Source organism: Corallococcus exiguus (assembly GCF_009909105.1).
GTDB lineage: Bacteria > Myxococcota > Myxococcia > Myxococcales > Myxococcaceae > Corallococcus > Corallococcus exiguus.
This window is the reverse complement of sequence record NZ_JAAAPK010000004.1, coordinates 685869-916554: the sequence shown is the minus strand read 5'-3', so window position 1 is coordinate 916554 and position 230686 is coordinate 685869. Positions and strand designations below refer to the sequence as shown.

Sequence of the window (230686 nt, the reverse complement as noted above, 5' to 3'; positions counted from 1 at the left end):
AGGTGGGCATGCGCGCCTCATCCATCACGGAGGCCGCGCCGGACACCTTCCGGCGCCCCGCGCGGCCCTCCACCTCACCCCAGCTGTCGCTCTTCTAGGCAGCGAAGGGCGCGACATCCGGGGGCGCTATTTCCGGATGGCTTGCAGGATGGACAGCAGGATGACCGCGCCCACCGTGGCCACCAGCAGCGAGTACAGGTTGAAGCCTGTCACGCCCCGGCCACCGAAGAAGCTGAACACCCAGCCGCCCAGCATGGCACCCACGATGCCGGCGACGATGTTGGCGAACATCCCCATCCGGGCGTTGGTGCCCTTGATGATGCTGGCCAGCCAGCCTGCGATACCGCCCAACACCAGCCACGAGCAGATTCCCATGACGTCCTCCAGGTAGGGCCGAAGCCTTACCAGACCTCACAGCGGTTCGCAGCGGGCGCCACCATCGGAGCCCCCGCGGGGCAGGAGAAGGCCTGCTGGAACTGCGGCAGGTTCACGTCCGGCCCCTTCACGCGCAGGAACGCCGGCGAGTGCGAATCCGTCAGCGCCCGCTGCCGCGCAGCTTCGTTACGAATCTTCGAGCACCACGATTGCGCGTGCGCGAGGAAGAACTGCTGCCCCGGGGTGAACCGGTACGAGTTCGCCTTCGCCGCCTGCTCCGGGCGCTTCGCCAGGTAGGACTCCATGGCCGCGTACGCCAGCTTGAGGCCGCCCAGGTCCGCGACGTTCTCGCCCAGGGTGAGCTTGCCGTTCACCTTCACGTCGTCCACGGCGGTGTACAGGTCGTACTGGTTCTTCACGCACGACACGCGCTCGCGGAAGGCCTTGTCCGACGCCGGGGTCCACCACGTGCGCAGGTTGCCGTCCGCGTCGAACTGGCGGCCCTCGTCGTCGAAGCCGTGGGTGATTTCGTGGCCCACCACCATGCCCATGGCGCCGAAGTTCACCGCCGCGGACGCGTCCCGCCCGAAGAACGGCGGCTGGAGGATGCCCGCCGGGAAGACAATCTCGTTGGTGGCCGCGTTGTAGTAGGCGTTCACCGTGGGCGGCGACATGAACCACTCCTGCCGGTCCACCGGCTGGCCCACCTTGCGCAGCTGGCGCGCCTGCTCGAAGGCGTCCGCCGCCAGCACGTTGTCCAGGTACGAGTCGCGCGTCACCGTCAGCCCGTCGTAGGCGCGCCACTGGTCCGGGTAGCCAATCTTGTTGGTGATCTTCTTCACCTTCACCAACGCCTGCGCCTTGGTCTCCGCGTCCATCCAGGACAGCGTGTCCAGGTTGCGCTCGAAGGACTGCTCAATCTGCTGGACCATGTCCAGCGTGGTGGCCTTGCCGTCCGCGCCGAAGGTGCGCGCGATGAAGGGCTTGGCCAGCGCGTGCGGCAGCGCTTCGTCCGTGGCGTCCACGCACTTCTTCCAGCGCGCCAGGTCCGCCTTGGCGCCGGTGAGCACCGTGGACTCGAAGCGGAAGAACTCGTCGCGCAGCGCCTTGGGCAGCGCCGTCTGCACGTCCTTCACCAGGTGGTAGGAGAGGTACGGCCCCATGTCCGTCGGGCGCTGCTGACGCACCAGCGCGGACACCTCCGAGAAGAACTTCGGCTCCGTCACGTTGAGCGCTTCACCCGCGGGCAGCCCCACCTGCGCGAAGTACGTGTCCCACTGGAACGCGGGCGCCAGCTGCTTCAGGCCCTGACGCTCCAGGCGGTGGTAGACCTTCTCCGGCTCGCGGCGCTCCTCCTTGGGCAGCCGCGCGTTGGCCAGGCGCGTCTCGATGGCGAGGATGCCAATGGCCTTGCGGCTGGCCACGAAGGGCGCGTCGCCCAACAGCTCGAACACCTTCTGCACGTGCGCCTGGTAGGCGTTGCGCGCCTCGCGCATCTTCACGTCGGGCTTGAGGTAGTAGTCGCGGTCCGGCAGGCCCAGCCCGCCCGCGTCCACCACGGCGATGACCTGCGTGGCGTCCTTCTGGTCCTGATCCGACCCCACGCGGAACAGCGCGTTCACGTCGCGCGCGTGCAGCCAGGCCACCGCGCCGGCCACCGCCTGCGGGCTCTTCAGACCGTTGAGCTTCGCCAGGTACGTGCGCAGCGTGGGCAGCGACTGCTCCAGCTTCGCCTCGTCCATGCAGGAGCCGTAGAAGTCGCCCAGCTTCTTCTCTTCCGCGGTGCCCTCGCCCTGCCCTTCCGCGGCCTTGGAGAGGATGTCGCGCAGCACGGTCTGGTTGCGCTCGGCCACCGTCTCGAAGCCGCGGCTCCAGCGCGCGCGCTCGGCGGGGATCTCCGTGGTCTTCAGCCAGCCGCCACACGCGTACTGGTAGAAGTCGTCACAGGGGTTCACGGACGGGTCCATCACCGCGGCGTCCAGGCCCGGAGGCATGGGGCGCTCGGACATGGGCACGGCGGGGGCCTCTGGCGCGGGCGTGGCCGGCGCGGCGGCGGCCACGGGGGCCGGGGTGGAGGCCTGGGGCGGCTCGGGGGTGGGCTCCGCCGTCTTGCAGGCGGCGCCAAGGACACAGGAGGCGGCGAAGAGGGCCAATCGCTTCAAAGCGTTCTCCAGCACGGACAAGGGGTGAGAATCCGGCGCGCATCAACTCCTGATGCGCGGGGGCATTCCAGCTTCAACTCCAGCGCGTGTGACAGGGGCGTCGTCCGCTGTCCACCATTGAAGCAATGGCGTTGCCTCCAGAAACGACCGCGCCCCGCGAAACGCCCCTTCCGTGAAGAAGGGCCGCTCCGGGGGCGCGCGCAGGACTCCGGGTGAAGCGCGGAGGAGCGTCAGTCTTCCTTGCCGAGGATGCCGTCCTTGAGGCCGCTGTCCACGGGGTCCTTGCCCAGCCACACGGAGAAGAGCGCGTCCGCGAAGTCCTTGCCCTCCACGTCGATGGACTGGCCGCCCGTCACCTGCACGGTGGTGCCCTTGCCGGGGACGTAGGTGAGGTTGAGCTCCTGGCCCTCCTTCACCTCCGCGGGGATGGCGGCCTTGAAGGCGTCCAGGCGCGCCTGGAGCTTGGGCATGTTCGCGCCCGCGCTCTTCTTGAAGCCGTTCTCGATGGCCTCGGTGATCTGCTCCTTCTTGAGGTCGCGCTTCATGAACATGCGCACGCGTTTGACTTCATCCGCGTTGAGCAGCGCGGTGGCGTCCTGCGTGGGGTTCTCCACGTAGAGGCCCAGCGTGTAGACCTTGAAGATGGCCTTCTTGCGCAGGCCCACGCCGTTGAGCTTCAGCTCCTTGCCAGCCACGGTGGCGGTTTCCGGGTACTTCACACCCGCGATGTCCTTGGCCATGACAGGCGCGGCGAGGGTCAGCGACAGCAGCACGGCAGTCAGCGTCTTCTTCATGGTGAAAACCTCCGGGTCGGTTTCTGCGCGATGTTGGACGCAAACCTAGCCATGCGTCTTCACGAAAGGATCCATGAAGGACACTTGCGTCTTGACGTGCTGCGGCGAAACCGCTCGGAAGACAACAGGTTCTTCAATGAATACGGGCTGCCGGAGCCAGCACCAGGCCGTCCTTCGCGAAGCGCACCACCTCCGCGTGGAGGTCCGCGGCGGACATGCCGGTGGCCTGGACGACGGCCTCTTCCGACAGGCCCTCCACGGCCATCTTCAGCACCAGCAGCGCGGGCGGCGTGGCCTCCATGTAGAAGGTCATCAGCCGCTCTGGGTGGCGCCAGAGCAGCGCCAGCTCCTCGCCTTCCGCCGGCACTGCTTCCGCGCCCCGGGCCCGCATGAACGCGCAGAGCCGGTAGGGCAGCTCCAGCACCGTGAGCGTGGGGTTGGGCGTCAGGCGCTCGACGGCGTCCGGGAGGTCCTCCTCGGAGGCGAACACCGCGAAGTCCGTCCACTCGAAGCGCGCGAGCGCGGGCAGGAACGGCGGAAGCCCCTTCGCGTCGGCGGCGTCCGAGACGAAGGGCGCGAAGCCCTCGCCCAGGCGGTTGAGCTCGTAGTGCCGCGCGGGCCGCGTGCGGGTGTAGCCGTCCACCAGCGCGTCCCACGCTTCCGGCGCCACCGCCTTGCGCGTCAGCGGGAAGAGCTTCTCCAGCGTGGAGCGCACGTGGCCGCGCACGAACTGGCCATAGAGCGCCATGCGCTCCGGATCCACGTCCCAGCCCGGGTGCGACGCGGACAGCTTCAACAGCCCCTCCGCGCCAGGGGGCCCGGCGAGGTACGCATCCATGCTGTCGAAGAAGTGCTTCAGCGACGCCTTCATCGCGCACCCTCCGCGAGCACGGCGCGCGCCCGGTCCGCCTCGTCCAGCACGGCGTCCAGGGACGGGATGGCCTGGTCCCACTCCATCAGCGTGGACACGGGGCCGGTGCGCTCCAGCGTGTAGCGGTACAGCGCCCACACGTCGTCGCAGACGCGGTCGCCGTGCGTGTCGATGAGGACCGTCTCGCGCTTGTCGTGGCCGGCCAGGTGCACCTGCACCACGCGCTCCAGGGGCAGCGCGTCCACGAAGGCGCGCGGGTCGTAGCCGTGGTTTCGCGCGTTGACCCAGACGTTGTTCACGTCCAGGAGCAGCCCGCAGTCCGCGGCCTCCACCACCTGGCGCAGGAAGTCCGCCTCCTTCAGCGTGCCGCCCGGCATGGCCGCGTAGTAGCTGGGGTTCTCCAGCAGGAAGGGGCGCTCCACGCGCGCCATGACTTCGCGCACGCGCGGCACCACGTGCTCCACCGCGGCCTCCGTGAAGGGCAGCGGCAGCAGGTCATGCAGGTGCACGCCGCCCAGCCGCGAGTAGCACAGGTGGTCGGAGAAGAACGGCGCGTCCAGCCGCTTCACCAGCGCGGCCAGGCGGGTGACGTAGTCGTCATCCAGCGCGTCCGGCCCGCCGATGTTGAGGCCCACGCCATGCGGCAGCAGCGTCCAGCGCTCGCGGCACGCGTCCAGGGCGCGCTGGGAGCGGCCGCCCAGCGAGAGGAAGTTCTCCGGGATGATCTCCACCCAGTCCAGCGCGCGCGGCGTGCGCGGCAGCGCTTCGTAGAAGTCGCGGCGCAACCCGATGCCCGCCCCCAGCGGCTTCAATCCATGGCGGTCTGCGTAACGGGGGGACGGCATGCGGCGCTCCTTCACGTGCGACAGGTGAAAACAACACGGGCGGCAGGAAGGACTCTTCCCGCCGCCCGCGAGCCTGGGAGGAGACCTGTCACGCAGGCCCTCCCGAAGCGATGACTACTTCTTGCCGCTGCAGGAGCCAGCGCCGCAGGAGCCGGCGCCACAGGAGCCCTCCGCGCCCTTCTCCGGGGCCGCGGCGGGGGCGGCGGCGGGAGCAGCCGCGTCGGCGGGCTTGTTGCTGCAGCTGGCCTCGGCGCCTTCCGCCGCGCCCGGCGAGGCGGCGTGCACCTTGCTGCCCTCCGCCGCCTTGTTGGACGCACAGCCGGTGGCCAGCGCGCCGAGGGACAGGGTGCCGACGACCGCCGCGAGAGCCTTGACGTTCATGTGTTGCTTCCTTTCGTACCGCGTGGGGTGTGACTACGGGGGGAACTGCCGACAACGACCGCTACGGCTTGAACTGCGTGGAGCCCCAGGCGTCGACGGTGACTTCGGCCCGCTCGCCTACCTTCAGCAGCAGCGCTTCGGTGCGCTGGATGCCGTAGGCCTCCAGGGGAATCTGGAACTTCGCGCGCACGCGCAAGAGCTCGCCCGCGGCGCGGTTCTTCGTCTCGGCGGTCTCCTGGAGGTACGTGGCCGTTACCTCCACGGGCTCCTCGCGCGTGATGCCGTGAATCGTGAAGGTGCCCTTCGTCTTGAGCACCACCGGCTTCGCGTTGGCGAGCGGCGCGGGCAGGGCCACGTCCTTGAACTCGAAGACGATGTCCGGGTGCTTCGCCGCGTCCAGCCAGCGGTCGTTCTGCAGGTGGCCGTCGCGCGTCTCGTTGCCCGTCTTGATGGACTTCACCGGCACCTGGAAGCGGCCGCTGGCCTTCTGCCCCTGCACGTCCACGCGGCCCGTCACCTGGTTGGACAGGCCGTTGATGACCTCCAGCGGCGCGTCCAGCACGAACATCACCGTGTCGCGGCTGTTCGGATCACGGAAGACGAAGTGCTTGTCGGAAGCCGCGGGCTCCGCGGCGGACGCGGACAGCGACAGGGTGGCGGCGAGCATCAGGACGCTGCGGAACATGGCGGACCTCATCTACGGATGCCGCGAACCTCGCGGATGCATGCGATACGCGACAACCGGGAATCGGTTACGGCCCTTTCTCTTCTCCAGGTGTTCACCCCGCGTCGTCCGGGGTCCGCTCGCCATCCAGTGCCTCACGCCACCCACTGCCCGGCGCAGCATGGAGCGTGACGCCGCCTGGGTCAATTCGGACGCCCAGGTTCTCCAGCAAGGGGGCCAGTTCGGAGAAGGCGGGCTTCGGCAGATGGCGGGCGAGCAGCGCACCGAACAGCGGCTGGCCCGCGACCGTGTCCACGGCGTCGCCAAAGCTGGCAAGCGTCGCGGTGGGGCCGCGCGTGGCGAGCAGCTCCAACACATCTTCCAGACGTGCGCGACCTTCCGTCACGCGGCGCAGCTCCACGTCCAGGTGCAGCGCGAAGAGCGCGCCGGTCCAGTAGATGCCCATGTAGTTCCGCTCCTCGGCGACGACCTCCTTCATGGTGCGTGAGCCCGAGGCGGCCTGGCCTCGCGCGAAGCCGTTCGTCAGCTCCCGCCAGGCCTGCCGGGCCGTCTGGCGTCCGGAGCGCGCGCGGGCGAGCTCCGTGTAGTAGGTGGCCAGGCCCTCGGTGAGCCAGGCCTCCCGGGGCACCAACGCCGGATGCGTCAGGTGCAGCATCTCGTGGACGGCGACCCAGTCCTTCGCGAAGGACGCGGCGGTGGCGTCCTGGCCCACGAGGATGGAGATGCTGGGCGGAGCGCTCCACAAGGTCATCCCGAAGACTCCGGGCGTGGCATCACCGGGCACTGGCAACACGCGCACGGTGATGCGCGGGTACGGGAAGGACTTGCGCACGGTGACCACCTCGCGCCCGGCCTGTTCAAGCCACGCGCAGAGGTCCGCGTCCGTCAGGTGCGTGAAGCGGCCCAGCAGGGCGACCTCCATCACGGAGGCTCCGACATGCGCCTCGCACCGCCTGCCACCGAAGGAATGGAAGCCCGCGTCGATGAGGTCCTCGCCGCGCAGGTGGTAGACGCCGTTGTCTCCGGGGGTCCATGGCAGGAGCACGTCCGCGCCAGACGCGGTGACGTCCACGCGCAGGTCGGCCGTCACGCGGCTGGGGGTCAGCAAGTAGGCCTTGCCGGCCACGTGCCACGTGTCCCCTTCTCCCATGCCTCCGAACAGGTGCCTGCCGCCTCCTCCTTGTGAGGAGGTGGTCAACGGGTAGTGGTAGCGGATGAAGCGTGTCCCCTCGGGAACCTGCACCACTCCGTTCTTGGGGAAGACGTCGAAGCGGGTGCCGACCTCGTCCGTGACGAACAGGGACTCCACCCGCCCCGGCTGCCGGAAGAGGAACTCGCGCGGAAACTTCCGAGGAAGGAAGACCTCCACGTTCAAACGCGGCGTGGGGTCCTGCGTGTAGAGGATGTTGTAGCGGAGGGGAACTGCCTCGTCCCAGGGGGACGAAAGCGGCGCGGAGGCACATGCGCCCAGCGTGAGCGCAAGGCTCAGCAGCCACGCGCGAGCCACCCACTTCTTCCATGCGCCCACTTCATCCCCGCAGTTCAAGGTCCGCGCAGAAGGACTCCACGGTGGACCCCATGCCGTCCAGCCCGGAATGCCGACGCACCAGGAACACATGTCGGCAGGACGTCCGCTCAGAGGGGCTTCTTGCGCGCGGAGCCAGCACGGCGCTTCCGGGAAGGCGCCTTCTCGCGCGAGGCAGGAACCCTCCGCGGAGCCGCGTGCGCGCGAGGCGCAACGTTCGTGGCGCTCCCCTCCCCCTCCACGGGAGCCCCCGCGACGAGCAGCGCGCGAGCCGCATCCAGAATCTCTGCCGCCAGCGGTTGGGACGCGGTGGCCCGCGCGAGCGTCATCGCGCCGAAGCACAGCGCCACCGTGGCCAGCATCTGCTGCCGGGGCGTGGCGCCCTCACGCGGGGGCAGGTGCGTCTGGGCCTGGCCCACCAGGTCCTCCAGCCCCTGGCCGAACGCGGCCTGCACCTCCGGCGCCGCGCGCGTCAGATCCGACAGGAGCGACGGCATCATGCAGGTCGTGTCGCCCGTGTCCCGGTTGAATTGATCCAGGTAGCGCCGCGCGAAGCGATCCAGGAACACGGGGCCCCGCGCCGCCTCCAGCCCCGCGAGCCAGGGCGTCCTGCGCGCCGTCATGAAGGCGCGCAGGGACTCCGCGAGCAGCGACTCCTTGGAGGTGAAGTGGGCGTAGAAGCCGCCCACCGTCAGGCCCGCGGCCCGCATCACCCGCTCCACGCTCGCACCGCTGAAGCCCTCCGCGCGGAACAGCTTCTCCGCCGCCGCGAGGATGCGCGCGTGCGTGGCCTGCTTGTGTTCAGCGGTGTAGCGCATCGCCCCTACTCCTTGCCGCCCGCGCCCGGCGGCCGGAACACCATGCACGTCGTCGTGCCGTGCGCGTAGAGAGTGCCCTTCTCGTCCACCAGCCGGCCCTGCGCCGTCGCCACGCGGCCGCCCAGGTGGATGACCTCGCCCTTGCAGAACAGCTGCCCCGTGTCGTGGGCAATGCCCTTCACGTAGTTCACGTGCAGTTCCAGCGTCGTGTAGCCCGCGCCCACCGGCAGCATCGTGTGGATGGCGCATCCCATGGCGGAGTCCATCAGCGTCGCGGCCAGCCCGCCGTGCACCATGCCAATGGGATTGTAGTGGTGCTCGCCCGGCTTCACCGCGAACACCACCCGGCCCTCCTCCACCTCCACGGGAGTGAAGCCCATCAGCTCCGCGATGGGCGGCGCCGGCAGCTCACCGCGCTGGATGGCGCGCAGGTACTCCAGCCCGGACAGCTTCTTCGCCGCGGAAGCGCCCTCCTTCGGGTCCCGCCACGTCACCGTCCGCATGCGCGGACTGTCTGCCTGCTCGCTCATCGGGGCCCCCTTGGGCTTGAACTCATGGAAGGATGGTCATAATACCATCCCGGTTCAACGAACAGGGTCAAGGAGTGCGCGATGGAACAGCGACGCGTCGTCGTGACGGGAATGGGGCTCATCAGCCCTTGTGGCATCGGCGTGGAGAAGAGCTGGGACGCGCTGGTGAACGGCCGCAGCGGCGTGGGGCCCATCACCCTGTTCGACGCGAGCGCGCTGGACTGCCGCTTCGCCGGTGAGGTGAAGGGCTTCAACCCGGAGGACTACATCGAACGGCGCGAGGTGCGCCGCATGGACCGCTTCGCGCAGTTCGCGGTGGCCGCTTCGGACATGGCCCTCGAGGACTCCGGGCTGGTCATCACCGAACAGAACGCGGAGCGCGTGGCGGCCGTCATCGGCTCCGGCATCGGCGGTCTCAGCAGCCTGGAGGAGACGCACCGCAAGGCGCTGGAGAAGGGGCCGGACCGCATCAGCTCCTTCTTCATCCTCCAGATGATCATCAACATGGCGCCCGGCTACATCTCCATGCGCCACGGCATCAAGGGCCCGTCCTGGGCCACCAACTCCGCGTGCTCCACCAGCGCGCACGCCATCGGTGAAGCGATGCGCGGCATCCAGCGCGGCGAGTTCGACGTGGCGCTCGCGGGCGGCGCGGAGGCCCCCATCTCCATGCTGGGCGTGGGCGGCTTCGCCGCGATGAAGGCCCTGTCCAACCGCAACGACGCGCCCCAGGCCGCGAGCCGCCCGTTCGACAAGGACCGCGACGGCTTCGTGCTCGCGGAAGGCGCGGCCATCCTCATCCTGGAGGAGTACGAGCACGCCCGCGCCCGGGGAGCCCGCATCCTCGCGGAGCTCGTGGGCTATGGCGCCAGCTCCGACGCCTACCACGTCACCTCGCCCGCGCCCGGCCACGAGGGCGCCCAACGCGCGATGAAGGCCTCCCTGAAGGATGCGCGCATGGCCCCCGCGGACATCGGCTACCTCAACGCCCACGGAACCTCGACGGACATCGGCGACCTGCTGGAGACGGAGGGCATCGCGAAGGTGTTCGGCGACGCGGCGAAGTCGCTCGCCATCTCCTCCACCAAGTCCATGACGGGCCACATGAACGGCGCGGCCGGCGCCGCCGAGGCCGTCATCAGCATCCTCGCCCTCACGCGCGGTGTGCTGCCCCCCACCATCAACCTGGAGAATCAGGATCCGCGCATCCCGCTGGACTGCGTGCCCAACACCGCCCGCGAGGCCCGCGTGAACGCCGTCATGAGCAACTCCTTCGGCTTCGGCGGCACCAACGTCGCGATCATCTTTCAGCGGGTCCCGGAAGCCCACTGAGTCGCTGTAAATAATCTGGCGCTTTTTTACTGACTTTTCCCCAGCCCCGCCGCACCGCGTCAGTCAAGGGTTGACAGCGCGGTACACGGGCGCCGTCGCCGCACACCGGGACCGCCTGAAAGCCCTGTGATTACATGAGATTACGTCCCTGGAAGGCCAGGGTGGAGGCAGTCAACCCTTCGCGCGTCGCCTGCGGGACAGCGCTGCGGCGATCCAAAAACGTTGATTGCAAATCGGTAAATCGATTTGCAGAGTGGATCCAGAGACCCGGTGTCGGAGCGCGCCTCCTGACGCGGCCCGCCGGGGGTTGGAGCCATGAACAACGACAACGCGCTGAACGCGAACGTGGGGCTGAAGCTTCGAGGCCTGCGCTTGCAACGCAACATCAAGCAGGCGGACGCCGCGAAGGACCTGGGTGTCTCGCCCGCGTACTTGAACCTCATCGAAAAGGGCAAGCGCGTGATGCCCTTCCCGCTCTTGTGGAAGGCGCTGCGCTACTTCGAGCAGGACCCCGAGCAGTTCATGTCCACGCTGGGCGAAGGCCGCGTGGACGAGGCCCTGGCGAAGCTGCTGGATGAACCGCTGCTCAAGAGCCTGGACATCGACTCGGAGTCGCTCCAGTCGCTGTCCGCGGAGCCGAAGCTGGCCGGCACCGTCGCCGCGCTGTTCAACCTCTACAAGAACACGCGCACGCAGCTGGAGAACGTGCTCGCGCAGCTCAATGTGGAGGAGCGCACGCGCACGCAGGGCTCCCCTTCCGGTCTGGGCAACACGCCGGGCGTGCGCTTCGACTACTCGCCCTTCGACGAGGTCAGCGACTTCCTGGAGAAGCACCGCAACTACTTCCCGGAGCTGGAGGAGCAGGCGGAGGGACTGCGCCGCGACTTCCGCCTGGAGCAGCAGCTCACCAGCAGCAACCTCATCCGCATGCTGGAGGAGCGGTTCGACTTCAAGGTGCAGATTGAGCGCGCGGCCAGCGGCTCGTCCGTGGTGCGCCGGTTGGACCTGGACACGCGCACGCTCACGCTGTCACCGGACCTCACGGAGCAGCCGCTGAAGTTCCAGGTGGCCGCGTCCATTGGCCTGATGGTGATGGACCGCGAGAAGCTGGTGGAGCGCATCCTGGGCGCCGGACGCATGCGGCACGGGGAGACGGAGCGCCTCATCAAGGTCAACCTGGCGAACTACTTCGCCGGCGCGTTGATGCTGCCCTACGGCGAGTTCTTCAAGGAGGTGCAGCGCACGCGCTACGACGTGGAGCTGCTCTCCAACATCTTCGGCACCACCTACGAGACGGTGGCCCACCGCATCTGCAACCTGTCCGACCCCAAGCGACAGGGCCTGCCCTTCCACTTCCTGCGCGCGGACATCGCGGGGAACATCTCCAAGCGCTACAGCGGCACCGGCATCCGCTTCGCGTCCGGCGGCGGCTCCTGCGCGAAGTGGGCGGTGCACCTGGCGTTCCTCAACCCGTCCCAGATTACCCGGCAGTACTCCATCATGCCGGACGGCACGACGTACTTCTGCTTCGCGAAGGTGCAGCTGCAGCCCATTGAAGGCTCCATCGTGAAGGGCACGGCGTACTCCATCGGCCTGGGCACGCACGCGGAGAACGCCAAGTACCTGGCGTACGGCCTGCCCACCAACGACCTGCGCAAGGACGCCATCCCCAGCGGCATCTCCTGCCGCTTCTGCGAGCGCACGGACTGCAACCAGCGCGCGGCCGCCAGCTACCGCTTCGCGTTCGCCTTCGACGAGTACACGAAGAAGGACTGCTTCTTCTCCCCGCTGCTGGTCCACGAGAAGGAGAAGGCCGAGCGCAACGGAAACGCCGAGCCCGATGGCAACGGCGCTGAAGGCGGCGAGAAGCACGATTCGCTGGACAGGGGCGCCCGCCGCCGCAAGGTTCACGAGAACTGACATGCACCCGTCCGACAACGAACGCGCCCACATCGCAGACGCCATCCAGAAGCAGAAGAACGCGCTCGCCCCGCTGCGCATCACCGGCTCGCCCTCGGAAGTGGGCCAGGGCCTGGTGGCGCTGGCGGAGCTGTACGGCATGCTGGAGGACCACGCGGCGAGCCGCGAGCACTACGAGGAGGCCTTCGGCTTCTTCAAGACCGCGGGCAACAAGCCCGGTCAGGCACAGGCGCTCTTCGGCCTGGGCGTGGTGAAGGCCTACTTCGAGGATCACAAGAGCGCCATCGAGCACATGGCCACCGCCGCCCTGCTCTTCAACGAGGCGCGCGACCGCGAGGGCGAGGCACTCTCCCGCGCCTGCATCGGCGAGTCCCTGCGCGCCATGGGCGAGGTCGACGGCGCCGAGGAGAAGTACCAGGAGGCGCTCATCCTCTACCGCCAGACGCGCAACAGTGAGCGCATCGCGCGGCTGCTCCTGGACATTGGCGATTTGCGCATGGCCAAGGGCGAGTACGAGCCCGCCCGCAAGCGCTTCCTGGAGGCCGTGCCGCTCCTGGAGCAGGGCGAGGACGCGGAGGCGCTCGCGCTGGGGCACCTGCTGCTGGGCGAGTCCGAAGGCCTGCTGGGCCACCACGACAACGCGCGGCCGCACCTGCTGCGCGCGGTGGACGTGTACGGCGAGCTGCACGACCACGTCTACGAGGCCCGCGCGCGCTGGGACCTGGGGCTGTCCTGCTACTACCTCCAGGACTACGCCGCGGCCCGCGAGCAGTTCGAGGCGGTGTTGCCCATGTACGAGGACCTCAAGCAGCACGATGAAGTGGCGAAGGTGAAGAACGTCCTCGCGCACTTCGCCGCGCGCGGCGTGTAGCCCCGCGCGCGGTCTTCATTGCGTCTGACTCCGGTTCAGGCCTGGAAGCCCGCGCCCACCGCCAGCGCGAGCAACCCGATGACGCCCGCGGCGATGGCGGCGTAACGCCACTCGCCGCGCAGGCCCAACAACGTCCCCGCCATCGCCAGCCGTGCCACCGGCGTCACCAGCAGCATGGACGCCGCGCCCTTGCGCAACAGGTCGATGGCCACGTGCACGGACTCGTCGCGCGGCAATAACTCCAGCCCGAGCGACGTGACGAACATGGCCCCACTGGTGATGGCCCCGGTGCGCAGCATGCGGGCAATCCATCGTTCCCCGGCTGCGAGCCTCCGGGCCCCCCGGCGCTCGCGTGGGAGCACCTCCGGCTGGGTGATGGGTTCCTGCGGGAGTTCCTCGTGGAACTCCGCGTCCAACGCCACCGACGTCGCCTGCACGTTGCGACGTGGGGGTCCTGCCTCCGGCACCATCATCGACGGGTGGACACCGGGTAGCTCAGGCTCCGCTTCACTCATTTCCATACGCTCGGCCACAACCCCTCCCCTCCCTTCCACAACATCTGTCCGGCCACAATCAACAGGACCGCCGCGAAGAGCTTCTTGAGCACCGCGGTCGGAGTCCTCAGCATCAGCTTGCTGCCCACGGACGCGCCGCCCAGCACCCCTACGACCAACGGCGCCACGAGCCCCAGATTCAATTGGCCGCGCCACGCGTAGGCCGCGACGCTGGCCGCGCCGGTGACGCCCACCATCAGGTTGCTGGTGGCGCTGGCGACCTTGAAGGGCACGCGCATGCCGTAGGTCATCAGCGGCACCTTCAGCGGGCCACCGCCCACGCCCAGCAGCGCGGACAGCCCACCCGCCACGAAAGAGCCGGAGATGCCCAGCGGGTAGTTGCCGGGCTCGTAGTTGGCCGCCGTCGCGGGCTCCTGGACGGGGCGGCGCATCAGCAGCATCTGCAGCGCCACGAAGAGCGTGAAGAGGCCGAACACCACGGCCACCATCGCCTCCGCGACAAAGGCCGCCACCAGCCCCCCGACGATGGCGCCCATCACCGTCGCCAGCTCCAGGGTGAGCCCCAGCCGCAGGTCACTCAGTTTGTTCTCCACGTAGCTGGCGGCGGCGGCGCAGGAGTTGGCCACCACGCACATCAGGCTCGCGGGGACGGCCTGCTCCAGTGGGATTCCGAAACCCAACACGAGCACGGGGACCAGGACGATGCCGCCCCCGATGCCCAGGAGCGCCCCCAGCCCACCCGCCAACACACCCGCCGCCATGAGGAGCAAGACCGTCATTCCCTATCGAGGATAGGAGGCACTCCCCGCTTCGGATAGCGCCACGCCCCGGAGGGCAACCTGCTCGATCGGCTGGATGCCCTGCACGCGAACACAGGCCCGAGACGCGGGCCGTACGGATCCGTTCACTACGCGGCGGTGGCGCCCAGCGTGCCCTCTGGAAACTCCTCCATGAACCGCGCGCGCGTGCGCGGCGTGTAGGTGCCGCGCGCCATGTAGCCGTGCAGTTTTCGAAGCAGCCCGCGCGTCACCTCCAGCGCGGCGTCCAGTTCCACCGCGAAGTCAAAGTGATCATTGCGGTACAGCTCCTGGAAGGAGAGCTGCGAGTACGCCGGGAGGGCCCGTGTGCGGCCGAGCGGACTGGAGAGGAAGAGCCCGGAGACGTAGAGACCGCGCACCCAGCCGTCCAGCTCCGCCTTGGTGGGGGCCTGCCCCACGCGGTCCTGCGACGCCAGGCGCACCAGCTCGTAGATGCCCCGGCCAATGCCTCGCAGCGGGATGCCAGAGCTCTTCACCACCTGGAACTTCTCGCGGATGCGGGCGGTGCCCACGCCATCCGTGCCGTCCTGCTGGCGCAGGAAGAAGAGCGTCTGGGCCCACTCCACCTGACGCCGTGCGTCCGAGGCCCGCTCACCCTTGCGGCGGTAGCGCAGCACCAGCTGGTCCACCAGCGGGTGGAGGCGCCGGTCCAGGCTCAGGTGGGTGAAATACCCCGCGAGGATGGCCAGGCCCGCCTCCGTGCCCACGAGGGCGCCCGAGGCGACGAGCTCCGCCATCTTCAGGCCCAGGCCCACCGGGGCGCGCTCGTGATACAGCCGCGCGAAGGGGGGCCAGCCGGCCTCTGGCTGCATCATCACGCCCAGGCCCCCGCGCACGCCGGCGCACAGCGGCAGGTCCGGCAGCGCCGCGCCAAAGCGCGCGTACGGCAGGTCCTCCGACAGCGCGCGCACCCAGTCGGCGGGGAGCCCGTCCGGGTGGGCCGCCAACCGTTCGATGGCCGTCAGATGCAGCAACAGGGTGGGCATTGGGAGTGCACAGCTATCCAGCGCGCAGGGGCATTGCAATGCCCGAGTGGCAACCAGCGCTTTGCGAGCAACACGCGGCGCGTCTACAGTCGCGCCCCTCGGATCACCCCCTCCCTCTGTCCAGGAGTCCAAGTCGCCATGCAATTCAGTCTCGTCTCCGGTGAAGCCGCGCCGGTGAGCGGTGAGCTGCTCGTCATCCCCCTCTTCGAGGGCGAGCTGGGTGATGCCGCCCCCGCGCCGCTGACGGCCGCGGATGCGGCGCTGGACGGCAAGCTGCGCGCCGCCGCCACCCAGGAGGGCTTCAAGGGCAAGGTGGACCAGTCCTTCCTCGTGCACACGCTGGGGAAGCTGGGCGCGGACCGCGTCCTGCTCCTGGGCCTGGGCAACCGCGCGCGCTTCCAGCCGGAGGTGCTGCGGCTGGCCGCGGGCCGCGCGGCGAAGACGGCGCAGCGGCTGAAGTCCACCGCCATCGGCTTCCGCGTGCCCGCCACGGACGACGCGGCGCTGGCCGTGCGCGCGGTGGTGGAGGGCCTGGAGCTGGGCGTCTACCGCTTCGACAAGTACAAGTCCTCCGCGCGCGAGGACAAGGGCGCCCCCAAGCTGAACCGCGCCACGCTGTCCCTGCCGGAGGGCACGGAGAAGTCGCGCGCGCTGGATGACGCGCTCCACCTGGGCCTCAAGCTGGCGGAGGCCGTCAACTGGGCGCGCGACCTGGTCAACGAGCCCCCCAACGTGGTGACGCCCACGAAGCTGGCGCAGGCCGCGCAGCAGGCCGCCAAGGAAGGCGGGCTCACCGCGGAGATTGGCGCGCGCAAGGAGATTGAGCGCCTGAACATGGGCATGTTCCTGGGCGTCACCGCCGGCAGCGTGCAGGAGCCGCGGCTCATCCACCTGGTCTACACGCCGAAGAACGCGAAGGACGCGAAGCGCGCCCCGCTGGCACTGGTGGGCAAGGCCATCACGTTCGACTCGGGCGGCCTGTCGCTCAAGCCCACCGAGGGCATGGTGGAGATGAAGACGGACATGGCGGGCTCCGCCGCGGTGCTGGCCGCGATGAAGGTCATCGGCTCCGTGGTGAAGCCGCCCTTCCCCGTGCACGCCTTCATCGGAGCGTGCGAGAACATGCCGTCCGGCACGGCGTACAAGCCCGGTGACATCCTCACCGCGCGCTCCGGCAAGACGGTGGAGATCACCAACACGGACGCGGAAGGCCGCCTGGTGCTGGGTGACATGCTCACCTGGGCCGGCGAGCACGAGCCGTCCGCCATCATCGACCTGGCGACGCTCACGGGCGCGTGCATGGTGGCGCTGGGCAGCTACATCGTGGGCGCCTTCGGCGACGACGACGACACGGTGAACAGCGTGCTCACCGCCGCGCGCGCCGCGGGCGAGGAGATGTGGCGCCTGCCCGTCAGCGACCTGCAGAAGGACGCGCTGCGCTCCGACGTGGCGGACATGAAGAACTCCGGCGAGCGCTGGGGCGGCGCCATCAACGCGGCCCTCTTCCTCAAGGAGTTCGTGGGCGACACGCCCTGGGTGCACCTGGATATCGCCGGTCCGTCCAACAGCCCCAAGGAGCGCGGCTACCTCAACAAAGGCGGCACGGGCGTGGGCGCGCGCACGCTGGTGGAGCTGGTCCGCCAGCAGGCCGCGCGCATCGCCTCGCAGCCGGAGCCCACCAAGGCCGAGGCGCCCGCGAAGGCCGCCAAGGCTCCGAAGGCCACCAAGGGCAAGCCGGCCCGCGCGTAGTCCCGTGGAGCCGCTGGGGCCCGCGTGGAGTCCTTCGCGGAGCGTCACCGAACTCCGCATGGAGTAGTCCTTCGCGGAGCGTCGCCGGGCTCCGCGCGGAGTCCTTCGCGGAGCCTCCGGGCTCTGCGTGGAGTCCTTTGCGCAGCGTCGCCGGGCTCCGCGCGGGCATCCGCGTGGAGCCTTGAAGCCCGATTCCTCGCGCCAGCTAGCGCGGGTCGCCGGGCTCTTTTTCAGGCGCGCTGGGTGCCCGCACCGCCACGCTCGGCTCCGGGAGTGGACGGACGCCCGCCATCAGGGCGTCCACGCTCTCCGTGATGCCAGCGGTGGCCTCCGTGGGCCAGGTGGCCAGCATCATCAGCACGCGGCCGGAGTTGCCCTCGCGCACGGCCACCTTGCCGCGCACGCCCTCGCCCACCTGGAAGTCGAATCCCACCGCGTTGTCCGACAGCGCGATGGGCTGCGGATCCGTGGTGGTGAAGCCCGGCTGCTGGCGCAGCCCCTGCGTCAGCCGCTCCGCGAACTGCACGGGCGTGGCCACGCCGGGCGCCACCTGCAGCACCACCTGCGCGCCCGTCACGCGGTGGCGCAGGATGACGGGAATCGCCAGCCCCTCCGGGGTGCGCTCGTTCGTCTCATCCAGCTGCCACTCCGCCGTGGGCCGGATGATTTCGAAGCCCAGGTCCTCGTCCACGTAGCGCCGCGTGGTGGACGCGATAGCGGACTCATCCGACGCCATGCCGGAACCACCCGTGCCGGGCTCCGCCTTCGTCACCGCCGTCCGGGACGCGCCACACGCAGTGCTCAGCAGAAGCACACCCCAACCCAACATCCGCATCGCGCCCATGTGCTCGTCCCCCGCCAGCAGCCAGCCGTGGGGAGGAACGTGGACACCCACCTCCGGGCCCGCCAGGGGCACACGGGGGCGGTGTGTGCTGTCAGACGGTGGAAACTTCGCGCCCGGGAGCGGCCTTACGACAGGCCGCCCTGGAGGGTGCGATAGGTGTTGGCCAGCCGCTCGGCTACGTCCGCCGGCAGCACGTTGCGCGCGGAGAACAGCGCGTAGGACACGAACGCGTCCAGCGCCTCCAGCGCCATCGCCCGGCCCACCGCCTCGCCGCCGCTGGTGGACACGTTGGCGCGCAGCCGGGCCACGTCCACCCGTCCGTCCGGCCCCAGCGTGACGCCCTGGTAGGCCTCCTCCAGTCCGGGCGGCGGCGACTCCACGAAGCCGCGCAGCAGGTCCACGTCGCGGCCCGCCTCGCGCAGCGCGCGGTGCACCAGCGACAGGAGGAGGTTGTAGCGCTCCTCCGCGGACAACAGCTCCCAGGCCATGCCCTCCACCGCGGGACCTGGAACAGGAGGCGCCTCCGCGGCCTGCACGGACAGGTGGCCGCCGCGCACCGCCTCCTCCACGCCGCTGTAGAAGGCGTACTGGCTGCCCGCGTAGGCGGCCCGGAGCGCGCCCAGCGTCGTGCCCTCGCCCAGCTTCGCGAACAGGGCCTCCTCGCCGGGCAGCGCGCCCTGGGGGCCGGGCGTCACGCGCATGTCGTCCGGGAAGCGGCGGCGCAGGCGGCCCGTCTCCTCCGCGCGCTTGATGCCGGTGAGCACCAGGTCGCGCGTGCGCTCCGGCAGCTTCACCGCGTCCACGGCGGGGGACTTCGACTCCAGGAAGAGGAAGCTGCCCTCCACCATCTCGAAGAGGTTGAGCACCACTTCGCGCACCACGAACGTCATGGCGCTGTAGAGGCTGGCCTCGGAGACAAGCCCCTGCGACGTGAGCACCTGGCCAATGCGGCGCGCGGGCGTCACCTGCGCCAGCGCCTGGGTAAGCCGCGCTTCCGTCAGCAGCCCCAGCCGCACCATCACCGCGCCCAGGCGCTCCCAGCGCTCGCTGGAGGTGGCGAACACCACCTGCCCGTCGCGGAAGGCCACCGTGCGGCGCACGGTGCCGTGCTGCACGACGAGCTGGCCGGTGCGGATGCCCGAAAGAATCTGGGCGAAGACCTCCTCGACCGAGAGCGTCCCCAGGCTGCCGGCGAAGAAGCCAGCCGCGCCGTGGGATTCCGGGAGGAGCACCAGCCCCTCCGGCGCCAGGAAGTGCGCCGAAAGGGGCCGGGTGGGAGAGACGACAGCAGCGAGCGGCCGCTCCAGTTCGAGCGAAGCCGCCTCACCGCTCACGCGGGGCGTGGCCCTGGGTTTGGACGCCACCGCATCCCTCCCTGCAGGCGCTGCCGGACTACTTCGCGCCCTTCAGCTCCGCGTCGATGATGCTCTTGAACTCGTCCAGGGGCTGCGCGCCCGACAGCATGATGCCGTTGATGAAGAACGCCGGCGTGCCGGTGACGCCCACCTTGGAGCCGTCCGCCATGTCGGACTTCACCGTCGCGGCCGTCGCGCCGGAGTCGAGGCAGGTGTTGAACTTGGCGGTGTCCAGCTTCAGCTCGCCCGCGTACTTCTTCAGGTCATCCACGCCCAGCGCCTTCTGGTTGGCGAAGAGCTTGTCGTGCATCTCCCAGAACTTGCCCTGCTCGTTCGCGCACAGCGAGGCCTCGGCGGCCTTCTGCGCCTGCTGGTGGAAGTCCAGCGGGAACTGGCGGAACACCAGGCGAACCTTGTCGCCGTAGAGCTTCGTCACCTCGTCCACCGTGCCGATGGCGCGGCTGCAGAACGGGCACTGGAAGTCGCTGAACTCCACGATGGTGACCGGCGCGCTCTCCGGACCCTTGGCCGGGCCGGTGGCGGCCACCTGCTTGCGCTCCGCGGGCGGGCGCGGGGGCTCGGGCAGTTCGTACTTCACGTTGGCGCCCGCGCGGAGCGAGTCGAAGAACTTCTGGGCCACTTCCTGCTTCTGCTGGCCGGACAGGAACTCCACGATCTGCGGCTTCATCTGCTCGTAGGTCGCGCCCGGAGGCAGCTGACCCTTGGCGCCGTCGAAGACCTCCTTGATCTTCTCTTCCGGCGGCGCGGGGATCTTGTCGTCGATCTCCGCCTTGAGCAGCTGGTCCTCGGTGATGCCGCGCTTGGTCGCCTCGGCCTTCACCAGGCGCTCCGTGACGAGCCCTTCCAGGCCGCGCTTGCGCAGCTGGAACTTCTGCTTGTCCAGGTTCGCCAGCGGCTCCTTGATGCGCTCGTTCAGCTCACCGAAGGTGACCTTCTCGTTGTTGCCGAAGGTCGCCACCACGGTGTCCGGCGCCGGCTCCGTGGCGTTGGCTGCCTGGGCCTGCGCGGCGGGCGCCTGGGCATTGGCCGGCGCCTTCTCCTTGTTGCAGCCGGCGGTGAGGGATGCCGCGAGGAGGGCGGCCAGGGCGATGCGAGTAGAGCGCATGGACATAGCCCGCCGACTTAATAGAGGTCCCCGGGACTGGCAAGGAATTGCCAGTCTGTCGTTCAGGCGACCAGGGGCTCCAGCTCCAACGCGCCCGCGAGGCTTCCACGGCCCGGCTCACGCCCCTCCACGTCCCGGCGGCGCGCCGTGACGATGTCGAAGCTGGAGGGGTCCGCCAGCACCTTGCGCACAAGCTTGTGATTGAGCGCGTGGCCCGTCTTGAACGCCGTCATGTGGCCAATGACAGGCCGGCCGAACAGCGACACGTCGCCGATGGCGTCCAGGATCTTGTGGCGCACGAACTCGTCCGGGAAGCGCAGGCCGTCCGGGTTGAGGATGGCGGCCTCGTCCACGACGACGGCGTTCTCCAGCGAGCCACCGCGCGCCAGGCCCAGCGTCTTGAGCTTCTCCACGTCGCGCAGGAAGCCGAAGGTGCGGGCGCGCGAGATTTCACGCGAGAAGCCCCGGTCGTTCACGTCCACGTCGAAGGACTGGCCCTGGATGACGGGGTGCTCGAAGTCGATGGTGCAGCTGATGCGGAAGCGCCGGGCGGGGGTGAGCGAGGCCTGCTTGTCGCCGTCCGTCACCGCCACGCTCTTCTTGATGACCAGGTACTCGCGCGGCGCGTCCAGTTCGTGCGACCCGGCCTCCATGATGGCGTGCGTGAAGGGAGCCGCGCTGCCATCCATGATGGGCACTTCCGGCCCGTCCAGCTCCGCGCGCACGTTGTCGATGCCCAGCGCCGCCAGCGCGGACATCAGGTGCTCCACCGTGCCCACCTTCACGCCGTCGCGGCCCAGCGTGGTGGCCAGCGACGTGTCCACCACGTACTCCGCCAGCGCGGGGATGCTCACCGGGCGCTCCAGGTCCGTGCGGACGAAGACGATTCCATGCCCCGCGGGCGCGGGCTTCAGGGTCAGCGTCACGGGCAACCCGGAGTGGAGCCCCACGCCGCGGCAGATGGCCGGCTGGGAGAGGGTGCGCTGGAAGTCGTTGAACTGGAGCATGTCGGTGTCGCCTCTAGGGACTGCTTCGTACTGACATACGCGGGGTATGGCCCCGTCAGGCCGTTCCACGGCGGCCTGACGCGCTGCGCATAAAAGCAATCAACATGCCACGCGGCCGTGACACAAGAATTGCCTGAAAAGGAGGCCCCGCCCTTCCCAACCCCCTGGAACTGCTGGCGCATGGGACGCCGGGACAGGGGACGGCAGGGCCCGGAGCCCAGACACCCCTCTTGGGAAACCCACCACTGCGCCTCCCACCGTGACAGCGATGTCCGGAATTCATCCTTCGAACCCCGGGGCACCCGAGTGGTTTCACGCCAACCCGGAGTGCGTGTCACCCACGTGACAGGGGCGCGTCTCTATCGCAGGCGAGTGCCCGGAAGCAAACGCACATCCCGGACATACGGGGAGTCCGGGGCTTGACGGGAATCGTGACGCAGAGGGTGGGTCAGCGAGCAGGCGGCAGGAAGCGGTCGCGCAGGGCTTCCGCGTCCGGCCTGTCGAAGCCGCGGCCCTGGAGGAGCGAGCGGCGGCTGACGGCGTGGAAGGTGGTCTCCAGCGTCTGCGAGAAACGCCGGAGGTCCTCCGCCAGGCGGCTGCGGATGCCGGGGCCTTCCGGGGGCCAGGGCAGCTCCACCAGCAGCGAGGTGAAGCGGTCGAAGGCGTCGTAGTCCGCGTAGCGCAGCAGCTGGTAGCCGCCGTCGTGGAAGTAGTCGAGGAACGACTTGAGGGCCTCCAGCACGCGCTCGGCGGCGGCCACGTCCTCCGAGCGCAGGTGGCTTTCAGCGGCGCGGCACAGCTGGGCGTAGACCCACAGGTCCTTGCGCAGGCGCAGCGCGGCGTCCTGGGCGCTGGTGAGGTGGCCGAAGGCCTCATCCCCCAGCGAGCCATTGGGGGCCAGCGCGTCCACCAGCGCGACGATCTGCTGGCGCAAGAGCGTGGTGAAGGCCTCCGCGGCGCGCAGCGGGGCGGCGGGGTCGCGGTCCAGGTCCACCAGCACCTCGCGGGAGATGCGGTCCGTCTCGCGGGCCAGGTCGCGCGCGGCGCGCAGCGTGGCGGCCTGCAGGTGCTTGGGGCCGGCCTTGGGAGACAGGTCCGTGTGCAGGTAGCTGGCGACGGCGGACACCTCGCCGCGCACCAGGAACAGGAGCACGCGCACGCGGCGCGGCACGGGCGGCTGCGCCTCCGGGTCCACGTGCGTCAGGTAGTGCAGCACGCGGAACAGGCCCAGGAACGCGGTGGTGAAGAGGGGCCGCGTGTCCGCGGGCAGCGAGCCCAGCACGTCCAGCAGGCGCACGGAGCGCAGGCGGTCGTACTCGACGCGGAACTCCAGCGGGCGGAAGGGGCGGAAGTAGCGGTTGAGGACAATCTCCCGCAGCGTCAGCTTGCCCACGTCCTGGAACAGCGACAGGCCGATGAGCGGCAGCTGGAGCAGGTTGTCGAGCAGGTTCTTCAGCGCGTCGAACGCCTCGCGCACGACGAAGAGGCTCTCCGGCGGGGTCTCCTGATCCAGCTCTTCTTCAATCAGCAGCCGGCGCACGCGGTCGTCCGCGAGCTGGGTCTCCACGTACTTGCGGAAGACCATCTTCGGGTCGCTGTCCGGGTCCTGCAGGTGCCGGGCGACGCGCACGGCGCGCTCCATGGCGTCGCGCACGTCCACCAGCTCCTCGTGGAAGTCGCGCGTGACGAGCGGCCGGGCGCGGGCGTCCACCACGGAGTTGTGGAGGTTCAGGTAGCGCTCCACGGCGCGCAGCCACATCTCGAACTCGAAGAGCAGCTCCTCGCGGCCCTCCACCGGGACGCCGCGGAGCCAGCGCTCGCGCTCGGCGAGGAAGCCCGCGCGCGTGGCCTGAGAGGCGCGCATCAGGTCGCCGTAGTAGTCGCGGGGACTGGGGATGACCGTGGGCACGGCGGGCGCGGAGGCTTGGCTCATGGCGGGAAGTGGTGCGGGCTAGAAGAGCGCCCCTTGCGGGGAGCTGGGGGGCGGCGTCTTCTTGAAGTACTGGTAGGTGCGCAGCGTGGCGGTGCGGCCCCGGGGCGTGCGCATGAGGAAGCCCTCCTGCATCAGGAAGGGCTCGTAGACGTCCTCGATGGTGTCGCGCTGTTCGCCCACGCTCGCGGCGATGGTCTCCACGCCCACCGGACCGCCGCCGAACTTCTCCAGGATGGTGAGGAGGATCTTGCGGTCCATCGCATCCAGGCCGCTGGCGTCCACGCCCAGGCGGCTCAGCGAGTCGTGCGCCAGGTCGTAGGTGATGCGGCCATTGCCCTCCACCTGGGCGAAGTCGCGCAGGCGGCGCAACAGCCGGTTGGCGATGCGGGGCGTGCCGCGCGAGCGGGTGGAGATTTCGCGGCTGGCGGCGCGGTCCAGGGGTACGCCGAGGATGCGCGCGGAGCGGTCGAGAATCTGCTCCAGGAACTTCGGCTCGTAGTACTCCAGGCGATCCTGAATCTGGAAGCGGTCGCGCAGCGGGGACGTGAGCAGGCCCGTGCGCGTGGTGGCGCCCACCAGCGTGAAGGGCGGCAAATCAATCTTCATCGCGCGGGCGGCGGGCCCGGTGTCGATGGTGATGTCCAGCCGGAAGTCCTCCATCGCCGGGTAGAGGTATTCCTCCACGGCGGCATTGAGGCGGTGGATTTCGTCGATGAAGAGGATGTCCCGCTCGTTGAGGTTGGTGAGCAGACCCGCCAGGTCGCCCTTCTTCTCCAGCGCGGGGCCGCTGGTGACGTGGATGCCCACGCCCAATTCGTTCGCGATGATGTACGCGAGCGACGTCTTGCCCAGGCCGGGAGGGCCGGAGAACAGGCAGTGGTCCAGCGAGTCACCCCGGCTCTTCGCCGCGGCCACGTACACCTTGAGCTTTTCGACGACCGCACCCTGCCCCACGTACTCGTCGAAGGAGCGCGGGCGCAGGGAGACCTCCAGCCGGATGTCTTCCGGCTGAACATCTCCCGAGAGGGTGTCGTCGGACTTCCTCGCCATCGCCATTCCGACCCTATACAGCGAAGGGGGCGCGTGTCGCTGCCCTTCTGGCGGCGCTAGACTCGGAGCGGCACGCCGACCGGCCAGCCAGGGGGCACGTCCCCCTGCCCGAAGGGAGTCGCGTCATGATTTCCGCTTCTGCCCCATTCCGTCCCCTGCCCCTCCTGCCCGAGGCCCGCACCGAGCGTTCGCCCGGCGCCCGTCTCCAGAAGCTGCGCCGCGCCGCGCAGGAGGCCCGCGAAGCCTTCGTCCGGGAAGGCCCGGTGGCGGCGGTGGCCACATGCGACCTCATCACGTTCCCCTACCCCACGCTGTTCGCCTTCAGCGGGGCGGCGCTGTCACCAGCTCCCTACGTGATGATGACCAACCGCATGCAGGTGGTGCAGTTCGCGGAAGCAGGCACCGGCCAGCGGCGCACGCTGCTCTTCAACCCCACCGACTACGAGCGGGGCCACGCGGCGCCCTTCTACCGCGCGCTGCGCGAGCGCTACGGCGCGTTCCTCTCCGACAAGGTGATGTCCACCCGCCACGGCACGGTGCAGGGCTACCTGGAGCAGCTGGGGCTGACGCCGTCGGACGTGGACTACCTGGCCTTCGACCACCTGCACATCCAGGACCTGCGCGGCTGGCTGGGCGGTGACGGCGCCCCGCCCGTGTTCCCCCGGGCGAAGCTGCTGGTGCAGCGCGCGGAGTGGACCATGGTGAAGCACCTGCACCCCATGCAGCACGTGTGGTTCGTGCCCGGCGGCGCGGACATCCCCGACGAGCGCGTGGTGCTCCTGGACGGGGACACGTGGCTGGGCCAGGGCGCGGCGCTGCTCAGCACGCCCGGCCACACGCAGGGGAACATGTCCCTGGCGGTGGCCACCGCGAATGAAGTCTTCGTGGTGAGCGAGAACGGCGTGAGCACGGAGAGCTACACGCCGCTGTTGTCGCGCATCCCCGGCGTGCGCCGCTTCGCGGAGCAGATGGGCTGGGAGGTGGTGCTCAACGGAAACACGCGCGAGGACTCGCTGGAGCAGTACGCGTCCATGGTGGTGGAGAAGCTTTTCGCGGGCCCGTCCGCGCATGACGCGTCGTTCGTGAACTTCCACCCGTCCTCGCTGCTCACCTCGCACCTCCTGGCCCCGGGCCTGGGGCCCACCGTGGTGCTGCCCGCGCCGAACACGGGCGGGCTGCACCCCACGCCCGCGGTGAGGCGCGCGGCGTAGCGCTCAGGGCTCCAGGCGGGCGCAGCGGGCCGCGGGGAGGAAGGGCAGCGCCCAGGGTTCCTCCCCCTGTGCCGGGTCCGTGGCGATGAAGAGGACGGAGCCCCCCGCGCGCACGAACCCGTGGGGGTTCGCGTCCATCCCCGCGGGCGCGATGTCGCGCATCGGGTCTACGCGGCCCGGGTCGCCGTTGGAGTACCAGCCCTCGCGGCCACGGCCGGCCGTCGTCGCGGAGAAGAAGAGCCACCCGTCCAGCACCGCGAAGGCCGTGGGGGTGCTGCTCGCGGGGCCCGGCTCCACGTCCTGCACCAGCACCGTGCCCTGCGCCGTGCCGTTGGAGCTCCACAGCTCGCGGCCGTGCACGCCGTCATCCGCCGCGAAGTACAGCCGCCCGTCCAGCACCGTCAGCCCGGAAGGCAGCGAGCCCTCGGGCCCCGGCCGCACATCCTTCACCAGGCGGGTGCCCAGGAGCGTGCCGTCGCTCTTCCACAGCTCGCCGCCGTGGAACAGGTCCCCGGGCTCGCCGAAGAAGCCCTCCGCGCCGGCCATGAAGTACACGGCGCTGCCCAGCGGCGTGAGCTCCGACGGGTAGTCCCCCGCGAAGTGCCGGAGCGGGAAGGTGAGGAAGGGCTGGCCCCTCGTCACCCAGAGGTCGGCCTCGCCGAAGCCCACGTCCACGAGGAAGAAGAGGCGGTCCTTCCCCGCTGGCGTCAGCGAGAAGACGACGGACTGCTCCGGACCGCGGAAGAGCGCCCGTGAAGTGCCCGTGCGCCCCTCCACCACCCACAGCGTCACCGCGTCGCCGTACGCCACCAGCGCCAGCTTCCCGTTCCACTCCGTCAGGTCGTCCAGGTACAGCGAGGCCTGCCCGGGCGCGAACTCCTGCGTGAGCTGCGTGCCCTTCGCCGTGCCGTCCGTGCTCCACAGCTCGCGGCCACGCACGCCGTCATCCGCGGTGAAGTACAGTCGGCTGCCCACCACCGTCAGCGCGTCCGGCGCGCTGCCCTGCGCCCCGCGCCGGATGTCCGCCACCAGCACCGTGCCCTTCTCGGTGCCGTCCGACAGCCACAGCTCCGGCCCGTGCGCGCCGTCGTCAGCGACGAAGAACAGCCGCCCGCCCATCCGCGTGAGGAAGCGCGGCGTGCTGCCATACGCACCGGGCCGCACGTCCTTCACCCGGCGCGCTTCCGTGGCGCTCCCGTCCGTCACCCACAGCTCGCGGCCGGACACGCCGTCATTCGCGGCGTAGAAGACCTGCCCGGCCACCTCCACCAGCGTCTCCGGCGCCGAGCCCTCCTCGCCGCGCCGGACATCCCCGACAAGCCGCGCGGACGGGCCACACGGCTGCGGACCTCCGTAGGCCGCCGGCTCCAGCGCCGCGGACACCTCGCCCATCGCCGACACATCCTCGCCTTCGGCCGCGCCGCACCCCACCCCGAGGACGCCGGAGAGCAGCAGCACGACGACCGGAACACCACGCCACGCCGCCATGACACACGCCTCCTCGGCGCGGCGCGGCCCTTTCGGGGCCACCGCACCTGCGCTGGAAATTGATATTTGCAGCGGAATGGGCCAGCTCATGGCCGGCCAGGATTGCTCAGGGGTGTCAAACCGTGAGCGGCGTGGATCCCCAGATGATGGCCAGCGAACGGCAGGCACGTCCGCCGTGTGACGACAGCGGCTTCCTACAGGAAAAAGAGTTGCGCGTTTTTTCCGAGGATTTCCCGCTCCAGGAAGCACCGCGTCTCGCCCTGGAGGGCGGAGCGGTGTCCGGAAGTCACGGAGTGGAGCGCAGGGCCTTGAGTGCTTCGCGGAAGAGGGCCTGGAAGGAGGCGTCCGGGCCCAGCTGCTCGATGACGACGTCCGCGGCCTTCTCCGCCTGGGGCTGCTTGTAGCCCAGGTTGAGCAGCGCGGAGACGAGGTCCGCCTTGTTGCCGGAGGTGACGGGCGCGCGGGGCGTGGTGCCACGCGCGATGCCCTCCGAGTGGAGGTTGCGCACCTTCTCCTTGAGCTCCAGGACGAGCCGCTCCGCGGTCTTCTTGCCCACGCCGTGGATCTTCGCGAGCCGGCTCGTCTCACCGCGCGACAGCGCCGCGATGAGCTCGCCCACCTCCATGCCGGACATCACGCCCAGGGCCATGCGCGGACCGACGCGGGACACAGTGTTGAGCAGCTGGAAGAGCTCCTCCTCCGCCGGGGAGAGGAAGCCGAAGAGCTCGAAGGCGTCCTCGCGCACCACGGTGCGGATGCGCAGGTCCACCGGCTGGCCGTCCGCGGGCAGCTTGCCCAGCGAGACGGTGGACAGGTTCACGCGGTAGCCCACGCCGTGCACGTCGATGACGGCATCCTCGGGGCCCTTCTCCAACACGTTGCCACGCAGCCGGGCGATCATCGACGGGTCTCCGGGCGCTGGTAGGCGGACGACAGGCGGTCCGCGAGCACCGACGCGGCCCCCTTGCGCTTGCCGTTGCCGGGAGCGCTGGCGCGGGGCATCCCCACGCGAAACTGGTTCAAGTGGCACAGCGCGACGGCGAGCGCGTCACTGGCATCCGCGCGCTCCAGCGTCGCTTCTTCCACGCCGAGCAGCGTGCGCACCATGCGCGCCACGGCGTCCTTGCCGCCCGCGCCGCTGGCACCCACGGACTTCTTCACGCTGGCGGGGGCGTACTCGTGCACGGGCAGGCCCGCCTGCGCCGCGGCGAGCAGCGCCACGCCGCGAGCATGGCCCAGCACCAGGGCGCTCCGGGCGTTGCGGTGGGTGAAGAGGCCTTCCACGGCCACGGCCTCCGGCTGGTAGCGCTGGAGCGCGGCGCTCAAGGCGGCGTGCAGGTCCTTCAGGCGCTCAGCGAGGGGCGCGGACTCCACCACCTTGATGACGCCATGGCCCAGGTGCACGAGCTTGCCCTTCTTCTCCTCCACCACCCCGAAGCCCATGAAGCGGCTGCCAGGGTCCACGCCGAGTACCCGCACCGGCCCGTTCCTTTCCCACGCGCCCCATCTGGGGCTTTACGTGGACAGCGACTCCATCAGGGACTCGTCGATTTCGAAGTTGGCGTGCACGTGCTGCACGTCGTCGTTGTCGTCGAGCGCGTCCATCAGCTTCAACAGGCGCTTCGCGTTGTCGCCTTCCACCTTCACGGTGTTCTGCGGCACGAAGGTCCACTTCTGTTCGCCCAGGGGCAGGCCCGCGGCCTCCAGCTTCGCTCCCACCGTGTGCAGGTCCGCCGGAGCGGTGCGCACCTCGAAGCCATCCGGCCCCTGGTCCACGACGTCCTCCGCGCCCGCGTCCAGGGCCTGCTCCATCACCTGGTCCTCGGTGGGGCCGGGCTTCACGGTGATGACGCCCTTCTTGTGGAACATCCAGCCCACGGCGCCTTCCGCGCCCATGTTCCCGCCGTAGTTGCTCAGGAGGTTGCGCACATCGCTGGCGGAGCGGTTCCGGTTGTCCGTGAGGCACTCGATGATGAGCGCGACGCCGCCGGGGCCGTAGCCCTCGTACGTCACCTCTTCGTAGGACTCGCCGGCCAGCTCGCCCGTGCCCTTCTTGATGGCGCGCTCGATGGTGTCGCGCGGGATGTTCGACTCGCGCGCCAGGGCCACGGCTACGCGCAGGCGGGCGTTGCTGGACGGGTCACCGCCGCCCAGGCGCGCGGCGACGGTCATCTCCTTGATGGCCTTGGAGTAGAGCTTGCCCTTGGCCACGCCCAGGACGGCATTCCGGCGTTTGAGTTTCGACCAGCGGTTGTGACCGGACATGGCGGCGGCTTCGGCGTGGGGTGGACGGGCGTTCAGCCCGTGGCGTTCCCGGCCTTGTGCCCCGAGCAGGCCGCCCGAGTCAAACCCTCACGACGCGTCCCGCCCGGGCTCCGACTCGGAATCGGGAGCCAGGGCGGGCTCGAAGAGGCGGGGCGGTCCGGCGGACTCCCGGGCGCGCTCGCGCTCCTCCACCAGGATGGCGGGCACCAGCACGCCCAGCATGAACAGGCGGGTCGCCGCCTCGTAGGCCAGGGCCTCCGGGAAGCGGCACTCCAGGAGCATGGCGCGCACGGTGCGCCGCCCGTCGAAGAGGCGCACCACCTGCTCCACGTCCTCCGGCAGCGAGGGCAGCTCCTGCGCGAGCCGGGCGAAGTCCACCGTGAGCCGCGCCGCCAGGGGCAGGCCCTTGACGCGCAGCTGTTCGAAGCGCTCCAGGGCTGGCTCCACCTGCTCGCACAGGAACTGGCGGTCCATGGAGAAGCTGCCCCGCTGCAGCTCCGGGCCGAACGTCACCGTGTACGCGCCCGAGCCGAAGCACAGCAGGCGCCGGAACGCGAGGATGCCGCGCTCGCCGTGGAAGGCCGCGTCCACCGCCAGGCCATGGCGGAAGAAGAGAGCGCCGGAGTCCTCCGACAGCACCACGCGCCCCGAGCGCACGCCGGACAGCAGCGCGCGCAGCAGCGCCCCGAGCGGCAGGGTCGAGGTGTGCGCGTCGTAGACGTCCTCCTCGCCGCGCCGTCCCGCCTTGAGCCGCGCGAGCATCGCCACATCGCGCGCCTCCACCGGCTCCACCAAGTACTCGTCCGCGCCCACGCCCGCGGCGAGGTCGCGGTGGAACTCCTCCGCGCACTTCGCCATCAGCAGCACCGGCAGGTGCGCGCACTTCGGGTCCGCGCGGAGCACGCCGCAGAGGCTGAAGCCGTCGCCGTCCGGCAGGTCCGCGTCGATGATGACCAGCCGGGGCAGCTCGGCCTTCGGGGCCATGGGCGCCGCGTCCGGCAGCGTTCCTCCCGCCTCCACGCCCAGCCGCGCCAGCGCCGCGCGTGCCCCATCCACGTGCACGGAGTCGAAGCCTTCGCGGACGAGCGCCTCCGCCACCGTGGGCCGCGGAGTGTCACCCACGAGCAGCACCCAGCCCCCGGCCCCACCCTGCAGGTCGAGTGCGTCGGGACCTCCGGGCATGGAGGCATCAGGAGGCGGTGCGGCGTGCAGGTAGGCAACCATGGATTCCCTATTCTTCCAGGGATCCCTTGCGAATGTACAACCTGCCCCCAAGTCCCTGGATTCGTTGGGTTTTGGCCAGGCTGCATCCCAAGCTAGGGTGCGCGCCCATGACGCGCCTCGGACTCCTGCTTGCCCTCCTCGCCGTGCCCGGACTGGCCTCCGCCCAGGATGCCGAAGTGTCCTTTTCGCAGGAGGACCCGCTGGGCTCCGTGGTGGCGCCGGTGATGCTGCCCGCGGGGGCGACGGCGCTCTATGGCTACACGGGCGCGCCGGAGGTGGGCCTGGGGTTCCGGCAGGGCCTGGGCGCGTTGGAGGTGGAGGCGCGGGCGCGCTTCGACTGGTTCAAGCTGGGCGCGTCGCTGGAGCTCGTGGGCCGCAAGGAGGTGGTGCGGAGCGGGGCGTTCAGGCTGGCGCCGACGCTGGGCGTGGGCCTGGTGCTCAACTCCGGCTCCACGTACATGGACGACGACAACTTCTCCGGCGTGCTGGTGCGTATCCTGCCGGGGATGGTGGCGGGCTACCGCGTGGCGGACACCGTGGTGGTGCTGGGCCTGGTGGACCTGCCCATCGACCTGGGGCTCACGGGCGACAAGCAGCGGCGCTTCCAGGCGCTGGGAGGCTTTGGCGTGGAGGTCTACCTGGGCGGCAACCTGTCGCTGCTCGCGGCGGGACAGGTGGGCGTGGAGACGTTCCAGGAGCGCGCGGGCGCGGGCCACACGCGGCTGGGGCTCACGGGGCGCGTGGGCCTGGGGACGCGGCTGTTCTGACTAGAAGTCCGGCGGAGGGCTCTGGCGCGGCGTGCCCATCAGTTCGAGCGCACGCAGCGCGACGCGGATGAGCGTCTGGGCGCACGGCTCACAACCTCCGCCGCAGCAGTGGGGCCAGCGTCCTTCGGGGTTGCGCAGGAGCGGCCTCACGCTGGACTGGTAGTAGCTGGGGAACTGGAGTTCCTCGCTCGCTCGCGCGAGTGCGTCATCGAGGGACAGGGGCGAGGGGGCGGGAACGTCGGACACGCTCCCGTTCATACCAGCTCAGAGCAGTGACGTCTGCGCCGGGGCCTCTGTCGCGGCGCCGTCCGCGGGCTGGCAGTGCGAACACCAATGCGTGTTGCGTCCGCCAATGCGCAGGTGCGACACGGGCGTGGCGCAGCGGGGACAAGGCGCTCCCGTCTTGCCGAAGATGTTGCGCCGGTGCTTCGCCTGCCCCTGCACACCGAACAGGTCGCGCTGCGTGCCGCGCAGCCGCAGGCCCTCTTCCAGCACGTCGCGGATGCCCTGGTGCAGCCGGACGACTTCCGTCGGGGACAGCGACGACGCGAGCCGCCGGGGGTCGATGCCCGCGACCCACATGCTCTCGTCCGCGTCGCGGTTGCCCAGCCCCGCGAGCACGCGCTGATTCAAGAGCACCGTCTTGAGCGGGCTGCGCCTGCGGCGAAGCAGCTTCGCCAGGACCTCCGGAGTGAAGGCCTCGTCGAGCGCCTCCGGTCCCAGCGCCTCCAGCTTGAGCTGCGAGGCCAGCATCTCTGTCGGCCCCAGCGCCACACGCGCGTAGCCCAGCGTGTCGGTGAGCTGGAGTTCCTCGTTGCCCTCCAGCGTGAGGACCACGAGCGTCGCGGGAGGCCGTTCGCTTCCCACGGGCCGCAGCTGCAGTTCGCCCCAGAGCATGAAGTGCAGCGCGAGCGTCTGCCCGTCATCCAACGTGAGCAGCATGAACTTCGCGCGCCGCTCCGCCGCGAGCACCTTGCGGCCGTTGAGATTCGCGATGAAGTCCGGCGGCGAGGCGAAGCGCACCGCCGCGGGCATCAGCACCTCCGCGCCCACGAAGCGCCGGCCCACGACGGCCTGCTTCAGGTCTCGGATGATGATTTCGACTTCAGGGACTTCCGCCACGCGCAGCCTCCCCCACGGGCCACAACGTAGGAAGGCTGCGAGGTAACGCCATGGGTTGAGCCCTGCTGGTGGGGTACCTCGTCCGACCGCCAGGCATCCGGCCGGACAAGGGGGCACCGCCCTGCCCCAACCCACGTCAGGCGCGCACCGTGACCTCGTGCACGTCGCGCTCCAGCTCCCGCGCGTCCACCTTCACGTCGAGGAAGTGCGCCATCGTCTCGCGCTGCGTGAGCGAATGGCTGTCCAGTGCCACCGTGCGGAAGTTGCCACCCTTCGCCAGGGCACACAGCAGCAGGAGCTGATCACACAGGTGCTCGCCCACGGGCACGCCCGCGTCCAGGTAGCGCTTCACCTTCGCGGCGACCTCCTCCGCCACGACTTCCGCGCGCTTGCCTCGCTCGCCGAAGCCGGTGAAGACCTCCGTCACGTGCTCGCTCTCCACTTCGACGCGCAGCACGTTGCCCGGACCGAAGGCGCGCTTGAGCTCCTCCGGCCGCTGCTGATCCGGACGCAGCTTCAGCGCGGCGGCCACGGTGTCCAGCTCGCGCTTCGCCACGTCGAAAGGGATGGCCGCCACCTGGGCCACGGCCTCCGTGCGCAGCACCCGGCCGCGCTCCAGCAACTGGAGCGGCTGGAGCTTCGTGGGATGGATGTCCACGCGGAACCGTCCCCCTCCCGCCGGATAGTAGCCGGGCCGCTCCAGCGTCACGTCCACGCGCGGTCCCATGCGGCGCAGGAGCGGCAGATACGCCTTCTCCAGGAACTCGAACGGCGGCGCCGCCGGGTTGTGCGTCCCACCCTCCAGCATCAGCGTGGAGGCCCCTTCCGCGTGCAGCAGCGCGGGCAGCACCGTCTGGAGCACCAGCGTCGCGCTGCCCGCCGTGCCCACCGCGAAGTGGTAGTTGCCCGCCGACAGCGCGCGCGGATGGAAGGACAGCTGCTTGGAGCCCAGCTCCGCGCCCGTCACCTCCGCGGCGCCCACGGCCTCCGCGGCCTTCAGCGCGGTGAGGTGCTGGCGCAGCAGGCCCGGCTTGGCGCGGCCGGCGCGCACGTTGACCATCTCGAACGGCGTGCCCGTCACCAGCGACAGCGCCAACGCCGTGCGCAGCACCTGGCCGCCCCCTTCCCCCTGTGAACCATCGATGCGAACCATGTGCGTGGTGCTCCTTTGCGCGCTCGCGGACGTGCGCAGCATCCCATCCCTGATTTCAAAAAATAGCGGCGCCCGCTCCCCCACCCTTAACGGCCGCTTTCGCGGACCTCTTGGGGGGAACGGGCGCCTCGGCGTCTTCATCCCGGCATGTGCACCTCCGCAGGACGGCGGGTGGGGTTACCCTTCGGCTATCCCTTCACGCACACCACCTGCTTCAGCGTGTGGACGACCTCCACCAGGTCCGCCTGCGCGGCCATCACGGCGTCGATGGACTTGTACGCGGCCGGCGTCTCGTCAATCACGTCCACGTCCTTGCGGCACTCCACGCCCGCGGTCGCCTTCTCGTGGTCCTCCAGCGTGAAGCGCTTCTTCGCCGCTTCACGCGACATCGCCCGGCCCGCGCCGTGGCTGCACGAGTGGAAGGCATCCGCGTTTCCCTTCCCACGGACGATGTAGGAACGGGCCCCCATGCTGCCGGGGATGATTCCCATGTCGCCTTCACGCGCCCGCACCGCGCCCTTGCGGGTCACGAAGCAGTTCTTTCCGAAGTGGTGCTCGCGCGAGATGTAGTTGTGGTGGCAGTTCACCGCGGACTCGGACAGCTCGAACGGAGGCAGCTCACCGCTCGCCTTCAGGGCCTCCACCGCCGAGTGCAGCATGAGCTCGCGGTTCATCGCCGCGAAGTCCTGCGCCCAGCTCACCGCGAACACGTAGTCGTCGAAATGCTCCGTCCCTTCCGGCAGGTACGCCAGGTCCGCGTCCGGCAGGCGGATGAAGAAGCGCTCCATGTCCTGCTTCGCCAGCTCGATGAAGTGGCTTCCGATGCGGTTACCCACGCCGCGCGACCCCGAGTGCAGCATCAGCCACACGCCGTCCGACTCATCGACGCACAGCTCGATGAAGTGGTTACCCGTACCCAGCGTTCCCAGGTGCGCCAGCTCCGGCCCGCGGCCGATGCGAGGATGCTTCGCGACGATACGGGCGTACCCTTCCGCCAGGCGGGCCCAGGCACCGGTATGCGTCGCGGGCGAGTCCTTCCACGCGCCACGGTCATTCCGGCCGCCGTTGTCCGTACGGCCGTGCGGAACCGCCGCCTCGATGGCCGAGCGCACCCCGCGCAGCGAGTCCGGCAGCTGATCCGCGCGCAGCGTCGTGCGCACGGCGATCATCCCGCATCCGATGTCCACGCCCACCGCCGCCGGCACCACCGCGCCCACCGTGGGCACCACGCTCCCGACCGTCGCGCCGTAACCGCGGTGCACGTCCGGCATCGCGGCGATCCACTTGTGGATGAAGGGCAGGCCACGGAGGTTGCGAAGCTGCTTCTTCGCCTCGTCCTCGAACGGCACCCCCACCGTCCACGTCTTGATGGGGCGACCCGCTTCGTCCGACATCACTTCGTAGTTCGCGTTCGTCCGGTCCATGGCGCTGCACCTTTCGGTCGTTCGACCGGGCTCTGTGTCCCGGTCACGTGGGGGAGCTAGAGCAGCCGGCGTGCCAACGCCGCTCCCGAGGGGAGTACCCGGGGCGGGCTGGAAATCCATATCTCATGGGATAAATACGTATCCTGATGGCTCAAAAGGCGAAGGCACGGCGGACGGTCGTCATCGGGATGCTGGGGACGACGCTGGACACGGGGATGGGGACGCACCGCTGGACGCGGTGGCGGCCCACGGTGTCGCTGTGCCAGCAGGAGGACCTGCTTGTGCACCGGCTGGAGCTGCTGCACCCGCCCCATGGGACGTCGCTGGCGGCGGTCATCCGGGACGACATCGCGCAGGTGTCCCCGGAGACGCAGGTGCGGCTCACGTCACTGCCCATCCGGGACCCATGGAACCTGGAGGAGACCTACGGCGCGCTGCTGGACCACGTGCGCGCGCACGCCTTCCACCCGGAGGAAGAGGACTACCTGGTGCACATCACCACGGGCACGCACATCGCGCAGATCTGCATGTTCCTCCTGGTGGAGAGCCGGTTGATTCCGGGCCGGCTGGTGCAGACGTCCCCGGGCAAGGGGAAGGACCACGGGGCGGTAGGCACGCACGCCATCATCGACCTGGACCTGTCGAACTACGACACGCTGGCGGCGCGCTTCCGGCAACAGCAGCGTGAGGGCCTGTCGTTCCTCAAGTCCGGCATCGACACGCACAACGCCGCGTTCAACCGGATCATCGAGCGGATTGAACAGGTGGCGGTGCAATCCCGAGCGCCGCTGCTGCTGACGGGCCCCACGGGCGCGGGCAAGTCGCGGCTCGCGAAGCGCATCTACGCGCTGAAGAAGGCGCGCAACCAGGTGACGGGCCCGTTCGTGGACCTGAACTGCGCCACGCTGCGCGGCGACGGCGCCATGTCCACGCTCTTCGGTCACGTGAAGGGCGCGTTCACGGGCGCGGTGGGAGACCGGCCCGGACTGATGCGGCAGGCGAACAGCGGCGTGCTGTTCCTGGACGAGATTGGAGAGCTGGGCGCGGACGAGCAGGCCATGTTGCTGCGCGCGCTGGAGGACAAGCGGTTCCTGCCGGTGGGCGCGGACAAGGAGGCGGAGAGCGACTTCCAGCTCATCGCGGGGACGAACCGCGACCTCCAACTGGACGTGGAGCGGGGGCGGTTCCGCGAGGACCTGCTCGCGCGCATCAACCTGTGGACCTTCCGGCTGCCCGCGCTGCGCGAACGTCCGGAGGACATCGCGCCCAACCTGCAATACGAACTGGATCAGGCGTCGCAGGCGCTGGGGACGCGGGTGACGATGAGCAAGGAGGCGCAGGAGTATTTCCTGCGCTTCGCCACGTCCCCCGAGGCCCGGTGGAGCGGCAACTTCCGCGACCTCAACGCGGCGGTGCTGCGCATGTCCACGCTGGCGGCCGGAGGGCGGATGACGCGCGACGTGGTGGACGAGGAACTGGACCGCCTGCGAGCACAGTGGCGGCCCGCGGGCACGGCGTCGACGTCCGCGGGCGAGGACGTGCTGGTGGAGGTGATGGGCGCGGTGCGGGCCGCGGAGCTGGACCGGTTCGACCGGGTGCAGCTCGCGGATGTGGTGGCGGTGTGCCGCTCCGCGCGCTCGTTGTCGGACGCGGGCCGGACGTTGTTCGCGCAGTCGCGTGCGCAGAAGAAGAGCGTCAACGACGCGGACCGGCTCCGGAAGTACCTGGCGCGCTTCGGTCTGACCTGGTCCGAGGTGAGCGGCCGCGACGCGGAGTGAGGCTGTCCCGGCCGGTGCTCTCGCGACTCAGCAGGGCAGCCAGGGGCCGACGCCGCGGTTGCACGAGTCGTAGCAGATGGAGATGGCCGCGGCGCACTCCGCATATGTCGCCTGACACTGAGCCGGGCACCAGGAGTTGGCCTGGTAGCACTCATCCACGCACGAAATCGGCGCCTGGGTGACGGACTCGCGCGCCGTCGCCTCCGGGATCACCGGCTCTGCTTCGGGCGCCCCCCCGCCGCAGGCGAGGAGGGCCAGCGCGGACAACGTGGCCAGGACACACGAGCGGAGGGAACGAGCCTGCATGGGATGCTCCGTGGGCAGAGGAGGACCGCGACCCGCAGTGTCGTTGGAGGCCTGGCGTCAGCGGAAGGCGTCCGCGATGGACCGGCACTGCGGCGTGGCCAAGGCCTCGTCGAGAACCCGGACCACCCCGGCTTCATCAGAGGCCGGGACGGGCGCGGGCGCTGCTTGCGCGTCCGCCTTGCTCAGCCACGTGGGCGGCACCATGCATTCGAAGGTGAGCGGCCCCTCGAACGTCGCGCGCACGCGGCCGTCCTTCATCCGGACCGCCCCCTTCGCCAGCTTCCCGGTGACGGTCAGCTCCAGGGTGCCCTCGTCCATCATCATCGCGGGCTCCCCGGCCAGCTGGTAGTCCACCACCGCGAGGCCAGGGCCCAGCGCCGTCAGAGGAATGATCCTCGCGGTGGCGTGCTTCGACGTCACGAACCCATCCCCCACCGACATGCGGAAGCGCCAGGTGCTTCCGTCCTCCGCCTGGGCGCTCAGCATCACGAGCCTCATCTTCACGGGGGGATCCTCCAGGAAGTCGACGCTGAACTGCACGGAAGGGGCTGAATAGGTGCCTTCGTCCGTGCGCACCGTGGCCGCGCCCCGTGGCTGGGGCCGCTCCGCCGTGAGCGCATCACGCGACGTCACCCGCCCCTCCATCGGCTTCGAGCAGGCGCTCAGCAGCAGCGCCGCCATCAGGGCCCCGTGCCGCATGCTCAGCACCCCACCCGCAGGACCATGGCGCTGACGGTGGTGTTGTCGTTCTCCTTCAGCTCGTCCACCGCGCCCGCCGGATCCATGTCCAGGTAGACGTAGTACGTGGTGAACGGCAGCGTCGACGGCACCGTGAAGCCCAGCGAGTAGATGCCCTCCGAGAACGCTCCCAGCGAGTGGTTGAACGTGCCCACCACGTTGGTGGACTCGTAGTAGCCATTCGGCGGCGCGGTCGTGCTCAGGCGCACGCGCATCGAGTAGGACGACACGGCCGCGTTGCCCATGTTGCCCACGTAGAACTTCACGCTCTGCGCCGTACCCCGGCACACCGTCTTCGTTCCAGCCGGATCCAACGTCTGCGCCACGTCCCCCACCACGCCCATGGAGGACGGCAGCAGGTTCGGCTTCGTCACCGAATAGCCGTACAGCGTGTTCATGCCCTGCGCGTTCGTGGGCCACAGCGTGGAGGACTCGTAGCCGCCCGTCACCATGTGCGGCGGCGAGGTGCGCAGGATGCTGTGCCCGCCCTCGTGCTTGAAGCCGAAGAAGTGCCCCGCCTCGTGCACGAAGGTGCTCCGGCCCGACGTGCCAAACGAATTGCCGGTGCGCGGCGTGAAGTCCAGGTCACTGGCGATGCAGACGTCCGCCTCGTCGATGCCGTTGGCCCCGATGAAGCACAACCCCACGACGGAGTACGTCACGCCGTTGTTCCCGTCGATGGACGCCCGGTCACACAGGCCGATCTCGTTCTGCCCGTCGCTGTGGTCCAGCGAGCAGTCCGTCGCCGCGTTCACGTTGAAGCCACTGACGATGTGAGACAGGTCGTCCCACTGCCGCAAGCCGTTCCAGTACGCCGTGTTGACGTTGCCGGAGTCCGGGATGCTGCACCGGTTCCGGTACACGGCCGGCCCGCTGTACCACTTCACCGGCATCCCGTTGCACGTGTCCCAGGCGGCGGCGCCCGCCTCCATGCCGCCCAGCACCAGTGCCGCGACGACGCCCACGAATGTCGTTGTCTTCATGGCGGACCTCATCACGGCTGGCCGGGCGGGATGTCCCGCTCGGGCTGGAGGGGAACGGCACCCGGCACCACGGACGCGCCCGCAGCGGGCGTCACCGGCACGGACATCGACGACGCGGTGGTGACGGGCTCCTCTCGGAACGCTCCCGTCACGGAGAGCCCGCGCGCGCGCAGGTGATTCTGGAGCAGCGAGAGGAACGCCTCGCGCTCCATTCCCTCTGGAGTCCCCCGGGCCTGCGCCTCCGCGCGCAGCGCCGGACGGGCACCCATCAGGTCCACCGTCTCGAACACCGGCGCCGTCTGCCGCACCCCCGCGGAGCCCAGGCCCGCCACGAGCCCGCCCTCGGCCCCGACGAGCACCTCGCGGCCCGCCACCGACTCCACGCGGAAGGCGTGCTCGTCCAGCACCGGCGACAGGCTCCAGCCGGTGTTGCGCAGGAAGACCACGTAGCGCGCGCCCCGGACGAAGCGAGGCACATGGCTCACCACGAGCTGCCGTCCATCCGGCAGCACCCCTCCGGCCTGCTTGAGGCGCAGCTCACGCGGAGCCGCGCCCAGGTGCGCCCGCACGTTTCCCAGCGTCACCACCGTCCACGGGCCCGTGCGCGGCGAATACTCACTGCGCACGTCCGTGACTTCACCCTCCACCACGGAGGCTGTCTGGTCGAACAGACTGAGCAGACTGTCCACCGCGCGCGGCGGCCGGAGTGATGCTTCCGCGGCCAGGGGACTCTCCTGCCGCGCGGGAGAGTCGTCCCCACTGGCTGCGCTGCACCCCGTGAGTCCCATGAGGAGCAGTGCGCACGCCCCCCTTCCGAACGTCGTCCATGGTCTGCCCACGCGCATCACGTCCGCTCCCTTCGTGTCGTCAGTGGATGAGATAGAAGGCGTCCTGGCGCGGCACGAAGAACCGCCAGCCTTCGTCCGTCAGGTACGCCGGATCTTCCTGCATCACCGCCACCTGCTGCCCACCCCACTCTGGCACGGGCGTGACGGTGTTGAGCTCGACGGCTAGGTACGAGCCCTTGCGCAACAGTCTGGGTGCCTCGGAGCGCGATGCCGCACGGAAGTCGATGGACGCGCCCAGCGCGTGCCCCTGCGCGCCCAGCGGATGGCTGTAGACCTTGGCCTCGATGCCCCGCTCCTTCATCTCCGCCATCGTCGCGTCGTAGACATCCGCCGACGAGCGCCCCGGCCGCGACGCGCGCAGCATCAGCGCGTCCTGCAGCGTCCGCGTGTTCTCCAGCGCGCGCTTCAACCCCTCCGGCGCGTCCGTCTCCCCGTCCTTCAGCACGTACGCCATCTTCTGCCAGTCCGTGCTCAGCCCCAGCGCCGAGACGCCAAAGTCCACATGCAGCAGGTCGCCGCGCTGGATGACCACCGCCTCGTCCGCCACCGCCAGGAAGCCCCGGGAGAAGCCGTCCTTCATGCCCTGCCGCTGCACGCGCAGGTCCGGCTGGAACCACGTGCCCACGCGCGCGTCGAACAGCGCGTCGTAGAGCCAACGGCGCACGTCCCCCACCGTCGTCTTGCCGGGCACCACCACCTCGTTGGAGAGCGCCCGCTTCACCAGCGACTCCGTCAGCACCACCAGGTCGCGGTAGGGCGTGAACTCGCCAGGCAGCCGCGTGTCCAGGTACTCCTCGATGAGCGGCGCCGCGCTCACGAAGCGCGCTTCCGCGGATGGGCCCAGCGCCTCCACCAGCCACTTGTAGGTGTCGTGCGTCAGGCTGCGCGTCACGCCCCGCCGCCCGTCCATGGCCAGCGCGATGGTGCGCGGGTGGTAGCGCGCGTCCAGGTCCGCGAGCGCCTCCGCCTGCTTGCGCTCCACCGGGGGCGCCTCGAAGAAGCGCGCCACCGCCTCCGTGGCGTAGCCCGTCAACGCGACCTTCTGGAGCCCCGCGTCACCCGCGTCCACGAAGACGAACACGTCGCGGTTGCCCGCGTACGGCAGCGGCGGCGCGACCCAGGCCGTCAGCGGATCATCGTGGAACTCCTCGTTGACCACGACCCACATGGCCACGCCGTGCCGGCGCATCATGTCCAGCAGCAGCCCGTGCCGCTCCTTCAGCCAGGACTCACGCAGGGCCCGCTCCTGGGACGGCGGCGGCACGGGTGACGTGGCGGGAGCGCTCGCGGGGACGGTGGCACACGCCACCAGACAGCCCAGGCTCAGGGCGGGTAGGACTGCGCGCCAACGGTTCATGTCGGGAACTCCGGGTCGAGAAGGAGGCGGAGCAGCCTAGCGCGCCCCAGAAAAACCGAAGCCCCCCGCTCCCGGAACCCATGGGTCCGGGAACGGAGGGCCTGGGGCGCATTCCCACCTGCTCACCCGCTCGGATGTCCTCGCTCCCACACGCTTCCGGATCCCGTCCCCCCCGGTTCGGGACACCTGGAATCCGACAGGCCTCACGGCCAGCGAATCCACTGGAAGCGGCGGCCCTCCCCCGAAGGCCGCGTGGAGCGCGGACATTCAACCGCGCGCGCCGTTACCTCAGTAGCTGGCGACCCAATCCAGGTCGCTTTCCTCGAAATCGAAGAGCGATTCCTCGCCTTCGTGCCGGGAGTCCTCTTCCCCGTCCCCCTCCTGCTCCTCGACCCGGTACCCCCTCGGCTCCCGGGCTTCGTCCTCCGGCCGCACACCCGCGCCCCCGTTGGAACCGGGCGCCCACAGCTCGCCGTCCCCCTGGCTCCACGCATCGATGCGGTACATCGCGTCCCCCCGGGTGCGGTGTCTTGCCGTCCACCCCGCCGCCGCCGCCACGCCGCGCCTCGATAATTAGACGCCGATCGCCAGAATCCTTGGGTCGCCCCCGTCATTTCAGGAAGGAGCCCGCATGCCGGAGCGCCAGGGCCCGGATTCCGGCCTCTTCGCTCCACCCCGGTTCCCCCCGGCGGGCCACGGCCTCGAAGGCCTCCGCCGCCTGGAGCGGGAGGCCCATGGCCCGAAGCACCAGCGCCCTGTTCCACAGGGCCTGGGGATGGTCCGGTGCCTGACGCAACACGCCTTCGAGCAGCCCCAGGGCGCCCCGCGAATCTCCCGCCGCCATCGCCACCACGGCCCGGTCGCTGTCCCGGTCCAGAGAGGGGGCGCTGCGCGCCAGGAAGTCCGACGCCTGACGCAATTCGCCGCGCACCAGGTAGGCCGCCGCGATGCCGTGCAGGTCCCCCCGCTCCTCCAGTGCCGCCAGGGTCCGCAGGGGCACCGGCGGTTCGGTCGCGAGCGCCACTCCGCCCCCCGCCCCTGTCCGGACGGGAACGTAGGGGAGGTAGCGGTCCGCGGCCGGGTACGCGATGCGCGCCTCCAGCTCCCGCGCGGACGCATCCGCCCGCCACGCGTCCTTCGGCCGGAAGCCGTCCCCCGTCATGACCGCGGTAAGCGCACCCAGTCCCATGGCCAGCACCGCCCCCATCGCATGCCGCCATCTGCCGCGCGGCAACGCGAAGCGGAACGGACCTCGGAGGGGAGCAGGTGGTGGTGGCGCGTCGTTGTGGGCCACCGCGCCACACAGGGCCTGGACGCTGAGCATCTCCAACTGCATCGCATCATGCAGCCCGCTGGCGCACGCACGGCAGAGGGCCAGATGGAGCCGGAAGTGCTCCTCGTCCCCCGATTCCAGCTCCCCATCCAGGAACCGGTAGAGCTTCTTGCACCAGAGATCCATCACGCGTCAGGGCCTGGAGTCACGAGGCCACCTCCCGTCCCTTGCGAAACGCGAGCGGAAGCAATCCTTGGTGGATTCCGCTGACAGCGTTCGCCGCTGGCTCCCCCGCCTGCCCCCCAGGGAGGAGCAGGCGGCGAGGGCCCGCGTTTCAGCGGCGCGTGCGGGGGCGCAGCAGCGTCGCACCGGAGCGGCTGGTGCGCGGGCACGGGAGGCGCGGCGCGCTGACGGCCTCCACCGCCTCCGTCGTCGCGAACCAGGGGCAGCAGTTGGCGCACCCCGGGCAGCGGCGGCGGAAGCGGCGGGCGCCCTGGTGCCAGGCCCGGCCTTCGCGCTCCGGGGGCGGGGGAGTGGCGAGCACGTCCCCGGGCCAGTTCTCCGGCACGTCGTCCCAGTCGGACCCGGGCACCGTCTCGCGGGCCTGGCGGGCGGACACCCAGCGCTCGCTCTCCGCCGGGTCCTCCAGCGCGAGCCTCGCGAGCATCTCCAGTTGCAGCAGGTCGTGGAAGCGGCGGGCGCAGACGTCGCAGGTGGCCAGGTGGCCTCGGACGCGGCGCTGGTCCTCGGCGGACAGGCTCCCGTCCAGGAAGGGCTGGAGGTCCTCACACGCGGTGCTCATCGTTTCCTCTCCTGGCGGCGGCGTTCCGCGGTGTCGTGGAGCATGGCCTTGAGGCGGCGGCGGGCGTGGAAGAGCCACGTGCCCACCGTTCCCGCGCTGGGGGTATTCATCCGCCGGGCGATCTCCGCATGGCGCAGGCCCCGCGCATGCAGTTCGAACGCCTGGCGCAGCTTCTCGTTGAGCCGCGCCACGGCCTGGCGCAGCTCGTCCTCCGTGACGCACTCCCACTGCTCGGGCTCCGGCGCGTCCTCCGGGTCCTCGAAGAGCATGTGGACGTTGTGCAGGTCCACCCGGCGGTCCGTCTCCGCGCCCTGGCGGCGGCACTGGTCCAGGAACCGGTTGTGCAGCACGCGCACCAGCCACGCGCGGCGCGCGGGCTCCGGCCAACGCTTGAGCCGCTCCCACTGCAGGAGCGCGCGCAAGAGCACGTCCTGCACCAGGTCGTCGCAATCACTGGCACTCTTGCCGCAGACATTGCGCGCGATGGCGACCAGCACCGGCTGATGGCGGATCGCGAACGCGGCGAATTCCCCTCCAGAGCCCTCCCGGACTGGCGGCTCCTCCCTCCCTGGCACCATGCGACCGCCTCCCTTCCCTCCAGAGAACGCCGAGGGCCGGATTCTTTTTTTCTCATGGATGCGACAAACGCTGTCGCGCTTCTTCCCGAACCCCGGCGGCCAGTACAGCTGAAACACTTCAAGCAGACGCCAATTCCTTGCATGGAATAGACAGACATCCAGGCACTCCCCGGTTCAATGTCTCTCCATGGGTGTGGCTTGCCTCCGGGTGGCTCGTGCCGGACCCGGCGTGAAAAACGGGGTGAAAAAGGGGCGTCCAGCATGGCCCAGCGGCTTTCTGGGGGCTGGAGCGTTTTCGTGGACGCGGATCCGCAGCGGGCACGGGGGGCGGTGGCATCTCCTGGTGCGTCAGGCGGGGGGGACGTGTCCCGCCGCGTCGTGTTCCGGGCCTGGGGGAGGCCCCCTGGGGGCACGGGGAAGCGTCCTCGGGTGCAACTCCCCCCTTGCGTGCCTGGGGAGTCCTTTGGTCCTCTTGGGCCACCGCCGTATGCCCATGGAAACCGCCGCCGACAGCCGAGAGTACCGCGTGGTCTTCTTCTGCCCCGCGTCGAACGCCCGGCTCGAGCGGCTGGAGGTCCCGGTGCGCCGGCTGCTGTCGCGCATCCAGGCGCCGCCGGCGGAGCTGGCCCCACTGAGTGAGGCCGGGGCGCTCACGGAGGCCGGGTGGCAGGTCTACCTGGTGCGTTCGCTGACGGAGCGCAGCGCGGCGCAGGCCATGGCGGCCTACGTCAGCGAGGCCACCTGTGCGCTGGCCGCGGAGGTGGACGCGGAGGTGCTGGGGCTCTACGTGGACGTGTCCGGGGACTCCGCGCGCATCTGCCGCTGCGGCCCGGAGGACGGGCCGGAGACCTTCGCCGGGCGGAGGCAGGCCGCGCTCACCCGCACGTCCGAGTGGCTGGAGGTCGCCCCCGCGAGCCTGTCCGCCCTCTTCCAGTTGGATCCGCCGGACGCCGAATACGAGCCGGACGCGGACGACCGCTTCGTCGAGGAGAAGCTGCGTGAGGCGCGAGCCCTGATGGAGCGCTACCGCACCGCGGCGAAATGAGGTCGAGCACCCCGGAGGACCTGTCGGGCCGCTGTGAGCGGTGCTACCTGCCCACGGCCCTGTGCCTGTGCGCGGACGTGCCCGTCATCCCCACGCGCACGGAGCTGCTGATCATCCGGCACAATAAGGAGTCGCAGAAGAGCACCAACACGGCGCGCATCGCCGCGCTGGCCCTGCCCCGCTGCCACATCGTGTCCTATGGAGCGCCCGGAGCGCCCTTCGACGCGTCGGTGCTGGACACGCCAGACACGTGGCTCCTGTTCCCGGACGCACCGGAGGCGGAGGGGCCTCCGCCGAAGCGGCTCGTGGTCATCGATGGAAGTTGGGCGCAGGCACGACGCATGGTGCAGCGCGTCCCCGCCCTGCGCCGGCTGCCGGGCATGAGGTTGCCGCCGCCCGCGCCGGACACGCGCCGCCTGCGCAAACCGCCGCACCCGGACGGGATGTCCACGCTGGAGGCCATGGCCGGCGCGCTCGCGCGGCTGGAGGGCGAGGAGCTCGCGAAGCCGCTGCTCACCCTGCACGAGCTGATGATTGAGCGCGTGCTCGCGAGCCGCGGTCGGTTGGGGTGGGAGAACTACCTCTAGCGACCTACTGCAGGACCTTCTGCATCTCCGCCGCGAAGGGCACGGGCTCCAGGAAGCCCGTCACGCGCGGCTTCGTCAGCACGGTGCCGTCCGGGTTCACGAAGGCCACCGTGGGCAGGCCCTCCACGCCCAGTTGCTCCATCAGCGCATCCAGGCGGTCCTCGCTGTTGGTCGCGTCGATCTTGATGGTGAGGAAGCGGCTGCCCTCGGCCTGGGTGATGACCTCCGAGGACGGATACGTCAGCCGGTCCAGTTCCTTGCAGGCCGCGCACCAGTCCGCGAAGAAGTCGATGAGCACCGGACGGCCTTCCTTCTTCGCCGCCGCGAGCACCTGCTCGAACTGGCTCGCGTCGAACGTCGCCTTCTTCGCCGGCATCACGTGGTGCCACTGCCACGACGGCGCCACCGGGCGCTCCTGAAGTCCCATGCGCACCCACAGCTCACCCGTGGGCCGCGCGTCCAGCGCGCCGCCGCGCAACACCAGCGCGCCCACCACCAGCGCCACGCCCAGCGCCTTGAAGCCGAAGTCGCGCGCGCCCTCCTTGAACGAACGGTGCACCGCGCCCACCCCCACGCCCACCACCACCAGCACCGCGGCCAGCACCGCTCCGGGCACCTGGCCCACCTCGGCGCCCAGCGCCTTCACGGTGTCGCGCGCCCAGGGGAAGGCGTCCTTCACGTACGAGAACGCGAGCGCCACCAGCATGATGCCCAGCACGCTCTTCACCCACTCCATCCACACGCCACCGCGCGGCAGGCGCACGGTGAAGACGCCGATGAGGAAGAACGGCACGCCGATGCCCAGCGCGTAGATGAACAGCAGCGTCGCGCCCAGCGTCGTGTTGGCGGACTTCGCCACGAAGGCCAAGAGGCCCGTGAGCACCGGCCCCGTGCACGGCGCCGCCAGGAACCCGGACACGCTGCCCATCACGAACGCGCCCGCGATGCCCGCGCCGCCCACGTTGCTCAGCTTCGTCTGCATGGACGACGGCAGCGCCAGCTCGAACGCGCCGAACATCGACGAGGCCAAGAGCAGCAGGAACAGCGCCAGCCCCAGCACCACCACGGGGCTGCCCAGCATGGAGCCGAAGGCCTGGCCCGTCTTCGCCGCCAGCACGCCCAGCGCGCTGAACACCACGCCCATGCCCACGATGTACGACGTGGTCAGCGCCAGCGAGCGGCCCCGTGCCTCCGCCTTCCTCGCGCCGAACACCGACACGGTGATGGGGATGAGCGGGTACACGCACGGCGTCAGCGCGGTGAGCAGGCCGCCGGCGAACACCACCAGCGCGCCCCAGGCGAGGTTCCCGGACTCCAGGAACCGGGCCGCGTCCAGCCCGGCGCTCGGCCCCGTGGGCAACAGCCACGGCACCACCGCCACCGCCACTCCCGCCACCACCGCCGCCAGCGTCAGCTTCTTCGTGTCCATGCGTGCCTTACGCCTCCGCGCGTCCGGACCTTCGGAGGCTCCCTTCTATATGCGGAGGCCGGGGACGCGGCTACCCCGCCGGCATCTCCGCGGGGGCGGCAGGCACCTTCAGCCCCGCGGAGCGCGCCAGCCCCATCACACCCTCCACGGCGGCGGCGATGTAGCCAAAGGGGTTCGCTCCATCCACCGCCGTCACGTGCACCTCGCCCATCCGCTGCTGGAAGGCCGCCGCCACCTGGGGCAGCTGCTGCGCCAACGTCAACTGGATGACCTCTGGACTCACCGAGTTCTCGATGTCACGCAGCGTCTTCGCGCGCTCCAGCTCCAGCCCCTGCTGCGCGCGGGTGCGCCTCAGCTCCAGCTCCGCGATGCCGGCCTCCGCCTCCGCGATGGACTGCTTCGCCAGCAGCACCTGGAGCCGGGCGGACAGCTGCTCGGCCTCCTGCCGGGCCACGGCGAGCTGGACTTCGTGACGCGCGGCCTCCGCCTCCTGCTGGCGGCGCATCCGCTCCAGCTCCACCTGGGCCTTGGCGGCCTCCGCCTCCTGCTCCCAGCGCAGCTCCTCCAGCTCACCCTGCGCGCGGTTGTACGCGAGCTGCCGTTCGCTGGTGAGCCGCGCCTCCTCCAGGCGTGCGTCCGTGGCCAGCGCCTCCAGCCGGGCCTGCTCCTTCAGCGCCTCCGTGCGCGTGCGGACCTCCTCCTGCGCGGTCAGCTTCGCGAGCGCCACTTCGCGATCCACGGAGGTGCGCTCCTGCTGCTGCTGACGCGCCTGCTCCATCTTCGCCTGGGCCAGCCGCGCTTCCTGCGCGAGCTGCTCCATCTGCGCCTGCTCCTCCGTGGCCTGCGTGCGCTGGCGGACCTCCTCGCGCGCGGCGAGCTTCTGGAGGTTGAGCACGCGCTCGGCCTCCGTCTCCTCGCGCCGCACGAAGCGCTCCTTGGCCAGCTCCGCCTCGCGCGCCTGCCGCTCCTGCTCCCGGCGGAAGCGGGCCTGCATGTGTTCGAAGACCGAGGAGGACAGGACGCGCACGTCCTGGATTTCAATCGTGTCCAGCAGCACGCCCCAGCCCACGTCGGTGCGGTCCTCCAGCCGGCCCCGTCCGGAGAGCACCGGGGCAATCTCCCGCATCAGCTCCGCCGCGATGCCCTCCTTGCGCCGGGTGAGGCACTCCTCCACGGTGAGGTTCGCCACCAGCCGGCGCGCCGCGCCCACGAACATCTCCCCGAGCAGCTCCGCCAGCTTCTCCTGCGCGCGCTCCGGGTAGCTGAAGTTGAGCATCCGGAAGGCCACCAGCGGATCCGCGATGCGGTACACCGCCAGGCCCGTCACCGCCACGCCCACCTTCTCGCTCGTCACCTGATCCGCGGTGAACTGGAACCGTTGGATGCTGGTGGGCACGATGGCCACCGAGTCCCCCGGCAGCTTGAAGCAGCTGGCGCCCTGGCCGCTCACCTCGCGCACGCGTCCCCGGCGCATGTGGATGAGGAACTCGCTGGGCCGCGCCGTGATCAGCCCCCACTTCTTCACCTTGTCGGGGTCCTCCGCGGGCTTGCCCGCCCGCCAGCCGTCCACGTAGCGGGAGCGATCCAGCCCTCCCTCCAGGCGGACCAGCGACGGCCGCCCCGTCCCGTCCTGCTGCGTGTCCTGGGCGTTGCTCCGGGCCTGCGACTTCGCGTTGGCGCTCATGTCTGGCACCCTCCGCGCTGTCTCCAGTGCAGGCGCCCGGCCATGCCCCGGGGTGCCACGAAACGGGCACTTATGGGCGCGCGAAGCACCGTTTCGGATCACCCCGCTCCAACCTGGCGCGGCCGGAGTGCTCCATTCTGGAGGAGCGTTGAACCCGGCCGGCGCATCCCACGACCCGGTGCGTCGCGGACAGAGGCCCTGGACCCCATGTTCCCTTGACCCGAGGGGGGTCGATTTTATAATTGACCAGTCCGGTCCACATTCGTGTGGGCCCATGTAGACCCTGCCGCTGCGCGCGGACCCACCGCGTCGCCGGGGAGCGGAGGGGTGTTCCACCCTCCTGCGTCACTTCTTCCTGAGGACTTCATGCTGAGCCTGCCCATCTACATGGACAACCACGCGACCACCCCGCTCGACCCGCGGGTGCTGGAAGTGATGTTGCCCTACCTCCGCGAGGACTTCGGCAACGCGGCCAGCCGCAATCACGCGTTCGGCTGGAAGGCCGAGGCCGCGGTGGAGAAGGCGCGCCGGCAGGTGGCGGACCTCATTGGCGCGTCGGAGAAGGAGATCGTCTTCACCTCCGGCGCCACCGAGTCCGACAACCTGGCCATCAAGGGCGTCATCGAGTTCTACAAGTCCAAGGGCGACCACATCATCACCCTCAAGACGGAGCACAAGGCCGTCCTGGACACCTGCAAGCGCCTGGAGCGCGTGCGCCAGGAGCGCCTGGACGAGCTCAAGCTCCTGCGCCTGGGCCAGCTGGCCGAGCGCGACGTCACGCCGGAAGAGGTCCCGGAGCTGGCGGTGAAGTTCAACCTGGACGCGGACGACACGTACAAGAAGTGGGCGGAGATGCCCACGGGTGGCGCGCGCGTCACCTACCTGGACGTGGAGAAGGACGGCCGCGTGAGCCTGGAGAAGCTGGCCGCGGCGATGACGCCCAAGACGGTGCTCGTCTCCATCATGTTCGCCAACAACGAGATCGGCGTGGTCCAGCCGGTGGCGGAGATTGGCAAGCTGTGCCGTGAGAAGGGCGTCCTCTTCCACTGCGACGCGGTGCAGGGCGTGGGCAAGGTGCCCTTCGACGTGGAGAAGATGAACGTCGACCTGGCCTCCATCAGCGCGCACAAGATGTACGGCCCCAAGGGCGTGGGCGCCCTCTACGTGCGCCGCAAGCCGCGCGTGCGCATCGCGCCCATGGTGGACGGCGGCGGTCACGAGCGCGGCATGCGCAGCGGCACGCTGAACGTGGCGTCCATCGTCGGCTTCGGCGCGGCGGCGGAGGTGGCGAGGCAGGACCTGCCGGAAGAAGCGGCGCGCCTGTTCCGCCTGCGTGAGCGGCTGCGCACCGGCATCATGGAGCAGCTGGACATGGTGACGGTGAACGGCAGCCTGGAGCACCGCATGCCGGGCAGCCTCAACATCTCCTTCTCCTACGTGGAGGGCGAGGCCCTGATGATGTCCATCAAGGACGTCGCGGTGTCCTCCGGCTCCGCGTGCACGTCCGCGTCGCTGGAGCCCTCCTACGTGCTGCGCGCCCTGGGGGTCGAAGAGGACATGGCGCACAGCTCCATCCGCTTCGGCCTGGGCCGCTTCAACACGGAGGAGGAGGTCGACTTCGTCATCCGCCTCGTGGTGGACAAAGTCCGCAAGTTGCGAGACATGAGCCCCCTGTACGAGATGGCCAAGGAAGGCATCGACCTCAAGAGCATCGAGTGGACCGCCCACTAAGCGCTCCCCTCCTCTCAAGATTTCCCGCCGGGCACGGAACCCCCCGCCCGCCCGGCCGCGCATCGGTTGCCCGGATGGCGCATCAGTTCAAGCGTTGGATGATGAAGGAGCGTTAGACGCATGGCTTACAGCGAGAAGGTCATCGAGCACTACGAGAACCCCCGCAACGTGGGGACGCTCGACAAGAACGACCCGAACGTCGGCACCGGCCTCGTGGGCGCCCCCGCTTGCGGCGACGTGATGCGCCTCCAGCTGAAGATCAGCGACTCGGGCGTGATTGAAGACGCGCGGTTCAAGACCTTCGGCTGCGGCTCCGCCATCGCGTCCAGCTCGCTCGTCACCGAGTGGGTGAAGGGCAAGACGGTGGATCAGGCCATGACCATCTCCAACAAGGACGTGGCCCGGGAGCTGGCGCTGCCCCCGGTGAAGATCCACTGCTCCGTGCTGGCCGAGGACGCCATCAAGGCGGCCATCGAAGACTTCAAGAAGAAGCGCGCGTCGCGGCAGGCCTGAAGCTTCGCGCGGTACCTCTTCCAGGATTGAGGACGACTCCATGAACGAGCAGGCCCAGACGACCCAGGCCCCTCAGACGCCCCCCAAGCCGGCGCCCAAGGGCATTGGCCTTGCGGACAGCGCGGTGGCGCGCCTCAAGCAGCTGCTGGAAGAGCGCCGGACTCCGGACGCCGGCCTGCGCATCGCGGTGAAGGGCGGCGGGTGCTCCGGCCTCCAGTACTCCATGGAGTGGTCGGAGAAGTCCCGCGAGCGCGACAAGGTGTTCGAGCGCGACGGCGTGCGCGTCTTCGTGGACCCGAAGAGCTACCTGTACCTCATCGGCACGGAGCTGGTGTTCGAGCAGACGCTGATGGCGTCCGGCTTCAAGCTGAACAACCCCAACATCAAGGCCGCCTGCGGCTGCGGAGAGAGCTTCTCCGTCTGAGCCTGAAGCGGCCTTCCCGCCCGCCCCGTCGGTCAGGGAGCGGGCAGCAGGGGTCCGGCCCGGTGCCGGGCCCCTTTTTCGTTTCCCCCCATGAGGATGTGCGCACCGTGAGGACCCACTTCGACGTGTTCGGGCTGCCCCGCTCCCACGCCGTGGACGTGCCGGCCCTGGAGAAGCAGTACCGGGAGCTGTCGCTCCAGCTGCACCCGGACCGCGTCGCCCCCGGTGACGCAAAGGCGCGCCTGGCCGCCGTGGAGGGCACCACCGCCCTCAACGGGGCCTTCAAGACGCTGAAGGACCCGGTGCGCCGCGCCTTCTACCTGCTCAAGCTTCACGGCGTGGACCTGGACCGCGAGGACGCGGGCGCCCAGAAGGACATGCCCCTGGAGTTCCTGGAGGAGGTCATGGAGCTGCGCGAGGCGTTGGATGAATCCATCGCGGCGAAGGACCTACCGAAGGCCCAGGCCATGGCGAAGGACGTGGCGGGCCGCAAGGCGGCGGCGCTCCAGGAGGCCGTGGCGGCGCTCGGCACGCTGGAAGGCGCTGGGGATTCTCCGGACGGGGTGAGAAAGGCATCGCACGCGCTGGGGCGGGTGCGCTACTTCACGCGCTTCCTCGAGCAGGTGGACGCGTTCGAGGAGGAGGTGCTCGCGTGAGCAACAACGGCTATCTGCAGATCCACGACCCGCTCAAGCCGAAGGGCCACGTGGTGGGCATCGACCTGGGCACCACGCACTCGCTGGTGGCGTCCGTGTCCCAGGGCAAGCCCCGGTGCGTTCCGGTGGACGATGGCGACTCGCTCTTGCTGCCCTCTGTCGTGCACTACAGCAAGGACGGCGGCGTGGTGGTGGGCGCCCGCGCGCGGAAGCTCGCGGCCGAGGCCCCCACGGACACCATCGTGTCGGTGAAGCGCTTCATGGGCCGCAGCCCGGACGACCCGGAGACTCGCAAGCTGGGCCACTACGACTTCGCCCCCGGCGCCAACGTGGTGCGCTTCAACGTGGCCGGTGGCCAGCCGGTGACGCCCATCGAGGTGTCGGGCGAGATTCTCCGCGCCCTGAAGCGCCGCGCGGAGGCGCACTTCTCCGGCAAGGTGGAGCAGGCCGTCATCACCGTGCCCGCCTACTTTGACGACGCCCAGCGCCAGGCCACCCGCGACGCGGGGAAGCTCGCGGGCCTGGAAGTGCTGCGCCTGCTCAACGAGCCCACCGCCGCCGCGCTGGCGTACGGCCTGGACAAGGGCAGCCAGGGGATGTTCGCCGTCTACGACTTGGGCGGCGGCACGTTCGACATCTCCATCCTCAAGCTGGAGGACGGCGTCTTCGAGGTGAAGTCCACCGGCGGTGACTCCGCGCTGGGCGGCGACGACTTCGACCGCGCCATCGCACAGCACGTGCTCCAGAAGATGGGCGTCCAGGCCCCCACTCCCGCGCAGGTGGCGGAGCTGATGGTCGCCGCTCGAAAGGCGAAGGAGGCGCTCACCGACGCGGCGGAGGTCACGCTCAGCGTGGAGGGCCATTCGCAGCCGCTGTCCCGCGCGGACTTCGAGGCGTGGATCCAACCGCTCGTGGCGAAGACGGGCACGGTGTGCCGGCGGGCCCTGAAGGACGCGGGCGTGGCGGCGGGCGAGCTGGACGGCGTCATCCTGGTGGGTGGCTCCACCCGAGTGCCCGCGGTGCGCCGCTTCGTGGCGGAGATGTTCGGCCGCGAGCCCCTGGGCGACATCGATCCGGATCAGGTCGTGGCGCTGGGCGCGGCGGTCCAGGCGAGCCTCCTCACCGACGGCGACCGTCAGGACGAGGTGCTGCTGCTGGACGTCATCCCCCTGTCACTGGGCCTGGAGACGATGGGCGGCATCACGGAGAAGCTGATCCCCCGCAACTCCACCATCCCCACGGCGGCGGCGCAGGTGTTCACCACGTTCAAGGACGGCCAGACGGGCCTGGACGTACACGTGGTGCAGGGCGAGCGCGAGCTGGTGCAGGACAACCGCAGCCTCGCGCGCTTCACGCTCTCCGGCATCCCCACCATGGCGGCCGGCATGGCCCGCGTGGAGGTGCGCTTCCAGGTGGACGCGGACGGTATCCTGTCCGTCACCGCCAAGGAGCAGAGCACCGGCGTGGCGCAGGCCATCACCGTGAAGCCCAGCCACGGCCTGACGGAGGAGGAGATCGAGAAGATGCTCCTCGACTCCATCGACTTCGCGGAGGACGACATCCAGGCCCGCCAGCTGCGCGAGCAGCAGGTGGAGGCCGAGCGCGTCCTCTCCGAGGCCGACCGCCAGCTGCGCGAGAACGCGGCGCTGCTCCAGGCCGGCGAGCCGGAGGCCATCCAGGCCGCCATGGCCCGCGTGCGCGAAGCCGCGCAGGGCAAGGACTACATGGCCGTGAAGGAGGCCCTGCACGCGTTGGACGAGGCGTCCCGGGCCTTCATCGAACGGGTCATGAACCGCGCCATCACCCAGGTGGTGTCCGGCCATTCCGTGGAGGAGTACTGAGCCGTGCCCAAGGTCACCTTCAAGAGCCCCCTGGCCGAGGTCGCCGTGGACGTGCCCCAAGGCACCACCCTGCTGGACGCCGCGGAGAAGGGCGAGGCCCAGGTGGGCCACAGCTGCGGCGGCGTGTGCGGGTGCTCCACCTGCCATGTCTGGATCCGCAAGGGTCTGGACTCGCTGAGCGAGCAGCGGGACGACGAGATGGACCGCCTGGACATGGGCTTCGACGTCCGGCCGTACTCCCGCCTGTCGTGTCAGACGGAGGTCGGCGGCGAGGACGTCACGGTGGAGATCACCGAGGAATCGCTGGTCGCCTTCATGGACGAGAACCCGGCCATCCGCCGGAAGCTCGAGTCCGAAGGCCGCTGGCCGCTGAAGAAGTAGCCTGAAAAAGGATGCTTGACCGGGCGGGGGAGGTTCTTTATACGTCTCGCCCATCGCGGCGCCGCAAGGCACCGCGAGCCACCTGCCCAGGTGGTGGAATTGGTAGACACACTAGATTCAGGGTCTAGCGCCTGCAAGGGCATGGAGGTTCGAGTCCTCTCCTGGGCATGAAGTAATCGAAGGGCCCCGACCACAAGTCGGGGCCCTTTTTGTTTTCCGGCCCTGCCCTCTTCGCGCGGCTCAGGGCGGCGCGGGTTCCACCGCTTCATGCGCCACGTGGTGCGCGGCGGCGTTGGCCAGCCGACCGCCCTTGCGCAGGTCGCGGATCCGCAGCTTGGAACGGTGCACGCACCAGGCGCCCACGGCCACCTGGCTGATGACGGTGCCCAGGTGGGTGAGCGTGGCGAAGGCCGCCGCGTCCTCCGGGTTGGAGCCCAGCGCGCGCGCCGCCCAGCTGGTGACGAAGTAGTAGATGCCCATGCCCGCCGGGACGCCCGGCAGCGACTGCCCCAGGGAGATGGCGCCCAGCACGACGGCGCCCGCGAAGAGGCCCCCGGGGATGTGCACGCCGTGCAGCGCCAGGCCATACGCCAGCGCGGAGGCGAACACCGGGAAGATGGAGAAGAAGAACACCTTCGCCATGCCCTTGAAGGAGCGCGCGGTGCCCAGTCCCTCCCCCACGTGATTCAGGAAGCTGTCCACGCGGGGCATGGTGTGACGCTGGTGCAGCCAGCGGCCCAGGGGCGCCGCCCAGTGGGCCAGCAGCACCACCAGCGCCACCAGGCCGATGCACAGCGACAGCGCCACGTGCAGCTCCGTCCGGAAGTGGGCCATGGTCTCGCCGAAGGGGCCCAGGAAGGACAGGGCCACCAGCAGCATCAGACAGGCGAACTCCATCAGCTTGCACACGCCCACGGAGCCCAGGCTCCGGATGAAGGGGATGTTGTGCGTGCGCGACAGGAGGAAGGAGCGCGTCACCTCCCCCAACTTTCCCGGCAGCGCGTTGTGCACGAACACGCCAATGCCCACCATCTGGAAGCGGTCCTTGAACGGGATGTGCTTGCGCAGCGTGGCCTGCCACTGCACCGCCCGCAGCGGCACCAGCGACGCCTGCAGGAGCATGAACGGCACCAGCCACACCAGGTGTCCCGGCAGGTCGCGGACGAACTTGTCCAGCGGGAAGCGCGGCGTCAGCAGGTCCCCGGATCCGCTCAGGTTCCACTTGAAGAACGCGGTGGAGAGCAGGAGCAGGGACAGGACGAGTCCCACCACTCCGCCCAGCACCCTGAGCCACGTGCGTCCGCCGGCGTTGGGAAGCCGCATGGTCCTCCCCTTCCTCGGTTTCAATGGAGAATCCGCGGTGAGCCGGTGTCCAGGTAGGCCTCCGCCAGGCGCTCGTGCAACCGCGCGCAGTGGCTCAGGCCAGACAGGTCCACCGGGCCGTTCGCGGGCCACATCACCAGGCTGTCGGACTCCACGCGCGTCAAGCCGCCGTGCGAGCCGAACTCCCACGCGAAGCCCACCGTGCCGCCCTTCCGCACGGCTTCACCGAAGAGGACCAGGTCCCCCGCGGTGTCCATGCGCGGCAGTCCCTGGAGGAAGTCCGCCACGGCGCGCTTGCTGTACTCGGTGGTGAGCGGCGCACGGTCCAGGTCCTCCAGGCCGTAGACGCCTCCGCCCATCACCACCACCGCCTCGGTGCCCCGGCGCATCGCCACCATGCCGATGTCCGGGTTGTGGGTGGCCCGCGCCAGCACCTCCGGATGCAGCGACAGCAGTTCACGCGCCTCCAGCGGCGCGGGACGACCGCTCAGGTAGATGTGCGCGAAGTTACCGGCCTCCACCACCACCGGGATGAAGGGCTCGCGCGCGGCGCTGTCCGGGGCTGGAGCCTGGCGCCCATCCAGCAGGCCGCGGCGCACGTCGGCGCGCAGCTCGGGCACCTCGCCTTCGAAGAGGACGGCCTCCAGGCGCCGGCCCTGGCGCTGCTCCAGGGGCAGGCTGTCCACGTGGCCGTGATCCGACAGGAGGATGACGTCGTAGGGCTCCGGCGCGGCGCGGGCCACGGCAAACAGCTCCGCCAGTGACGCGTCGACACGGTGGAGTTCCTGCATCGCCAGCTCCGAGCGCGGACCGCGGCGGTGCGCCACTTCATCGTAGTTGCCGTACACCAGATAGATGAGCGGCACGCCGCGCACCATGTCCACCAGCGACTTGGTGTACGCGAAGCTCCAGCCCAACCGCTGGAGGAGGATGCGGCTCAGGAGGAAACCCTGCTCGTGGCGCCAGTCGTTGACCTGGCGCGCCCACTGGCGCACCTCGCGCACGGCGTGCCAGGACTCCATGCCGAAGGAACGCAGGAAGTCCCACGCACCCCTCGTGCGCGCCGAACCCAGGCCCTGCATCTCGTACGCGAACGAGCGCGCCATCAGCTTGAAGCTCGACAGCGTGCTCATGCACATGCGGTTCGTGGCGCCCGCGTGGAAGAGCGAGAAGTACGTGTGGCCGCCGTGGTCCAACAGGCTCGTGCGGCCGTGTCCGCGCAGGCGCGCGTCAATGGCCATCGCGTCGCCCGGGGTATTCATCTGCACCTTGCGGCCGAGCGCCCGGTCGTACCAGCTGTAGCCCGGCAGGTTCGGATGCCGCAGCCCGTAGAGCAGCCCCGCCTGGAAGAACGGCGTGGACGTGGGCGCTCCCCAGAATGCGTTCTCCAGGTGATACGCGCCAGAGCGGACCAGCTGTGAAACAAAGGGCATGCGCCCTGTGACAATGGCCTCGTCGAGGAGCGCCTTGGGCACACCGTCCAGATGGACGAGAAGAGCGTTCCGAGGCCGACGCGCCGCCACGGGCGGAACTTTCGATCCAATCCTCCGGACGAGGGTATTCGCCCAATTTCGTGAATTCTCGCTGACGAGCTCGTTGAGACTTTCGCGCACGTTGACGGCTCCCCCATCCCCCAAGGCAAAATGGGCATTCAGGGGGACAGGAGCTTCCGAGGCCGCGCTGCTCTCTTGGAGAGCAGGCGGGCGGAAAGGGTCTCTGTCCCGGGCTGGAATCGATGCGCCCCCTCGGGGCTTCACGGGGTTTCGATGCTGGCTCCAGTCGTCTTCCTGTTCTTCATGCTGCTGTCACTGAGTGCCGTGGCGGCCAGCCGCACGGCGCCCGGGCTCTCGCCCGTGAAGCGAACGCCTACGATGGACGGCATCGCGCTGCCGCTCCTGTCCTTCAGCTCGGATCAGGGCTTCGGCTACGGCGCTGTCGGCGGCATGTACCTCTATGGCGACGGCAGCAAGGCGCCCTACGCACATGCCCTGTCCGCGCAGGTGTTCTTCACCGCGCGCGGCGCCATGAATCATTACCTCCGTTACGACGGGCCGCAGTTGCTGGGGCCCCTGCGTTTGGAGGGACGGCTGGAGTACCGCCAGGAGAAGAGCAGCCCCTTCTTCGGCGCGGGCAACCTGTCCGCCCCGGACTTCCGGGGTGACGTGGACGACCAGCGGTACAACTACGACAAGGGCTCGCCGGGCCTCTGGGTGCGTCTGCGCGGGCGGCCGTTCGGTGAGAATCACCCGTTCCAGTCGTACGTGGGCTACGGCTGGCGCTACACGCGCGTGTCACCCTACGAGACGTCCATCCTGGCGCAGGAGCGCCCCATCGGCATCGAGGGCGGGCCCAGCGGGCAGCTGCTCGCGGGCGCGCTCTGGGACACGCGCGATGACGAGGCCGACCCGACGTCAGGCGGCGTGGAGGAGGTGGCGCTGCGCGTGTCGGGCCTGGCCACCTTCAGCCGCTACCAGTACGCGGGCGTGACGCTGAGCGAGCGCCGCTACATCCGCATCACCCCGCGGCTCGTCTTCGCGCAGCGGCTCACGCTGGACATGCTCTTCGGGGAGGTGCCGTTCTTCGAGTGGATGACCACGGGCGGCGTCAACGTGTCCGAGGGCATTGGCGGCATGAGCAGCGTGCGCGGCATCGAGCGCAACCGCTTCGCCGGCAACGTGAAGGCGTTCAGCAACTCCGAGCTGCGCTTCCAGGCGGCGCGGATGTCCTTCTTCGGGCAGCCGCTGGCGCTGGGCACGGTGGTGTTCCTGGACCTGGGCCGCGTGTGGCATCCGGGTGTGACGGACGGCAAGTGGCATGAGTGGCACCCGGGCATCGGCGGCGGCCTGCGCTTCTCGCGCCGCGCGGCCGTGGTGCGCATGGACTACGCGCGCTCCACCGAGACGGGCCGTCAGCGCTTCTACATCACGTTCGGTCACATGTTCTAACGGCGCACCCGGGCGCGCGCCGCGCAGATTTCACGTGAGCGCGTCCACCCAGCCGCGAAGCCGCGCATCCGCCTGTGCTTCGCCGCGAACGCCCTGTTCCACGTCGAGCGTCAGCGTGAGGAAGCCGCGCGACTCCAGGCCCTCGCGCAGCGCTTCGCGCGCCTGTGCATCCGGGGCGAAGAGGATGCAGCCGTCACCGCCGCCCGCGCCGGAGAGCTTGCCCGCGCAGTGGTAGGACGCGGCGATGGCCAGCACGCGGCGCATGCCTTCGGTCTCCAGCGGGCCCAGCTCCAGCAGCAGCGCGTGCTGGGCCTTCACGGCTTCGGAGAAGGCACGGAAGTCGCCGCCGCCCAGGCCGTCTTCAATCGTGTGGCCCAACGCGTCCGAGCGCTCCACGAAGGCCCTGCGCCCGGCGTCCGCGAGGCGGGCCTCCACCTGGCCGATGAGGAGCTTCGTCGACGCGCTCTCGCCGGTGAAGGCGTAGAGCATGGACACGCGCGGCACGGGCATGCGCCAGAGGTCCACTGGAGGGGACTCCGCGAGCGCGGCGTTGAAGCGGCCGGTGTTGGCCGCGTCCGCGAGCGCGGTGATGTCATAGCGACGGTAGCGCACGGCACCGCCAGCGAAGCTCGTGGCCACGTCGCCGCCGCTGCCCTTGCCGCCCTGCCCCAGCGTGTGCGCGGTGAGGGCGAGCTTCAGGACGTCGAACTTCTCCTCCAGCACGAAGCGCGCGGCCTCCGCGGCGAGCACCGTCGCGGACGCGCTGCCCCCGATGCCCAGCTTGTGACCGCCCGGGCCGAGCGCGCCCGGAGCCACCGCCACGTCGAAGCCCACGCTCGCGCGGCCGTGCGCGCGCAGGGCTTCATCCAGCGTGCGGGCGACGAAGGAGAAGCCGGCGGGCACTTCACGGTCCCACTTCACGCCGCGAGGCGTGGTGAGCCCCTGGAGCGTCCCCTCCTCCAGGCAGATGTGCACGCGCGAGTCCTGACGCCTGCGCACATAGGCGGCAGTGCGCGGCGCCACGGCCGCGAGGCGGGACACGCCGCCCCACAGCACGGCGTACTCGCCAGAGATGAACAGCTTGCCCGGGGCGGAGAGCGCTCGATCCATCAGAACAGGTGCTCGGTGAGCAGCGTCGCGTCACCACCGGGCACGCAGCGCACCACGTCCACGGCTCCGCAGGCGCGGGCCAGGGCCTCCGCCGCGACCTCGTGGGCCGCGGTCGTCAGCAGCACCGGGTTCGGCCCCGCGTCGAGCGTGAACCACACCGGCACGCCCTTCTTGCGCTGCTCGCGCAGGTGCTGGATGAGCCCCAGCGTCGCCGGACTCAGGTAGGACAGCGGCGGATCCGCGGAGAGCGTCGTGCAGTGCATGCGCCATGCGTTGCGCTCGCACAGCTCGCCCAGCGCCTCCAGGTCCTTCTTCGCGATGAGCTCCCGGGCGCGGGGCACTTCGGCTTCCGCGTCCTTCACCCACGCCGGATAGTAGGGGCTCGTCTCCACCGTGTTCTTCATCCCGTCCCGCGACTTCACCTCTTTCTCGCCGCGGTCGAGGATGGCCACCACCATGCGCAGGTCCGACCAGTGGCCCGCGTCGAAGCGCTGCACGGCGTAGCTGTCCTCGCCGTCCTCGCGCTCACCGCGCATCCACTCGCAGAAGCCGCCCTGCACGCTGCGGCACGCGGAGCCGCTGCCCCGCCTCGCCAGGATGCTGGACGCCCGCGTGTCCTGGGGCAGCCCCGCCGCCGCGCGCCCCGCCACCGCCAGCGCCGCGAAGCCCGCCGCGCTGCTCGCCAGGCCCGCCGCCATGGGGAAGTCCCCGCGCGACACCACCTTCGCGGGACCCAGGTCGCGCCCCGCCTGCACGCGCACCGCGTCCAACAGGCGGAGCACGCGGTCTCGCTCGCTGCCCTTGGCCACGTGGCCGTGCAGCTCCACCGTGTCCGACGGCGCGCCGAACTCCACCGTCGTCGTCACGTGGATGGGGGCCAGCGTCAACGACAGGCTGGACTGGTGCGGGAGGATGAGCGCCTCGTCGCGCTTTCCCCAGTACTTCACGAGCGCGATGTTGGGATGCGCCCGGACCGTTGCCTTCATGGAATGTCTCCCTGGACCCGCGGCCCCGCGAGCTGACTCGCGAAGCAGCGCACGCCGTCACGCGTCAGTTGCGCGACCACGGGCTCCGGTTCGGGGAATAGGCCGATGACCGCGCCACCGTCACCTCCCGCCCCGGTGAATTTGGCCCCCAGCGCGCCCAGCGAGCGCAGCCGGAACACCATGTCCTCCAACGCTGGTGACGACAGCCCCAGCGCGTTCAGGAGGCCCTGGTTGACGTTCATCGCGTCCCCCAGCCCCTCCAGGTCGCCCGCCTCCACCGTCTTCGCCGCCTCGGTGACGAGCCTCCCCACCTGACCGAAGAGCCGCTTGTAGCGCTCCGGCCACCGCGCCTGCCGCTCGCGCAGCGCCCCCACCGTCAGCTTCGTGGGACTGCGCGCGCCCGCCAGCGCCACCACCACCGACACCGGCCGCGGACTCTTCAGCTCGCGCGCGCGGCCCGTGACGCCCGCCGGCGCCTGCACCCGCCGGTAGAGGATGAGCTTCTCCTCCGCGCTCGTGGTGTGGTCCACGCCCGACGGCGTGCCGTGGAACTCCTGCTCCATCTCCCACGCCAGCCGCGCCGTCGCCTTCGCCGTGGGCGCCTGCCCCGCCGCCTGCAACAGCACGCGCGACGTGGCCACCGCCAGCGCCGCGGAGCTGCCCAGCCCGGCGGACAGCGGCAACTGCGGCTCCAGCGTGACCTTCACCTTCGGCTCGCCCACGAGCTTCGCCGCGCGCGCGAAGGCCTTGCGCATCATCCGCTTCTGCGCCGCGTCCGCCGTCACCGGCACGTCCAGCACGCACGAGCGCGAAGGCCCACCGCGCGCCACCACGCCGATGGTCAGGGGACCGGCGATGGCGGGGTAGCCGTACACCACGCTGTGCTCGCCCAGCAGGATGACCTTGCCAGCACCAAAGGCGACCAGGGGATTCATTGCGGAAGTCATGGCACCAGGCTCGCGAAGGGGGCGGGCGCCTTCATTCCGCGCACCACCCTGCCCCGTCAAGCGCTCCCGCATCAAGGGAGCGCCCGGGGGCGGACGTCAGCCGTTGGTGAGGGTGGCGACGACGGGCGTCTCCGGGGGAAGGCTCGCGAGGATCTCCCGCGCCTTCTCCACCTTCACGTGCCCGGCCTTCACCAGCAGGTTGGCCACCTTCTCCACGTCCCCACCGCGCGCGCCCGCAGTGACGGCGACGCTGCGTGCGTGCATGGCCATGTGTCCCTTCTGGATGCCCACGGAGCCCAGGGCCCGCAGCGCCGCGAAGTTCTGCGCCAGGCCCACCGCCGCGAACACCATGGACAGCTCACGCACGCTGGTCGCGCGCATCAGCTTGAGCGCCACCTGCGCGCCCGGGTGGATCTTGATGGGGCCACCCACCAGGCCCAGCGCCAGCGGCAGCTCGATGCGGCCCACCAGGTGCCCCTCCTCCAGGTACCAGGTGGACAGCGGGCGGTACTGCCCCTTGCGGCACGCGAACGCGTGGGCACCGGCCTCGATGGAGCGCCAGTCCTGCCCCGTGGCGATGGCCACCGCGTCGATGCCGTTCATCACGCCCTTGTTGTGCGTGGCGGCGCGGTACGGGTCGGCTTCCGCGAAGCGGCTCGCCTGCGCGATGCCCTCGGCGATGACCTCGCCCGGCAGGCCGAAGTCCGCCAGCAGCGGCAGCGGGATGCGGCACGTGGCGCGCGCGAGCCGCTTGTCCGCCAGGTTCGACAGGATGCGCAGGTACACCCGGCCGCCCGTCAGCTGCTCGATCAGCGGCGCCACGCCCTCCGCCATGGTGTTGATGAGGTTCGCCCCCATCGCCTCCTGCGCGTCGATGAGCAGGTGGACGATGAGCAGCGGCTCGCCGCGCGGTCCTTCCGGCGCGGGCAGCAGGCGCACCTCCACGTCCTTCGCGCCACCGCCGCGAGCCACCATGGCCGGGTGGAAGCTGTTCGCCAGGGCGAGGATTTCATCCTTCGCATCCAGGATCTTCTCGGACGCGTGGCCGGGGTCTCCGTAGTTGGAGACCTGCACCTGGCCGATCATCATCGACGCGTCGGCCTCCGCGATGAAGCCGCCCGACTCGCGGACGATCTTCGACGCGAACGACACCGCCGCCACGACGGACGGCTCCTCCACGGCCATGGGCACCAGGTAGTCGCGCCCGTTGACGTTGAGGTTGAGGCCCAGGCCCAGCGGCAGGGAGAACGTGCCCACCGCGTTTTCGATCATCTGGTTGGCGATCGACAGGTCCAGGCCGTTCTCGCCGCGCAGCTGGTCCAGCTCCGCCTCGGTCAGCCGGAACATCTGGCCAATGCGCGCCAGGCGCTCCTCCAGGGGCAGCTTGTGGAATCCGGCGAGCCGGGACGTCACGGTGTCAGACATGTTCTTCCTTCCCAACCTGGGATCCACCCGGCATCACAATGCCGCCAACCAATCCTTCAACGCGCCGGTCACCACACGAGGCCGCTGCCGCAGCTGAGCGACGGAGCGGCTGCCCGTCAGCACCAGCGCCTGCCGCAGGCTCGTGAGGATGACCTTCAGCGCATCCTCCGCGGCCGGCAGCCCGCCCTGCTGCTGCGCCCGGAACAGCGGCAGCGCCATGCCCGCCAGGTCCGCGCCCAACGCGAGCACCTTCGCGGACTCCAGCCCGCCGCGCACACCGCCGCTGGCCACGAGCCGGACCTCAGGCCCCACCGCCTTGCGCACGCTGGCGATGGCCGCCGCGGTGGGGATGCCCCAGCCGCTGAACTCCGCACCCACCTGCGCCTGCGAACCCACCGCGCGAAGCTGCTCCACGCGCACCCATGACGTGCCGCCCAGCCCGGAGACGTCCACGTTGCGCACGCCCAGTTCCACCAGGCGCCGCGCCACGTCCGGGCCGATGCCGCACCCGGTCTCCTTCACCATCAGCCGGTCGCCCATCGCACGTGCCAGTTCCTCCACCACGCGGTAGCCGCCGCGGAAGTCGCGGTCGCCTTCCGGCTGCGTCAGCTCCTGGCCCGCGTTGAGGTGCAGCGCCATGCCGTCCGCGCCAATGGCGTCCATCAACCGCCGCACGCCATCCACACCCAACCCGATGGCCTGGTACAGCCCGATGTTGCCCAGGAGCGCCACCGTGGGCGCCACGTCGCGCACCGCGTACGACGCCGCGCGCGCGTTGTCCTCCGCCATGGCGCGCTGGCTGCCCACGCCGAAGGCCAGGCCGTGCCGCTCCGCGAGCAGCGCCAGGTCCCGGTTCACCGCGCCCGCGCGGTCCGTGCCACCCGTCATTCCGGTGACGAGGAGCGGGGCCTGGAGGCGCTTGCCCAGGAACGGCGTGGACAGGTCCACATCCTCCACCGCCATCTCCGGCATGGCGCAGTGGATGAGGTGCACGCACTCCAACAGCGTGGAGTTCTGTGCCGGTTCCACATCGCCGGTCGCGCACAGGTCGAGGTGGGCATCCTTCCGCTTGGCTGTCGTCTCGTCGCCCATGTCGCTGAAAGCCACCCGCGCTGTCGCTGCAAAAAACCTGTAAGCCTGGAAGGTCGTTAGGTTCCTACCAAGCGCCAGGGCCGAGGTGCAAGCCAAAGGGCCCCGCCGGTCGCTCTCCGGGTGTGAATGGACGCGCTGTCTTCTGGACGGTATGAGCCACCGCGTGAGCACGCCGGACAACAGGGTCATCGTCTTCCTGCACAGTGGCGAATATGACCGTATGCACCAGGGTCTCGCCATCGCGGCGGCGGCGACGGCGGCCGGGCGGCGGGTCGAGGTGTACCTGTTCTGGTGGGCCCTGGAGCGCTTCCTGTTGGACAGGTTGGACGAACCGGATTTCGCCGGACGCGAGGACGTGGCGGACCGCTTCGAGGCGCGCGGCATGCCCACCGTGCGCACGCTCCTGGAGCACGTGCGCGAGTCCGGGTTGGGCATGGTGGCGGGCTGCACGGGCTCGCTCGGTGCCCTGGGGAGCGAGTCGAAGGCGGGCGACAGTGGCATTGACGTCTGGCTCGGGTGGAGCGCCATCCTCCAGCGTACGGCGGGCGTGGCGGATCGTTTCTATCTTTAAGGCCGGCACTACCTTTGGGACGGGCGGCAGCCGGGGCCATGGGCCTCCGGGGTAGCCTGGACCCGTTACGTTGACGCCTCCCTGCTCCTGCTTACGTTTCGTGTGGCCCCCATGGCGGGGCGAAAGGCACGGAACGAGGAACATGGCGCAGCGTGACCCCCACATGACAACCCGAGGACCGGCCGCACCGGCGCTCAAGGGCGGCGGGTGGCACCGGCTGGGCAATGCATTGAAGACGACCGTGCTGTTGGCGGGCTTGACGGCCCTGGTGCTCGTCATCGGCCAGCGGCTGGGCGGCGCGCAGGGGCTGATGATGGCGGGCCTCTTCGCGGTGGTGATGAACTTCGGCTCGTACTGGTTCAGCGACCGCATCGCGCTGGCCATCCACGGCGCGCAGCCGCTGTCCTATGAGCAGGCCCCGTGGCTGCATGAGATGGTGGAGCGGCTGGCCGCGCGCGCGGGCATGCCGAAGCCGAAGGTCTACCTGCTCCCCACCGCGCAGCCGAACGCGTTCGCCACGGGCCGCAACCCGAGCCACGCGGCCGTCGCGGTGACGGCGGGCATCATGGACATCCTGGACCGGCGCGAACTGGAAGGTGTGCTGGCGCACGAGATTGGCCACGTGCGCAACCGGGACACGCTCATCGGCACGGTGGCGGCGACGCTCGCGGGCATCATCAGCTACGCGGCGCAGATGCTCTTCTGGTTCGGCGGCAGCATGCTCAGCCGCGGCGACGACGACAGGGACGGTGGCGTGGCCGGGGCGCTGTCCAACCTGGGCCTGCTGCTGGTGGCGCCCATCGCGGCCACGCTGCTGCAACTGGCGGTGAGCCGTTCGCGCGAGTACGGCGCGGACGCCACGGGCGCGGAGCTGTGTGGCGACCCGGATGCGCTGGCGAGCGCGCTCTTGAAGATGGAGCGCGGCGCGGAGGCCATGCCGTATGACCGGGCCCCCGCGACGTCGCACCTGTTCATCGTCAACCCGCTGCACCACGGCGGGGTGATGTCGCTGTTCTCCACGCACCCGCCCATCCCGGAGCGCGTGCGCCGGCTGCGCGAGATGAGCGCGCGGATGGGCCAGGGCACTCGCGGCCGTGGTGGCTGGGAGTACGCGTACTGACAGGCTCCCGGCCGTTCACGCCGACCGGGCCAGCGCCACCGCGTCTGGCCCGGCGGGGAAGCGGAGCGTCCCTGACGTGTCGTTCGCGGCACGCCAGATGGCCTCGGCCACGTCGGACTCGCGCGTCACCGCGGAGGGCTGTCCGAGCGAGGCGAAGATGCGCTGGGCGAAGGGCGCGTACGCTTCGGGGAACAGCCCCTCCATCCGAGGGGTGCCGTTGCTCGTGAAGCGGGTGCCCGGGCAATAGCCCGGCTCGACGAGCTTCACGCGCAGGTTGAAGTCCGCAAGCTCGAAGGCGAGCGACTCCGTGAACCCTTCGATGGCCACCTTGCTCGCGGTGTAGACGGCCACCAGCGGCATGGGGGCCAGGGTCGCGCTGGAGGTCACGTTCACGATGACTCCCGACCTGCGTGCACGAAGCCGCGGCAGCACCGCCTGTGTCATCGCCATGACGCCGAAGACGTTGGTCTCGAACAGCTCGCGCACCGTGGTCATCGGCGTGGCCTCGAAGGCGCCCATGAGCCCGATGCCCGCGTTGTTGACGAGCACGTCGATGGGCCCGCTCGCCTCCAGCGCGGCGGCGATGCTCTCGGGCTTCGTCACGTCGAGCGGCACCACCCGCAGCCGGTCCGATGCAGGGAGCACATCCTCACGCGGCGTTCGCATGGTGGCGACCACGTTCCAGCCCTGGGCGTGGAAGTGGCGAGCCGTCTCGAGTCCATAACCGGAAGAACACCCCGTGATGAGCACCGTCTTCATGCCGTCTCCTTTGGCCGCGATTCGCGCGGCGTTGATGTTCTGAAGGTACCGGCGACAATCAGGACGCTCCACTACGCGGAGTCCGCATTTCTTTTGCTAGCGTCCGGGCATGACCGACCCCCTTTCGGAAGTCATCGCGCTGCTTCAGCCCAGGGCCATCTTCTCGAAGGGCATCAGCGGAGCGGGCGCATGGGGAGTTCGTTACTCGGACTTCGGTCAGCCCAGCTTCTGTGCCGTGCTCGAAGGGAGCTGCCGACTGGCCATCGACGGGCATCCGGCCGTCACGCTCGAGGGGGGCGACTTCGTGCTGCTGCCGGCGACGCCGGGCTTCACCATCTCTGGCTTCGAGCCGGTGACTGCCGAACGTGTCGACCCCAAGGTGGCCCCTTCCCCCACCGGGGAGGTGCGTCACGGTCGGCGTGGTGGCCGCCCGGATGTGCGACTGCTCGGGGGCTATTTCGTCTTCGACTCACCTGACGCGGCCCTGATGGTGTCGTTGCTCCCAATCCTGGTGCACGTGCGCGGCGTGGAGCGGCTGTCCACGCTGGTCCAGCTCGTCCGCGACGAAACGAGCGAACAGCGCTCGGGGCGCGAACTCGTGCTCACGCGGCTCGTGGAGTTGCTGCTCATCGAAGCGCTGCGGTCCACGCCGAGCGGCGACACACCTCCGGGGCTCCTCCGCGGATTGGCGGATGCGCGGCTCGCACCCGCGATCCGGCAGATGCACCGCCACCTCACGCGTCCGTGGACCGTGGCGCAGCTCGCGAAGAGCGCGGCGCTCTCGCGCACGGTGTTCTTCGAGCGCTTCACGCGCACCGTGGGTTTGCCCCCGATGGAGTACCTGCTGGACTGGCGGATGGCCGTCGCCAGGGGACTGCTTCGCGGCCAGGAGCTCTCCATCACGGAGGTGGCCGAGCGCGTTGGCTACAGCTCGGCGAGCACCTTCACCGCGGCGTTCAGCAAGCGCGTGGGTCAGCCTCCCGGGCGCTTCGCGCGTGCGAGCGGACACCGTTGACGGCGGGCTATTCCACCGATGGATCCGGGAGCGGACCGAAGGCCTCCACCGGATGCTCCAGCATCTCGCGCAGCGTGTTGGCGATGACGCCCGCGTGGTAGCCGTCGAGGAAGCGGTGGTCGAAGGACGCGTTGATGTTCATCACGTGTCCGGGCACCACCCTCCCCTCCTCCACCACTGCCACCTCGCGCACCGCGCCGGGCGCGAGGAAGATGGGCACGCGGGTGAAGGGCGCGAGCGGCAGATACGCCGTGTCCAGCCCCAGCTCGCCCACGTCCACCACCACCGCGGCACCAAACGGATCCCTGGGCAAGCCGAGCCACGATGGATCCAGGTTCAACGTGTACGTGAGGAACGACACGAGCCCGGTGAAGCGGTGCAGCAACAGGTGCGGCACGCGCTTGAGCAGACTCCGGCCCTGCTCCACCTGCGCGTCCCGGCCCTCGCGCACGCGCGCCGCGGTGGACGCCACCTCCAGCGCCAGCTCGTGCACGGACTTCTGGTCCACGTCCTCGATGCGCACGGGCGTGAGGCCGCGTTGATCCGCACCTGGCAGCACCGCGCATACGGTGATCCGCTGACGCAGGTAGATGCGCTGGTAGCGCAGGAGCGCGTTGGCGTCCGGGCAGCGGCGCAGCGCTTCACCCATGGCCTTGAGGACCAGGTGGGTCGCGGTGAGCCGCACGCCGGTGCGCTGGTGGAAGGCATCCATCCAGGCGAGCGCCGCGTCCATGCGCACCGTCAACGTGCCGTAGACCGTGGGGTCATACGCGGTCGCCCAGCTGCCGATGGCGAGCTTGCGGAAGCTCGACACGTCCCGCTTCGGCTTCAGCTCCAGGTGCGCCATGGGGCCCGAGCGTGCCCCAGGATGGCGCTGACGGGGGAGCCGGAATGCAGGCGGGCGCCACGGCTCGGCCGGCGCGTCGGGTGGGGCCCGCCGGGTTGCCTGCCAGTGAAGCCTTGACGCGCCATGTCCCAGCGGTAGGCTGCCCCGCTTTTTGCATCCTTCTGTGGAGGTCGTTCCCTTGCTGTTTGCACTCATTCTCGTATCGATCGGGTTCGCAGTGACGCTCGGTCTGCTGCTTTTCCGAGACAAGAGCGGCGCTGGTGCCAACGCGGGCCGTCCCTCGCTCTCCTCTTCCTCTTCCGCGCCGTCGTTCCGGGGCGAGCTGGAGTCCGAGAGCAAGGCGCGCGCGAAGGCGGAATCGGAGGTCCAGCGCAAGCAGAAGGAGCTGGACGAGCAGCGCGCGCAGCTCCAGGAGGTCAAGGAGCAGCTCAAGCAGACCAAGCGGAAGCTCTTCGAGCAGAAGGAAGGCGAGAAGGGCTCGAACGACCTGGTGAAGGCCCGGGCCGAGGTGGAGCGCAACGCCAGCATGCAGCTGGAGCAGACCCGCGCGGAGCTGGCGCAGGCCCTGACGGAGAACTCCCGGCTGCGCGCGGAGACCGAGTCGCGCAATGGCCCCCGCCGCCGTGAGGCCCCGGCCGCTGCCCCCGCGCAGACGACCGCGCCCGCCGCTGTCCCTGCCTCCGTCGAGGCGCCGGCTCCGGCGGATCAGATCGCCGCCCCCGCGAGCGAGCCCGTGGTGATCGCGGCGGTGTCCGTGACGCCCGCGCCCGTGGCCCCGGCGGAGCCCGTGCGCCGCTACCGCGAGCTGAACGACGCGGACCGCGAGAAGATGAACCGGCTGGAGCAGGCGGCGAACAAGGACCGTTCGCGCGCCGCGGAGCTGGAGAAGGAAGTGCGCCGGCTCAAGGGCCGCGCCGACACGCACGCGCGCATCCTGTCGGTGACGAAGTCCGAGGCCGACCTGGGCAAGGACAAGTACAAGGCGCTGGAGAAGCGCCTCAACCGCACGCTCCTGGAGCGCGACCTGCTTCGCCGGGCCATCAAGGACCTGGAGAAGAAGACGGGCATGCTCGCGGACCGCACGGAGCTGACGCCGGACGAAGTCGCCGCCAGCGACCAGCGCAGCGACGAGCAGGCCCGCTCCCGCGCCGAGGCGGAGGCCCGCGCCACCGCGGCGGCAGCCACGCCCACGGAAGCCCCGGCCGCCACCGAGCCGACGACCACCGAGGGCGAGGCGAAGCCTTCCGAGGCCCCGCCGACCAACGCCTGAGCCGTACGCTGGCGTGAAGCAAGAAGGCCCCGCCGTCCCCTCACCGGGACGCGGGGCCTTCGTGTTTCCGGGGCAAGCCTTCGTCAGTCGCGCGGCGGCGGCATCACCACCAGGGCTTCGGTGTTGGCGCGGATCTCCCCGGTGCTGTCGTCCACGCCGCCCACCACGAGCACGGAGCCGTCCGGCAGCGCAGAGCACGTGTGCCACACGCGCGGCTGCGGCATCAGCGACAGCCCCAGCACGGTGGGCTGCGCGCCTGTGTGCGGGGTGATCAACTCCACCCACGGCACGGCGTACGTCGTGCCGATGGAGGTCCCCCGCCCGCCCAGCACCACGATGCGCCCGTCCGGCAGCGTCACCGCGCACGGGTTGCTCCGGGGCATCAGCGCGGGGCCTTCACGCACGGAGACCACACCCTCCAGGAACTCGGAGGAGCCCACGGGCCGCGCGTCCTCCGCCGGGTCCGCGCCGTCGAAGCCGCCCATGACCAGCAGCTCTGGAGACTCGTCCGCGCGGCCCAACATCGCCACGGCGGCGCCCTGCCTGCCGACGCGGAGCTGCGTCCCTGCCGCCAGGAACATGACGGAGCCGAAGTCGAACCTGAAAGCCGACACGTCGGTCTCAGCCTTCTTCAGGGAATCAACGCCTCCCACGATCTGGATGTTCATCCCGTCCGGTCTTACCGCCAGCGCGACGTCCGTGCGGTGGACCTGCATGCCGGGAGCCACGAAGAGCCCCGTGGTCGCGTCGAAGCCTTCCATCTCGCTCACCGTGCTGCCGTCCGCCGCGCGTCCGCTCACCAGCGCCACGTGTCCTTCCGCATCCACCGCCGCCGCGTGCTGGTAGCGCTCCACCTTGTGCATCAGCTCACGCACCGCGCCCGTCGACACATCCACGAGGCGCGCCGTGGACTGCAACGACACCGGGGCGAAGGACTCCGCGCCACCCGCCAGGAGCACGCGGCCATCCGGCAGCAGCGACGCCGTGTGGAAGGCCCTCGCGCCCACGGCGGGCCCAGCGCTGAACGTGCCGTCCGCCGGATTGAACACCTCCGAAGTTCCCGACACAGGGCGCGTGCCATTCGGCAGGGGCAGATAGCCACCGGTGATCAACACCCGCCCATCCGGCAGCGTCGTGGCCGTGTGCGCCGCGCGTGCTTCCGCCGGCAACGAGCACGTCCTCGGGTCCGACGCCAGGTTCACCGGCACGAACTCCCCCAGCCGCCGCAGGACCACGCGCACCTTGGGCGCCTGCCCCTCCGCCACGTCGAACGGCGTCGTGCGGCCCAGCGACACCAGCTGTCCACCCTGGTCCGGCCCCCCCACGTAGGCCCGCACCTCCAGCACCCGCGCGCTCCCCGGCGGTAGGACCGGCACGTCCTCTGGCGCCCACTCCACCGTCGACACCCGCTCGCGGGGCGTGTCGAGGCCCGGGCCCGTCACGCGGAAGCGCAGGTGCGTCACCCCGGCCAGGGGCTGGGTGCCAGCGCAGGAGGCGGTGAGCAGGTCCAGGGAGGGGCGGACCTCCTTGTCCCCGCAGGCGGGGGTGAGGGACGCCAGGGCGGCGGCGAGGAGCGTGGAGCGGACGAAGCGCGGAGCCATGCGGCGGACGCTACCAGCCCCCCTCCCCGGAGAGGTGGAGTCCAGGCGGCCGGAAGCAGGCGGCGCGGTGGGGATTGCGCTGTAATGCGACCGCCCCAGGACGTATGTCCTGTCCCCTCCTCCATGAAGCTCTCGCTCGCCACCCGCATCTTCCTGGGCTACGCGCTGGTGCTGCTGACGTTCGGGGCGGTGTCCCTGTTCAGCGTGGCGGAGCTGCACCGCAACCGTTTGGAGATCCGGCTCGTCAGCCAGGGCTACCTCCAGCTGTCCCAGGACGCCGCCGCGCTGGAGACCTTCCAGACCAGCCAGGAGAAGGACACCGAGCGCGTGCTGGAGCAGAACAGCGTGGAGACGCGCCGCGCGCTCATCCGGCTGGCGAGCCTGTACTACGCGCCCCAGATGGCCCAGCGCCTGGAGGCCGCCCGCGCCAAGGCCCGCGAGGTGCTCACCTTCGCCCCGGAAGGCGAGGTGCCCTTCGTGATGGAGCTGGACTCGCGCTTCGCTGAGCTGTCACGCAACTCCAAGGCCTACGGCCACGCGGTGGAGGCCGTATTTACCTCGCTCGCGTCCGAGTCCCCTGAAAGCCAGGAGGTGGCGCGCGCCACCGCCGAGCTGCGCCAGTTGGAGAGCGCCATCGGCCGTGAGCTGCGCGTGCTGCGCGCGACGCTGACCAACCGCATCCGCGAGCGCGTGGACGGCGCGGAGGAGCGCGAGCGCAGGACGGGCCTCACCATCATCGCGCTGTCCATCATGGCCATTGGCGTGGGCGTGGGCGTCACCGCGTGGTCCGCCCGCACGCTGCGCCCGGTGCGCACCCTCATCGAAGGCGTGTCCCGCATCGGCCGGGGCGACTATTCCGCCCAACTGGGTGTGCGCGGCGCGGACGAGGTCGCGCTGCTCGCACGCGAGTTCGACCAGATGGCCCGCTCGCTCCAGGCCCGCGAAGCGCAGCTCAAGTCCCAGGCGGAGGCGCTGATGCGCGCGGAGCAGCTGGCCGCGGTCGGCCGCATCTCCGCTCAAATCGTGCACGAGGTGCGCAACCCGCTGTCCTCCATCGGCCTCAACGTGGAGCTGCTCCAGGACGCGGTGGACAGCGCGCAATTCGACTCGCAGGACACCGCCACGGAGGCGCGCGAGCTGCTCTCCGCCGTCACCCATGAGGTGGACCGCCTCACCGATGTCACCGAGCAGTACCTGCGCATGGCGCGCCCCGCCCGGCCGGACCTGGAGCCGGAGGACATCATCGCGGTGCTGGACGGCGTGCTCGACTTCACCCGCGAGGAGTTGGTGCGCGCGGGCGTGGAGGTGGTGCGGGACTTCGCGCCCGGCACACCCCGCGTGCTCGCGGACCAGGGCCAGCTGCGGCAGGTGTTCCTCAACCTGCTTCGCAACAGCCGCGAGGCCATGCCCTCCGGGGGACGGCTCACCGTGGCGACCATCCCGAAGGAGGGGGACGTGGAGGTCACCGTGCGCGACACCGGCAACGGCATGACGGAGGAGGTCCGCCGCCACCTCTTCGAGCCCTTCTTCACCACCAAGGAGGGCGGCACGGGCCTGGGGCTCGCGGTGAGCCAACAGATCCTCCAGGCCCACGGGGGCTCGCTCTCCTGCCAGAGTATTCCCGGCCAGGGGACGACCTTCGTGTTAAGGCTTCCTCGCGCATGAGCTTTACACCGTACCGGGACGTGCTGCCCTCGGGGCTGCGCGTCGTCACCGTCGAGACGCCCCACCTGCACACCGCCCTGCTGGCCGTCTACGTGAGGACCGGCAGCCGGCATGAGTCGGTGGAGAACAACGGCGTCAGCCACTTCCTGGAGCACCTCTTCTTCCGGGGAAGCGAGGCCTGGCCGGACACGGTGAAGATGAACGCGGCCGTGGAGGAGGTGGGCGGCAACCTCAACGGCGCCACCACCCGCGACCACGGCTACTACTACACCCCGCTGCACCCGTCGCACCTGAGCGTGGGCCTGGACGTCATCGGCGACATGCTCACCCGCCCCCGCCTCACCGACATGGAGGTGGAGCGGCAGATCATCCTGGAGGAGATGCTCGACGAGGTGGACGACAAGGGGCGCGACATCGACCTGGACAACCTGTCCAAGCGCCTGCTCTTCCCCGGCCACCCGCTGTCGCTGAAAATCGCCGGCACCCCCGAGTCCGTGAAGGCCCTCACCCACGCCCAGGTGATGGAGCACTTCGCCCGGCACTACGTGGCCGGCAACCTGGTGGTGTCCGCCGCGGGCAGCGTGAAGCACTCGGAGGTGCTGGCCCTGGCCGAGCGCGCCTTCGCCCACCTGCCCAAGGGCAGCGCCACTACGGAGAGCGCGCCGCCGCCGCTGGGCCCCGGTCCGCACTTCCACTTCGTCTCCCACGACGAGTCGCAGACGGAGTTCAAGCTCACCTTCCGCGCCGTGCCGGAGCAGCACGAGGACTTCCCCGCGCTCCAGATTCTGCGGCGCCTGCTGGACGACGGGCTGTCGTCGCGGCTGCCGTTCGAAATCGTGGAGAAGCGCGGCCTCGCGTACTCGGTGCAGGCGGGGCTGGACACGTACCACGACCTCAGCCTCTTCGAGATTGAAGCGGCCAGCGCGCCGGAGAAGGCGTCGCTCGTGGTGGCGGAGTCGCTGCGCGTGCTGTCCGAGCTCTGCGAGAAGGAGGCGGGCGAGGAGGAGCTGAACCGCGCCAAGCGCCGCCACCGGATGCTGCTGGAGTTCTCCCAGGACTCGCCGGGGGAGCTGGCCGGGTGGTTCGGCGGCGTGGAGCTGTTCCGCCGGCCGGAGACGTTCGGCCACCGCGCGGATCAGGTGGACCGCCAGACGGCCGCGCGGGTGCGGGAGGTGGCCCGGCGCTACTTCACCCGCGAGAACCTGCTCGTGGTGGCGGTGGGCCAGCGCAAGGGACTCAAGGCGCTGGAGAAGGTCGTCATGGACGCGGAGGGGCTGCCCTCCTCCGCGCCCGCCGTCAGCGCCGCCCGCGGATGATGACGGGCCCCGTCGGGCCCGCCTTCTTCTTCTTGGGCGTCGCCTTGTCGATGGCCTTCTGGATGCGCAGGTAGTCGGGGTTGTGCGGCTCGCGCTTCAGGGCCTCGTCGATGAGCTTCTTGCCGCGCGGCAGCTGCGTCTCGAACTGGGCGTAGAGGTTCGCGAGCGCGGCCTTCTCCTCCACGGTCGCCTCGTTCAGGCTCGTCAGCCGCTCAAGCACTTCCTGCGCCTCCGGCTTGCGGCCGGCCTTCAGGTGCAGCCGCCACATGCGCGACAGCGCGGGCGGGAAGGCGGGCTCCGCCTTGAGGGCGAAGCGGTAACTGTCCTCCGCCCCGCGCGCGTCGCTCTGCTCCTCCAGCACGCGGCCGCGCACGTACAGCGCGCGGGCGAAGCGCGGGCGCAGGTGCAGCGCGCGGTCCACCAGCTGCTGGGCCTCCGACGCGCGGCCCTGGGCGCAGACAATCTCCGCCAGCCACGCGGTGGCCTCCGCGTTGTCCGCGTCATCCTCCAGCAGTTTGCGCAGCGCGCCCTCTGCTTCGGCCGGGCGCCCGAGCGCCATGAGCACGCGGGCCTTCATCGCCACCACGTCCGTGGAGTCCGCGTCCTCGGGCGGTACGGACTGGAGGTCCGCCTCCGCCATGTCGTTGACGCCGCTCATCAGGAAGAAGCGCGCGCGCAACAGCCGCGCGGGCGTGAAGCTGGGCGAGCCCTGGAGCACGCGGTCCATCAGGTTGGCCGCGAGCAGCTCCTCGCCCTTCATGAGCAGGATTTCGGCCTCCACCGTCTTCGTCGGGGCGTCGTCCGGGTTCTCCCGGAGGATGCGCTCCAGCGTGGTGAAGGCCGCGTCCGGGTTCCCCTGCCGTGCTTGCAGGCGGGCCAGCGACAGGATGTCCTCGTTGGACAGCTTGCCCTCCTCCCTCAGCGACACGAGCGTGGAGATGGCCTGGGGAATCTGCCCCTCCCCCATGTACATGTCCGAGAGCTGCTTCTGGATGACGGGGTCGGTGCCCGGGATGAGGCCCTCCGCCTGCTTGAGCGTGAGGATGGCCGCGCCCGGGTTGCCGGCGCCCTGGTGGGCCTTGGCCAGGAGGAGGAGCGGCTCCACGCTCTCTGGCGCGGCGTTGGCGGCCTTCTGCAGCTCGGAGATGGCGCGGGCGTACTGGCCCTTCGTGAGCGCCTCACGACCCTGGGACAGGGAGTTCTGGACCTGTACGGCCTGTTTCTGCGCGGCCGCTGTCTCTGGGTCCTTGCAAGCAAGCGGCAGGAGCAGGACGAGCGTCCAGGGACGGGGGAAAAATCGATGGGGCATCGCTGAGGGACAGGGTACCGGATGTTATCCTTCCCCGTCGATGGACCCTTTCGTGCGCCGCCTCGTGGAGAGGCTTCATGATCCCAGCCGGCCGCTGTCGCGGAACCGGCATTTCCACACGTTCGACACCCCCGAGGGTCGAATGGCGCTGAAGGTGTTCCGCCGTCTCCGCAGCCTCCAGCAGGACATCCTGGCCTGTCACAAGGAGGGCCGCCGCGCCCGCATCTCCCGCCGGGTCAACCCGGACGGAGACCACCGCATCGAGCTGTGGATGGAGCGCGTCGCGGGCCGCCGCGTGTCCATGCTCCAGCCCGCGGAGTACGAACTGCTCGCCCGGCTGCCGGGTGTCCGGGACGCGTTGGAGATCCTGGACGAGGCGGCCTGAAGCTCCGGCACGTCTAGAAGACCCAGGGCCCCAGTCCCGTGGGAGCCCCGTCGCACGCCGCCCGCAGCCGCGCCTGGGCGTCTTCGTAGGAGAGCCGGGCCGCATCCGCCTTGAGGTTGGGAGAAGCCCAGGCCCGCCACGAGCGCAGCACCGCGACATGGCGGCCGTCTTCATCCTGCGCTTCGGAGAAGTGGACCAGCAGCCGTTCCTCCAGCGCCTCGCGCGCCTTGGTCCAGGGGCCTTCCTTGTCCAACGGGACGCGCTTGTCCCGCTCCACGGTGGAGAGCAGCGCGCGTGCGTCCGGGGACAGGCCCTGGAGTGACGGGCGGCGGCGCGCGGGCTCCATGGCGACGCGGTAGACGGCGGGCCAGAGCGTGGGGTCCACGAAGGCGACCTTGCCCTCCACCAGCCGCACCGCGAGCACGTCCTTCGACGCGCGCAACATGCGCCCCAGCCGGTACGCGAGGCGCCCCTTCGCGTGTTCGCGCCAGCTGCCGGTGGGCCTGCCGCCCATGACCTGTTCAACGAGGGACGTGGGCCCGTGGGTGGGCACTTCGGTGATGACGTGGCGCGTGCGCACCAGCTCTTCCGCGTCCCTCAGCGTCTTGATCATCCGTGTTCCCCTCCTGTGGGGAAAACATTCCGCGCCGGGAGCGGATTCCGGCGCCCGCCTCCTTCACGGCTTCGCGGCCTGGGACACCTGCCACTGTCCCGGAGTCGTTCCGCTCCAGCGGCGGAAGGCGCGGGTGAAGGCGCTGGGGTCGCTGAAGCCCAGGAGGAAGGCGATCTCGAAGTGGGGCAGCTGTCCGTCGCGCAGGAGCTGGAAGGCGCGGTCGCGGCGCACGGCGTCCTCCAGGCCTGCGAACGTGACGCCCTCTTCCCGCAGGCGGCGCTGGAGCGTGCGCTCACTCACCGCGAGCCGCGTCGCCACGTCCGCGGGGACGAGGTCCCCCGTGCGGGGCTGAGATGCGAGCACCTCCTCCACGCGCTCGCGCCAGGAGCGGACCTCGTGGGCCTCCACCCGCGCCAGCTCCGCTTCCGCGCGGGCGTGGAGCAGGTTGCCCAGCTCGATGTCCGCGTGGCGGATGGGGAGGTTCGCGGCGGCCTCGTCGCCCTGCACCAGGTTGGCGCTCGCGCCGTATTCGATGCCGACGCCGAGGAACTCCTCCACGGCCGGCGAAGCCGCATGGCGCGGATGCGTGACGCACACGCGCGTGGGGCGCCAGTCCTCGCCGCTGAGCGCGCGGCCGCTGGCCACCATCGCCACGAGCAGCCCCTCCACCGGGTGCTTCATGCGCGAGGCCCATTCATCCTGCGGATCCAACTCCAGCTCCACGCGCATCATCCCGGGCAGCTGGAGGACGCGCCACGTCGTGCGCGGGTCCAGCAGCGCGTGGATGCGGCAATAGCGCTGGAGGGACGTGCGCAGGTCGGGGCTGTTGACGAGTACGTAGCCCACGAGCCCTACGTGGGTGGGCTCCAGCGCCTGCGCGAGCCGTACGGCCAGCGGCTCGGAGCCGCCCACCTCGACGAGCAGGGTCCACACGCGCTGGAGCGCCACGTAGGGAAGCCGCACGTCCGGCCGCGCGAGCAGGGCTTCGTCCACGCCCACCGCTTCGAGCAGCCGCTCCCGGGCGATGCCCAGCGACATGCCCACCTGGAACAGGGGGCGGAACAGCGAGGACTGGAGCGTCTGGGGACGCATGGCGGGCCAGCATGGCCTGACGTCCCCTCGCCTCGCAATGCGCGGTGGCGCCCGCGGACAATGCGTTGGCGCCCCGGGACCATGCACGCGGGGCATGGGAGCGCGATACCTCCCTTCAGGAGGAAGCGTCCGATGACCACCGCCACCGCCGCTGTCACCCGCCAGCCCCCGGGTCCCCGGGGCCACCTGATCATGGGCATCCTGCCCGACGTGCGCCGCGACATCCTGGGCTGCCTGGGCACGCTCCACCGCCAGTACGGTGACGTGGTGCGCTACCGGCTGGGCCCCATGCGCTCGCACCTGGTCGCGCATCCGGACGCCGTGAAGCACGTGTTGCAGGACCACGTGAAGAACTACACGAAGGACCACCTCACGTACCGCATGGGCCGGTGGATCACTGGCAACGGCCTGCTCACGAGCACTGGGGACTTCTGGCTCCGTCAGCGGCGGCTCGCGCAGCCCGCCTTCCACCGGCAGCGCATCGCGGGCATGGCCGCCGGCATGGTGAAGCAGACACAAGGACTGCTCCAGCGCTGGGAGACGGCCGCCGCGAACGGGACGCCCGTGGGCATCAACGAGGAGATGATGCGGCTGACGCTGGCCATCGTCGGGGAGGCCCTCTTCGGCACGTCCGTGGAGGACCAGACCGAACGGGTGGGCGCGGCCTTCACCGAGCTGAGCCAGCAGATCGCCGAGCGCTTCCGCACCTTCCGCATGCTGCCGCCCGTGCTGCCCACCCGCTACGACCGCGCCTTCCGCGACGCGCGCGCCACGCTGCTGGGGACCGTGCGGGGCATCATCGCCACGCGGCGTCAGCGCGGCGACGACACGGGCGACCTGCTCTCCATGCTGATGCTCGCGCGCGACGAGGACACGGGCGAGGGCATGACGGACGAGCAGTTGGGGAGCGAGGTGATGACGATGCTCCTCGCCGGACACGAGACAACGGCCACGTCGCTGAGCTGGGTGTGGGGACTGCTGTCGAAGCACCCGGAGGTGGAGGCCCGGCTGCACGCGGAGCTGGACGCGGTGCTGGGAGGACGCGCGCCCACGGTGGAGGACGTGCCGAGGCTCGGGTACACGAAGCAGGTGGTGGAGGAGACGATGCGGCTGTACCCGGCGGCGGTCATCTTCAGCCGCAGCGTGGAGGAGGACGACGTCATCGGAGGCTTCCGCATCCCGAAGGGGACGTCGGTGGACGTGAGCCCCTACGTCACGCAGCGACATCCGGACTTCTGGGAGGAGCCAGACGCGTTCCGTCCAGAGCGCTTCGCCCCCGAGGCCGCGGCGAAGCGCCACCGCTTCGCGTACTTCCCCTTCAGCGGCGGGCCCAGGCAGTGCATCGGCAACAGCTTCGCGATGATGGAGGCGCAGCTCGTGCTGGCCACCGTGGCCCAGCGCTACCGTCTGCGCGCAGCGCCCGGCTTCACGTTGGAACCGGATTCACACCTGACGTTGCGGCCGAAGGGCGCGCTCCCCATGAATCTGGAGCGCCGGACCTGAGCGCTCACTGAGGCGTCACGGAAGCGCGCTGCACCTGCGTGACACCGGGCAGCGTGGGCGCGGGGTTGAGCGCCTGGACCAGCATGGCGCGCAGGGCCTCCGTGAGGTCTTCACCGGGAGCAATCACTCCGGCCGGAGCGCCCTGCAACGGCGCCGGCACTTCCGTGCCCACCACCACGATGGGGATGCGGACCTCCCAAGCAAGGTAGTGCGCCAGCCGCACCGCCGGCTCCGAGTTGTCCATCAACAGCGCGCCAATGGATCCCGCGCTGAACGGACGCCACAGCGGGCGCGCGGCCTCCGCGGGCGGCAGCACGCAGAAGTCCACGTTCAGCACGTCGCTCAGTTCCAGGCGCCCCAGCGTCCCGAAGCCGCTCTTCACCGCGGTGGGGTCCGCCGACATCGCCTCCAGCCCCGGCACCCGCGCCAGGATGCGGCGTGCCGCGGATGAACCGCTGCCACAGACGAAGACCTTCGCCGTCGCCACCTTCGCCAGCGTCCTCGTGCGCAGCAGGCGCCCACGCAGCGCGTGCACCTCCGCCGCGCCGATGAGGTCGCTCGCGCCCAGGTTCTGGCCTTCGCTCTCCGTGGGGCGCGCCATGCCCTTCTGGAGCAGCGTGGACAGCACGCCCAGGACCTCCATGTCCGTGGCGGGCGCCAGGTCCAGCACCTCGCCCAGCGCTCGCGGCTGACGGAGCAACTCCATCACCTGCGCCGTCACCGGGTGCTGCTCCTCGGACAGGTCCACCTCCGGTGCCAGCATCAGCCGCGTGTGGCGCGGCGGCAGGCCCGGCAACAGGCGGTTCACCTCGTCCGACTGACGCATGCCTTCCAGCAGCGCGTCGTCCATCGCGCGGTTGATGCGCGGGCGCGCGGCGCTGGTGCCGGGCGTGAAGGTGAAGTTGCCCTCCGTCCACGACAGGAGCCGGAACAGCGCCTTCTCCCCTTCCACCCTCCCGAGCCGCGCGTTCACCGTGCGACCATCGGAGACGGTGATCTCCCCGCGCTCCGCGCCGCGCTCCAGCGACAGCTTCCCGTTGCGCTTGTTCATGCCCAGAATCTGCATGAGGTCCGGGATGCTGAGCTGGCTGAGCGAGCCTTCGATTTCCTGCTGCTCGCTCTTGAGGTCCTTGGCCGCTTCGTTGCGCCGGAAGATGTGCTCGATGCGGCTGAGCACTTCGTCCAGGTTGAAGGGCTTGCGCAGCGTGCCGTCCCGCATGCCCCGCGCCCGGTCCGAGTCCAGGCTGGACGTGGTGAGCACCACCGGGATGTCTTCCGTGCGCGGGTTGGTGCGCAGGATCTGGACGAACGTGCGCGCGTCCAGCAGCCGGCACGCCTCGTCGAAGAGCGTCAGGTCCGGGTGCCGGAGCACCGCGACCTCCAGCGCCCGCGAGCCATCCGGCGCGTAGTGCACCTGATAGCCCTTCGTGCGCAGCGCCCGCGACAGGGCGCGCACCGAGTCGAGGTCGGGGTCGGCGATGAGGATCTTCCGCACCTGGGCCAAGGTCGCTTGCTCCGCTTCGTGACGTCAGTAGGGCTGCAGGTCGTATTCGGCCTGCAGCTTGGAGATGAGCCCGTCCACCACCGCGGTGTCCGAGGTGTGGAACCCCCACGTCGCGCCCCGCCCGCGCCGCTGGATGAGCGCGTACGACGCACTCTCCGACAGCCAGAGGATGAACTCGTGGCGCGCCACCCGTTCGTCCCCTTCCAGGAACACCGGCGTGAGCGCTGCGTGCGACTCCAGGTCCACGCGGCGGCCCAACAGGTAGATGCGAGACGACAGGTCCGGCGGCGCCTGCTCCAGTCCCACCGCCAGCGGCAGATCCGCGCGGATCTCCGGGCCGCCCACGTAGAGCAACCCGCGTGAGCCCGGGTCGCGCACCAGCTCCCGGGCGATCTCCACCTGGAGCTCGTCGAAGAGCACGTCCGCCACCTTGCCCCGGCGGCTGGGCTCCGCGCGGTCGTCCGTGGGTAGACGCGGGCTGTTGGGCGTGCCCAGCAGCAGGTCCACCTCGTCCCAGAACGGCAGCCCGTCCAGCATCAGCCGGCGCTGGAGCGACGCGCGGCGCTCGTCCATGCGGCGGCGGCAGCGGTGCACCAGCTCGTCGAAGTCCTCGCCGTCCTTGGGGAAGGTGCTGGCGCCACCCACGAGCGCCAGCGGCAGGCGCTGCTCCACGTCCTGCACGTCCGGCTCGTCGCGCACGGCGGCGACGGCGCGGCGCACGAACATCATCGCGCCGAAGAAGTCCGTCTCCGGAAGGAGGAGGTAGAACTCCTGGTCGCTCGCCTTCGCGATGACGTCCGAGTCGCGGATGATTTTACTGAGCGCCTTGATGATGCCGCGCACGGCCTTCTTCGCGTCCTGCGCGCCCAACCGCACGCGCACCAGCGGCAGGTTGTCGATGCTGAAGGTCAGCAGCGAGAACGTGCGCCCGTACCTGCGCGCCTTGTAGATCTCCTTGGACGCGTAGTCGGTGAAGTAGCTGAGGTTGTACGCGGCGGTGTCGCGGTCGCGCAGGCCCAGGCGCTGGAGCGCCATCAGCTTGCGGCCGTTCTTCACGCCCACCGCGGCGAAGTCCGCCAGCACCTTCGCGTCGCGCGTGTGCTCCACGCGGAAATCGCCGGTGAGCGGGTCGGACAGCTGCGCCAGGCCCATCACCTCCCCGGCGGCCACCAGCGGCACGTACAGCACCGGAGAGCGCTCATCGCGCGCGAGCCACGGGGCGGCTTCGCGCAGGCGCAGGGACAGCGGCCCCTCCGGGCTCATCTTCTCCGGCAGGAACTGCTTGTCGAGCAGGCCCCGGTAGGAGCGCAGCGCCAGGTCTCCCCGGTCGTCCACCACCCACAGCGCGGCGCTCTGCGCGTCGCACACCGCGCCCAGGTCCGCGATGACGCGCTCCTGGAGCCATTCCAGGTCCGGATGGGAGAGCAGCTCCAGGCAGCGCTGCTGGAGGTTGTGGAAGCGGGCGAACTCCAGGTTCTCGTCCTGGAGCCGGGCGCGCTCGTGGCGCAGCTGGGCGCGCTCCATGGCGCGGTCCACCGCGAGCAGCAGGTCCGACTCCTCCACGGGCTTGACCAGGCAGTCCGCCACGCCCAGGCGCAGCGCGACCTCCGAGCCCTGCACGTCATCGCGCGTGCTGACGAGGATGACCTCCTGCTCGGGGTCGCGTTCGCGCAGGCGCGCGGTGAGCGAGAAGCCGTCCACGCCGGGCATCACCACGTCGGTGAGCACCAGGTCAAACGTCGCCCGGGCCACCTCTGCCAGGGCCAGGGTGGCGTTCTCCACCGCCACCACGCGGTGCCCCCGGCGCGACAGCAGGTCCGTGGCGAGTTGTCGGAAGAACAGGTCGTCGTCGACGACGAGGATGGGACCGGCCACGGCGCTCGGGGGGCGAAGGGAGGAAAACCGAAGGCTATCGGGCCCTTGGAAGCACGACAACGCCTTCGAAGACGAAGGCCACGGGGCCTCGGAGCCGGATGTCGGACAGGTCGTCCGGAACGCGGATTCTCAGGTCTCCGCCCGGCAGGGTGACGCGCAGCCAGGCATTCGAGGGCAGGCGCTTCGCCAGCACGGCCGCCACGGCGGACGCGCACGCCCCCGTGCCACAGGCCTGGGTGAGGCCGCAGCCACGCTCCCAGACGACGACGGTGAGGCCGTCCTCGTCCACGCGGACGAACTCCACGTTGGTGCGGTCCGGGAAGGCAGGGTGCCGCTCCAGGCCGGGGCCCAGGCGCTCGGCGGCTTCCAGGGGCTGGTCCAGGAGCACCAGGTGCGGGTTGCCCATGTTCACCGCGGTGCCGAGCAGCCCTTCATGGCCGGGCACGGGGGCGCTCACGAAAGGCTGGCCGGTCGTCCCGGAGGGCAGGTTCGCGGCCACCAGCCGGGCCGGGCCCATGGAGATGTCCACGCCGACGACGCCGCCATCGCCGTAGCCGGGCTCGCAGGTGAGTACGCCAGCCCCGGTCTCCACGTCGATGAGCGCGGGGTGCTTGCCGGAGTGGTCCACCAGATACTTCACCGCACAGCGCAGGCCGTTGCCGCACATCTCCGCGATGCTGCCGTCGGCGTTGTGGACGACCATGCGGGCAAGGCCGCGGGACGACGGGAGGATGGCGAGCACCCCGTCCGCGCCAATGCCCCGGCGCCGGTCACACAGCCAGCGGGACTGCTCCGCGTCGATGTCCAGGCCCGTGCGGCGCCGGTCCAGGACGACGAAGTCGTTGCCCAGGCCGTGGTACTTGAAGATGCGTTCGCTTGCGTCCACGGGGGGAAGTGTAGACGCCCGCGTTTATTCGCGCTCGCCGACCTTCTTGGGCGCGGTGGGAACGTCCAGGGCGGGCATGGCCCGGCGCGAGGCTCCGGGAGCGGCGGGGGCACTGGCGCGGCGCAGCTCGGCCAGTTCGGCCTCCCGGGCGGCGAGCTGGTCCTGCATCTTCTCCACGTGGGCCTGGAGGACCTCCATCTCCGCGGCCATCTCCAGCACGTCCTCTGGAGGCGGTGCGGCGGCGGACTTCGATTCCTCCAGGGCCTGGAGCAGGGTCTGTCGTTCGGTCTCCAGCGCGTCCAGCCGGGCCTGCTGTTCGCGGATCCGGGTGGAGAGCTGGTCGCGTTCAGCGCGCTCGGTGTCCAGGAGGCGCGCGGCATCCGCGGCGGTGGTCTCCAGGGAGTTGGTCCGGCCCTCCAGGCGGACGCGGGCGGCGCGGGCGACCGTCAGGTCCGACTGGAGGCGCTCGCGTTCGGAGGCCATGGCGGTGCGCTCGGTGTCCGCGCGGCGGGCATGGGCTTCAGCATCGGCGGCGGCCTGGGTCAGGGCGGCGACGCGGGACTCCAGCGCGGCCTGTTCGGTCCGCGCGTCCTCGAGCGCCGTGGCGAGCCGGGACTCCATGGCGGCGAGCGATTCGCGGGTCTGTTCGGCGGATTGGGCGAGGCGGGCTTCGAGTTCGGCCTGTTCCGTCGAGGCGCGGGCCTGGGCTTCCGAGAGACGGGCGTCGCGCTCCGCGTTCGCGGAGTCGGATTGAGCGGTGAGGTCCGCGATGCGGGCTTCGAGTTCGGCCCGTTCCGCGGCGGCCCGGGCGGTGGCGTCCGCGAGCTGTGCCTCGATGGAGGCCTTCTCTTCGCGGGCCTGCTCCGTGAGTTCGGCGAGACGGACTTCGAGCTCCGACCGCTCCGTGCCGGCCTGGGCGGTGGCTTCCGCGAGCCGCACTTCCAGTTCGGCCTTCTCCGTGGCGGCCTGGGCGAGCGTTTCGGCGAGGCGTGTTTCGAGTTCGGCCTTCTCCGTGCTGGCGTTCGCGAGGAGTTCGTTGAGGCGCGTCTCCAGTTCGGCCTTCTCGGTCCCGGCGTTCGCGAGGAGTTCGTTGAGCCGCGTCTCCAGTTCGGCCTTCTCCAGGCCGGCTCGCGCGAGCGCTTCGTTGAGGCGCAGCTCCAGAGTGGCCTTGTCCGTGCCCGCGCTGGTGAGCGCTTCGGTCAGGCGAAGCTCCAGCTCAGCCTGCTCCGTGCCGGCCTGAGAGGTGGCCTCCGCGAGCCGGGCTTCCAGGTCGGTCCGCTCCTGCTCCGCGCGAGTGGTGAGGTCCGCGAGCTGTGCTTCCAGGGTGGCGGTGCGCTCGTTCCCGGTCTGGACGGTCTCCGTGAGCCGGGCCGCGTCCGCGCGAGCGGTTGCCAGTTCCTCGCGCAGACCTTCCAGCGAGGACTCCAGGTTCGTGGCCTTGCCCGCGAAGCGGCGCGCGGTTTCGAGCTGCACCACGAGCACCTCCGCGTGCTCGCGCGTGGCGGCGAGCCGATCGCTGGCGTCCACCAACTCCGCTTCCAGCCGGCCGACCTGCTGGCTCCGCTCATGCAGCGCGGCGTGCGCCCGTTGCAGCTCGGAGCCCAGGCGCATCAACTCCTGGTGCGCGGCGCCCAAGCGGGCCGTCTCCGCGCGCAGGGCCGTCAGCTCCTGCTCCTTCAGCCCCAGTTGCTCGCGCAGTTCGTCCAGGTCCTGCTGCTGCCGCTCGGTCCGCGAGAGCGCGCCTTCCAGCTGCGCCTCCATGGAGACCCGCAGGGCGCTGGCTTCGCGCAGTTCCTGTTCGCGAGCGGTCAGGGACTCCGTGAGACGTGCAGCCCGAGCTTCAGACTCGCGTGCCGCGTCCTGCGACTGCGAGCCCTCCGCGAGACGGGTCTCCGCCTGCGCGAGTGAATCCTCCAACGCGCTGAGGTTCGAGGTCTCCGCGGCGAGCCGGAACTCCACCTCCGTCAGGGAGGCTTCCAGTCCGACACGGCGCGACGTCTCGGAAGAGGCGCGCTTCTCCGCGTCCGCCAGGGACTGCTCCAGGGTGGCGAGGCGGGCCTCCGCGTCCTTCAACGAGGCTTCCAGCTCGGAGCGGCGAGCGGTCTCGGCGGCAATCGTGGACTCCGCCGAGGCGATGGACGCTTCCAGTTCGGAACGGCGGGTGGACTCCGCGGCCTGCCGGACGTCGACCTCCGAGAGCGATGCTTCGAGTTCGGCACGCCGCGTGGACTCCGTGGCCTGCCGGGACTCCGCCTCCGCGAGCGCCACTTCCAGCTCGGAGCGCCGCGTGGATTCCGCAGCCTGCCGGGCCTCCGTCTCCGCGAGCGCCGCTTCCAATTCGGCACGCCGCGTGGATTCGGCGGCCTGTCGGGACTCCGCCTCTGAAAGCGCCGCTTCCAGTTCGGAGCGCCGCGTGGACTCCGTGGCAAGCCGGGCCTCGGCCTCCGCGAGCGTCCGCGCCAACGCTGCATGGCGCTCGGTCTCCGTGGTCTGCCGGGACTCCGCCTCAGCCAGAGTCTGCTCCAGCGCAGTCAGACGCGCGGCATCTGCGGCATGGCGGGCCTCTGCCTCCGCGAGCGACTGCTCCAGCGAGGCCCCTTGCGAAGACGCGGCGGCATGGCGGGCCTCTGCCTCCGCGAGCGACTGCTCCAGCGAGGCCCCTCGCGAAGACGCGGCGGCATGGCGGGCCTCTGCCTCCGCGAGCGACTGCTCCAGCGAGGCCCCTCGCGCGGTCTCGGTCGCGAGGCGGGCCTCGGCCTCCGTGAGGGCCTGCTGCATCGCGGGGAGACGGGCGGCCTCTTCAGCGAAACGGGACTCGGTGTCCGACAGCGACGCTTCCAGTTCGGCGCGGCGGGCTTCGACTTCCGCGAGCCGGGTCTGGACGGATGCCCGCGCCTGCTCCGCTTCGGCCAAGCGCTCGCGCTGAGCCGAGGCCTCCGTGCGCAGGGTCTCCAGTTCCACGCGGAGCGCAGCCTCATCCGTCGCGCGCGACTCGCGGTCGCGAACCTCCTGCGTACGCGCATCATCGAGCGAGGACAGCGCCTCCACCTCGGACCGCCGCGCCTCGGTGAGCTCCGCGCGCAGCTCGCGCACCGTCGCATCCAGGGCCGCCTGCGATTGCTTCGCCTCCGTCAGCGCGGCACGGGCCTCTTCCAGCTCCCGGGCGTATCCACGCGCCTCGTCCGCCGACGCCGCATGCGACTGCCGCAGATCTTCGTTCGTGCGCTGCGCTTCGGCGAAGGAGGCCTGGACCTCTGAAAGGGTCTGGCGCGTCTGCTCGAAGGCAGCCTCGGTGGACAGCCGCGCGGCACGCGCCGCCGACAGGTCCGTTTCGAGCTGGCCCCGAGCCTCCTGTGCCGAAATCCGCGAGGCTTCAGCCCGGGCGCGCTCCTCGTCCAGCGCCGAAGCGGAGCTCTGCTGGAGCTGGGCGAACGACGCCTCCAACCGGGCCCGCTGCGCGCGCTCCTCCTCCAAAACCGTGCGCGCCACGCCCAGCGCGGCATCCAGCCGCAGCCGATCCGTTTCCAGTGCGCTCTGCGCCTCGTTCCACGAGGACTCGGAACCCTCCAGTCGGGAGCGAAGGGCCCGCTCCGCGTCGAGCGACTCCTGAAGGTTCGCGAGTGCCACCTGCGCGCGGGCCTGCTGCTCTCGTTCCGACAGCAACTGCGCCTGGGTATCGGCGAGCAACGCCTCCCAGCGAGCCCCCCGCTCCTGCTCGTGGGTCAGGGACTCGCGAGCCGCATCAAGCTCCGCCTGCACCGAGGCCCGGGCCTTCTGCTCCCGAGCCAGGTCCTCCTGGATGAGCGCGGCCAGGGATTCCGAGTCGGTCAACTCCTGCCGCAACGAGCGGAGCGTTGCCTCCAGCTCCGTGTTCTTCGCCTCGGCGGTCTCGCGCGCCTGGTTCGACTCCGCGAGCCGGACCCCGTGGTCCCACACTTCACGGGCCAGGGTGTCCCGGGCTTCGGAACGGGCCTGTTCGACCGCGGCATCGAGTGCCTCCGCGGCACGCGCCTCCGCCGCCGTGAGCCGGGCCTCCGCCTCGGCGCGCACGTCGGCGAGCACCTGCTCCGTCTGACCGCTCGACACGGCGCGGGCGTCGGTGAGCGCGGTGGCCGAGCGGGCTTCGGCCTCTTCCAGCCGACGGGCCAGGAGCGCCTCGGCTTCGGCACGCACCTCCACGAGCATCCGCGCCGCGCGGACTTCAGCTTCTTCCAACTGCCGGACCCGTTCGGCCTCGGACTCGGCGCGGGCTTCGGCCAGCGCCTGGGCCCGTTCGGCCTCCGCCTCGGCACGCGCTTCCGCGAGGGCCTGCGCTGTCCGTGCCTCGACATCCGCCAGTTGCCGGCTCCGCTGAGCCGAGGCCGTGGCACGGACTTCGGTGAGCGCCTGCTCGCGGCGGCTCTCCGCTTCCGCCAGGGCCGCGGCCCGTTCAGCGGCGGCGTCCGCGAGCGCCTTCGCCACCCGAGCATCCGCGTCGGCCAGAGCCCGCTCGACACGGGCCTCCGCATCCGCCCGAGCCGCATCCAGCGCCTGAGCCGCCTCCGCCACCGCGCGTTCGACACGGGCATCCGCATCGGCCCGAGCTGCCTCCAGCGCCTGAGCCGCCTCGCGAGCATCCGCCAGCGCACGCTCGACACGGGTATCCGCGTCAGACCGGTTCGCCTCCAGCGCCTGAGCCGCCTCGCGAGCATCCGCCGCCGCACGCTCGACACGGGCATCCGCGTCGGACCGGGCCTCCTCCAACTCCCGAGCGAGCCGGGCCTCCGCGTCGGACCGGGCCTCCGCCAACGCCTTCGCGAGCCGGGCCTCCGCCTGCTCACGGGCCTCCTCCAGCGCGAGCTCCGCGAAAGCCCGTTCCTCCTCCAACGCCTGCGCGAGCCGAGCCTCCTCCTGCTCGCGGGCCTCCGCCAGCGCGCGCTCCTGCCGCGAATCCGCGTCGGCATGCGCGGCGGCCAGCGCGTTCGTCACCCGCTCGTCGGCCTCGGCACGGGCCTGGGCCAGCGCCTCCTCCAGCCTTGCCTGCGCCTGGCCCCGCTCCGCGTCGATGGCCTGGACGAGCGCGGCTTCCACACGGACGCGCTCCGTCTCCGCCGCCACCAGCCGCTGCCCCGCGACGTGCTGCGCGGACTCGACCCGCTTCTGCTCCGCCTCCAGAGACTCCAGGCGCAGCCCGGCCGCGTGAAGTTCCTCTTCCAACCGCGCCGCCAGCGCCCGAGCCGCCGACTCCGACTGAGCGCGGCCCTCCAGCTCCTGCCGCAGCCGGCCTTCCGCTTCACGCGCGCTGGTGAGCTCCGTCTCCAGACCGCGCTGCAACGCCTCGCGCTCGGAAAGCCGAGCCTCCGCGTCCTTGCGCGCCCCTTCCGCGGAGTGCATCCGCTGCTGGGCCTCGGCGAGCTCCCGGCGCGCTCGCGCCAGCTCCGCGTCCTTCACCGGCACCGCGTCGCCCGCCGTCCGCGCCGACTCCTGCGCGCGCGCCAGCTCCGCCTTCAGGTGCTCCACCGCCGCGAGCGCCGTCGAATACTGCTCCGCGATGCGCAGCTCCCGCTCGCGAGCCGCCTCCGCCTGACGGCGCTTGTCCTCCGCGCCGTCCTGCGCGCGCTCCGCCGCCAGCCGGTCCCGCTCCCGGTCGATTCGCAGCGAGCCCAGCTCATCCTGCAGGTCGCGCAGCTCCGTGTACGCCTGCGTCAGCCGCTCGCGAGACTCATCCAGCGTCGCCGCCGTCTCCTCGCGCCGCGCCCGCTCCAGCCGAAGCGTCTCCTGCGCGGCCAGCGCCTGCACGCCCGCGTCCGCCTGCGCGCGCTGCGCCGACTCCACCTCCAGGCGCTGCGCCGTCAGCCGCCGGTCCGCATCGGCGATCCGCTCCGTCGCGACCTGCAACTCCAGCTCACGGCGCCGCAGCCGGCTGCTCAGGTCGTCCCGCTCGCGCGCGGACTCCACCGTGCCCCGAGCCTGCTCCAGCTGCGCGGTCAGCCGCGCCATGTCCTGCCGGGCGCCCTCCAGCGCCGGCTTGAGCGACACGACCTCCGCCTCGCGGTCTCCAATCTCCGCGCGAAGCTTCGACACCGCTTCCTTCAGCCGCCCTGCCCGCTCCTCCCACGTCTTCGCCCGGGCCGCGACCTCGTCCAGCTTGCCGCGCGTGAAGGCCAGCGGCTCCGGCGGCAGCTGCACCCACGTGGGGTCCACCACCCGCGTCGGCTCCAGGCCCGCCATCACCACGAAGTACGCCGCCTCGCTGTGCCGCACGAGCGAGCCGTCCACCTGCAGCCCTTCGCCCCGCTCGAACGCGAGCTGGTAGCCCAGCACCGGCGACTGCGTGGCCACCTCTACATGCGGGAAGTGCGCCGTCAGCGCATCCAGCAGCTGCCCATACGTGGGCGGCACCGTCTCTTCCGGCTCCAGCAGCTGAGGCAGCGCCAGCCCCGCGATGTTGCGCAGGCCGCCCACCAGGAAGCCCTGCCGGGCCACCAGCCGCGCCAGCTCCGCCAAGAGCTCCGGCGCGCGCACGTACGGCGCCAGGTCCGTCACCAGCACCAGGTCGAAGCTTCCCGCCTCCAGGTCGTCATAGACGTTGGCGCGGAAGCGCAGCTGCGGGTGCGCATGGGCCTTCTGCGCCGCCTCCACCGCGGACACGTCCGCGTCGCACGCCACCACGGTGCGCGCGCCACGCTCCACCAGGAAGCGCGCGCTCTCGCCGCCCGTGGACGCCACGGCGTCGACCTCGAGCACGCGCCGGCGCGCGAACAGGCTCTCCGCGAAGATGTAGCGGGGCAGCAGCTCGCTGGGCCCCATGCGACGAAAGGTGGATTGCAAATGATGATCCCGACAGGGCGGTAATCGTAGCGTTGGAGTCCCAGAAGACCCAATTTCAGGTTTCGACCCTCACGGGCCCAAGCCCGTCCGACCGGAGAGCAGGCGACATGACCACCCATTCACCGCAGGGATTCGGCCACCGGGCCCGCCGCACCTTCACCCGGCTCGTCGTCTTCCTCGTCATCCTGGGCCTGGGTGGCGGCGTCGTCTTCCTCCTGGGCCAGCTCAACGCCCGCACCTTCACCGTCCTGCAGGAGAACGGCGAGCTGGTGGTGATGAAGGGCCGCGCCCTGCCCACCGGAGCCGCCGCCTACCGCCCCGGGGACCCGCGCCTCGCGGACGCCTACGCCCCCCTCCCCCTGGAGGGCCAGGACGTCACCCTGCTGACGCAGCAGAAGTTCACCGACCGCGACGACCTGGACCGCGCCCTCTTCCCCCTCCTGGAGACCCTGGCCCGCCCGCGCATCGCGTCCGGCGAGCCCGCCAAGGTGGAGCGCGGCCTCTATTATCTGCGCCGCGCGGAGAAGCTCTCCGGCATCACCGAGGAGCAGCGCCGCAGCCTCCAGTCCATGCTCACCGACGTGGCCTTCTACCAGGCGCGTCAGAAGCTGGAGGACGCCCGCCGCCTCGTGTCCGAGGGCCTGGCCCAGCTCAAGCTCGCCGCGGAGTCGGAGAACCGCCACGCCCGCGCCGCCAACCAGATGCTCACCACCGTGGGCCCCACCGCCCGCGACCTGGAGGAGGCCCTTCGCCGCGCCGTCCACAGCGAGAGCGCCCCGGACAACACCCCTGTAGCACCGGCGCCCCGGCAACCCGCCCCGTCACCCGCCGGTGACGCCGCCCAACAGCCTCCGCAGGCCGCCCCAACCCCCGACGCGGGCCCCCAGCCCTGATCTCCAGGGGTTGGGTGACCCCATGAAAAAGACGGCCCCGGATGGGCTTTTCCGGCCATGTAAATGTCGGCCGCTGGACGTCGCGAAACAGCGTCGTACGTGATCTTAGATTGCAATGATCGATCCGACCCCAGCGGCAGGTTTACACAGGATCTTGCGTTGACACACCCGGTGACCCCCCATAGCTTGGGTCACCTCTGTTGCTCGCCCGCCACCACGGGGGCACGTTCCCGGAACCCGGAGGCTGGTGTGGTTTTCTTGATCGACACACACACCTGCCTCACAATTCGCTACATGTCGGGCCGCTGTCGCCGCGCCCCCGGGTCCTGATCGGAAGTCAGTCCCTCCCTGCCATCACCGGAGTCATCACCCACGGGGGTCCGCCCACCCTCGGTGGCTCCGCTATTGCCTTGCCCGGAAGTGAGACGCCCTTGACCGTCCAGACGCCTTTCAAGCCGAACGCCGTCGCCTCGCCGCCCCCTGACTCCGCCGCCGTGGCGCCCGCCACGCAGGCCCCGTCGGCCACCGGCGACTTCACCACCACCATGCGGGTGAAGAAGCGCAACGGCACGGCGGAGCCGGTGGACCTCAACAAAATCGTCCGCGCGGTGGGCAAGTCGTGCGTGGGCCTGTCGCGCGTGGACGTGATGCGCGTGGCCACCAAGACCATCAGCGGTCTGTATGACGGCGCCACCACGCGGGAGCTGGACAGCCTGTCCATCCAGACCGCCGCGGCGCTCATCGTGGAGGAGCCCGAGTACGCCCGGCTCTCCGCGCGCCTGCTCTCCACCTTCATGCAGAAGGAGGTCAGCAACCAGGACATCCAGTCCTTCAGCCAGTCCGTCGCCGCCGGCCACAAGCACGGCCTCATCGCGGACCGCCTCCTCACCTTCGTCCAGGCCAACGCGCGCAAGCTCAACGCCGCCATCGACCCGGTCCGCAACGACCTGTTCGAGTACTTCGGCCTGCGCACCGTCTACGACCGCTACCTGCTCAAGAACCCGCAGACGCGCGAAGTGATTGAGACGCCGCAGGACTTCTTCCTCCGCGTGGCGTGCTCCCTGTCCGGCGACAACGCGCGCGAGGCCATCGAGCTCTACCGCCTGTTCAGCTCGCTGGAGTACCTGCCCAGCTCCCCCACCCTGTTCAACTCCGGCACGCGCCACGAGCAGCTCTCCAGCTGCTTCCTCTTGGACTCGCCGGCGGACGAGCTGGACGCCATCTACAAGAAGTATTCGGACATCGCGATGCTGTCGAAGTTCAGCGGCGGCATCGGCGTGGCGTACCACCGCGTGCGCGCGCGCGGCTCCCTCATCAAGTCCACCAACGGCCACTCCAACGGCATCGTCCCGTGGCTCAAGACGCTGGACGCGTCCGTGGCGGCGGTGAACCAGGGCGGCAAGCGCAAGGGCGCGTGCTGCGTGTACCTGGAGACGTGGCACGCGGACATCGAGGACTTCCTCGAGCTGCGCGACAACACCGGTGACGAGGCCCGCCGCGCGCACAACCTGAACCTGGCCAACTGGGTGCCGGACCTCTTCATGCGCCGCGTGGAGGCCGACCAGGAGTGGAGCCTCTTCGACCCGAAGACGACGCCCCACCTCACCGACCTCTTCGGCGAGGCCTTCGAGAAGGCCTACGCGGAGGCCGAAGCGCAGGGCCACGCCGTGCGCAAGGTGAAGGCGCGCGACCTGTACGCCCGGATGATGAAGGTGCTGGCCCAGACGGGCAACGGCTGGATGACCTTCAAGGACATCTGCAACCGCAAGAGCAACCAGACGGGCCAGCCGGGCAACGTCATCCACCTGTCCAACCTGTGCACCGAAATCCTGGAGGTCACGAGCCAGGGTGAGACGGCGGTGTGCAACCTGGGTTCGCTCAACCTGGGCCGCATGGTGAAGGATGGGAAGTTCGACTTCGACCAGCTGCGCTCCAACGCGATGCTCGCGCTCAAGCAGTTGGACCGCGTCATCGACCTCAACTACTACCCCATCCCCACCGCCGCGGACTCCAACCGCCGCTGGCGCCCGGTGGGCCTGGGCCTGATGGGCCTCCAGGACGTCTTCTTCCAGCTGCGCCTGCCCTTCGACTCCGTGGAGGCGCGCAACCTGTCCAAGAAGATTTCGGAGGAGATCTACTACGCGGCGCTCGTCACCTCCTCCGACCTGGCGGAGCAGTTCGGCGCGCACCCCTCCTTCCCGGAGACGCGCGCGGCCAAGGGCGAGCTCCAGTTCGACAGCTGGGGCATCGTCCCGGAGGACACGCTGCGCTGGGACGCGCTGCGCTCGCGCATCATGAAGGTGGGCCTGCGCAACTCGCTGATGATCGCCATCGCGCCCACGGCCACCATCGCGTCCATCGCCGGCTGCTACGAGTGCATCGAGCCGCAGGTGTCCAACCTCTTCAAGCGGGAGACGCTGTCCGGTGACTTCCTCCAGGTGAACCGCTACCTGGTGCGCGACCTGCAGCAGCTGGGCCTCTGGAACGAGAGCACCCGCAACCGCATCAAGCTGGCCGAAGGCAGCGTGCAGGACCTCACGGAGCTGCCGGAGGCGCTGCGCGCCATCTACCGCACCGCGTGGGAGCTCCCCATGCGCGCGCTGCTGGACATGGGCGCGGACCGCGGCGCCTTCATCGACCAGAGCCAGTCGCTCAACCTCTTCGTGGAGACGCCCAACATCGGGAAGCTGTCCTCGATGTACTTCTACGCGTGGCAGAAGGGGCTGAAGACCACGTATTACATGCGCTCGCGCCCGGCGACCCGCATCGCCAAGGCCACCGTGGGCCAGGGCGGCCCGACGATGACGGCCGCGCCGACTCCTGCTCCCCAGGTCGTGACCGCTGAGGCGGAAGCGGTGGCGTGCTCGCTGGAGAACCCCGAGGCGTGCGAGGCCTGCCAGTAGTCCCTGGCGGTCCCCACCCTGCTGTCCCCTGTCGTCGTGTGAGTAAGGGAGTACCGAAGCAATGCTGCTCGATCCGGGAATGAACCTGACGCTGCGCCCCATGGCGTATCCCGTCTTCTTCGAGATGTACCGCAACGCCATCAAGAACACCTGGACGGTGGAGGAGATCGACTTCTCCACGGACCTGGTGGACCTGCGCTCGAAGATGACGGACGCGGAGCGTCACCTCATCCACCGGCTGGTGGCCTTCTTCGCCACGGGCGACTCCATCGTCGGCAACAACCTGGTGCTCAACCTCTACAAGCACCTGAACGCGCCCGAAGCGCGCATGTACCTGTCGCGCCAGCTCTATGAAGAGGCCCTGCACGTCCAGTTCTACCTGACGCTGCTGGACAGCTACGTGCCGGACCCGGCGGAGCGCGCCAAGGCCTTCGCGGCGGTGGACAACATCCCGTCCATCCAGCGCAAGGCGCGCTTCTGCATGAAGTGGATGGACAGCATCCAGGCGCTGGATCAGGTCCGCTCCAAGTCGGACCGCCGCCAGTTCCTGCTGAACCTCATCTGCTTCGCGGGCTGCATTGAAGGACTCTTCTTCTTCGCGGCCTTCGCCTACGTGTACTTCCTGCGCAGCAAGGGTCTGCTGAACGGTCTGGCCGCGGGCACCAACTGGGTGTTCCGCGACGAGTCCGCCCACATGACCTTCGCCTTCGAGGCCATCAAGACCGCGCGCAAGGAGGAGCCGGACCTCTTCGACGCGGGCATGGAGAAGGACGTCGTGCAGATGATGCGCGACGCGGTGGAGTGCGAGACGCAGTTCGCCCAGGACCTGCTGAGCGGCGGCGTGATGGGCCTCTCCGTACAGGAGATGCGCGGCTACCTGGAGTACGTGGCCGACCAGCGCCTGCAGATGCTGGGCATCGCCCCCGTCTTCCACACCAAGAACCCGCTGCACTTCATGGACCTGCAGGACGTGCAGGAGCTCACCAACTTCTTCGAGCGCCGCGTGTCGTCCTACCAGGTCGCCGTGGGCGTGGGCGCCGCCAACGACGTCGTCTTCGACGCCGCCTTCTAGGCCTCTCCCCTGCTTCACACACAAAGGCCGTGCCCCGCGACGAAGCGAGGCACGGCCTTCGTGCTTCCAACCCTCTTTAGACGGGGCGCTCCACCTCGCGCGGGCCCGCCACGCGCTCCCGGCGCTCCTCGTCCGTCGCCTGCTCCGCGCGCGCGGCCGTAATCTGCACCGCCGGGCGGTTCACCAGCCGGTACACCGCGGACGCGAAGGCAGCCCCCAACAGCGGCGCGATGATGAACATCCACAGCTGGCGCAGGGCGTCGCCTCCGGCGAACAGCGCCGGGCCCAGGCTGCGCGCCGGGTTCACCGACGTGTTGGTGATGGGGATGCCCACCAGGTGGATGAGCGTCAGCACCAGGCCAATGGCCACGCCCGCGAAGCCCACCGGCGCCCGCGAGTCCGTGGCCCCCAGCACCGTCAGCACCAGCAGGAAGGTGAGCACCACCTCCGCGATGAAGGCCGCCCCGCCGCCGTAGCCCTCCGGCGACGCCACCCCGTAGCCGTTGCTGCCCAGCCCCTCCGCGCCCGCGGAGTAGCCGCCCGGCGCGCCCTTCGCGATGAGCAGCACCACGCCCGCGGCGATGATGGCGCCCACGCACTGCGCGATGACGTAGCCAGCCAGGTGCCGCTTGTCGAACTTGCCCGCCATCATCAGGCCCACCGTCACGGCCGGGTTCACGTGGCAGCCGGAGATGGGGCCAATCGTGTAGACCATGGCCAGCAGCGACAGCCCGAAGGCGAAGGCCACGCCCAGGAAGCCGATGCGGCCGCCCGCCAGCACCGCCGCCCCAACGCCGCCGAGCACCAGCACGAAGGTGCCCACCGCCTCCGCCAGGTACTTCTGCATCGCGTCGCCATTGGCGGGGGCCGTCCGGGCGGCCCTCACGTTTCCGTCTCGCATGTTCAAGCCTCCTCAGGGGTCCAGAGGAGAGGCTGTGCATGCGTGCGCCCCACAACGCGTGAGGGCCCTGCACACGGCCGCCGTGCGGCGCATGGACAAGGCCCTCGCAGTCCCGAGGCCCCCACCCCGAAGGGAGGGGCACCCGAGCCCATCAGGCGTTTCTCAGACGTGCTTCCAGATGCCGATGAACGGCAGGTTCCGGTACTTCTCGCCGTAGTCCAGGCCGTACCCGACGACGAACTTGTCCTCGATGACGAAGCCCTTGTAGTCGATTTCCACCTTCGTCTTGGCCCGCGCGGGCTTCTCCAGCAGCGAGCAGATCTTCACCGACGCCGGGTGCCGCGCCCGGAGGTTCTCCAGGAGGAAGCTCATGGTGAGCCCCGTGTCGATGATGTCCTCGATGACGAGCAGGTGCTTGCCCGCCATCGGCTTGGACACGTCCGTGGTGATGCGCACCTCGCCCGTGGACTCCGTGCCGCCGTGGTAGCTGGACACGCCCAGGAACTCGAGCGTCAGCGGCAAATCAATGGCGCGCGCCAGGTCGATGGCGAAGAACGCGGAGCCCTTGAGCACGCAGATGAGCGTCAGCTCCTTGCCCTCGTAGTCGCGGGTAATCTGCGCGCCCAGCTCCTTCACGCGCGCCTGCACGGCCTCCTCGGAGATGAGGACGCCGACATCCTTCTCGTGGAACGTCGTCACCGGGTGCTCCCTCTACACGTAGGCGTTGTTCATGATCTCCCCGAAGCCGCCGCCGCCGGGGACGATGTACTGACGGTCATCCAGGCCCCGCTCCTTCTCCCAGAGCAGGCCCGGCGCGGTGCCGAACACCTCCGGCGGGGACAGGCCGCGGTCCAGACGGAGCGCGTAGATGATGACGTCCGGGTGCTCCGTCGTCATCCGGCGCAGGTACTCCGGCGTGACGATGAGGTTGAGCGTGATGATGCGCCGGGCCTTCCCGGGCACCCTCGTCTTGTACAGCTGGATGGCCGTGGCCAGGCTGCCGCCCGTGGCCCCCATGGGGTCCGGGAACAGCACGAACGCGTCATCCACGTCCCCGCCAATCTTCGCGCCGCCAATCTCCGAACCCACCACCGCCTGGGCCGCGTCGATCATCCGGCTCATGATGATGTGGTCCTGGCGCACCAGGGACGGGTCCACCGTGAAGTTGAGCAGGTCATACGTCACCTGCGACGGCAGCGTGCCCGCCCGCGCGATGTTCACCGTCACCACGCGCAGCTGCGGGTCCACCACCTCGCCCTGGTAGATGCCCAGGGGCGTGGAGTCGATCATGCGGGTGGGAATGGTCACCATCTTGCGCGGGAACTCCGCGTTGATGACCGTCTTCACCAGGTCCGCGTAGAGCTGCTCCACCAGCCGGTTGATCTGCGGCTGCAGCGTGCCCTTGGCGCACAGCGTGGCCAGCTGGGAGAGGAGAAACGGATTTCCCACCAGGTGGACGCTGGGACCATAGTGGTGGGCCATCTCGTTCAACTTGAACGGCACGTTCGCGTAGAGAGTGTCGCGCATCGGATGGGGCTCCCGCGCCGGTGACAGGCGGATTGAGGCTTTCAGTCGAACAGCTTCAGCGTCTGCGGAGGGCTCGCCTCCGCGGGTTCCGCCACGTGACACTTGCGGCAGCGCGGCTCGTAGGCACCCGCCGCGCCCACCACCACCCGCTCCTCGCTGCCAATGATGCGCTGCGAACGGTTGGCCGGGTTCCCGCACACCGCGCAGATGGCCAGCTCCTTCGTCACGTACTCCGCCACCGCCATCAGCTGCGGCATCGGCTCGAAGGGGCGCCCCTGGTAGTCCTGGTCCAGGCCCGCGCAGATGACGCGCATGCCCCGCTGGGCGAGCGCCTCGCACACCTGCACCACTTCTCCGCCCAGGAACTGCACCTCGTCGATGCCCACCACCTGCGTGTCGGGGGACAGGTGCCGGAAAATTTCTTCAGCCCTTTCGATAGGCAGGGACGTCAATTTCAACTGGCTGTGGCTGACCACCTGCGTGTCGTCGTAGCGGGTGTCGATGCGCGGCTTGAACACGCGCACCTTCTGCCGGCCGTACAGCGCGCGCTTGACGCGGCGGATCAACTCCTCCGTCTTGCCGGAGAACATCGATCCGCAGATGACCTCTATCCACCCGATATCTTTGGGGAATTGATGCAATGGGCACTCGTCTCGGTGTGGCTGGGCGGGGCGAATCTCCGCGACCCATCCCTTCCCGTCAATTTCGTTTCCAGGCTGGCAAGCCCCCGCCTCCGCCGCCTGCCCGGCTGCTTCCCATGAAGTCCCGGAAGCCCTGGCAAGGGATTTGAATAGCCCTGGCTCCAGGTAGCAGGACGGGAACCTTGGGGGTGGGGCGTGGCGGCGACGGCGAACGAGGTGCAGGCGGGGAGTTGGGCGCAGCAGGCTTCTTTCTACACGTCACCGGCGTCGGTGGCGCTGCTCATGCTGAACCTGTTGGACGGGCTGTTCACCCTGCTCTTCCTGCAGCTGGGAGTCGCGGAGGAGCTCAACCCGGTGATGCGCGTGGCGTACGAGCAGTCACCGCTGCTCTTCATGTTCTCCAAGCTGCTCATCGTGAACGCGGGGCTGTGCCTGCTGTGCCTGCACCGCCGGCTCAAGGCCAGCCGCCTCGCCATCCGCGCGGGCGCCATCGTCTACGCCATCATCGTGGTCTACCACCTGGCCTTCCTCGCCCACCTGGTGAGTCATTGGCCCTTCGGGGCATGACGGCTGGAGGCCCAGTGAACGGTCCCCAGCGCGACAGGTAGGGGGTGCTTGCTTTTCACCTTCAGTCTGTCCCAGGCTTCCCCGTAGCTCCGGCCTTCCAGGTTCGGGGGGGGACCATGAACATCACCGACGTCCGGGTGTTTCCGGTCGAAGAGGACAAGCTCAAGGCGTACGTCACCATCACCCTGGATCACTGCTTCGTCGTGCGCGACCTGAAGGTGATCCACGGCTCCACCGGGCTCTTCATCGCGATGCCCGCGAAAAAACGGAAGGACGGGACCTACAAGGACATCGCCCATCCGTTGAACGCGGACACGCGAAGCCAGATGGAGCGGGTCATCCTCATCGAGTACGAGAAACACCTTCACCAGGCGCAGAACGGGACGCTCGGTCCCGTGGCGGCTGAACTCGACTAACGAACTTCCATTCGGGGCGCGCACGGGTTAGTCAGCGCCCCCATGCAGCCGTCGCGTGACTTCAAGGTGTTCGCCGGGAACTCGAACCCGGCGTTGGCGCAGCGCATCTGCGAATACCTCCAGCGGCCCCTGGGCAACGCGGTGGTGGACACGTTCTCTGACGGGGAGATCCACGTCGAGATCGGCGAGAACGTGCGAGGACAGGACGTGTTCATCGTCCAGTCCACCTGCCCGCCGACGAACCATCACCTGATGGAGCTGCTGATCATGTGCGACGCCCTCAAGCGGGCGAGCGCAGGCTCCATCACCGCCGTGATGCCGTACTACGGCTACGCGCGACAGGACCGGAAGGTGGCGGCCCGCACGCCCATCACCGCCAAGCTGGTGGCGGACATGCTGGAGGTCGCGGGCGTCAACCGGGTGGTGTCCATGGACATGCACGCCGGGCAGATCCAGGGCTTCTTCAACATGCCCTCGGATCATCTCTACGGCTCGCCGGTGTTCCTGGAGGACATCCGCAAGCGCTTCACGGAGTCGAGCGAGCTGGTCATCGTCAGCCCGGACGCCGGCGGCGTGGAGCGCGCGCGCGCCTACTCCAAGCGGCTGAACACGGGGCTGGCCATCATCGACAAGCGCCGCCCGCGCCCCAACGCCTCGGAGGTGATGAACCTCATTGGCGACGTGAACGGCAAGGACGCCATCCTGGTGGACGACATGGTGGACACCGCGGGCACGCTCGCCCAGGCGGCCCTCGCGCTGAAGGACAAGGGCGCGCGCCGGGTGCTCGCGTACGCGGTGCACCCCATCCTGTCCGGCCCCGCCATCCAGCGCATCACCGACTCCGTCCTGGAGGAGGTCGTCTTCACGGACACGGTGCCGCTCGCGGCCAACGCCAAGGCGTGCCCGAAGATCCGCGCCCTGCAGACGGACGCCCTCTTCGGGGAAGCCATCGCGCGCATCCACCGCGCGGACTCGCTGAGCTCTCTGTTCGTCTGAAGTCCGTCCGAGCTTGAGAGCCGCCTGGAGTCCGGGCGGCTTGACGAAGGACCCCGGGGGCTGGCATGTCCGGCCCCCTCCACCGGTTCCATGGGCCCGTCACAACGGCCCGGGCGCCGTCTTCGGGGCCCACCATGGGGGTGGGATGCCGAGGGCGCCCAGACGCCGGTGAACACCGCGGTACCCACCGATAAAGAGAGATTTCCATGGCCACCGACAAGAGCACCCTCGAAGCGCAGGCCCGTGAAGGTTCCGGCAAGGGCATTGCCCGCCGCCTGCGTGCGTCCGGCCAGGTTCCCGCCGTCGTCTACGGCAAGCACCTGAAGGCGCCGCTGCACATCTCCGTGGACCCCAAGGCCATCCGCACGGCCATCAACACCCCGCACAAGCTGAACACGCTCATCCAGCTGAAGCTGGCCGGCAATGAGCAGCAGGTCCTGCTGAAGGACTACCAGATGGACCCGCTCACCCGCGACATCCTGCACGCGGACTTCATCGCCGTGAGCGAGAAGGAGCAGGTCAAGGTGAACCTCCCCGTCGTGCTCACCGGCAAGGCCCCGGGCGTGGCGGAGGGCGGTCTGCTCACGCAGATCCGCCGCAACCTGGAGGTCTGGGCGCTCCCCGGCGCCATCCCGCTCCAGATTGAAGTGGACGTCAGCAATCTGCAGATCGCGGAAGCCATCCACGTGAACGACGTGAAGCTCCCCGAGGGCGTGTCCGTGAAGACGCACGTCAACTACACCATCGCGGTCCTCGCCGCGCCGGAAGCGGCGGAGGCGGCTCCGGCGGCTGCGGCGGCTGCGGCGGCTGCCCCGGCGGCGGGCAAGGCGGCGGACGCGAAGGCGGGCGACGCGAAGGCCCCTGCGGCGGCCGCGGCCAAGGCCCCGGCCAAGGCCGCGGCGAAGAAGTAGTCCTCTTCCGCCGTTCGGTATCTCCTCGCGGGGCGGGCCTCTTCCAGGGCCTGCCCCGCTGTCTTTTTCCGGGTGTGGGCCCTTCAAGGTCCCCACCCTCCTCTGGAGCCTTCCATGAAGCTCATCTGCGGGCTGGGCAACCCCGGGCGCGAGTACGAGCGCCACCGCCACAACGTCGGGTTCATGGTGGTGGACGCGCTCCTGTCGCGCGCCCGCGCGGAGCTCACCCAGGACAAGTTCCAGGCGCGGGTGGGCCAGGGAAACCTGGGCGGCGAGCGCATCCTCTTCGTGGAGCCGCAGACGTACATGAACCTGTCCGGCCGCTCCGTGGCGGAGGCCGCGCGCTTCTACAAGGTCGAAGTGCAGGACGTGCTCGTGGTGCACGACGAGCTGGATCTGCCCTTCGGGCGGCTGCAGCTCAAGGCGGGCGGCGGCGCGGGCGGGCACAACGGGCTCAAGAGCATGGTGCAGTGCCTGGGCGAGGACGCCTTCATCCGGGTACGGGTGGGCATTGGCAAGCCGGAGGGCCCCAACGCCAAGGAGCGCGTGGCGGGCTACGTCCTGTCCAACTTCGACGACGGCGAGCGCCGCCAGTTGGAGGAGCTCGTCGGGAAGGCGGCGGACATGGCGGAGAGCTGGGTGCGCGACGGGCTCTCCACGGCGATGAACCGCCACAACCGCAAGGCCTGAAGCGCGGGGCCGGCTGGTTGCCCCCCTGGCTCCCCTTGACTTTCCAGGAGGGGTCCTCTTAGAAGCCCCTTCCCCCGGAGTGCGTCCCACGCTTTTCCGGTGGATGTTCTTTCAAAGCTTCCCGTGTTCACTCACGGGCCAAGGCGCGATGGTGACGGGCGCGCGAGAGGATTTCCCGTCCCCGGTGGTGGCCTTCGAGGGCCTCCGGCCGTTTCCCCGCTCCCCGGATGGTCCGGGGGGCACTCGACCCCAAGGGGAGAGAAACATGGCAGAGACGCAGGCCGCCAAGCGGCTTCGTGAGTACGAGACCATCTTCCTGGTCAAGCCGGACGTGACCGACGACAACGTGGACAAGCTCAAGGAGCGCGTCCGCACCATCGTCTCGCGTGAGGGCGGCAAGGTCCTCCGCTTCACGGTGTGGGGGAAGAAGAAGACCCTGTTCCCCGTGGCCAAGCAGCCCCGCGCCATCTACGTCCACACGAGCTTCCTGGGTGACGGCAAGCTGGTGGCGGAGATCGAGCGCAACCTGCGCAACATCGACGACGTCACGCGCTACATCTCCGTGAAGATCGCGGACGAGGTGGATCCCGAGTCCCGTCCGGTGCTCGAGGACCTCAAGCTGGCCGGCGACGTCGAGGAGACCCGTCCGGGCGCTCCCGTCGAGCGCGAGGGTGGCTTCCGCAGCGAGACGCCTGAGTTCGCGGGTGGCGATTCGGAAGAGGAGTCCACGGAGGAGGCGTAACGCCTCTGACGGGACCTTCACCCAACCTTCCAGGAAACGAGAACGTTCATGAGCAACGGCATGGATAGCAAGCAGGGCGCGGGCGCTTCCCGCGGCCCCGGTGGCGGTGGCGGCGGCTACGGCGGCGGTTCGCGCGGTGGCGACCGTGGTGGCGATCGCGGCGGTGACCGCGACCGTGGTGGTGATCGCGGCGACCGCGGCGGCATGGGCGGCGACGACGACAAGCGCGGTGGCCGCGGCTTCGGCCGCAAGAAGGTCTGCCGGTTCTGCGCGGAGAAGAACGCGTCGGTGGACTTCAAGGACCAGGCGACGCTGAAGTACTTCGTCACCGAGCGCGGCAAGATCATCCCCCGCCGCATCTCCGGCAACTGCGCGAAGCACCAGCGTGAGGTGGCGGTGGCCATCAAGCGCGCCCGCGGCATCGCGCTCCTCCCCTACAACGCGGTGGTCGGCTAGTCGCCGGTCCGCAACACAGGAGACAGAAACATGAAGGTCATTCTGCGTGAGGACATCGACAACCTCGGCAAGTCCGGCGAGCTCGTCACGGTGAAGGACGGCTTCGGCCGTAACTTCCTGCTGCCGCGCAAGAAGGCGGTCCTGGCGAGCGAGCAGAACCTGCGTCAGCTGGAGCACGAGAAGGCCGTGCACACGGCGCGCAATGCCAAGCTGAAGGGCGCTGCCGACGAGCAGGCCAAGAAGCTGGGCAGCGTCAAGGTCACCATCAAGCGCAAGGTGGGCGAGCAGGACAAGCTGTTCGGCTCCGTCACGGTGCTGGACATCGCCGAGGCGCTCGCGGCCCAGGGCCAGCAGGTGGATCGCCGCCAGCTGCACCTGGCCGAGCCCATCAAGTCGCTGGGCAACTACGAAGTGGAGCTCCGCCTGCACCGCGAGGTGACGGCGAAGATCAAGGTCGACGTGGTGGCCGAGTAGTCCACCGCATCACCTGAAGCGCTCCATCGCTTCAAGGGAAGGGCCGTCCGGGCAACCGGGCGGCCCTTTTCGCGTCTCCAGGGCGGAGGCCGTCCGGCTCGCGCCGCTGGCGGTCCGTTTCACGGCATCCGCGTGGATGCAGGGCCCCAGGCGTGGGTACTTCAGCGGCGGACACCGCCTGGAGGTCTCCGCCACATGAGCGCCCCAATCCGCCCCGCCGCCGCGCACCACCCCGACCTGGACTGGCTCCGGGTGCTGGCCATCGTGGTGCTGCACCTGTTCCACACCGGGATGATGTTCAACACCTGGGAGTGGCACATCAAGAGCCCCCAGGCGCTGCCGCTGCTGGAGCCCGTCATGGGGGTGCTGCACTTGGTGCGCATGCCGCTGCTGATGGTCATCTCCGGCGCGGGCACCGCGTTCGCGCTCCGGCGGCGCTCCTTGAGGGCGTTCACGAAGGACCGGACGAAGCGGCTGTTGTTGCCGCTGGTGTTCGGCATGTTCGTGGTGGTGCCGCCGCAGATCTACGTGGAGCGGCTGTTCCAGGGCCGCATCCAGGGGAGCTACGCCGCGTTCTACCCGACGGTGTTCGACTTCGTGCCCTACCCCGCGGGCAGCTTCAGCTGGCACCATCTGTGGTTCGTGGCCTACCTGTTCGTCTACTGCCTCCTGGCCCTGCCCCTCTTCGCGGCGCTGCGCACGCAAGCCGGGGGGCGGTTCCTCGCGTGGGCGGACGCGTGGCTGTCGCGTGGAGTGAACGTGCTGTGGCTCGTGGTGCCGCTGGCGCTCAACCGGGTGCTGCTGCGCGACTTCCCGGAGACGCACGCGCTGCTGGATGATCCGCGCACGTTCGTGCACTACGGCCTGCTGTTCCTCTACGGCCACCTGCTGGGCCGCTGCCCGGGCGTATGGGGCCGGCTGGTGGCGCTGCGCCACGTGCTGCTGGCCGTGGCGTTGGCTGCGCTCGTGGTGGAGCTGGTGTGGCCGTGGCCGGTGATGCCGGTGGTGCCCGCCATCGTGGGGGGCACGGTGCTCATCTGGAGCGGGCTGCTGACGGCGATGGCCTGGGCGCGGCACCACGTGCGCACGGCCCCCGCGTGGCTTCCGCACGCGCAGGCGCTGTCGTATCCGTTCTACATCTTCCACCAGACGGTCATCATCTGCGTGGGCTACCTGTGCCTGCGCCTGCCGGTGGGTCCCTGGGCCATGCTGTTCGCGGTGCTCACGCTGTCCTTCGCCGTCACGCTGGCGCTGTGTGAAGGCGTGTCCCGCGTGGCCTGGCTCCGGCCGCTCTTCGGCATGAAGCCCCGCGCCGCGCGTCCCGCCGTCCTCACCCCGGAGGCCGTGGGGTGAGGGCCTGGGAGGACGTTCCATCCACGCGGTGGCGCTGGCCCCGGCTGCGCTTGCGTCCGGCGCTGAAGGTCCTGGCGTTCGGGCTGGCCCTGGGCGTGTGGCAGGGCAGCGCGGTGCGGCTGATGCAGCTGATGCGGCCGCATCCGGGCCATTGGGCGCCGGCGTTCATCTGGGAGATGACCAGCGCGCTCGCCGTCACGCTGCTGCTCCCCGTCCTGATGACGGCGGTGCTCAACGCGCCGGCCCCTCGCGTGGGCTGGACGCGCTTCCTGGGCATCCACGCGGCGGCATTCAGCCTCTTCACGTCGCTGCACATCGCGCTGATGGCGGGGCTGCGGCATGGCATCTACGCGCTGCTGGAGCTGGGGGACTACGACCTGGGGCCTCCCGTGTACGCGCTCCCCATGGAGGCGCAGAAGGACCTGATTACCTACGGCCTGGGCTGCGCGGTCATCTCGCTCCTGTACGAGTGGCGACAGCGGCAGGCCCGGGCGCTGCGCTCGGCGGAGCTGGAGGGCGAGCTGCGGGCCGCGCAGCTCCAGTCGCTCACGGGCCAGCTGCACCCGCACTTCCTCTTCAACGCGCTGCACACCATCGGGTCGGTGATGTACGAGGACCTGCCGCGCACGGACCGGCTCCTGAGCGACCTGGGCCAGCTCCTGCGCGCGAGCCTGGAGCGCACCGAGCCCACCTGGACGCTGGCCGAGGAGCGCGGGCACACCGAGCGCTTCGTCGCATTGCTCGCGGCGCGCTTCGGCGACCGGTTGGACGTGCGCTGGGACGTGGCGCCGGGCCTGGAGCCCCAACGCGTGCCCTGCTTCGCGTTGCAGACGCTGGTGGAGAACGCGGTGAAGCACAACCAGGACCTGCGCGGCGCGCTGGAGGTGCGCATCCGCGCGCGTGCTGAAACGGACCGCTGGGCGCTGGAGGTGGAGGACACCGGGCGCGGCTTCGGGGCGCCCTCCCCTGCCTCCGGGCCTGGCGTGGGGCTGACGCAGTTGGAGCGCGTGCTCACGCTGCTTCATGGAGACCGGGCCCGGCTGGAGCGTGGCGCGGGACCGGAGGGTGGCGCGCGCGTGACGGTATGGCTGCCCCGGGTGGAGGTCGCATGACGGTGTTCCGCGTGCTGGTGGTGGACGACGAGGCGCCCGCGCGCGCGAAGGTGAAGCGCCTGCTGGCGGACGACGCGCGCTTCACCTGCGTGGGCGAGGCCTCGGACGGGACGGAGGCGCTCGCGCGCATCGAATCGCTGCGGCCGGACCTGGTGGTGCTGGACGTGCAGATGCCCGGCCTCACCGGCTTCGAGGTCCTGGAGGCGCTCGGGACGGACGCCTGCCCCGCCGTCATCTTCTCCACCGCCTACGAGCGCTTCGCGCTCCAAGCCTTCGAGGCCCACGCGGCGGACTACCTCCTCAAGCCCTATGACGCGGGCCGCTTCACCCGGGCGCTCGACAAGGCCCATGCGCTGCTGAGCGCGGGCACGCGCGGCTCGGCCGCGATGGACGCCCTGCTCGCCACGGTGGCGAAGGCCCGCCCGGAACGCCCCCTGGAGCGGCTGGTGGTGAAGGTGGGCGAGGGCTGGGTGCCCCTGCGCCTGGACACCGTGTGGCGCCTGTCGTCGGAGGACAAGTACGTGCGGCTCTTCACCGCCCAGGGCGAACACCTGGTGCGCCAGACGCTGCGGGCCCTGGAGGAGCGCCTGGACCCCACCCGCTTCGTGCGCGTGCACCGCGGCGACCTGGTGAACCTGGAGGCCGTGGCCCGCCTGGAGCCGTGGACGCATGGGGACGGCATCCTGGTGCTCAAGGACGGCTCCACGGTGATCCTCAGTCGCACCTACCGGGAGGCCTTCCTCCAGCAGTGGGGCGCCGCCGAATAGCCCGACGCGCGGGGTCGGTTCACCTGGAGGCCGGGCGGAGGTGCCACGGCGGGTCGCGGCATCCCTCCCGGACCTACCGGTTGCTACAGGACTGTTGCAGGAAACTGGACGTCCGCTGGACCGTGTCAGACGCTGCCTGTAGAGGTTCCAAGCAGCCATGCAGAACGTCCTGGACGGTAGGGAAGGTCGGCGGGTCCACGAGGATCTCGCCGCGGAGCGTGCGGTGCTGGGCGCCGTGCTGGCGGACAACGGGCTCATCACGCCCGTGGCGGAGGTCGTCCACGCGGACGACTTCGCCAGCCCTTCGCACGCGCAGATCTTCTCCGCGATGATGCGGTTGGATCAGCAGAGCAAGCAGGTGGACCACCTGACGCTCGCGGAGGAGCTCAAGGTCCTGGGCCAGCTCGTCTCGGTGGGCGGCCCCGCGTACCTGATGGGCCTGGACCAGGTCGTCCCGCTGGCGGCCAACGCCGTCCAGTACGCCCACATCGTCAAGGACCAGGCGCTGCGCCGGCGCCTGGCCAACGTGGGCCGGGAGATCCAGGAGCTCGCCAGCCAGGAGACGGGCGAGCTGGACGTCCTGCTCGACGAGGCCGAGCGCAAGGTCTTCCTCCTCGCGGAGAAGAAGCGCGAAGGCGACCTGCGTCCGGTCAGCGAGCTGATGGAGCAGACGCTCGACCTGCTGGACAAGATGAAGACCGCGAACACCGGCGTGACCGGTCTGTCCACGGGCTACATCGACCTGGACAATCAGCTGACCGGCCTGCACGCCGGTGAGCTCATCATCCTCGCGGCGCGTCCCGGCGTGGGCAAGACGTCCTTCGCCATGAACATCGCGGTGCACGCGGCGCTGAAGGAGAACAAGGCCGTCGGCATCTTCAGCCTGGAAATGCCCGCGGATCAGCTGCTCATGCGTCTGCTCGCGTCCACTGCGCGCGTGGACATGAAGAAGCTGCGCGGCGGCCGGCTGTCCCCGCACGACGAGGAGAAGTTCCAGGAGATGGCGGGCGCGCTCTACAACGCGCCCATCTACATCGACGACTCCGGCGGCCTGTCCCCGTTCGACCTGCGCGCGAAGGCGCGGCGCGTGAAGCAGAAGGACCCGCGCCTGTCGCTGCTCGTCATCGACTACCTCCAGCTGATGCACCAGAAGGGCAAGGTGGAGAGCCGCCAGCTGGAAGTCGCTGAAATCTCCCGCGCGCTCAAGCAGCTGGCCAAGGAGCTGGAGGTGCCCATCATCGCGCTCAGCCAGCTCAGCCGTAAGGTGGAGGAGCGCAAGGGCGGCAAGCCCATGCTCTCCGACCTGCGTGAGTCCGGCTCCATCGAGCAGGACGCCGACGTGGTGATGTTCATCCACCGCGAGACGGAAGAAGATGGCGGCGAGGGTGGAGGAGGCGGTGGCGGGGGTGGCGGCGGCGGCGGTGGTGGCCAGGGCAACACGGTCATCCCCGTGGAGCTCATCGTCGCCAAGCAGCGAAACGGCCCCATTGGTTCCGTGGAGCTGGTGTTCCTCGCGGAGTACACGCGCTTCGAAAGCCGCGCCCGGAGCGAGTAGCCGCCCGAGTCAGTCCCGGCCGGTGCGCAGGTAGCCCGTGACGTGCTCGCGGGCCGCCCGCACCGCGGCCTCCGGCCCCGTGCCCCGGCCCAGCTCCGCCGCCAGCGCGGACGCCAGCCGGCAGCCCGTGCCCCGGCGCTCCGGCGGCCGCTTCAACCGGCGCCCCCGCATCACCACCGTGCGCCCGGCGAAGGCCAACACGTCCGCCAGCCCCTGCCCTTCCGGCAGGTGCCCGCCCTTCACCAGCACCGCGCCGAAGCCGCGCTGACACAGCGCCTCCGCTGCTTCCTGCGCGTCCTCCACCGTGCCCAGCGCCGGCTGGCCCAGGAGCCACGCGGCCTCCTCCAGGTTCGGCGTCACCAGCACGCGCGGGCCCGCGAGTGCCAGGTAGTGCCGGGGCGTCAGGCGCGACAGCACCTGCCCTCGGGAGGAGCGCACCACCGGGTCCACCACCCACCACGCGTCCGCGTCCTTGAGCGCCGCCCTCGCCGTGGACAGCTGCGACGGACCGGGCACCACGCCCCACTTCACCGCGTGCAGGGGGCCCCACTCGCGCGCGGCCGTCACCTGCGCGGCCAGCATGCGCGGAGACGCCGGCACCACGGCGAAGGTGTGCGAGCCCTGCGCCGTCTGGGCCGTGGGCACCGCCACCGCGTCGCCACCCCGCGCCCGCACCGCGGCCACGTCCGCCAGGAGCCCGGCCCTGCCCGTGGGCTCCAGTCCCGCCAGGAGCAGGACTCGCGGCCTCACCGGCGGTGCTCTCGCGCCTTCTGCACCAGCGCCTTGTAGACGCCCAGGTGCACCGGGATGGTCCCCAGCATCAGCTCCGGGTGCCACTGCACGCCCAGCGCGAACGTGTGCGCGGTGGACTCAATCGCCTCCACCACGCCGTCCGGCGACACCGCGCTCACCGTCACGTCCGTGCCCGGCTTGTTCACCGCCTGGTGGTGCGTGGAGTTCACCATCAGCTGCCCGTGCCCCACGGCCTCCGCCAGCTGCGTGCCGTTCTTCACCTCCACCGGGTGCTGCGGCTGGGTGCGGTCGTGCTTCTGCTCGTGGTCGCGCGCGCCCGGAATCTCTTTCAGGATGTCCTGGAACAGCGTGCCGCCCAGCACCACGGCCAACAGCTGCATGCCGCCGCACACGCCCAGCACCGGCAGGTTGCGCTTGAGCGCGCCGCGGATGAGCTGCGCCTCGAAGGCCGTGCGGCCCTCCTTCAGCGGCCCCATGCCTTCGCGGGCCTCCTCGCCATACGCGGCCGGAGGGATGTCGAACGCGCCGCCCGTCACCACCAGCCCGGACACCCGCTCCAGGTAGGCGTCCACGCAGGACGGGTCGTCGGTGTACGGCAGCACGAAGGGCAGGCCCCCCGCGCGCAGCACCGCCTCCGCGTAGGGCACCTTCAATTCGTAGCGGGGGAAGGCGGAGTCGGCCGGCTGGGCCCAGTCCGGGCTGAGGCCGATGTTGGGACGGCGCGCAGTCGTCCCGTGATGACGCGGAGGCAGATGGTTCATGGTGGGGTACTTCCTCTGGTTAGAGGCCAGTCCCCCGCGCGCTGTCAAACGCCGCCGCCAGCTGCCGCACGCGCTCGGCGATGTCCTGGGCAAGCAGGGCGTCGGACACCACCGCCGCGCCATGCGCCCCCGTCGCCGCCACGCTCGCGATGTTCGTCAGGCCCACCCCGCCAATGCCCACCACCGGCAGCGGACTCTCCGCCACCACCCGCCGGAAGGCCTCCAGCCCCAGCACCGGCGCCTGCACCACCTTCGTCGTCGTGCCGAACAGCGGCCCCACGCCCACGTAGTCCGCCCCCGCCGCCCGGGCCGCCTTCGCCCCTTCCGTCCCCCGCGCCGTCACGCCCACGTACCGGCCCGGCCCCAACAGCTCCCGCGCCGCCTCCGGAGGCAGGTCCTCGTCCCCCACGTGCACCCCGTGCGCGTCCGACAGGAGCGCCAGGTCCACCCGGTCGTTGATGAGGCACACCGCGCCCGCCCGCCGGCACAGGGCCACCACCGCTCGGGCCGCTGCCAGTGCCTCCCGGGGAGGGGTGTGTTTCATGCGCAGTTGGAGCATCCGGGCACCGCCCTGAAGCAGCTGTCCGGCCTTGTCCACCAGGGGCAACTCCGGGCGGATGCTGTCGTCGCACAGCAGGTACGGGCCTTGGGGAAGCGGGGGGCGGGGCGAGACGTTCATCGGTTTCCGGGCCTGGGGACACCAGCGTTGACAGGCGCCCCTCCTGCTATAAGGTGCCGCGCTGTTTTCCAAGCAATTCCGAGGATTTGAATCATGGCTGATGGCATCAACCCGAAGCACCTCGACAAGCGCACCGCCGACCGCTACCAGCGCAGCGGCCAGGTGGACGAGGACGCGTACAAGAAGCACCTCGAGGAGCTGCCGGACGTGGCCGACAAGTCCGTCCCCATCGAGACGCTGATGGATGGCGACATCGACGACGACTTCGATGACGAGGACGACGACGAGGATACGGACGACGACGCCTCCGACGAGGATGAGTCGGACGAGGACGAGTCGGACGAGGACGAGTCGGACGAGCCTGCTGGCGAAGAGGACAAGGCGTCCGAATGAGCCCTTCGGAGAAGCGGGGTGAGACCTTCGTGATGACGGGGGATGCGAGCCCCGCCTCCGAGGAGTCCCTGTCGTTCAGCACCTTCATTGTCGGACTGGGCTCCGCCGTCCTCATCCACCTGGGTGGGGCGCCGAACCCGGAGACGGGCCGCCTGGAGAAGGACCTGCCTTCGGCCCGGCAGAACCTGGACCTCCTGGCGATGCTCCGCGAGAAGACGCGCGGCAACCTCACCGCGGAGGAGGAGAAGCTGGTGGACAACCTCCTGTCCGACCTTCGCATGCGCTACGTGGAGGCAAGCCGGAAGTGAAGCCTCGTGAAGTCACCCGCCCGGGGGGATTGCCCCGGGGCGTGCGGATCGCCGCCGGGCTGTGCCTGATGCTCTCCACCCTGACCGGGTTCCTCGCCTGCAGCGAGGCCTCCGTCATGATGAACTTCGAGGCCCACCGCGAAGCGCAGCGGGAGCACACTCCCACCATTGCCCTGCTGGGCAAGGACCCCGCCGTCACCCAGGCCATCATGGAGGCGCAGCTGTCCGCGCTCTCCCCCATGCGCGAGTCCCGCGCCCTGGTGCTGACCGGGCTGACGGTGGCCTGCACCCTGCTCTTCTTCGCCTCCAGCCGCATGCTGCGCTCCCCCGACGGCGTCCCCCGGGATGGCTTCCGGCAGCTGCTCGGCGGCGCGGGCATCTTCGCCGCGCTGATGCGCACCATCGACGGGGCCCAGTGGACCGTCGTGGCCCGCCACACCAGCCAGGCCATGGTGGAGGGGCTCAAAAACCTGCCCGAGTTCCAGGACCCGGCCACGGCGCAGCAGCTCTACGCGCTCGTCCCGTCCCTGATGACCCTCAGCGCGGTGCTCCCCACGGTGCTCGTCGCCGGTGGCTTCGCGCTGCTCGCCCAGTACTTCCGCAGCGAGGGCGTGCGGGACGCCATCGTCACGCTCGACGGGCCGACCGAAGACCCCTGAAGTCCGGGTGGGACTGACGCGGCGCGGCGCCCAAAGGCCGTCCGTGCTGCTTCAGCCCGCGTCCGTCTCCGCGCGGGGCAGCGCGGGCCCCAGGAGCAGCGCCTCCAGGGCGGCCATCGCGTCCGCTTCAGAGCCGGCGGCCGTGCCCTCCAGGGGCAGCACGCGGGCCAGCGGGGCCTGGGGGATGCGCAGGAGCTCGTCCCGGGTCAGGCCGAACACGTACGCCAGGTGCCCCATGGGCCAGCGGGACTGGAGGCGGGCGAAGGCCTCGTCGTCCAGCTCCTCCAGGGGACACGGCAGCTCCGCGTCCTCGTACACCACCTTCTCCCCACCCACCCGGCGGCCGTTGCCGTAGGCGATGACTTCCTCGCCCTCGTCCGCGTCGTACACGTAGGCGTGCACGGTGGCGTTGGCGGCGGCGGACAGGAGGCGGGCCAGGGCGTGGTGCGCCGCGTACCAGTGGGCGCCCTGCCGGCCCTGGGAGAAGGGCCCCAGGAAGGCCAGGCGCACCACCTTGCGGCGGCGGTTGATGGTGACGCGCAGCGCCGTGGCGGCAGGGACGCTGTCCATCGACAGGGCCTCCCGGGCCAGACGCACGAGCGCCAACCCGGAGAAGGTGTCGAGTCGAACGAGATAGCCGCCGTGCGCGTCCAGAGTGAAGCCCCCGAGGATGGGCGCCGCCTATAACCGACCCCCCCACCCCCTGGCAACTTCGCCACCACGATTACCCGGCCGCTTCCAGCGGCTCAAAGTATTCCAGGGAAATCGCCGGGCATACGGGCAGTGTCGCCTTGCCAAGGGGTCCCCGGCCCTTACGTTGAGGTCATGCGACTCGACAAATACACGGTGAAGGCGCAGGAGGCGATCCAGGAGGGTCAGTCGCTGGCCCGCCGGGCCGACAATCCCCACTACGAGCCGGAGCACCTTGCCGCGGCACTGCTGGGGCAGAAGGACGGCATCGTCGACCCTCTTCTGCGCAAGATTGGCGTGGACGTGAAGCTGTTCGCGGGCCGGCTGGGCGAAGCGCTCCAGAAGCTCCCCCGCATCCAGGGTGGCGAGAGCGCCATGCTCAGCCAGCGCCTGATGAAGACCTTCGACAAGGCCGAGGACGAGGCCAAGGCGTTGAAGGACGAGTTCACCTCGTCCGAGCACCTGCTGCTCGCGCTGACCCAGGACAAGGGCGCCGTCGGCGAGGCCATGAAGTCCTCCGGCGTGACGCGCGAGCGCGTGCAGGCGGGCCTGAAGGAAGTGCGAGGCTCCTCGCGCGTGACGAGCGCGGACGCGGAGTCCACCTACCAGGCGCTGGAGAAGTACGGCCGCGACCTCACGGAGGCCGCGCGCGCTGGCAAGCTGGATCCCGTCATCGGCCGCGACGAGGAGATCCGCCGCTGCATCCAGGTGCTCAGCCGCCGCACCAAGAACAACCCGGTGCTCATCGGTGAGCCGGGCGTGGGCAAGACGGCCATCGCGGAAGGGCTCGCGCGCCGCATCGTGGACGGCGACGTGCCGGAGGGATTGAAGAACAAGCGCCTCATCACCCTGGACCTGGGCTCCATGGTGGCCGGCGCCAAGTTCCGCGGCGAGTTCGAGGAGCGCCTCAAGGCGGTCCTCAAGGAGGTCTCGGACGCGGCGGGCGAAATCATCCTCTTCATCGACGAGATGCACACGCTGGTGGGTGCCGGGAAGGCCGAAGGCGCCATGGACGCGGGCAACATGCTCAAGCCGGCGCTCGCGCGCGGCGAGCTGCACTGCATTGGCGCGACGACGCTGGACGAGTACCGCAAGCACATTGAAAAGGACGCCGCGCTGGAGCGCCGCTTCCAGCCGGTGTTCGTGGGCGAGCCCACGGTGCACGACACCATCAGCATCCTGCGTGGCCTGAAGGAGCGCTACGAGGTGCACCACGGCGTGCGCATCCAGGACTCCGCGCTCGTCGCGGCGGCCACGCTCAGCCACCGGTACATCTCGGACCGCTTCCTGCCGGACAAGGCCATCGACCTGGTCGACGAGGCCTCCAGCCGCCTGCGCATCGAAATCGACTCCATGCCCACGGAGATCGACGACATCCGCCGCAAGGTGACGCAGCTGGAAATCGAGCGCGAGGGCCTGCGCAAGGAGACGGACCCGCACTCGCGCGAGCGCCTGGCCACCATCGAGAAGGAGCTCGCGAACCTGAACGAGAAGTTCAACTCGCTCAAGGCCCACTGGGACGCGGAGAAGAAGGCCATCGCGGCCCTGCGCTCGCTCAAGGAGAAGCAGGAGAAGGCGCGCAACGATCAGGCCGCGGCCGAGCGTCAGGGCGACCTGAACCGCGCGGCGGAGCTGAAGTTCGGCGTCATCCCCTCGCTGGAGAAGGAAGTCACCGCGCAGAACGAGAAGCTGGCGGAGCTTCAGAAGAACCAGAAGTTCCTCAAGGAGGAGGTGGACTCCGAGGACATCGCCTCCGTGGTGGCCAAGTGGACGGGCATCCCGGTCTCCAAGCTGATGGAGGGCGAGATGCAGAAGCTGGTCAAGATGGAGGACCGGCTCGCCGAGCGCGTGATTGGCCAGCGCAGCCCGATTGAGGCCGTGTCCAACGCCGTGCGCCGCGCGCGCAGCGGACTGCAGGACCCGAACCGCCCCATCGGTTCGTTCATCTTCCTGGGCCCCACGGGCGTGGGCAAGACGGAGACGGCGAAGGCGCTGGCGGAGTTCCTCTTCGACGACGACACGGCCATGGTCCGCATCGACATGTCCGAGTACATGGAGAAGCACGCGGTGTCCCGGCTCGTGGGCGCGCCCCCGGGCTACGTGGGCTACGAGGAGGGCGGCCAGCTGACGGAGGCCGTGCGCCGCAGGCCGTACACGGTGGTGCTCTTCGACGAAATCGAGAAGGCACACCACGACGTGTTCAACATCCTGCTCCAGATTCTCGACGAGGGCCGGGTGACGGACAGCCAGGGCCGCACGGTGGACTTCCGCAACGCGGTGCTCATCCTCACGTCGAACATCGGCTCGCAGGCCATCCAGGAGGGCATGGCGGGCACGGACACGCTCAACGAGAAGACGCGCGGCGAGGTGATGGAAGCGCTGCGCAGCCACTTCCGGCCGGAGTTCCTCAACCGCGTGGACGAAATCGTCATCTTCGAGCCGCTGCGCAAGAAGGACATCTACCGCATCGTCGACATCCAGCTGGGCAAGCTCCAGAAGCTGCTCCAGGCCAAGCGCCTCACGCTGGATCTCACGGAAGGCGCGCGGGAGATGCTGGCGGAGCGCGGCTACGACCCCACGTACGGTGCCCGGCCGCTGAAGCGCGCGGTGCAGAAGTACCTGTTGGATCCGCTCGCCATCAAGGTGCTGAACGGCGAGTTCGCGCCGGGCGAGCACATCCAGGCGGACGCGGGCCCCGACGGGCTCACCTTCGCCAAGGTGCTGGTGGACAACTCGAAGGGCGTGAAGCAGGCGGGGTAGCCGGCTTCACGCACCGGTGATTCACGGCGGGCCGCCTTCCCTCACCGGGAGGCGGCCCGTGGTGTTTTTTCAGGTGCGGCGGTGCTTGTCGTAGAGCGCGTCGCGCCACGCGAGCAGATCCGGGAAGCGCGCGGCGAGCCCCGAGTGGGTCCACACCTCGCGAGTGCCCGCCCCCATGGGCAGGTGCCGGTCCGCGGGCGGCCCCAGCAGCACGAGCATCGCCGCGGTGGTGATGTCCGCGTAGGTGAAGCCCGCGTCCAGCAGGTAGGGCCTGCCCCCCAGCGCGGCGCGCAGCTTCTCGTAGGAGGGGGCGACGGCGGCCTCGATGGCCTCCGGCGAGGTGTCCGCCACCTGGTGCTTCTTCACCACGAAGCGCATGCCCAGGCGCGCGGAGGGCGCGAACACCGGGCGCAGCCAGCCGGGGACGAACTTCGGCAGCATCTCCGCCTGGGCGCGGGAGTTCGTCAGCATGCGCGGCATGGCGTAGGCGCGCGCCAGGTCCAGCACGTGTTCGCTGGTGTCGTTCCACGCGGTGATGGCGTCCACCTGCGCGGACGGGAAGAGCGGGCTGCCCTGCCCCACCGCCTCCGCGTGCTTCGCGATGGCGAACGAGCCGTGCGTGGCCGGCTGGGGCGGGTCCACGAGCAGCGGCACGGAGGGCTTCACGCCCGGCGCCACCTGCTTGCGCAGCCAGCGCTCCTGGATGAGGGGGACATAGTCCTGGTAGCGGTAGGCGACGCGGTGGTGGTCCAACGCCCACCGGGCCTTCTCCGTCCAGCCCGACGAGGTCAGTCCGACGAGGATTCGCATAGGGGGCGGCACCCTAGCAGCCTCGCGCGCCTCAGCGCTCTCGCAGGAACGCGTCCAGTTCGGAGAGCTTGAGCAGCCGGGGCTCGGAGGTGGGGAGCACGGCGGCGCGGGCGGCGGTGGCCAGTGCCCGGGCCCGCTCCGGCTCCAGGTGGGCCTTGCGCAGCGCGCGGGCCAGGATGAAGCGGATGTTGGCCATCTCCAGGGGCGGGGCCGCCGTCTGGCTCCAGGCCTCCAGGGAGCGCTCCCCCCACTTGCGGGCCTCGTCCACCTCACCGCGCGCCAGGGACAGCTCGGCCATCATCTCCTCCATCTCCATGGGAGGCCGGGCCTCTTCGCCCGCGAGCTTGTGGTGCAGGGCCAACAGCTCGCGCGCCACGTCCCGGGCCTCGTTGAGCTGCTTCGCGCGGGTGAGCGCCACGGTCAGAACGCGCAGCGATTCTCCCAGCTCGGTCTCTCCCTTCAGCTCCCGCACGATGGCCACGCTGCGCTTCGCTTCCGCGACGGCGCGCTCGGACTGCCCCAGCCGCATCCAGGCTTCCGCCTGGCATCGCGACGGCGCCGCGAAGATGGGATCGCTGCGGCCGTCGGCCCGGGCCGCAGCCACCTCCTCTTCCATCTCCTGGAGCAACACCTGGGCGTCCGCCACCCGGCTCTGGTTCATGAGGATCTGGGACAGGTTGGTGCCCGAGCGGATCCGGAAGATGGAGCCCTTGGGGAACAGCTGCTTGTAGATGACCCGGGCTTCCAGCATGCGGCGCTCGGCCTCGTCGTAGCGCCCCATGCGGAAGGCCGCCGCGCTCAGGTTCGCCCGCAGGCCGGCGACGTAGCGCTGGGGCTGGTGGTCGGGGCCGTAGATGCGCTCGTAGCGGCGCAGGGTCTCCAGGAAGGCCTCATACCCCTCCTCGTAGCGCTGCAGCTGCACCAGGGTCCCGCCCATGTTGTTGAGCGTGATGGCGACCTTCGGGTGGTCCGGGCCGTAGGCGGCCTCCAACACCTTCCTGGCGCGCTGGATGGTGGCAAGCGCCTCCTCCGCGCGCCCCATCGACCGCTGGGTGGAGGCCATCGTGAGCAGCGCGCGGGCGAGCCGTGGCGAGTCGCGGCCGTGCAATCGCTCCTGGAGCGCCAGCGCCTGCTGAAGCACGGGCAGCGCCTCCGACGAGCGCGACTGCTGCTCCAGCGAGTTGCCCTCGTACGCGAGCAACTGGGACTCCAGCTCCAGGTTGCCGCCGGACCGCTCCAGGAGCGCCCGGGCCTCGTCGGCGTGGGCCTTGGCCTGCTCCGGGCGCTGGGTCACCTCGCCGTCGACGAAGACCTGGTAGACGACGGCCTCCGCGGCGCGCAGGTCATCGCGCCCTGACAGTGACGCCAGCATCGCGCGGCGCAGCGCGGGTTCCGCGGACTCGTCGCGCAGGAAGGCGCGGGCCTCGCCTTCGATGAGCAGGGCCTCACCCAGCAGCGGCTTGTAGCCCAGCGTCTCCGCCTCCTTCACGATGGGGGCGACGCGGTCCACGGCGTCCTGCCACCGGTCCGCGCCCAGGCGGGCCCGCGCGTCGTCCAGCTTCGCGTAGGCGGCCCTCACGCGAGCGGCGACCTCCGGCCGCTCCGGTGGGGGCACCGGTTGGGACAGGGCCTCCACGTCCGCGCAGCGTGAAAGTGGGCTCAGCGCCTGCGCGGCTTCTGGGGCGCTGGCGACGCCCACGCGGTCCGCGGAGAAGAGCACCTCCGTGAGCGCGGTCAGCTCCCGGCGGCGGCGCTCCAGGCAGTGGGTCCGCAGGTCCAGCACCGCGGTGGATTGCGTGCCGTGTTCGTGCGTGGCCAGGCACGCGTCGCGGCGGCTGTCATTCCAACCGGAGGCATAGGCATCCAGCGTCCGGGCGGTGGCCTCGTAGGCGGAGACAGCGTCCGGCGCGCCCGTGGCCTGGAAGGCCTTGAGCAGCGCCGCCTTGCGGTCCGCGTCCCAGATGCCCTGGAGCCGCGTGGGGTCATCCGCGCAGGGCGACGGGCCTCGGGCGAACACCACCGCGGCCGCGATGGCGAGCAGGCCCGCTCCCACTCCAGCGGCTGCCATCTTCGCGCTGGTGCGTGGGAAGGCAGCGCGCTCCAGCGCGTCGAGCAGGACCGTCATGGAGGCATGGCGGGCAACCGGCTCCGGTGACAGCCCGCGCACGATGAGCGCGTGCACGGCGCGTGGGACATTGCTCCGGTTCGCCAGGCCGCCGGCCTCAGTGGAGGAGGGCTTCTGGCCGTGCAGCCCTTCGTACAACGAGACGCAGAATGCGTACTGATCCGACCGCGCGTCCGCGGGGGAGCCCGTGAGCACCTCCGGCGCGATGTAGCCGGGGGTGCCCGCGACGCTGGTGACCAGCGGGGCGCCCTTCGGCGGCGCGGCCCCTCCCGGGCTGCCCTGCGGAGACAAGGCCTCGTCCGCAGCGACCTTCGGAGATGCGGCATCTCCCGGGCCGCCCTTCGGAGTCGCGGCGTTGCCCGGGACACCCTTCGGCGACAAGGCCACATCCACAGCGTCCTTCGGCGACATGGTCTCGCCCGGAATGGCTATCGGCGACGAGGCCTCGTCCGGGGCACCCTTAGGCGACGCGGCATCTCCTGGGGCGCTCCTGGGCGACGCGGTCTTGCCGGGCCCCAGCGCTGTGGCATCTGCTTCTTCGGAGGACTCCAGGCGGGCCAGCCCGAAGTCCGTCACGCGGGCGCGGCCCTCCTTGTCCACGAGCACGTTGTCCGGCTTGAAGTCCCGGTGCACGACGCCCGCCGCGTGCGCCGCCGCGAGCCCCCTGCCCGCCTGGAGGTAGAGCCGCACCACGTCGCGCCACGGTCGGGTGGCCTCCAGCAGGTGCTGGCGCACAGTGCCGCCGTCCACCAGCTCCATCGCGATGAAGACGACGTCCCCGAACGTCCCCACGTCGTGCACGGCGACGACGTGCGGGTGGCGCGTGCGCGCGGCGGCCTGGGCCTCGCGCAGGAGCCGCTCTGTTCCCCCCTGGGAGCCGCTGGCGGAGGTCGGCGCGCGCAGGAGCTTCAGTCCGATGCGACGGTCGAGGCTTGGATCATACGCCGCGTGGACAACGCCCATGCCTCCCGCCCCCAGCCGCTCCAGCACCACGTAGCGGCCCAGCAGCGTCCCCTGCGCGACCTGGGGGATGCGCGACTTGACGGAGCGGGTGAACGGCTCCGACACCGCCACGGCCGTGCGCGCGGCGTGCACGTCCGGCGCGGGGACGGCGCGCACGCGCAGGAAGTCCGCCAGGGCCTCGCGGCAGGACGCGCAGGTGTCCAGGTGGCCTTCGGCGCGCTCGCGCAGGGACTGGGACGGAATGCCGTCCGCGAGGTCGAGCAACTCGACCTCATCGAGGTGGGCGGTGGACTCGGGCATGGAGCGAATCACCCTTCCTTCAGGAGAGACGCGAGGCTGATCTCCAGACTGCCGTCGAGCACGCGCAGCAGGCTGTCCAGCTGAGAGGTGTTGAGCGCGAGCCTCCGGGCCAGGCCCTGCCGGGTCTGCTCCAGGAGCGCTTCGCGCGCCTTCGCCATCCACCGCGACACCGTGGACGCATGCACCTGGTGCAGGGCACCCAGCGACTCCACGCCCAGGCCCTGCACCAACCCCATGCGCAGCAGGTTGCGGTCGCGCGGCGCGAGCGCGGCCAGGGCCTCCGTGAAGGCGGCGCGGAAGGCGGGACGGTAGCGGTGGCGGATGTGCTCCAGCTCCGGATCCGTCGCGCCCAGGTCCGCGGCGATGAGCGCGTCATCCAGCGGCGTGCTCCGGTCCGGCTTGCGCTTGAGCGACAGCGCGATGCCCAGCGCCACGGCCTCCGCCCACCGCCGCAACGGCCCCCGGCCCGCGTACTCCGTGAGGCGCGGAGCTCGGCCGCCCTCCTCCACCAGGAGCCGCAGGCGAGTGAGCTGGAGCACCTCGTCCACGAAGGCGTCCGAGTCCTCCACGCGGCGCACCGCTCGCCCCGCGGGCACCAGCACGGCGGACTCCAGCACATCCAGCGCGGCCCCCTGCCCCTCCACCGACGCCAGCGCCAGATACAGGTCCTCGCAATGCAGCGCGGACAGGGCCTGCGCGAGGGGCTCGCCCGGCGGCGTGTGCAGCCCCAGATGCGCGACGAAGGCCTTGGGAGCAAGCCTGACGCCAGGCCAGGCTGCCTCGCAACGCTCGAGGATGCCCATCAGGATGGGCGCAAGCGCCGTGTCCTCCTCGGAGGACAGGGTTCGCGCGGCGGTCCCCCGGAAGGCCGCGACCAGCTCGGATGGAATGTGGGCCATGGCAGCAAGGCGGGTCTCCCAAGGACCAGCCCGGACCGGAACGTTAGCGAATGCCCGGGTCGGGGCGGAAGGCCCCCATCCGCTCACACGCCTGGCAGGAAGGCGTCGGACCCAGGCCCCAAGCGTTGACGCCGGAACACCCGGCGCAGGAAGTCCACCCATCAGGTCGTCCGCACGCGGGTCCGGTGGCAATCCAACAGGACCGCGAATCACGCACGCGGGCCGCGCATCCGACCGGCGCTTGCAGTCGTGGGACTCACTTTCCGGACGAGGACGACATGAAGATCGGAATCATTGGCGCGGGATTCATCGGTGGAACCCTGGCTCGGCGGTGGACGCAGCTGGGCCATGAAGTGTCCATCGCGAACTCACGCGGACCGGACACGCTGCGCGACCTCGCGAAGGAGACGGGCGCGAAGGCCGTCACGGTCGAAGAGGCGGCGAAGGCCGGCGAAGTCGTCGTCGTGACCATCCCCCAGAAGGCAATCCCTGACCTGCCGAAGGGCCTGTTCGCGAACGTGCCGAAGGACGTCGTGATCATCGACACGGGCAACTACTACCCCGTGCGCGACGGCAGCATCCCGGAGCTGGAGAACGGCAAGGTGGAGAGCGAGTGGGTCGCCTCGCTCATCGGCCGCCCCGTCATCAAGGCCTTCAACAACATCTTCTTCCAGAGCCTCCTGGAGAAGGGCCTGCCGAAGGGCACGCCCGGCCGGGTGGCGCTGCCCATCGCGGGGGATCCGCCCGAGCACCGCGCGAAGGTGCTCAAGCTCGTGGAGGAGCTGGGCTTCGACGGCATCGACGCGGGAAGCATCGCCGATTCGTGGCGCCAGCAGCCCGGCACGCCTGTCTACACCCACGACTTCGACGCGTCGGGCGTGAAGAAGGCCCTCGCCGAGGCAGAGCGCTCGCGCCTGCCGGAGTACCGCAAGAAGGCCGACGACTCGCTGCGGGCCTTCTTCGCGTCGCAAGGCTGAGCGCCTCTTGTGCCTCTGGGGCTTCGGACGGAAGGTGTGCGCCGCATGGCCACCCTCCCCGAAGCCCCGCTGCTCGTCACCGCTGAGCTGGAGCCAGAAGCCTTCACGCGCCTGGACGGCCTGCGCCGCCGCTACTTCCCACCCGAGCGCAACGTCATCCCGGCGCACGTGTCCCTCTTCCACCACCTGCCCGCGCATGAGCAGGACGCCGTGGAGGCAGCGCTCGAGGTCGTCACCGAGCGCCCCCCCGCCCACGCTGCGCTTCACGAAGTTGCGGAGCCTGGGACGCGGCATGGCGGTGGACGTGGAAGCCCCCGGCCTCACGCCCGTGCACCGCGAGCTCTCCCGCGCCTACGTGGAGTGGCTCACGCCGCAGGACCGTCAGCCCTTCCGGCCCCACGTCACGCTGATGAACAAGGCCACCGTGGAGGAGGCGAAGGCCGCGCTCGCGGAGCTGGGCGCGGGCTGGTCCGCCTTCGACTCGCACTCGCCCGCGCTGCTGCTCTGGCGCTACCTCGGCGGCCCGTGGGAGTCCGTGCGCCGCTTCCCGTTCACGGGCCGCGCTGGATGAGCTCCTCCACCGCCTCGCGCACGTCCCGCAGGTACGACGGATCCCTCACCGCGATGAAGATGGTGTCGTCACCCGCCACCGTGCCCGCCAGACCCTCCACCGCCTCGCGGTCCAGCGCCAGCCCGAAGATCTGCGCGTAGCCGGGCGCAGTCTTCAGCACCAGCATGTTGGGCGGCGCCTCGATGATCGTCACCTTCGGCGCGAGCGGCACGGTCACCACCGGCGGCTCGGCGCGCTGGTAGCGCCCGTTCACCTTCTGCACGCTCAGCTTCTTCAGCCGCCGCGACAGCGTGGACTGGCTGGGCGTGTGCCCCGCCTCTTCGAGCAACGACTGCAGGACGAACTGATCCGGCACGTCCTGGAGGGAGATGAGCTGAAGGATGGCGTCGTCCAGGTTCATTCACATTCACCATGCATGCGGCTGAATACGCACGCAAGGCGCATGAAAAATCCCAGTGAATGTTCTTGCGCGCTGCGCCGTTCTGCATAATATCCGCGCCTCCTCAAGGAATATGCACGAATTCAAGTGCATATTCAGCAGTCCCCATCCATCCGGCGCGGCCGGGGGAGCACGAAGCCCATGAAGCATGTCACCCGCATTCAGGACCTGGGCCCGGAAGGCGTCGAGGCGGTCCTCTCGCAGGCGGCCGCGTGGAAGCTGAAGGATCCGGGCCACATCTTCCCGGGGAAGCTCCTGGGCATGGTGTTCTTCAACCCGTCCCTGCGCACGCGCACGTCCTTCGAGGCGGTGATGCTGCGCGCGGGCGGGCACGCCATCGTGCTCGACGTGGGCTCTGGCGTGTGGAAGCTGGAGGACCGGCCCGGCGCGGTGATGAACGCGGACCGCGCGGAGCACATCAAGGAGGCGTCGCCTGTCCTGTCGCGCTTCGTGGACATGCTCGGCATCCGCACCTTCTCCCAGGGTGGCGGTGACGAGGAGGACGAGGCCGACCCCGTCATCAACGCCTTCCGCAAGTGGGCCACCGTGCCGGTGGTGAGCATGGAGTCCGCGCGCGAGCACCCCTGCCAGGGTCTGGCGGACGCGCTCACCCTGCGCGAGACGTTCGGCACCACGAAGAAGCTGCCGGTGACGCTCACCTGGGCGCCGCACATCAAGCCGCTGCCCAAGGCCGTGCCGAACTCCTTCCTCCTGTCCGCGGCGGCCGCGGGCTGCGAGGTGCGCGTGGCGCATCCTCCGGGCTTCGACCTGCACCCGGCCGTGCGCGCGGAGGCGGAGGCGTACGCCAAGGCCACCGGCGGCAGCATCACGTACACGCACGACCAGGACGAGGCGCTGGTCGGCAGCCGCGCCGTGTACGCGAAGTCCTGGGGCCCCACCGCGCAGACGGCGAGCACGCCCACGGACGTGGCGGCGCTGCTCGCGTCGTACTCGGGCTGGATGCCCACGCGCCGGCACATGGGGAAGGCCGCGAAGGACGCGGCGTTCCTGCACTGCCTGCCCGTGCGCCGCAACGTGGAGGTCGCCGACGAGGTGTTGGATCACGCCAGCAGCCGCGTCGTGGATGAGGCGGGCAACCGCTACCACGTGCAGCGCGCCCTCCTGGCCTGGATGCGCGGCGGCTGATTCACACGGCCCGCCGCCCCACCCTTCTTCCGTCCCCTTTTGCATTTCCAGAGGTCCACCGTGCCTTTGTCTCCCGACCCGTACGCCGCGCTTCGCAACGCGGCGAAGTACGTGAAGCAGTTCCGCAGCAAGACCTTCGTCGTGAAGCTGGGCGGAGCCGTGCTGACGGATCCGCGCACCCGCAAGACGGCGTGCGAGCAGATCGCACTCCTGTGGGCCTTCTCCATCCGCCCCGTCGTGGTGCACGGCGGCGGTCCGGAACTGGACGCGCTCTGTGACGCCCTGCACCTGCCCATCGAGAAGGTGGCCGGCCGCCGCATCACCTCCGCGCCCGTGCTGGACGCGGCGAAGATGGTGCTGGCGGGCAAGCTGCACACGGACCTGCTCGCGGACCTCCAGGCCGCGGGTGTGCCCGCGGTGGGCCTGTCCGGCGTGGACGCGGGCCTCATCAAGGCGCGCAAGCGCCCGCCCGTGCTGGTGACGGAGCCCGGCGAGACTCAAGGGCGCATGGTGGACTACGGCCTCGTGGGCGACATCGAGTCCGTGGACACGCGCGTCGTGGAGCACCTGCGCTCCGCCGACTACGTGCCCGTCATCGCCCCGCTGTCGGGCGGCCAGGACGGCGCCGTGTACAACACCAACGCGGACACGGTGGCGGCGGCCCTCGCGGCGGCGCTGCATGCGGAAAAGCTGTTCTTCATGGTGGAGGTGCCGGGGCTCCTCAAGGACGTCTCCGACCCGTCGTCGCTCATCTCGCTGGCCACGCTGTCGGACCTGGCGTCGCTGGAGGCCGAAGGCCGGCTCACGGGCGGCATGCGTCCCAAGGCGCACGCCATGCGCCACGCGCTCGTGGGCGGCGTGGGCAGCGTGCACCTGGTGAGCGGCAAGCAGTCCGATGCGCTGTTGGAGGAGGTCTTCACCAACGAGGGCAGCGGCACCATGGTCGTGCGCGAGCACCCGGTGAAGCACGGCGAGGCCAAGGGTTGAACCCCGCCGCGCTGCTCACCGCGCTGGTCGCCACGCCCAGCGTCTCCGGCGACGAGGCCCGCATCGCGGACCTCGTCGCGGGCCATGCGGAGTCCTGGGGTGCCCGCGTGCACCGCCAGGGCCACAACGTGTGGTTCAGCGTGGGCAGCGGGCCGAAGCGCCTGCTCGTCAACTCGCACCTGGACACGGTGAAGCCGTGCGCCGGGTGGAACACGGAGCCGCACGAGGCCGTGTGGAAGGACGACACGCTCTACGGCCTGGGCGCCAACGACGCCAAGGGCTGCGTCACCGCCATGCTCCTCACCGCGAAGGCGCTCCTGGAGGAAGGCGCGCCGAAGGGTGTGGAGTGCGTCTTCGCGCTCACCGCCGAGGAGGAGACGGGCGGCAAGGGGCTGGGGCCGCTCTTGTCCACGCTGGGGCCGCTGGACGCCGCCATCGTGGGCGAGCCCACGTCGCTCAAGCCCTGCACGGCGCAGCGGGGCATGCTGCTCTTGCGCTGCGTGGCGCACGGCAAGAGCGGTCACGTGGCGCACGCTCACACGGGTGGGTTGGACAACGCCATCCTCAAGGCGGCCCGGGACATCCAGGCCGTGTCCGCGCTGCGCTTCCCCGCGCACCCGCTGCTGGGTGAGGCGCGAGCGCAGGTGACGCAGGTGTCCGGAGGACTGGCGCGCAACCAGGTGCCGGACCGGTGCGAGTTCTTCGTGGACCTGCGCACGACGCCGGGCATGGACCACGCGAAGGTGGCGGAGGACGTGGGGCAGGCGCTGGAGAGTGAAGTGGTGGTGCACTCCGCGCGCTACCTGCCCAAGGGCACGGACGCGTCGCACCCGCTGGTGCGCGCGGCGGTGGTGGCGTCGGGCCAGGACACGGTGGGCTCCAGCACCACGTCCGACTGGGCGTTCCTGGGAGACATCCCGGCGGTGAAGGTGGGCCCGGGCGACACGCTGCGGAGCCACCAGGCGAACGAGTACCTCACGCGCGCGGAGCTGGAGGCGGGGCTCGCGTTCTATCGACGACTGCTGCACGGCTATGCCGGGGAGGTGTCGCGTGGCTGAGACATTGTGGGGCAAGGGCCAGCCGCTGGACGCGGCCATCCACGCCTTCACCGTGGGCGATGACCCCGTGGTGGACCTGTCGCTGGTGCCGCACGACGCGCTGGGCAGCGCCGCGCACGCGCGCATGCTCGCGCACGTGGGGCTGCTCAGCCCGGAGGCCGCCACGTCGCTCGTGTCCTCCCTGCACGCGCTCCACGACGAGGCCCGCGCGGGCCGCTTCACCATCCGCCCGGAGCAGGAGGACGGCCACACCGCGCTGGAGGCCGCGCTCGTGGAGCGCACCGGCGAAGCGGGCAAGCGCATCCATCTGGCGCGCTCGCGGAACGACCAGGTGCTGCTGGCGCTGCGCCTCTTCATGCGTGAGGAGCTGCTCGCACTGGGCGCGCGTACCGCGGAGCTGGCGGGCACGTTCCTGGACTTCGCGGAAGCGCACGCGGACCTGCCCCTGCCCGGCTACACGCACCTGCGCCGCGCGATGCCGTCCACCTTCGGCCTGTGGGGCATGGCGTTCGCGGAGGGACTGCTGGAGGAGCTGGAGGCGCTGAAGGGCGTGTGGGGGCGGCTCGACCGCTGCCCGCTGGGCGCCGCCGCGGGCTTCGGCGTGCCACTGCCCATCGACCGTGAATATGTCGCGCGGTTGCTCGGTTTTAGTCGAGTTCAACGCAGCCCCATCGACGCGCAGGACAGTCGGGGGCGGCATGAAGCGGCGCTGCTCACCTGGGCGTGCTCGGTGGCGGGCACTCTGGAGAAGTGGCTTTGGGACGTGCAGCTCTACAGCATGGACGAGTTCGGCTTCCTGGCCCTGCCGGATGCCTTCACGACCGGCTCGTCCATCATGCCGCAGAAGAAGAACCCGGACGTGGTGGAGCTGGCCCGGGGCCGCTGCCGCGAGCTGCGCGGTCTGGCGCATCAGGTGGAGGCGGTGGCCGGAGGCCTTCCCTCCAGCTACCACCGTGACTTCCAGCTGCTGAAGCGCCCCACCCTCCAGGCCCTCACCAGCGCGAAGGCGCTGCTGGACGTGCTGGCGCGGCTGGTGCCCGCGCTGAAGGTGAACGCGGAGAAGGCGCGCGCGGCGTGCGATGACACGCTCTACGCCGCGCACCACGCCTACGCGCTCGTGGCCAAGGGGCAGCCCTTCCGCGACGCGTACCGGGAGGTGGGCCGTCAGCTCAACGACGGCAGCTTCCAGCCGGACCGCGGCGCGCTGACGGCCACCCACCTGGGTGGCGCCGGCAATCTGGGCCTCGCCACCGCGCGCGAGGAACTGGCGGATGCGCGCGACTGGCTCACGCGCACCCACGCACAGCAGGCGCAGGCCGCTTCGCGCGTCTGGGCCCCCTGAAACCTTCCTCACCCCCTTTCGCAGCAACAGGAGTCCGAAGATGAGCAAGAAGTCCGTGGTGCTGGCGTTCTCCGGCGGCCTCGATACCGCCTTCTGCACGGTGTACCTGCGTGAGCAGGGCTGGGACGTCACCACCGTCACCGTGGACACGGGCGGCTTCCCGCCCGAGCAGCTGGAGCGCATCCAGGCCCTGTCCCAGAAGCTGGGCGCGGTGGCGCACCACACGGTGGACGCGCGCGACACCCTGTTCCAGGGCTACCTGCGCTTCCTCATCGCCGGCAACGTGCTGCGCGGCCAGCTCTACCCGCTGAGCGTCTCCGCCGAGCGCGCCTGCCAGGCCGTGGAGGCCGTGCGCATGGCGGAGAAGCTGGGCGTGCAGGCCGTGGCCCACGGCAGCACCGGCGCCGGGAATGATCAGGTCCGCTTCGACGTGGCCTTCCGCACGCTCGCGCCCCAGCTGCAGCTCATCACCCCCATCCGCGACCTGGCGCTCTCCCGTCAGCAGGAGATCTCCTTCCTCGCGGAGCGCGGCTTCCACATGCCGGCGAAGACGGGCACGTACTCCGTCAACGAGGGCATGTGGGGCACGTCCGTGGGCGGCCGCGAGACGCTGGACTCGTGGAGCACCCTGCCGGAAGCGGCCTTCCCCGGTGGCGAAATCCCCACCGACCTGAAGCCTCGGCCGCTGATCATCTCCTTCGAGAAGGGCGTGCCGGTGGCGCTCGACGGCAAGGCGCTGTCCGCGGTGGACGTGGTGGAGCAGCTCAACGCGCTGGGCCGTCCGTACGGCATCGGCCGGGGCGTGCACCTGGGCGACACCATCCTGGGCATCAAGGGCCGCGTGGGCTTCGAGGCCCCGGCGGCGCACCTGCTCATCGCGTCGCACCGCGAGCTGGAGAAGCTGGTGCTGTCGGGCAAGCAGCTCTTCTGGAAGGAGACGGTGGGCAACCTGTACGGGTCGCTGCTCCACGAGGGGCACTTCTTCGACCCGGTGGTGAAGGACCTGGAGGCGTTCCTCGCCTCCTCGCAGGACCGCGTGACGGGCGAGGTGAAGCTGGTGCTCACCCCGCGCGCCCACGTCGTGGAAGGCGTGCGTTCGCCGCACTCGCTGATGGACGCGAAGGTGGCGACGTACGGAGAGGCCAACGTGTTGTGGACGGGGACGGAAGCGGCGGGGTTCGCCAAGCTCTACGGCGTCGCGCAGATGCTCTCGCAGAAAGCGAAGTGACGACATGAAGATCCACGTCGACAAGGTGGGCAGTGTCACGCGCAACCTCCAGGTGGGGCGCACGGTGCACCTCACGGATGAGGTCAAGTGCGAGGAAGGCGCCGTCATCGCGGTGCGCATCCACGGGGAGAAGAGCGTCTACAACCAGTTGGAGGACGTGAACGGCCGGCTCGTCACGCTCCACGCGGGCGACATCGTCGTGGGCGCGCTCGGCCACCGCAACGCGCTGCACGGCTACGAGGGCATCGTGCCCGCGTCCGTCACGGTGGGCGACAAGCTCAACATCCTCAACATGGGCGGCGTCATCGGGAAGTGCACGTCGCACAACCCGGGCGTGGGCCCGCCGTTCGAGGCGGAGGTGCTGGGCCAGGTCCTCACCTTCCCGGAGTTCCAGTCGCGCGCGGGGCAGCACGCGCACATCTCCACCGGCGCGCTCAAGGGCACGTCGAGGGCGGTGACGTGCCCGGTGGTGTACGTGGTGGGCACCTGCATGAACGCGGGCAAGACGTACGCGGCCAGCGTGGTGGTGCGAAAGCTGTCGCAGGCGGGCTACCGCGTGGGCGGCGCGAAGCTCACGGGCGTGTCGCTGATGCGCGACACCCTGTCCATGCAGGACAGCGGCGCGGACGTGGTGATGGACTTCACCGACGCGGGCGTCGTGTGCACCGGCGCGCGCACGGCGTCCAAGGTGGCGCGGATCGTCTTTTCGGAGATGGTGGCCCAGGACGTGGACGTCATCGTCGCGGAGACGGGCGACGGCATCATGGGCGAGTACGGCGTGCAGGCCATCCTGGCGGATCCGGAGCTCAAGGCGCTGGGCGGCGCGTTCATCCTGTGCGCGAACGACCCGGTGGGCGCGGCCGGCGGCGTGCGGCACCTGCGCGAGGTGTACGGCATCGAGATGGACATGGTGGCCGGGCCCGCCACGGACAACGCGGTGGGCGTGCGCTTCGTGGAGCAGGTGGTGGGGCTGCCCGCTCGCAACGCGCGCGCGGATCCGAACGCCCTGGGGAATCTCATCGTGGAGAAGCTCGCGCCCAAGCTGGGAGCGGGGAGGAAGTCATGACGTCGCCTGCGAACATCTACATCCTGGGGGCCTCCGGTTTCGGCGGAGGCGAGCTGTTGCGGCTGCTCTCGGGCCACCCCGGCAACGCCGGCATCCGCGTGGTGTCCCGGCACCACGCGGGTTCGCCCATCCACAAGGTGCACCCGCACCTGCGCGGCCTGGTGGACGGCCGCTTCGAGGCGGAGCCCGACTGGCGCTGGCTGGCGGACTCTCAGCGCCCGGTGGTGTTCAGCGCGCTGGGGCACGGAGAGCTGGCGTCTCAGTTCGCCGGGCTGGAGAAGCAGTGGGCGGACGCGGGCCTCACGGACCGGATGCTGCTGGTGGACCTGTCGTCCGACTTCCGCCTGGACCACCCGGGCCGGTACGCGGGCGCCTACGGCCGGCCGCACCCGTCCCCGGACCTCCTTGGCACGTTCACCTACGGCCTCACGGAGTGGAAGCGTGAGCAGGTGAAGACGGCGAAGCGCATCGCCAACCCGGGCTGCTTCGCCACGGCGGTGCAGCTGGCGCTGTTGCCCATCGCGGCCACGCCGGGGCTGGGGCTGCTGGCGGTGTCGGGTGTCACGGGCTCGTCCGGTTCTGGTTCGCTGCCGGGCGAGGGCACGCACCACCCGACGCGCGCGCATGACTTCCGCGCGTACAAGCCGCTGGAGCACCAGCACGAGGCGGAGGTGGAGGTGATGCTGGTGGCGCACGGTGCGCAGCGGCACCGGCTGGCCTTCGTGCCGCACTCGGCGCCCATGGTGCGCGGCATCTTCGCCACGGTGCAGTTCGAGTGGCCGGAGCACGGCGGCGCGGTGGTGACGCAGTCGCTGACGGAGAAGTACCGCCGCTACTACGAGGGCTCGAAGTTCGTGCGCATCGTGGAGGGCACGCCGCGCGTGGCGGCGGTGACGGGCAGCAACTTCTGCGACATCTCCGTGGCGACGAAGGGCCGCTCCGTGGCGGTGATGGCCGCGCTGGACAACCTGGTGAAGGGCATGGCCGGCCAGGCCGTGCAGAACTTCAACGTGGCCCTCGGCTTCCCCGAGGACACCGGTCTGCGCCAGGCCGCCTGCTACCCGTAGTAGGCCGTTGAATCCGAGGCGGCTTCGGCGCGGAGCCGGAGCCGCCTTTGTCGTTTCCTCAAGCCGCAGGCGTCTTCGGCACGTCCCCTGAGGACGTGGTGGCCTCTCCCGCGCTGCTCGCTTCACCCGTCGGAGCGGTCGCGGCAGGTGCGTTCCCGGACGCGGCCGGAGCTTCGGCGGCGCCACCCTCGCGCTGCTCCAGACGCGCGCCACCTGCTTCCGCGGCCTTGAGGAACTCGTCGTACTCCGACTTGCGGGCGACGGCCTTCGCCTCGGCCTCCGCGGAGCCCTTCTCGGCGGCGGCGCGGCCCGCGCGGATGGCCCGGGCGCTCAGCAGGATGCCTCCCACGAAGGCCAGCCCCCGCAACGCCGACGCGACGGTCCAGCCCGTGGTGAAGCTCTCCATGCCGTCGCGCACGAAGTTGAGCGCGAGCACGAACACGCCGCCGGATAGCGCGGCCCCCACGGCGGTGGTCCACGTGCGCAGCGCGACGATGCGGGCGGCGCCGTAGCAGAGCGTCGGCAGCACCGCGAGCACCCACAGGTCCTCCAGCGCCACCGCCACCGGGATGCGCAGGAAGTCGGACGGCAGCGCGCTCACCCGCGCGTGCAGGCGCAGCACCAGCGACACGCTGAGCATGGCCCCCACCACCAGCGACAGGAACCCCAGTCCGACGATGAACTGGAAGCGGCGGACGCGGACGCGCAGGGGCTCGAGGGCACTGGGTTTGGAGCTCACGGCCCGAAAGCCTACCGCACTCTCACCCTTCGTCCTCTTCCCCGACAGCAGAGTCCCCCGCCGAGCGAGGGGGCGGGCCGTCGCCGTAGAAGACCTCCTCCATCACCAGCCCCTGCGGCGGCGCGGTGGCCCCGGCCAGCTTGCGCTCGCGAGAGGCCAGCACTTCGGCCACCCAGGCCTCGGGGCGGCGGCCCTTGCCCACCTCCACCAGCGTGCCCACCAGGTTGCGCACCATGTGCTTGAGGAATGCGGTGCCCTCCACCACGAAGGCCACGGTGTCGCCGGACGTGCCTTCCACGCGCACCTGCCGGATTTCGCGCACCGCGTGCTTCGCCTGGCAGTCCGCGGCGCGGAACGCGGAGAAGTCATGCCGGCCCACCAGGGCCTGGGACGCGCGGCGCATGGCCTCCACGTCCAGCGGGGCGAACACCTCCCAGTGCGTCGTGCGCAACAGGGGGGACCGCATGCGCCGGTTGCTCACCCGGTAGCGGTATCGCTTGCCGCGCGACCAGCGGCGCGGGTCGAACTCCGGCGACACCTCCTCCGCGGCCACCACCGCGATGTCCGGCGGGAGGATGCCGTTGAGGCCCATGGTGTAGGCCTTCATCGGAAGCACGCGCTGCGTGTCGAAGCTGGCCACCTGCCCCGTCGCGTGCACGCCCGAGTCGGTGCGTCCTGCGGACGCAACGAAGACGCGTTCCCCCAGGAGCTTCTGGAGCGCGTCCTGGAGCGTGGACTGGATGGACGGGCCATTGGGCTGCACCTGCCAGCCCACGTACCGGGTGCCTTCGTATTCGAGCGTCAACTTCAGCCGGGGCATGGGCAAGGCAAGCAAAGGCACGCGGTCAGCGCGTCTTCAGCCATCCCTCCAGCACATCCGCCGCGAGCTTCGCCAGGGAGACGTTCGCCTTGCGCGCCTGGGCCTCCAGCCTTTCATACACCGCCGGGTCCACCGTCAGCGCGAGCAGGCGCGGCTCGGTGGCGGGGAGGTCGTCCAGGTGCATGGCCTCCGTGGGCGGTCCGTCCACGGACGCCACCACCTCCGCCACCTCCAGCGCCATCTCCGACGTGGGCGCGGAGGACTGGCGCGTGGACAGGCGCTTCAGCTCCTGCGGGCGCTCGTCCTCGAAGAGCTGCTTGACGAAGTTGGCCAGGTGCAGCGGCGAGGGCGTGAAGTCATAGGACTCCAGGAAGGCGTCCAGGTCGCGCTGCATGTCCAGCGCCGTCTGGTAGCGGCGCTCGCGGTCGCGGGCGAGCGCGCGCATCAGGATGGCCTCCACGCGCTCCGGCAGGTCCTCGCGGAAGTATGACGGCGCGTAGATCTTGGCTTCCGTGATGCTGCGCATGACGGCGACGTCGGAGTCGCCGGTGAAGAGCTTGAAGCCGGTGAGCCACTCGTAGAGGACGGTGCCCAGCGAGAAGATGTCGCTGCGGCAGTCCAGCGGCCGGCCCAGGCACTGCTCCGGGGACAGGTAGCTGAGCTTGCCTTTGATTTCCCCGGAGCGCGTCTCCTCCACCTGGTTGGCGGCCTTGGCGATGCCGAAGTCGAGCACCTTCACCGAGCCGTCGAACGCGACGACGATGTTCTCCGGCGTCACGTCGCGGTGGACGATGTTGAGCGGGTTGTTGTAGCGGTCCTTCTTCTGGTGCGCGTAGTGCAGGCCCGCGCAGACGCAGGAGGCGATCTTCAGCGCGTACACCATGGGGAAGGGAATCCCCAGGGACTCGGCCTTGGGCACGACGCGGCGCATGTCGCGTCCGGAGACGTACTCCATGGCGATGAAGTAGCTATCGACGATCTTCCCCAGGTCGTGGATCTGCACGATGTTGGGGTGATTGAGCTGGGCCGCCAGCCGCGCCTCGTTGAGGAACATCTTCACGAAGGCCGCGTGCTTGGACAGATGCGGGCGGATGCGCTTGATGACGATGGGCGTCTCTTCGCCGCTGGCATCCAACTGGTGCGCGAGGAAGATCTCCGCCATGCCCCCCACGGCGATCCGATCGATGAGCCGGTAGTTGCCGAAGCGGAACGCATCGCGCGGAGGCGAGGAGGCGGCGGGAGCCATGGAAGCAATGTAGCCGCGCCCCGCCCGGAGGCGCTAACGAAGTTGGACGACGTGCACCTTGAGTGCCGGTTCCTCACCTGGAGGTGTCGGAAAGTCGAGCCCCGAGGGACCAAGCGACCCCACTGTCTTCCCCGCCCTGCCAGCCCGCGTCACACCTTCCAGCACCATGGTTTCGAAGCGGCGCGAAGGCAGTCCCGCCAGATTGCAGCAGGCGACCAGGCGGCCCCTGGGAGCGACCACCCTCGCGGCGGCTTCCGCCAGCCGGGCGTAGTCGCGAGCGGCGGAGAAGCGCGTCGTCTTGGTGGTGGAGAACGACGGAGGGTCCGCGACCACGACATCGAAGGACTCCCCCTTCTTCGCGAGCCGCCCGAGCCAATCGAAGACATCGCCAGCCACGTAGTCGTAGCGCTCCACGGATTGTCCGTTGAGGCGCGCGTTCTCCTCGCCCCATTCGAGCACGCGGCGGCTGGCGTCCATGTTGAGCACGCGCTTCGCGCCCCCGGCGGTCGCGGCGACACCGAAGGCACAGGTGTACGCGAAGAGGTTGAGCACGGTGAGGCCAGAGGCCTGGGCCTGGAGCCACGCGCGGGTGTCGCGCATGTCCAGGTAGAGGCCCACGGAGAGGCCTTGTCCGGGGCGGATGTGGAAGGACAGGCCGTTCTCATTGGAGACGAAGTCCTCCACGGGTTCGCCCCGCGCGGCGGACTCCGGAGCGAGCGCGTCCTTCGCCACGTTGGCGAGCACGCGAGCCTCACGGGGACGGCGCTTCAGGTAGACGCTCCGAGGCGTCCACGCGGAGACGGCGGCGTCGAGCAGTGTGACTTCCTCGGCATCCGCCAGGTCGCGGTAGAGGCTGACCACGACGACGTCGCCGAAGAGGTCCGCCGTCACGTCGGGCACGCCGTCCGCGGCGCCGTTCAGGAGGCGGAATGCGGAGGTGGCGGGGTCCGAGAGCAGCGGACCCCGGCGGGCGCGGGAGGCGCGCAGCAGGTCCACGAGGCGGGGAGGCAGGGCACTCACGCGCCCCTTCTACCCTACGAACCCAGCCGTGCGCGGGACCAGACGCGGCCGAGCGCGGCGGCGGCGTCCCGGGCCAGGTCCACGAAGTCGCTGCCCAGGAGCTGCCCCTCGCGGACGCAGACGCGGCCATCCACGATGGTCCACGCCACGCGGGCGGCGGTGAGCTGCCCCAGGAGGAAGGGCGCATAGCCCGTCTCCGGGTCCGCGGCGGGGATGGCGTCGTAGACGACGAGGTCCGCGATGCTGCCCTCGTCCACGCCGCCCGACGGCTTGCCGTACAGGCGGGTGCACAGCTCCGCGGGGCCGCTGACGAACAAGTGCGCCAGCGAGTCATCCAGGTCCGGCATGCGGCCGGAGCGCGCCAGGGACAGCATGCTGACGAGCGCCCCCGCGAGCTCCTCCTGGAGGGTGCCATGGCCGCCGGTGCCCAGGCCCACGAGGTGGAGGCTGGACAGCGCGCCGTCGGCGGACTCGGCCGCGCGGTCCATGGAGCGGGTGGCGCGGGGCGTGAGGGCGATGAAGGTGCCGGAGGCGGCCAGCCGCTCGGACTCGGAGCGCTCCACGGCGCGCGGGTAGCCGGCGATGGCGTGGGGGCCCAGCAGGCCCAGCGCGTCCAGGCGCGGCACGACGCGGCGGCCGTGCGTGGCGTAGGTGGTGGAGAGGTCGTCCTCGTTCTCCGCGATATGGAACACGACGGACGCGTTCAGCTCCTTGCGCAGCTCCGCGATGCGGGACAGGAGCGGGTCCTCGCAGGTGTAGGACGCGTGGAAGCCGAGTGCGCCACGGACGCGAGGGTGTTCGCGGTAGCGGCGGACGAAGTCCGCGTTGGCGTCCGCCTGGGCGTTGGCCACGTCGGCGCCATCCAGGCTGTGCGTGGAGTGGGACGTGACCAGGCGGATGCCCAGGGTGTTCGCGGCGCGGGCCTGGGCCTCCAGGGCGCCGGCGACGTCGGTGGGGCACGACAGGTGGTCCACGACCAGGCTGACGCCATCGAGCAACGCGCGGGCGGCGGCGAAGAGGGTCAGGACCTCCACGTCCTCGGCGGTGAGGAGGTTGGCCACCGAGCGCATGCGCTCCAGACGCGAGCGGGGCTGGCGCAGGAGGAAGTCGCCATTGGGGGGCAAGAGCTGCCCGTTGACCATGTGCGAGTGACAGTCCACGAGCCCGGGGGCGACGAGGCGGCCTCGACAGGCCACTTCCCAGTCACCGGGGAGCACGGGCACCTCGGCGTCCGGGGCGACGCGGCGGATGATGCCCTCTTCGACCACGACGGCCATGCCGTGGCGGACGCGACCGTCCGCACGGAACACGGCACAGTTCTTCAGAAGCAGTCGGCCTTCCATGGACCTTCCCGTTTTAGCACGGGGTGGGTGGAGGATGAACCCCGTCCTCTACAGAGAGTCCCCGAGGGGCAGATCCATGCAGGGCCTCAGCGGGACTCACACCCGCCACTGCGCTTGAAGTTCCTCATCCTCGCCTGACAGGAGTGTTTCGCGGATGCTTCTGGCCGACCACATTGACTCAAGATGGCCTGCAAGACTCGCTGGGTCTCCGCCTCGACCCGGTCACCTTCTGCTTGCGTAAAGCGCCCGTGGCTTGGAACGAAGCGTTGCGCGAAGACCTCCAGGCGGCTCCTGGGGCCCTTGTTTTCGACGACCACAGTCAGATCGAGCTCCCGGTTGGCGGGCGTACGACTCGGGAGGCTCCATCGCCCAGGCGCGTAAGCAACAGGGGTGACGTCCGAAAGGGTTGGCAGCACGGCCCCAATGCACTTCGCGGAAAGCGGGGAGTCCATTTCAACGGACCTGTAGAGGCCCTCCGATTCATCACACCCGCCAAGAAGCAGGGTCACGGCGAAGACTGTCCAGCGCCTCATTACTCCTCCCAGCTCGCACATCGCGCCGCTCAATCCGAGTAGACACAGAGCATCGTCACCGGCTCGAAGACCGCATTCTGGCCGTCTCCGAAATCAACACCCAGGTAGGGCGGGACAGTCCTCCGCATATGAATCCTGACGGGTTCAGGTTCGGCCGTGAAACGAAAGAGGACGGGCTGTTCCTGCAACCACGCCTTTGCCCGTGCGAACTCCTCCTCCGACAAGGCACCATCGGCCCGGCTTGAAAATGCACGGACCCGGATCTCGTTGTCCTGAAGCATGGCCTTGAGGCGGCCCCACTCCCCCCAATGCCTGCCGGCAACCTCCGCAAGGGCCGGCGACATCGCGAGGAATGACAGTAATGTCAGTGGAGGAAGCACCCATCGCCAGAGCCGGACGATCCGATCGGGCTCCTTCCGGGCGAGGAAGAAGAAGCAATGGCCGACCAGGATGAACAACCACCCGCAGAGCGCAACCTCCACGAGCATGTCCGCGGCGGGTGGATCACCGGGAAAGAGGTGAGAATCCGCCAACAGACTCTCCCCCACCCCCAGGAGACTCAGCACGACCAGAACACCCACTGACGGCACGAACCCGCACAGCAATCCGATGTTCCCCCAGCGGGCAGAGGGGTTCATTACAACCTGCACGAACCGCATGACCGTCTTACGGAGTGGGTGTTCCAGGATGAACCCCTTTCTTCTCGTTGAGGACCTCCTCGAAGAGAGGGGACAGCTTCTCATACAACTCTCGTAGCTGGAGACCCTCATCAGCGGACATGCCGTTCGAGGCAATCACCCAACCACCAAAACAAGACATCGCGGTGAGTTTACGGCCTGCAATGCGACACGAGCGAATCGAATTCGCGCTCTTTGAACAGAGACTATCGAGTAACGGGCCGAGTCGAGGATGGTCACTCCTGGGTTCCAGGACAAGAAGTGTTTCGACTCGAGCATTCTTTCCGCTGACGCCAGCCAGGACCCGGTACGAACCCGCAGCGTACCATCTGGTCGCCCACCAGTGGCTATCGTCCTCCGTTCTGTAGAGCCAACCAGCGGCCTCTGTTTCTGCACGTGTGTGTCCCGGAAGAGGAAAACACAGCCCCAAGATCGCCAATCCAGTGCAGAGCATCAATGTTCCCCACCGAAGACCCACTGCGAATAGAGCTCCACATCAAGCCAAAGAAAGTCACGGGGGTCTCCCCATTCCCTTCCTGGTTTCAAATCGCCATCTCCATACCCAAAGCGCGGCGACGGCGCCCAATACCAGGGACAGCAACCACAGCACCGCGATTGCGGGCAGGGTCGCCCCCTGCCCCAATGGAATGTCCAGCACGTCCAGCCAACCCAACCACCCTTTCGGCAAGAGGCTCAGGAGCGACAACACGACCACCGGCCCGAGGTACGCCCCAACGAAGATCCAGACAATCTGAACGAATCGCATGACCGTCCTACGGAATGGGCGTTCCCTGCATGAGCAGTGACCAGGCAGCAGGTGCCATGGGCTCACCTACCAGTTCATGCGTCTCGGGCTTCCACCGCGAGGGAGCCATCCTCAGGTCCCGGAAGAATCGCTCGTTTCCCCAGACGGTGCCAAACCCCTCATGGCTGCAGACGAACAGCTTCAGCCGGGGGGCCCTCGTACCACTGGAGATCGTCCCAGCCGTCGACTCCCTTCCAGAGGCTCTCGTTCAGGGCTTCTCTTCTCACGGAAGCCATGACCGTCGTCCTCACCGCGCGAGAGCACGCCGCTCCGCGAACACAAGCAGCGGGAACCATACGACAACCAGAACCATGAAGACCGGACCGAACCCCAAAATCGCAGCCAGCGTCGTCAATGGGAACCACCCGACAGCCACGACGAGCCACGCCACCCACGTCCAACGCCAGCGCGGCAGAGGCCCTCGGTGCAAGGCGAGCGACACCCCGCCCAACGCCAAGACGACCAGTGAAAAGCCATGGAGCAGGCCTCGCAGGAGGCTTGAGAGGTACGAGACGAGTGGAAACGGCGGCAGGATGAGGATGTGGTAGACCCAGACCAGAGCGGACACGACCATGGCAGCCCGGAGCACCAGCGGGGGCGACGCCACTTTCATTTCCTGGGAGGTCGCAGTCATCCGTCACATCTCCGAGGCACGGATACAATGTCCGAGAAGCCCTGCGGCTCGGCCATCGGAGGTCTTCACGCAGAGCCACTTCTCGGGACATACCGAGTCGTTCCACGGGTCACAAACAAGCTCACAGGTAGACCCCGCGTCAACGTGAGCGAAATTCGTGCGGCCGGCACACACCAGGCCAGTCCCGCAGACTCCCGCTGGGAGACACTCCGTTCCAATCCGCTCAAGCACGGCCGCAGGGACTTCTCTGGGGTCCGCACCTCGCTTGCAGCCCATGTGCACGCCGAGCAGGACGAACAGCAGCGTCGATGTAACAAACCTCATGGTCCCTCCCCGCCTCAGTCCGACGGAAGGCAGTCATCGTGGTCGGGCCTCTCAATGATGCCCTCCGTGGAGGTTGTGCCAGTGGGGCATGTCTGAACGCATCTCCATCAGGAGACGCCGGGAGGGGTGCAAAAAGATCCCGCCGAATCGTTAAACGCTGCCCCGCCGCACACCTCTCCGCTCGGGCAGTCCGAAGTCTCTTCGCACGCTCGCTGACAGGTACCCGAACCTGGCGTCAGCGGCCAGATCATGCAATCCAGATCCTCTTCGCAGTCGGCGCTACGCTTGCAGTGCCCGCCCTCTTGAACATGAACTGAGGCCACCTTGGAATCGCGGCTGACAGCACAGGAAGAAAGGAGAATCAGAAGCGCCAGCAAAGGCCATTGGGGTTTCATGGTCTCACCTATCAGTTCATGCGTCTCGGGTTTCCACCGCGCGGGAACAATTTTCAGGAAGCTCCGTGGCGGCAATCAGTCCCACTCCAGGCTGACTCCACCGTCCGCGTTCACGGTTGCGACTCCTCGCAATCCGAGCCACGGATTCACGAACGCACCGGTTTCCAATTGGACCCTGCCGCCATCCGTGAACTCAAGGTCAACGGACAGGTCCCCATCCGCGTTCGCGCGTCCCTGACAGACGACACGGCCATGAACAGGGACCTTCTCAAAAGCGCATTCCTCGCCAGGAATCCGAGCAGTCAAGACACGCAACTCGCTCCCGGTCTCATTCACGAGGACGATTCGCGTTCTTCCCGAAACATAGATGGCAACCGCGGGAATCAACACGAAGAGCAGCAAGCCTGCCGCCAGGGTCCACACCCAGTTCCTATTGATGGCTCACCTCCACTCTTTCTGGCAAGACGAATGATCTGACCCTGACTGAGTCAACATGCAGACCAGACCTTGTCTACAGGAAAATGTGAACCCAGCGCATCCACCGTCCAGGGCCCAGCGAAAGTCCTCTCCCATGTTCCATCATCCAAGGGGCTTTCGCCCCTGTCCACGCCCACAGTTCGGCTCAAGGGAGGACGTCATCGAGCTCAGGCCTTTCAATGACGCGCTCAGGGGTGCGCAGATAGAGGACCTCCTCATCGACACCCCAAGAGGTCTTGAGTTCAACCTCGACCACAGAGACACATCCCGCCGCGAATGAGACGTAGACCTTCGGATATTGCCGGACCTTCGCAACCGGCTTCGCGTAGTCCCAATGGAGCCTCCCTGATGGCGTCACCTCTCTCGCCAGGGGCATGCCCAGGCGTTGAATCACCTCATCTTCAGACATGCCCGGGGACACGGAGCGGAGCTTCGCCGCGCTGAGTCCTGGTGCCAGATGGCTTCCAGACCAGGGGACTCCGAAGCCGACGTAGAAAGCCACGGCGCCCGTCGACACCAGGCCCAGGAAGAGCCGGTCCCACCAGGCCTGGGGTCTCCCCAGCGAAGCGCGAAGCAGCACAGGTGACTCTGGTGAACTCAAGGTCAACGGAAAGATCCCCATCCGCGTTTGCCCGTCCCTAACAGACGACACGGCCATGAATCGGGACCCTCCGCTGGGGTCCACACCGAGGTCATGACCGCGCAGTGAGCCTCCATCAACGGTGGTAGGTGAAGCCGCTGCCCCAACTCACCGCGAAGGTGACCAGGCCCAGCACCTGGAAGCATTCCCACAACCGCAAGTCGATGTCGTCCAAGGTCGAAGCGCGTGAGACACGAATCAGCCAGAAACGCCGTCCCAGATAGAACACCGTGCCGGCCAGCCACACGGCCCAGAGAATCCAGAACACAGGTCCCCCGATGAGCAATCGTCCCCAGGCCAATACGGCGTTGGTGGCGACCATCGCGCAGCAGAACGCCGTCAGGCTCAGCCACGCCTTGAATGAACCAGGAGTCAGCGTCGCGAACTGTCTTCCCCGTCCTCCGAGCATCCTTCCCACCTCCGGCGGTGTGAACCATCCCCGGGCGCCCCACCCCTACTCCGTCTCCCGCCTGGCAGGCAGGACGGCGTGGGTTCTAGCCCCCTGGAGACCGGTATACTCCCAGTCCCATGACACCGCTGAGCCCCAGAGTTGCCACCGCCACGAAGCAGGACACGCCGGCCGCGCTCGGCTTCCTGCGCTTTCGCCGCCTGTAGCTGTTCTCGCCCCGGGCTGACCTCGCCATCCTAGGCATCCCCCCTGGCCCTGACTGCGGTGGCTGCGGGCGCCAGCGCGTTTCTCGCCCCTGCCGCCGGGGACAATACCCACCGGCTCCTGGGCTGGACCGCCCAGAACCTCCTGGGCAACGCCACGCACGTCATCCTCACGTTCCTGCTCTTGGCGTGCACCGCGACGTGCTCGCCACCGCGCCCAACCAGCCGCGCACCATCTTCGCCCACGAGGTGGCCATGGTCGCCGTAGGCGCGGCGCTGTTCTTCACCTTCTACGCCGACCGCTCTATCCACACCTTTGCCGAAAGAGTCATCTTCAACGTCTCCGGCATACACCACAGGTGGACAACTACGAGGGGGGCGCCATCGACCAGCGCGCGGGCGGGGGCCAGCGGGTGAGGAACTCGACGTCCTCGGCGGTGAGGAGGTTGGCCACCGAGCGCATGCGCTCCAGGCGCGAGTGGGGCTGGCACAGGAGAAAGTCACCATTGGAGGCAACAACTGCCCGTTGACCATGTGCCAGTGACAGTCCACGAGCCCAGGGTCTACGCGGCGGATGATGCCCTCCTCGACCGCGACGGCCATGCCGTGGCGGACGCAACCGCCTGCCCGGAACACGGCGCAGTTCGTTAGAAGCAGTCGGCCTTCCATGGACCTTCCCATTCTAGCTGGGGTCGGTGGAGGATGAACCCCGTCATTCATGGATGGCCCCCGAGGGGCGGATCCATGCAGGGCGCCGTCCCGGTAACTCACTGAAACGAGATGGGAGCCCGGCGCTTGAGCGCGAATTCAACCAGGTCCTGTAGAGCCTCCACCAAGAACCCACCACTCAGAGCGAGGAACGACTCGAACGCGTTTCGAGGCACGAGGCCCATGGAACTCGCCTCACTGCGTTGCCACTCCGACGCAAAAGCGACTGGTGGGCGCGCCTGCATCTCCCTTGCGATGACCGCCAGTTCCTCGCGCAACCGCTCGCAGTCCGCGACGGACCACTCGCCATCACAATCCGAGTGCAGGATGAACATAGGAAACCGAGAGCCCGCCCTTCCAGCCGGCTCCAGCTCGCGAGTGACATAGTCACGCAACGCGCCGAAGTCCGAATAACCTCCAACTGCGACCTCCTCCAAATCCTCACCACCTTCGTAGACAACAAGACAAAGACCCACGACGCCTCCTCTGAACTGATACGCCGCATGCTTCTACCCTCAATCCGAGTAGCTGCAATACATCGTCACCGGATCGAAGGCCGCGTTCTGCCCGCATCCGAAATCGACCACCAGGTACGGAGGGGCGGTTTGCCGCAAGTGAATCTTGACGGGCGCAGGCTCTGTCTCGAAGCGGAAGGAGGAGGGCTGTTCCTGCCACCATGCTTTCGCCCGCGCGGACTCCTCATTCTGTCCGCAGGCTGCCTCCACCGTCCGCATTCACGGTGACTCACCCTCGAAATCCAATCAGCGGGTTCACGAACTCACCTGTTCCCATTTCGACCCGGCTGCCTTCCACGAGCTCAACGTCGAAAGACAGGTCTCCGTAACTCCAGGTCGATGTCGTCGCAAGTCAAAGCCCGTGAGACTCGAGCCAGCCTGTACGGCATTCCTAACTGAAATACCATACAGACCAACCACACGGCTCAGAGAACCCAAAACAGTGGTCCACCCAGGAGCGAGCATTCCCTGGCGGCATCGAGTGGAGTCGACACCTCAGAAGGACTTCCCCCTGCTAGGGTTTATTAATCTTTTCCGCAGGCTCCAGGGCGCCAATATCAACCTTGACCTGCCATGATTTATCGACAATGGGAATAATTTCACTCCCCTTGCTCGCATAGACCTCCAACTGTGGATTCATCACATAGTAGACGCGATCAGGATTGACATAGTTCTCTCCCGAGCCCTTGGCATCCTCCCATCTAATCGGCATAGACATATTGGCTTGGTCGCCGTCGGAGAACTCTTTGGGGCTTTTGAAAGTATGCGTATGACAAACAGCATCGGCCTTCGCACCGACACTGATCGAACCGCCATACTGTCCGGGCGTAAGTTCGGGAATAGTGTACCGCCATTTCTTCATTGACGGGTGCCGATAAACCGCAAACGCGTACTCGAAATTTCCCCATCCAGCCGAAGGACTCAAGAAATCGATATTTGCACTGACAAATGCAAAACCAGCCATGGCGGCAGCTTCGGGGGAGTCATAAACAAACTGCCCGGGGGCCAAGCCGGAAGAGTCGACCCAGAACATGGGATTCCCGAACCCATAGCCATAGGGTGCTCGAGTTGAAGCGGCCAATCCCGTCAGGGGTTCAGGTTGGAAATACTGACCCAGTCCTGCCTCGAGATACCGATTCCAGTTCTCGAACAGATCTGTCTCCGCGTCGTGGTACTGACCGGGGAAGCCAAGCGGAATCCAGAAGGCCTGGGCTCCCGCCTGATACCGCTGGTACTCGTACCCCTCGACCGCGACGCCCTGGTAGCTCGTCAGACCACTGGCGTTCGAAGCGAAGCTCACCGACAGGTTGCCGTTGGACGGAGTCACCCAGACCGTGGTGACGCGTCCCCGGCGCTCCCCCGACTGACTGTCGAGGACGCTACTCGTGTCCGGGTCCACCAGCCGTACGAAGCCCACTCCCGGCTCCGTGTCCACCACGTGGTAGCGCGCGCGCATCCGCACTTGGACGGACGTCGTCTCCTTCGGCTGGAAGAAGGACGCCAACGTCGTGGATGTGTTGTGCGCGTACGGGTGGGCCGTCTCCGCGTGGTAGCTCACCCGGTTGACGTGCCCGAAGGGGTCCGTGTCCGCGGCCCCTGTCACCCGCCTCGACGCGTCCAGCATCACCACCGGCTTGCCGATGTGGTCCGTCACCGGGAAGTACACGCCGCACGCCACCGACTCCCCGTCACGGGAGCAATCTCCCGTGCCGTCGGGCTGACGCGCCCAGGCCGCGCTGAACTTCCCGCGCACCAGTGCCACTGGACGTCCCTCCAACCATACATAGTCGTCCAGGGTGAAGTGGCCAATCGGCGTGCTCAGACCATTGTTACCCCGGTCCGTCAGCAAGCGGTTCGCCAGTGAGTGGAAGTACTCGTCCGCCGTCCCGTAGGGGTTCGACTTCAGCCGTCGACGGCCCAGCGCATCGTAGAAGTAGTTGTAGTACGCGCCGTTGACATTGACGGCACGGAACACGGTCTCCGTGGCCACGCCTACTGTCTGTCCATACTCGAACCCCAGAGTGTAGACAGGTCCACCTGACATGGTCGCCGCCCACCGCTTCTGCGTCACTCGGCCGTCTTCGTCATGCGACAGGGTGTATTTCAGCAAGCTGCCACTGGCCGATGAACCCCACCCCGTCAGCTGGTCCACCGCTGGGGCTGTCCCAGCGGTCAGGTCGTAGATGAATCCGTCCTCCTCCAACTGGGTCCGGTTGCCGCGACCATCGTATTGATACGTCCGCGATTCGAACGAGCCACCTGTCGCCGCGAAGTTGCCCGTCGGCCGTCCCGCTCCCACCAAACGCAGCGTGCGATCATAAGCGTACGTCTCCGTCCGAGGCGTCGTCGCGCCCAGGAGGCACGTGTCCAGCCGGGCCACCTGGTCTCCGTTCCACGTATACCCACGCTGATAGATGTCGCCACTTCCCGAGCCCGGCGAGAACGAACCGGACGACACCCGCAAGGAGCGCAGACGGCCCGTCATGTCTCCCGAGGAGAGATTTGGCACGGCCGTCGGGCACGCGGAGGGCGCCACCGACGCGTTGTCCCCGAGCATGAACTCCATGGCGCTGTTGTTTGAAGTCGCCGAGTGGTTCATCTGGTAGCCACGAAGGCCGCCGTACGGCTCCCAGGCGATGCCCTCGATGATTCGAGTGTCCGTGTAGCCCGTCGTCCCGAAGAGCCGGACGTCGATGGCTTGGGTTCGGTCCAGCTTCGCTCCCGTCCCATAGACGTACGTGACCACGCGCCCATGCGGGTACGTCACCGTCTCAATATTGCCATTCGCCGTGTAGGTATAGAACGTGTGCGGATGGGCGTTCACCGTGCCCGACGAGCAGCTCGTCTCGCCCTCGCGCAGCCGGATCTCCCCCGCCACGCGCCCGAAGGCATCGTACTGGTACCATGTGCGTCCGAAGGAGTCGTGGCGGTAGCGCAGTCGCCCGGCCGTCTTAGTAGGCTGCGGACAACTTGAGGGAGGCACGCTGGTTGCGTCGCCAGAGTCATTCACGTCATACGACAGGGCGAAGAGGTTCTCCGCTCCTGTGGCGGGCGTGTTGTAGTGCCGCACGGAGCGCAGCAGTCGGCCTATCTGATCGTAATCATAGGAGAGCCACTCCCACGACGCCCGCATCTCCGGCGTCTCCTTCGCCGTCACCTGGCTCCGGGCGTCATAGGCATAGCGGGTGACTCCCGCGCCCCCAGCGCCGTCGCTCGTATGTGGCAGGGACACCGTCACAAGGTTGCCGAAGTCGTCGTAGCCGTAGGTGGACGCTGGCACCGACGCACTGCACGTCGAGCAGTCATTCGACCCTGACGCCACCGCGCAACCCGCACGCACGGAGGTGACGTTGTTCTGAACGTCGTGCGTGAAGCATGTGCGCTGGTTGCTGCCGGACGTGGGGAACTCATCCACCTTGGTGAGCCGGTCCAGCCGGTCGTAGCCCATCGCGGTGCACAGGGTCGAAACCGGCGAGCCATCCGGGTTCACGCCGCCGCAGACCGCAGGCGGCGCATTGGAGGGGAAGCCCAGACCCGTCAGGTTGCCATTGCCGTCAAACACCCGTGCAGTCTGGACGGGCGACGGAGAGGTACCCATGCCCTCGTAGGTCGGGTGCTTCCGGGCGTCCGCCGCGTAGGTCTTCACCCGGCGCGTCTGCGCGGTGCTTCCCGTCCACGTCTGGAAAGTTTCGGACTTGAGCGTCTCGTCCGGCCAATAGGTGTAGTCCACCCGCTCAGCCCAGGATGAACCCGAGGCATCCGCGGCCGTCGCCTTCCACTGCAGCAGCTTCGTGAGTGTCCCGCCCGAGCAGCCCGACGTCGTCCCGCTTCGGTAACAGAAGACGTCGTGGTTGCCTTGGGGATGCTTGATGGCCTTGAGCCGCCCCTGGTCGTAGATCAACTCCGTCGTGGTGGTTGTCGCGCCATCCACCACGCTCTGCTTCGCGAGCAGGTCCTGGTTGAACTCCCGCGTGACAATCACACCGTTGGAGTCCTGGATGCGCGTGGCATTTCCGAAGACGTCGTACTCCAGGTATTGCGTATCCAGCGACGTGCTCCCTCCACATCCACCCGGGAACACCGACTCCTTCTTGAGCTTGTTCCGACGGTTCTCTATGTCGGTCCGCGGCCAGTACTCGTACTTCATCACCGGGAACGGCGTCGTGGACGGGCAGTCCGTAAGGGTGGAGACGTCCGCGACGCTCGCGTCGACCAGGCAGGGACCGTGCACCTCCAACACGCGGCCCTCGGCATCCTCGGGCCCCACGCCGCCGCACTGGGTCGCCCGGAAGTTGAAGACCGCCACGCGGCGCTTCTGCACCTGCCAGTTGCCCGAGCTGTCCCGCACCTGCGTCCATCCCGTGCGGAACGTCGCGTTCAACCGGTTCGTTACGGAGTCGTAGACGTACTGCGTCCGTGCATTGGGGTCCGTCTCGCCCGTCGGAGCCAGAACGCTCGCGGTCTCCTTACGCTCGAGCAACTGCTCGAAGGCCCGCAGCGTGCGCCCTGCCCCACCATACGTATACCCATATTTGAGTGTCGCCATGCTGCCCGTTCCACTCAGCGACGACGCGCCTTCTGTGATTTGCGTCAGCGCCTTGACGTGGCTCAGTGGCACCCCCTGCCCTTCCGGGACGCCCGCGCCCGCGTCAGGTCTCTCATGGTTGTAGAGTGTCCACGTGTCTCGCAGATCCTTGTGCCCCTTGGGCATCGCAGGCTTCAGCTGGCTGTTGGCGGGCGGGCACTCATACTCCCAGAGTTCCGTGCCAGGAACGACTCCCGGACACGAGGGGCCATCACACCGCTCCTCACGGCTGTAGAGCCGCCACGTCTGGGACGAATCGTAGGCGGGGCCCGACTTGAACCGGGAGGTAAAGGTCGTCTGGCCCGTCGCGCCAGTCCCAAGACCGGCGATGGTATCAGCGAAGTCCCTGCTGGGGGCACTCCCGCCCCGCGACAGGGTGCAAGCATCGAAAGCCCCCGCGCTCGCCACGCTCGCGATGGTGTAGTCATGACCATCTGCCTCATCACGGGTTGCATTCTGATTGCTATCCCAGGAATGCTTCGCGTCGAGGACTCCATTTTCGTAGACGGAGTAGGTCGAGTTGGGGGAACCGTAGGTATAGACGTATTTCCGGTTCGTCCCGCGTTGAGGGTAATTTACCTCCGAGAGCTCATTGCCCCCGCTGGCGTAGGTGTATTCGACCAGTGTCTTCTCTGAAACACCGCCGTCAGCGCTATCCTCCAGGGAGACATGGTCCAGGACGCACTCGGTCTTTCCCGAAGAAGACGCAATGACGGCCCGGTAGTAGAAATGAAGCTTTGCTCCATCACGAGTGGTGACGGTGCTGAGATAGGGCACACCTGGATCTGTCCCCGTGGCGCCCGTGTAGCAATCCGGATCCGCTAGCGTTCCGCCATCTGTGGAGGGGAGAGCATATTCCAACATAGCGCGCGGCACTTCAGGTGTTCCACCCGGCGCATACTCCGCGTCTTCGATGCGGCTCAGGAAGTAGTGCCTCGACTGTGCCTCGATGTTATGAACCCAGACAGAGTCATAAACATAGCGCCCGCTTCCCTCCCGATAAAAGACGAAGCGATCCGGCCAGCCTCCATCAGAAGTATCCTGCCACAACTGATCCCGGTTGCCTTCGTTGTTCTTATTGACATACCAAGCACCAGACGGAGCAGGTTTCGTGCTCCGGATCATCGAGTTCAGGTGCCCGTCCACATCTCGAATCGCAACCTCCGTGGAGGCCGGAGACGGCATCAAGATTGAACTGTAGAAATTGTGCCACCAATTAAGACTGGAGACGGCGGAGCGATGTGCTCCAAAAGGCCGCGCCATATAATTCTTGGGGTTGCCAACCTTTTCCGGAAGGAAGCCCGTGATGCCTGAACCGCTCACTCCTCCATAGTTATAGGATGGCGCCTTGGTTACATACATTCGAATGAACGGCAGACTTCCTTGACTCAAAGGCAACTCGAAATCCGTCACACGGAGATAGTTATAACCATCCGCGACGCTGACCGGATCTCCGTAGAAGCCCGCGCCTCCGGGCGCCTTGGGAGCTGTGGGCCCTGACTCGCTGGGATCGCCCTGGTTGCCGTCACACCTGGGAATGATGTTGGCAGGGCAAAACTGGGCACGGGCCGAAGTCGCCCCCACGACCGACAGGATCAGCGTGAGTCGAATCAGCGTTCTCATGGGACGCTCCCAATGGAAAAGAGCCGGGTGACTTTCAGACCGGCAAGTTGGAGGACGGAGTCGTCGTCCTGGAAATAGATTTCACGGCCCGTCGCGCCGTATTGCACTCGCGCGTTCGCATCCTCTGAGAGGCGGAACTTGTGCAGCGCTTTGGGTGGACGCTTCGCGGAGGTCCATTCCTTCAAGATCGCGTCTGACGCCTCGCGCTCCACATAGACCAGACGCCGCCCGTCAGGAGCGAAAGAGGGTTCGTTCAAATTGCCAGACGCGAGTGCCCCGGAGGCAGGTTGTCCCTCGCGCATCAGGTGCAGGGTTTTCGTGGTCACACTGCACAGCGTGTGGACATAGACAAGCTCTCCATCGGGGCGGAAGGCCGGGCGCAGATGACATCCAGGCTCATCCGTGAGCGCCGCAAGACCGGTTCCGTCCATCTTCACACGGTACAACTGAGCATTCGCGCTCTCATCATGCTGTCCCGGAGGGCCGCCTTTTCGTGGGTGATGGGCGAAATAGACCCACTGTCCATCTGGACTGACCACGGGATCCGCATGGAAGCCCCGGCTATTTCCGATGCGAACTGGGGCGGACTTCGTTCTCCAGTCCCACCGGTACAGCAAATCATTGAACGCGCCTTCCTCATACATCGTGAAGACGACGTGCTGGCCGTCTGGCGAGATGGCCAGCGTCGTGGCCCAATACGGCGGCGGCAGCCGGATGCGCTCGGGCTTCTTCGTCGCGACGTCCAAGGCCACCCAGTCACCGTTCCAACCAAAGACCAGGTAACAGGGAGAGGACACACCGGGAGCGCCCGGAGGCGCCGCCACCAGAAGGAGCATCAAGAGATGGGCAAGCATTGAACGGGCCTATCGCGCTTGAGCGGGACGCGCGGACCACCCCTTCGGGGGCACGCAGAAGGAGGCACCTGCGTTCGGATGAACCGAAACGCATTGCCAATCAACAGGGCATTCCGCCTCCGCCCGACACTGCTTGGAGCAGATCAACCCCAGGCCTGGGGCGGGCTGGGTATGAAGGCAGAGATTGGAGCGACAGGCGGACGCGCCTTGCGCGGCACAGTCCTCGCCCAGCTCCTTGGTGGCCATGGCCGCCTGGGTTTGCTGGTGCTCACCAAAGACTTTCCCAGGAGGAGCCGCGACCTCCGCATCGGCGACGGGCGATCGCGACTCATTACACGCCACCAGCAGGACCCCTCCTGCCAGCGCCCCCCACACCCATGACCGGAAAGACAATCGCCCCTCACTCTTGGAAGAGTCCCCTCCCGGTCAGCGATGCCCGGGAATATCCATACCCTATCTTTTGTCGAGAACCCACCACAAGACATGGCCTTACATTTCAGTGGCCGCGAAAATAAACACTTACGCCGCTGCAAATCCAATCGATAGCGTGTGTATTTTCCGCCCTGGGTTTCCCGAGACCGCCTCCCTGTTCCGCATTTCATGGAGGCAGCGTCACAGGCTCGTGTCGTTCTCCCGCCTGGCAGGCAGGGTGGCTCGGGTTCTTGGGGTCCAGGAGACCCGGTATACTCCCGGTCCCATGACACCGCTGAGCCCCGGAGTCGCCACCGCCACGGAGCAGGACACGCCGGCCGCGCCCGGCTCCCTGCGCTTTCGCCGCCTGTGGCTGTTCTCGCCCCGGGCCGACCTCGCCATCCTGGGCGTCCCCCTGGCCCTGACCCTGGTGGCCGCTGTCGCCAGCGCGTTCCTCGCGCCCGCCGCCGCGGACAACGCCCACCGGATGCTGAGCTGGACCGCCCAGAACCTCCTGGGCAACGCCACGCACGTCATCCTCACGTTCCTGCTCTTCGGCGTGCACCGCGACGTGCTCACCGCCGCGCCCAAGCAGCCGCGCACCATCCTCGCCGGCGCGCTGGCCATGCTCGCCGTGGGCGCGGCGCTGTTCTTCACCTTCTACGCCGACCGCTCCCTCCACACCTTCGCCGTGGCCGTCATCTTCAACGTCTTCGGCATGCACCACACCCTGTCCCAGCACCGGGGCCTGTGGTCCCTGCATGGCCTGCGCGGCGGACAGGCGGGCCTCCCCGCGCCGTCCCCGCTCGAGCGCAAGCTCCAGCAGCTCTACGTTCCGCTGCTCCTCTCCGTCCTCCTCGTCCGCATCTTCTTCGTCGCCGAGTCCGCCGCCCCGAACGCCCCCGCCTACCTCGATGTGGGCCAGGGCGTCGTCCTTCCGTGGCAGGCGCTGCCCGTGCTCATCGCTGTCTGGCTGGGCTACTTCCTCCTGCTCTTCCGCGCCGTGCTCCGCTCCGGCACCGCCAGCGGCCCCAAGGTGCTCTACCTCCTGGGCATGGCCACCGCGACCGGGCTGGCGCTCGTGGCGCCGTCCTGGGGTTACGTGATGCTCCCGGGCATGCACGGCCTGGAGTACTACCTCCTCAGCGCCCGCATGCTGGAGCCTCGCGAGGGCGACGCGCCCCGCTTGAGCCAGAAGCTCATCTGGCCCGCCATGGTCGTCTCCATGCTCCCGCTGTTCGCGCTGGGCGTGGTGCATGGCTTCCTGCTGGATGGCCCCATGCGCGGCTCGCTGGGCATCGGCGGCGGCGCGCAGGTGCATCCCCTGCTGCGCGCGCTGACCTCACTGGGCTTCGCGTGCGTGCTCGCGCACTACTTCGCGGACGCCTTCATCTTCCGCTTCCGCATCCCCTCCATCCGGCAGGTCATGCTGCGCCGCCTGGGCTTCTCCGCCGCCCCGAGGCCGCCCCTGCCCACTCCCGGCGCTCAGTAGTCCCCACCCGAACACCATGCGGCTCCGCGCCCTCCTGCCCGCCCCGGTGGCCCTGTTCACGCTGGGGCTCATCCTCTGGCTGGGGTTCCTTCCCCTTCGTAACTACGACCTGTTCTTCCACCTGGCGGGGGGCCGCTACGTGCTGGAGCACGGCTTCAACCCCGTGGACCCGTTCAGCGTGACGGGCACCGCGGGCTGGGTCCCCCACGAGTGGGGCTTCGGCGTGATCTGCGTCCTGCTCATCAAGGCCCTGGGCGCCGCCGGTCCCGCGCTCCTCGTCGCCTCACTTGTCGCGGCCAACGTGCTCCTTCTCTGGGTCGCCCTGCGGCGCGCGGACGCCCAACCCTCCCACCTCCTCATCCTCGCCTGTCTGGGATTGGTGTCGGGCGTCCAGGCCTCCACCTGGATCCAGGAGCGTCCCTTCCATCTGGGACACCTGCTCTTCGTCTTCGCCGCCCTGGGCGTCCAGGTCTGGCGCCAGGGCAATACGCGGGTGCTCTGGGCCTTTCCGCTCCTGGGACTCGCCTGGGCCAACCTGCACGGCAGCTGGCTTCTGGGCCCGGCGCTGCTCGCGTCCACCGCGATGGGCACGGCCCTGGATGACCGCACGCCCGCGTCGCTCCGGCGCTGCGGGGCGGCGCTCGCGGCGGCGCTCGCGATGTTCCTCGTCGCGGGCCTGTCGCCGGACGGCCCCCGCATCTACCTGTATCCGCTCGAACACTCGCTGCTCTCATCCACCCAGAACATCAACGAGTGGCGCCCGCTGGACCTGGATGCAGGCTGGAGCTGGGTCTACCTCCTCCTCCTCGGCGCGTGCCTCTTCGTCATCGGCCGGGCCCGAGTGCGGCGCGCCGCTGCCCTCCTGCCCACGCTCGTGCTGGGCATCGCCGCGCTGAAGGTCCAGCGCCATGCGCCTTTCGCCTCCGTGCTCCTCGCCCTCACGCTCGTGGAGCACGCGCGCACGAGCGACGCGCCCGCCCTCCCCCGCTTCTTGTCGTGGCTGGAGCGCCCCATCGCCACCTGGAGCACCGGAACGTCCCTGGCGCTGTGGCCCACCATCCTGATGGCCGGTCTGTTCGCGCTGAACGCTGGCGCGCCTCGTCCCGTGGAGAAGGGCACGCACCCCATCATCCCCCTGCCCGTGCTCCAGACGCTGAGCCAACAGCCTCCGGGCCGCGTGCTCAACCGCTTCATCATGGGCGGCCCCATCTCCTACTTCGCGGGTGCCCCGTACAAGGTCTACATCGACAGCCGGAATGATCCGTTCCCCGCCGCCATCCACCAGGCCTATGCGCGGCTCGTGTGGTCCGAGCCCGGATGGGAGCAGGCACTGGAGGCCTATGATCCGGACTACGTCGTCTGGGACACGGAGAACCCGGGCAACCTCCTGCTGGATCACCTCCGGGCGCGGGGCGGCTGGCGCGAGCTGGCGAAGGCGAACGGATGGGTCCTCTGGGCCCGGGAGCGCACGCCCACGGTCCCCGGAACGCCTCAGCGCCCCGCGACCGCTTCCGGCGGCGGGTGAAACACATACAGCGCCACGGGTGAGCCCTCCTCCGAGCGCACCCGGGCATCCCGGCGCAGCACCCAGAGTTGGCCCTCAAGCAGCGGCCGGGCCTCCGCCACCTCCGCGATGCCCCGTCCCGCCGCCACATAAGCCACCACCGGCGCGTCGGGCGTCGCCTTCACCGCCCACTCCCCACCCTCCAGCAGAACACGCGACATGCGCCCCTGGAGCACCGGCAGCGGCGTCTCCTCCAGCGTCACGCCCCGCTTCCGCAGCCCGGCGAGGGCCTCGCGAGGCTCCTGGGCGAAGGGCGCCGTGCCGCGCAACAGCCGCGCGTCCTCCGCCGGGACGTAGAGGTTCCCGTCGAAGCCCGGCACGGTGAACACCAGGTTGCCCAGCGCCCGGTCCTCATCGGGGTTGCGCCACTCGTGCCCCGTGAAGGGTGGCGAGGCCACGAGCCAACCCGGCCCGTGCACCCCGCGCCGCTCCATCCGCCGCCCCTCCTCGCCCCAGACCTGCCACACGTGCGCCTCGCCCGCGACGATGATGGTGGCCTCGTAGGGCGCACGGTGGATGTGCAGGGGGCACGTCTGGCCCCGCCCCATCACGTGCTGGTGCACGCTGGCGGTGTCGGACGCGAAGTACGTCTCCGAGATATCCGAAGCGCCCGGCCGCGCCTTCTCCAGGGCCGCCATCCGCTCGCGAACGTCCACCACCTCCACATCAGGCGGCGGCAGAGGGGTCAGCGCGCGCCGGAGCCCCAACAGGAGCCCCAGCAACGCGACACACAGCCCCATCACCAGCATCCGGTAGACCCAGAGCCGACGGCGCAGCCCGGCGACAACCTCTGGTGACGACACGGTCATGGCCCGCACGATGACAGGTTCAGCCCCTTGAAACACGAATGGCAGGCCCTTCCAGATGGAGGGACCTGCCATTCACCGGGACGCCACCGACACCCTCGCGAGCGCCAGCTCCTCCCGGACGAAGCCCGGAAGCGGCTCAGTAGGTGTTGTTCTGACCGAAGGACTTCATGGTCTTCTTGTTCAGCTGGTCGTTGGACGTCTGGCCGTCGTTGGCCACGTTGTCGTTACCGGCCAGGGCCGCCGCGGAGGCGCCGAACAGCTTGCGGATGTTGTCACCGAACAGCGTGATCACGCCGATGGCGGCGATCGCGATCAGGGCAACGATGATGATGTACTCGGTCATGCCCTGACCACGGTTCTTGCGGAACTGCTTCTTCGGGGCCTTCGCGATCGCGTTCATGGGAAACTCCGGGGGTCGTTGCAGCGGTGGAAAGACACACCCTGCGGGAAGTCAGGGTCGATACGGACAGTACAACGGGCGGGCAAGCACCTCCATCCGTCAACGGGAGGATGGGGGGGGCCGGATCAAGGAATATCGCGGGTCTGGAACCTCTCAAGGTTTCATCCCCCCTGTTTCAGGGCTCGCCAGGCGCCGCCGTGGGCATACGGGCGGTCCTCCCGCAGGGTCCGGAGGAAGGGCCTCGCAGTAGGCCTTGAACGCCTTCTGCAGCTTCGCATCCTGGGGGTGGAGCGCCGCCACCTCGCGGCCCACCGCCAGCGCCCCGTCCGCGTTCATCGGCGTCCACACCGTGCGCGCGGCCCAGGCCCGGGCCGTCACCAGCTTCAGGTACTCCGTCACCAGCTCCGGGGAACGGCCGCCCCGCGCCACCTCCGGCTCCAGCAGGGACGCCGCGAGGGTCAGATCCCCCTGCGCCAGCACCGCCCTGCCCAGCGCGAGCGCCGCCGCGGGATCCTCCGGCGCCAGTGAACGCCACAGCGCCGCCACGCCCCGGACCGTTGGATCCTTGTCCGCGTGGTAGCGCTGCACGTTGCGGTACAGCCCCGCGGCCTGCTCGGCGGTGGGTGGGTAGTCGCGCAGGTACTGGTGCAGGAGCAGCCCGGGCCCTGTCTCCGGCGACCGGCGCTCGTCATTCACGCGCACGTCCAGGTTCGCCAGGAAGAACGCCACCGGCGACGCGTACTCCAAAAGGTTCTGGTCGTCCGTGTTGATGGGGCCCTCACCCGCGAAGGCCTTCTGTCCGGCCTCGGTGTGCACCTGCTTGGACAGCAGGCCGAACAGGTCGTTGATCTCCACCCGCGCCAGGTCCGCCTTCACGTCCGGCCGGGCCATGCGCGCGGCCACCTCCGCCGCGTTGAACGACAGCGGCTTGCGGCTGGCCACCATCACCAGGTCCTCCGGGCCCAGCCACGTCGTGGCGTGCGGGAAGGTGTCCTGCAGCGTGCGGATCACCAGCCGCACCAGTTCGCGGTTGCTCTCGTAGGTGTGGATCCACTGCACCATCACGCCGTCGTCCGTCAGGTGCTTGTCCACCAGTTGGAAGAAGTCGCGCGTGAAGAGGCCGGACACGCCCGACACCCAGGGGTTGGACGGCACGCTGATGATGAGGTCGTACCGGATGGGCGCCAGCGCCATGAACGTCTTCGCGTCGTCGATGTGCACGTGCGTGCGCGGATCATCCACCGCGTTGCGGTTGTCCTCCTTGAACAGGCGCGCCGCATCGATGACCGCCGGGGAGATTTCCACCATGTCCAGGCGCTCCACCGGGTGCGCCAGCACGCTGCCCGTGGTGATGGCCGCGCCCGAGCCGATGACGAGCACGTTCTTCGGGTCGCGTGGGTGGAGCAGCGCGCCCAGGTGGCCCGCCACCACCTGCGTCTCGATGTCGCTCCCGTTCGACGCGTCCGTCTTCCCGTTGATCTTCATGAAGCGCAGGTTTTCGCTCGGCAGGTCCCCCACCATCACCGAGGCGAAGGTGTCGTCCGCGTAGAAGCGCGGGACGATGTTCTTCTCCGTGCTCTCCAACAGCTTCGCGTAGCTGTCCGGCGGCTTCTGGTGCGCACGGATGGCCGCGATGTTCGCCAGCCGCTGCGGCCAGCCGTGCATGCTGCCCAGCACCACCGCCGCCAGCACCGCCGTCACGCCCACCGGCGCCAGCGTCCGCCACGCGGGCACCACGCTTGCGCCCTCCCCTTCCTTCGGCGCGGACAGCGCTCGGAACGCCAGCGCCGCGGAGAGGAGGTTCGCCACCGCTCCCGCGATGAAGTTGCCCTGCATGCCCCAGAAAGGCATCAGCACCAGCCCGCCCAGCACGGAGCCGGAGAGCGTGCCCGCCGTGTTCCACAGGTACACGCCGCCCAGCTGGCGCCCCACCTCGGACACCTTCGCCGTGGCCACGCGGGCCGCCGCCGGGAACGCGATGCCCATGATGAACGTGGGCACCAGCAGCACCAGGCAGCAGAACGCGAAGGTGATGCCCTGGAAGACAGGCCACGTCTCCACCGCGCGCGTGAGCATCCACTCCGACCAGCGGAACAGGTGCGGCAGCCGCACGTACAGCGGCAACGCCACGCAGAGGCTCAACACCAGCCCCACCTGCGTCCAGCCATACAGCTTCAGCGAGTCCCCGCCCTCCTTGCGCGTCATCAGCCAGAAGCTGCCCAGGCCGATGCCCAGGATGAACGCCGTCAGGATGAGCGTGAAGGCATACGTGGACGCCCCCAGCACGATGGACAGCAGGCGGATCCACGTCACCTGGTACAGCATGGACGTGAAGCCCGACAGCATCACGCCCACGAGCGCGGCCCGCACCGCCCGCCGGGGATAGGCCACGTCCTCCGCGCCCGCCGCCGCGCCCACTGTCACCGCCGGTGGGTGTTGACGGGCCAGCGCCAGCGCCGCCAGTGCGAGCAGCACGTTGATGCCCGCGGCCAGCTTCGCGGACGCGGACAGGCCCACCAGCGGCACCAGCCGCGTGCCCGCCACGTAGACGCCCACCGCCGCGCCCAGGCTGTTGATGGCATACAGCCGCGCCAGCTCCTTGCGCACCCCGGCGAGGCTCGCCGCGAAGTGGCGCACCAATGCCGGCAGCGTGCCGCCCATGAGCAGCGTGGGCACCACCAGGGACAGCGAGGACACGAGCAGGCGCGGTGCCACCCGCAGGCCTTCCGGCACATGGGGCGCCAGGGACAGCCACAGGTGCTCCAGCGCCCCCAGGACGTACGGGAACGCCAGCGCGTACAGGCCCACGCCCAGTTCCAGCACGCCGTAGAGCGCCAGGGGGTTCTTCACCCGGTCCGCTGTCCGCCCGAAGACAAACGCCCCCAGCGCCAGGCCCCCCATGAACGTGGCCAGCACGACGGCGTGCGCCTGGCCGCTGTTGCCCAGCACGTTCCCCAGGTATTTGGACCAGACCAGCTCGTAGACGAGCGCCGTGGCCCCCGACAGGAACAGAAGGGCCGCCACAAGGTTCTTCGGAGGACGTGCGGTGCTGGTCATAAGGACAGCGCTCGACGTTACCCGGTATGTTTCAGGTCCACCAATGAACGCCCATCTCCTGCAAGCCGCGCAGCTCGCCTGGTCTCCCAACCTCCGGGTGACACGCGCCGAAGGTGACTGCGCCCAGGTGCTGCGCCGCGACGCCAAGGCGCTCGTGGGCATGTCCCTGCACACCGCGCTCGGGGTTCCCCAGGAGCGCGCCCGCGAACTGGATGCGCGAGCGCGCGAGGACCGCCGCGCGGTCGAGTTCGTCACCCTCTCCGCGGGAGGCCCCACCGGCAACCCGCCCGCCAACCACCTGCGGCTCGTGCTGGGCATGGACGGCGAGGAGGCCGCCGCGGGCGTGCTCGACCTGGGCACCGTGCTGGAGGGCGCCCCGCCGGTGCAGATCTCCAAGCTGTCCTCGTCGCTCAGCCATGAGATCCGCAACCCGCTCTCCTCCGTGAAGATGGCGGTGCAGACGCTGGCCCGGAACACCGGCCTGTCGGACCGGGACAAGCGGCGGCTCACCATCGCCAACCGCGAAATCCGCACCATGGAGCGCATGCTCTGGCTGCTCTCCGAGTACGGCCGCGAGAGCGTCGCGAACCTGGACGCCCACGCCCTGCGCTCGGTCGTCCAGGAGGCGACCGCCATGGTGGCCCCGGAACTGGCTGAGCGCCGCATCGAGGTGGATGTGAAGGAAGAGGCGGACCTGCCCCGCGTGAGGGTGGATCCCAACCGGTTGAGGCCCGTGCTCGCTCAAGTCCTGCTCAACGTGGCCATGGGCCTGCCAGAAGAGGGCCGCGTCCAGGTGACGCTGCGCAAGGACGACCCGGGCCACGTCAGCCTCATCCTGGATGATCCGGCCGCGGCCCTGCCTCCGGAGGACAGGGGCACGCTGTTCGACCCCTTCGGCTCGCGGTTGGCGCGGGGCGCGGGGCTGTCCCTGGCCGCCCTGCGGCGGGTGATGACGGGTGTGGGGGGCGACGTGGCGGCCCAGGGGAGCGCGGAACCGGGGATGGTGTTCACGCTGACGTTCGCCGCCTGAGGACCCCATGGAGACCCTCCTCATCGTCGACGATGACGTGTCGCTGCTCGAAACCCTCACGATGCACTTCGAGGAGATCGAGCAGGACGACGGGCAGCCGCGCTACCAGGTGGTGACGGCCACCAGCGCGGCCGCGGGCCTCAAGGCCGCCCAGGAGAACATGCCCAGCGTGGTCATCCTGGACATGATGCTCCCGGACCGCACGGGCCTGGAGATCATCGAGGAGATGAAGGGCCTGTGCGGCGACGCGCGCATCATCCTCGTCACCGCCTACCACGACATGGAGACGACCATCCGGGCCATGAAGGCCGGTGCGTTCGACTACATCCACAAGCCCTTCCCGGATCCGGCCGCCCTGGACCTCGTCGTGGAGCGCGCGCTGGAGTACCGCCAGCTGTCGCGCCGCGCGGATGAAGTCCACCGCGAGAACGCCGTCGTCCGACTGGGCGACATCGTGGGCACCAGCCCCTCCATGCAGCAGCTGGTGAAGGAGATTGGCAAGGTCGCGAGCAGCACCGCGACGGTGCTGATCAACGGCGAGAGCGGCACGGGCAAGGAGCTCATCGCACGCGTCATCCACAACTACTCCTACGACGAGCCCCGGCCCTTCATCGGCATCAACTGCTCCGCCATCGTGGACACGCTGCTGGAGAGCGAGCTGTTCGGCCACGAGAAGGGCGCCTTCACCGGCGCGGTCGCAGGCAAGCCCGGCAAGTTCGAGCTGGCCGAGGACGGCACCGTCTTCCTGGATGAGATTGGCGACATGTCGCTGATGCTCCAGGCGAAGCTGTTGCGCGTGCTCCAGGAGCGCGAGTTCGAGCGGGTGGGCGGCGTCAAGCGCGTGAAGCTGCGCGCCCGCGTCATCGCCGCCACCCACCGCCACCTCGCGGACGAGGTGGACCAGGGCCGCTTCCGCGAGGACCTCTACCAGCGCCTCAAGGTCATCACCCTCGTCATCCCGCCGTTGCGTGAACGGCGCGAGGACATCCCCCCGCTCGTGAAGCACCTGCTGGAGCGCATCAACGAGAAGGTGCACAAGCGCGTCACCCGCGTGCCCCACGAGGTGATGGAGCGCCTCACGCGCCTGCCCTGGCGCGGCAACGTGCGCGAACTGGAGAACGTCCTCACCCGCGCCGTGGTGCTCGCACCCGGTGACGTGCTCCGCAACGACGACCTGCCCGCCCTGGAGGCGAACCCCTCAGGCCTGGACGCCCAGCGCGGGGGAGGACCGGGCGCCGCGGGCGGCATGTTCGCCGCCCCCGCCGTGGACGACGTGAGCCTCATCCCCACCCTGGAAGAGGCCGAACGGCAGCTCATTGCCCGGGCCATGGCCGTCACCAAGGGCCACAAGGGACGCACGTGTCAGATCCTGGGCATCAGCCGTCCAACGCTTGAACGAAAGCTTCAAAAGTTCGGTCTCGCACAGGGGCAGGGTCCACAGGTGCACCCTTATCCGGTGAAGGATGCTTCCTGACAGTGTCCCAGCCCTGACAAACCGGTGTCCCCATTTAACGTTTCGTTCAAAGTGATCAGACTGTTTGAACGTTCTGTTTCAGGTTTTGGACACAGTTGGGGGGAACAGACCGGGGTGTAGCGCTAAGTACCCGGCATTCCTCGAACTGTTCCCCCGGGAATAGTTCAAGTGCTCATGGCACGCCTCTTGGAAAGAGCAAGGTCCGTCAGCAGCAGCAGCAGCGACCAACCTTCCCCATCCCTTTCCGCCTTCCCAGGAGTCTCCCATGCACGGCTTCAACCGCCCCCTCGGCCCTATCGGTTCCAATGTCGTGGCGCCGCTGCAGGCGACGTCGTCCGGCATGATGGTGACCGCGAACAAGCTGGTCCCCGGCCAGGAGGCCATCGACTTCAAGGGGTACTTCAAGGTCGAGTCCTTCCCGCACAACTCGACCATCTACCGCCCCGGCGACACGTCTGACCGCGTGTACCTGCTGAAGTCCGGCCGCGTGCGCCTGATGCGCATTGGCAAGAACAGCACCCGTTCGGTGGTGTCCATCCTGCGCCCGGGCGACCTGTTCGGCGAGCTGTTCCGCCCGGAAGGCACGCCCATCGAGGAGATGGCCGTGGCGGCGGGCGAGGCCGAGGTGTGGAGCATCGAGGGCCGTGACTTCCGCGCCCAGCTGGAGGCCCGTCCGGCCCTGGCGGTGGACGTGGTGCGCGCCTACGCGGACCGCGTGCGCTCGCTGCGCAAGCGCGTCCTGGGCCTGACCTTCAAGGAGGTTCCGGCCCGGCTGGCGGACACCCTGCTCACGCTGGTGGAGGCGCACGGCGAGCGCTGCCCGCACGGCGGTGAGACGGACCTGCGCGGGATTACCCAGCAGGACCTGGCGGACCTGGTGGGCGCCTCGCGCTCCTTCGTGTCCACGCTCATCAACGAGATGAAGCGCGAGGGCGTGCTCGGCAACGTCGGCCGCATCCTCTGCGTGCGTGACCAGAAGGCCCTGCGCAAGCTGGCCTCCAAGGAGAAGTAATCCACACGTCCCTTCAAGGGGACCGTGACATCCAACGGGCCTGACCGCGAGAGCATCCGCGGCCGGGCCCGTGGTGTTTTCAGCGCACGGCGCTGTTCAGAACATGAAGCCCAGGCCGAACTCGGGGGTGAAGCCGAGAGGCAGCCCCAGCGGGGCCACCTCGGAGTCCAGCGCGAGGTAGCGCACCCCGCCGCGCAGCATGAGGCTGCCCAGGTGCAGCGCGAGCCCTCCGCGCGCGTCCAGTTGCTGGTAGGGCCCTGGCGTCATCTGCAGGCGCCCCTCCACGTCCAGGGGGCCCAGCAGGCACGCCTCCACGGACATGCCCAGGCTGGGGGCCACGTAGACGCGCCCGGGGGCATCCAGGGTGGAGACGCCTGCTTCCATGCGCAGGCGGAGCTCCTCCCGGACGAGGGGGGAGTACGTCACGTGCATCTCCCCCAGGGTGCGCGTGTCGCGGTACGCCGAGGTGTCCCACGTCCCCGTCAGCCGCGACATCCGCAGGTCCATGCCGAAGCGCTGGGCCTCCCAGCCGAGGTCGAAGTCCAAGCCGGTGCCGCCCCTGAGGGGTGACACCAGCAGGCCCGCGCGGAAGGAGAACGGCACGGCGTGCCGCAGCGAGTTGCGCTGGGGCGGCGCGTCCGGAGCCACACTCTCGTGGCCGTGGTGGGTGCCCGTGTTGGCGATGGCCTCCCCCATGCCCCGGAACAGCAGCTCGAAGATGGCGCCCAGGATGAAGGAGGCGGCATCGCTGGACGCGCTCGAGTTGTACTCGTAGCTGTCGTCCGTGGAGGACACCGTGGTCCTCTTGCTCTTGGACGAACGGTTCTTGTTCTCGTCGTCCTTCTTCGAATCGTCGTCCCGGTCCGAACCGATGGCGGTCGCCTCGTGGACGGGCTTCGACGATTCGGTGGAGTCCGAGCGCTTGCCGAAGCGGGCCTCGGCGGGAGGCGCGGCGAGCAGGCCCATGAGGAGCCCTCCGCCCAGTACGACCTTGGGTAACGACATGGGGTGAGCCCCCTCGATGAGGCACGGCCGGCCCGACCGTCCCTCATGGGCCGCATTCAAATCCCGGAGGCCCCTTGGGAGTCAACCGCGAGCCCGCTCGACGCTGGAAGCCGGGTCCAGGCTCCCTGCGCATCGTGCCCCCGTCCAACGGCTGTCCTCGACTGGCATCGAAGCGTGACGGGACGCGTTGAGCGCTTGCCCTCGGACGGGGGGCCGCACAGCATGCGCGACCATCGTGCCCGTCCCGACCGAGTCCCAGAGCCCGCATCGCACGTACACCGACCGCCGCGCCGCCGCCCAGGCGGACCTGACGGAGTTGGACCGCGTCAGCGCGCGGTACGCCAACCTGCGCACCGTGGCCTTCGTGGCGGCGCTGGTCATCGCAGCGCTGACACTGATGGGCCGGCTGCCCAAGCCCTGGTGGTGGGCGGCGGCCGGGGCGCTCGCCGTCTACGGCGTGCTGGCGGTGCTGCACCACCAGGTGTTCCTCAAGGAGCAGCGCGCGCGCCTCTTCGTCCTGCTCAACGAGCGCGGCCTGGCGAGGCTGGAGGGCGGCTGGCATTCCTTCACGGACACGGGTGAGCGGTTCCTCTCCCCCAACCACCTCTACGCCACGGACCTGGATGTCTTTGGCCAGGGCAGCCTCTTCCAGCTCATCAACGAGACGGCGACGCGCGCGGGTGAGGAGCGGCTGGCCGCGTGGCTGTCCTCCCCCGCCACCGCGGAGACGGTGGTGACCCGGCAGGGCGCCGCGCGCGAGCTGGCCCCGAGCGTGGACTTCCGCCAGGACCTCTGCGTGGACGCCCGCGTGGTGGCGAAGGACAAGGCGGACCCGGCCCTCTTCATCCAGTGGGCGGAAGCCGGGCCCTCGCTGGACGCCATCCGCTGGGCGCGGCCCCTGGCCATCGTGCTGCCCCTGATAACGCTCACCCTCTTCATCCTGGGCACGGTTGGCGTGATTCCAGACAGCACCGTCTGGGTGGGGCTGCTCGCACAGCTGGGCATCGCCGTGGCCACGCGCCGCACGCTGCGGCAGATGGACGAGGCCGTGGAGCGCGGCGAGCACGGCTTCGTGCGCTACGCCTCCATCTTCGAGCGCGTGGAGAAGCAGACCTTCGAGCATCCACGCCTCAAGCAACTCCAGTCCGGCCTGAGGGCGCAGAGTGGCCCGGCGGTGTCCGTGCTGTTCCAGCGCTTCAGCCGGCTGTTCTCACTCATCGAGTTCAAGCGGCACCAGTTCCACCCCCTGGTCCACTGGGTCACGCTCTGGGACATCCACGCCCTCTTCGCGCTGGAGAACTGGCGCGCCGCCCACGGCCGCGACGTGCGTCAGTGGTTCGAGGGACTCGCGGAGCTGGAGGCCCTCTGCTGCCTGGGAGGCCTGGCCCATGACCGCCCTGCCTTCACCTGGCCCGAGCTGCACGCCCAGGGCCCGAGCGTGGAGGCCACCGCGCTGGGACACCCGCTGCTGGACGCGCCCGTGCCCAACGACGTGTCCCTGCCCGGCCCGCGTCACGCGCTGCTGATTACCGGCTCCAACATGAGCGGCAAGACGACGCTGATGCGCGCGCTGGGCGCGAACGTGGTGCTGGCGCTGGCGGGCGCGCCGGTGTCCGCGGCGTCGTTCCGACTGTCTCCAGTGCAGGTGCTCACCAGCATGCGCGTGAAGGACTCGCTGGAGCGCGGCGTGTCGTACTTCCACGCGGAGGTGCTGCGGCTGAAGATGGTGCTGGACGCGGCGGCGGCGGCGAAGGGCCAGGCGCTCTTCCTGCTGGACGAAATCCTGCTGGGCACCAACACCCGCGAACGGCAGATTGCCTCACGCGAGGTGCTGCGGCTCCTGCTCGCCTCCGGCGCGTGTGGCGCGGTGACGACGCATGACTTGTCCCTGGCGGTGCTGGCGGACGAGCCGGGCTCGCACGTGGTGAACGTCCACTTCCGCGACCACCTGGAGGACGGGAAGATGGTGTTCGACTACCGGCTCCGGCAGGGGGTGGTGGACACCACCAACGCGCTGCGGGTGCTGCGCCTGGCGGGCGTCCCGGTGAACGACCCGGACGCCCCGGCCTCCTGACAGTCCACCTCGCGCCCCCTTGAAGCCACCAGGGGGCGCGAAGCGGAAGCGGATTACTTCGCCAGCTCCACCAGCGCCGCGGCACCCATGCCGCCGCCGATGCACATGCTCACCACGCCGTAGCGGCCGTCCCGGCGCTTCAGCTCGCGCAGGATGGTGGCCACCATGCGCGCACCGGACACGCCCAGCGGGTGGCCCAGGGCGATGGCGCCGCCGTTCGGGTTCACCTTGTCCTGGGGGATGCCCAGCTCACGGATGCAGTGCAGCGCCTGCGCCGCGAAGGCCTCGTTGAGCTCGAACACGCTGATGTCTTCCACCTTCAGCTTGTTGCGCTCCAGCAGCTTGCGGATGGCGGGCACCGGGCCCACGCCCATGATTTCGGGCGGCACGCCGGCGACCACGTAGTCCACGAAGTAGCCCAGCGGCTTGACGTTGAGCTCCTTCGCCTTCTCCTCGCTCATCACCACCGCGGCCGCCGCGCCGTCCGTCAGCGGCGACGCGTTGCCCGCCGTCACCACGCCCTTGGCGTTGAAGGCCGGGCGCAGCTTGGCCAGGCCCTCCACCGTCGTCTCCGGGCGCAGGATGGTGTCCACCGAGACGGTCACCTGCTTCTGGGTGCCGTCCTCGTCGAACATCGTGGTGGTGACGGGGAAGATCTCCTCCTTGAACTTCCCCTGCTCGCGGGCCGTGGCCGCGCGGCGCTGGGACTCGGCGGCGAACTTGTCCGCGTCCTCACGGGTGACGTTGTAGCGGGAGGCGATGTTCTCCGCTGTCGCGCCCATGGAGGTGTAGACCTCCGGCAGCTTCTGCATGATCTCCGGGTTGGCGGAGACCTTGTTGCCGCCCATGGGCACCATGGTCATGGACTCGGTGCCACCGGCCACGGCCACCTGCATCATGCCGGACTTGATGCCCTGCGCCGCCTGCGCCACGGACTGCACGCCGGAGGAACAGAAGCGGTTGATGGTCAGGCCCGGAACGGTGTCCGGCAGGCCGGCGAGCAGGCTCGCGTTGCGGGCCACGTTCATGCCCTGCTCCGCCTCCGGCATGGCACAGCCCATGATGACGTCCTCCACGTCCGCCGGCTTCAAGCCGGGGACCTGGGCGACGGCCTCCTTGATGGCAAGGGCCGCGAGCGTATCCGGCCGCGTGTCCTTGAACTCTCCCTTGTGGGCGCGGGTGAAGGGGGTGCGCACCGCGCTGGCAATCACGACTCGTCCGGACATTTTAGATGTCTCCCTGCCCGGACACCGTCCGGGCGTGCTTCGGAATTCGCGTCTGGAAAACCATTGGGTAAACGCCTCGCGCTAGTTGCGCAGCGGCTTGCCCTTCTCAAGCATGAACATCATGCGGTCCTGGGTCTTCTCCTCGCCGATGAGGCTCAGGAACGCTTCCATCTCCAGCTCCAGCAGCTTCTCCTCGGTCACCAGCACGGACGGGCTGGTGTCACCACCGGAGAGCACGCGCGCCAGCTTCTGGGCGATCTTCCGGTCGTGGGCGCTGATCTGATTGTTGAGCTGCATGTCGTACAGCATCATGTCGATGGTGGCCGCGCCGTTGGGGCCCGGCAGCCGGAAGCGCGTGGGACGCGGCGGGCGGAAGCCGCCGTTCGCCAGGCCCAGCACGCGCGACTTCGCGTCCGACAGGAGGAAGTCGCGGTTGCCCGTGATGCCGTCCTGCTGGGACAGGAAGCCCGTCTCGCGAGCCTCCTCCGCGCTGGTGGCGACCTTCGCCATGCCGATGGCGAGGAACACCTTCTTGAGGAAGGGCAGCGAGTCGAAGTCCTTGTCCGCCGCGTAGCCGCCGAACACGTTGCGCAGCAGCATCATGGTGCCGCCGCCGCCCGGGATGAGGCCCACGCCCACTTCCACGAGGCCCATGTACAGCTCCGCGCTGGCCTGCACCGCGTTGCCACCCATGGTGACCTCCGCGCCGCCGCCCAGCGTGAGGTTGAAGGGCGCCGTCACGACGGGCACGGGGCTGTAGCGCATGCGCTGGTTGGCCGCCTGGAACGCGGACGCCATCTTGCGGATGGAGTCGAAGTCCTCGCTCTTGGCCGCCATCAGCATGGCCATGATGTTCGCGCCGGCGGAGAAGTTGGAGCCGTCATTGCCAATGACGAGGCCCTTGAAGTTCTTCTCCGTCTCATCCAGCGCGGTGTTCATCATCGCGATGATGTCATCGTCGATGGAGTTCATCTTGGAGTGGAACTCCAAGAGCGTGACGCCGTCGCCCATGTCCCACAGCGACGCGCTGTCGTTGCCGGTGATCTTCTTGTTGCCGCGCTTGAGGTACTCCACGCGGAAGGTGCGCGCGTTCTCAGACACCTGCTTCACGGACTTGGACGGGATGTCCCAGTAGGTGTCGCGGCCGTCCTGCACGCCGTAGAAGGACGTGCGGCCCTTGGCCAGCATCTCCTCCACCCAGGCGGCGGGCTTGAGGCCCAGCGCCTTCATGCGCTCCACGCCCTTCTGGACACCGTAGGCGTCCCAGACCTCGAAGGGCCCCAGGTCCCAGCCGAAGCCCCAGCGCACGCCGCGGTCCACGTTGACCAGGTCGTCGGCGATCTCCGGGATGCGGCGGCTGGAGTACGCCAGCACGTCCAGGGTGACGCGCTCGGCGAACTTGCCGGCCTTGTCGTCCGCGTTCATCACGGACGCCACGCGCTCCTTGACGTTTTCGATGTCCTTCGCGGCGCCCAGCGAGTCGAAGCGCACCTTCGCCTGCGGCCGGTACTCCAGCGTCTTCAGGTCCAGCGCGAGGATGTCCTTGCCACCGGAGGAGCGGTCCTTCTTGTAGAAGCCGCCGCCGCTCTTGTCGCCCAGCATCTTCTTCTCCACCATCTTCTGGAGGAAGTCCGGGGCGGCGAAGACGTTGCGCTCTTCGTCGTGCGTCAGCGTGTCGTAACAGTTCTTCGCCACGTGGGTGAACGTGTCCAGGCCCACGATGTCCGCGGTGCGGAAGACGGCGGACTTGGGACGGCCCATCGCCGGGCCAAAGATCTTGTCCACCTCTTCAATGGACATCTCCGTCTTCTGCATCTCGGAGATGGTCCGCATCATCCCGTACACGCCAATGCGGTTCGCGATGAAGTTGGTGGTGTCCTTGCCGTAGACGATGCCCTTGCCGAGCACCTCTTCGCCGAACTTGTGGAGGGTCTTCACGACCTCCGCGCTCGTCTCCTGGCCGGCCACGAGCTCCAGGAGCTTCATGTAGCGCACGGGGTTGAAGAAGTGGGTGACGAGGAAGTTCTTCTTGAAGTCCGCGCCGCGGCCTTCGGTCATCCCCACGATGGAGAGGCCGGAGGTGTTGGAGGAGATGATGGCGTCCTTGCGGGCGTGCTTCTCCACCTTGGAGAACAGGGCCTGCTTGACGGCCAGGTCCTCCTTCACCACCTCGATGATCCAATCGCACTCGCCCAGGCGCGCGAGGTCGTCTTCCAGGTTGCCCACTTCAATGGCCGCGAGCACCTGCTCGGACACGATGGGGCTGGGCTTCGCCTTGCGCAGGTTCGCGATGGCGCCCTGCGAGAACTTGTTGCGGAACGCCTTGGAAGCGGTGTCCTCGCCCGGAGCAGCCTGGGGCGGAACGATGTCCAGCAACAGGGCGCGCACGCCGGAGTTGGCCAGATGCGCGGCGATGCCGCTGCCCATCACGCCAGCGCCAAGCACCGCCACTTTTCGGATCCGGGTCGTCATCGGAAATCGGCTCCCATAAAAGGAAGTAGGGGACTGCACAAATGTAGGCGATTGACCCGGAAGTCAACCGGCATTGCCGTCGGGTGTGCTCGCCAGGAGGTCGGCTCCCCGACTACAAGTCGGGCCCCATGGCTCGCCTCGACCCGCACTCGTACAACGACAGCACGCAGCCTGAGACCGAAACGCTGGACTGGAAGGCCCGCGTCGATTTCCGGACGCGCCGCCTGCACGCGGAGGCCACGCTGACGCTCAAGGAGGCGTCAGCAGGTCCCCTCGACCTGGACACCCGCGACCTGGACATCCGGGGCGTGGTGGATGCCCAGGGTCGCCCCTTGCCCTACATCCTCTCCCCTCCTGAACCCATCCTGGGCAGCCGGCTTCGGATTGAGCTGCCCGCGGGGCTGAAGCAGCTGACGGTGCGCTACCGCACGTCCCCGGAGGCGAGCGCGCTGCAGTGGCTGACGCCGTCGCAAACGGCGGGTGGGCAGCAGCCGTTCCTGTTCAGCCAGTGCCAGGCCATCCACGCGCGCAGCGTGGTGCCGCTGCAGGACACGCCGCGCATCCGCATCCGCTACCGCGCGTCCCTGCGGGTGCCCAAGCAGCTCAAGTCCGTGATGGCGGCCTCGTTCGTGGCGCGCGAGGAGCACGGCGTGGAGGCGGAGGAGCACTACGAGATGCCGCAGCCGGTGCCCCCGTACCTGCTGGCGTTCGCGGTGGGCAGCCTCACGTCCAAGGAGTTGGGGCCGCGCTCGCGGGTGTGGGCGGAGCCGGAGGCGCTGGAGGACGCGGCGGACGAGTTCGCGGGCGTGGACGACATGCTCAAGGCCGCGGAGTCGCTCTTCGGGCCGTACGACTGGGAGCGCTTCGACCTGCTGCTGATGCCGCCGTCGTTCCCCTACGGCGGCATGGAGAACCCGCGCCTGACGTTCCTCACGCCCACGCTCATCGCGGGGGACAAGAGCTTGGTGAACGTGGTGGCGCACGAGTTGGCGCACTCGTGGACGGGCAACCTGGTGACGAACGCGTCCGCGGAGCACTTCTGGCTGAACGAAGGCTTCACCGTCTTCGCGGAGCGCCGCATCCTGGAGGCGCTGGCGGGGCCGGAGGTCGCGGCGCTGCACGCGGCCCTGGGGCGCCGTTCGCTGGATGAAGCGCTGCACCACTTCCGCGCGCACCCGCAGCTCACCGCGCTGCGCACGCACCTGTCTGGCGTGGACCCGGACGAGGCCTTCTCCCAGATTCCCTACGAGAAGGGTTACCTGCTGCTGCGCGCGCTGGAGGACGCGGTGGGCCGTCCCACCTTCGACGGCTTCCTGCGCCGCTACCTGGCGAAGTACCGCTTCCAGGCGCTCACCACGGAGGAGTTCGTCCGCTTCACGGAGGCCGAGCTGCCGGGTGCCCTGGCCAAGGTGGACGCGGACGCGTACCTGAACCGGCCCGGCGTGCCGCCCAGCGCGCCCCGCCCCACCTCCGCGCGGCTGGAGGCGCTGGAGAAGCTGCGCGGCACGGTGCCTTCGCAAGCGGACACGAAGGACTGGACGCCCACCGAGTGGCAGCTCTTCCTGGAGTCCATGCCGACGGACACGTCCCAGGACGTCTTCCGGGAGCTGGACGCGAGGTTCTCGCTCACGGGCAGCCGCAACTCGGAGGTGCTGGTGGCGTGGCTGGTGGCGGCGCTGCGCGCGGGCTTCGATGCTCCGCTCGGCCGGGCCGAGGAGTTCCTCGGCGAGGTGGGCCGGATGAAGTACCTGAAGCCGCTCTACAGCGTGCTCGCCTCGTCGCGCGACCACCGCAAGGTGGCGCGCGCGGCGTTCGAGAAGAACGGGGCGAGGTACCACCCCATCGCCCGGCAGGGCGTGGAGCTCATCCTCACCCGCGCGTGAGGCGGGTTACTTGAGGGTCGCGTCCAGGCGCTTCTTGGACAGGGCCAGGTACTCCGGGTTCATGTCGATGCCCACGTAGCGGTGGCCGTGCTTCAGGGCGGCCACGCCGGTGGTGCCGCTGCCGTTGAAGGGGTCCAGGATGAGCGAGTTCTCCGGGCAGCTCGCCTCCAGGATGCGCTCCAGCAGGGCCACCGGCTTCTGCGTGGGGTGGCTGCCGAAGGCCTTCTCCTCGCCGCGCGGGGCCGTCTGCGTCCACATGCGGCCGGCGCCGTCGGCGGTGAGTTCCTCGTCACCGTTGCGCGGCAGGTTCCACACGTCGCGCATCTGCTTGCCGCCGTTCTCCGCCTTCATGCGCTGGTAGTTGAAGACGTGCTTCAGCTTGCCGCCGGATGCCGGCGAGGCCCAGATGAGCAGCTCCGTGGAGTGCGTGAAGTAGCGGCACGCCAGGTTGGGGCTCGCGTTGGGCTTGTACCAGGTGACGGTGTTGAGCAGCTTGTAGCCCAGCTTCTGCATGGCGAAGCCGGCGTTGAAGATGACGTGCTGCGTGCCGCTCACCCACAGCGTGCCGCTGGGGCGCAGCAGGCGCTGGCAGGCGGCGAGCCACTTGGTGGTGAAGGCGTGGTCCTCCTCCACTCCGCGGGACACGTCCCACTGGCCCTTCGCCACGGAGACGCGCTTGCCACCCTTGCAGGTGGTGCCTCCGTTGGAGAGGAAGTACGGCGGGTCCGCGAAGATGAGGTCGAAGGACTGCTCGGGCAGCTGGGCCATCAGCTCCAGGCTGTCGCCCTGCAGCAGCGTGTAGGCCTCCCCGCGCTTCGCGAAGACGCTGTCGTTCTGGGAGCGTCGGACAATCTTCAGGGCAGGGGCAGCAGCTTCCGCGAACATCACGCCTCCGTCTTTGGGACAGACGTCTCTGGGACGCGGCGGACTGTGCGGTCACTTGCGTGCTACGTCGAATTTCTGGCCTGTAATTGGCTGTAGCACCGAAAGCGCGCGTGAAAATTTGACGAGCGCCTGGAGCTGAAACACCGCGAGCAGGGCGGGGAGCGCCTCTGTCTTTCGAGGCTCTCCACGACCCTGCTCGTGGGGTGCTGCGGATGCTGTGGAGCCGAAGGACTACGCCTTCTCGGGCTCGGCGGCCTTGGCGCCCTTCTTGGCGGCCGGCGCGTTGTTCGCGTACTTCTTCTTGAAGCGGTCGATGCGGCCGGCCGTGTCCAGCAGCTTGTACTTGCCGGTGAAGAACGGGTGGCAGTTCGAGCAGACTTCCACGCTGAACGAGCCGCGGGTGGACTTGGTCTCGACGATGTTGCCGCACGCGCAGGTGATGCGGGAGGGCGGGTAGACCGGGTGCAGGTCGGGCTTCATGGCTACTCTCCAGTGCGCCTTGCCCCCGCCCAGGATGGGAGGGAGGTCCAGCGTTGTAGTGGGTCGGGGCTTATAGCTACCGCCCCGACCTTTCTCAAGGATGCGCGTCCGGACCGGGGGTTTCTCCTCGGGGACGGCTCCCTCGGGCCTGGCTGGTGGCCGGCTGGCGACCAGTCAGGGGGACGGGGGCTAGGTGGGGCTCGGGGTGGTGGCGGGTGGGAGGGCCTTCGCCTCGGGGGCGGCCCGCCACAGGCGCCTGGCGGTCAGGGCCATGAACACGCCCATGGTGCCGTTGAGGTACAGCCACGCGACGTGGAGGTGCTGTTTCGCGGTCCAGAACCACACCATCAGGGCCAGGTTGAGGACGTAGACGAGCGCCACCACGCCCAGCGCGGAGAGGATGCCCGCCCGCCGCTTGAAGATGAGCAGCGCGATGGTGAGGGGGTTGAGGACCGTGAACAGCTCGTTCACGACGACGAACGGCGTGGGCAGCGGGTCCGCCGGATCATTCGCGAAGAGGCCGTACTTCGCCACGACGAGGATGTGAATCAGGGAGCCCACGGAGAAGCACACGAACCAGATGGCCAGGATGATGCGGTTGGGCCACGGTGAGCCCCCGCTGGATGTTTCAACGGTCATGACTTGTCCTCCAGGGCCTCGCGCAACAGCGTGGCCACGTGCCGCACGTACGGCTCCTGCATGAGTTGATGGTGTCCCCCAGGGACGTCCTTCACGTCCAGTCCCCCCCGGACGAAGGGCTCCCAGCCGCGGTGGCGGGGCACCTCGGGGGTGGGGGTCCCTTCCGTGGCGGCGAGCAACAGCGCCGGTCCGTCGTAGGGGCCAGGCACGTAGCGGTCCATGGCGCGCAGGTTGGCCTGGTAGACGCGGAACAAGGCGCGCAATTGCTCGCGGCCCGTCGCTTCCTCCAGGAGTCCGGCCTGGACGCCCACGGCGAGGAGCGTCCCCAGCATGGCTTCGTCATCCATGCGCTCCAGGGCCTCGTTGGACACCGGCAGGGTCAGGGAGAAGGCCTGGGCCACCGTCAGGGCGAAGGCGACGCGTGTGCTGGCGTCGGGGTCTTTCCTGGGAGCGTCGCCGGGAGGCGCCCCGACGCCGGGGACGTAGGCGTCCAGCAGCGCCAGCAGCCCCACGGTCTGGCCTTGAGCGCGCAGCTGGCGGGCCATCTCGAAGGCGATGACGCCGCCGAGCGACCAGCCCGCGAGGCGGTACGGCCCTTCGGGCTGCTCCGCGCGAATGGCGGCCACGTACAGGGTGGCCATCTCCTCCACGGTCTCCACCACGGCATGGCCGGCCTGGAGGCCGCGAGCCTGGAGGCCGAAGACGGGCTGCTGGGGCCCCAGGAGCCGCGCCAGCTCCGGGTAGGCGAGCACGTTGCCGCCACCCGGGTGGACGAGGAACAGGGGCCGGAGGCCCGCGTCGCCCTTCTCCAGCGGGACGAGCGGCGACCACGTCTCCGTCTCGGCGCGAAGCAGGTTGGCCAGCTCCTCCACGGTGGGGTGCTGGAAGAGCGCGGCCAGGGGGACATCGCGGCCCAGTTGTTCGCGCAGCGCGGCCATCAGGCGGACCGCGAGCAGCGAGTGGCCTCCCAGCGCGAAGAAGCTGGTGCGCACCCCGATGGGCTTCACGCCCAGGACCTCTTCCCACACCGCCACGAGCTGGGACTCCAGCGCGTCACGGGGTGCGACGAAGTTGTCGGCCTGGGACTTGGTGACGTCCAGGTCTGGCAGGGCCTTGCGGTCCACCTTGCCGTTGGAGTTGAGCGGCAGTGCCTCCAGTACCACCACCGCTCCGGGCACCATGTACTCCGGCAGCCGTTGGCGCAGACTTGCCTTCAGCGACTCCGCTTCCAGTGTCGCGTTGGCCTTCGGGGCCACGTACGCCACGAGCCGCTTCTCCGCGCCCTCCCCCTTCGCCACCACCACCGCGTCCTTCACCGACTCCTGCTGGCGCAGTGCGGACTCCACCTCGCCCAGCTCGATGCGGAAGCCTCGCACCTTCACCTGGAAGTCCACTCGGCCCAGGTACTCCAGCACTCCATCCGCGCGGTACCGCACCCGGTCTCCCGTGCGGTACATCCGGCTGCCTTCGGGGCCGTAGACTTCCGGCAGGAACTTCTCCGCCGTCAGCTCCGGCCTCAGCAGGTAGCCGCGTGCCTGGCCTTCTCCCGCCAGGAACAGCTCGCCCGCGACGCCCACCGGCACCGGCTGCAGGTACTTGTCCAACACGTACGCACGCGTGTTGGTGAGCGGGCGACCGATGTTCGGCACCTCATTCCGCCCCACCAGCGACCACGTCGAGTACGTCGTGTCTTCCGACGGGCCGTATAGGTTGTAGACCTTCCTCACCGTGGGGATGCCGTAGACGCTCTTCGCCAACGTCTCCGGCAATGCTTCACCAGCGAGGTTGATGACCTGCACTGTCGGCGGCACCGCGTTCAGCCGCACCAACTGCGCCATCGCCGACGGCACCGTATTGATGAGCGTGACGTCCACCTCCGGCTTCTCCTCCACCAGATGCAGGGCGTTGCGTACCACCACCACGCTGCCGCCTCGCACCAGCGGCGCGAAGAGTTCGAACACCGAGAGGTCGAAGTTCAGGCTCGTTGCCGCAAGTACTGCCTTCGTCTCTTCTTCGGTGAACGTCTCCGTCGCCCACGACAGGAAGGCCGCCGCGTTCCGGTGTGTCACCGCCACGCCCTTCGGACGGCCCGTGCTTCCCGACGTGTAGATGAGGTACGCCACGTTCTCCGGACGCAGACCTGCTTCCGGTGCTTCCTTCGGCTCCATGACCAACGTCGCATCCGTGTCCAGGCAGACCGCCTGCGCGCTGACGGCAGGCAACGACTCCAACAGGTGCGAGTGCGCGACCAACGCCGGGCCTTGCGCATCCTCCAGCAGCCAGCCCAGTCGCTCCTTCGGGTAGCTCGGATCCAACGGTACGTACGCGCCGCCGGCCTTGAGGATGCCCAGCGTCCCCACCACCACGTCCGCCGTGCGCTCCACGCACAGGCCTACTCGAGACTCGGGGCCCACTCCCAGCTTGCGCAGCCGGTGTGCCAGCTGGTTCGCCTTCTCCTCCACCTCCCGGTACGTCAGTTGCTGCTTGCCGCTCACCACCGCCACGGCATCCGGCGTGCGCTTCGCTTGTGCCTCGAAGAGCTGGGGAATCGTCGCGGCGCGGTCGTACTCCGCCTGCCGCTGGTTCCACGTCACCAGCACCTGCTGGCGCTCCGCCGGAGTGAGTAGGGGCAACTGGCCCACCGCTGTTTCCGGCTTCGCCACCACGCCTTCCAGCAGCATGTGCAGGTGCTCCACCATCCGGCGCACCGTCGCTGCTTCGAACAGGTCGGTGCTGTATTCCAGCGTTCCGCTCAGGCCCTCCGCGGTCTCCACGAAGAAGACGCTCAGGTCGAACTTCGACGTTCCGCCCGCGATCTCCACGGGCCTGAGCGTCATGCCGGGCAGCCGGGCTTCACCGACGGGCACGTTCTGGAGCGCCAGCAGCGTCTGGAACAGCGGCGTGTGGCTGCGGCTGCGCTCGGGCTGGAGCGCCTCCACCAGCTTCTCGAACGGCACCTCCTGGTGTTCCTGCGCCTCCAGGACCGTCTCACGCACCTGCTGGAGCAGGCCCCGGAAGCTGGGGTCTCCGGACAGGTCCGTGCGCAGCACCAGCGTGTTGACGAAGAAGCCGATGAGGCCCTCCACCTCCGCGCGTGTGCGACCCGCGATGGGCGAACCCACGCTGATGTCCTGCTGGCCGCTGTAGCGCGACAGCAGGACCTGCCAACCCGCCAGCAGCACCATGTACAGCGAGGCCCCTTCACGCTGCGCGAGGCCACGGAGGCCCTGGGCTAGCGATTGCGGCCAGAGGAAGTTCTGGGTCGCTCCCGCGGTTCCTCGCACCGCGGGACGCGGACGGTCCGTGGGCAACTCCAGCACTGGCGGCGCACCGGAGAGCTTCTGCTTCCAGTAGTCCACCTCCCGCTGGAGCGTCGCGCCCTGCAACCCGCCGCGCTGCCAGGCCGCGTAGTCCGCGTACTGCACGGGCAGCTCCGGCAGCGGCGAGGGCTGGCCCTGCACGAACGCCGCGTAGAGCGCGCCGACCTCGCGGACCAACACGCCGAGCGACCATCCGTCCGAGACGATGTGGTGCATCGTGACGACGAGCACGTGCTCGCGCGCGTCGAGTTTCAGCAGGAGCGCTCGGAGGAGCGGGCCGCGTGCGAGTTCGAAGGGCCTCAGCACCTCTTGCTCCACACGCTTGCGAAGAGCGGCGGTGTTCGACGTCAGGTCATCCACCGCCAGCGTGAAGGCGCTATCGGACGTGGTCCGTTGCTCCGGCTCGGGGTTGCCCGCGACGAACGTTGTCCGCAGGGCCTCGTGACGGCGCACGACCTCACGCAGGGCCCGGTCCAGGACCTCCACGTTCAGGTCGCCTTCCAGCCGTACCGCGATGGGTACGTTGTAGAGCGCCGTGCCCGGCTCCAGCTGATCGATGAACCACAGGCGCTGCTGCGCGAACGACAGTGGCAGCGCTGCGTCTCGTGACACGGGCACGAGGGCCGGTGCCTTCGCGCGTCCGGCCTTCTCCAGCCGCCGGGCGAGAGCTTCCACCGTGGGCGCTTCGAACAACGCGCGCAGCGGCAACTCCGATCCCGTCTCCGCGCGCACCCGCGACACCACCTGTGTCGCGAGCAGCGAGTGGCCACCCAGCGCGAAGAAGTCGTCCTTCACGCCCACCTGGGGGACTCGCAGCACTTCCGCCCAGATGGACGCCAGCTTCGCTTCCACTTCCGTGCGGGGCGCTTCGTACGTGTTGCCGGACTTCTGGGCCTCTGGCTCCGGCAGGGCCTTGCGGTCCACCTTGCCGTTGGAGTTGAGCGGCAGTGCCTCCAGCACCACCACCGCTCCGGGCACCATGTACTCCGGCAAGCGCTGACGCAGGCTCGCCTTCAGTGCCTCCGCTTCCAGTGTCGCGCCTGCCTTCGGCGCCACGTACGCCACGAGCCGCTTCTCCGCGCCCTCCCCCTTCGCCACCACCACTGCGTCCTTCACCGTCTCCTGCTGGCGCAGTGCGGACTCCACTTCGCCCAGCTCGATGCGGAAGCCTCGCACCTTCACCTGGAAGTCCACTCGGCCCAGGTACTCCAGCACGCCGTCCGCCCGGTACCGCACCCGGTCTCCCGTGCGGTACATGCGGCTGCCTTCCGGGCCGTACACCTCTGGCAGGAACTTCTCCGCCGTCAACTCCGGCCTCAGCAGGTAGCCGCGCGCCTGGCCTTCGCCCGCCAGGAACAACTCGCCCGCCACGCCCACCGGTACCGGCTGCAGGTACTTGTCCAGCACGTACGCCCGCGTGTTGGTGAGCGGCCGGCCGATGTTCGGCACCTCTCCGCGCCCCACCAGCGACCACGTCGAGTACGTCGTGTCTTCCGACGGCCCGTACAGGTTGTAGAGCTTCCTCACCGTGGGGATGCCGTAGACGCTCTTCGCCAACGTCTCCGGCAGTGCTTCGCCAGCGAGGTTGATGACCTGCACCGAGGGCGGCACGGCGTTGAGCCGCACCAACTGCGCCATCGCCGACGGCACCGTGTTGATGAGCGTCACCTCCGCCTCCGGCTTCTCCTCCACCAGATGCAGGGCATTGCGCACCACCACCACGCTGCCGCCCCTCACCAGCGGCGCGAAGAGTTCGAACACCGAGAGGTCGAAGTTCAGGCTCGTCGCCGCGAGCACCGCCTTCGTCTCCTCCTCCGTGAACGTCTCCGTTGCCCACGCCAGGAAGGCCGCCGCGTTCCGGTGCGTCACCGCCACGCCCTTCGGGCGGCCTGTGCTTCCTGACGTGTAGATGAGGTACGCCACGTTCTCCGGGCGCACCTCCGGCGTCGGCGGGCAGCAGGACTCTTCCGCCCACTCTTCTTCACGGTCCAGGCACACCGCCTTCGCGCTGAAGGCGGGCAGCGACTCCAGCAGGTGCGAGTGCGCCACCAACGCTGGGCCCTGTGCGTCCTCCAGCAGCCAGCCCAGTCGCTCCTTCGGATAGCTCGGATCCAGCGGCACGTAGGCGCCGCCCGCCTTGAGGATGCCCAGCGTTCCCACCACGACGTCCGTCGTGCGCTCCACGCACAGGCCCACTCGGGACTCGGGGCCCACTCCCAGCTTGCGCAGCCGGTGCGCCAACTGGTTCGCCTTCGCCTCCACCTCCCGGTACGTCAGCCGCTGCTTGCCGCTCACCACCGCCACGGCATCCGGCGTGCGCTTCGCCTGCGCCTCGAAGAGCGCCGGAATCGTCGCGTCCCGGCCGTACTCCGCCTGCTGCTGGTTCCACGTCACCAGCACTTGCTGACGCTCCACGGGCGTGAGCAGGGACAGCCGTCCCACCGCTGCGTCCGGCTTTGACACCACGCCTTCCAGCAGCATGCGCAGGTGCTCCACCATCCGGCGCATCGTCGTCGCTTCGAACAGGTCGGTGCTGTACTCCACCGCTCCGGCCAGCCCGTCCGGCGTCTCCGTGAAGAAGAGGCTCAGGTCGAACTTCGACGTGCGGCCCTCGAGACTCATGGGCTTGAGCACCAGCCCTGGGAGATGAGACTCCTCGTTGGGCACGTTCTGGAGCGACATCAACGTCTGGAACAGCGGCGTGTGGCTCAGGCTGCGCTCCGGATGCAGCGCTTCCACCAGCTTCTCGAACGGCACGTCCTGGTGCTCGTACGCCCCCAGCACCATCTCCCGCACCTGCGCGAGCAGCGCGCGGAAAGACACCTCTCCATCGACCTGGGTGCGCAGCACCAGCGTGTTGACGAAGAAGCCGATGAGGCCCTCCACCTCCGCGCGCGTGCGTCCCGCGATGGGCGAACCCACGCTGATGTCCGCCTGCCCCGAGTAGCGCGACAGCAGCACCTGCCACCCGGCCAGCAGCACCATGAACAGCGACGCGCCTTCACTTCGAGCCAGTGCGCCCAACCGCTGGGACAGCTCCAGCGGCAGCATGAAGCCCAGCGTCGAGCCGGCGTTCGTGCGCACCGCCGGACGCGGACGGTCCGTCGGCAACTCCAGCACCGGCGGTGCTCCCGTCAGCGACTGCTTCCAGTAGTCCACCTCGCGCGCCAGGGTTTCATCCCTCAGCCAGTCGCGCTGCCAGGCCGCGTAGTCCGCGTACTGCACCGGCAGCGGCGGCAGTGCCAACGCCAGGCCGCTCGCCCGCGCGGTGTACAGCGCCCCCAGCTCGCGGAGCAGAACGCCCACGGACCAGCCGTCCGACACGGCGTGGTGCATCGTGATCACGAGCAGGTGGTCGCGTGCATCCATGCGCACCATCAGCGCCCGCAGGAGCGGTCCACGCATCAGGTCGAAGGGCTTCGCCAACTCCTCCAGTACCCGCTGACGGGCCACGTCCTCCCGCTCGGGGCCGGAACCCGTCAGGTCCATGATGTTCAACGGCACGTCCACGGACGCGTGGATGCGCTGGACGGGCTGACCTGATTCCTCCTCGAACGTCGTGCGCAGGGCTTCGTGCCGTTGCACGACCTCCCGCAGGGCCTGCTCCAGCGCCGCGGCGTCCAGGTCTCCTTCCAACCGCACCACGGTGGGCACGTTGTAGAGCGGGCTGCCCGGCTCCAGCTGGTCGATGAACCACAACCGCTGCTGCGCGAAGGACAGCGGCAGCGACGCCGGACGCGCTCCGGCGCTCAGCGTGGGCACGCCGGAGCGCCCCAGTTGCTCGATCCTCTGCGCCAGCGTCTCCACCGTGGGCGCTTCGAACAGCAGGCGCAGCGGCATCTCCACGCCCAGCGACGTGCGGATGCGCGACACCACCTGCGTCGCCAGCAGCGAGTGTCCGCCCAGCGCGAAGAAGTTGTCCTTCACGCCCACGCGCTGCAGGCGCAGCACCTCCGCCCAGATGGACGCGAGCTTCGCCTCCGTCACGGTGCGCGGGGCCACGTAGGCGTCGCCCCCTCGGGCGGCCTCCGGCTCCGGTAGCGCCCTGCGGTCCACCTTGCCGTTCGCGTTGAGCGGCAGGGCGTCCAGCACCATCAGCGCCCCCGGCACCATGTACTCGGGCATCCCCTGGCGCAGGCCCGTGCGCAGCGTGTCCACGTCCAGCGCGTGGCCTTCCTTCGCCACGACGTAGCCCACCAGCCGCTTGTCGGCGCCGTCGCCCCGCACCAGCACCACGGCCTCGCTCACGCCCGGCTGCCGCGCCAGCGCGGTTTCGACCTCGCCCAGTTCGATGCGGAAGCCGCGCACCTTCACCTGGGAGTCCAGGCGGCCGATGAAGTCCAGCTGTCCGTCCGCACGCCAGCGCACGACGTCGCCCGTCCGGTAGAGCCGGGCGCCCGCTTCACCCGAGAAGGCGTCCGGCACGAAGCGCTCGGCGGTGAGTCCCGGACGTCCCGCGTAGCCACGCGCCACGCCCACGCCGCCGATGTGCAACTCGCCGCGCACGCCCATGGGCACCAGCTGCCCGTGCGGGTCCAATACGTAGACGCGCACGTTCGCCAGCGGCTTGCCGATGGACGGCACGTTTCCATCCGCCACCACCTCGCCCAGCGTGGCGATGACGGTGGCTTCCGTCGGGCCGTACGTATTGAGCAGGCGCCGACCCGGAGCCCACCGCGCGGCGACTTCCGCGGGCAAGGCCTCACCACCGGAGATGACGGTGCGCACATTGGGGAGCCCCTCGGAGGAGGTGGCCGCCAGCGCCGCGGGGGTGAGGCTGACGACGCTCAACTCCTGCTCACGCAGCAGCACGGGCAGCGGCGCGCCCGGCATCAGCTTCTCCAGCGGCGCGAGCACCAGCGTGGCGCCGTTGCAGAGCGTGGTGAAGATCTCCTCCACGGACAGGTCGAAGCTGAGGCTGGCGAACTGAAGCACGCGGCTGCCAGGGCCAATGCCGTATGCCACCGCTTCGTGGGTGACCAGGTTGGCCACGCCGCGGTGCTCCACCGCCGTGCCCTTCGGCGTCCCCGTGCTGCCCGAGGTGTAGAGCAGGTACGCCATGTTCGCGGGTGTCACGCCCGTCACGGGCGCATCCGTCGGCTCCTCGGCCAGCGATTCGCGCTCGGTGTCCAAGCAGAGCGAGCGCGCATGCAGGGCCTCCGGGAAACGGGCCACTAGTGGCTGCTGGGTGACGAGCACCTGCGCCGCACTGTCCTCCAACATGAACGACAGGCGCTCACGGGGCAGGAGCGGATCCACGGGCACCCAGGCGCCACCGGCCTTCAGGATGCCGAGCAGGCCGATGACGATGTCGAGGGAGCGCTCGACGCTGAGCGCGACGCGGACCTCCGGGCCCACGCCACGACGGCGCAGGGCGTGGGCGAGCTGATTGGCGTGCGCGTCGAGCTGCGCGTACGTCAGTTGCGTTCCCTCGAAGACAGCCGCCACGGCCTCTGGCGCGCGACGGACCTGCGCCTCGAAGAGCGCATGCAGGCAGGACTCGGGGAAGGGCGCGCGCGTGGCGTTCCACTCCACCAGCATTTCGCGGCGCTCGGGGCCGGTCAGCAGGGGCAGTCGGGCCACTCGCGTGTCAGGGCGCGCGACCGCGCCTTCGAGCAGCGTGTGCAGGTGCGTGACCATCCGCTGGACGGTGCCCGCGTCGAACAGCTCCGTGCTGTACTCCATCGTGCCGGAGAGGCCCTGAGGCAGATCCATGAACGACACGCTCAGGTCGAACTGCGCGATGGGGCTCTCCACGTTCACCGGCTGGAGCACCACGTCCGGCAGCCGCAGCTCGCCCATCGGCATGTTCTGGAGGGCGAGCATCGTCTGGAACAGCGGCGTGTGGCTGCGGCTGCGCTCGGGCTGGAGGACCTCCACCAGCTTCTCGAACGGGACCTCCTGGTGCTCATACGCATCCAGCACCGTTTCACGCACCTGAGCGAGCAACTGCCGGAAGGACAGGGCGCCGTCCACGTTCGCGCGCAGCACGAGCGTGTTGACGAAGAAGCCGATGAGCCCCTCCAGCTCCGCGCGCATGCGGCCCGCGATGGGGGAACCCACGCTGATGTCCTGCTGGCCGCTGTAGCGAGCCATCAGCACCTGCCACCCTGACAGCAGCACCATGTACAGCGAGGCCCCTTCTCGCTGGGCCAGCGCCTTGAGCGCTCCCGTCAACGACCGGGGCAGGGTGAAGGCGTACTTCGCGCCCGCGATGCCCCGCTCGGGCGGACGCGGGCGGTCCGTGGGCAGCTCCAGCACCGGCGGCGCGCCGGCGAGCTTCCGCTTCCAGTAGTCCACCTGCCGCGCGAGGACTTCTCCCTGGAGCCGGCCGCGTTGCCAGGACGCGTAGCGCGCGTACTGCACGGGCAGCTCGGGCAGGGGGGACGGCTGCCCCGAGGAGAAGGCCGCGTAGAGCGCGCCCACCTCGCGGATCAACACGCCCAGCGACCAGCCGTCCGACACGATGTGGTGCATCGTCACCACGAGGACGCTCTCGCGCCCCCCAAGCGTGAACAGCCGGGTGCGGATCAACGGCCCACGGCCCAGGTCGAAGGGACGGAGCATCTCCTGCTCCACCTGCCGGCGGGCCTCCGTCTCGCGGCGAGCTTCGTCGACGGAACGCAGGTCCTCCCGGCCCAGTTCCAGCGACAGGGTGGGCTGGATGACCTGGATGGCCTGACCGCCGCGTTCCTCGAAGGTGGTCCGCAGGGCTTCGTGACGGCGCACGACCTCGTTCAGGGCCCGCTCCAGGGCCGCGACATCCAGCGAGCCCACCAGCCGAACCGCCACGGGCAGGTTGTAGAGCGCCGTTCCGGGCTCCAGCTGGTCGATGAACCAGAGCCGCTGCTGCGCGAACGACAGCGGCGGCGTCGTGCCCATCAACGAGTCGCCCGGCATCGAGCTCTGGCCGCGGCCCGCCGTCCCCATCCGTTGGGCCAGGGCCTCGAGCGTGGGAGCCTCGAACAACGCGCGCAGCGGCAACTCCACGCCGGTCTCCGTGCGGATGCGCGACACCACCTGCGTCACCAGCAGCGAGTGGCCTCCGAGCGCGAAGAAGTCGTCCTTCACGCCCACCTGGGGGACTCGCAGCACTTCCGCCCAGATGGCCGCCAGCTTCGCTTCCGTCTCCGTGCGCGGGGCCACGTACGCGCGGGTGGAGGTCGGTGCCTCCGGCTCCGGCAGGGCCTTGCGGTCCACCTTGCCGTTGGAGTTGAGCGGCAGTGCCTCCAGCACCACCACTGCTCCGGGCACCATGTACTCCGGCAGCCGCTGGCGCAGACTTGCCCTCAGCGCCTCCGCTTCCAGCGTCGCGCCTGCCTTCGGGGCCACGTACGCCACAAGCCGCTTCTCCGCGCCCTCCCCCTTCGCCACCACGACGGCTTCCTTCACCGTCTCCTGCTGGCGCAGTGCGGACTCCACTTCGCCCAGCTCGATGCGGAAGCCGCGCACCTTCACCTGGAAGTCCACTCGGCCCAGGTACTCCAGCACTCCATCCGCGCGGTACCGCACCCGGTCTCCCGTGCGGTACATGCGGCTGCCTTCCGGGCCGTAGACTTCCGGCAGGAACTTCTCCGCCGTCAACTCCGGCCTCAGCAGGTAGCCGCGTGCCTGGCCTTCTCCCGCCAGGAACAGCTCGCCCGCCACGCCCACCGGCACCGGCTGCAGATACTTGTCCAGCACGTACGCCCGCGTGTTGGTGAGCGGGCGGCCGATGTTCGGCACCTCATTCCGCCCCACCAGCGACCACGTCGAGTACGTCGTGTCTTCCGACGGGCCATACAGGTTGTAGAGCTTCTGAACCGTGGGGATGCCGTAGACGCCCTTCGCCAACGTCTCCGGCAACGCTTCACCGGCGAGGTTGATGACTTGCACCGACGGCGGCACTGCATTCAGCCGAACCAACTGCGCCATCGCCGACGGCACCGTGTTGATGAGCGTGACCTCCGCCTCCGGCTTCTCCTCCGCCAGGTGCAGGGCGTTGCGCACCACCACCACGCTGCCACCCCTCACCAACGGAGCGAACAGCTCGAACACTGAGAGGTCGAAGTTCAGGCTCGTCGCCGCGAGCACTGCCTTCGTCTCTTCTTCGGTGAACGTCTCTGTCGCCCACGCGAGGAAGGCCACCGCGTTCCGGTGCGTCACCGCGACGCCCTTCGGACGGCCCGTGCTTCCCGACGTGTAGATGAGGTACGCCACGTTTTCAGGACGGGGCCCTGCATCTGGCGCCTCGGTCGGCTCCGTGGCCAACGTCGCGTCCGTGTCCAGGCACACCGCCTGCGCACTGAATGCGGGCAACGACTCCAGCAGGTGCGAGTGCGCCACCAGCGCCGGGCCCTGCGCGTCCTCCAGCAGCCAGCCCAGTCGCTCCTTCGGGTAGCTCGGATCCAACGGCACGTAGGCGCCGCCGGCCTTGAGGATGCCCAGCGTCCCCACCACGACGTCCGCCGTGCGCTCCACGCACAGGCCTACTCGCGACTCCGGGCCCACTCCCAGCTTGCGCAGCCGGTGTGCCAACTGGTTCGCCTTCGCCTCCACCTCCCGGTACGTCAGCCGCTGATTGCCGCTCACGACTGCCACGGCATCCGGCGTTCGCTTCGCCTGCGCCTCGAAGAGCGCCGGAATCGTCGCGTCCCGGTCGTACTCCGCCTGCTGCTGGTTCCACGTCACCAACACCTGCTGACGCTCCGCCTCCGTCAGAATGGGCAGCCGGCCCACTGCCTCCTCCGGATTCGCCACCACGCCTTCCAGCAGCATGCGCAGGTGCTCCACCATCCGGCGCATCGTCGTCACTTCGAACAGGTCGGTGCTGTACTCCACCGCGCCCGTCAGCCCGTCTGGCGTCTCCGTGAAGAAGAGGCTCAGGTCGAACTTCGACGTGCGGCCTTCGTAGGGCACGGGCTTGAGCACCAGGCCGGGGAGTCTGGACTCCTCGACAGGCACGTTCTGGAGCGACATCGACGTCTGGAACAGCGGCGTGTGGCTCAGGCTGCGCTCGGGCTGCAGTGCCTCCACCAGTTTTTCGAAGGGCACGTCCTGGTGCTCGTACGCGCCCAGCACCGTGCCCCTCACCTGCTTCAGCAGCTCACGGAAGGACGCCTCTCCGTAGACCTGGGCGCGCAGCACCAGCGTGTTGACGAAGAAGCCGATGAGGCCCTCCACCTCCGCGCGCGTGCGGCCCGCGATGGGGGAACCCACGCTGATGTCCTGCTGCCCTGAGTAGCGCGACAGCAGCACCTGCCACCCGGCCAGCAGCGCCATGAACAGCGAGGCGCCCTCTTGCTGGGCCAGCGTGTTCAGCTTCCGGGACAGGTCCAGCGGCAGCATGAAGCCCAGCGTCGTGCCGGCGTTGGTGCGCACCGCCGGACGCGGACGGTCCGTCGGCAGCTCCAGCACCGGCGGCGCTCCCATCAGCGACTGCTTCCAGTAGTCCACCTCGTGCGCCAGGGCCTCATCCCGCAGCCAGTCACGCTGCCAGGCCGCGTAGTCTCCGTACTGCACGGGCAGCTCGGGCAGGGGTGACGGCTGCCCCGCTGAGAAGGCTGCGTACAGCGCGCCCACTTCGCGGATCAACACGCCCAACGACCAGCCGTCCGACACGATGTGGTGCATCGAGACGACCAGCGCGTGCTCCCGATTGCCCAACTTCAGCAGGAGCGCTCGAAGCAGCGGACCGCGCGACAGGTCGAACGGCTTCAACATCTCCTGTTCGATCCGCTGCCGTGCATCCGCCTCGGACACCTCCACCCGCTCCAGGTGCAGGGCCATGTCCGAATGGATGACCTGGATGGGCTGACCGTCCTGCACCTCGAAGGTCGTGCGCAGGGCCTCGTGACGAATCACGACCTCACGCAGGGCGCGCTCCAGGACGCCCACGTCCAGGTCACCCTCCAGCCGCAGTGTCACGGGCATGTTGTAGAGCGCGGTGCCCGGCTCCAGCTGGTCGATGAACCACAACCGCTGCTGCGCGAACGACAGCGGCCGTGCGGCGGCCCCCAGCCTGCGCGTCATCGCTGTCTTGCTAGAGAACGCGGCTTTCTCCAGCTGATGGGCGAGCGACTCCACCGTGCGCGATTCGAACAGCGCGCGCAGCGGCAGCTCCGCGCCCATCTCCGCGCGCACTCGCGACACCACCTGTGTCGCCAGCAGGGAGTGGCCACCCAGCGCGAAGAAGTCGTCCTTCACGCCCACCTGGGGCACCCGCAGCACCTCCGCCCAGATGGCCGCGAGCCTTGCTTCCGCATCCGTGCGCGGGGCCTCGTAGGTACTTCCGGCCTTTTGAGCATCCGGCTCCGGCAGGGCCTTGCGGTCCACCTTGCCGTTGGAGTTGAGCGGCAGTGCCTCCAGCACCACCACCGCTCCGGGCACCATGTACTCCGGCAACCGCTGACGCAGGCTCGCCTTCAGTGCCTCCGCTTCCAACGTCGTGCCGGTCTTCGGGGCCACGTACGCCACGAGCCGCTTCTCCGCGCCCTCCCCCTTCGCCACCACCACTGCGTCCTTCACCGACTCCTGTTGACGCAGGGCTGCTTCGACTTCGCCCAGCTCGATGCGGAAGCCTCGCACCTTCACCTGGAAGTCCACTCGGCCCAGGTACTCCAGCACTCCGTCCGCGCGGTACCGCACCCGGTCTCCCGTGCGGTACATCCGGCTGCCTTCCGGGCCGTAGACTTCCGGCAGGAACTTCTCCGCCGTCAGCTCCGGCCTCAGCAGGTAGCCGCGCGCCTGGCCTTCTCCTGCCAGGAACAGCTCTCCCGCGACGCCCACCGGAACCGGCTGCAGGTACTTGTCCAACACGTACGCACGCGTGTTGGTGAGCGGGCGGCCGATGTTCGGCACCTCATTCCGCCCCACCAGCGACCACGTCGAGTACGTCGTGTCTTCCGACGGGCCGTATAGGTTGTACAGCTTGCGCACCGTGGGGATGCCGTAGACGCCCTTCGCCAGCGTCTCGGGCAGTGCCTCGCCAGCGAGATTCACTACGCGCACCGACGGCGGCACGGCGTTCAGCCGCACCAACTGCGCCATCGCCGACGGCACCGTGTTGATGAGCGTCACCTCCGCCTCCGGCTTCTCCTCCGCCAGGTGCAGGGCATTGCGCACCACCACCACGCTGCCGCCTCGCACCAGCGGCGCGAACAGCTCGAACACCGAGAGGTCGAAGTTCAGGCTCGTCGCCGCGAGCACTGCCTTCGTCTCTTCTTCGGTGAACGTCTCCGTTGCCCACGCCAGGAAGGCCACTGCGTTCCGGTGCGTTACCGCCACGCCCTTCGGGCGGCCTGTGCTTCCTGACGTGTAGATGAGATACGCCACGTTCTCCGGGCGCACCTCCGGCGTCGGCGGGCAGCAGGACTCTTCCGCCCACTCATCCTCACGGTCCAGGCACACCGCCTGCGCGCTGAAGGCGGGCAGCGACTCCAAGAGGTGCGAGTGCGCCACCAATGCCGGGCCCTGCGCATCCTCCAGCAGCCAGCCCAGTCGCTCCTTCGGGTAGCTCGGATCCAACGGTACGTAGGCGCCGCCGGCCTTGAGGATGCCCAGCGTCCCCACCACCACGTCCGCCGTGCGCTCCACGCACAGGCCTACTCGCGACTCCGGGCCCACTCCCAGCTTGCGCAACCGGTGCGCCAACTGGTTCGCCTTCGCCTCCACCTCCCGGTACGTCAGCCGCTGCTTGCCGCTCACCACGGCTACAGCATTCGGGGTGCGCTTCGCTTGTGCCTCGAAGAGCTGGGGAATCGTCGCGGCGCGGTCGTACTCCGCCTGCTGCTGGTTCCACGTCACCAGCACCTGCTGACGCTCCGCGTCCGTCAGCATGGGCAGCCGGCCGACTGCCTCCTCCGGCTTCGCCACCACGCCTTCCAACAGCACCCGCAGGTGCTCCGCCATCCGGCGCACCGTCGCTGCTTCGAACAGGTCGGTGCTGTACTCCATCGCGCCCGTCAGTCCGTCTGGCGTCTCCATGAAGAAGAGGCTCAGGTCGAACTTCGACGTCCGGCCTTCGTAGGCCACGGGCTTGAGCGTCAATCCCGGCAGTCGCGTTTCACTCTCAGGCAGGTTCTGGAGCGCCAGGAACACCTGGAACAGCGGCGTGTGACGCCGATCGCGCTCGGGCTGGAGCGCCTCCACCAGCTTCTCGAACGGCACTTCCTGGTGCTCGTATGCGCCCAGCACCGTCTCCCGCACCTGCGTGAGCAGCGCCCGGAAGGACTGGCCTCCATCCACCTGGGCGCGCAGCACCAGCGTGTTGACGAAGAAGCCGATGAGGCCTTCCACCTCCGCGCGCGTGCGGCCCGCGATGGGCGAACCCACGCTGATGTCGTCCTGCCCCGAGTACCTCGACAGCAGGACCTGCCAACCCGCAAGCAGCGCCATGTACAGCGACGCACCTTCCCGCTGGGCCAGCGCCTTGAGGTCCCCCGTCAGCGACCGGGACAGGGGGAAGGAGTACGTCGCTCCCGCGCTGCCACGCACCGGCGGACGGGGATGGTCCGTGGGCAACTCCAGCACCGGCGGCGCGCCAACGAGCTTCCGCTTCCAGTAGTCCACCTCCTGCTGGAGCGTCGCGCCCTGCAACCCGTCGCGCTGCCAGGCCGCGTAGTCCGCGTACTGCACAGGGAGCTCTGGCAGCGGCGACGGACGGCCTTCCGCGAAGGCCGCGTACAGCGCGCCCACCTCCCGGATCAGCACGCCCAGCGACCAGCCGTCCGACACGATGTGATGCATCGTGACGACCAACACGTGCTCCGCGCTTCCCAGCGTCAGCAGGAGTGCCCGGATCAGCGGACCGCGCGACAGGTCGAACGGCTTCAACATCTCCTGCTCAATCCGCTGCCGCGCATCCCCCGAGGACACCTCCACCCGCTCCAGATGCAGGGTCATGTCCGAGTGGATGACCTGGAGGGACTGACCATCCTTCTCCGCGAACGTCGTCCGCAGCGCTTCATGGCGCCGCACCACTTCGCGCAGCGCCCGTTCCAGGACATCCTGGCGTAGCGCTCCCTCCAGCCGCACCGCGACGGGCACGTTGTAGAGCGCGGTGCCCGGTTCCAGTTGGTCGATGAACCACAACCGCTGCTGCGCGAACGACAGCGGCCGGGCGGCATCTCCCAGCCTGCGATCCATCGTGTTCTTGCCAGAGAGCGCGGTCTGCCCCAGCTGACGAGCGAGTGACTCCACCGTGCGCGCTTCGAACAGCGCGCGCAGCGGCAGCTCCGCGCCCGTCTCCGCGCGAACCCGTGACACGACTTGCGTCGCGAGAAGCGAGTGGCCACCCAGCGCGAAGAAGTCGTCCTTCACGCCCACCCGCGGGACGCGCAGCACTTCCGCCCAGATGGCCGCCAGCTTCGCTTCCGTCTCCGTGCGCGGGGCTGCGTAGGTGACGATGGCTGCTGGCGCCTCCGGATCCGGCAGGGCTTTGCGGTCCACCTTGCCGTTGGAGTTGAGCGGCAGTGCCTCCAGCACCACCACCGCTCCGGGCACCATGTACTCTGGCAACCGTTGGCGCAGATTTGCCTTCAGCGCCTCCGCTTCCAACGTCGCGCCTGCCTTCGGCGCCACGTACGCCACGAGCCGCTTCTCCGCGCCCTCCCCCTTCGCCACCACCACCGCTTCCTTCACCGTCTCCTGCTGGCGCAGCGCGGACTCCACTTCGCCCAGCTCGATGCGGAAGCCTCGCACCTTCACCTGGAAGTCCACTCGGCCCAGGTACTCCAGCACTCCGTCCGCGCGGTACCGCACCCGGTCTCCCGTGCGGTACATGCGGCTGCCTTCGGGGCCGTACACCTCCGGCAGGAACTTCTCCGCCGTCAGCTCCGGCCTCAGCAGGTAGCCGCGCGCCTGGCCTTCGCCTGCCAGGAACAACTCTCCCGCTACGCCCGCCGGTACCGGCTGCAGGTACTTGTCCAGCACGTACGCCCGCGTGTTGGTGAGCGGCCGGCCGATGTTCGGCACCTCTGCGCGCCCCACCAGTGACCACGTCGAGTACGTCGTGTCTTCCGACGGGCCGTACAGGTTGTGCAGCTTGCGCACCGTCGGCACCGCGTACACGGCCTTCGCCAACGTCTCCGGCAACGCTTCACCGGCGAGGTTGATGACCTGCACTGACGGCGGCACCGCGTTGAGCCGCACCAACTGCGCCATCGCCGACGGCACCGTGTTGATGAGCGTCACCTCCGCCTCTGGCTTCTCCTCCGCCAGGTGCAGGGCGTTGCGCACCACCACCACGCTGCCGCCTCGCACCAGCGGCGCGAACAGCTCGAACACCGAGAGGTCGAAGTTCAGGCTCGTCGCCGCGAGCACTGCCTTCGTCTCCTCCTCCGTGAACGTCTCCGTTGCCCACGCCAGGAAGGCCACTGCGTTCCGGTGCGTTACCGCCACGCCCTTCGGGCGGCCTGTGCTTCCTGACGTGTAGATGAGATACGCCACGTTCTCCGGGCGCACCTCCGGCGTCGGCGGGCAGCAGGACTCTTCCGCCCACTCCTCCTCACGGTCCAGGCACACCGCCTTCGCGCTGAAGGCGGGCAGCGACTCCAGCAGGTGCGAGTGCGCCACCAACGCTGGGCCCTGTGCGTCCTCCAGCAGCCAGCCCAGTCGCTCCTTCGGATAGCTCGGATCCAACGGCACGTACGCGCCGCCGGCCTTGAGGATGCCCAGCGTGCCCACCACCACGTCCGCCGTGCGCTCTACGCACAGGCCCACTCGCGACTCGGGGCCCACTCCCAGCGTGCGCAGCCGGTGCGCCAACTGGTTCGCCTTCGCCTCCACCTCCCGGTACGTCAGCCGCTGCTTGCCGCTCACCACGGCTACAGCATTCGGGGTGCGCTTCGCTTGTGCCTCGAAGAGCAGGGGAATCGTCGCGGCGCGGTCGTACTCCGCCTGCTGCTGGTTCCACGTCACCAGCACCTGCTGGCGCTCCGCGTCCGTCAGCATGGGCAACCGGCCGACTGCCTCCTCCGGCTTCGCCACCACGCCTTCCAACAGCACTCGCAGGTGCTCCACCATCCGGCGCACCGTCGCCGCTTCGAACAGGTCGGTGCTGTACTCCACCGCTCCGCTCAAGCCCTGCGGCGTCTCCGTGAAGAAGATACTCACGTCGAACTTCGACGTACGGAGCTCCAGCTCCAAGGGCTTCATCGTCAGCCCGGGCAGGCGCGCCTCTCCCTCGGGCGTGTTCTGCAACGCGAGCAGTGACTGAAACAGCGGCGTGTGACTCAGGCTGCGCTCGGGCTGCAGCGCTTCCACCAGTTTTTCGAACGGCACGTCCTGGTGCTCGTAGGCCTCCAGCACCGTGCCTTTCACCTGCGTCAGCAACTCACGGAACGACTTCTCTCCGTCCACCTGCGCGCGCAGCACCAGCGTGTTGACGAAGAAGCCAATGAGCCCTTCCAGCTCCGCTCTCGTCCGGCCCGCGATGGGCGAACCCACGCTGATGTCCGACTGCCCGCTGTAGCGCGACAGCAGCGCCTGCCACGCCGCCAGCAGCACCATGTACAGCGATGCACCCTCGCGCTGCGCCAGCGCCTTCAGTCCCTGCTCCAGCGATGACGGCAGAACAAAGGAATGGATCGCACCCGCGTTGCCTCGCACCGCCGGACGCGGATGGTCCGTGGGCAACTCCAGGACTGGCGGCGTCCCGGCGAGCTTCCCCCTCCAGAAGTCCACCTCCTTCTGGAGCGTCTCGCCCTGCAACCAGCCACGCTGCCACACCGCATAGCCCGCGTACTGCAACGACAGCTCCGGCAGCGGCGACGGACGCCCTTCCGTGAAGGCCGCGTACAACGCGCCCACTTCGCGGATCAGCACGCCGAGCGACCAGCCGTCCGACACGATGTGGTGCATCGTGATGAGCAGCACGTGCTCGGCGGCTCCCAGTTTCAACAGGCTCGCCCGGATGAGCGGCCCCCTGTACAGGTCGAAGGGCTCCGCCAACTCCAATCCGAGCCGGCGCCGGACTTCCGCCTCCCGCTGCTCGCCGTCCAACGCCCCCAGGTCGATCTGCACCATGGAGAGGCGGACTTCGTCGGCATGGATGCGCTGGACGGGCTGCCCCTCGTGCAGCTCGAACGTCGTGCGGAGGGATTCGTGGCGCCGGACGATTTCACGCAGGGCCCAGTCCAGGGCTCCCACGTCCAGCTCGCCTTCCAGGCGCACCGCGACGGGCACGTTGTAGAGCGCCGAGCCCGGCTCCAACTGGTCGATGAACCACAGGCGCTGCTGCGCGAATGACAGCGGCGACGGCCCAGCGTTCGCGATCGACCCCAGCGCCACGGGCAGCGGACGCTCGGCCGTCTCCAGCCGTCGGGCCAGGGCTTCAAGCGTCGGAGCCTCGAACAGAGTCCGCAGTGGCAGCTCCGCGCCCAGCTCCTTCCGGATCCGCGACACCACCTGGGTCGCCAGCAGCGAGTGCCCACCCAGCGCGAAGAAGTTGTCCCTCACCCCGACCCGCGGGACGCGCAGCACTTCCGCCCAGATGGCCGCCAGCTTCTGCTCCGACTCCGTGCGAGGCGCTTCGTACTCGTGCTCCGAAGCAGCCGCTTCGATTTCAGGTAGCGCCTTGCGGTCCACCTTGCCGTTGGCCGTGAGCGGCAGCGCTTCCAACACGCCCATCGCCGACGGCACCATGTACTCCGGCAACCGCTGCCGCAGGTCCGCGTCCACTGCCTTCGGATCGATGTTCTGTCCCGGCTTCGCCACGAGCCACGCGACGAGCCGCTTGTCTCCGCCGACGTCGCGCACCACCGCCGCGGCTTCCGCCACGCCCGGATGCTGGAGGAGGGCCGCCTCCACCTCGCCCAGCTCGATTCGGAAGCCTCGCACCTTCACCTGGAAGTCGGTGCGCCCCAGGAACTCCAGCGTCCCGTCTTCCTTCCAGCGCGCCTTGTCTCCCGTGCGGTACAGCCGCGCGCCGGGTTCCGTGCTGAACGCGTTCGGAACGAAGCGCTCCGCCGTCAGGTCCGTACGGTTCAGGTAGCCCCACGCCAGGCCTTCGCCGCCGACGTACAGCTCTCCCGGCACGCCCACTCCGGCCACGCCGCCGTACCCGTCCAACACGTACGCCGTCGAGTTTCCAATCGGCTTGCCGATGGGCACTGAAGCCATGACGGCCGAGTCACGCGTGAGCGCGTGCGTCGCGGAGAACGTCGTGTTCTCCGTCGGGCCGTACCCGTTCACCAGCACCGCGCCTTCCGGCAAGTGCTTCAAGTGCTCGCGCACTCGCTGGGCTGGCAACACGTCGCCGCCCGCGAGGACCTGCGACACTTCCGCCAGCGCGTCCATCTGGTGCAGCGCCATCTGCTCGTACAGCGCGGCGGTCAGCCACAGCGTGCTGATGCGCTCCTTGCGCAGCAGCGCGCCCAGCTCCTCCAGCGTCTGTGCGTGCGGCGGCGCCAACACCAACTTCGCTCCGTGCAGCAGTGCGCCCCACAGCTCCAGCGTCGACGCGTCGAAGGCCACCGGCGCCAGTTGCAGCCAGACCTCCTCCGGCCCGAAGCGCAGGAAGTCGTTGCCCACCACCAGCCGCGTGATGCCCCGGTGCGGCACGCTCACGCCCTTCGGGCGGCCGGTGCTTCCCGACGTGAACATCACGTACGCCAGGTCGTCCGCGCTCACTTCTCCCTGCGGCGCCGACGTCGGCTGGTGTGCGATCTCGCTCCATGCGGTGTCCAGCAGCAGCGGCGTGCCCGCGCTCGCCGGCAGCTTCTCCACCAGCGACCGCTGCGTCAGCGTCACGCCCACGCCCGCATCCCCCAGCAGCAGCGCGATGCGCTCCGCCGGGTAGTTGCGGTCCACCGGGACGTATACGCCCCCGGCCTTCAGGATGGCCAGCAGCCCCGCCACCATCTCCAGCGAGCGCTCCACGTACACGCCCACCCGCGTGCCGCGCTTCACGCCCTGGCTCCGCAGGTGGTGCGCCAGCTGGTTCGCCTTCGCGTCCAGCTCGCCGTAAGTCAGCGTGCCGCCCCCTTCCGCGAGCTTCAGCGCCACCACGTCCGGCGTCCGCTTCGCCTGTGCCTCGAAGCGGGCGTGCACCGACATGTCACGGGAGGACTGCGTGGCCGTCGGGTTCCACGTCAGCAGCACCTGCTGGCGCTCCGCCTCCGTCAGCATGGGCAGCCGGCCCACTGCCTCCTCCGGCTTCGCCACCACGCCTTCCAGCAGCACCCGCAGGTGCTCCGCCATCCGGCGCACCGTCGCTGCTTCGAACAACTCGGTGCTGTACTCCACCGCTCCACTCAAGCCCTGCGCCGTCTCCGTGAAGAAGATGCTCACGTCGAACTTCGACGTGCGGATCTCCAGCTCCAGGGGCTTCATCGTCAGCCCGGGCAGGCGCGCCTCTCCTTCGGGCGTGTTCTGCAATGCCAGCAGTGACTGGAACAGCGGCGTGTGACTCAGGCTGCGCTCGGGCTGCAGCGCCTCCACCAGTTTTTCGAACGGCACGTCCTGGTGCTCGTAGGCCTCCAACACCGTGCCCCGCACCTGCGTCAGCAACTCACGGAAGGACTTCTCACCGTCCACCTGCGCATGCAGCACCAGCGTGTTGACGAAGAAGCCGATGAGTCCTTCCAGCTCCGCCCGCGTCCGCCCCGCGATGGGCGAACCCACGCTGATGTCCGTCTGTCCGCTGTAGCGCGACAGCAGCATCTGCCACGCCGCCAGCAGCACCATGTACAGCGATGCGCCCTCGCGCTGCGCCAGCGCCTTCAGCCCCTGCTCCAGCGACGACGGCAGCACGAATGAATGAACCGCTCCCGCGTTGCCTCGCACCGCCGGACGCGGATGGTCCGTCGGCAACTCCAGGACGGGCGGCGTCCCAGCGAGCTTCCCCCTCCAGAAGTCCACCTCCTTCTGGAGCGTCTCTCCCTGCAACCAACCGCGCTGCCACGCCGCGTAGCCCGCGTACTGCAACGACAGCTCTGGCAGGGGCGACGGACGCCCTTCCGTGAAGGCCGCGTACAACGCCCCCACTTCACGGATCAGCACTCCCAGCGACCAGCCATCCGACACGATGTGGTGCATCGTGATGAACAGCACGTGCTCGGTGGCTCCCAGCTTCAGCAGGCTCGCCCGGATGAGCGGCCCCTTTTGCAGGTCGAAGGGCTCCGCCAACTCCACTCTGAGCCGGCGCCGGACCTCCGCCTCCCGCTGCTCGCTGTCGATTCCCTCCAGGTCGACGTCCGCCACCGGCAGGCGCGCGTGGGGATGGATTCGCTGCACGGGCTGGCCCTCGTGCAGCTCGAACGTCGTGCGGAGGGACTCGTGCCGCCGGACGATTTCGTCCAGGGCTCGCACGAGCGCTCCCCGCTTCAAGGTACCTCGCAGCCGGACCGCGACGGGCACGTTGTAGATCGCGCTTCCCGGTTCCATCTGGTCGATGAACCACAGGCGCTGCTGCGCGAATGACAGGGGCGGCGCTTCATCACTCGCGGCGGACTTCAGTGCCGTGGACTGGTGACTCGCGGCCGTTCCCAGCCGCTCGGCCAGGACTTCCAGCACGGGTGCCTCGAAGAGGACCCGCAGCGAGATCTCCACTCCGAACTCCGAGCGGATCCGCGACACCACCTGCGTCGCCAGCAGCGAGTGGCCACCGAGCGAGAAGAAGTTGTCCCTCAGCCCCACCCATGGAACCCGCAGGACCTCCGCCCAGATGGCCGCCAGCTTCTTCTCCACCTCCGTGCGCGGCGCTTCGAAGGCGGTGCCTGCCTCCTGCGCTTCCAGCGCCATGAGCGCCTTGCGGTCCACCTTGCCGTTGGCCGTGAGCGGCAGCGCTTCCAACACGCCCATCGCCGACGGCACCATGTACTCCGGCAACCGCTGCCGCAGCTCCGCTTCCACTGCCTTCGGATCGATGTTCTGCCCCGGCTTCGCCACGAGCCACGCGACCAGCCGCTTGTCCCCGCCGACGTCGCGCACCACCGCCGCGGCTTCCGCCACGTCCGGATGCTGGAGCAGGGCCGCTTCCACCTCGCCCAGCTCGATTCGGAAACCACGCACCTTCACCTGGAAGTCGGTGCGCCCCAGAAACTCCAGCGTCCCGTCTTCCTTCCAGCGCGCCTTGTCTCCCGTGCGGTACAGCCGAGCACCAGGCTCCGTGCTGAACGCGTTCGGAACGAAGCGCTCCGCCGTCAGGTCCGTACGGTTGAGGTAGCCCCACGCCAGGCCTTCGCCGCCCACGAACAGCTCACCCGGTACGCCTACTCCGGCCACGTCACCGTGCGGCTCCAGCACGTACGCCGTCGAGTTCCCAATCGGCTTGCCGATGGGCACCGAAGCGGTGAGCTCCGTGTCGCGTGTGAGAGCGTGCGTCGCGGAGAACGTCGTGTTCTCCGTCGGGCCGTACCCATTCACCAGCATCGCGCCTTGTGGCAGGCGCTTCAGGTGCTCGCGCACGCGCTGCGCCGGCAGCACGTCGCCACCCGCCAGCACTCGCGAGACCTCGGCCAGAGCGTCCACCTGGTGCAGCGCCATCTGCTCGTACAGCGCGGCGGTGAGCCACAGCGTGCTGATGCGCTCCTTTCGCAGCAGCGCGCCCAACTCCTCCAGCGCCAACGCGTGCGGCGGCGCCAGCACCAACTTCGCTCCGTGCAGCAGCGCGCCCCACAGCTCCAGCGTCGAGGCGTCGAAGGCCACCGGCGCCAGTTGCAGCCAGACCTCCTCCGGTCCGAAGCGCAGGAAGTCGTTGCCCACCACCAGCCGCGTGATGCCCCGGTGCGGCACGCTCACGCCCTTTGGGCGGCCCGTGCTTCCCGACGTGAACATCACGTACGCCAGGTCTTCGGCGCTGACCTCCACCCGCGGCGCAGTCTCCGGATGCCGGGCCGCTTCGGCCCACACCGTGTCCAGCAGCAGCGGCGTGCCCGCGCTCGTCGGCAGCTTCTCCACCAGCGACCGCTGCGTCAGCGTCACGCCTACGCCCGCATCTCCCAACAGCAGCGCGATGCGCTCCGCAGGGTAGTTGCGGTCCACCGGCACGTACGCGCCTCCCGCCTTCAGGATGGCCAGCAGCCCCGCCACCATCTCCAGCGAGCGCTCCACGTACACGCCCACCCGCGTGCCGCGCTTCACTCCCTGGCTCCGCAGGTGATGCGCCAGCTGGTTCGCCTTCGCGTCCAGCTCGGCGTACGTCAACGTCCGCCCGTCATGCACCTGGATCGCCACCGCGTCCGGCGTCTTCCGGGCCTGTTCGGAGAACAGCGCGTGCACCGGCGTGGTGCCCACGGCCTCCGCCGCCATGCGGTTGCCACCGTCGAGGATCCGCTGCCGCTCTTCCGCGTCCACCATCGGCAGCCGGGACACAGCGGCCTCCGGACGCGACATCGCAGCATCCAGCAGCACCCTCAGGTGCTCCACCATCCGGCGCACCGTCGCGGCGTCGTACAGCTCGGTGCTGTATTCGACCGAGCCCCTCAGCCCTTCGCCCTCTTCCACGAAGAAGACGCTCAGGTCGAACTTCGACGTGCGGCTCTCCATCATCAGCGGCTTGAGCGCCATGCCCGGCAGCCCCAGGTCGCCCTGCGGCACGTTCTGGAGCGCTAGCAGCGTCTGGAACAGCGGCGTGTGGCTCAGGCTGCGCTCCGGATGCAGCGCCTCCACCAGCTTCTCGAACGGCACGTCCTGGTGCTCGTAGGCCTCCAGCACCGTGCCTCGCACCTGCTTCAGCAACTCGCGGAAGGACGTCTCCCCTTCCACCCGCGCGCGCATCACCAGCGTGTTGACGAAGAAGCCGATGAGCCCTTCCAGCTCCGCTCTCGTCCGGCCCGCGATGGGCGAACCCACGCTGATGTCCGTCTGCCCTGAGTAGCGGGACAGCAGCACCTGCCAGCCCGCCAGCAGCACCATGTACAGCGATGCGCCCTCACGCTGCGCCAGCGCACGAAGACGCTGCGTCAGCGAGGGGGACCACTGGAAGAAGTGCATCGTGCCCGCGTTGCCCCGCACCGCCGGACGCGGACGGTCCGTGGGCAACTCCAGGGCGGAGGGCGCTCCCGCGAGCCGGCCCTTCCAGAAGGACACCTCGCGTTCGAGCGCGTCTCCCTGAAGCCAGCCGCGCTGCCACGCCGCGTAGTCCGCGTACTGGAGCGGCAACTCCGGCAGCGAGGAGGGCTGGCCCTGCACGAACGCCGCGTACAGCGCACCGATCTCCCGCACGAGCACGCCCAACGACCAACCATCCGAGATGGCATGGTGCATCGTGAGCGCGAGCAGGTGGTCGTGCTCCTCCAGCCGCACCAACTGCGCGCGGACCAGCGGCCCTCGCGACAGGTCGAAGGACCGCAGCCCCTGCGCCATCACCCAGCGGCGGGCCTCCTCCTCCCGCTCGCCCGCTTCGACGCCGCGCAGGTCCTCCACCTCCAGCGGCATCGCCGAGGGCGGATGCACCACCTGCACCGGCGCGCCTTCATGTGACGTGAACGTCGTGCGGAGCGCTTCGTGACGGCGCACCAGTGCATCCAGCGCGCTCTGGAGCACCGCGACGTCCAGCGCCCCCTCCAGACGGACCGCCAGTGGGACGTTGTAGACCGGGCTGCCCGGCTCCAGCTGGTCGATGAACCACAGGCGCTGCTGCGCGAACGACAACGGCAGGGGCTGCTCGCGCGAGACTGGCACCAGCGGCGGAGCGACGGAGCGGGTAGCACGCTCCAGGCGGAGCGCCAGGGCCTCCAGGGTGGCGGACTCGAACAGCTCCCTCAGCGGCAGCTCCACGCCGAACCCGGCGCGGATCCGCGAGACCACCTGCGTCGCCAGCAGCGAGTGACCGCCCAGCTCGAAGAAGTTGTCCGTCACGCCCACCTGGGGCACGCGCAGCACCTGCGCCCAGATGGCCGCCAGCTTCGCTTCGGTCTCCGTGCGAGGCGCCTCGAAGACCTTCTCCGAGCGCGGGGCCTCCGGCTCGGGCAGCGCCTTGCGATCCACCTTGCCGTTCGCGCTGAGGGGCAGCGCGTCCAGCGACATCAGGGCCGTGGGCACCATGTACTCCGGCAGCCGCTGCCGCAGGTGCGCCTTGAGCTCCGCCGCGTCGAGCGTCCGCTCCGGCTTCGCGACCGCGTACCCCACCAACTGCTTGTCCGCGCCCTGCCCCCGCGCCACCACCGTGGCTTCCGCCACGTCCGGATGCTGGAGGAGCGCGGCTTCGATTTCGCCCAGCTCGATGCGGAAGCCACGCACCTTCACCTGGAAGTCGGTGCGCCCCAGGAACTCCAGCGTACCGTCCTCCCTCCACCGGGCCTTGTCGCCCGTGCGGTACAGGCGCGCGCCAGCCTCCGTGCTGAAGGGATGAGGGACGAAGCGTTCGGCCGTCAGGTCCGCGCGGTTGAGGTAGCCCCACGCGAGGCCTTCGCCGCCCACGTGCAGCTCACCCGGGACGCCCACGCCCGCCACGTCTCCGTGCGCGTCCAGCACGTACGTCGTCGAGTTTCCAATCGGCTTGCCGATGGACACCGCCCCATCGAGCACCGTCCGACCCGTCATCGTGTGCGTGGTGGAGAACGTGGTGTTCTCCGTGGGGCCGTACGCATTCACCAGCACCGCGCCTTCCGGCAGCCGCGCCAGGTGCTCCCTTGCGCGCGGGAGCGGCATCACGTCACCGCCCGTCAGCACCTGCGACACGCCCGCCAGCGCGTCGCCCTGGTGAAGCGCCATCTGCTCGTACAGCGCCGTCGTCAGCCACAGGACGCTGACGCGCTCCTGCTTCACCAGCGCGCTCAACTCTTCCAGCGTCAGGGCGTGCGGCGGCGCCAGCACCAGCTTCGCCCCGTGCAGCAGCGCGCCCCACAGCTCCAGCGTCGACGCGTCGAAGGCCACTGGCCCCGTCTGCGACCAGATGGCATCTGGCCCGAAGCGCATGAAGTCGTTGCCCAACACCAGGCGGGTGATGCCCCGGTGGGGAACGCACACGCCCTTCGGCCGGCCCGTGCTGCCTGACGTGAAGATGATGTACGCGAGGTCCTCGCCGCCCACCTCCACGTCCGGTGCCGTCTCCGGTTCACGGCGGATGGACTCCCACGCCGCGTCCACGCAGAGGGGCTTGCCCGCTCCGGCCGGCAGCTTCTCCACCAGCGACTGCTGCGTCAGCGTCACTTCGACGCCCGCGTCCTCCAGCAGCAGTGCGATGCGGTCCGCCGGGTAGTTGCGGTCCACCGGCACGTACGCGCCGCCCGCCTTCAGGATGCCGAGCAGCCCGACCACCATCTCCCACGAGCGATCCACGTACACGCCCACCCGCGTGCCACGCTTCACTCCGAGCCCGCGCAGGTGGTTCGCCAGCTGGTTCGCCTTCGCGTCCAGCTCGCCGTACGTCAGCGTCCGGCCATCCACGCCCTGCACCACCGCCACCCGGTCCGGCGACTTGCGCGCCTGCTCCGCGAAGAGCGCGTGCACCGGCCGCTCCCGCGGATAGGCCGCCTGCGTCCGGTTCCAGTCCACGGCCAACACGTGACGCTCGGCGGCCTTCACCATGGGCAGCCGCGCCACGGGCATCGCCGGGTGGGCCACGGCGGACTCCAGCAGGCCGCGCAGGTGCTCCACCATCCGCGCGACGGTGGCGGCGTGGAAGAGGTCGGTGTCGTACTCCACGTAGCCGCTCAGGTTCCCTTCCGCCTCCGTGAGCTGAAGGAGCAGGTCGAACTTGGCGGTCTGGGTGTCCACCTCCATCGCGTTGAGCTTCAGGCCCTGCACCGCGACCGGGCCTCGCGGCGCGTTCTGCAGCGCGAACATCGCCTGGAAGAACGGCGTGCGCCCCGAGTCACGCTCCGGCTGCAGCGCCTCCACCAGCTTCTCGAAGGGCACGTCCTGGTGGTCCGTCGCGCCCACCATCGTCTCGCGCAGCTGGCGCACCAGCCCCTGGAACGACAGCTCCGGCGTGAGGCGCGCGCGCAGCACCAGCGTGTTGACGAACATGCCGATGAGGCCTTCGAGCTCCGAGCGGGTCCGGCCCGCCATGGGAGAGCCCACGCTCACGTCGTCCTGCCCGGTGTAGCGCGACAGCAGCGACTGCCACCCGGCCAGGAGCACCATGAACAGCGTCGCGCCCTCCCTCTGCGCCAGCGCCCGGAGCGAGTCCGTCAACTCACGCGGCCACTGGATGGGCGTGCGCGCGCCCCGGAAGCCACGCGTCGCGGGCCGGGGCTTGTCCGTCGTCAGCTCCAGCGCGGGCGGCGCGCCCGACAACTGCTCACGCCAGTACGCCAGCTGCCGCTCCAACGCCGCGCCCTGCAACGTCTCCCGCTGCCAGGCCGCGTAGTCCGCGTACTGCACGGCCAGCTCCGGCAATGGCGACGGCTGGCCCTGCAGGAACATGGCGTAGAGCACCGCCACCTCGCGCACGAGCACGCCCAGCGACCACCCGTCCGACACGATGTGGTGCATCGCCACCAGCATCAGGTGGTCCGCGTCCCCCAGCTTCACCAGCAGCGCGCGCATCAGCGGCCCCGTGGCGAGGTCGAACGGGCGCAGCGCTCCTTCCCGCACCCGGCGCCAGGCTTCGCCCTCCCGCGCCTCCGCCGCGAACGCGCTCACGTCCGTGCGCTCCAGCTCCAGCACGGGCGCGTCCGCGAAGTGCTGCACCGGCCCGCTGTCTGCGCCCTGGAAGGTCGTGCGCAGCGACTCGTGGCGCCGCACCACCTCGAGCAGCGAGCGCTCCAGCACGGGCACGTCCACCGCGCCTTCCAGCCGCACCGCCACGGGCACGTTGTAGAGCGGGCTGCCCGGCGCCAGCTGGTCCATGAACCACAGCCGCTGCTGCGCGAAGGACAGCTCCGCCGGCCGCGAGCGGTCCCTCAGCGGGAACGCCGCCCGCGCCGGAGTCCCCGCCGCCTGCTTCTGCGCGGCCATCTTCTTCAGCAGCTCCGCGCGCTTCTCCGGCGACAGATTCGCGATCCGCTTCGACAAATCACCGCTGCTGCTCATCGAAATGACTCCGAACTCTGGACGCGACACGGCCCGGAGGGACGCCCGGAAATCTGGACGCGGGGCCCTCGGGTCAGTGCCGGCAAATGTCGATCACGCGCGGCCTGCCACTCGTCGTGCGAGCAGCGTGGGGGAGGCCAGAAACCTGTTGATCACATTATTCGGTCGAAGAGTGACCTGCCACGCGTTCCACGCCCCCGGGCCCGCCTGCTCTCCAGCAGGGCTGGAACGGGCGTGACACATCCCGCGACAGGGGATGAAACAGGTGTTTCCGCCCCCGTCCCAGGATGGACGGGGTTGGCCGCGAGCGAGGAAGCTCAGTGACCCGCGGAGCCGGGCGGCTCGACGCGCTCCACCTGCTTCTGCACGGCGGCATCCGACGCCACGTCCGCACCCAGCTGCAGGTACGTCAGCAAGTACGTGCGCCCCGTCGTCGGGCCCTGCGCCGCCGCCGTGCGGGCCAGGGCGTCACGCCGTGCTTCGAAGGAGGTCAGCGTCTCCTGGAGCGAGCGGCGCGCGTCCTCGTTCTTCTCCACCTTCAGGCGCTCCTGCACCCGCGCGATGTTCGCCTCCACCATGCGCTGGCTCTCCCGGGCGCGGTTCGCCTCGGACAGGTCCGCGAAGGGACCGGCGCCCTCCACGGACAGCTCCAGCTTCGCGACCTGGCGGCCCCGCTCTCCGGGCGGCACCAGCGTGGACACGCCCTGGCGCTGCGCCATGCCCACGCCCCGGCCGTCGTGCGACTGCAGCACGAAGTCCACGCCCTCGGCGCCCTGGGCCAGCTTCACGGCCTCCACGTAGGGCACCGCCGCGAGCAACAAAACCAGCGACACCTGCTCCTTCTGGCGCAGGCGCTTCACCTCGGAGGTCACCGCCGGGCCCACCGGCAGACCCCGGACACCCTCGGGCAGGAAGGCCGTGCCCTCGGAGCCGCCGGCCGGAGCCTTGGGGTCCGCGGACGCCGGGGACACGCCGATGATGCCCACCTTCAGCCCGCCCACCGTCGTCACCACCGACGCGGGGAAGAGCGGCTGTCCCTTCGCGTCCACGAGGTTCGCGGACACGAGCTTCAGCTTCGCACCCTTCGTCTTCTTCTTCAGGAAGTCCACGCCCAGCACGAGGTCGCGCTGGCCCACGGCCATGGCCGCGTAGCCCTGCGCGTCCAGCTGCTCCAGGAGCAGCTCCGCGCGAAGCTTCGCCTCCTGGCCATCCGCCAGGGTCTTGAAGAGCGCGTTGCCCGCGTCCAGTGCGAGCACCGGCACGCCCTTCGCGCGCTCCTCGTTCAGGACCGTCTTTCGTCTGGCCAGACCGCCAGACGGGTTGTGGCGTCAACCACAGGGGGCGACTTCGCCCCCGTTGTCTCCGGTGAAGAGCAGCACGAGCTTCTTCGGCGCGGCCCCCGCCACCAGCGGCAGGAGCAACAGGAGCGCCAGCGCGGCGAGCCGGGGAGCGCGGGGGCTCATCACTTCTTCGCCTTCTTCGGCGCGGGGGCAGGCGCGGGCTTCTTGTCCAGCTCCGCCAGCTTCGTCTTCGCCGTCTTGGCCGCGTCCGACTTGGGGTAGCTCTTCACCAGCTCCTCCAGCGCCAGCTTCGACTCCTCCTTCATCTTCAGCTTCAGGAAGCAGTCGGAGGAGCGCAGGTACGCGTCCGGCGCGGACGGCGTCTTCGTGTGGTCCTGCACCACCTTGCCGTACTCGAAAAGGGCCTCGCGGCACTTGGACTCGGTGAAGTACGTCTCGCCCAGACCGAAGTGGGCCTCGCCCACGAGCGCGTCCTTGGGCCACTTCTTCACGAACTCGTTGTAGAGCTGGCGCGCGATCAGCGTGTCGCCGGCCTTCGCCTTGTCCTGCGCGAGCGCGATGAAGTCCTTCGCGGTCGTGGGGCGCTGGAGCTCCTCGGCCTTCCTCTTGGCCTCGGCCTCCTTCACCGCCTCCGTGCCCTGGAGCGCCAGCAGCCGCTGGTTGGTCTCCTCCGTGCTCTTGCCGAGCGCGGCCTCCAGCTCACCAATCTTGTAGAGGTACGTCTCCACCTGGCCGCGCAGCTGCGCCAGGTCCTCCACCGTCTTCTGGAACTGCACGCCGATGTCCGCGTCCTTGCGGCGCGCGGCGGTGTCCAGGCTCTGCAGGGCCTGCGTCACCTGGGCGATCTTCTCGTCGAGCTTCGGCTGGGTGACGGCGAGCTGGTCGCGCGCCTCCTTCAGCTCCGTGGCCAGCCTGGCGTTGTCCGCGCCCAGCCGGTCCACCTTGGCTTCCAGGGCACGGCCGCGGTCGGCGGGGTAGAAACAGCCGGGAACAGCAGCGGTCAACAAGGCGAAGAGCACGAGCCTGCGCATGGGCCGCGCATCCTAGGTCCAAAGTGCCCCGCGCGCCGCTTCTGTTTCCATCGCGCCCGGCCGCCCCCCTGCCCTTCAGCGCGCCCCTTCCGCCTCCAGCCGCTCCACCGCCCGGGCGCAGGCCACCCGGAGCCGGGGCAGGTTGAGGAAGAAGGGCACCGGCCGCGCCCGCCCGGACTCCACCGCCCGCAGGGCCCGGCGGTAGGCCTCCAGGGCGGCGCCGGGCTGGCCGCACTGCTCCAGCAGGAGACCCAGCAGGTAGCGGGCGGCGACGTGGTCCGGATCCAGGTCCAGGCACCGGCGCAGGTCGCGCTCGGACTTCTCGTCCGGGACGCCCGTGGAGGCCCCGTCCAGCACGCACGAGAAGAGCCAGTCCGCCTGCGCCATCGCGGCCTCGTCCGGAACCGAGGGCGGAACCGGGGGCGGAACCGCCGGAGCTTCCGGCTTCGGCGCGGCGGGCCCGGTGGCGATGCTCGGGAACCGGCCAGATTCCCGCTTGGGCCGGACAGGCTCCGCGGGCGCGGCGTCCTCGCGCACGTAGAAGAACGCGTGCTCACTGGGCAACAGCCGCAACTCCGGGGGCACCTGGAGCAGCGGCTCCGCGGCGGACAGCACCAGCACTCCGCCGGGCGCGAGCCGCTCGCTCAGGCTCCGCACCGTGCGCTGGAAGGCCTCCGGGGTGAAGTAGATGAGGACGTTGCGGCAGAAGATGATGTCGAACCCGCCGCCCCCGGGGGCCTCCGGATACGGGGCTTCCATCAGGTTGTGGCGCCGGAACTCCGCCTGCGTGCGCAGCGACGCCACCAGCGAGTGGCGCCGGCCCTTCGGCTCGAAGTAGCGGGAGCGCGAGGCTTCCGGCACGCGCCGGAGCGCATCCGAGAGGAAGCTCAATTCGCGCGCCCGGGTGAGCACCTGTTCGGAGATGTCCGTGCCCAGCACGCGGCTGGAGGGATCCGCGCCCTCCTGCGCCATCAGGAGGAGCAGCGTGGCGACCTCCTCGCCCGCCGCGCAGCCCGCGCTCCACACGTGCAGCGGCGTCTTGGAGCGCTGCACCCGGGGCGACAGCACGTGCTCGCGGAAGGCGGACAGCTGCACCTCGTCCCGGAACACCTCCGACGTGTGCACCGCCACCGCGTCCACCAACCGCGCCAGGTCCGCCGCTCCCGTGGGCGTGCGCAGGTGCGCCACCAGCCGCGTCGCGCTCTGCCCGTGTCCCAGGGCGTCCAGCCGCGCGTCCAGCCGCCGCTGCTGGGCCCCGCTCAGCGCCATGCCCGTGTGGGCCTGGAGCCAGGCGTGGACGGGAGTCCAGCGCTCGGGAGAGGACGTCATGGCGCGCGAGGTCAGCGGCTTGCGGCCAGCGACTCTCCGCGCGCCAGGCGCGCCAGGGTGGCCGCGACGTCATCGCCGTGGATGAGGTGGTCCACCGCCTTGCGCTCCACCGCCGCGCCCGGCATGCCGAACACCACGCAGGACTCCTCGTTCTGCGCCAGCGCCAGCCCACCGCCCTGCTTGATGGCCAGGAGCCCGTCCGCCCCGTCCGCGCCCATGCCGGTGAGCACCACGCCCACCGCGCGCCGGGCGTAGACCTTGGCCACGCTCTCCAGCAGCACGGTGCCGCTGGGCATGTGCCCGTCGCGCTCCACGCCGGGCTTGAGTGCCACGCGGCCTCGCACGGGCACCACCATGTGCTGATCCGGCGGCGCCACCAGCACCAGCCCCGGCTGCAGCGTGTCCCCGTCCACCGCCAGCCGGACCTTGAGCTTGCTCGCGTTGGCGAGCCAGCTGGCCAGCGACTCCGAGAAGGCGGCGTTGATGTGCTGGACGATGACGATGGGCGCCGGGAAGTCCGCCGGCAGCTCCGACAGCATCCGGTAGAGCACCTGCGGGCCGCCCGTGCTGGCGGCCACCGCGACGATGCCCATGGAGGCCGCGGGCAGCACCGCGACCGGAGTGTGCGGAGTCCCCGGCGCGCCGCGCTTCTGGCCGCGCACGTGGCGGATGACGCGCACGGAGGAGATGAGCTTCACCTCCTTGGTGAGGTTCCACGCCTCCGGCCCCGCGTCGATGGAGGGCTTGATTTGCAGCGCCAGCGCGCCCAGCTCCAGCGCGCGGTACGTCAGCGCGGGGGCCTGCGAGCGCGGATCGCCCGTCAGCACCAGGATGGGCGTGGGGCACTCGGCCATGATGTGCTCCACGGCCGTGAGCCCGTCCATGACGGGCATGTCCACGTCCATGGTGATGACGTGGGGGCGCAGCTCCTTCGTGAGGGCAACGGCCTCCTGGCCGTTCGCGGCGGTGCCGACGACCAGGATGTCCGGGTCGTCGCTCAACGCCGCGCTGATGAGCTGACGGCAGATGACCGAGTCATCCACCACCAGCACCGTCACTTTCTTGCCCATGTCCGTTCAATACCCCGTACGCGCCGCGGGAGTATAGCAATGCGATGGGCCCCGGGCGTCTCCCGGCGGCTCTCCGGGCGGCGCCGAGCCTCTCGGAGCCTTCGGGGACTTCAGGCCAGGAGCCGCCCCACGACGTCCACCAGGTCCTGGCGGACGAGGTCGCCCTTGGTGATGTAGCCGTCCGCCCCGGCCGCCAACCCACGCGCCCGGTCCGCCTCCCCTCCCCGGGTGGTGAGGATGACGACGGGCAGTCCGCGCCGGGCCGGGTCCGCCTTCAGGCGCCGGGTGAGCTCCACGCCGTCCATCTCCGGCATCTCCAGGTCGGTGACGACCAGCTCCACCGGAGGCCCCTCCTGCCCCAGCTGCTCCAGCGCCGAGGGTCCGTCCGCCGCCCGGAGGGTGTCGTACCCCACCGCCTCCAGCAGGTTGGCCACCAGCTCCCGGGTGAGGGGCGAGTCGTCCACCACCAGGATGCGGCGGCGGCGAGGCGCGGGCGCGCGCACCGGGGGCCGGGCGAGCTTCAGGGGCGCGGTGCCATGCACGGCCGCCGCCAGCGCCGCCGCGGACAGCACCATGGCCAGCCGCCCGTCCGCGAGCGACGTGGCCCCGGTGAGGTGCGGGTAGCGCGCGAGGATGCCCTTCAAGGGGAGGATGGCCTGGACGCGCTCCTCCAGCACCCGGTCCACCGCCAGTGCGGCCTCCATGCCCTGGCCCTTCACCACCAGCACCAGCTCTCCCTCCCGGGCCGGGCGCTCGGTGGCCAGCCCCAGGAGCGACGCCAGCGAGGCGAAGGGCAGCACGCGTCCCTCCATCCGGAGGATGGGCCGGCCGGCGACCTCTCCCACCTCGGAGGCGTCCACCTTGAGGGCGCGGGAGACGTGGACGGCGCTCAGGGCGAGCGTCTCGTCGAAGACCTGGACGAAGAGCAGGGGCGCCACGGTGAGGGACACCGGGACGCGCAGGGTGAAGATGGTGCCCCAGCCGGGCGCGGACTCCACGCCCACGTCGCCGCCCAGGGCCTGGAGGGACGTACGCACGGCATCCAGCCCCACGCCCCGACCTGACAGGTCGGTGACCACCTCGCGCGAGGTGAAGCCGGGCAGGAAGACGAGCTCGCGCGCGGCGGCGTCGGAGAGGGCGTTGGCGGCGGGCTCGTCCAGCACGCCCCGGCGCACGGCCACGCGCCGCAGGAGCGCTGGATCCATGCCCGCGCCGTCGTCCTCCACGCGCAGGATGATGCGGCTGCCCTCGCGGGCGGCGCGCAGGGTGAGGCAGCCCCGGGGGTGCTTGCCAGAGGCGACGCGGTCCACGCGCGTCTCCAGGCCGTGGTCCAGCGCGTTGCGGACCAGGTGCATGAGCGGTTCGCGCAGGGCCTCCACGACGGAGCGGTCCGCGCGGGTGTCCTCGCCGTCCACGACGAGCTCCACCTCCTTGCCCAGCTCCCGCGCCAGGTCGCGGACCATGCGGGGATAGGGTTCGAAGAGGACGGAGAGGGGCAGCATGCGCAGGCCCTGGATCTCCTCCGACACCTGATCCAGGTCGCGCAGCTCCGCGTTGGCGAGCAGCTTGGCCTCGCGGTGCAGGGTGGCGGCCAGCTCCTTGGCGCGGCCCAGGCGCTCCGCGAGCGCGATGCCCGCGGGTCCCAGGTCCTCCGCGGACCGGGCCAGCTCGCTCAATTCGCGCACGAGCTCCAGGCGGCGCGCCGTGGCCAGCTCCCGACGGCGGGCCACCTGGCCCAGATTGGTGACCGCGCTGGTGAGCATGTCCAGGCTGGCCACGCCGATGCGCACGGCCGTGTCCATGCGGACGTCGCCGGTGCGCACCGTGGCGGTTCCGTGCTTCGACGCGGCGGGCGGGCGCGAGCGGGCGGTGTCGACCATCCGCGTGCCGGGCGACACGGCTGGATTCGAGGACGTGCCCGTCGCGGGGCCGACGAGGTGCGCGCTCCCTGAACCGCCGGCGGCGCCACCCAGGTGCGCCCCCGTGCTTCCAAGAGCGGGCGACACGAGGTGTGCGCTCCCCGGGCTTCCCGTCACCGGGGCCACGAGGTGTGCGCTCCCCGGGCTTCCCGTCACCGGAGCCACGAGGTGCGAATGGCCCGAGCCTCCCGGATGGAGACCGTGCAAGCCCGGTGCGGCGCCCGCGCTCTGGCCAGGTCCCGGACTCCCGTGCACAGCGCCCGGTGCCGCTCCGTGACCTGGATGGACGAGGTGCGAGCCCGGGGATGCGCCAGCAGCAGCGCTCCCGAGCGCGGTGCCCGGTGCGCCCCCTGCGGCGGACGACTCTCCGTGCGTACCCGCCGGACTCCCGGAGGCCTCTGTCCGGAGGGCCGTGGCGAGGAACTGCGATGCGGCCGCTCCCACCGGTGCGTCCGGGCGTGACGCGGGCGTTCCCCAGTGCGAGGGCACGACCACGGCCCCGGACGGCTCCCGGCGGTCCGCCACGATGAGGTGCGACGCGCCCTCTGACTTCGAAGCCCGGCCACCCTCCACCGGCCGCGCGGACTCCACGATGACCCGCTGCTGCAACGTCGCCACCAGCGTCTCCACCGCCAGCAGCGGCTCTCCCGCCTGGAGCGCACCCGACAGCGCGAGCACCGTGTCCGCCGTGGCGAGCAGCGCGTCGGTGGACTCCGACGACAGCCGGTAGCGCTGCGGCTCCGCGCACCGGACCAACTCTTCCATCTCGTGCGCGAGCGTGTTGATTTCGCCGAAGCCCATCATCCGGGCCTCGCCCTTGAGCCCGTGCAGTTCGCGCAGCACCCGCTGCCCGGCCTCCAGATTGCCCCCGGACTCCAGCTCCATCAGGGAGCGGTTGATGCGCTCCAGACGGACCGTGACCAGGTCGCGGAACTGCTTGAGGAGCCGTTCGCTGGGGTTCACCCGCCGCCCCCCTTGCGCAGGGTCGCCTGGTGGATCTGGAAGCGCTCCACCACGCCGCGCAGGTCCTGCGCCAGCCCCAGGAGGTCCCCGTTCGCCGCGCCCACCTGCTTCGTCGCGTTGAGGCTCTGCTGGGTGATGCGCAGGATGTCCGCCATCGTCTCAGCGAGCTGATCCGTGCCCGCCTGCTGCTGCTGCGTGGACCGGGAGATGATCCGCACCGAGTCCGACGTCCGCCCCGCCAGGTCGACAATCTGGCGAAGCGACTCGGACACCTGCTCCGCCAGGCCCGTCCCCGTCTCCACCGCGCGCACACCGCCGCCCGTCACCGTCACCGCGGCGGCGGAGGCCTCGCGCACCTCCTCGATGAGTCCTTCAATCTCCTTCGTGGACTCCAGCACGTTCTCCGCCAGCCGGCGCATCTCCGCCGCCACCAGCGAGAAGCCCCGCCCCACCTCGCCCGCCTTGGTGCCCTCCAGCTCCGCGTTGAGCGCCAGCAGGTCCGACTTGTCCGCGACGCCGTTGATGAACTCGACGATCTTCCCGATCTGCTGCACGCGCTTGTCCAGCCGCCCCACCGCCGAGCCGATGGCGTGGTTGTCCTGGCGCATGCGCGACATGGCCCCCAGGAAGGACTCCGCGCTGCGCTGTCCGCCCTGGGCCGCCGCCAGCGTGCGCTGGGCGATCTCCGCCACCGAGCTCGCGTTGTCCGCGATCTGCTTCGCCGAGCGCGCCAGTTCCTCCGTGGTGGCGCTCGTCTCATCCAGACTGCTGGCCTGCTCCGCGGCGCCAGCCTCGTAGCGCCCGGAGGTGCTGAGAATCTCCTCCGTGGTGGCCGAAATCTGCGAGCCCGCGCGCTGAAGCTCCGCGAGCACGTCCGCCAGGTGCGTGCGCATCGTGGTGAAGGCCGCGGACACCGCCCACACCTCGTCCTCCGCGGGCACCAGCCGGGGACTGGCCAGGTCGCCCGCGGCGATGCGGCGCGCCTCGCCGGACAACTCCCGCATGGGCCGCCCCAGCAGCGTTCCGCCCAGGTACGCCGTGGCCAGCGCCAGGCCGAACACCACCGCGCACAGGAGCGCGCTGGACGTGAACGCGTCCACCAGCACGCCCTGCGCGGCCGGGCTGCCCCCGTCCACCAGCCGGTTGAAGAGCCGGTCCGTCAGCGCCGTGACGACCTGCGCGCACATCACCGCGGGCGTCACCACGCAGATGGCGGTGAAGGCCACCAGCCGCGCGCGGATGCGCGAGCGCCGGGGCAACGCGGCGATGACCTGCGCGTGCGTCAGCCCCTGCTCCGCCACCCACAGCACACCGCGCCGCGCCCTCAACGTGACGAGCCCATACACGAGCAGCGACGAGAGCGGACCGAACAGCGCCCCCAGGCCCGCGACCCGCAGGGTGTCGCGCCCCGACAGGTCCCTGCCCGACCAGAGCGCCATCGCCACCACGCCCGTGGTCAGCGCCCACAACCCCAGCGAGCGGAAGAACGCCTCACCCGGCGCGCGCGCCACCTCGCCCACCGCCTTCGCCAGGTGCTCCGGCGTGGGCGGCAGCACTCCGCGCTCCAGGGCCCGCAGCCGGGGGAAGCGGCGCAGGGACACGCCCACGCCCAGGAGCATGTGCAGCGCGCTCACGCCCACCACCAGGACGACGAGCGACCCCAGCTTCTGGGACAGCGGACTGCCCACCACGAGCGACGCGAAGTGCAGCCCCAGCGTGGAGCCCACCAGGTTCGCCAGCGGCACGGGGAACATCAGCTGCTGACTGAAGGCGGCCCGCCGGGAGTCCGAGCGCGAGGAGTGGTCCATGTCACCCACCTCCCGTCACGCCAGGAGCCCCGCCGGAAGCTCCGGTGGACTCGCCACCAGTCGGCTCGACATGGAAGCGCCGCACCACGTGCTGGAGGTCCGCCGCCAGGGCGGACAGGTCCGCGTTGGCCGCCACCATCTGCTTGGTGGCCGCGGCGTTCTGCTCGGTGACGCGGAGGATGTCCCCCATGGCCGCCGCGAGCTGATCCGTGCCCGTCTGCTGCTGCAGCGTCGCCAGCGAGATGCTGCGCACCGCGTGCGACGTCTGCCGCGCCAGCTCCAGGATGAGGCTCAGGCTGTCGTCCACCTGCGCCGCCAGCAGCGTGCCCAGCTCCGTCGTCTTCAGCCCCGCCTCCGTGGCCATCACCGCGCCGTTCGTCGCGTCGCGGATCTCCCCGATGAGGCCCTCGATCTCCTTCGTGGAGCGGATGACGTTCTCCGCCAGCCGGCGCATCTCCGCCGCCACCAGCGAGAAGCCCCGCCCCACCTCACCCGCCTTGGTGCCCTCCAGCTCCGCGTTGAGCGCCAGCAGGTCCGACTTGTCGGCGATCTCGTTGATGAACTCCACCACCTTGCCAATCTGCTGCACGCGCTTGTTGAGGCGAACGACCGCCTCCGCGATGGCCTCGTTGTCCTCCTTCATGCGCTGCATGGCGCCCAGGAAGGCGGTGGCGCCGCGCTGGCCGGACTGCGCCGCGCCGAAGGTCGTCTCCGCGATGGTGGACACGGACTCCGCGTTGTCGGCGATCTGCTGCGCGGACCGGGCCAGCTCCTCCGTGGTGGCGCTGGTGGCGTTGAGCGCCCCGGCCTGCTCGTCCGCGCCCACCTCCTGCTCCGTGCTGGTGGCCACCAGCTGCTCGGTGGTGGAGGAGATTTGAATGCCCGCCCGCTTGAGCTGCGACAGGGCCTGCACCAGCTGCACCTGCATCTGGGTGAAGGCCGCGGAGGTGGCCCACACCTCGTCCTCCGCGTGGATGACGCGCGGGGGCCGCACCTCACCGCGAGCGATGCGCGTCGCGTCCTCGGTGATGGCGCGCAGGGGCTCCGACAGCGCCGTGCCCGCGAGCGCCGCGGTGCCCAGGATGAGCAGCGTGACGATCCCCGCGATGAGCCCCAGGGGCGGCCCGCCTCCTTCGCGCGCCCGCGCCATCACCTCCATGCGCGCCTCCGGCGTGGTGGCCTGGGTCCACGCGTCCACCACCGTCACCGTGCGCGTGAAGGCCACGTCCAGGATGAAGAGCGACGGGCTCAGGACCGCGATGGCGGTGAAGACCACCAGCCTGCGGCGGATGTGCATGCGCCGGGGCGGCAGCGCGGCCAGCACCTCCAGCGGCGCCGGCCCCAGCGACACCAGCCGGTCCAACGTGGCCCGCGCGCGGCGCACCACCATCAGGTAGGTGAGCATGGCGCTCAGGGGACCGATGGACAGCCCCAGCACCATCACCCGCACGCCCTCCGTCCACGGCACGTCCGCCAGGGTGGGGAAGGCCAGGGCCACCGTCAGCGTGCCGCCCAGCCAGCCCTGCATCACGAACCAGAAGCTGCGGCCGGGGATGGCCGCCACCTCCTGGACCGCCACCAGCAGGTGCTCGGACGTGGCGGGCTGCCGGCCCTCGCCCAGCGCGAAGAGCGTGCGCAGGGCCCGCGTGTCGCGCGCGTACCCCACGCTGATGAAGAGCACGAGCGCGCCCAACATCAGCCACGTCAGCGGCGTGCGCCCGGTCTCCGGCAGCGTGTGCGACAGGTGGATGTGGAGGAACGCGATGGCCACGCCCAGGCAGCTGCCCGGGATGCGCGGCCGCGTCGTCCAGCGGCCCAGGGCGCGCACTTCCAGCGGCGCCATCATGCGCCCTCCCCGTCCAGCCCGCGCAGGTAGCGTTGGAAGGCGTCCAGGCTCAACAGCGGCCAGAGCACCCCGCGCGTGATGACGAAGCCGCGCAGGCTGCCTCCGGAGGCCCCCGCCACCACCGGCGAGGGCGGCAGCACGGACAGCACCTCCGAGTCGATCTCCAGCCCGTCCACGCCCACCGTCCCTCCGGTGGCCGTCACCAGCACGCGCTGGGCGCCCCCGGCCCCCAGGAAGGCCCAGTGGGCGGACACGGTGCCCGCGTCCGGCGCGGCGATGGAGGCCACCTCGCCCGCCTCGAAGGCGATGCGATGCGGCCCCACGTGGCACAGGAGCGTCCCCTCGACCCGGCCCGCGGGAAGCATGAGGCTAGCCGCCCTGGCTGAGGTGATCGAAGAGGCCTTCCGGGTCGATGACGGCCACGTCGCGCGAGCCGCTCTTCACGGGGCCGCGCAAGTGGACGTGCACGCCCGAGGGGCCCAGGGGCTCCAGCGGTCCCATCAGCGCGGACACACCGGCGACGCTGCTGGCGGTGAGGGCGAGGGTGCCTCGGGACAGCCGCACCAGGACGGCGCGGCGGGACCCGGCGGTAACCCCGCCCACCAGCAGGCTCATGTCCACGACGGGGATGACTTCACCCCGGTGCGCGAACACACCCAGCAGGTGGGGCGGGGAACCCGGTACCCGCGTCAGCTCGGGGAAGGTAACGACCTCCGCCGCGGCTTCCGCGGGCACCGCGTACCAACTGCTTCCACACGCGAAGACAAGGTAGGACTGACGCGTTTCCGACTCTAGGGCGGCCATGCGCGCCAGAGCCTACCCCAGAACTAGCGCTGGAACTCCACGCGGCGGTTCTCCGCCCAGCCTTCCTCGGTGGCCGCGCTGGACACCGGGCGGGTCTCACCATAGCCCACCGTGGACAGCCGGTTGGACGGCACGCCCAGGTCGACCAGGTAGCGCTTCACGGCCGCGGCGCGGCGGTTGGACAGCTGGAGGTTGTACTCCTCCGTGCCGCGCTCGTCCGCGTGGCCGCCCAGGGTGATCTTGCCCTGGCTCGCCTTGATGCAGGCCGCCAGGTCGCCCAGGCGGGACTGCGCGCTGGAGTCCAGGGTGGACTCGTTGAAGCCGAAGCGCACCGCCGAGTAGTCGCAGCGCGAGGAGGCGTCCGCCGTCACGCACTTGCCGGACTGGCACTCCTGGCCCTCACCGCAGTCGGTGCTGGAGGAGCAGGTGTCGCGGGGCGCCTGGCAGCGGCCGGCCTGGCACTTGCCACCGTTGCACGCGGAGTCGTCCTTGCACTGGGCCTCGGCGCACTTGCCGGCCTCGCAGATGCGGCCGGTGCCACAGGCCGCGTCCGTGGTGCACTCAGGAGGCTTGGGCGCGCACTTGTTGGCCTGGCAGGTGAAGCCTTCGCGGCAGTTCGCGTCCGTCGCGCACTCCTGGCACTGGCCCTGGACGCAGACCTCGCCCTTCTCCTGGCACTGCTCGTCGTTGTTGCACTTGGGGTAGGTGGGCGGGCACCCGGTCAGCACGGCCACGGCGAGGGCCAACCCGGCCCAAAGCGAAATCCGACGCATCATTCCTCCGACAGCAACCACGGGAAAAGAGAGGCCCACAGGCGGTGGGCCGAGGCTGTCGCGTCTAGTCGCACCCACCGGGAAGAGTCAAAAGATTTGTCTTTTCCTCGGACCTGGGGGCAGCACGAGACCCTTGATGCCCCGATTATTTCCGTGAGAGTGTGAACGGTTTGCCCATGCCCGCTGCGGTCCTCATCGTTGATGACGAAAAGAACATCCTCCTCACCCTGAGCCAGTCGTTGCAGCTGGCCGGCTACCGCACGGAGCTGGCCAGCAGCGGGCAGGTGGCGCTGGACGTGGTGAGCGCGCGGCCGGTGGACGCCGTGTTGATGGACGTGAAGATGCCGGACATGGACGGCCTCACGGTGCTGGCGAAGCTCACGGCGCTCAAGCCGGACCTGCCCGTCATCATGATGTCCGGCCACGGCACCATCGACACGGCGGTGAAGGCGACGCAGCTGGGGGCGCGCGACTTCCTGGAGAAGCCGCTGGCGCGCGACAAGCTGCTGGTGGCGCTGCGCAACGCGCTCAAGCACCAGGCGGCGATGGAGGAGCTGGAGGAGCTGCGCGCGCAGCTGGGCCGCTTCGACATGGTGGGCGGCGGGCCCGCCATGCAGCGCATCTTCTCCCTCATCCAACGCACGGCGCCCAGCGAGGGGCGCGTGCTGATCACCGGTGAGAACGGCACCGGCAAGGAGCTCATCGCGCGAGCGCTGCATCAGAACTCCCGGCGCAAGGGCGGGCCGTTCGTGAAGCTCAACTGCGCCGCGGTGCCGCACGACCTCATCGAGAGCGAGCTGTTCGGCCATGAGAAGGGCGCCTTCACCGGCGCGGTGAGCGTGCGGCGCGGCAAGTTCGAGCTGGCGCACGAGGGCACCCTCTTCCTGGACGAGATTGGCGACATGCCGGCCGCGATGCAGTCGAAGCTGCTGCGCGTGCTCCAGGAGGGAGAACTGGAGCGCGTGGGCGGCGCGGAGACGCTCAAGGTGGACGTGCGCGTCATCGCCGCGACGAACAAGAATCTGGAGAAGGAGATCGCCGCGGGGCGCTTCCGCGAGGACCTCTACTACCGGATCAACGTCGTGCAGATTCACTCGCCGCCGCTGCGTGAGCGCCGCGAGGACCTGCCGGACCTCATCGACACGTTCCTGCGCGAGGCGTGCGCGAAGAACGGGCGGCGGCCCCTGGCGCTGTCGCCGGACGCGCTCGCGGTGATGAGCGCGTATGACTACCCGGGCAACGTGCGTGAGCTGCGCAACCTGGTGGAGCGCCTGGCCATCCTCTGCGAGGGGCCGGTCGTCTCGCGCACGGACGCGCTGGAGCTCCTGCCCCGGGGCCGTCCCCTGCCCCCCATGCCCGAGCCCACCGTGGGCGGTGACGTGCCCGCCGCGCAGCCCGCTCTGGTGGTGGCGACTCCCGCCGAGCCCGCTCCGTCGAACCCGGGCGGCTGGAAGCCTCGCGTGGATCAGACCTTCCGCGAGCAGGTGGAGGACGCGGAGCGGGAGATCATCCAGCGGGTGCTCGCCCACACGCATGACAACGTGACGGAGGCGGCGCGGATCCTCGACCTGGAGCGGGGTCACTTCTACAAGAAGATGAAGGCCCTGGGCCTGCGCCGCGGACAGTCCGACTCGTAAATACCTGCATTTGCTGCTCCTTTTTAGAGGTACTGCCCTCGCGGACCGCCCCATGGCTGGTCCGTGTGCTCGTCCGCCATCCCTGAAACCACCCGGAACCGGCCGACCTGCCGCGCCAGGTGCGCCACGTCGTCCGCCAGGTAGATGGCGGCCGTCACCTGGGGGGACGCGTGCCCCAACAGGCGCAGGGTGGCCACGAGGTCCCCGGTGGCCTGGTGGACGAAGCTGCCGAACTGCTTCCGGAGGCCGTGGAAGGTGAAGCCCGCCGGCAGCGTCACGCCAGCCCGGTTGGCGATGGAGCGCAGAAGCTTCGTCACATGCCAGCTCGTGTGGCGCATGCCGCCCTTCCGCGGTACCGGGAAGACGAGTTCATCCCCTCCCCACGACGCGCTGCCTGTAGGCGTCCAGCTCCGGGCGGAGCTGCGGGTGGATGGGCACGAGCCGCTCCTTCGAACCCTTCGTCGTGCTCCTGGACCAGCTTCGCCGGACGTGGATGACGCCGTGCTCCCCGGCGTCCCAGTCGATGTCCGACCACTTCAGGGCCCCCAACGTCCAGGTAGCGCGACTTGATGAGCTGCGGAGAGCGGACGCCGTCAACCTCGCGGTCGTAGATGCCGGCCGCCTCCTCCTGCTCGCGCGAGCGCATGTCCTCCCGTTTAGGGAGGCGGCGTGGACGAAATCCCCAGGGTGAGGGTAGCCGGCACCGTGGGCACGGACACCACGAGGACGCTCGCCGCGCCGGTGCTGCAGTTGATGGCGCAGGTGAGGCCCGTCACGTCGGAGGGCGGCGCGGCCTTGCCCTGCACGGTGTAGCTGGCCGAGGCGTAGGTGGTGACGAGGCCGTTGAGGACGGCTGCCACCTGCACGGTGTACGCGCCCGGCAGGCAGTCCAGCAGCTCCCAGTAGTGCGTCTACACCGGCGACTCCGACGTCCAGTTACCGCCCTCGCGCTGCCAGCGCACCCGGTACTCGGTGGCGGTGGCCACCTGCGTCCACCGGGCCGTCACCATGACTTTCACGCCGCCATTCGTCGTCTTGTACAGCGACTCGCCCACCGCCAGGCCCGCGGGTGGCGCCGACGAAGGCAGCACGAACGTGGGCAGCGGCTGCAACTTCACCCCGTACTCCACCTCCGCGTACTTCCCCGGCTCGTGGCGCAGGGCGGTGATTTCGTAGAGGTGCGGCTCCACCTCCGCCACGTTGAGGATGCGCCAGAGGGTGGGCGTCAAGTCGGACGCTGCCAGCATCCAAACGGCCTGGGGCTGGGCGCGGCCGAGAAGGGCGTCGCCACTGTGAGGGCCCGGTAGGGCGCCGGCGCGAGCGCGGCCAGCGGGCGCTCCTCCACGGTGCCGTCCGGCAGCACAACGGAGAAGGCGTACATCTTCCCGGCTTCCAGGGTGACGTCACCGTCGAGTTCCACCTGGCTGGCGGTGGCAGCCACCACGCGACCGCCCCACCGGCGTCCGGCCCGGTACGGATCCTGGAGCTTCACGACGGCGCCGGGGTTGCGCATGGCGCCCTCGAAGCCTGTGCGGAACGTCACCGTCTCCGTCCCCAGCCTCTCGGTGAGCAACAGCCACCGGCCCACGCGCTGCGCTTGGCCCCGGGAAGTGCAGCCGAGCGCCACCACCTCGGTGGGGCTGTAGCCGTAGGTAGCGAGGCCCTCCTCGTCGGTGACGTACTCCTGGGCCGCCTTGAAGTGGTTGTCCGGGTTGTTCCACGTCACCAGCGCGACGGTGTGCCGCGCGCGCTTACTGCTGGAGGCGTACGTGAAGAGGCCGTCCACCACGTTGGCCGGCGTGAAGAGGTACTCGGCGTCACGCGGCGCGTCCTGGGCGACGAAGACGGCGCCGGAGGCCCAGTACGTCATGCCGCGGAAGACGGACGCGAGGTTGTTGATGACCTTGTACGCATTCTCCTGCGTCTGGAGGTAGAGGTTGCAACGGAAGCGCGGCTCCATGCCGCCCTTCCCGTCCGGCACCAGCTCGTCGCAGTACATCGCCACCGTGTAGAGGCCCCATTTGTCCACGGCGGCCTCGTTGAGGTAGCGGCCCAGGCCGTAGCGCTTCGTCGTGAGGAGGTCGTAGAAGCACCAGGCCGGGTTGTCCGTCCAGGCCACCTTCCACGTGCCGTCCCAGGTGCCTTCGTACGTGCGGGCCGAGGGGTTGTAGTTGTTGGGCACGCGCACCCGCAGTCCGCGAATCCGGTAGCTGCGCGTGGGAATGCTGCTGAACTGGCTCGCGGACACCTGCAGCGCGCACAGCGCGGTGTTGGGAAAGCTGAGCTTCTCGTCCAGCAGCGTCGCGTAGGACTTCCAGATGACCTTGTTCTGCGTCGTCACGCTGTCCGCGTCCTCGCTGACGCGCGTGACACGGATGTCCCACGGCGGCGAGCCCGTCAGCTCCACGCGGAAGGTGCGCTCGTAGGGGCTGGTGCACTTACCCCGGAAGAGCTCGGCGTCCTGGAAGGACTGCACCACGTACCCGCCGCCGTTGCTCTGCACCGCGATGGAGACGAGGACGCGGGTGGGCTTCAAGTCGCCCGTCGTGGGGTCCTGGTAGGTGAGCTGGGGCACCTGGATGGTGACGCGCACGGCATCCACCTCTGGGTCCGTCACCGTGCGCACCACCGGCGTGGCGCGCTTCACCTCGACACCCACGGGGTGCTCCGCCTCTCCGGAGGGGAAGCCGGGGATGTACTCCTGGGGCTGGGTGCCCTTCACGTCGTAGAGGGTGACGCCTGTGAAGTTGAAGGTGCCGTCGGGATTCTGGATGGCGACGCCGTCCAGGTCGCACTTCGCGGCCAGGCTGAACTCTATGACGTGCTTGTTCTCCACCGTCTTCTGGTCCACCACAAACTCGTCGTCCGGGAATGCGTCCAGCGGCGAGGCGGTGGGGTTGACGCCCCCAGGGAAGTTCACCGCGTCCAGGTAGCGGACGAAGGTGCGCTTCCGGAGGACACGTGCGCCCAGCAGATCGTTCAGGTCCCTCGCCATGGCGCCGATGGTGCCGGCGACGTTGGCGAGCGTCAGGGTGGGCCGGGGCAGCCGCCCCATGCCGGACTTGTCGAAGCCCTTCACCTGGATGGCCCAGGGCTCGTATGCCATGCCCTGCCAGACGACGGGCCCGCGAAGGCCGTTGGTGCCCTCGCCGAACTGCGCCTTGCGCACCCGGGGCACCGAGTCCGCCTGGGCCCCATAGTCCGGGCGAAAGGGAAGCGCTCCATGCCTACCGCCTCCCGCCGAGAGTCAGCCTGCACATGCGGGCTACATTCGGCGGAGGCGCGGACAAAATCCGGCTGTGGTCGGCGAGTGGCCCGGCAGTTCGAGTCGGACGGGCGGAGTTCTTGCCCGGTAGTTCGGCTGCTCCGTCCCCCACTGGGCGTTGCGCGAACCGCTTGTCTGTGAACGGACACCGCGCCGCGCAGTTCCCTGCCACGGTGCGATGACGAGCGCGCACGCTTCCCACCAGCCCTGCGGTTAACGCCGCGGGCGAGCGGAGCCCATGTCGAACCTGCGCGCGTTGCTGGTGTGCCTGCTGGCCAGCCTCTGGGGCGGGTGTGGAGCGGCCGTCATCCCGGCCACCGAGTGCAATCAGTCGGATAGCACGGTCTCCTGTTGCCTCAAGCGACACCCGGGCGCCTACGAGGCCTGTGGTGCCGACGCGCCCGCGGAGCGGATGCTCGGCGCGCGTGGGACGCGCATCGACAGCAAGACGCTGTGGCAGAAGGGGAGGGTCCGCCTCGATGTGGAGAACCCGGCGCCCGGCGTGCGCCCCGGACAGCTCCACTTCCAGGATGCGCAGACGGGGGCGAAGTACCTGTACAACCCCGCGACGCGCAGCTTCACCAACGCGCCCCGCTGGGTGAACGAACTGCTGACAACGGACGCCACGTTTGCCTCGTCCGTCCAGAAGGGGCTGTACTACCTGGGCGAGGTGGCCCTGTGAGGTTGAACGTGCTGATGCAGGCGTACCTGCGAAACGCCCAGGTCCAGGCGGTGCAGTCGCGCCCGCTCACCCCGAGGATGCAGGCGTTGCTCGATGAGGGTGTCGTCGGCAGGCATGGCCTCTGGGTGTGGCGGCGGCAGGCGCTGGAGGTCGCCCCGGCCATTCAGCCCACCTTCCCGGACGCCACCGGCTACGAATGCTTCACGAACAAGGTGCACGTCGCCGACTTCGTGGGCTCCTTCGACGAGGAGCCGTGGGAGCGTCGGCTGCCGTTGAAGGAGCAGGTCGGCTACGGCCTCCGGCTCGCGCTGGAACTGCAGCGCGTGCTGCCAGCGGAGGAGCGTTTCACCACCATCCTCGGGTGCAGCAACGCCTGCACACTGCGCTTCCACCTCTCCCGGCCCGGGGAACGGTGGCTGGAGGAGGACCTGGAGAACTACCCCCGTGACGCCCTCCTGGAGCTTGGCAACCAGGACGACGTGAGAGGATGGGCTGCTCACCCATCTTGACGGGCAGGGCTGCGGCACCTCCCGCCTACCGCTCCCTGACGAAGGTGTACGTCATCCTGGCCAGGCGACATCTACTCCCACATCACCTGCGCAGTGGCGACGCGCCTCCAGCAGGACGGGGTGGACGTGCACGCGAAGGAGGACGCCCAGTCCGAGTCGTAAGCGCTCGGATGGACCGCTCCCTACTCTGGGGGCGGAGGCGCGGGGCGCTTGCGCCAGCCCTGAAGAATCCTCTCGGCGGCGGCGCGATAGAACCAGTCCGCCCGGGCGAGCAGCACCTGCTCACCGCGCTTGATCCGGATCGCCATCCATATCGGCGGGCCCGGAACGAAGTGCGCATCCCCCGGGGTCCAGGCAAGCCCTCCCGTGGCCTTCACCACGCGGGAGACACAGGCGTCGAACTCCGCCGCGGGCAGCCAGCGCAACTCCTCCAACACCCGGTCCGGCTCGAACCCATTCAGCGGCGTGGGCTTCCCGGTGACGGCCTGAAGCGCCTGGGGGCCGCGCCTGTCGGGGATGAACGCCAGCGCGTGGGGCCGCAGGACGCAGACCCCGTCGACGTCCCCCACCTTCGCGGGGAGGAGGGCCACGTCCTCCAGTTGCTCGCCCGACCGAGCCGCCGCGCCGAGGAGGGGTGGCTGACGATGCAGCTCCAGCGAGAGCATCAACCCCAGGGCATCCCGCACGCTGCGCGCGCGCAGCCGGCGGTCGCCCTTCACCACCAGGTCGAACTGGAGCCGGTCCAGGTGGACGCCGTCATCCAGGATCGAGTCCAGGCGCACCGCCTGTGCCGCGCCGAACATGGGCGTCCAGAGGATCCGCTCGCTGGTGATCCGCACCCTGCCGGCGCGCAGCACGGACCACAGCGGGGGGCCTCCCAGGGAGAGCCCCAGGAGGGCCATCCCCAGCTCCTTGGCCCAGGGAAGGCCGGTGGCCAGGAGGAGGATGAAGAGCAATGCGCCCAACGGCACCATCAGGAGAGGGAGCGAGGGCACGTTCATTCCACCCACGCCCGGGCCCGGCTCCCTCGACCGGCCGTGGGCGGGCTCGAAGACGAGCACCTCGCCCTCTTTCAGCGCCTTGCTGACAGGCTGGCGAAGCAAGGCCTCCAACCGCGTCAGCGCCTCTTCGAGGCTCACGTCCGGAGGCGCGACCGTCAACGTATCCAGCCGTTGCCGCGCGAGCCGGGTGAGGCGCTCGCGCCGCGCGGACAGCGCCCGAGCCTGCCGCAGGACGGGGACGTCCTCGGTCCACGCCTCCACCGCCGCGCGGCGGTGCACCCGCTCCAGCGCTTCCCGCACCCCTCTGTCCCCAGCCACGAACGCGGACACCCGCTCCGGCTGCTTCAGGAGCCGGCGCTTCCAGCCACGCGCCGACAGCACGGCCTCCAACTCCGCATGGGGGCGCAGCGCTCCGGAGATGAGCTTCGCGCCGCCCTCCAGGATCCGCTCGGCATCCGAGCCGGCGGCGGCAGGGTCGTTCAGGGAGGGAGCTGTGCGTGCGCGGTCGGCCATCACCGCCGGAACATACCCGGCACGCGGCCCCCGGCCGCACGCCCTTCGCCGCGTTTGACGGCCGCGCGCGGCGTCTGGTCTATTCGTCCCACGGGTGCCGAGGGGTGCCCGCCGCCCGGAAAGACGACGTCACCCTCGCTTCACCCGCTGTCGCCAGCCCCCCGATGAAGTCCTTCCACGGTCCCCCAACGGGTGAGGGCCAGCACCGGAGGATTCGTCATGGGAACCGGCAGCACCCTCCCCGTCACGCTTCATGAATACAAGGTCCGCGCGTCCCTGCTCCTCAAGGACCTGGACTCGTCCGACACGGCTCGCGCCACGCGCGCCGCGGAACGGATGCGCGCCCTGCCCTTCTTCGCGGCCCTGTCCCTGGGCGAGGTGCTCGCGCGCCGGGACGCCGTGCAGCACAAACACGGGCTCGCCGTCGTCGCGCGCGAAGCCGGGCACCCCACCTGGACAGAGCTGAAGCAGGCCCTGGAGGGCGGCGCGCGGGAGCTGGACACGCGCGCCTTCTTCCAGAAGGGCCAGAGCCCGTTCCTCAACCGGTGGTTCTCCACCTACGAGGAGGCCTCGCGTTCACTCGACGCGCAGGGCGGCTTCCTCTTCCCCTTCCGCGAGCAGTGCTTCATCTGCGAGGCCGACTTCCTCCAGGCGCTGGGCATCGACTCGCGCGACGCGGACTGGGAGCGGATGGGCCGCGACTGGGTGCGCCCGCGCGACCTTGCCGCGAAGGAGCGGCTGGAGGCGAAGCTCGTCTCGCTGGGCTTCGGAGGTCACCATGGCGTCCGGTGACGACTCGCGCGCGGCCCGCGCGGAACGCAAGCGCGCGTACAAGGAAGCGGAGGTGCCCATGGGCATCTACGCCATCCGCTGCCACGCCAACGGCAAGCTGTTCGTGGGCCACGCCCTCAACCTGACCGCGATGTTCAACCGCATCCGGTTCGAGTTCGCCCAGCGCATGCACCGCGTCCCCGAGCTGCAGGCGGACTGGGAGCGCCACGGCGAAGCGGCCTTCTCCTTCGAGGTGTTGGACAAGCTCCCACCCCGCGAGGAGCCCGGCGGGCCTCCGCCCGCGGAGGAGCTGAAGGTGCTGGAGGAGATGTGGCTGGAGCGCCTGAAGCCCTACGGCGACGCCGGCTACAACACGCCACCCAGGACCTGACACGGTGGGTTCAACCGACCTCCGCGCCCAGGCGAATGGCGCTGTCCGGGAGCACCCCTGAGCACATCCAGCCCGCCGTGCCGGGTGCCCCGGCGCGGCGGGACGTGCGAGGATGGAGGCCCCACATGAGCACGAGCGCCGCCCCCATCCTCGGCATTGACTTCGGGACCACCAACACCGCGGCGGCCTTCTTCGACAAGGCGAACAAGCTGCGCGTGGTGCCCATCGCGGACAAGAGCCTCACCCTGCCCTCCATCGCGTGGTTCCACGCGGGCGACAAGGCCATCGTCGGCCCCGCGGCGCGGCGGCAGATCATCGACGACCCGCGCCACACCATCTTCGGCGCCAAGCGCTTCCTGGGCCGCCGCTTCCAGTCCGAGTACGTGGCCCGCCACCGCAACCGCTTCGCCTTCGAGCTGGTGGAGGGCCCGGACGGCTACACCGCAGTGGAGGTGTACGGGAAGGTGACGCCGCTCATCGACGTGGCGCACTTCATCCTCAAGCACCTCAACACGCTGGCCACGCACGCGGCCGGGACCCCGTTCAAGGAGTGCGTGCTCACCGTGCCCGCGCACGCCACCATCCGCCAGCGGGAGGCCATCCGCCGCGCCGCGGAGAAGGCGGGCCTGCGCGTGCGCGCCATCGTCAACGAGCCCACCGCCGCGGCGCTCTACTACGCCAACCTGCGCAACCCCGAGCAGACGGTGATGGTGTTCGACCTGGGCGGCGGCACCTTCGACGTCACCCTCATGTCCGTGCAGAACCGCGTGGTGAAGGTGCTGGCCACCGGCGGCGACGCGTTCCTGGGCGGCGCCAACTTCGATGAAGCCATCGTGGAATCGCTGGTGGACGACTTCCAGAAGCAGCACGGCATCGACCTGCGCGGCAACAAGGTCGTGATGCAGCGCCTGGTGTTCGCCGCCGAGTCCGCGAAGATGGCGCTCTCCAGCGGCGCGTCCGTCCCCATCCGCATCCCCTGCATCACGCAGAAGGACGGCGCCTTCGTGGACTTCAACGTCACGCTCACCCGCGAGCGGATGGAGGCCATGGTGTTCCAGCTCATCGAGCGCATTGCCGCCGCGTGCGACGACGTGCTGGAGAAGGCGGGCCTGAAGCCGGACGCCATCGACGAGCTGGTGATGGTGGGCGGCCAGACGCGCATGCCCGCCATCCGCAAGCGCCTGGCCCACTTCAAGAAGCTGTCGTCGGACAAGGAAGTGCACCCGGAGTTGGGCGTGGCCGTGGGCGCGGCCATCCTGGGGCGCAACCTGGCGCGCGGCATCAGCGGCCTGTCGGACGTGGTGCCCATGCCCATTGGCGCCATGGTGCCCGGCGGCGGCCAGCACGAGGTGCTCCCCGCCAACACGCCCGTGCCCGGCACTCGCTCCGTGGACCTGGAGCTGCCGCCCTGGCCCGGCCCCGTGCCGGTGGCCCTCTTCGAGGCGTTGGACCGGACCACCGTGGAGCGCGAGCTCCTGGGCACCGTGCGCATCGAACCGGACTGGCGCGTGGCCCACCCGGGCCCCACGACGCTGGAGCTGCGCATGGGGCCGGACTTCTCGCTCACCGCGAGTCTCGTCGCGAAGGATGGACAGCGGCAGCCGCTCACCATCAGCGACCCGAACGCGCCCCAACGGGCCTAGAAGGCGTCAGGCCTTGGCCCGGACACCACGGTGCCCTTGAGCTGCTCCAGGAGCTGGCGGCTTTCGTCCAGCGCCTTCTGGCAGTGGTCGACGAGCGGCTCCATTCCGTCCAGCACCCGGGCGTCCGCGCGCTGCTCGATGTCCCAGCACAGCGACTCCAGCATGGCCGCGCCGAAGTAGGCCGCGTTGGACTTGAGCGTGTGCGCGGCGCGCGCCAGGTTCTCCAGCTCGCCACGCGCGAGCGCCCCCCGCGCGTCCTCCATCAGCCGGGGCATGCTCTCCAACGCGGTGTCCACGAGCTCAGGGAGCATCCGCTCCACCTGCCCGTCCAGGGACTGCCACAGCCGCTCCAACGCGCCCGACTCCAGGCCCCGGATGCGCGGGGCCCCCATGCGCGGGCCCGCTGGTGCACGGGTGGAGGGGGCGGCCCCGGGCTCGCGCTGCAGGCGCTCCCAGGCGCGGCGCAGCGCGGAGATGAGCTCCTCCACACGGATGGGCTTGCTGAGGAAGTCGTCCATGCCCGCGTCCAGGCACTCGCGGCGGTCCGACGTCATCGCGTTGGCCGTCATGGCGATGATCCACGGCTGGTCACCGCGGGGCATGTCCCTGCGCAGCTGGCGCGTCGTCGCCAGGCCGTCCAGCTCCGGCATCTGCACGTCCATCAGCACGACGTCGTAGCGCTTGCGCGCCAGGAGGGTCAGCCCCTCGCGGCCGTTGTTCGCGGTGTCCGCCGGGTAGCCCAACCGGTCCAGCACCAGCAACGCCAGCTTCTGGTTGGTGGGGTTGTCCTCCACCAGCAGGATGCGCAGCGGCATCTGCTCGCCAGGGCGCGAGTTGAACACGGAGCGCTCGCGCGTGGCGGGCGCGGGCGTGACGGGCATGGGCCGGGCGGAGATGAGGTCCTGGGCCAGGCACGTCATCAGCGCGTCATGCAGCTGCGACGCCTTCACCGGCCGGGGCAGCACCGCCGTGAAGAGGCCGGGCGGCTGCGCGTCGCGCTGATCAAACGAGGTGAGCAGCAGCAGGGGCAGCTCGCGCGCGTCGCGTTGCTGGCGGATGTGCGCCGCCAGCGTGGGCCCGTCCATCAGCGGCATGCGGTGGTCCAGGATGGCCAGGTCGAAGCGGGCCCCGGACTCCAGCTTGGCCAGCGCCTCCGCGCCGGAGCCCACCTCCACGATGGCCATTCCCCACGCGGCCAGCTGGCGGCCCAGCAGCTTGCGGTTGATGGCGTTGTCGTCCACCACCAGCACGCGCCGGCCGTGCAGCTTCAGCGCGTCCGGACGCAGGGCCTCCGCGCCGCGCGGGGCCTCGCGCGCCTGGAAGGTGAAGTGGAACGTGGCGCCCTTGCCCGGCACGCCCTCGCTCTCCATCCACAGCCGCCCGCCCATCGCCTCCACCAGCCGCTTGCTGATGGCCAGCCCCAGCCCCGTGCCGCCGTAGCGGCGCGACACGGATTCATCCAGCTGGTTGAAGGGCTGGAAGAGGCCCGCGCGCGCGGCCTCGGTGATGCCCAGGCCGGTGTCCTGCACCGAGAAGTGCAATTCGAAGAGGCCGCCCGGCGCGAGCGGCTGGCGCGGCGTGTCCACGGAGATGGACACCCCGCCGCGCTCGGTGAACTTCACCGCGTTACCCACCAGGTTGAGCAGCACCTGCCGCAGGCGCGCGCCGTCCCCCACCACGCTGACCGGCGTCTCGTCCGTGACGTGGTAGCCCAGGTCCAGGGACTTCTCGCTCGCGCGCATGGCGAGCAGATCCAGCACGGACTCCACGCACTGCCGCAGGTTGAAGGGCTGCTGCTCCAGTTCGACCCGGCCGGCTTCGATCTTGGAGAAGTCCAGCATGTCGTTGAGCAGCCCCAACAGCGCGTCCCCGCTCTGGCGGATGGTGGACGCGAAGTCGCGCTGCTCGGGCGTGAGCGCCGTGTCCATCAACAGCCCCGCCATGCCGATGATGGCGTTCATCGGCGTGCGGATTTCGTGGCTCACGGTGGCCAGGAACAGGCTCTTGGCCTGGTTGGCGTCCTCGGCGGACTGGCGCGCCCGCTGGAGGTCGGTGACGTCGTGGTAGATGGCGATGAAGCCCATGGACTGGCCCGCCACCGTCACCGGCATGGCGCGCAGCTCCACGTCCACCACCGTGCCGTCCTTGCGCACGCGCTTGGTGACGACGTGCACGCGGTCCTTGCTCAGCACCTCGCGCGACGTCTCCTCGGCCTGCGGACGGATGTCGTCCACGTTGGCCACGAGCTTGAGGATGTTGCGGCCCAGCGCCTCCTGCGGCGCGTACCCGAAGAGCCGCTCCGCGGCGGGGTTCCAGGACAGCACCTCGAAGGCGCGGCTGATGGTGACGATGGCCACCGGGCTGTGGCGCACCACCGCCTCGAAGAACTCCTTCTGCTGCCGGAGGATGGACTCGGCCGCCAGGGCCGCGTCCAGGCCCCTCAGCAGCAGCAGCCAGCCGCCGTCCTGCGGCACCGCCTGCACCCGCACGGAGCGCACCGGGCCCACCGGAAGCTCTGTTTCCAGGGCAGCGTCGCCCGGAGAAGAGACCTGGGGGGGCGTCCAGCCCGGCAGCACGCCCTCCACGGACCGCCCCACCCACAGGTCGCGAGGGCCCAGCAGCGCCTCCGCGGCGCGGTTCACGGCCACGACCCGCAGGGTCGGGTCCAGGACGAGCACGCCGTCACGCGTGTGCTCGAACAAGGCCGGATACGCGCTGGGTGGCAGTTCGGGCAAACTTCCCCCTCCGTTCAAGAACTGTAGGTCAGTCGAGGCGCCAGTTCCATGTCATCCACGGAAAACCGTGGAGGTGGGCAGGCGCAGGCCTTTTCCCGGTGCTCCCGGGACGGCGATTCAGGGGGTTGGAAGGCCTGCCTGGCCATGCAGGGGGGCGGGATGTTTCGTTCTGTTTCCATGCGGCGGCGTGAGGTCACCCAGGGTGCTGGCGAGGACGCCCCGGGCGATGCGTGAGCGGGCCCATTGGCCAGGGGTCCAGGGGATCCATGCCATGGAGGAGGCCAGGGAGGACATTCCTGATGCAGGGTCCTCCAACGTCACACTTCGCGTGCGCACCTCATGCGCTGCGAGCGTGGGGCAGCCGGCGTCCGCCAGGTCGCGGTCGAGCGCGGCGGTGGCCTCATCCAGGGAGGGGGCCGCGAAGGACTCCAGCAGCCGCGCGTGGAAGGCGGTCTCCGTCAGGGCGATGCACCGGTTCGCCTCCGTCGCGCAGCCGCGGGCCTTCCGGGCCACGTCCGGCGGCGCGGCGAGTCCCGCGAACTGGGGAGCCGCTTGGAGCAGGGCGTTCATCCGGGCCGTCTGCTCGGCGGGCATGGGCGTCCAGTCCTCCGGGGGCGAAGGCATGGCGTCGTGCGCGAGCCGCTCGATGTCGAGCAGGTTGACGGCGAGCGAGCCGCCCACGAGCGAGTCCGTGCGCAGGCTCAGCCACGCCAGGTGGCGCACCTGCTGCGCGGCCTCCACCGGGTGGCCGGTCCTCAGGCCGTGGAGCATGCGGAACTTCGCCCAGCGCTGGAGGAGGAAGAGGTCGGGGACCTCACCGGCGGCCCAGTTGAAGCGGCCCTCGGCGCTCAGGGGGCTGCCGTTGAACAGGTCCCACCGGTCATAGGCCAGCAGCCGGACCATCCAGTCGAAGTCCAGGCGGGACACGTCGACCTTCGCGGTGAGCCACCGGCCCTGCTTCAGGTCCAGGGCCTCTTCGCGAAGCGACTCGGGAAGGACGAGTGGCGAACCTTCCGGCGGGGGCCGCTTCAGGTCGCGCGACCAGGGCAGCCAGGCGTTGAGCAACAGCCCCGCGTCCCCTTCCGTCCGGCCTTCGTGGAACCAGGGGTCGGCGCCCAGCATGGCCTCTTCGGCGCAGTAGGCGTCCACGTTCGCGGCCAGCGCTTCGCGGTGCAGACGCAGCGGGGTTTCGAACCTCCCCTGGAACCACGCCTCCGCTGCCAGCAGGCCGGCACCGGCCAGTACGGCGAGCCCCGTCAGGGAAGCCACGGCGATGCGCCGGCGCCTGCCTGGCGCGACCCTGTCGGAGGACGTCATGGCGCGAATCCTAGAGGGCTTTTTCCGGAGCACCCAGGAAGTGTCCCGGGCCGCCGCGCCACTGTTTCAGGGCAGACGGCCAGCCAGCCCCCTGCCTCACTGGCCGTGACTGGAACCACCAGCCCGGAATCAACGGTGGGCCCTGGGCAGTGCGGTGTTCGGGCGACCTAGCTTTCCTTTGACCACGCGGAAGAGAGAGCCGTGCCCGACGCGACGACCCCGCCCTTGATCCTCCTCATCGACGACGAGCCGGAGCTGGAAGTGATGGCCCGGTACCTCGAATTCGAAGGCTATTCCGTGCTGACGGCGACCAATGGTGAGGAGGGATTACTGGCGCTGGCGTCCTGCCGAAAGCCCTGCATCGTCCTGCTGGATTTGATGATGCCGGTGATGGACGGACACGGCTTCCTCCGCCGGATGAACGACGACGCGACGCTGTGTGGGCTGCCCGTCTTCGTGCTGACCGCCAGCTTCCAGACGGAGCACATGGCCGGCGTCGTCGGGACCTTGCAGAAGCCCCTGCACATGGAGCTGTTCAAGGAGGCGGTGGCGCCCTACTGGGCGCCCACGGGAAAATAGAAGGCGCGGCTCAGGCCGCGATGCGGGCCACGCACTCCGGGCTGTCGTTGGCGGGGGAATTTACCCCGCGCGCCACTTCGTAGACGTCCAGCGGCGCTTCCGTCGCGGGGACGAGCAGCGGCAGCAGGACGGAAGCCTCCTGAGGCTCCGGGCGCAGCCACACGGCCTGACCTTCCGGCGACAGGATGACGGGCATCCGGTCGTGGATGGGCGCCATCAGCGCGTTGGGGCTCGTGGTGATGATGGTGCAGGTGCGCAGCACCTCGCCCGTGTCCGGCGCCGTCCACTCCTCCCACAGGCCCGCCAGCGCGAGCGGCTTCCCGTCGCGGTGGTGGAAGAAGTACGGCGTCTTGGGCTTCGTGGATTGCTTCCACTCGTACCAGCCGTCCACCACCACCAGGCACCGCCTGCGCTTCAACGCCGAGCGGAAGCTGGGCTTCTCCGCCACCGTCTCACCGCGCGCGTTGATGAGCTTGTTGCCGATGGACGCGTCCTTCGCCCAGGACGGGATGAGCCCCCAGCGGAACACGTCCAGCAGCCGGGCGCCGTCGTTGGGCACCACGGGCAACAGCTGCGTGGGACAGAGGTTGAAACGCTCGCGCTCCAGCGTCGCGCGCGCGCCCGCGAGCTCCAGCTCGGCGACGAGCTGCGCGGGGGAGGTCCGGACGGTGACTCGGCCACACATGGGGGTGAAGCGTAGCGCCCGGCGGCCGGCGCCGCACGTTCCGGACGCCCGAGGGCCTACGTGGGCAGCTGGATGCCAGACAGGCGCTGGTACAGCTCCACCGCGCGGCTGTCCGACAGGCCGGTGATGTAGTCCGTCACGCACAAGAGCCGCTGGTACGGCGTGAGCCGCTGGATGGCCTCGTCCCTGCGGAGCGGCTTCTGCGCCGCTTCATCCTCCGCCGCGAACTCCGGGCGCTGGAAGCACTCCATGGGCAAGAGCTGCCGCAGCTTCTTCTCCTCCGCGTTGGGGGACTCCGCCACCACCGACAGGGCGAACATGTCCAGCAGGCCGCCCAGCGTCTTGAAGCCCGCGCTCTCAATCTGGAGCACGCGCTCGCTCCAGTAGCCATGCTCGCGGGTGAAGTCGGTGATCTCCTCCAGCTGCGCGCGCACGTCGGGCTTGAGCGCGGTGAGCGACGTCTCCGTCCGCCCCGCCTCCAGGTCCTGCGCGTGCTCCACGAAGGCGTCCACGCACTTGGGGATGAGCTTCCCGATGGCCCGGGCCCGCGCCTGCGCCATCCGCGTCTCCAGGTGCCGGGGCGGTTTGCGGACCGTGGGCTCCGGCAGCACCGACTCCAGCAGCTGGCACGCGCGCTCCATGGACACGAGCCCCAGCTTCGCGGAGTCCTCCAGGTCGATGACCGCGTAGCAGATGTCGTCCGCCGCCTCGACGAGGAAGGCCAGCGGGTGGCGGCTGAACACGCCGGGCTCGCGCTCGCGCAGGCCCGTGGCGCGGTACGCCTCCAGCGCCAGGTCGACGTCGTCCTGGAAGTAACCGAACTTCTTCTCCGACACGACGCCCTTCGTCTTCTGCCGCGAGCCGGGCAGCACCGACGGACGCGGGTACTTGCTCATGGCCCCCAGCGTCGCGGCGGTGTAGCGAAGCCCGCCCCGGCGCTCGCGCGACTGGAGCCGGTTGAGGATGCGGAAGCCCTGCGCGTTGCCCTCGAAGTCGCACAGGTCCCGCCACTCGGCCTCCGTCGCGAACGGGCTCTTCGTCCCCGCCCCTGGCGGCGCGAGCCGCTGGCCCACCCAGTGCTGGATGGCCGCCTCTCCGGAGTGGCCGAACGGCGGGTTGCCGATGTCGTGCGCCAGGCACGCCGCCGCCACGATGGTGCCCAGGTGCGATGGATCCAACTCCACGCCCTGCAGCTTCAACCGCAGCCCGGCCTGATGGCCCAGCGAGCGGCCCACGCAGGACGCCTCGATGCTGTGCGTGAGGCGCGTGCGCGTGTAGTCGCTCGTCGACAGCGGGAACACCTGCGTCTTGTCGTGCAGGCAGCGGAACTCGCTGGAGAAGACGATGCGGTCGTAGTCCCGCGAGTAGTCGTTGCGCTCGTCGAGCTGCCGGTGCGCATCCTCCGCCTGCGAGGAGCGAGGTCCCGACCCGACGCGGGTGTCCGACAGGAGCCGCCGCCAGCGCTCCGTCCGTTCCTGATTGTCACTGCTGCTCACGAGGAAGAGACCTCCCGGTGCGAGGAGAGCCCCGCCATCGTGCTCCCCCGCACCGGGGGCGCAAGTTCCCGCGCCATCCGGAACCCCACGCGCCCCCGCCCCGGGTCCCATCAGGGTTGGCGGGCCCCTCCGCGCTTCCCACTCTCTCTCCTCTCACGACAGACAGGGGAGACAGCGCCATGGGGTGCCGCGAGGGTTGGAGGGGGGGTGTCGCCTTCTGACGAAAGCGCGACGCCTGGGGGACCGGGCCCCAACTCCCGGTCCCCCACGCGCCCTACTGGAACACCCGCCAGCGGGACGGCCTGGGGGGTTCCGTGGGCAGCGCGACAGGCACCTCCCAGGTGATGTGGTACTCGGTGTCCAGCAGGCCCAGCTTGCGCCCATGCACCCGCGGGTTCCGCGCCCCCACCATGGTGAGCACCTCGCGCAGCACCCCCTCGTGATACGCCGGCGGCATGAAGTCGCGCCGCATGACGAACAGCGCGTCCCCCTCTCCCTTCCAGTCGACGGTGCGCTCCCCGTAGCTCACCGCCATCTGGTAGCCGGACGGCAGGTTCGTGACGAGCTTGCGCGGGTCGCCCGCGGCGAGGAGCAGGAACGTGCGCCCCACCGCGGACTCCAGGAAGCTTCGCGTGGCCTGCATCCCCATCTGCCGCAGCGCTTCGTCGAACCCGCCCCACCGGGGTGACAACTGCCGCGCCGCCACCTGCGCCAGCTTGAGGAAGCTGGCCACCGGGTAGTTGAAGAAGCCCACGAAGCGGCGCTCGTCGGTGACGGCCCGGCAGGCGGCCACCGCCTCCTCACCCACGTCGGTGCGCACCGTCTCCAGCACCCCCAGGAAGAACATCCCCCGGGCGGTGTCCAGCTCCGTCGCCGCCATGCGCCGCACCGCCCAGTCCGCCTCCAC

The 230686-nt window shown here is 69.6% G+C and carries 178 protein-coding genes, 1 tRNA gene and 1 pseudogene (2 of these 180 only partly in view); 68 read left to right on the top strand and 112 right to left on the bottom strand.

Annotated elements, in window-relative coordinates; all coding sequences use genetic code 11:
* On the top strand, positions 1–98 hold the final stretch of the coding sequence (locus GTZ93_RS19840) for a PA0069 family radical SAM protein (protein WP_139920727.1). 937 nt of this gene lie to the left of the window's left edge; only the last 98 of its 1035 coding nucleotides appear in the window; its start codon lies off the left edge, out of view; the stop codon is at positions 96–98.
* Positions 99–126: 28 nt separating this feature from the next.
* Here GTZ93_RS19840 and GTZ93_RS19835 read toward each other — a convergent pair whose 3' ends face one another.
* The 10 genes from GTZ93_RS19835 to GTZ93_RS19790 all read right to left on the bottom strand — a co-directional run bounded on the left by GTZ93_RS19835 (position 127) and on the right by GTZ93_RS19790 (position 8986).
* The gene (locus tag GTZ93_RS19835; RefSeq protein ID WP_120581452.1) at positions 127–375 is read right to left on the bottom strand and encodes a GlsB/YeaQ/YmgE family stress response membrane protein; all 249 of its coding nucleotides are present in this window, start codon (positions 373–375) and stop codon (positions 127–129) included.
* A 26-nt stretch (positions 376–401) separates the two neighbouring features.
* Positions 402–2552 carry a M13 family metallopeptidase gene (locus tag GTZ93_RS19830; RefSeq protein WP_315967334.1) on the bottom strand — a complete coding sequence of 717 codons (2151 nt, stop codon included), beginning with the start codon at positions 2550–2552 and terminating at the stop codon, positions 402–404.
* Between the two features lie 215 nt (positions 2553–2767).
* A complete protein-coding gene (locus tag GTZ93_RS19825; protein WP_120580710.1) occupies positions 2768–3331 on the bottom strand; it encodes a chalcone isomerase family protein in 564 nt (187 codons plus the stop codon).
* A gap of 133 nt (positions 3332–3464) precedes the next feature.
* Complete coding sequence (locus tag GTZ93_RS19820) at positions 3465–4202, bottom strand: HvfC/BufC N-terminal domain-containing protein (RefSeq protein WP_139921846.1); 738 nt, start codon at positions 4200–4202, stop codon at positions 3465–3467.
* On the bottom strand, positions 4199–5047 hold the full coding sequence (gene bufB / locus GTZ93_RS19815; RefSeq protein WP_139921844.1) for an MNIO family bufferin maturase: 849 nt from the start codon (positions 5045–5047) through the stop codon (positions 4199–4201). The genes GTZ93_RS19820 and bufB overlap by 4 nt, the downstream gene beginning before the upstream one ends.
* 114 nt (positions 5048–5161) lie before the next feature.
* Positions 5162–5428, bottom strand: coding sequence for a hypothetical protein (locus tag GTZ93_RS19810; RefSeq protein WP_120580712.1), 267 nt, complete (start codon positions 5426–5428; stop codon positions 5162–5164).
* Between the two features lie 61 nt (positions 5429–5489).
* Positions 5490–6113: a YceI family protein gene (locus GTZ93_RS19805; protein WP_120580713.1), complete on the bottom strand. Its 624-nt coding sequence runs from the start codon at positions 6111–6113 to the stop codon at positions 5490–5492.
* 94 nt (positions 6114–6207) lie between these two features.
* The gene (locus GTZ93_RS19800; protein WP_139921843.1) at positions 6208–7620 is read right to left on the bottom strand and encodes a M61 metallopeptidase family protein; all 1413 of its coding nucleotides are present in this window, start codon (positions 7618–7620) and stop codon (positions 6208–6210) included.
* A gap of 128 nt (positions 7621–7748) precedes the next feature.
* Complete coding sequence (locus tag GTZ93_RS19795) at positions 7749–8456, bottom strand: TetR/AcrR family transcriptional regulator (RefSeq protein WP_139921841.1); 708 nt, start codon at positions 8454–8456, stop codon at positions 7749–7751.
* A gap of 5 nt (positions 8457–8461) precedes the next feature.
* A complete protein-coding gene (locus GTZ93_RS19790) occupies positions 8462–8986 on the bottom strand; it encodes a PaaI family thioesterase (RefSeq protein WP_139921839.1) in 525 nt (174 codons plus the stop codon).
* Positions 8987–9067: 81 nt separating this feature from the next.
* Here GTZ93_RS19790 and fabF point away from each other — a divergent pair, with 81 nt between their 5' ends.
* The 3 genes from fabF (at position 9068) to GTZ93_RS19775 (ending at position 13109) form a co-directional block, all read left to right on the top strand.
* Positions 9068–10318: a beta-ketoacyl-ACP synthase II gene (fabF, locus tag GTZ93_RS19785; protein WP_139921837.1), complete on the top strand. Its 1251-nt coding sequence runs from the start codon at positions 9068–9070 to the stop codon at positions 10316–10318.
* Positions 10319–10633: 315 nt separating this feature from the next.
* Positions 10634–12238 (top strand): helix-turn-helix domain-containing protein, encoded by a 1605-nt coding sequence (locus GTZ93_RS19780; RefSeq protein ID WP_139921835.1) that lies wholly within the window; start codon positions 10634–10636, stop codon positions 12236–12238.
* A gap of 1 nt (position 12239) precedes the next feature.
* A complete protein-coding gene (locus GTZ93_RS19775) occupies positions 12240–13109 on the top strand; it encodes a tetratricopeptide repeat protein (RefSeq protein WP_126936261.1) in 870 nt (289 codons plus the stop codon).
* A gap of 35 nt (positions 13110–13144) precedes the next feature.
* Here GTZ93_RS19775 and GTZ93_RS19770 read toward each other — a convergent pair whose 3' ends face one another.
* The 3 genes from GTZ93_RS19770 to GTZ93_RS19760 all read right to left on the bottom strand — a co-directional run bounded on the left by GTZ93_RS19770 (position 13145) and on the right by GTZ93_RS19760 (position 15428).
* Positions 13145–13624, bottom strand: coding sequence for a hypothetical protein (locus GTZ93_RS19770; RefSeq protein WP_233597437.1), 480 nt, complete (start codon positions 13622–13624; stop codon positions 13145–13147).
* Positions 13621–14403, bottom strand: a complete 783-nt coding sequence (locus GTZ93_RS19765) for a sulfite exporter TauE/SafE family protein (RefSeq protein ID WP_120564086.1) — start codon at positions 14401–14403, stop codon at positions 13621–13623. Before GTZ93_RS19765 ends, GTZ93_RS19770 begins: the two co-directional genes overlap by 4 nt.
* A gap of 128 nt (positions 14404–14531) precedes the next feature.
* Positions 14532–15428, bottom strand: coding sequence for a hypothetical protein (locus tag GTZ93_RS19760; protein WP_121781296.1), 897 nt, complete (start codon positions 15426–15428; stop codon positions 14532–14534).
* Positions 15429–15566: 138 nt separating this feature from the next.
* Here GTZ93_RS19760 and GTZ93_RS19755 point away from each other — a divergent pair, with 138 nt between their 5' ends.
* Positions 15567–17177, top strand: a complete 1611-nt coding sequence (locus tag GTZ93_RS19755) for a leucyl aminopeptidase (protein WP_139923103.1) — start codon at positions 15567–15569, stop codon at positions 17175–17177.
* Positions 17178–17382: 205 nt separating this feature from the next.
* On the opposite strand, the gene GTZ93_RS19750 is transcribed toward GTZ93_RS19755, so the two are convergent.
* The 6 genes from GTZ93_RS19750 to ruvB all read right to left on the bottom strand — a co-directional run bounded on the left by GTZ93_RS19750 (position 17383) and on the right by ruvB (position 24498).
* Entirely contained in the window at positions 17383–18021 is a 639-nt protein-coding gene (locus tag GTZ93_RS19750) for a hypothetical protein (RefSeq protein WP_120596912.1), read from the bottom strand.
* A 125-nt stretch (positions 18022–18146) separates the two neighbouring features.
* Positions 18147–19385: a DUF4388 domain-containing protein gene (locus tag GTZ93_RS19745; RefSeq protein WP_120578562.1), complete on the bottom strand. Its 1239-nt coding sequence runs from the start codon at positions 19383–19385 to the stop codon at positions 18147–18149.
* A 28-nt stretch (positions 19386–19413) separates the two neighbouring features.
* The gene (locus GTZ93_RS19740; RefSeq protein WP_139923101.1) at positions 19414–20508 is read right to left on the bottom strand and encodes a thioredoxin domain-containing protein; all 1095 of its coding nucleotides are present in this window, start codon (positions 20506–20508) and stop codon (positions 19414–19416) included.
* Between the two features lie 56 nt (positions 20509–20564).
* Positions 20565–21509 carry a UDP-3-O-acyl-N-acetylglucosamine deacetylase gene (gene lpxC / locus GTZ93_RS19735; protein ID WP_120564081.1) on the bottom strand — a complete coding sequence of 315 codons (945 nt, stop codon included), beginning with the start codon at positions 21507–21509 and terminating at the stop codon, positions 20565–20567.
* Between the two features lie 448 nt (positions 21510–21957).
* Entirely contained in the window at positions 21958–23442 is a 1485-nt protein-coding gene (locus GTZ93_RS19730) for a hypothetical protein (RefSeq protein WP_139922629.1), read from the bottom strand.
* 18 nt (positions 23443–23460) lie between these two features.
* Positions 23461–24498 carry a Holliday junction branch migration DNA helicase RuvB gene (gene ruvB, locus GTZ93_RS19725; protein WP_120596898.1) on the bottom strand — a complete coding sequence of 346 codons (1038 nt, stop codon included), beginning with the start codon at positions 24496–24498 and terminating at the stop codon, positions 23461–23463.
* A 119-nt stretch (positions 24499–24617) separates the two neighbouring features.
* Between ruvB and GTZ93_RS19720 the strand changes: the two genes are divergently transcribed.
* A complete protein-coding gene (locus tag GTZ93_RS19720) occupies positions 24618–25703 on the top strand; it encodes an MBL fold metallo-hydrolase (RefSeq protein ID WP_121781290.1) in 1086 nt (361 codons plus the stop codon).
* 3 nt (positions 25704–25706) lie between these two features.
* Here GTZ93_RS19720 and GTZ93_RS19715 read toward each other — a convergent pair whose 3' ends face one another.
* From GTZ93_RS19715 to GTZ93_RS19695, 5 genes are all read right to left on the bottom strand, one after another.
* On the bottom strand, positions 25707–27191 hold the full coding sequence (locus tag GTZ93_RS19715) for an ELWxxDGT repeat protein (RefSeq protein ID WP_139922625.1): 1485 nt from the start codon (positions 27189–27191) through the stop codon (positions 25707–25709).
* Positions 27192–27477: 286 nt separating this feature from the next.
* On the bottom strand, positions 27478–28092 hold the full coding sequence (gene ruvA, locus GTZ93_RS19710; RefSeq protein WP_139922622.1) for a Holliday junction branch migration protein RuvA: 615 nt from the start codon (positions 28090–28092) through the stop codon (positions 27478–27480).
* Positions 28089–28670, bottom strand: coding sequence for a crossover junction endodeoxyribonuclease RuvC (ruvC, locus tag GTZ93_RS19705; protein WP_120578568.1), 582 nt, complete (start codon positions 28668–28670; stop codon positions 28089–28091). Before ruvC ends, ruvA begins: the two co-directional genes overlap by 4 nt.
* 36 nt (positions 28671–28706) lie before the next feature.
* Positions 28707–29456: a YebC/PmpR family DNA-binding transcriptional regulator gene (locus tag GTZ93_RS19700; protein WP_121753833.1), complete on the bottom strand. Its 750-nt coding sequence runs from the start codon at positions 29454–29456 to the stop codon at positions 28707–28709.
* 87 nt (positions 29457–29543) lie between these two features.
* Positions 29544–30680: a response regulator gene (locus GTZ93_RS19695; RefSeq protein WP_161662927.1), complete on the bottom strand. Its 1137-nt coding sequence runs from the start codon at positions 30678–30680 to the stop codon at positions 29544–29546.
* Positions 30681–30787: 107 nt separating this feature from the next.
* Between GTZ93_RS19695 and GTZ93_RS19690 the strand changes: the two genes are divergently transcribed.
* Positions 30788–31447: a hypothetical protein gene (locus GTZ93_RS19690; RefSeq protein WP_120578571.1), complete on the top strand. Its 660-nt coding sequence runs from the start codon at positions 30788–30790 to the stop codon at positions 31445–31447.
* Here GTZ93_RS19690 and GTZ93_RS19685 read toward each other — a convergent pair whose 3' ends face one another.
* The 4 genes from GTZ93_RS19685 to GTZ93_RS19670 all read right to left on the bottom strand — a co-directional run bounded on the left by GTZ93_RS19685 (position 31448) and on the right by GTZ93_RS19670 (position 35146).
* Positions 31448–31705 carry a hypothetical protein gene (locus tag GTZ93_RS19685; protein ID WP_167548185.1) on the bottom strand — a complete coding sequence of 86 codons (258 nt, stop codon included), beginning with the start codon at positions 31703–31705 and terminating at the stop codon, positions 31448–31450.
* Between the two features lie 6 nt (positions 31706–31711).
* A complete protein-coding gene (locus GTZ93_RS19680; protein WP_139921051.1) occupies positions 31712–32569 on the bottom strand; it encodes an Fpg/Nei family DNA glycosylase in 858 nt (285 codons plus the stop codon).
* A 136-nt stretch (positions 32570–32705) separates the two neighbouring features.
* Positions 32706–33722 carry an RNA 3'-terminal phosphate cyclase gene (rtcA, locus tag GTZ93_RS19675; RefSeq protein WP_139921052.1) on the bottom strand — a complete coding sequence of 339 codons (1017 nt, stop codon included), beginning with the start codon at positions 33720–33722 and terminating at the stop codon, positions 32706–32708.
* 188 nt (positions 33723–33910) lie between these two features.
* A complete protein-coding gene (locus GTZ93_RS19670) occupies positions 33911–35146 on the bottom strand; it encodes an RtcB family protein (protein WP_120596906.1) in 1236 nt (411 codons plus the stop codon).
* A gap of 146 nt (positions 35147–35292) precedes the next feature.
* Here GTZ93_RS19670 and rtcR point away from each other — a divergent pair, with 146 nt between their 5' ends.
* Complete coding sequence (gene rtcR, locus GTZ93_RS19665; protein ID WP_139921054.1) at positions 35293–36924, top strand: RNA repair transcriptional activator RtcR; 1632 nt, start codon at positions 35293–35295, stop codon at positions 36922–36924.
* 27 nt (positions 36925–36951) lie between these two features.
* Here the strand turns inward: rtcR and GTZ93_RS19660 are convergent, their stop codons facing one another.
* The 9 genes from GTZ93_RS19660 to GTZ93_RS19620 form a co-directional block, all read right to left on the bottom strand.
* Positions 36952–37230, bottom strand: a complete 279-nt coding sequence (locus GTZ93_RS19660) for a hypothetical protein (RefSeq protein ID WP_139921056.1) — start codon at positions 37228–37230, stop codon at positions 36952–36954.
* A gap of 57 nt (positions 37231–37287) precedes the next feature.
* A complete protein-coding gene (locus GTZ93_RS19655; protein ID WP_139921057.1) occupies positions 37288–37929 on the bottom strand; it encodes a hypothetical protein in 642 nt (213 codons plus the stop codon).
* 2 nt (positions 37930–37931) lie between these two features.
* Positions 37932–38951, bottom strand: coding sequence for a hypothetical protein (locus tag GTZ93_RS19650; protein WP_120578576.1), 1020 nt, complete (start codon positions 38949–38951; stop codon positions 37932–37934).
* An 11-nt stretch (positions 38952–38962) separates the two neighbouring features.
* On the bottom strand, positions 38963–39739 hold the full coding sequence (locus GTZ93_RS19645) for a hypothetical protein (RefSeq protein ID WP_161662926.1): 777 nt from the start codon (positions 39737–39739) through the stop codon (positions 38963–38965).
* Positions 39740–39818: 79 nt separating this feature from the next.
* Positions 39819–41156 (bottom strand): M24 family metallopeptidase, encoded by a 1338-nt coding sequence (locus tag GTZ93_RS19640; RefSeq protein ID WP_139921061.1) that lies wholly within the window; start codon positions 41154–41156, stop codon positions 39819–39821.
* A 288-nt stretch (positions 41157–41444) separates the two neighbouring features.
* On the bottom strand, positions 41445–41663 hold the full coding sequence (locus tag GTZ93_RS19635; RefSeq protein ID WP_139921063.1) for a hypothetical protein: 219 nt from the start codon (positions 41661–41663) through the stop codon (positions 41445–41447).
* A gap of 103 nt (positions 41664–41766) precedes the next feature.
* The gene (locus tag GTZ93_RS19630; RefSeq protein ID WP_139921065.1) at positions 41767–42615 is read right to left on the bottom strand and encodes a zf-HC2 domain-containing protein; all 849 of its coding nucleotides are present in this window, start codon (positions 42613–42615) and stop codon (positions 41767–41769) included.
* A 148-nt stretch (positions 42616–42763) separates the two neighbouring features.
* Entirely contained in the window at positions 42764–43231 is a 468-nt protein-coding gene (locus GTZ93_RS19625; protein WP_139921066.1) for an anti-sigma factor family protein, read from the bottom strand.
* Positions 43228–43809: an RNA polymerase sigma factor gene (locus tag GTZ93_RS19620; protein ID WP_139921068.1), complete on the bottom strand. Its 582-nt coding sequence runs from the start codon at positions 43807–43809 to the stop codon at positions 43228–43230. Before GTZ93_RS19620 ends, GTZ93_RS19625 begins: the two co-directional genes overlap by 4 nt.
* Before the next feature lie 493 nt (positions 43810–44302).
* Here GTZ93_RS19620 and GTZ93_RS19615 point away from each other — a divergent pair, with 493 nt between their 5' ends.
* On the top strand, positions 44303–44854 hold the full coding sequence (locus GTZ93_RS19615) for a hypothetical protein (RefSeq protein ID WP_014395291.1): 552 nt from the start codon (positions 44303–44305) through the stop codon (positions 44852–44854).
* The gene (locus tag GTZ93_RS19610; RefSeq protein WP_120564061.1) at positions 44851–45441 is read left to right on the top strand and encodes a tRNA-uridine aminocarboxypropyltransferase; all 591 of its coding nucleotides are present in this window, start codon (positions 44851–44853) and stop codon (positions 45439–45441) included. Before GTZ93_RS19615 ends, GTZ93_RS19610 begins: the two co-directional genes overlap by 4 nt.
* A 4-nt stretch (positions 45442–45445) precedes the next feature.
* On the opposite strand, the gene GTZ93_RS19605 is transcribed toward GTZ93_RS19610, so the two are convergent.
* The gene (locus tag GTZ93_RS19605) at positions 45446–46870 is read right to left on the bottom strand and encodes a protein-disulfide reductase DsbD family protein (RefSeq protein ID WP_161662925.1); all 1425 of its coding nucleotides are present in this window, start codon (positions 46868–46870) and stop codon (positions 45446–45448) included.
* A 70-nt stretch (positions 46871–46940) separates the two neighbouring features.
* A complete protein-coding gene (locus tag GTZ93_RS19600) occupies positions 46941–48554 on the bottom strand; it encodes an SPFH domain-containing protein (protein ID WP_126936404.1) in 1614 nt (537 codons plus the stop codon).
* Between the two features lie 369 nt (positions 48555–48923).
* On the opposite strand from GTZ93_RS19600, the gene GTZ93_RS19595 reads away from it, so the two are divergent.
* From GTZ93_RS19595 to GTZ93_RS19565, 7 genes are all read left to right on the top strand, one after another.
* Positions 48924–50285, top strand: coding sequence for an IscS subfamily cysteine desulfurase (locus GTZ93_RS19595; RefSeq protein ID WP_257979014.1), 1362 nt, complete (start codon positions 48924–48926; stop codon positions 50283–50285).
* A 120-nt stretch (positions 50286–50405) separates the two neighbouring features.
* On the top strand, positions 50406–50798 hold the full coding sequence (gene iscU, locus GTZ93_RS19590; RefSeq protein WP_120553652.1) for a Fe-S cluster assembly scaffold IscU: 393 nt from the start codon (positions 50406–50408) through the stop codon (positions 50796–50798).
* 40 nt (positions 50799–50838) lie between these two features.
* Positions 50839–51222: a HesB/IscA family protein gene (locus GTZ93_RS19585; protein WP_139915963.1), complete on the top strand. Its 384-nt coding sequence runs from the start codon at positions 50839–50841 to the stop codon at positions 51220–51222.
* Positions 51223–51329: 107 nt separating this feature from the next.
* Positions 51330–51878: a Fe-S protein assembly co-chaperone HscB gene (hscB, locus tag GTZ93_RS19580; RefSeq protein ID WP_139915964.1), complete on the top strand. Its 549-nt coding sequence runs from the start codon at positions 51330–51332 to the stop codon at positions 51876–51878.
* Positions 51875–53719, top strand: a complete 1845-nt coding sequence (hscA, locus tag GTZ93_RS19575) for a Fe-S protein assembly chaperone HscA (RefSeq protein ID WP_139915965.1) — start codon at positions 51875–51877, stop codon at positions 53717–53719. Before hscB ends, hscA begins: the two co-directional genes overlap by 4 nt.
* A 3-nt stretch (positions 53720–53722) precedes the next feature.
* Positions 53723–54100, top strand: a complete 378-nt coding sequence (locus tag GTZ93_RS19570) for a 2Fe-2S iron-sulfur cluster-binding protein (RefSeq protein ID WP_120564055.1) — start codon at positions 53723–53725, stop codon at positions 54098–54100.
* 84 nt (positions 54101–54184) lie between these two features.
* Positions 54185–54268: transfer RNA gene (locus GTZ93_RS19565), tRNA-Leu, on the top strand.
* 72 nt (positions 54269–54340) lie between these two features.
* Here GTZ93_RS19565 and GTZ93_RS19560 read toward each other — a convergent pair.
* Positions 54341–55423, bottom strand: coding sequence for a lysylphosphatidylglycerol synthase transmembrane domain-containing protein (locus GTZ93_RS19560; protein WP_139915966.1), 1083 nt, complete (start codon positions 55421–55423; stop codon positions 54341–54343).
* Between the two features lie 20 nt (positions 55424–55443).
* On the bottom strand, positions 55444–56898 hold the full coding sequence (locus GTZ93_RS19555; RefSeq protein WP_390624883.1) for an alkaline phosphatase family protein: 1455 nt from the start codon (positions 56896–56898) through the stop codon (positions 55444–55446).
* A gap of 291 nt (positions 56899–57189) precedes the next feature.
* Between GTZ93_RS19555 and omp85 the strand changes: the two genes are divergently transcribed.
* On the top strand, positions 57190–58368 hold the full coding sequence (gene omp85 / locus GTZ93_RS19550; RefSeq protein WP_139915968.1) for an Omp85 family outer membrane protein: 1179 nt from the start codon (positions 57190–57192) through the stop codon (positions 58366–58368).
* A gap of 30 nt (positions 58369–58398) precedes the next feature.
* Here omp85 and GTZ93_RS19545 read toward each other — a convergent pair whose 3' ends face one another.
* The 5 genes from GTZ93_RS19545 to fni form a co-directional block, all read right to left on the bottom strand.
* Positions 58399–59478 carry a mevalonate kinase family protein gene (locus GTZ93_RS19545; protein ID WP_139915969.1) on the bottom strand — a complete coding sequence of 360 codons (1080 nt, stop codon included), beginning with the start codon at positions 59476–59478 and terminating at the stop codon, positions 58399–58401.
* On the bottom strand, positions 59478–60464 hold the full coding sequence (gene mvaD, locus GTZ93_RS19540) for a diphosphomevalonate decarboxylase (RefSeq protein ID WP_121755363.1): 987 nt from the start codon (positions 60462–60464) through the stop codon (positions 59478–59480). The genes GTZ93_RS19545 and mvaD overlap by 1 nt, the downstream gene beginning before the upstream one ends.
* Complete coding sequence (gene mvk / locus GTZ93_RS19535; RefSeq protein WP_121710816.1) at positions 60461–61399, bottom strand: mevalonate kinase; 939 nt, start codon at positions 61397–61399, stop codon at positions 60461–60463. Before mvk ends, mvaD begins: the two co-directional genes overlap by 4 nt.
* A 108-nt stretch (positions 61400–61507) precedes the next feature.
* Positions 61508–62836, bottom strand: a complete 1329-nt coding sequence (locus tag GTZ93_RS19530) for a hydroxymethylglutaryl-CoA reductase, degradative (RefSeq protein WP_121755364.1) — start codon at positions 62834–62836, stop codon at positions 61508–61510.
* 33 nt (positions 62837–62869) lie between these two features.
* Positions 62870–63928 carry a type 2 isopentenyl-diphosphate Delta-isomerase gene (gene fni / locus GTZ93_RS19525; protein ID WP_120594876.1) on the bottom strand — a complete coding sequence of 353 codons (1059 nt, stop codon included), beginning with the start codon at positions 63926–63928 and terminating at the stop codon, positions 62870–62872.
* A gap of 163 nt (positions 63929–64091) precedes the next feature.
* On the opposite strand from fni, the gene GTZ93_RS19520 reads away from it, so the two are divergent.
* Positions 64092–64499 carry a hypothetical protein gene (locus GTZ93_RS19520; protein ID WP_315967333.1) on the top strand — a complete coding sequence of 136 codons (408 nt, stop codon included), beginning with the start codon at positions 64092–64094 and terminating at the stop codon, positions 64497–64499.
* Positions 64500–64662: 163 nt separating this feature from the next.
* Entirely contained in the window at positions 64663–65619 is a 957-nt protein-coding gene (locus GTZ93_RS19515; protein ID WP_120594855.1) for a zinc metalloprotease HtpX, read from the top strand.
* Positions 65620–65634: 15 nt separating this feature from the next.
* On the opposite strand, the gene GTZ93_RS19510 is transcribed toward GTZ93_RS19515, so the two are convergent.
* Positions 65635–66378, bottom strand: coding sequence for an SDR family oxidoreductase (locus GTZ93_RS19510; protein WP_121755365.1), 744 nt, complete (start codon positions 66376–66378; stop codon positions 65635–65637).
* A 109-nt stretch (positions 66379–66487) separates the two neighbouring features.
* Here GTZ93_RS19510 and GTZ93_RS19505 point away from each other — a divergent pair, with 109 nt between their 5' ends.
* A complete protein-coding gene (locus tag GTZ93_RS19505) occupies positions 66488–67393 on the top strand; it encodes an AraC family transcriptional regulator (protein ID WP_120575987.1) in 906 nt (301 codons plus the stop codon).
* A 7-nt stretch (positions 67394–67400) separates the two neighbouring features.
* On the opposite strand, the gene GTZ93_RS19500 is transcribed toward GTZ93_RS19505, so the two are convergent.
* Positions 67401–68240, bottom strand: a complete 840-nt coding sequence (locus GTZ93_RS19500) for a 2-oxo acid dehydrogenase subunit E2 (protein ID WP_139915971.1) — start codon at positions 68238–68240, stop codon at positions 67401–67403.
* A 178-nt stretch (positions 68241–68418) separates the two neighbouring features.
* On the opposite strand from GTZ93_RS19500, the gene GTZ93_RS19495 reads away from it, so the two are divergent.
* Positions 68419–69510, top strand: coding sequence for a cell envelope biogenesis protein TolA (locus tag GTZ93_RS19495; RefSeq protein WP_120575989.1), 1092 nt, complete (start codon positions 68419–68421; stop codon positions 69508–69510).
* A gap of 83 nt (positions 69511–69593) precedes the next feature.
* On the opposite strand, the gene GTZ93_RS19490 is transcribed toward GTZ93_RS19495, so the two are convergent.
* Complete coding sequence (locus tag GTZ93_RS19490; RefSeq protein WP_139915972.1) at positions 69594–71111, bottom strand: Kelch repeat-containing protein; 1518 nt, start codon at positions 71109–71111, stop codon at positions 69594–69596.
* 123 nt (positions 71112–71234) lie between these two features.
* Here GTZ93_RS19490 and GTZ93_RS19485 point away from each other — a divergent pair, with 123 nt between their 5' ends.
* On the top strand, positions 71235–72776 hold the full coding sequence (locus tag GTZ93_RS19485; RefSeq protein ID WP_120594863.1) for a sensor histidine kinase: 1542 nt from the start codon (positions 71235–71237) through the stop codon (positions 72774–72776).
* The gene (locus GTZ93_RS19480) at positions 72773–74092 is read left to right on the top strand and encodes a M16 family metallopeptidase (protein ID WP_139915973.1); all 1320 of its coding nucleotides are present in this window, start codon (positions 72773–72775) and stop codon (positions 74090–74092) included. The genes GTZ93_RS19485 and GTZ93_RS19480 overlap by 4 nt, the downstream gene beginning before the upstream one ends.
* Here GTZ93_RS19480 and GTZ93_RS19475 read toward each other — a convergent pair.
* On the bottom strand, positions 74073–75401 hold the full coding sequence (locus GTZ93_RS19475) for a tetratricopeptide repeat protein (RefSeq protein ID WP_121755018.1): 1329 nt from the start codon (positions 75399–75401) through the stop codon (positions 74073–74075). The genes GTZ93_RS19480 and GTZ93_RS19475 overlap by 20 nt on opposite strands.
* 142 nt (positions 75402–75543) lie before the next feature.
* Between GTZ93_RS19475 and GTZ93_RS19470 the strand changes: the two genes are divergently transcribed.
* Positions 75544–75786 carry a hypothetical protein gene (locus tag GTZ93_RS19470; protein ID WP_233605174.1) on the top strand — a complete coding sequence of 81 codons (243 nt, stop codon included), beginning with the start codon at positions 75544–75546 and terminating at the stop codon, positions 75784–75786.
* A 13-nt stretch (positions 75787–75799) separates the two neighbouring features.
* On the opposite strand, the gene GTZ93_RS19465 is transcribed toward GTZ93_RS19470, so the two are convergent.
* A complete protein-coding gene (locus tag GTZ93_RS19465) occupies positions 75800–76399 on the bottom strand; it encodes an RNA methyltransferase (RefSeq protein WP_139915974.1) in 600 nt (199 codons plus the stop codon).
* A gap of 63 nt (positions 76400–76462) precedes the next feature.
* Complete coding sequence (locus tag GTZ93_RS19460) at positions 76463–77491, bottom strand: AraC family transcriptional regulator (protein ID WP_161662924.1); 1029 nt, start codon at positions 77489–77491, stop codon at positions 76463–76465.
* Positions 77492–77623: 132 nt separating this feature from the next.
* On the opposite strand from GTZ93_RS19460, the gene GTZ93_RS19455 reads away from it, so the two are divergent.
* Positions 77624–78994, top strand: coding sequence for a cytochrome P450 (locus GTZ93_RS19455; protein WP_139915976.1), 1371 nt, complete (start codon positions 77624–77626; stop codon positions 78992–78994).
* Between the two features lie 4 nt (positions 78995–78998).
* Here the strand turns inward: GTZ93_RS19455 and GTZ93_RS19450 are convergent, their stop codons facing one another.
* From GTZ93_RS19450 to GTZ93_RS19435, 4 genes are read right to left on the bottom strand one after another with little or no spacing between them, the layout of a single operon-like run.
* Positions 78999–80498, bottom strand: a complete 1500-nt coding sequence (locus GTZ93_RS19450; protein WP_139915977.1) for a DUF4388 domain-containing protein — start codon at positions 80496–80498, stop codon at positions 78999–79001.
* A gap of 24 nt (positions 80499–80522) precedes the next feature.
* Positions 80523–82373 (bottom strand): GGDEF domain-containing response regulator, encoded by a 1851-nt coding sequence (locus GTZ93_RS19445; RefSeq protein WP_120575998.1) that lies wholly within the window; start codon positions 82371–82373, stop codon positions 80523–80525.
* Between the two features lie 34 nt (positions 82374–82407).
* Positions 82408–83259 (bottom strand): diaminopimelate epimerase, encoded by an 852-nt coding sequence (gene dapF / locus GTZ93_RS19440; RefSeq protein WP_126934250.1) that lies wholly within the window; start codon positions 83257–83259, stop codon positions 82408–82410.
* Between the two features lie 24 nt (positions 83260–83283).
* On the bottom strand, positions 83284–90048 hold the full coding sequence (locus GTZ93_RS19435) for a methyltransferase domain-containing protein (RefSeq protein WP_161662923.1): 6765 nt from the start codon (positions 90046–90048) through the stop codon (positions 83284–83286).
* 128 nt (positions 90049–90176) lie between these two features.
* Here GTZ93_RS19435 and GTZ93_RS19430 point away from each other — a divergent pair, with 128 nt between their 5' ends.
* The 3 genes from GTZ93_RS19430 to GTZ93_RS19420 all read left to right on the top strand — a co-directional run bounded on the left by GTZ93_RS19430 (position 90177) and on the right by GTZ93_RS19420 (position 94937).
* Positions 90177–90962 (top strand): IF-2 protein, encoded by a 786-nt coding sequence (locus GTZ93_RS19430; RefSeq protein ID WP_161662922.1) that lies wholly within the window; start codon positions 90177–90179, stop codon positions 90960–90962.
* 545 nt (positions 90963–91507) lie between these two features.
* Entirely contained in the window at positions 91508–93865 is a 2358-nt protein-coding gene (locus GTZ93_RS19425) for a ribonucleoside-diphosphate reductase subunit alpha (RefSeq protein ID WP_171809648.1), read from the top strand.
* Positions 93866–93926: 61 nt separating this feature from the next.
* Entirely contained in the window at positions 93927–94937 is a 1011-nt protein-coding gene (locus GTZ93_RS19420; protein WP_120579921.1) for a ribonucleotide-diphosphate reductase subunit beta, read from the top strand.
* A gap of 76 nt (positions 94938–95013) precedes the next feature.
* Here the strand turns inward: GTZ93_RS19420 and aqpZ are convergent, their stop codons facing one another.
* The 4 genes from aqpZ to GTZ93_RS19400 all read right to left on the bottom strand — a co-directional run bounded on the left by aqpZ (position 95014) and on the right by GTZ93_RS19400 (position 98006).
* The gene (gene aqpZ, locus GTZ93_RS19415; RefSeq protein ID WP_139920072.1) at positions 95014–95838 is read right to left on the bottom strand and encodes an aquaporin Z; all 825 of its coding nucleotides are present in this window, start codon (positions 95836–95838) and stop codon (positions 95014–95016) included.
* 162 nt (positions 95839–96000) lie between these two features.
* The gene (gene hpt / locus GTZ93_RS19410; protein WP_139920070.1) at positions 96001–96537 is read right to left on the bottom strand and encodes a hypoxanthine phosphoribosyltransferase; all 537 of its coding nucleotides are present in this window, start codon (positions 96535–96537) and stop codon (positions 96001–96003) included.
* Positions 96538–96549: 12 nt separating this feature from the next.
* Positions 96550–97365: a uracil phosphoribosyltransferase gene (locus GTZ93_RS19405; protein ID WP_120579918.1), complete on the bottom strand. Its 816-nt coding sequence runs from the start codon at positions 97363–97365 to the stop codon at positions 96550–96552.
* Between the two features lie 41 nt (positions 97366–97406).
* Positions 97407–98006, bottom strand: a complete 600-nt coding sequence (locus tag GTZ93_RS19400; RefSeq protein ID WP_043321219.1) for a thymidine kinase — start codon at positions 98004–98006, stop codon at positions 97407–97409.
* 195 nt (positions 98007–98201) lie between these two features.
* On the opposite strand from GTZ93_RS19400, the gene GTZ93_RS19395 reads away from it, so the two are divergent.
* The 12 genes from GTZ93_RS19395 (at position 98202) to dnaB (ending at position 108045) form a co-directional block, all read left to right on the top strand.
* On the top strand, positions 98202–98573 hold the full coding sequence (locus GTZ93_RS19395) for a DUF5658 family protein (RefSeq protein ID WP_120579917.1): 372 nt from the start codon (positions 98202–98204) through the stop codon (positions 98571–98573).
* Between the two features lie 116 nt (positions 98574–98689).
* Complete coding sequence (spoVG, locus tag GTZ93_RS19390; protein ID WP_014395244.1) at positions 98690–98989, top strand: septation regulator SpoVG; 300 nt, start codon at positions 98690–98692, stop codon at positions 98987–98989.
* Between the two features lie 42 nt (positions 98990–99031).
* Positions 99032–99985 carry a ribose-phosphate pyrophosphokinase gene (locus tag GTZ93_RS19385; RefSeq protein ID WP_120579916.1) on the top strand — a complete coding sequence of 318 codons (954 nt, stop codon included), beginning with the start codon at positions 99032–99034 and terminating at the stop codon, positions 99983–99985.
* A 206-nt stretch (positions 99986–100191) separates the two neighbouring features.
* Entirely contained in the window at positions 100192–100896 is a 705-nt protein-coding gene (locus tag GTZ93_RS19380; RefSeq protein ID WP_139920068.1) for a 50S ribosomal protein L25/general stress protein Ctc, read from the top strand.
* Between the two features lie 114 nt (positions 100897–101010).
* Positions 101011–101586 carry an aminoacyl-tRNA hydrolase gene (gene pth / locus GTZ93_RS19375; protein ID WP_139920066.1) on the top strand — a complete coding sequence of 192 codons (576 nt, stop codon included), beginning with the start codon at positions 101011–101013 and terminating at the stop codon, positions 101584–101586.
* Between the two features lie 265 nt (positions 101587–101851).
* The gene (gene rpsF, locus GTZ93_RS19370; protein ID WP_120579913.1) at positions 101852–102328 is read left to right on the top strand and encodes a 30S ribosomal protein S6; all 477 of its coding nucleotides are present in this window, start codon (positions 101852–101854) and stop codon (positions 102326–102328) included.
* A 48-nt stretch (positions 102329–102376) separates the two neighbouring features.
* A complete protein-coding gene (rpsR, locus tag GTZ93_RS19365; protein ID WP_120524744.1) occupies positions 102377–102784 on the top strand; it encodes a 30S ribosomal protein S18 in 408 nt (135 codons plus the stop codon).
* 30 nt (positions 102785–102814) lie between these two features.
* The gene (gene rplI, locus GTZ93_RS19360) at positions 102815–103258 is read left to right on the top strand and encodes a 50S ribosomal protein L9 (RefSeq protein WP_120579912.1); all 444 of its coding nucleotides are present in this window, start codon (positions 102815–102817) and stop codon (positions 103256–103258) included.
* 195 nt (positions 103259–103453) lie between these two features.
* Positions 103454–104611 carry an acyltransferase family protein gene (locus GTZ93_RS19355; RefSeq protein WP_139920064.1) on the top strand — a complete coding sequence of 386 codons (1158 nt, stop codon included), beginning with the start codon at positions 103454–103456 and terminating at the stop codon, positions 104609–104611.
* A complete protein-coding gene (locus GTZ93_RS19350; RefSeq protein WP_139920062.1) occupies positions 104608–105723 on the top strand; it encodes a sensor histidine kinase in 1116 nt (371 codons plus the stop codon). Before GTZ93_RS19355 ends, GTZ93_RS19350 begins: the two co-directional genes overlap by 4 nt.
* Positions 105720–106490 carry a LytR/AlgR family response regulator transcription factor gene (locus tag GTZ93_RS19345; RefSeq protein ID WP_139920060.1) on the top strand — a complete coding sequence of 257 codons (771 nt, stop codon included), beginning with the start codon at positions 105720–105722 and terminating at the stop codon, positions 106488–106490. Before GTZ93_RS19350 ends, GTZ93_RS19345 begins: the two co-directional genes overlap by 4 nt.
* Before the next feature lie 157 nt (positions 106491–106647).
* Complete coding sequence (gene dnaB, locus GTZ93_RS19340) at positions 106648–108045, top strand: replicative DNA helicase (protein WP_161662921.1); 1398 nt, start codon at positions 106648–106650, stop codon at positions 108043–108045.
* Between the two features lie 9 nt (positions 108046–108054).
* Here dnaB and thiD read toward each other — a convergent pair whose 3' ends face one another.
* The 3 genes from thiD to thiE are packed head-to-tail and all read right to left on the bottom strand — an operon-like array spanning position 108055 to position 110238.
* Positions 108055–108795 (bottom strand): bifunctional hydroxymethylpyrimidine kinase/phosphomethylpyrimidine kinase, encoded by a 741-nt coding sequence (thiD, locus tag GTZ93_RS19335; RefSeq protein WP_139924191.1) that lies wholly within the window; start codon positions 108793–108795, stop codon positions 108055–108057.
* Positions 108792–109559, bottom strand: a complete 768-nt coding sequence (locus GTZ93_RS19330) for a gamma-glutamyl-gamma-aminobutyrate hydrolase family protein (RefSeq protein ID WP_120581701.1) — start codon at positions 109557–109559, stop codon at positions 108792–108794. The genes thiD and GTZ93_RS19330 overlap by 4 nt, the downstream gene beginning before the upstream one ends.
* A 19-nt stretch (positions 109560–109578) precedes the next feature.
* Entirely contained in the window at positions 109579–110238 is a 660-nt protein-coding gene (gene thiE / locus GTZ93_RS19325; protein WP_161662920.1) for a thiamine phosphate synthase, read from the bottom strand.
* Between the two features lie 93 nt (positions 110239–110331).
* Between thiE and GTZ93_RS19320 the strand changes: the two genes are divergently transcribed.
* From GTZ93_RS19320 to GTZ93_RS19310, 3 genes are read left to right on the top strand one after another with little or no spacing between them, the layout of a single operon-like run.
* Positions 110332–110631, top strand: a complete 300-nt coding sequence (locus tag GTZ93_RS19320) for a hypothetical protein (RefSeq protein WP_180946237.1) — start codon at positions 110332–110334, stop codon at positions 110629–110631.
* Positions 110628–110939, top strand: a complete 312-nt coding sequence (locus GTZ93_RS19315; RefSeq protein ID WP_120581667.1) for a DUF1844 domain-containing protein — start codon at positions 110628–110630, stop codon at positions 110937–110939. Before GTZ93_RS19320 ends, GTZ93_RS19315 begins: the two co-directional genes overlap by 4 nt.
* The gene (locus GTZ93_RS19310; RefSeq protein WP_180946236.1) at positions 110936–111598 is read left to right on the top strand and encodes a hypothetical protein; all 663 of its coding nucleotides are present in this window, start codon (positions 110936–110938) and stop codon (positions 111596–111598) included. The genes GTZ93_RS19315 and GTZ93_RS19310 overlap by 4 nt, the downstream gene beginning before the upstream one ends.
* 51 nt (positions 111599–111649) lie before the next feature.
* Here GTZ93_RS19310 and GTZ93_RS19305 read toward each other — a convergent pair whose 3' ends face one another.
* On the bottom strand, positions 111650–112168 hold the full coding sequence (locus tag GTZ93_RS19305) for a hypothetical protein (protein ID WP_169822751.1): 519 nt from the start codon (positions 112166–112168) through the stop codon (positions 111650–111652).
* Positions 112169–112423: 255 nt separating this feature from the next.
* Here GTZ93_RS19305 and clpB point away from each other — a divergent pair, with 255 nt between their 5' ends.
* Positions 112424–115048: an ATP-dependent chaperone ClpB gene (gene clpB / locus GTZ93_RS19300; protein ID WP_139916294.1), complete on the top strand. Its 2625-nt coding sequence runs from the start codon at positions 112424–112426 to the stop codon at positions 115046–115048.
* A 69-nt stretch (positions 115049–115117) separates the two neighbouring features.
* Here the strand turns inward: clpB and GTZ93_RS19295 are convergent, their stop codons facing one another.
* From GTZ93_RS19295 to GTZ93_RS19285, 3 genes are read right to left on the bottom strand one after another with little or no spacing between them, the layout of a single operon-like run.
* On the bottom strand, positions 115118–115858 hold the full coding sequence (locus tag GTZ93_RS19295; RefSeq protein WP_139916293.1) for a glutathione S-transferase C-terminal domain-containing protein: 741 nt from the start codon (positions 115856–115858) through the stop codon (positions 115118–115120).
* 31 nt (positions 115859–115889) lie between these two features.
* Entirely contained in the window at positions 115890–119246 is a 3357-nt protein-coding gene (locus GTZ93_RS19290) for a serine/threonine-protein kinase (RefSeq protein WP_139916292.1), read from the bottom strand.
* 8 nt (positions 119247–119254) lie between these two features.
* The gene (locus GTZ93_RS19285; protein ID WP_161662919.1) at positions 119255–120145 is read right to left on the bottom strand and encodes a hypothetical protein; all 891 of its coding nucleotides are present in this window, start codon (positions 120143–120145) and stop codon (positions 119255–119257) included.
* A gap of 278 nt (positions 120146–120423) precedes the next feature.
* On the opposite strand from GTZ93_RS19285, the gene GTZ93_RS19280 reads away from it, so the two are divergent.
* Positions 120424–121122 (top strand): NADPH-dependent F420 reductase, encoded by a 699-nt coding sequence (locus GTZ93_RS19280; protein ID WP_139916290.1) that lies wholly within the window; start codon positions 120424–120426, stop codon positions 121120–121122.
* A 196-nt stretch (positions 121123–121318) separates the two neighbouring features.
* Positions 121319–121693, top strand: coding sequence for a 2'-5' RNA ligase family protein (locus GTZ93_RS19275; protein ID WP_219629050.1), 375 nt, complete (start codon positions 121319–121321; stop codon positions 121691–121693).
* Here the strand turns inward: GTZ93_RS19275 and GTZ93_RS19270 are convergent.
* On the bottom strand, positions 121674–122093 hold the full coding sequence (locus tag GTZ93_RS19270) for an arginine repressor (protein WP_139916288.1): 420 nt from the start codon (positions 122091–122093) through the stop codon (positions 121674–121676). The genes GTZ93_RS19275 and GTZ93_RS19270 overlap by 20 nt on opposite strands.
* A 180-nt stretch (positions 122094–122273) precedes the next feature.
* Between GTZ93_RS19270 and GTZ93_RS19265 the strand changes: the two genes are divergently transcribed.
* Genes GTZ93_RS19265 through argC form a run of 7 tightly spaced genes read left to right on the top strand, consistent with a single transcriptional unit; the run spans position 122274 to position 130026 of the window.
* A complete protein-coding gene (locus GTZ93_RS19265) occupies positions 122274–123278 on the top strand; it encodes an N-acetylornithine carbamoyltransferase (RefSeq protein ID WP_120577888.1) in 1005 nt (334 codons plus the stop codon).
* Between the two features lie 60 nt (positions 123279–123338).
* Positions 123339–124265 carry an acetylglutamate kinase gene (gene argB, locus GTZ93_RS19260; protein WP_120577889.1) on the top strand — a complete coding sequence of 309 codons (927 nt, stop codon included), beginning with the start codon at positions 123339–123341 and terminating at the stop codon, positions 124263–124265.
* A complete protein-coding gene (locus tag GTZ93_RS19255) occupies positions 124262–125323 on the top strand; it encodes a M20/M25/M40 family metallo-hydrolase (protein WP_139916287.1) in 1062 nt (353 codons plus the stop codon). The genes argB and GTZ93_RS19255 overlap by 4 nt, the downstream gene beginning before the upstream one ends.
* Positions 125316–126665 carry an argininosuccinate lyase gene (gene argH, locus GTZ93_RS19250; RefSeq protein ID WP_169820821.1) on the top strand — a complete coding sequence of 450 codons (1350 nt, stop codon included), beginning with the start codon at positions 125316–125318 and terminating at the stop codon, positions 126663–126665. The genes GTZ93_RS19255 and argH overlap by 8 nt, the downstream gene beginning before the upstream one ends.
* A gap of 40 nt (positions 126666–126705) precedes the next feature.
* Positions 126706–127893, top strand: coding sequence for an argininosuccinate synthase (gene argG / locus GTZ93_RS19245; protein ID WP_126934754.1), 1188 nt, complete (start codon positions 126706–126708; stop codon positions 127891–127893).
* 4 nt (positions 127894–127897) lie between these two features.
* Positions 127898–128959: a DUF1611 domain-containing protein gene (locus tag GTZ93_RS19240; RefSeq protein WP_121780039.1), complete on the top strand. Its 1062-nt coding sequence runs from the start codon at positions 127898–127900 to the stop codon at positions 128957–128959.
* A complete protein-coding gene (argC, locus tag GTZ93_RS19235) occupies positions 128956–130026 on the top strand; it encodes an N-acetyl-gamma-glutamyl-phosphate reductase (protein ID WP_139916286.1) in 1071 nt (356 codons plus the stop codon). The genes GTZ93_RS19240 and argC overlap by 4 nt, the downstream gene beginning before the upstream one ends.
* 58 nt (positions 130027–130084) lie before the next feature.
* Here the strand turns inward: argC and GTZ93_RS19230 are convergent, their stop codons facing one another.
* The 13 genes from GTZ93_RS19230 to GTZ93_RS19170 all read right to left on the bottom strand — a co-directional run bounded on the left by GTZ93_RS19230 (position 130085) and on the right by GTZ93_RS19170 (position 148474).
* Positions 130085–130765 (bottom strand): hypothetical protein, encoded by a 681-nt coding sequence (locus GTZ93_RS19230; RefSeq protein WP_139916285.1) that lies wholly within the window; start codon positions 130763–130765, stop codon positions 130085–130087.
* Between the two features lie 22 nt (positions 130766–130787).
* A complete protein-coding gene (truA, locus tag GTZ93_RS19225) occupies positions 130788–131585 on the bottom strand; it encodes a tRNA pseudouridine(38-40) synthase TruA (RefSeq protein ID WP_120577896.1) in 798 nt (265 codons plus the stop codon).
* A gap of 25 nt (positions 131586–131610) precedes the next feature.
* Complete coding sequence (locus GTZ93_RS19220; RefSeq protein ID WP_139916284.1) at positions 131611–132831, bottom strand: serine/threonine protein kinase; 1221 nt, start codon at positions 132829–132831, stop codon at positions 131611–131613.
* 33 nt (positions 132832–132864) lie between these two features.
* Positions 132865–133851 carry a class I SAM-dependent rRNA methyltransferase gene (locus GTZ93_RS19215; RefSeq protein WP_139916283.1) on the bottom strand — a complete coding sequence of 329 codons (987 nt, stop codon included), beginning with the start codon at positions 133849–133851 and terminating at the stop codon, positions 132865–132867.
* Positions 133852–133865: 14 nt separating this feature from the next.
* A complete protein-coding gene (locus GTZ93_RS19210) occupies positions 133866–135194 on the bottom strand; it encodes an amidohydrolase family protein (RefSeq protein WP_139916282.1) in 1329 nt (442 codons plus the stop codon).
* A 562-nt stretch (positions 135195–135756) separates the two neighbouring features.
* Positions 135757–136470, bottom strand: a complete 714-nt coding sequence (locus GTZ93_RS19205; RefSeq protein WP_139916281.1) for a hypothetical protein — start codon at positions 136468–136470, stop codon at positions 135757–135759.
* A gap of 986 nt (positions 136471–137456) precedes the next feature.
* Positions 137457–137843 carry a hypothetical protein gene (locus GTZ93_RS19200; protein WP_139916280.1) on the bottom strand — a complete coding sequence of 129 codons (387 nt, stop codon included), beginning with the start codon at positions 137841–137843 and terminating at the stop codon, positions 137457–137459.
* Between the two features lie 1341 nt (positions 137844–139184).
* Positions 139185–139697 carry an outer membrane protein assembly factor BamE gene (locus GTZ93_RS19195; protein ID WP_139916279.1) on the bottom strand — a complete coding sequence of 171 codons (513 nt, stop codon included), beginning with the start codon at positions 139695–139697 and terminating at the stop codon, positions 139185–139187.
* Between the two features lie 58 nt (positions 139698–139755).
* A complete protein-coding gene (locus GTZ93_RS19190; RefSeq protein WP_139916278.1) occupies positions 139756–140088 on the bottom strand; it encodes a hypothetical protein in 333 nt (110 codons plus the stop codon).
* A 970-nt stretch (positions 140089–141058) separates the two neighbouring features.
* Positions 141059–141475 (bottom strand): Imm70 family immunity protein, encoded by a 417-nt coding sequence (locus GTZ93_RS43430; protein WP_139916277.1) that lies wholly within the window; start codon positions 141473–141475, stop codon positions 141059–141061.
* Between the two features lie 39 nt (positions 141476–141514).
* On the bottom strand, positions 141515–141733 hold the full coding sequence (locus tag GTZ93_RS42460) for a hypothetical protein (RefSeq protein WP_139916276.1): 219 nt from the start codon (positions 141731–141733) through the stop codon (positions 141515–141517).
* Positions 141734–142028: 295 nt separating this feature from the next.
* A complete protein-coding gene (locus tag GTZ93_RS19175) occupies positions 142029–147722 on the bottom strand; it encodes an RHS repeat-associated core domain-containing protein (RefSeq protein WP_139916275.1) in 5694 nt (1897 codons plus the stop codon).
* A complete protein-coding gene (locus GTZ93_RS19170) occupies positions 147719–148474 on the bottom strand; it encodes a TolB family protein (protein ID WP_161662918.1) in 756 nt (251 codons plus the stop codon). The genes GTZ93_RS19175 and GTZ93_RS19170 overlap by 4 nt, the downstream gene beginning before the upstream one ends.
* A gap of 799 nt (positions 148475–149273) precedes the next feature.
* Between GTZ93_RS19170 and GTZ93_RS19165 the strand changes: the two genes are divergently transcribed.
* Complete coding sequence (locus GTZ93_RS19165) at positions 149274–150479, top strand: hypothetical protein (protein WP_161662917.1); 1206 nt, start codon at positions 149274–149276, stop codon at positions 150477–150479.
* A 16-nt stretch (positions 150480–150495) separates the two neighbouring features.
* Positions 150496–152004: a hypothetical protein gene (locus GTZ93_RS19160; RefSeq protein WP_139919700.1), complete on the top strand. Its 1509-nt coding sequence runs from the start codon at positions 150496–150498 to the stop codon at positions 152002–152004.
* Here the strand turns inward: GTZ93_RS19160 and GTZ93_RS19155 are convergent.
* The 3 genes from GTZ93_RS19155 to GTZ93_RS19145 all read right to left on the bottom strand — a co-directional run bounded on the left by GTZ93_RS19155 (position 151971) and on the right by GTZ93_RS19145 (position 156276).
* On the bottom strand, positions 151971–152924 hold the full coding sequence (locus GTZ93_RS19155) for a cupin domain-containing protein (RefSeq protein WP_257979291.1): 954 nt from the start codon (positions 152922–152924) through the stop codon (positions 151971–151973). The genes GTZ93_RS19160 and GTZ93_RS19155 overlap by 34 nt on opposite strands.
* 64 nt (positions 152925–152988) lie before the next feature.
* A complete protein-coding gene (locus tag GTZ93_RS19150; protein ID WP_139919699.1) occupies positions 152989–153252 on the bottom strand; it encodes a hypothetical protein in 264 nt (87 codons plus the stop codon).
* 153 nt (positions 153253–153405) lie between these two features.
* Entirely contained in the window at positions 153406–156276 is a 2871-nt protein-coding gene (locus GTZ93_RS19145; protein ID WP_276528803.1) for a fused MFS/spermidine synthase, read from the bottom strand.
* Positions 156277–156352: 76 nt separating this feature from the next.
* Here GTZ93_RS19145 and GTZ93_RS19140 point away from each other — a divergent pair, with 76 nt between their 5' ends.
* The 3 genes from GTZ93_RS19140 to mrpC all read left to right on the top strand — a co-directional run bounded on the left by GTZ93_RS19140 (position 156353) and on the right by mrpC (position 159825).
* Positions 156353–157339 carry a sensor histidine kinase gene (locus tag GTZ93_RS19140; protein WP_139919697.1) on the top strand — a complete coding sequence of 329 codons (987 nt, stop codon included), beginning with the start codon at positions 156353–156355 and terminating at the stop codon, positions 157337–157339.
* A gap of 7 nt (positions 157340–157346) precedes the next feature.
* The gene (locus GTZ93_RS19135; protein WP_139919696.1) at positions 157347–158813 is read left to right on the top strand and encodes a sigma-54-dependent transcriptional regulator; all 1467 of its coding nucleotides are present in this window, start codon (positions 157347–157349) and stop codon (positions 158811–158813) included.
* Positions 158814–159078: 265 nt separating this feature from the next.
* The gene (mrpC, locus tag GTZ93_RS19130; RefSeq protein ID WP_014395195.1) at positions 159079–159825 is read left to right on the top strand and encodes a Crp/Fnr family transcriptional regulator MrpC; all 747 of its coding nucleotides are present in this window, start codon (positions 159079–159081) and stop codon (positions 159823–159825) included.
* 96 nt (positions 159826–159921) lie between these two features.
* On the opposite strand, the gene GTZ93_RS19125 is transcribed toward mrpC, so the two are convergent.
* Positions 159922–160830, bottom strand: a complete 909-nt coding sequence (locus GTZ93_RS19125; RefSeq protein WP_139919695.1) for a hypothetical protein — start codon at positions 160828–160830, stop codon at positions 159922–159924.
* 235 nt (positions 160831–161065) lie between these two features.
* Here GTZ93_RS19125 and GTZ93_RS19120 point away from each other — a divergent pair, with 235 nt between their 5' ends.
* Complete coding sequence (locus GTZ93_RS19120; RefSeq protein ID WP_139919694.1) at positions 161066–162904, top strand: MutS-related protein; 1839 nt, start codon at positions 161066–161068, stop codon at positions 162902–162904.
* 53 nt (positions 162905–162957) lie between these two features.
* Here the strand turns inward: GTZ93_RS19120 and GTZ93_RS19115 are convergent, their stop codons facing one another.
* On the bottom strand, positions 162958–164130 hold the full coding sequence (locus GTZ93_RS19115; protein ID WP_139919693.1) for a thiolase family protein: 1173 nt from the start codon (positions 164128–164130) through the stop codon (positions 162958–162960).
* Between the two features lie 81 nt (positions 164131–164211).
* Positions 164212–166602, bottom strand: coding sequence for a 3-hydroxyacyl-CoA dehydrogenase/enoyl-CoA hydratase family protein (locus tag GTZ93_RS19110; protein ID WP_139919692.1), 2391 nt, complete (start codon positions 166600–166602; stop codon positions 164212–164214).
* A 128-nt stretch (positions 166603–166730) separates the two neighbouring features.
* Between GTZ93_RS19110 and GTZ93_RS19105 the strand changes: the two genes are divergently transcribed.
* Positions 166731–168485, top strand: a complete 1755-nt coding sequence (locus GTZ93_RS19105) for a M1 family metallopeptidase (protein ID WP_139919691.1) — start codon at positions 166731–166733, stop codon at positions 168483–168485.
* A 6-nt stretch (positions 168486–168491) separates the two neighbouring features.
* Here GTZ93_RS19105 and GTZ93_RS19100 read toward each other — a convergent pair whose 3' ends face one another.
* The 15 genes from GTZ93_RS19100 to GTZ93_RS19035 all read right to left on the bottom strand — a co-directional run bounded on the left by GTZ93_RS19100 (position 168492) and on the right by GTZ93_RS19035 (position 212555).
* Positions 168492–169370: a DNA-methyltransferase gene (locus GTZ93_RS19100; RefSeq protein WP_120580810.1), complete on the bottom strand. Its 879-nt coding sequence runs from the start codon at positions 169368–169370 to the stop codon at positions 168492–168494.
* 231 nt (positions 169371–169601) lie between these two features.
* Positions 169602–169850: a 50S ribosomal protein L31 gene (rpmE, locus tag GTZ93_RS19095; protein WP_120580811.1), complete on the bottom strand. Its 249-nt coding sequence runs from the start codon at positions 169848–169850 to the stop codon at positions 169602–169604.
* 189 nt (positions 169851–170039) lie between these two features.
* Complete coding sequence (locus GTZ93_RS19090; protein ID WP_161662916.1) at positions 170040–170489, bottom strand: hypothetical protein; 450 nt, start codon at positions 170487–170489, stop codon at positions 170040–170042.
* Positions 170486–199711, bottom strand: a complete 29226-nt coding sequence (locus GTZ93_RS19085) for a non-ribosomal peptide synthetase (RefSeq protein ID WP_161662915.1) — start codon at positions 199709–199711, stop codon at positions 170486–170488. The genes GTZ93_RS19090 and GTZ93_RS19085 overlap by 4 nt, the downstream gene beginning before the upstream one ends.
* A 317-nt stretch (positions 199712–200028) precedes the next feature.
* Positions 200029–200973 (bottom strand): metallophosphoesterase family protein, encoded by a 945-nt coding sequence (locus GTZ93_RS19080; protein WP_180946040.1) that lies wholly within the window; start codon positions 200971–200973, stop codon positions 200029–200031.
* Between the two features lie 66 nt (positions 200974–201039).
* Positions 201040–201174 carry a hypothetical protein gene (locus tag GTZ93_RS42855; RefSeq protein ID WP_014395184.1) on the bottom strand — a complete coding sequence of 45 codons (135 nt, stop codon included), beginning with the start codon at positions 201172–201174 and terminating at the stop codon, positions 201040–201042.
* On the bottom strand, positions 201174–202043 hold the full coding sequence (locus GTZ93_RS19075) for a tetratricopeptide repeat protein (RefSeq protein ID WP_139917078.1): 870 nt from the start codon (positions 202041–202043) through the stop codon (positions 201174–201176). The genes GTZ93_RS42855 and GTZ93_RS19075 overlap by 1 nt, the downstream gene beginning before the upstream one ends.
* 75 nt (positions 202044–202118) lie before the next feature.
* Entirely contained in the window at positions 202119–203372 is a 1254-nt protein-coding gene (locus GTZ93_RS19070; protein WP_139917076.1) for a CheR family methyltransferase, read from the bottom strand.
* A gap of 11 nt (positions 203373–203383) precedes the next feature.
* On the bottom strand, positions 203384–204442 hold the full coding sequence (gene cheB, locus GTZ93_RS19065; protein WP_139917074.1) for a chemotaxis-specific protein-glutamate methyltransferase CheB: 1059 nt from the start codon (positions 204440–204442) through the stop codon (positions 203384–203386).
* A 110-nt stretch (positions 204443–204552) separates the two neighbouring features.
* Positions 204553–207324, bottom strand: a complete 2772-nt coding sequence (locus GTZ93_RS19060; protein ID WP_161662914.1) for a response regulator — start codon at positions 207322–207324, stop codon at positions 204553–204555.
* Positions 207321–209132 carry a methyl-accepting chemotaxis protein gene (locus tag GTZ93_RS19055; protein ID WP_139922462.1) on the bottom strand — a complete coding sequence of 604 codons (1812 nt, stop codon included), beginning with the start codon at positions 209130–209132 and terminating at the stop codon, positions 207321–207323. The genes GTZ93_RS19060 and GTZ93_RS19055 overlap by 4 nt, the downstream gene beginning before the upstream one ends.
* A 1-nt stretch (position 209133) precedes the next feature.
* The gene (locus tag GTZ93_RS19050) at positions 209134–210978 is read right to left on the bottom strand and encodes a methyl-accepting chemotaxis protein (protein WP_139922461.1); all 1845 of its coding nucleotides are present in this window, start codon (positions 210976–210978) and stop codon (positions 209134–209136) included.
* On the bottom strand, positions 210975–211343 hold the full coding sequence (locus tag GTZ93_RS19045; RefSeq protein ID WP_139922458.1) for a protein CrdC: 369 nt from the start codon (positions 211341–211343) through the stop codon (positions 210975–210977). The genes GTZ93_RS19050 and GTZ93_RS19045 overlap by 4 nt, the downstream gene beginning before the upstream one ends.
* Positions 211344–211347: 4 nt before the next feature.
* Complete coding sequence (locus tag GTZ93_RS19040) at positions 211348–211782, bottom strand: chemotaxis protein CheW (RefSeq protein ID WP_120599992.1); 435 nt, start codon at positions 211780–211782, stop codon at positions 211348–211350.
* 23 nt (positions 211783–211805) lie between these two features.
* On the bottom strand, positions 211806–212555 hold the full coding sequence (locus GTZ93_RS19035) for an OmpA family protein (protein WP_139922467.1): 750 nt from the start codon (positions 212553–212555) through the stop codon (positions 211806–211808).
* A gap of 176 nt (positions 212556–212731) precedes the next feature.
* Here GTZ93_RS19035 and GTZ93_RS19030 point away from each other — a divergent pair, with 176 nt between their 5' ends.
* Positions 212732–214192 carry a sigma-54-dependent transcriptional regulator gene (locus tag GTZ93_RS19030; protein WP_161662913.1) on the top strand — a complete coding sequence of 487 codons (1461 nt, stop codon included), beginning with the start codon at positions 212732–212734 and terminating at the stop codon, positions 214190–214192.
* Positions 214193–214215: 23 nt separating this feature from the next.
* Here the strand turns inward: GTZ93_RS19030 and GTZ93_RS19025 are convergent.
* The 4 genes and pseudogenes from GTZ93_RS19025 to GTZ93_RS43280 all read right to left on the bottom strand — a co-directional run.
* Positions 214216–214554 (bottom strand): annotated as a pseudogene (locus GTZ93_RS19025) (tyrosine-type recombinase/integrase); the annotation flags it as partial.
* Positions 214555–214848: 294 nt separating this feature from the next.
* Positions 214849–215058, bottom strand: coding sequence for a hypothetical protein (locus tag GTZ93_RS19020; protein ID WP_139919052.1), 210 nt, complete (start codon positions 215056–215058; stop codon positions 214849–214851).
* A gap of 45 nt (positions 215059–215103) precedes the next feature.
* Positions 215104–215421 (bottom strand): hypothetical protein, encoded by a 318-nt coding sequence (locus tag GTZ93_RS19015; RefSeq protein ID WP_161662912.1) that lies wholly within the window; start codon positions 215419–215421, stop codon positions 215104–215106.
* Positions 215418–217370 carry a phage minor tail protein L gene (locus GTZ93_RS43280; RefSeq protein WP_139919054.1) on the bottom strand — a complete coding sequence of 651 codons (1953 nt, stop codon included), beginning with the start codon at positions 217368–217370 and terminating at the stop codon, positions 215418–215420. Before GTZ93_RS43280 ends, GTZ93_RS19015 begins: the two co-directional genes overlap by 4 nt.
* 325 nt (positions 217371–217695) lie before the next feature.
* On the opposite strand from GTZ93_RS43280, the gene GTZ93_RS19005 reads away from it, so the two are divergent.
* Both GTZ93_RS19005 and GTZ93_RS19000 read left to right on the top strand, forming a co-directional pair.
* On the top strand, positions 217696–218139 hold the full coding sequence (locus GTZ93_RS19005; RefSeq protein ID WP_139919055.1) for a hypothetical protein: 444 nt from the start codon (positions 217696–217698) through the stop codon (positions 218137–218139).
* Positions 218136–218648: a hypothetical protein gene (locus GTZ93_RS19000; protein ID WP_126935226.1), complete on the top strand. Its 513-nt coding sequence runs from the start codon at positions 218136–218138 to the stop codon at positions 218646–218648. The genes GTZ93_RS19005 and GTZ93_RS19000 overlap by 4 nt, the downstream gene beginning before the upstream one ends.
* A gap of 182 nt (positions 218649–218830) precedes the next feature.
* Here GTZ93_RS19000 and GTZ93_RS18995 read toward each other — a convergent pair whose 3' ends face one another.
* The gene (locus GTZ93_RS18995) at positions 218831–220162 is read right to left on the bottom strand and encodes a hypothetical protein (RefSeq protein ID WP_139919056.1); all 1332 of its coding nucleotides are present in this window, start codon (positions 220160–220162) and stop codon (positions 218831–218833) included.
* Positions 220163–220381: 219 nt separating this feature from the next.
* On the opposite strand from GTZ93_RS18995, the gene GTZ93_RS42155 reads away from it, so the two are divergent.
* The 3 genes from GTZ93_RS42155 to GTZ93_RS18985 all read left to right on the top strand — a co-directional run bounded on the left by GTZ93_RS42155 (position 220382) and on the right by GTZ93_RS18985 (position 222967).
* Positions 220382–220954 carry a hypothetical protein gene (locus GTZ93_RS42155; RefSeq protein WP_167548179.1) on the top strand — a complete coding sequence of 191 codons (573 nt, stop codon included), beginning with the start codon at positions 220382–220384 and terminating at the stop codon, positions 220952–220954.
* Entirely contained in the window at positions 220941–221324 is a 384-nt protein-coding gene (locus GTZ93_RS42150) for a GIY-YIG nuclease family protein (protein ID WP_167548178.1), read from the top strand. Before GTZ93_RS42155 ends, GTZ93_RS42150 begins: the two co-directional genes overlap by 14 nt.
* 125 nt (positions 221325–221449) lie before the next feature.
* A complete protein-coding gene (locus tag GTZ93_RS18985; protein ID WP_139919057.1) occupies positions 221450–222967 on the top strand; it encodes an Hsp70 family protein in 1518 nt (505 codons plus the stop codon).
* Here GTZ93_RS18985 and GTZ93_RS18980 read toward each other — a convergent pair.
* Positions 222964–225702, bottom strand: a complete 2739-nt coding sequence (locus tag GTZ93_RS18980; protein WP_139919058.1) for a response regulator — start codon at positions 225700–225702, stop codon at positions 222964–222966. The two genes, GTZ93_RS18985 and GTZ93_RS18980, sit on opposite strands and share 4 nt — an antisense overlap.
* A 117-nt stretch (positions 225703–225819) precedes the next feature.
* A complete protein-coding gene (locus tag GTZ93_RS18975; RefSeq protein ID WP_139919059.1) occupies positions 225820–227019 on the bottom strand; it encodes a hypothetical protein in 1200 nt (399 codons plus the stop codon).
* A 201-nt stretch (positions 227020–227220) separates the two neighbouring features.
* Between GTZ93_RS18975 and GTZ93_RS18970 the strand changes: the two genes are divergently transcribed.
* On the top strand, positions 227221–227598 hold the full coding sequence (locus GTZ93_RS18970; protein ID WP_257979220.1) for a response regulator: 378 nt from the start codon (positions 227221–227223) through the stop codon (positions 227596–227598).
* A 10-nt stretch (positions 227599–227608) separates the two neighbouring features.
* Here GTZ93_RS18970 and GTZ93_RS18965 read toward each other — a convergent pair whose 3' ends face one another.
* From GTZ93_RS18965 to GTZ93_RS18955, 3 genes are all read right to left on the bottom strand, one after another.
* Entirely contained in the window at positions 227609–228283 is a 675-nt protein-coding gene (locus tag GTZ93_RS18965; protein ID WP_120578849.1) for an SOS response-associated peptidase, read from the bottom strand.
* Positions 228284–228339: 56 nt separating this feature from the next.
* Entirely contained in the window at positions 228340–229779 is a 1440-nt protein-coding gene (gene dgt / locus GTZ93_RS18960) for a dGTP triphosphohydrolase (protein WP_139919060.1), read from the bottom strand.
* Positions 229780–230053: 274 nt separating this feature from the next.
* On the bottom strand, positions 230054–230686 hold the 3' portion of the coding sequence (locus tag GTZ93_RS18955; RefSeq protein ID WP_139919061.1) for a DUF2378 family protein. The gene runs 39 nt beyond the window's last position; 633 of the gene's 672 nt are visible here — the last part of the coding sequence; the start codon falls outside the window, past its right edge; it ends in the stop codon at positions 230054–230056.

What these genes read in the sequence shown, in the direction of transcription:
- GTZ93_RS19835 (WP_120581452.1), bottom strand. Translation starts at nt 375, where the DNA reads ATGGGAATCTGCTCGTGGCTGGTGTTGGGCGGTATCGCAGGCTGGCTG.
- GTZ93_RS19825 (WP_120580710.1), bottom strand. Translation starts at nt 3,331, where the DNA reads ATGAAGAAGACGCTGACTGCCGTGCTGCTGTCGCTGACCCTCGCCGCG.
- GTZ93_RS19820 (WP_139921846.1), bottom strand. Translation starts at nt 4,202, where the DNA reads ATGAAGGCGTCGCTGAAGCACTTCTTCGACAGCATGGATGCGTACCTC.
- bufB (WP_139921844.1), bottom strand. Translation starts at nt 5,047, where the DNA reads ATGCCGTCCCCCCGTTACGCAGACCGCCATGGATTGAAGCCGCTGGGG.
- GTZ93_RS19810 (WP_120580712.1), bottom strand. Translation starts at nt 5,428, where the DNA reads ATGAACGTCAAGGCTCTCGCGGCGGTCGTCGGCACCCTGTCCCTCGGC.
- GTZ93_RS19805 (WP_120580713.1), bottom strand. Translation starts at nt 6,113, where the DNA reads ATGTTCCGCAGCGTCCTGATGCTCGCCGCCACCCTGTCGCTGTCCGCG.
- GTZ93_RS19795 (WP_139921841.1), bottom strand. Translation starts at nt 8,456, where the DNA reads ATGCGCTACACCGCTGAACACAAGCAGGCCACGCACGCGCGCATCCTC.
- GTZ93_RS19790 (WP_139921839.1), bottom strand. Translation starts at nt 8,986, where the DNA reads ATGAGCGAGCAGGCAGACAGTCCGCGCATGCGGACGGTGACGTGGCGG.
- fabF (WP_139921837.1), top strand. Translation starts at nt 9,068, where the DNA reads ATGGAACAGCGACGCGTCGTCGTGACGGGAATGGGGCTCATCAGCCCT.
- GTZ93_RS19780 (WP_139921835.1), top strand. Translation starts at nt 10,634, where the DNA reads ATGAACAACGACAACGCGCTGAACGCGAACGTGGGGCTGAAGCTTCGA.
- GTZ93_RS19775 (WP_126936261.1), top strand. Translation starts at nt 12,240, where the DNA reads ATGCACCCGTCCGACAACGAACGCGCCCACATCGCAGACGCCATCCAG.
- GTZ93_RS19770 (WP_233597437.1), bottom strand. Translation starts at nt 13,624, where the DNA reads ATGAGTGAAGCGGAGCCTGAGCTACCCGGTGTCCACCCGTCGATGATG.
- GTZ93_RS19765 (WP_120564086.1), bottom strand. Translation starts at nt 14,403, where the DNA reads ATGACGGTCTTGCTCCTCATGGCGGCGGGTGTGTTGGCGGGTGGGCTG.
- GTZ93_RS19760 (WP_121781296.1), bottom strand. Translation starts at nt 15,428, where the DNA reads ATGCCCACCCTGTTGCTGCATCTGACGGCCATCGAACGGTTGGCGGCC.
- GTZ93_RS19755 (WP_139923103.1), top strand. Translation starts at nt 15,567, where the DNA reads ATGCAATTCAGTCTCGTCTCCGGTGAAGCCGCGCCGGTGAGCGGTGAG.
- GTZ93_RS19750 (WP_120596912.1), bottom strand. Translation starts at nt 18,021, where the DNA reads ATGGGCGCGATGCGGATGTTGGGTTGGGGTGTGCTTCTGCTGAGCACT.
- GTZ93_RS19740 (WP_139923101.1), bottom strand. Translation starts at nt 20,508, where the DNA reads ATGTCCATGCGCTCTACTCGCATCGCCCTGGCCGCCCTCCTCGCGGCA.
- lpxC (WP_120564081.1), bottom strand. Translation starts at nt 21,509, where the DNA reads ATGCTCCAGTTCAACGACTTCCAGCGCACCCTCTCCCAGCCGGCCATC.
- GTZ93_RS19730 (WP_139922629.1), bottom strand. Translation starts at nt 23,442, where the DNA reads ATGAGCCAAGCCTCCGCGCCCGCCGTGCCCACGGTCATCCCCAGTCCC.
- ruvB (WP_120596898.1), bottom strand. Translation starts at nt 24,498, where the DNA reads ATGGCGATGGCGAGGAAGTCCGACGACACCCTCTCGGGAGATGTTCAG.
- GTZ93_RS19720 (WP_121781290.1), top strand. Translation starts at nt 24,618, where the DNA reads ATGATTTCCGCTTCTGCCCCATTCCGTCCCCTGCCCCTCCTGCCCGAG.
- GTZ93_RS19715 (WP_139922625.1), bottom strand. Translation starts at nt 27,191, where the DNA reads ATGGCGGCGTGGCGTGGTGTTCCGGTCGTCGTGCTGCTGCTCTCCGGC.
- ruvA (WP_139922622.1), bottom strand. Translation starts at nt 28,092, where the DNA reads ATGATCGCCCGGCTGCGTGGCAACGTGTTGGAGAAGGGCCCCGAGGAT.
- GTZ93_RS19700 (WP_121753833.1), bottom strand. Translation starts at nt 29,456, where the DNA reads ATGTCCGGTCACAACCGCTGGTCGAAACTCAAACGCCGGAATGCCGTC.
- GTZ93_RS19695 (WP_161662927.1), bottom strand. Translation starts at nt 30,680, where the DNA reads ATGGTTGCCTACCTGCACGCCGCACCGCCTCCTGATGCCTCCATGCCC.
- GTZ93_RS19690 (WP_120578571.1), top strand. Translation starts at nt 30,788, where the DNA reads ATGACGCGCCTCGGACTCCTGCTTGCCCTCCTCGCCGTGCCCGGACTG.
- GTZ93_RS19685 (WP_167548185.1), bottom strand. Translation starts at nt 31,705, where the DNA reads ATGAACGGGAGCGTGTCCGACGTTCCCGCCCCCTCGCCCCTGTCCCTC.
- rtcA (WP_139921052.1), bottom strand. Translation starts at nt 33,722, where the DNA reads ATGGTTCGCATCGATGGTTCACAGGGGGAAGGGGGCGGCCAGGTGCTG.
- GTZ93_RS19670 (WP_120596906.1), bottom strand. Translation starts at nt 35,146, where the DNA reads ATGGACCGGACGAACGCGAACTACGAAGTGATGTCGGACGAAGCGGGT.
- rtcR (WP_139921054.1), top strand. Translation starts at nt 35,293, where the DNA reads ATGGCTCAAAAGGCGAAGGCACGGCGGACGGTCGTCATCGGGATGCTG.
- GTZ93_RS19660 (WP_139921056.1), bottom strand. Translation starts at nt 37,230, where the DNA reads ATGCAGGCTCGTTCCCTCCGCTCGTGTGTCCTGGCCACGTTGTCCGCG.
- GTZ93_RS19655 (WP_139921057.1), bottom strand. Translation starts at nt 37,929, where the DNA reads ATGCGGCACGGGGCCCTGATGGCGGCGCTGCTGCTGAGCGCCTGCTCG.
- GTZ93_RS19650 (WP_120578576.1), bottom strand. Translation starts at nt 38,951, where the DNA reads ATGAAGACAACGACATTCGTGGGCGTCGTCGCGGCACTGGTGCTGGGC.
- GTZ93_RS19645 (WP_161662926.1), bottom strand. Translation starts at nt 39,739, where the DNA reads ATGGGACTCACGGGGTGCAGCGCAGCCAGTGGGGACGACTCTCCCGCG.
- GTZ93_RS19640 (WP_139921061.1), bottom strand. Translation starts at nt 41,156, where the DNA reads ATGAACCGTTGGCGCGCAGTCCTACCCGCCCTGAGCCTGGGCTGTCTG.
- GTZ93_RS19635 (WP_139921063.1), bottom strand. Translation starts at nt 41,663, where the DNA reads ATGTACCGCATCGATGCGTGGAGCCAGGGGGACGGCGAGCTGTGGGCG.
- GTZ93_RS19630 (WP_139921065.1), bottom strand. Translation starts at nt 42,615, where the DNA reads ATGGATCTCTGGTGCAAGAAGCTCTACCGGTTCCTGGATGGGGAGCTG.
- GTZ93_RS19625 (WP_139921066.1), bottom strand. Translation starts at nt 43,231, where the DNA reads ATGAGCACCGCGTGTGAGGACCTCCAGCCCTTCCTGGACGGGAGCCTG.
- GTZ93_RS19620 (WP_139921068.1), bottom strand. Translation starts at nt 43,809, where the DNA reads ATGGTGCCAGGGAGGGAGGAGCCGCCAGTCCGGGAGGGCTCTGGAGGG.
- GTZ93_RS19615 (WP_014395291.1), top strand. Translation starts at nt 44,303, where the DNA reads ATGGAAACCGCCGCCGACAGCCGAGAGTACCGCGTGGTCTTCTTCTGC.
- GTZ93_RS19610 (WP_120564061.1), top strand. Translation starts at nt 44,851, where the DNA reads ATGAGGTCGAGCACCCCGGAGGACCTGTCGGGCCGCTGTGAGCGGTGC.
- GTZ93_RS19605 (WP_161662925.1), bottom strand. Translation starts at nt 46,870, where the DNA reads ATGGACACGAAGAAGCTGACGCTGGCGGCGGTGGTGGCGGGAGTGGCG.
- GTZ93_RS19600 (WP_126936404.1), bottom strand. Translation starts at nt 48,554, where the DNA reads ATGAGCGCCAACGCGAAGTCGCAGGCCCGGAGCAACGCCCAGGACACG.
- iscU (WP_120553652.1), top strand. Translation starts at nt 50,406, where the DNA reads ATGGCTTACAGCGAGAAGGTCATCGAGCACTACGAGAACCCCCGCAAC.
- GTZ93_RS19585 (WP_139915963.1), top strand. Translation starts at nt 50,839, where the DNA reads ATGAACGAGCAGGCCCAGACGACCCAGGCCCCTCAGACGCCCCCCAAG.
- GTZ93_RS19560 (WP_139915966.1), bottom strand. Translation starts at nt 55,423, where the DNA reads ATGCGGCTTCCCAACGCCGGCGGACGCACGTGGCTCAGGGTGCTGGGC.
- omp85 (WP_139915968.1), top strand. Translation starts at nt 57,190, where the DNA reads ATGCTGGCTCCAGTCGTCTTCCTGTTCTTCATGCTGCTGTCACTGAGT.
- GTZ93_RS19545 (WP_139915969.1), bottom strand. Translation starts at nt 59,478, where the DNA reads ATGGATCGAGCGCTCTCCGCCCCGGGCAAGCTGTTCATCTCTGGCGAG.
- mvaD (WP_121755363.1), bottom strand. Translation starts at nt 60,464, where the DNA reads ATGAAGGCAACGGTCCGGGCGCATCCCAACATCGCGCTCGTGAAGTAC.
- mvk (WP_121710816.1), bottom strand. Translation starts at nt 61,399, where the DNA reads ATGAATCCCCTGGTCGCCTTTGGTGCTGGCAAGGTCATCCTGCTGGGC.
- GTZ93_RS19530 (WP_121755364.1), bottom strand. Translation starts at nt 62,836, where the DNA reads ATGTCTGACACCGTGACGTCCCGGCTCGCCGGATTCCACAAGCTGCCC.
- fni (WP_120594876.1), bottom strand. Translation starts at nt 63,928, where the DNA reads ATGGGCGACGAGACGACAGCCAAGCGGAAGGATGCCCACCTCGACCTG.
- GTZ93_RS19515 (WP_120594855.1), top strand. Translation starts at nt 64,663, where the DNA reads ATGACAACCCGAGGACCGGCCGCACCGGCGCTCAAGGGCGGCGGGTGG.
- GTZ93_RS19510 (WP_121755365.1), bottom strand. Translation starts at nt 66,378, where the DNA reads ATGAAGACGGTGCTCATCACGGGGTGTTCTTCCGGTTATGGACTCGAG.
- GTZ93_RS19505 (WP_120575987.1), top strand. Translation starts at nt 66,488, where the DNA reads ATGACCGACCCCCTTTCGGAAGTCATCGCGCTGCTTCAGCCCAGGGCC.
- GTZ93_RS19500 (WP_139915971.1), bottom strand. Translation starts at nt 68,240, where the DNA reads ATGGCGCACCTGGAGCTGAAGCCGAAGCGGGACGTGTCGAGCTTCCGC.
- GTZ93_RS19490 (WP_139915972.1), bottom strand. Translation starts at nt 71,111, where the DNA reads ATGGCTCCGCGCTTCGTCCGCTCCACGCTCCTCGCCGCCGCCCTGGCG.
- GTZ93_RS19485 (WP_120594863.1), top strand. Translation starts at nt 71,235, where the DNA reads ATGAAGCTCTCGCTCGCCACCCGCATCTTCCTGGGCTACGCGCTGGTG.
- GTZ93_RS19480 (WP_139915973.1), top strand. Translation starts at nt 72,773, where the DNA reads ATGAGCTTTACACCGTACCGGGACGTGCTGCCCTCGGGGCTGCGCGTC.
- GTZ93_RS19475 (WP_121755018.1), bottom strand. Translation starts at nt 75,401, where the DNA reads ATGCCCCATCGATTTTTCCCCCGTCCCTGGACGCTCGTCCTGCTCCTG.
- GTZ93_RS19470 (WP_233605174.1), top strand. Translation starts at nt 75,544, where the DNA reads ATGGCGCTGAAGGTGTTCCGCCGTCTCCGCAGCCTCCAGCAGGACATC.
- GTZ93_RS19465 (WP_139915974.1), bottom strand. Translation starts at nt 76,399, where the DNA reads ATGATCAAGACGCTGAGGGACGCGGAAGAGCTGGTGCGCACGCGCCAC.
- GTZ93_RS19460 (WP_161662924.1), bottom strand. Translation starts at nt 77,491, where the DNA reads ATGCGTCCCCAGACGCTCCAGTCCTCGCTGTTCCGCCCCCTGTTCCAG.
- GTZ93_RS19455 (WP_139915976.1), top strand. Translation starts at nt 77,624, where the DNA reads ATGACCACCGCCACCGCCGCTGTCACCCGCCAGCCCCCGGGTCCCCGG.
- GTZ93_RS19435 (WP_161662923.1), bottom strand. Translation starts at nt 90,048, where the DNA reads ATGGGGCCCAGCGAGCTGCTGCCCCGCTACATCTTCGCGGAGAGCCTG.
- GTZ93_RS19430 (WP_161662922.1), top strand. Translation starts at nt 90,177, where the DNA reads ATGACCACCCATTCACCGCAGGGATTCGGCCACCGGGCCCGCCGCACC.
- GTZ93_RS19425 (WP_171809648.1), top strand. Translation starts at nt 91,508, where the DNA reads ATGCGGGTGAAGAAGCGCAACGGCACGGCGGAGCCGGTGGACCTCAAC.
- GTZ93_RS19420 (WP_120579921.1), top strand. Translation starts at nt 93,927, where the DNA reads ATGCTGCTCGATCCGGGAATGAACCTGACGCTGCGCCCCATGGCGTAT.
- aqpZ (WP_139920072.1), bottom strand. Translation starts at nt 95,838, where the DNA reads ATGCGAGACGGAAACGTGAGGGCCGCCCGGACGGCCCCCGCCAATGGC.
- GTZ93_RS19405 (WP_120579918.1), bottom strand. Translation starts at nt 97,365, where the DNA reads ATGCGCGACACTCTCTACGCGAACGTGCCGTTCAAGTTGAACGAGATG.
- spoVG (WP_014395244.1), top strand. Translation starts at nt 98,690, where the DNA reads ATGAACATCACCGACGTCCGGGTGTTTCCGGTCGAAGAGGACAAGCTC.
- GTZ93_RS19385 (WP_120579916.1), top strand. Translation starts at nt 99,032, where the DNA reads ATGCAGCCGTCGCGTGACTTCAAGGTGTTCGCCGGGAACTCGAACCCG.
- GTZ93_RS19380 (WP_139920068.1), top strand. Translation starts at nt 100,192, where the DNA reads ATGGCCACCGACAAGAGCACCCTCGAAGCGCAGGCCCGTGAAGGTTCC.
- pth (WP_139920066.1), top strand. Translation starts at nt 101,011, where the DNA reads ATGAAGCTCATCTGCGGGCTGGGCAACCCCGGGCGCGAGTACGAGCGC.
- rpsF (WP_120579913.1), top strand. Translation starts at nt 101,852, where the DNA reads ATGGCAGAGACGCAGGCCGCCAAGCGGCTTCGTGAGTACGAGACCATC.
- rpsR (WP_120524744.1), top strand. Translation starts at nt 102,377, where the DNA reads ATGAGCAACGGCATGGATAGCAAGCAGGGCGCGGGCGCTTCCCGCGGC.
- rplI (WP_120579912.1), top strand. Translation starts at nt 102,815, where the DNA reads ATGAAGGTCATTCTGCGTGAGGACATCGACAACCTCGGCAAGTCCGGC.
- GTZ93_RS19355 (WP_139920064.1), top strand. Translation starts at nt 103,454, where the DNA reads ATGAGCGCCCCAATCCGCCCCGCCGCCGCGCACCACCCCGACCTGGAC.
- GTZ93_RS19345 (WP_139920060.1), top strand. Translation starts at nt 105,720, where the DNA reads ATGACGGTGTTCCGCGTGCTGGTGGTGGACGACGAGGCGCCCGCGCGC.
- dnaB (WP_161662921.1), top strand. Translation starts at nt 106,648, where the DNA reads ATGCAGAACGTCCTGGACGGTAGGGAAGGTCGGCGGGTCCACGAGGAT.
- GTZ93_RS19330 (WP_120581701.1), bottom strand. Translation starts at nt 109,559, where the DNA reads ATGAACCATCTGCCTCCGCGTCATCACGGGACGACTGCGCGCCGTCCC.
- thiE (WP_161662920.1), bottom strand. Translation starts at nt 110,238, where the DNA reads ATGAACGTCTCGCCCCGCCCCCCGCTTCCCCAAGGCCCGTACCTGCTG.
- GTZ93_RS19320 (WP_180946237.1), top strand. Translation starts at nt 110,332, where the DNA reads ATGGCTGATGGCATCAACCCGAAGCACCTCGACAAGCGCACCGCCGAC.
- GTZ93_RS19315 (WP_120581667.1), top strand. Translation starts at nt 110,628, where the DNA reads ATGAGCCCTTCGGAGAAGCGGGGTGAGACCTTCGTGATGACGGGGGAT.
- GTZ93_RS19305 (WP_169822751.1), bottom strand. Translation starts at nt 112,168, where the DNA reads ATGGACAGCGTCCCTGCCGCCACGGCGCTGCGCGTCACCATCAACCGC.
- clpB (WP_139916294.1), top strand. Translation starts at nt 112,424, where the DNA reads ATGCGACTCGACAAATACACGGTGAAGGCGCAGGAGGCGATCCAGGAG.
- GTZ93_RS19295 (WP_139916293.1), bottom strand. Translation starts at nt 115,858, where the DNA reads ATGCGAATCCTCGTCGGACTGACCTCGTCGGGCTGGACGGAGAAGGCC.
- GTZ93_RS19290 (WP_139916292.1), bottom strand. Translation starts at nt 119,246, where the DNA reads ATGCCCGAGTCCACCGCCCACCTCGATGAGGTCGAGTTGCTCGACCTC.
- GTZ93_RS19285 (WP_161662919.1), bottom strand. Translation starts at nt 120,145, where the DNA reads ATGGCCCACATTCCATCCGAGCTGGTCGCGGCCTTCCGGGGGACCGCC.
- GTZ93_RS19280 (WP_139916290.1), top strand. Translation starts at nt 120,424, where the DNA reads ATGAAGATCGGAATCATTGGCGCGGGATTCATCGGTGGAACCCTGGCT.
- GTZ93_RS19275 (WP_219629050.1), top strand. Translation starts at nt 121,319, where the DNA reads ATGAGCAGGACGCCGTGGAGGCAGCGCTCGAGGTCGTCACCGAGCGCC.
- GTZ93_RS19270 (WP_139916288.1), bottom strand. Translation starts at nt 122,093, where the DNA reads ATGAACCTGGACGACGCCATCCTTCAGCTCATCTCCCTCCAGGACGTG.
- GTZ93_RS19265 (WP_120577888.1), top strand. Translation starts at nt 122,274, where the DNA reads ATGAAGCATGTCACCCGCATTCAGGACCTGGGCCCGGAAGGCGTCGAG.
- argG (WP_126934754.1), top strand. Translation starts at nt 126,706, where the DNA reads ATGAGCAAGAAGTCCGTGGTGCTGGCGTTCTCCGGCGGCCTCGATACC.
- GTZ93_RS19240 (WP_121780039.1), top strand. Translation starts at nt 127,898, where the DNA reads ATGAAGATCCACGTCGACAAGGTGGGCAGTGTCACGCGCAACCTCCAG.
- argC (WP_139916286.1), top strand. Translation starts at nt 128,956, where the DNA reads ATGACGTCGCCTGCGAACATCTACATCCTGGGGGCCTCCGGTTTCGGC.
- truA (WP_120577896.1), bottom strand. Translation starts at nt 131,585, where the DNA reads ATGCCCCGGCTGAAGTTGACGCTCGAATACGAAGGCACCCGGTACGTG.
- GTZ93_RS19220 (WP_139916284.1), bottom strand. Translation starts at nt 132,831, where the DNA reads ATGGCTCCCGCCGCCTCCTCGCCTCCGCGCGATGCGTTCCGCTTCGGC.
- GTZ93_RS19210 (WP_139916282.1), bottom strand. Translation starts at nt 135,194, where the DNA reads ATGGAAGGCCGACTGCTTCTGAAGAACTGTGCCGTGTTCCGTGCGGAC.
- GTZ93_RS19205 (WP_139916281.1), bottom strand. Translation starts at nt 136,470, where the DNA reads ATGAGAAGCTGTCCCCTCTCTTCGAGGAGGTCCTCAACGAGAAGAAAG.
- GTZ93_RS19200 (WP_139916280.1), bottom strand. Translation starts at nt 137,843, where the DNA reads ATGACTGCGACCTCCCAGGAAATGAAAGTGGCGTCGCCCCCGCTGGTG.
- GTZ93_RS19195 (WP_139916279.1), bottom strand. Translation starts at nt 139,697, where the DNA reads ATGGCCGTGTCGTCTGTTAGGGACGGGCAAACGCGGATGGGGATCTTT.
- GTZ93_RS19190 (WP_139916278.1), bottom strand. Translation starts at nt 140,088, where the DNA reads ATGCTCGGAGGACGGGGAAGACAGTTCGCGACGCTGACTCCTGGTTCA.
- GTZ93_RS42460 (WP_139916276.1), bottom strand. Translation starts at nt 141,733, where the DNA reads ATGCGGACGGTGGAGGCAGCCTGCGGACAGAATGAGGAGTCCGCGCGG.
- GTZ93_RS19175 (WP_139916275.1), bottom strand. Translation starts at nt 147,722, where the DNA reads ATGAGAACGCTGATTCGACTCACGCTGATCCTGTCGGTCGTGGGGGCG.
- GTZ93_RS19165 (WP_161662917.1), top strand. Translation starts at nt 149,274, where the DNA reads ATGACACCGCTGAGCCCCGGAGTCGCCACCGCCACGGAGCAGGACACG.
- GTZ93_RS19160 (WP_139919700.1), top strand. Translation starts at nt 150,496, where the DNA reads ATGCGGCTCCGCGCCCTCCTGCCCGCCCCGGTGGCCCTGTTCACGCTG.
- GTZ93_RS19155 (WP_257979291.1), bottom strand. Translation starts at nt 152,924, where the DNA reads ATGGCAGGTCCCTCCATCTGGAAGGGCCTGCCATTCGTGTTTCAAGGG.
- GTZ93_RS19150 (WP_139919699.1), bottom strand. Translation starts at nt 153,252, where the DNA reads ATGAACGCGATCGCGAAGGCCCCGAAGAAGCAGTTCCGCAAGAACCGT.
- GTZ93_RS19140 (WP_139919697.1), top strand. Translation starts at nt 156,353, where the DNA reads ATGAACGCCCATCTCCTGCAAGCCGCGCAGCTCGCCTGGTCTCCCAAC.
- GTZ93_RS19135 (WP_139919696.1), top strand. Translation starts at nt 157,347, where the DNA reads ATGGAGACCCTCCTCATCGTCGACGATGACGTGTCGCTGCTCGAAACC.
- mrpC (WP_014395195.1), top strand. Translation starts at nt 159,079, where the DNA reads ATGCACGGCTTCAACCGCCCCCTCGGCCCTATCGGTTCCAATGTCGTG.
- GTZ93_RS19125 (WP_139919695.1), bottom strand. Translation starts at nt 160,830, where the DNA reads ATGTCGTTACCCAAGGTCGTACTGGGCGGAGGGCTCCTCATGGGCCTG.
- GTZ93_RS19115 (WP_139919693.1), bottom strand. Translation starts at nt 164,130, where the DNA reads ATGTCCGGACGAGTCGTGATTGCCAGCGCGGTGCGCACCCCCTTCACC.
- GTZ93_RS19110 (WP_139919692.1), bottom strand. Translation starts at nt 166,602, where the DNA reads ATGACGACCCGGATCCGAAAAGTGGCGGTGCTTGGCGCTGGCGTGATG.
- GTZ93_RS19105 (WP_139919691.1), top strand. Translation starts at nt 166,731, where the DNA reads ATGGCTCGCCTCGACCCGCACTCGTACAACGACAGCACGCAGCCTGAG.
- GTZ93_RS19100 (WP_120580810.1), bottom strand. Translation starts at nt 169,370, where the DNA reads ATGTTCGCGGAAGCTGCTGCCCCTGCCCTGAAGATTGTCCGACGCTCC.
- rpmE (WP_120580811.1), bottom strand. Translation starts at nt 169,850, where the DNA reads ATGAAGCCCGACCTGCACCCGGTCTACCCGCCCTCCCGCATCACCTGC.
- GTZ93_RS19090 (WP_161662916.1), bottom strand. Translation starts at nt 170,489, where the DNA reads ATGACCGTTGAAACATCCAGCGGGGGCTCACCGTGGCCCAACCGCATC.
- GTZ93_RS19085 (WP_161662915.1), bottom strand. Translation starts at nt 199,711, where the DNA reads ATGAGCAGCAGCGGTGATTTGTCGAAGCGGATCGCGAATCTGTCGCCG.
- GTZ93_RS42855 (WP_014395184.1), bottom strand. Translation starts at nt 201,174, where the DNA reads ATGAGCCCCCGCGCTCCCCGGCTCGCCGCGCTGGCGCTCCTGTTGCTC.
- GTZ93_RS19075 (WP_139917078.1), bottom strand. Translation starts at nt 202,043, where the DNA reads ATGCGCAGGCTCGTGCTCTTCGCCTTGTTGACCGCTGCTGTTCCCGGC.
- GTZ93_RS19070 (WP_139917076.1), bottom strand. Translation starts at nt 203,372, where the DNA reads ATGACGTCCTCTCCCGAGCGCTGGACTCCCGTCCACGCCTGGCTCCAG.
- cheB (WP_139917074.1), bottom strand. Translation starts at nt 204,442, where the DNA reads ATGGGCAAGAAAGTGACGGTGCTGGTGGTGGATGACTCGGTCATCTGC.
- GTZ93_RS19055 (WP_139922462.1), bottom strand. Translation starts at nt 209,132, where the DNA reads ATGGACCACTCCTCGCGCTCGGACTCCCGGCGGGCCGCCTTCAGTCAG.
- GTZ93_RS19050 (WP_139922461.1), bottom strand. Translation starts at nt 210,978, where the DNA reads ATGATGGCGCCGCTGGAAGTGCGCGCCCTGGGCCGCTGGACGACGCGG.
- GTZ93_RS19045 (WP_139922458.1), bottom strand. Translation starts at nt 211,343, where the DNA reads ATGCTTCCCGCGGGCCGGGTCGAGGGGACGCTCCTGTGCCACGTGGGG.
- GTZ93_RS19040 (WP_120599992.1), bottom strand. Translation starts at nt 211,782, where the DNA reads ATGGCCGCCCTAGAGTCGGAAACGCGTCAGTCCTACCTTGTCTTCGCG.
- GTZ93_RS19035 (WP_139922467.1), bottom strand. Translation starts at nt 212,555, where the DNA reads ATGCGTCGGATTTCGCTTTGGGCCGGGTTGGCCCTCGCCGTGGCCGTG.
- GTZ93_RS19030 (WP_161662913.1), top strand. Translation starts at nt 212,732, where the DNA reads ATGCCCGCTGCGGTCCTCATCGTTGATGACGAAAAGAACATCCTCCTC.
- GTZ93_RS19005 (WP_139919055.1), top strand. Translation starts at nt 217,696, where the DNA reads ATGTCGAACCTGCGCGCGTTGCTGGTGTGCCTGCTGGCCAGCCTCTGG.
- GTZ93_RS18995 (WP_139919056.1), bottom strand. Translation starts at nt 220,162, where the DNA reads ATGGCCGACCGCGCACGCACAGCTCCCTCCCTGAACGACCCTGCCGCC.
- GTZ93_RS42155 (WP_167548179.1), top strand. Translation starts at nt 220,382, where the DNA reads ATGGGAACCGGCAGCACCCTCCCCGTCACGCTTCATGAATACAAGGTC.
- GTZ93_RS42150 (WP_167548178.1), top strand. Translation starts at nt 220,941, where the DNA reads ATGGCGTCCGGTGACGACTCGCGCGCGGCCCGCGCGGAACGCAAGCGC.
- GTZ93_RS18985 (WP_139919057.1), top strand. Translation starts at nt 221,450, where the DNA reads ATGAGCACGAGCGCCGCCCCCATCCTCGGCATTGACTTCGGGACCACC.
- GTZ93_RS18975 (WP_139919059.1), bottom strand. Translation starts at nt 227,019, where the DNA reads ATGACGTCCTCCGACAGGGTCGCGCCAGGCAGGCGCCGGCGCATCGCC.
- GTZ93_RS18965 (WP_120578849.1), bottom strand. Translation starts at nt 228,283, where the DNA reads ATGTGTGGCCGAGTCACCGTCCGGACCTCCCCCGCGCAGCTCGTCGCC.